The sequence below is a fragment of the Dyadobacter sp. CY343 genome (assembly GCF_021390335.1).
Classification (GTDB): Bacteria; Bacteroidota; Bacteroidia; order Cytophagales; family Spirosomataceae; genus Dyadobacter.
In genome coordinates, this window is the sequence record NZ_JAJUXK010000002.1 from 230,686 (window position 1) to 422,344 (window position 191,659).

Sequence of the window (191,659 nt, forward strand, 5' to 3'; positions counted from 1 at the left end):
GGATTTTACGGAGGTGGTTATGGAGGTGGTTATGGATATTCTCCCTGGGCTTACAGCCGTCCGGTTGTCGTGGTTAACAATGTCGAAAGAGGAGTTTCCAGAACATACGGACCAAGAGTTGTTTCAAACGGAAGAGTACGCAGCGCGGCCAATTCAACTCCATCGAGATCTGGTGCAGTTACAACCAACAGATCGAACGGAAGAAGATCTTCAAATGCGATTTCTGCAAATGAAACTTATTCTTCTCCAAGATCAGGAAGAACGTCTACCAGAGGTGAAGTGAACAATACCGGTGGCAGAATGGCAAACGAATCCTATTCTACCAGAGGAGCAAGCGAAGGCAATAATGTATATTACTCACGTCCACGCCAGGCAGGCGGCAGCACTTATTCGCAGCCTAACTCCGGAAGCGCTGGAAATTATACATCGCCACGTTCATCCAGAAGCGGAAACACTTACAGCCAACCGTCTTACAATGTTCCTTCAAGAAGTCAGTCTGATTACAGTGCGCCAACCCGTACTTACCAACAACCTTCGAGGAGTGAATCTTACAGCGCGCCTTCGAGAACTTACAGTGCACCTAGTGCGCCAACGAGATCTTACAGCGCACCATCCGGTGGCGGTGGTGGTGGAGGAGCAACACGTTCGTCTTCAAGAGGTCCGAGATAAGTTGTTAAGAATTTAGATCTTTGATATGATTAAAGCCCTGCAAAACCCGATAAGTTTGCAGGGTTTTTGTTTAAATAATTGTTCAAACCAGCATTGATTTTTGTAGTATTTGATATGAACAGATCGCAAGCAAAAGCTATCTTATTTTTTAGCTTTTTAATACCATCATCAACTTCCTTTGCCCAATATGCCAGCGACGCATTTCGCTATTCTGAGATTAACCAAACTGGTACAGCCCGTTTTCAGGCTGTTGGAGGCAACCACGCAGCCTTAGGCGGCGACGCCAGCACAATCAGTGGCAATCCCGCAGGACTTGGCTTTTTTACCCGCTCAGAAGTATCGATAAGTCCCGGACTTAGTAATTTCAATACCGATACCAAATACATTGATCGCGTTACAGCGGCCGGAAAGAGCTCGGGCAATGTTGCCAATGCATCATTGGTCATTACCAGCCAGCCTGGGTTTCAGCGTAAATGGAAGAGAACTTCACTGGGTATTTCTTTTTCAAGACAGCAATCTTTCCAGAACAAATTCAATTACACTGGTTTGAACAACAGCAGTAATTTTCTGGACAGGGCAATTGAAGATGCGAATGCAGCGGGCTACACGGATGAAGATTACGCTCAGGAATTGGATGACAACCAGGGCACATACCGCTATCTGGATCATGCCTACTACCAGTTGCAGACTATCTATCCTACCAATTTTGTTTCTACTACCGAAGGGTATGGTCCTCCTTATGCGCGTGACGATGCGAGGAATGCTACCTTGCAGGAGGGATTTTTCAGTTCAAAAGGTGCGCAGACGCAGTGGACTATCGCTTATGCAGGGAATTACAATGATAAATTGTTCGTAGGCGGTTCGCTTGGTTTTAGCAGGATCAGGTATAATTACACCCACATGCTGCATGATTCGATCATTAATGCATCCTACTTCCATTCCACTACGAATTACCAGGACTTTTCTGCATCAGGTAATGGGGTTAATGCAACGTTTGGTTTAATCTATAAATTCTCTCCAACCATTCAGATCGGCGCCTCGCTTACTTCGCCGACTTTCACTGCAATGCGGGAAACGTTCAATCAATCTGTCGCCGCAAATTATATCCGCGGGTCTATCACCGATGATAATGGTGTAGATGTCGGACCGAGGGACAGGCGGATTTCTCTGGTACCCAATGACTTCGAATACTCGATGGTAAGTCCTTTTAGAGGTTCTGCCGGCGCTACTTACTTCTTTAATAGCAGCGGTTTTATCACCGGAACGCTGGAATTTGTAGGTTATTCAGGAATGCGCCTTCGCACAAACTTCCTGACCGATCAGGAAAATGATGATTTTAGAACAAATAACAATGCGGAGGTAAAAGATGTATATCGCAATGTTGTGAATGCAAGGCTGGGTGGGGAATACCGGTTTGGGATATTAAGAGGTCGCCTTGGAATCGCCTATTTTGCAGACCCGTATTACGAGCGCATTGACGGGATCAAACGCGATAGGATGTTATATTCTGCGGGATTGGGCGCGCGGTTCAATCGGATTTTTGTAGATCTGGCTGGTACCTATTCAATGTACAAAGCGACTTACACGCCTTATACACTCGAAAATCCTGACAAGCAATTTTACACCGCCAACATTTCAACCAAACCACTTAATCTAGTTTTAACGCTGGGCTACAACTTCTGATCACAGCAGCGGTCTCAGTTCCTGCAATAAGTGACTTGTGTCAATATCGCCTTTCAAAGTAATGAGCGCCTGCGAATAAAACGGCAGGCGCTCATTTATTTTTTGCTCCAATGTATCGGTCAGCGAAGTAGTTCCTGACAGGATCGGGCGATCGTCTTTTCCGTGATTTTCAATGCGGCGAGCCAGATCTTTCGCAGGCACGTCCAGAAATATGCTGATACCCATTTGATTGATCACCCTCATATTATCGAAAAAACAGGGCGTACCCCCGCCAGATGCTAGTACCATATTCCGGCGTCCGGACACTTCTTTTAGTATCCTGCTTTCCACTTCCCTGAAATACGGTTCGCCCTTCGTTGCAAAAATGGTCGGGATATCCATATTCTGGTCCTGCTCAATCAGCTTATCAAGATCTACAAACCGATAATTCAGGATCCGGGCGAGCTTTTTTCCAAGTGTCGTTTTACCCGACGACATCATCCCGACAAGGATTATATTTTTCATTTCAAAAAAAAGCGGCTATTTAACAAGGTTAAGAACTTCCTCCGCTTCCGGCGTATCATTATAGTGCCATTTTCCTTTAACAGTACCATCTTTTAGCAGCCACAAGCCCGGATTTGAGCGCAGGATCGTTTTCAAGACAGTTGCATCTACATAATAAAAAGGCGCATTGAGCTGGTGCGAAGCCACGAATTGAACTATTTCGTCGCTGTTGCCTGAGGTCAATATAATCGGCTCGACTCCCTTTCCGCGCACTGCATTGAGCAACTTATTGATATCTGGCAAAGCAGCTGTATTGATATCAGTAAGGTTTTTAATGATCAGGAAAAGCTTTGTGCCCTTAAAAGTTTCTTCTGTAAAATCGCCTACATCATTCCAAACTTTATAGTCAGTGATTTTCGGCTTCGCATCTTCATTGATCACATTCATTTCCTTGAATTCCAGCGTCGTATCGCTTGGATATTGCTCATATTCAAAGGTCTTCCCGTCTTTTTCAAAAGTGTATAGGTATCGCAGCGGCTCAGAAGGTTTCAGTTGGGCCGGAATATTGGCTCCCACGCGATAAGGCAGCAGATCCAGAATAGGCAAATGGCGCAGCGAATATACGGCCACACCCAGCGACGCCAGGGTGGACACTGCCACGATAATACCTGTCGGCAGCGGCCGGAATTTCTTTCGGTAATAAACGATGATCAGAATAAGCGCAAGCAGAAATATGTCTTTTCCAAACGACGTCCAGGGAGTAAGTTTAATAGCCGCCCCGAAACAACCGCAATCCGTTACTTTGTTGAAATAGGCAGAATAAAAGGTCAGGAATGTAAAGAATATGATAATCAGCAGCAGCAGCCAGGACACAGTTCTGGGTTTGTAGCCCACCAGCAGCGCAATACCCAGCACCACTTCCGCCGTGCAGAGAAATACCGAAAAGTAGAGCGCCAGCGGGATAAGTCCCATGAAAAAATCATGGAACATAGGCAGGTCAGTCGCGAAAACTTCGAAATATTCTTCCAGCTTATATTGCGTCCCGATCGGATCATTCAGCTTGATAAGTCCCGAAAAAATGAATAGCAGCCCGACAATGACGCGGGAAATCTGAGCGATGATTTTCATTTAAAATAGCTGAATTTAATGCATGCAGTCTTAGTTAGTTTGCAGCGCATTGGATTTAATCAGACAAAAAACGGAGTAGTTGATAATATCCTGGTAGCCGGCTTTCACACCTTCCGACACGATCGTTAATCCGTTGTTATCTTCTATTTGTTTGATTCTCAATAGTTTCATTAAAATAATATCCGTCATTGAGCTGATACGCATATCGCGCCAGGCTTCGCCGTAATCGTGGTTTTTGTTGAATAGCAGCTCAGCCACTTCCTTCACTTGTTTGTTGTAAAGTTCTGTAAGCGCGCCTTCCGGTAATTGTTCGCTACCCTGGCTGTCGATCTGGATCAGCGCCATCACGCAATAATTGATGATACCGATGAATTCGGAAGAGATATTTTCATCAACTTTTTGCACGCCTTTTTCCTGAATAGTACGGATTCGCTGAGCCTTTATAAAGATCTGGTCCGTGATGGAAGGAATTCGCAGGATGCGCCAGGAGGTTCCGTAATCCTTGTTTTTTTTTGTGAAAAGATCTTGGCAATACTGAATGATTTCCTGATATTCCGATTCTGTGGATTTCACTGTTTTGAGTTAGTATTTAAACAAATCTATGTTGCAAGTTAGCAAAAAATCGCTCAACATCCGGGGCAAAATCGTCGATCTGACAACGCCACTGGTGATGGGTATCCTGAATGTAACTCAAGATTCGTTTTTCAGAGAAAGCCGCGTAACATCCGAAAACGATATCATCGGGCGGGCAGAAACGATGCTGGAAGAAGGCGCGGCGATCATTGATATTGGAGGATATTCCACTCGGCCGGGCGCAAAAGTGATTGATATTGAGGAAGAATCGGCGAGTGTACTGGCGGCCCTTCAAATACTGACAAAACGATTTCCAGGCATTATCATTTCAGTAGACACCTTTCGCTCGGAGGTCGCAAAGCGTGCGGTTGAAAACGGAGCATCGATAATAAATGATGTTTCCGGCGGTACACTTGACGAGAATATGTTTGCCACGGTAGTCGAAGCCCGGGTACCGTACATATTAATGCACATGCGGGGTGAACCGCAAACAATGAGCAAGCTCACAAGCTACGACAACTTGGTTATCGATATTTTGCAAAATTTACAGAGCAAAATCGCTGCATTGCGGATTTATGGTTTGGCTGATATTATTGTAGATCCAGGTTTTGGATTTGCTAAAAACAGCGCTCAAAATTTCGAACTGATCCGGAGGCTCTCGGAGTTTCAGATTTTGGGCTGCCCGGTGCTGGCTGGTCTTTCGAGGAAATCGACGATTTCTAAAACACTTGGAATCACTGCCGATGAAGCCCTGAATGGTACTACCGTATTGAATACGCTCGCATTGCAGCAGGGAGCGTCTATGTTGCGGGTACATGACGTAAAAGCAGCGGTGGAAGCTGTAAAACTGTGGTCTGCGGTCGGTGACTCTTAGAATTTAATAGTAATTTAGGCGCGAATATTATCATTTTCCTATGCGTGTGGGTTTTTTAAACATTAACTGGACCGATGTCCTGGATGTTTTTCTGGTTGCCATTTTATTGTACCAAGTTTATACGCTCGTCAGGGGTAGCATCGCCAGCCGAGTATTTCTCGGTTATTTGTTCGTATACGTTTTTTACCTGGTTGTTAAAGGGCTGGGGCTGGGACTGTTAACTGCTATCCTTGAATACTTCATGGGCGTTGGTGCGGTTGCATTGATCGTCATTTTCCAGCAAGAGATACGCAGGTTCCTTTTGATCATCGGTAAGTCAACTATTTATACCAATAACGGCTTTCTAAAAAAAATCATCGGTACATCCGTACTCGATCTGAAAGCTAAGAACCTTAAAGAAATCGTAGATGCAAGCAAAACGATCGCTGCGAATTTTACGGGTGCATTAATTGTGGTCAACAAGCGCGACGACCTTAGTAAATATGTAGAAACCGGCGAGCTGCTGGACTCACGCGTATCAAAACCGTTGCTGGTATCCCTATTCAATCAATATAGTGAACTGCATGACGGTGCAGTAATTATCGTCGACGGTGTATTGAAAGCAGCTAGATGCGTGCTGCCCGTAGCCGATGGGGTGGATGTTCCGTCGTCGCTTGGCTTCCGTCACCGGGCCGGAATGGGAATGAGCGAGGCGACCGACGCAATCGTGATTGTGATCTCGGAACAAACGGGCAAGATATCCCTGGCAGTCGAAGGAGAGCTGCACGGGAACATTCCTTATAACGAATTGGAAAGTCGGATCGAAGAGTATTTATCGTCTGACTTACAGCGCATGAGGAAATAGGGCAGGAGAAAGGTCAAAATATATTTGTTGTTAAATTTGGCAAATTGTGCTCAGTTGTCTATTTTTGCACACCGAAATTAGAAATTGAAAAATAATAATACGAAATGGCAAATCATAAATCTGCATTAAAGAGAATTCGCGCGAATGAAACGAAACGTTTGCGTAACCGTTACCAGCACAAAACTACACGCTCATATATCAAGAAATTACGCGAAACGACTGATAAGGCAGTTGCAGTAGATGTTTACAAAACAGTATCTTCTATGCTTGATCGTTTGGCTAAGAAAAATATTATTCATAAGAAAAAAGCTTCTAACCAAAAATCGAAATTGGCCAAATTGGTTAATTCACTTGCGGTTGCGGCATAATTTTTTCTACTGAGGAAACTACCCTGATAGGTCTACTATCAGGGTTTTCTTTTATATTGCGATTTAAAAAAAGAAACCTTGGATAGTCAAAAGCTAACCAAGGTTTCTTTTGATTTATAACTCAAACGTTTTTCAAACCACCTAAAACCTAAATTCACTTTATGAAAAAAGTCGCATTATTTGCTGGATTGGCAGCATTAGGTAGTATGCCGGTAGTTGCCCAATCTCCCATTACATTCAATGCCCGCGGCCTGGTTGTTGTTTCTGATGCTGATATGTCGGCCTCGGCATTTGTTGATGGAAAGCTATTAAGAGACAACGCTTCAAAAGATCAATTGAGTACGATCAAATTTCCAATTGAAAGAGGCAGCAAAGGATTGGGATCAGCACTGGTATCTAACTCCGCACAAGGATTTTCCAAAACGCTGGCCGTACCCGCAGCCGGTGGCCTGGCTTATGTACTTGAAAACCGCCTGAGGCCTGAGGATGGAGTCACAGAATATAAAGATCCGGCACAGGAATTTCCTGTTGGAGAAAAACTATTTGTGGTTGATATCACGAATCTGGCCGCTCCGAAAGCGAAGTTTGGATTTCCCGTTGGTAAAAAGCCGACTTCTATTGATGTAAATAAAAACGAATTGATCCTGTCAACCAGCGATGCCGGCAAGGAACTCGTTTTCATTGAGGCCGGCCCGGACGGAAAGCCTGCGCGCTTCCTTAACCTGCCCGCTGCAATTGACACGACAAACAAGATTATCGACCTTACCTGGCACCCTTCCGGCGATTTTATCGCCTTTACGCTCGACAACTCCAATGAAGTTGGCTTGTATAAAGTGATCAGGGAAGCTGGTAAGCTGAAAAATGTTGAAATGCTTGGAAAGCCGGTTAAGGTTGGGACGGAACCTACGTTCGGTAAGTTTACGCCAGACGGTAAGCACTATCTAGTACTGGATGCCAAAGGTGCACAAGGTAAGGCAGCAGGGGAAGGGGAAATTTTGGTAGTTGATTTTTCAATGGACGGTTCTGCGGAACACAAGGTTTCTGGACAGGCGCCCGTCGGTCTCAATTCGGGATCTTTTGCAGTTAGCCCGGACGGGACGCTGCTCGTGACTGCGAATGCAGGAAAAAGCGGCTCACCCTGGACGGAGGCCGGCGCAGGTACAGGTGCTTCTCTCTCATTGTTCAAAGTTGCCCCGACCGGCGCATTGACCAAAGTCGCAGATTATCCTTTCGAAGGAATTTACCCGCAGAGTGTCGCTTTTGACAAAGATGGATCAAATGTGGCTGTTTCAGTTTTTGAATATTTACAATACGGAAACGGAAATGGAGGCGTGGAATTCTGGACTGTTGCAAAAGGTGACAGCCCGTCTTTGAAGAAGCAGGGAGCATCGATCAGTGTCGGAAAAGGAGCGCATACTTTGCGCGTAATCCCCTGATCGCACAGCAAATATAGCGGCAAGGCAGATCGGTTTGTCCGGTCTGCCTTGTTTGTTTTAGTTTGACCAAAATACCCGAAATCGACTCGATTTTTGTAGTTTTGCGGTCTCATTCATAAAATAATCGGTTTTTAAGATGATTACGGTTCAGAACGTATCGTTACGATACGGAAAAAGGATATTATTCGACGAAGTAAATATAAAGTTTGTCCCAGGCAATTGTTACGGTGTGATCGGAGCGAACGGGGCTGGTAAGTCTACATTTTTAAAAATTCTTTCGGGAGAAATAGAACCGCAAACGGGTAATGTGCACATGAACCCGGGCGAAAGGATGACATTCCTGAAACAGGATCAATTTGAGTTTGATACCTATTCGGTAATGGATACTGTGATCATCGGGCACGAGCGCCTTTACAAGATCATGAAGGAGCGGGAAGCTATTTATGAAAAAGAGGAGTTCACCGACGCTGACGGAGAAAAAGCGGCGGACCTCGAAGCAGAATTCGCCGATCTGAATGGTTGGGAAGCAGAAACTGAGGCGGCGCAGCTTTTGAGCGGACTTGGCCTAGGTGAAGATCAGCACCAAATGATGATGGCAGATCTGAACTCAAACGATAAGGTTCGGGTACTTTTGGCGCAGGCGCTTTTTGGAAATCCGGATGTACTGCTGCTCGATGAACCTACCAACAACCTTGACGTTGAGACGGTTTTATGGCTTGAAAATTTCCTTGCAGATTTTAAGAATACGGTTATCGTTGTTTCCCACGATCGTCACTTCCTCGATGAAGTTTGTACGCACGTGGTTGATATTGATTTCAGTAAAGTGCAGATGTTCTCCGGTAACTATTCTTTCTGGTACCAATCCAGCCAGCTGGCTTTGAAGCAGCGGCAGGATGCTAACAGGAAATCGGAAGATAAGCGTAAGGAACTTGAAGAGTTTATCCGCCGGTTCAGTGCGAATGCTTCCAAATCCAAGCAGGCAACTTCACGTTCGAAATTGCTTGAAAAGCTTACAATTGACGATATCAAACCTTCTTCACGGAAATATCCCTATATCGCATTCAAATCCGAGCGCGAAGTCGGTGACCAGCTGTTAAGAGTGGAAGGACTTTCCAAAACGGCCGACGATGGGACCAAGTTATTTGACAATCTCAATTTTACTGTAAATAAGGGTGATAAAATCGCTTTTGTAAGCCGTAATGTAATGGCGATCAGTACGTTTTTTGACATTATCAGTGACTTACAAAAGGCGGATAAGGGAAGTCATACCTGGGGAGTGACCATCACTAAATCCTACTTTCCAAAAGATCCGGGACAGTTTTTTGATGTGGATCTAAACCTCGTGGATTGGCTGCGTCAGTATTCGGAAGAGAAAGACGAGAGCTTTATCCGTGGATTTTTGGGTAGAATGCTTTTCTCGGGAGAGGAATCTTTGAAAAAGGCGAAGGTACTTTCAGGAGGTGAAAAAGTGCGTTGTATGTTGTCCCGTACTATGCTTTCCGGCGCGAATGCATTGGTTTTGGATGATCCTACCAACCACCTTGACCTTGAATCGATCACTGCATTGAACAATGGGTTGATTGATTTCACCGGCTGCCTGTTGTTCTATTCCCACGATCACCAGTTTGTGCATACGATCGCAAACAGGATCATTGAGATCGGGCCGAAAGGAATTCTGGACAAACTGATGAGCTACGACGATTTCCTGCAAGACGAAACCGTAAAGCAGCAGCGCCAGAAGCTATATTAATTATATATCTTATTATAAATGCAAAAAGGCTGATCAGATCTGATCAGCCTTTTTGCATTTAACAGCTAACAAGTTAGGAGTCGTAGCTCAATCCATATTGCTTTAAAACATCCGCAGGAACACCTTCCCAGACGTTGGGCGTATTTCCCATATAACCGATATCCGCGATTCCAATTTTAGAAGTATAAAAACCGGAAGCTGTCAGGTTTCGCATCAGGTTGAAGAATGCAACGCCCTGACTGTAAATAGGTTTAGCTTTTTCAGGATAGGCAATATCATCAATGATCTGGATTTGCTGTGACTTAGTTGCCAGCGTGAAGATCTTTCCGAACCGCTTGCTCGATTCCCGGTCCAGCCATTTCAAACCGCCTCTTAAAGGTGTTTGATTCTGGGGCATATCTTTGACGATGAAGTCAATAAAATCGGGAACTCCGGCCTGAGATGCGCTGCCTGATTTTTCGTCGGCCGGAATAATAATATCGACCAACACTTTAATAGTAGCAAGCTCAGCGACCGTCAGAAACTTCTCTTTCATGAGCCGCGCGTCGCGGATTGCTTCTTCTTTCGTTCTTCCACCCGGGATTTTGAGCGGGGTTTCCGGCGGCATTTGCATTTCCAGATCTCGCTGTTCGGCTAATGCAACCTGCGGATTAAGTGCTGTAATACCCAGCGAGCTGAGTGTTAAGGCTTTGAGTGAATCTCTGCGTTTCATATATATCTGATTTGAAACAATGTTCAAACAATTAAATATTCTTCTGTTTTTTCTGATCGATAATGTAGTCTGATGCTCTCCATGACAACGCAAGAATCGTCCAGGTCGGATTTTTATCAGCCTGCGATACGAACGAACCGCCGTCTACCACAAATACATTTTTCGCATCGTGTGCCTGGGAGAATTTGTTCAATGCAGAAGTTTTCGGATCGTCGCCCATTCTGACGGTTCCTACTTCGTGAATAATCCTTCCCGGAGCGGCCAAACCGTAATTCGTGTCAGCTCCCGGCTTCACACCGTTTGGTATTCCACCCAATGCATGGATCATTTCCTCAAACGTATCATGCATGTGTTTCGCCTGTTTAATCTCGTAATCAGACCATTTGTAATGGAAACGCAATACCGGGATACCATATTTGTCCACCACACTCGGGTCGATTTCTGCATAATTGTTGAAATCGGGAACAGCTTCTCCGCGACCTGCCATACCGATATTGGCACCATAAAAACGACGATAATCTTCTTTCAATGAAGCTCCATAACCACCTGCGGGCTTCATTGCGCCGGATGCAGTTGGATATTTACCATTCAGATTTTCAATACCAGAACCGAAACCGTAGCTCGGCATACCCATTCCGCCACCGTATTCAATATGGTAACCTCTTGGAAAATCCAGTTTTTTGTTGTCCAGCCACCACGGTGTATACACGTGCATACCGCCCACACCGTCTTCATTATAGCGTTTCCGGTCCATCATGTGCGGCATGAAAGCGCCACGAGAAGCACCAGTGGAATCGTGCAGATAGTGACCAACTACGCCACTTGAATTTGCAAGACCATTTGGGTGACGTTCGGATTTTGAGTTAAGCAGCAATCTGGAAGACTCCGCCGCACTAGCCGCCAAAACGACAACTTTTGCTTTAATGGTGTGCTCAGTCAGCTTTTCTCTGTCCACGTAAGAAACACCAGTCGCAAGTCCCGTGTTGGGATCTGTGAGTACCTCGCGGCACATTGCGTTGTTGATCAGCGTTACGTTCCCGGTTTTGATCGCGGGGATACACAATACCGAAGAAGAAGAAAAATCAGCGTAAGCCTGGCACGCGCGGGAGCATTGGCTGCAATAGAAGCAAACGCCGCGCTGGTCATTAATTGGTTTTGTTAAAATCGAAAGCCGCGAAGGAATCACAGGAATATTCGCCTTTTTTCCAGCTTGTTTCAGAAAAAGTTCGTGCAAACGTGGCTTGGGAGGAGGCAGGAAAATTCCGTCCGGCTCGTTGTCCATGTTTTCAACTGTTCCGAAAACCCCGATCAGTTTATCTACCTGATCGTAATATGGTTTTACATCGTCGTAGCCGATCGGCCAGTCGTCACCCAGTCCGTCAATGCTCTTTCTTTTAAAATCTTTCGGTCCGAAACGCAGCGAAATACGTCCCCAGTGGTTGGTACGTCCACCGAGCATTCTCGACCGGAACCAGTCAAATTGTGTACCGTTTTTACGTGTATAGGGTTCTCCATCGATCTCCCAGCCACCCCAGGCAGCATCGAAATCACCGAAAGGCCGGTGGTTTGAAGCGCCGCGTCTTGGAGATTCGTAAGGCCATTTAAGCTGCGTAATGTATTTAGGATCAGCGGGATCGAAATAGCCTCCGGCCTCTAAAAGTGCAACCTTCGCACCCGCTTTTGCCAGTTGATAGGCTGCCATTCCTCCTCCTGCTCCGGAGCCCACAATGCATACATCAAAAACGGTAGGTTGTTCTTTGATTTGAAACATAGGTAAAGGGTTTTTTGGATAGTATTTTTTAATCAATAAATATAAACACGTAATAAATAGGAGCCGCTCTCAGCATTCTAATATCAGGTTATTTAAAAACAATCTAAATGACATAACTCGGGATTCTGCTGCGTACAAAGTATTTTTGTAGCAAAAACTGATTGCTACATTGGCTGAGATTGGACAGGATATCCGCATTGCAAGATCATTTCTCGTAAGAGGCGAACTGGTAGGAATACCTACGGAAACGGTTTATGGACTAGCAGGAAATGCATTAAATGAAAAGGCGGTATTATCCATATTCGAGACCAAAAACCGCCCGGCATTTGACCCGCTTATTATTCACACGGATTCAGTCGAAAAAGTGCTGAATTTTGTAGCCGAATTCCCTGAACCCGCTCAGAAACTGGCAGCTGCATTCTGGCCCGGCCCGCTGACATTACTTTTGCCTAAAAAACAAAACGTCCCCGATCTGGTTACTTCCGGCCTGGATAATGTTGCTGTCCGCATTCCCAGGCACCCGGTTTTGCTCGAACTGTTAAGTCAGCTCGATTTTCCACTCGCTGCTCCCAGTGCAAATCCTTTCGGATATATCAGCCCTACAACCGCCACACACGTGGATGCGCAGCTCGGAAACCGAATACCTTATATCTTGGACGGCGGAGAATGCGAAGTTGGCATTGAATCGACGATCGTTGGTTTCGACGGCGGAGAAGTGATCGTTTACCGGTTGGGAGGACTTGCTATTCAGGATATTGAGGAAATTGTGGGCGAGGTAAAAGTAACCGCAACCTCTTCTTCCAACCCAAAAGCGCCGGGCATGTTGAAAAGCCACTACGCCCCGCGCGTGCCGCTTCAAATGCTTGAAAAAAGTGATATTCAAGACGTAAATGCAGACGCATTAGGTTACCTACTTTTCGATTCGTACCTCAAAAATGTGGATCGTAAATATCAGCGGGTACTGAGTGAAAAAGGCGATTTGCGGGAAGCTGCGCACAATTTATTCGCCTATCTGCGAGAACTGGATGCATTGCCCGTCAACTCGATTATCGCAGAATGGGTACCGATGCAAGGACTCGGACTGGCTATAAATGACCGGCTGAAACGAGCTTCCGTGCAGGAGTAGGAGCGAAGTTATTTAAAGAAATGCGGATGAAAATTCATCAGAAAAACTTCGTCCGTTGCCCGGGTAATCGCAGTATAAAGCCACCGGATAAATTCGGCATTGATTTGTTCCTGAGGTAAATAGCCCTGGTCAACAAACACCGCGCTCCATTGCCCGCCCTGTGCTTTGTGGCACGTCAATGCATAAGCAAATTTGACCTGCAATGCATTCAAGAACGGATCTTTTCGCAATGCTTCCAGCCTTTCCTTATTTGATTTGATATAAACGTAATCCTGTGAAACACTATCATAGAGCTTCCGATTATCCTCGGATGACATGGAAGGGGACGATGAATGAAGCGTATCCAGGAATATCTTGGCTTCAAATTCTGGCTGCTTTTCGTAATCAGTAAGTCTTAATATCACGTCGGCGAAGCGAAATCCGTGTATTTCCTGCGTTTTCCTAATTTTTAATAGTTCGACAAAATCACCATTTGCAATGAAGCCAGCGGGCGAATCTTCGTCAAGAATATTGTAATTGTTCCGCACGACCATCAGCCTGTCGCCGGCGTCGAGTTCCTCTTCGGAAAAGTGGATCACGCGGCGGATATATTCATTATACTGCACCGCCGACTTATTCGATCGCGTGAGAATGATCGCATTTTCCTGCCCATATTTATTGTAAACATACCGCAGCCCTTCTTCCAGTTTTTCGCCGGTCATTTTAAAAACATCCTGGTACGATCTGGTTGTGATCTGAATAGCAGGCGCTTCTGCGGTGAGCTGCTCGCGAAGTAATGTTGCATTAAATAAGATCCCCGATTGTTCATCCTGCCGCATTACCTCCTTTAATTCCTCCTGAAAAACAGACATATAAAACGTCTTTTCAAGATATCCGCCATCCAAAGCCGGACTAAGTTCCTTTCCGACCGGCGGCAGCTGCGCCACGTCACCGACGAGCATTAGCTTATTACCAGGATTTTCAAATACAAAATCGATCAGATCTGCAAGCAAACTGCGACTGCCAAAATCGGCTTCGTCGGTGATCATCGAAGCTTCATCGACGATAAAGAGCGTGTTGTCGTGGTAATTTTTCTGGCGTTGAAATGTCAGCGTACCTGAATAGGCGTCGGCGGTTTGTTTGTATATCTTCTTATGGATCGTGAGCGCTATCTTATCCGAGTAACCGGACATTACCTTGGCTGCCCGGCCGGTAGGAGCAAGGAGAACCGATTTGTAACCGAAGTTTTTCAATACCTTGATCAAAGTACTGATGATCGTCGTTTTGCCCGTTCCTGCATAACCTTTCAGTAAAAAACAGTCGCGGTAACGCTCCAAACCCTTCTCCTCGACCAGAAAATCATTCGTTTTTTCAAAGAACCGCAGCTGCCCTTCCGTGGGTTTAAATGGAAATTTTTTGCGTAGTAACTGGGACGGTAAAATTTTATCGGTATCCATGGTAACGAATCTAACGGAACGATAAACAATATCAAAATGCGCATTCCGTAACAAAATAATACTCAGATTTAATTGGACTTTTGTCGGTGTAATCTCTATATTGAAATCCCTTTTTATCTTATCAACTCCAAATCTGAACATCTATGCTAGTACAACATGTAATGGGCAACAAGCCTGTCAATGCGATTTGGTCTGTCACGCAGGACAACACGGTGTTTGAGGCCCTTGAACTCATGGCCGCTAAAAACATCGGTGCAGTTTTGGTACTGGAAAATGATCTTCTGATCGGTATTTTTTCCGAGCGTGATTATGCGAGAAAAGTGATTTTGCAGGGAAGGGGATCGAGGGATACGCTGATCCGGGAAGTAATGACGAGCAAAGTGATCACGGTTGAGACAGACGATAAGATCGAGGAATGTATGCAGATCATGTCCGACAAGCATATTCGGCACTTACCTGTGAATCAGCACGGTAACCTGATCGGCATTATTTCAATCAACGATATTGTCTCTGCGATCATGCACGAGCAGAAAGAGCATATCAGCACATTGGAAAGCTACATTTCGGGAAGTCCGTATTCCTGATATTTTTCTTAAATAACATTTCAATCTTTTCAGAATAGGACCAATATCCTTAATGGAACAACTATGTCTTGGCAAATTTGACGGGATGGTTATCTTTGTTGCTTCAAAAATCCGGCATTGCAAACGATCAGTGAGGAAATAGGTAATCTTTTCGGCGGACAGGTTCGGGTGCGTGCTTGTGGTATTTGCGTTCAAAATGAGCAGGTTCTGCTGGTGCGACACGAAATGTACGGCGTTGACGAACCGTTTTGGAGTCCGCCAGGCGGTGGTATCCATTTTGGCGAAACTGCGGAGGCGGCCGTGAAAAGGGAGTTTGAAGAAGAAACTGGCTTGCAAGTGGAAATCGGGCAGTTGCTATTTGTTAATGAACATATTCAGGCGCCTTTGCATGCGATCGAGCTGTTTTTCGAGGTAAGTGTATCAGAAGGCAAACTAATAAAAGGAAGCGACCCTGAAATGTCGGAAGAGGGGCAGATAATCAGAGAAGTAAGGCTAATAAGCTGGGCCGAGATCAAATCTTTAAGAGCCAATCAGGTGCACAGCATTTTCTCATCTGTCGAATCGTTGCAGGACCTATTTAAAATAAAAGGATACATTTCGCCCAGGTAGGGCAGTAGTATCATTCCAAAGAAGTTATATCCGTTAATTGTGGCAAATTCTGAAAACCAGGTCATTGAAATCATTCCTACACTGCTTGTAGGCGATAATACATTCGACCCGGCGGCAATTCCTTCAAGTACATTATGCATTGAAATGGGCGAGCAAAACATTCGTTTCTGCATTGTCCGGGAGGAAAATATGGAAGTTATCTGGCTTGAAGATTATGCATTGGAGCAGACGCTGAGTCAGGAAGAAGTTTTTGAAAAGCTGAAAAGAATGTTCACCGGGCATTTGCTCTGGTCTTCCGAAGCCTGGAAAGCGGTTCGCGTTTCGGTCAACTCCAACCTATTTAGCCTGGTACCAAATGTGCTTTTTGATGCTGAGAAAATAGGGGAGTACCTGTCTTTTTCTTCCGGAAATCAGGTAACCGCCCAGGATATCGCACTCTACCACGACCTGCCGCTCGTGCATGCGAAGAACGTTTTCAGCATTCCGCGGCATTGGCACGAATGGATCATCAATCACTTCCGTTCTGCCAGCGTCAGTTTTTATCATTCCACCAGTCCGATCATCATCGGCGCGCTCGTAAGTCACGTGGAGCATCAGGAAGTAAGGGTTGCTTCTTTGTGTTTTGAAAAAGATATGTTCACGCTGGTTGTGAGTGAAAGCCAGCAGTTGATCCTTTGCAACCGGTTCAAATTCAAGGAAGTACAGGAAATGGCTTATATATTGCTGTTTACATTGGGGCAGCTGGGATATGAGCCGGAACAGATGAAGGTGGTTTGCTACGGCGACGTGAGTGTATCTGCGCCAGTATTCGAAGAGCTCTCTCATTATTTTCCCAGCTTAGAAATAGGCAGCCGGCCGACGACGCTCAAATACAGCAGTCAATGCGCGGAAGTGCCCGGTCACCGCTACTTCGGCCTTTTTAATACGTACCTCGTTTCATCATAACCCACTCTTCATATGGACCGCATTGCATTGTTTCCAGGCTCTTTCGACCCTTTTACAAGAGGACATCAGGATATCGTTCTCAGAGGTTTGCGGCTTTTTGATCAGGTAGTGATCGGGATCGGGAATAATGCAACCAAGAAACGGTATTTCCCACTGAATGTGATGAAGGAAATGATCGAGCGGACGTTTTCAAACGAGCAGAATGTGAAAGTAGTGACCTACGATGATCTCACCGCCCACGTAGCGCGGGAACTCGGTGCCACTTTCTTGCTGAGAGGTCTGCGAAATACCACCGATTTTGAATATGAAAATGGTATCTCGCAGGTTAACAGGTATTTGTATGAAGAAATTGAAACGGTTTTTCTGATCACTTCACCCGAATTGGCACCGATCAGTTCCAGCATCATCCGCGACCTGCATCGCTACGGACAAGGAGTAGACAATTTTCTTCCCTATTCGCTTTCAGAATTAGACCGCATTAATCCGCAAATCTGATCCAATTACGACTTTACATTGCGCTTTTTATTAAGGCTGTCAACCACAAATCGGATTGAACTGTAAGAATTGATCAGCAGCGCTTTTGCATCTGAGGGATTGTACCAGTCAAGCTTTTCGATTTGCTCTTCCACCTGCGGCTGCATTTTGGAATCGTCGATCGTTTCGCACAGATACCATTTTGTGCGTTTCAGAATGCGGTTGTTATTGAGTGTATAAGTATGCCAGGTTGTACAGATTTTGCTTTTTATTAATGACTTAACTCCTGTTTCCTCCTCTATTTCCCGAACTGCGGCAGTACGCGAATCTTCTCCTTTATCAAGCTTTCCTTTGGGCAGGTCCCACTTCTTGCGGCGGTACATAAAAAGCCACTTCCCGTCTTTAACCACTACACCGCCGGCAGCCTTGATCACTTTGTACTGGTCTTTAATCTTTTCCTCAATTTCCGCTTTTTCCTTTGCCGCCATCGTCACAGACAACATTTGCTTGGGGAAGTCTTTTTCGAGGAGTTGCAACATTTGCAAAACAGTTGTCGCATTGGAGTTGAGAAACAGGGTGTGCCCGGTCAACATACTTTTATGCAACTTTTCCAGCCTCAGATCAACAATGAGATCAAATTGGGAAGTCTCGGCCGAAAGCTGATTGGTCCGTACAATTTTGAATGGACGGTCGTCAAAAAAAATGGTCATTTTTCAAATGGTACGTGAATCAGCGTCAAAATTAAGTAAACTGTTTAGTTTAGACAGAGATTATTATTGATAAATTTGTACCCTATCAAATACACAGTTCTTGGAACTACTGATAATTTTATTGCTTGTGCTTCTCAACGGTATATTCTCCATGTCTGAGATAGCACTCGTTTCTTCCCGAAAATCACGGCTCGAAGCAGCGGCCAAAAATGGTGACGCCAGTGCAAAAGCAGCATTGAACCTCGCCAATTCACCCACCAGATTTTTATCGACAGTCCAGATTGGTATTACCTTGATCGGTTTGCTCACAGGTATGTACTCCGGGGATAATATCACCACCGATTTCGAGGCGCTGATTAACCAGGTGGACCTATTGCGACCTTACGGCCACTCGCTGGCAGTAGGTAGTGTATTGGTTTTCATCACTTACCTGTCGCTGGTGCTCGGAGAGCTGGTCCCGAAGCGAATTGGAATGTCAAATCCGGAAGGGATTTCCAAGGTAATGGCGACTCCGATGAACCTGCTTTCCAAAGTAACAGCACCATTTATTTCTCTTTTAGGCGTTTCCAGTGACCTCATTATCAAGGTACTAAATATCCGTCAGAGCGAGAATTCGGTGACAGAGGAAGAAATCAAAAGCCTGATCCAGGAGGGAACTTCGGGAGGCGTTTTTGAGGAAATAGAGCAGGAGATCGTGCACAATGTATTTCAGCTGGGCGACAGAAAAGTGACTTCTCTTATGACCAACCGACAGGAAATTATCTGGCTGGATCTGGAAGATACGGTGGAGGAAAATAAAGCCAAGATCTTCGAAAGCCGGCATTCCATCTATCCGGTTTGCCGCGGAACGGTCGATGACGTGGTGGGGCTGGTATATGTGAAAGATATGATCGCTACGGATATTGAGACGCAGCTGGCTACTTTAAATACCATCGTGCGTGACCCGGTTTACCTGCCCGAAAGTAACCGCGCGTATCAGGCGCTGGAAAAATTCAAAGAGCAGCGCGTCTATTTCGGTATTATCGTGGACGAATATGGCGGAATGTTGGGCATTTTGACGATGCACGATATTATGGATGCGCTGGTGGGGGATATTTCGGAAGATATTGAAGAAGCTTCTGAGATCGTGAAGCGCGAAGATGGTAGTTTTCTGGTCGATGCACAGCTTCCTTTTGACGATTTTCTGCAATACTTTAATATCAATATGCCGGAAAGCGAGCGGCGGGAGCTGGCAGGTTTTAATACGCTTGGAGGCTTTGTACTGCATATTTTGGAGAATATCCCCAAAACCGGTGAGCAGTTCAGCTGGAAGAATTTTGATTTCGAGGTGATTGATATGGACCGCAGCCGGATAGACAAGTTGTTAGTTGTAAATCATAATATAAAAGAGGAATCCGAAGATTAATATGTTAAACGGTACCGATATCAGTAAGCGGGTAGCAGAGCTCCTGCTCGAAGCGCAGGCAATCAAACTAAGTCCGGAAAAGCCTTTTCAATGGAGCTCCGGCTGGCTTTCACCTATTTATTGCGATAACCGCGTTGCGCTATGCTATCCCGATACCCGCACATTTATCAAAAAGGCACTTGCTGAAATAATTCGTGCTGAATATCCTGGTGCTCAGGCAGTTGTAGGGGTTGCAACCGGTGGAATCGCCCAGGGTGCATTAGTGGCCGATCTGCTTGAACTTCCCTTCGCCTACGTTCGTCCCGAGCCCAAAAAACATGGAATGGGCAACCAGATCGAGGGAAGGTTGGAAAAAGGTCAGTCACTGATTATTATTGAAGATCTGATCTCCACGGGAGGAAGCTCGCTGAAAGTAGTAGATGTGCTGCGGGAAGCTGGATATGAAGTGGCAGGAATGATCGCAATCTTCACTTATGGATTTGCGGCCGCAGAGAACAATTTCAAGGAAAAGAATGTGAAGCTGACCACGATCAGCAATTACAATGCGTTGATCGAAACGGCATTGGAGTTGAATTATGTATCAGCCTCACAAGTCGAAAGTTTAAGCGCCTGGCGCCAAGCGCCGGATCAGTGGGGGAAGTAGAAGTTGGCTATTAGCTGTTAGCCGTTAGCTGTTAGCCTTTTTTTAAGCTAAATCCCAAAGCCAACAGCTAAAAGCTAAAAGCTAATAGCCAATAGCCAATAGCCAAATAGCCCTTATCCCCGATGATTATCGAGCTTCTCGAACAATCCGCCGAAAGCTTCTTCTTTTACACCATCCGATTTCAAAAATTCATGCGGGAAGCCCAGTTCAATCCGGCTTACCGCATTTAATTTTTGTATAGCTTCCTCTGGTAATTTTAATTCAAGACAACCCAGCGAATCTTTAAGCTGCTGCTCTTTTGATGCGCCGATGATCGGTATCATTACCTGGTCACGATGCCGGGTCCAGTTGATCGCGACCTGCGCCGGCGTTACGCCCAGTTCAGCGGCAACATCTACCACAGTTTGTGCAATAATGCTACTGTGCACATTCCTTCTGGTGCTATGGTCAGGCACCCGACCCTTTTCTCCCCGCAAATATTTTCCTGTCAATGCGCCGCCGCCGATCGCTCCCCACGGGGTTACCGCGAGGTCAAGCGCTTTTGCCATTGGAAGCAGGTCGCGCTCGGGCGTGCGCTGTAATAGTGAATACTCAAATTGAATAGCGGCAAATGCATTCCAGCCGCGAAAATCGGCGATGGTATTGGCTTGCGAGACCACCCAGGCGGGCGTGTCCGAGATACCAATATAATGAACAATACCACGGCTGACCAGATCATCGAGACCGCGCATTACTTCTTCCACCGGGGTCGTATTGTCCCAAAGATGCACCCAAAGCAAGTCAATGTATTCGGTATTCAGTCTTTTCAGGCTGGCTGTGACCGACCGCATCATATTTTTCCGATGGTTACCAGCAAAATTCAGGTCATCGTTTCGGTCTTTCAAAGTGTATTTGGTAGATAAAACCCACCTGTCGCGGTCATTCTCGATAAATTCACCTACATATTTTTCAGATGAGCCTTCCGTATATCTGTTTGCTGTATCGACAAAATTGCCACCCGCATCGGCAAACGCTTCGAAAATCTTAAAGCTTTCATGTTTATCCGCTCCCCAGCCCCATTCTTTGCCAAAGGTCATGGTTCCCAGACAAACTTCGGATACTCTCAGGCCCGACCGGCCTAATAATTGATAACGCATATCAAACAAAATTAGATTTTAAGTAAAATATAACACTGAACGCTGATTGTACAGGGTTAATTTTTGTCTCCCAAAGTTATATCCTTACCAGTCAAATGTATTTATATTGTGCCAAAATTCGAATCTTTCCAACCCTGTTAAATGATAGATGTTTCTTATCCCTACTTCGATACAAATCTGAGTTGGCTGTCCAATAATTACCGTTTGCTGCTGGAAGCCAATGATGATTCGGTACCGGTGAGAGAACGCCTCCGTTTTCTTGGGATATATTCCTATCAGACCAAAGAATTTTTCCGGGTAAGGATTCCGGGCCTGTTGGCAATGGGGGAGGTGAGTAACGATATCAGGGCCAAGCTGAACATATTCCCCGAATCGCTGCTCGAACACGTCAGCGAAACGATTGAGAACCAGCTTCGTGAATTCAATGATATCCTCACCGGCAGTATCCTGCCCGCATTCAACGACCAGGGCGTGCATTTGCATTACCGGGAATCGTTTGCCGCTGAGCACTTACCGTTCCTGCGAAAGTTTTTTATAGATAAACTCTTTCGACATCTGCAACCCATTTTTCTGGATAGCAAGCGCGCATCGAAATCGACGATCTTTGAATCAAAACTGCTGTATCTCATTGTAAGACTGCAACATAAGGAAGACGCGGAAGAAGATTGGTATGCGACGGTCAATATACCTTCGGAAACTTTCGGGCGGTTTATTGAGCTTCCCGAACTAGATGGAAAACGGCAGGTTGCGTTTTTAGAAGACATAATCCGCGAAAACCTGTCGCTGCTCTTTCACGGTTTTAATGTGCTGGAAAGCTATACTTTACGTGTAGAGCGAGAGACCGAGCTTTCTATTGAGGATGAATACCCGATGCAAATAGCTCAGAGGATATTGAAACAGCTCGATAAACGGAATTTCGTTCAGCCTTTTCAGTATTTCTACGAGTCGGGAATGCCGCTTTATATGCGCGAATATCTCGTCAACAAAGTGGCAATTCCGATGAATGAATTCCACGAGCGCGGCGATTATCTTTTTTTGGAAGACTTCATCCGCTTCCCGGCACTTGGCAAGCGGCTCGAATACACGGTTCAGCGGCCGTTGCAAATCCCTGATTTTGAAGATAATACTTCCATATTTGAAGCAATTCAGAAAGGCGACCAGCTACTGCATCTGCCGTATCAATCGTACGAACCGATCGTGCGGTTTTTCAATGAAGCCGCAATCGATCCGCACGTAAGAGAAATCCACGTGTCGCTTTACAAGATCAGTCCGCATTCATTTATATTAAATTCCCTGATCAGTGCCGCCAGGAATGGGAAAAGGGTTACTACTTACGTGGAGCTCAATACCAAAATGGATATTCAGGAAAACCTGCAATGGTCGAGGAAAATGCGGGATGCCGGGGTCAAGATTATCCTGAGCGTGCCGGGTTTGAAGGTTCACGCGAAAATGGCGCTGGTCAAAAGGAAAGTGCAAAAAGGCTGGGAGCGTTATGCTTTTCTTGGTACCGGAGGGTTTTACAGATTGACTAGCCGCGAGATCGTCGACCACGCACTTTTAACCAATCACCGGGAACTGACGAACGAACTTGAACTTCTGTTCGGATATTTATCCACTCAGGATGAGCCTAAGAAATACAAATACCTTCCGTTCAACTATCTATTTGTCACGCAGTTTACATTACAAAAGCGCTTGATGGATTTGATCGATCGGGAAATCGCGAACTGCAATGCGGGACTGAAATCCTTTATTACAATCAAGATCAATCAATTACAGGATCATATTTTAATTGACAAACTTTATCAGGCCGGACAGGCAGGCGTTCCCGTACATGTGATGGTGAGCGAAAGCTGCGGTCTGATCTCCGGGTTGCCCTCGATCAGCGATAATATCGTGGTTAGCCGGCACGTAGACAGGTACACTGAGAACACGCGGATTTTCCATTTTGGTAACAGGGGGAACGATGAAATTTTTCTGAGCTCCTGCGATTGGACGCACCGGAACCTGCACAGACGTATCGATATATGCTTTCCGATCCTGGACGAACAGCTGAAAAACCAAATGCGGATCGTGCTAAGGAATTATGCGAATGACAATCAGAAATCAGTCCGGCTGGACCTTTATCAGAACAATCTTCGGATCAGTGACGATGGCCGTGGCAAGTTACGTGCGCAGGAAGTGAATTACCGTTTGGCAGAGAAAATAGAGAAGAGCGGCTTGATCCGCAGGGGAGAATAAACGCATTTTAAACCGGTTAAAAAAATTTTTTACAAGCAAAATTTTTCAATCGGTGTTCAGATTTCATGAGCGCACTTTGACAAATAAAATCGGGAAACTTGTCGTTTTTTTTGTGCGCAGGCAGCAAATGTCCCTTGAGCTGTAAGCTCTATATGGTTATATTTGAAAAGATATGTTTCTGACTCAATCATAAAAGAACTACTCACGCATGGGAATAGTAGAGCGAAGAGAACGACTTAAAATTCAGGTACGTTCCGACATCGTTAAAACAGCTAAAGACATTGCCCGAGAAGACGGATGGACTGCTGTCTCGATCCGTAAAATCGCCGACGTGATTGAATATAGTCCCCCAATTTTATACGAATATTTTGATAGCAAAGACAAGCTCCTGGAAGCAGTCCGTATGGAAGGTTTCGATCATCTGCAGAGCGAGTTTATCAAGATCAAGGGACATTTCAGTAATCCTCAAAAACAACTCGTAGAGGTCGCGCAAAGTATCTGGAACTTTTCAGTTGAAAATCCGGAGATATTTCAGGTAATGTTCAACCTGGAAGGAGCTTACTGCGATTCCAAAAAGGCTTTTTCGCAAGCGATGAGCATCAAAGGGAACCCGGTATGGGAAATGATCGCGGGCCTTCGTCCAAAATCCGCAGAAGGTGTTACCAAAACTTATTACGAATGGTGGTGCCTTACCTTTGGGTTTATTAGCATCACAATGATCACGCAACCGAGGTCTGCATTTGAGCATGCAGAACCAATTTATATGGAAGGTGTGCGGCGGTTTATCCGCAGCATTATGTAGCAGGAACAGTTTGAGGGCGTATCTCTATTTTGCTTTGGTGATAGACCTGAGAAAATGGAGGTACGCTTTTCACTAACCAGGCATTTCCGCCAATGATCGAATCGTGCCCGATCACGGTTTCTCCGCCTAGAATAGTCGCATTGGCATAAACCACCACATTGTCTTCAATCGTAGGATGCCGCTTGCGCGACGCAAGTGACTTGGACACGTGCGTAGCTCCCAAAGTAACTCCCTGATAAAGCTTCACATTATTACCAATATGTGTCGTTTCTCCTATCACGACGCCGGTTCCGTGATCAATAAAGAAGGAGCGGCCGATCACTGCATTCGGGTGAATATCTATTCCGGTCTGGCTGTGTGCAAACTCCGTGAGCATCCGAGGAAGCAACGGAATCCCGCATTGAGCAAACAAATGGGCGAACCTGTAAGTCGCTATCGCCATAAAACCAGGATACACAGAAATTACTTCTTCCAGACTGACAGACGCAGGATCATTATCGGTGATTGACTTTGCATCCGCAAGCAGCATTTCGTAGATATCAGGAATCCCACTGAATATCTCGTCCAGTATCTCGCCCTTTTCCTTCTCAAGTTGGGGCAATAGTGGCTGCAACATGTGGTCCAGCTCGTCCCGCAAATCCGCATATTTCATTGCCAGATCCTTAGAAGGGCAGTTAGGACAATCCTGGCTGATCGGAAAGAGAAAATTAATAAGGTTCTGAATGAAGTTCCCCGCATCGTGCCGTGAAGGAAGCTTGTAGCGGTATTTTTCATTCTGCTCGGTCAGGCGCAGGAAAAATGGGTCTTGGTGGCTGGTCGTCATTCAGAAATATATTAGGGTAATAGGCTGCGATCGCAGATAATACGGTTTTTTCACTAACAAAGAAACACTATGAAAAATTTAGTTCCGGCAATTTCTTTCAAAAAATCCATCCGGAGGTTTACTTTTTGTATACCTAAATAGTATATTAGAATATCCTGTGAATGAAATACCGCAACATTCTTACGCATGTCAAGTCTTAAATTCCTTCGGACACCCGTTCTGTTCATCGCCATTTCGCTGTCATTAAGCTCCTGTTTCTCAAGATATATCATCTCTGCAAAGCAGGTCAGAAAGCACTATGCGCAAAAAGATGTGAAACCTGTCGAGCGGATTATTAAGAATGATACACTTTCACTTTGCATTGCCAGTATAGGTTCTGATACGCTGCCTATGTTGCTTTTAATTCACGGTGCGCCCGGTTCTTTGTGGGGATATATGAACTTAATGGACGATGAGGACCTTCAAAAGCATTTTCATATTGTTTCGGTAGATAGGGTAGGTTATGGTAAATCCAGGCTGAAAAAGCGCCGGCACGTTACGTCGATTGCCACACAGGCGAATGCATTGCTTCCGGTTTTTGAGCTAAATAAGAGCAAGGAAAAAGTGACAGTCCTGGGTCGCTCTTACGGCGCGCCGATCGCAGCAAAGCTAGTTTCGCTGGTTCCGGAACAGGTGAAAGAGCTGGTTATGGTATCTCCGGTTATTGATCCGGAAAAGGAAAAATTCTATTGGTTTTCCAAATGGGGCAGGAATTCATTTATTCAACTTTTCCTTCCGAAACAGTTTAACACGGCTACTGCTGAAAAATACAGCCACTCCGACGAACTTAAAAAGCTGCTGCCGGTCTGGCAAAGTCTGCAAATCCCCACAACGGTTATTCAGGGTGGAAATGATTGGATTGCTGATCCTGCGAATATTGATTTTGCTAAAAAACACATTAAAAGTAAACGCGCCCAATACATTTTTCTCTATAATGCGGGCCACATGATCACCTACACGCATTTATCGATGATCAAGGAAATGCTTTTAAAAGGTCTTCTTTTCAAGGAAAAGATCAGCTCGCTGGACAGGGTTTCCGACGACGCTGCGATAACCGGAAACTGATTATCTCACCACCTTTTGCGTCACCGAGTCGGAAGCATTGTCAGCTTTGATAATGTAAACGCCGTGCGAAAGGTTACGCATATCAAAACGTTCCTGCACAGATATTTCGGGAGCTTGCGTCTTGGTTTCACGAACAATCCGACCATTCAGGTCAATCAACTGCAGCCTGATCACCGCCCTATTTTTGCTGTAAGCATTCACAGTTACAAAATCATCGGTCGGTACCGGATAAGCTTCCACAGCCATCGAAATTTCAGCGGAAGAAGTCTTAGGAATTGAGGTAATAGGGTTTCCGTATTCAGAAGATTCGTAGGGCGGGATTTCAACCGTTTCACCTGGCTTGTCAGTTACGTTGATTGTTCCTTCCCGGTAGCTTTCGGAAATCACGACGCCGCCGCGCCATTCTCTCACAACCATTGTAAACAGGTAATTACCAACAACTTCCGGCGCTTTCCATACCAGCTGGTTCAATGCAGGTTCAACTTTAAAGGTACCGTTTGCACTTATTTCGTTAGGAAATAAGTAAGTACGATCGGGCATTCTTACACCGCAGGAACCGGGCGATGGTTTGCTGATCCGCTCCACTTTCACCGAAATACTATCGCTGTCAGCCACAGTTGGTTTCAGATCGACTGAAAAAACCTGCCTCACGCCCGCATCGAAAGCCAGGTAGGGCAACACAGGAGTTGAATTTGCAACCTGCGTATCGATCACAGTCCAGATAAACATCGAAGTCACCTGCGAATTATCCAGGTTAAGCATACCACCCGTGCGGTTATCAACCGCTGCCGAAATTTGAAAAATACCTGTTGTCGGAAAAGTATATTGCTGTTCAAAATCCACGGCGATAATGCTCCGCGAGCCGGGGACCGGATTTGTGGTAGTTCTGGGGAGATTGCGCGTAGTTCCATTTCCCAGACATACCGTCACTTCCTGCATGGCATCTGCCGCGCCGCCACCCACTTGTGCATCCACATAAATCCGGACCTTAATATTATAAGTTTGCCCCGAAACGTGAGCCGCCATGATCTCGCCACCCTGCAAATGAGTGGCATAACTTGCGTTACAAAACAACGCGATCAGAAAGAAAATCCCGTAGATTGATTTCATAAAAGGAATAGGCGGCGTTAAGTTACTTAATGTAAACACAACGCAGGAAATGCACTTTTTTGTATGGTTGTAACCAGAAACAAATGCATAAAACTGCATTCTTTTTGTCTTAAAATTTTATACCGGAAAATGGGTCAGTCCTTATAAATGAGTACCTCGCGTGTTCCGTCGCTTTTGATGTAACCGCGGTACATTCCTTCGCTGTTAAATGGCATTGCAATATTCCCGTTCCTGTCGACCGCGATAATACCACCCTCGCCGCCCCGCTCGACGAGCTTCTTCATAACTACTTCATTGGAAGCGTCTTTCAGCGACATGCCTTTGTATTCCATCAATGCAGAAATATCATACGCAACCACTGATCGGATGAAATATTCCCCGTGGCCGGTCGCCGAAACTGCGCAAGTTGCATTGTTGGCATAAGTACCCGCTCCGATGATCGGAGCGTCGCCAACGCGTCCGTATTTCTTATTGGTCATTCCGCCGGTAGAAGTGCCGGCAGCGAGGTTACCGAACTTGTCCAGCGCCACACAGCCCACCGTCCCGAATTTTTTTCCTTCTGTAAATATCAACTCAGTGTCTTTCGCAAATCCCGTTTTGGGCGCTTTCTTCAATTGCTGTTTGTCTTTTGAATCATGGTCAAGCTCGGTTTTGTCAGCTTCCCTGGCCCGCAGCAATGCTTTATATCTTGATTCTGTGTAAAAATATTTTGGGTCAACGAGCTCGATTCCCTGTTGCTTGGCGAATTTCTCCGCGCCGGCGCCAGCCATCATGACGTGTTCAGATTTTTCCATCACTGCAATTGCAGCGCTGATCGGGTTTTTGATCGTAGTAACTCCGGCTATTGCGCCGGCTTTCATCGTCTTGCCTTCCATCACCGAAGCGTCGAGCTCATTTTTACCTTCATTTGTGAAAACAGCACCTTTGCCCGCATTGAAAAGCGGCGAATCTTCCATTACATGAATCGTAGCTTCTACCGCCTGAACGCTGGTACCGCCACTTTTCAGCACCGCATAACCTTTTTCCAAAGCGGTATTCAAAACATCCTTGTACGCTTTTTCCTGCTCCGGGCTCATATTCGACCGGGTTATGGTTCCTGCGCCGCCGTGGATTACCAACGTGATCTTATCTGAAAAATCCTGTGCGAACAGCGGCAGGTTTAATAGGGTCAAGAAGAGAATGCAGACCTTTTTCATGGATTCTTGCTTTGAGTGAGTTGTAAAATCTAATATAGTCAATATCTGTTGCACTCGAATTCCGCAGTAAAGCATATTATTGCAGGACTTTTAAAAAAGTGAAACTCAAATTAAGTCTCAGTAATTAAAACCAAGAATGAAAAAATTAAGCTATTTCCTAACCATCCTGGCCATTTCCACGCAGATCCTGTATGCGCAGGACAATGCCGGCTGGAAGTATAAGCAAGGCAAGATCGTTACGCCGTGGGCAGAAAAAGTATCGGCCGCCAATCCACATCCGGAGTATCCAAGACCGCAATTGATCCGTAGAAACTGGCAGAATATCAATGGATTGTGGAATTACTCAATCGTACCGCAATATGCCGGCGAAACCAAACCCGCCAGTTTTGAGGGAAAAATCCTGGTGCCTTTTGCGGTTGAATCTGCATTGTCAGGGGTGGGCAGAACTGTGGGAAAAGACAGTGTGCTTTGGTACAATCGGACAGTTGATTTTGCTCCGAAACTGAAAGACCAGCGCGTACTGCTACATTTCGGCGCAGTGGACTGGAAGTGTGAGGTATTCGTAAATGGAAAACCAGCCGGCTCGCATCAGGGCGGTTATGATCCTTTTTCATTTGATATTACTGACTTGCTGGTTAAAAAGAAGCAACAGGAAATCAGCGTGAGAGTATGGGACCCAAGCAGCGACGGACCGCAGCCAAGAGGCAAGCAGATCAAGAACCCGCATGCGATCTGGTACACGCCGGTGACGGGTATCTGGCAGACAGTTTGGCTGGAAACCGTGTCTGCAAGTCACATTACAAGTATTTTACCGGTTCCTGATATTGACAAGCAAATAGTGAATATCGGCCTGAAAGTGGAAGGCGCGAAAGAGGGGGATAAGGTGAAGGTTGTGGCTTTCGACGGTACTACCAAAGTTGCAGAGCAGGAAGCTGCGCCTAATGCAAACATCGCATTGTCAGTTCCAAATGCAAAGTTATGGTCGCCCGACAGCCCGTTTTTGTATGATCTGACTGTGACGATCACAAGAAACGGCAAAGTTGTGGACGAGGCGAAGAGCTACTTCGCAATGCGCAAAATCGCGATGCAGCCAGATCAGAACGGGATCCAGCGCATGACTTTGAACAATAAATTCCTTTTTCAATACGGTCCGCTTGACCAGGGCTGGTGGCCAGACGGTTTGTACACTGCGCCAAATGACGAAGCTTTAAAATTCGATATTGTTAAGACCAAAGAAATGGGTTTTAATATGATCAGAAAGCACGTAAAAGTGGAGCCGGCGAGATGGTACCGGTATTGCGACGAGCTTGGAATGCTGGTTTGGCAGGATATGCCGAGTGGCGATATGGGCAATAACTGGGAGCAGCGCCCGGGCATTACCGGCAATGAAACCGATCGCGACCGCACGCCGGAATCAGAAAAGATATTTAAAGACGAATGGAAAGCGATCATGGATGCCAACCGCTTTTTCCCATCTATCGTAATCTGGGTACCTTTCAATGAAGCGTGGGGCCAGTTCAAGACCGAGGAGATCACAAAATGGACGATGCAATACGATTCAAGCAGACTCGTAAACAGCGCGAGCGGCGGTAACTTCCATCCGGTGGGGCACATTATCGATATGCACAATTACCCCGAGCCTGTTATGCCGAGACCTGATCTTTTCGGTGCGAAGCAAATTATCGTTTTGGGTGAATTCGGCGGATTAGGACTTCCGGTGACTGGACATACCTGGCAGCAAAAAGACAACTGGGGATACCAAAGCTTTAAAACGCAGGAAGAACTTTACAACCGTTATGAAGGCATGATCAAAAAATTTGAGCCTTTGATCCGGAAAGGTTTGTCCGCGGCGGTTTACACACAAACCACTGACGTAGAGATCGAAACAAACGGTTTAATGACCTACGACCGTAAAGTAATCAAATTCCCGGAAGCCAAGCTGAAAGCGATTCATCAGCCTATTTATAATCCGGAGTTTGTGAAGATGAGGTAGGATTGGGAGAAGGGGAGGAAAGGGAGGAAGGAGAAACGGAGGAAGGAGAAACGGAGGAGGGAGAAGATTGAATATTAAATATTAAAAGACAAAAAGGGAAGAACGCAGGAATACCTGCTACTCTTCCCTTTCTATTTCCTTCCTCCCTTTCCTCCATCCTCCCTTTCCTCCGTTCCTCCTTCCTCCGCTCTAACCCTTCATCTGCGCTTCTACAACCGCGATAGCGACCATATTTACGATTTCGCGGACGGAGCTTCCTAGCTGTAACACGTGCACCGGCTTTTTAAGACCCAATAGGATCGGTCCGATGGTTTCCAGTTCGGCTGCTTCTTTCAGCAGGTTATAGGCGATGTTACTTGCCGAAAGATTTGGGAAAATCAAGGTATTCGCGCCGCCGTCGACGAGGTCGCTGAATGGGTGATTTTCTTTTAAAAGTGTTGTATTGAAAGCAAGGTGGGCCTGCATTTCTCCTTCTACCACCATTGTCGGATTTCTCTTTTTCAGGATAGCAGTGGCTTCCCGCATTTTTTCAGCATCGTGGCCAGCAGCACTACCGTAGTTGGCATACGTTACCAGTGCGATGCGGGGCGAAATATTAAAATGTCCCACTGCTTTTGCAGTCAGCTCTGTGATTTCCACGATCTCATCAACCGTAGGATCGAGATTGACCGTGGTATCGGAGAAGAAGAGCGGGCCTTTTGGTGTGAGCAGAATGTACATACCTGCTACCTTATTCACACCATCCTGCTTTCCGATCACGTGCAAAGCCGGGCGAATTGTGTCCGGGTAAGTGCGGGTTAAACCGGAAATAAATGCATCTGCTTCACCATTTTCGACCATCATCGAGCCGAAATAGCTTTTGAAATAGATCGTCCTTCTCGCTTCGATCGGCGTAAGTCCTTTCCGCTGACGTTTTTCGTACAGTTTAGCAGCGTACGTATCGATCATGTGCTCATTTTCTTCAGCACGCGGATCCACGATTGCTACGTCTCCCAGGTCAAGCTTGCTTTCTCTGATCAAATGCTGAATCGTCTCTTTACTACCGAGTAGGATCGGTATCGCAATTCCTTCATCCCGAACCTGTTGCGCTGCACGTAATACCTGAATATTCTCTGCATCAGCAAAAACAACCCTTTTTGGTGCAAGCTTCGCCTTGTTCAGGATTACTCTTGAGATCTGCTCATTGCGACCCAGGCGACTTGAAAGTTCCTGCTCGTAAGCGTCCCAATCCGTGATATGCGTGCGCGCCACGCCGGTTTCCATCGCTGCTTTTGCAACCGCCGGGGCTACCGTAGTGAGCAGGCGCGGATCGACGGGTTTTGGTATGATGTAATTTTTACCAAAAACGATATTCGTCTCATTATAAGCCAGGTTGACAATATCCGGAACGGGCTTGGTCGCCAGATCCGCCAGTGCATGAACCGCAGCCAGCTTCATTTCTTCATTGATTTCCGTGGCCCTAACATCCAGCGCGCCGCGGAAAATGTATGGAAACCCGAGTACGTTATTCACCTGGTTAGGATAGTCAGAACGGCCGGTGGCCATAATTACATCTTCCCGCGCTTCTACTGCATCAGGATAAGGTATTTCGGGATTTGGATTGGCCATAGCAAGCACGATCGGATCTTTCGCCATCGATTTCACCATGTCTTTAGAAACTATATCAGCTGTTGAGAGTCCAAGGAAAATATCAGCACCAACCATCGCAGCATCGAGCGAATCAAATTCCAGATCAGTCGCAAACTGCTTTTTCATCTCACTCAAATCCGTGCGGCCGTTGTGAATATGTCCTTTTGTATCAAACATCGCCACATTCTGAGGATTGACACCCAGCGATATATAAAGTTTTGTACAGGAGACAGCAGAAGCGCCAGCGCCGGAGACCACCACTCTGATTTCGCCAATATTCTTGTTGACAAGTTTCAAAGCATTCAGCATCGCGGCTGCACTGATAATCGCAGTTCCGTGCTGGTCATCGTGCATGACCGGAATATTGAGTTCCTTTTTAAGACGGGCTTCAATTTCAAAACATTCAGGCGCCTTGATATCTTCCAGGTTAATACCGCCAAATGTTGGTTCCAGAATTTTGACAGTCCGGACAAATTCGTCGACATCCTTGGTATTCAATTCGATATCAAAAACGTCAATATCTGCGTAAATCTTGAATAGCAAACCCTTTCCTTCCATGACAGGCTTGGAAGCTTCCGGACCGATATCGCCCAGCCCAAGAACAGCCGTTCCGTTACTGATTACAGCAACCAAATTGCCTTTGGCAGTATACAAATATGCATTTTCAACATTTTCGGCGATTTCAAGGCAAGGCTCTGCTACTCCGGGAGAGTAGGCCAGCGAAAGGTCCCGCTGAGTGCTTGTTTCCTTGGTTGGAATTACCTGGATTTTCCCAGGTCTGCCCTTCGAGTGGTAATATAGCGCGTCTTCTTTTCTGATCTTTTTGTTCATACCTGTATAGCAATTATTTCGTGCTAAGGTACAAACATTAGGTTCATGCCAATGAATTTTGCGGAGCTATTCACTGCAAATTCCCCGGCGCAGGGGTCAGAAATCGCGCATTGTGTTGCCTGATGAAGGCACATCTTCTTTCTTGAAAGAGGGACTATTTACCAATTTTTTCCTTGCTTTGACGGTCACGATCCTTCTTTTGAGAATATGTGCAAAAAGCATGTAGGCCCCGAACATCGCGATATAAATGTAAAGCGAGGCAGTATTTGTAATGTCCCCGTGAAATGCGAAGAACAGTGCGGTATTCGTAATGGTCACCATCCAAAGTGAGAACGATGCCCAGAAGTGGTTTAGCCCGTTGTCCAGGAGAATATGGTGCATGTGATTGCGGTCGGCCACAAACGGGGAACCGCCTTTAAATATGCGGACAATGAATACCCGGAGCGTGTCAAATATCGGAACGATCAGCAATACCATCACGATGATCGGTGCATTGAAATATGCATTCGGATCGTGCAGGTAGCCCACATTCAGCGACAGAAATTCAACTGAGAATATTGAAAGCAGGTAACCGACGATCAGCGACCCGGTATCGCCCATGAAGATCTTGCTTGTTTTTGAAAAGTTAAACCTTAAAAAACCCAGCAACGAACCCGACATAGCGAATGCGAGGCAGCCGAAAGAAAAGTGGTCGTTGAGTATGAACCAGATACCAAACCCGAGTCCGGCAATTAAACTAATGCCGCCCGCCAGTCCGTCAATCCCGTCGATCAGGTTGATCGCATTGATGATCGCGATAAATATGAAAACGGTAAGTGGAATGCTGACATAGTCAGCTACTGCGTGAATGCCGAAGATCCCGTAAAAATTATCAACCTTAAAATTCCCCATCGCCACTAATATCAGCGAAGCGAAAATTTGAATGATCAGCTTTTTGGTAGGGTCAACTGCAAGGATATCATCTTTGATGCCGAGAAAAAACAAAATGATCACGCCCGTCATCGCGAGACTGATCAGATTGGAATCGAGAATGTTTTCAGAGTGTGGCCAGAGAAAGTAGGCGATCAGTGTGGCTGCGAAAATGGCAATACCACCAAGTGTGGGCGTTTCAGTTTCGTGTGAGCTGCGGAAACCTGGTTTTGCCGTAAGATGCAGCAGGTTAGACAGGTTAATGATAATAGGTATGGAGATTATCGACAGAAAACAAGCGATCAGAAACGAAAGGAGGCATTGGTACACATCGTGGTGGATGATGTTGCTGAAGTTTCCTTCACTTAATATCTGAAGAGGTAACTTTAAATCCATAGTGTCTGCCTTATTTATGAAGTGTAAAGAGGAAAATTCTAGTCAAATGACGTAAATTTTGTAAATATAGGAAATATCCAAGTCACCGAAATGCAAAATATTTACTGAACGTCAGGATCAGGTCTTTTTTAAAGCCTGATAAATTGAAAGATTTTCCTGATTGGTTTTAGCCACAATGTGTAAAATTTTGGAGTTAATTCATTTGTTCTCCATGCTTTAAGATCATTTCGGTTTGCCTGAATCCTGTTTTTAAACGAACTGTTACTGACCCCGCCGCTCCGCATTTTAACCAGTACCTTGGGCAGGTAGCCAATCTTGATTTCTGCTTTGTGTACAAATCTCAGCATCAGCTCATAATCTGCCGCACTTCCCAGATCCAGTCGGAACTTGCCGAGCCTGTCGTACAACTCCCGGCGCACAAAAAACGTAGGGTGTGGCGGCATCCAGCCATTCAAAAACGAACCTTTCTGATATAGTCCCGAAGTCCATTTCCTTTTTACTATTGATCCGTTTGTAAAGTCTACGTATTCCAAATCCCCGTAACAAGCTTCATAGTTACCCGATTTCATCAGTTCGACTACCTCGGAAATAACGGTTGAGAATGCGTAAAAATCGTCTGCATTTAGTATTCCGATTATTTCACCGGATGCTAATTGTATGCCTTTGTTCATGGCATCGTAAATTCCAGCGTCTTTTTCGCTGACGAATTTGCTGACTTTCCCTTCGAAAGATTTCACAATATCCTGCGTTCCGTCTTTCGAATTTCCGTCCACGACAATGTATTCGATATCAGGATAATCCTGATTTACAATCGATTCAATGCATTGGCGGATCGTGGCTGCTCCGTTATAGACAACCGTCAGTATACTTACTTTCAATGGTTTATTATTCTTGTTTTAATGTATCTGGCAGGATTTCCCTGATAAATTCCGTCTGCATCGAGATTGGTAGTAGCGACAGAATTGACTGTTAATACTGCGTGCGACCCAACTTTTACACCCGGACAAACTGTCGCTTTCGCGCCGATCCACGCGCCTTTTTCAATGATAATCGGCTTCACGATCAGGTCAAATGCGCTCTTCGAATAATTATGGTTTCCGGTTAAAAGCATGCAACCCTGTGATAAGCAGACGTTTGATTCGATTGTCACCATAGTGAGGTTGTCGATCCACACATTTTCACCGATCCAGGTATGGTCGCCGATTTGCAGGAACCAGGGATATTTGATGTTCACTTTTGGCTTGATCACAACCCCGTTTCCAATCTTTGCACCGAACATTCTCAGGATACTATTCTTGAAGCCGGAGGGGTAAGGCAAATGCGTGTGTACAAACAGGCGGCCTGTGAAATACCAGAGTAATTGTTTCACAAAACTGCCGGGCTTGTACCAGCTATTGTCATACTTTGACAGATCGGTTTGGGTTTTTAAGGTCTTTTCCATATTCCGTTCTGAAATGTTCCATGATCTGCTCCTTGTCCTTCCCGGCCCGGTAATACACTTCGTATATCTTCGCGTCGACGAGGAAGCGGTACCAGAATCCTTGTAAAAAATGCCAGATAATACCCTTCAAACCGTCCAGAAAACCAAGTTTTAGAAAATACCGGTAACTGAAATAAATGAATGGCCGGGTAAATAGCGGCATTTTTGAGTATTTCACTTTAAGATAACGCGTCCGCTGTTCCTGCGTTCCCCAGAACTTCGGATCGACGGTCGGCTTGCTATCAAAATTATATTTAATGTTCAATAAATCAATGACTTCCCTTATTGCATAATTGTTATGCTTTTGGGTCCACCAGGTCAGGTTATTGAGGTTATGATCGACGATATCGTTTTTCAGATTTTCGACCGTTCCGCTGCTGAGCTTGATATGTTCGTCCATCCACAATTCCTCGCAGGTACCGATCCCGCGGCGCCAGATCCGCAGCAGCCAGATCGGGTAGTAGCCTCCGCGACGGATCCATTTGTCCATAAATATCACGCGGCGCTTTACATACAAACCGGAAACACCCGCGGAAACCTGGCCGAGGGAGGCTTTCAGTTCGTTTGCGAGTTCGGTCGTAATGTATTCGTCGGCGTCCATCCGCATCAGCCAGGCTGTTTGGAACGGATTATTCGCAATGCCAAAATTGAATTGGAAGGAATAGGAGACCCAGGGATTCTGGATCACAGTTGCGCCGAGATTTTCGGCTATTGAAACCGTATCGTCCGTTGAAAAAGAATCGACGATAAAAATCTTGTCGGTTACCTGCTGAAGACTTTGAATGCAACGTCCGATGTGCTTCGATTCATTGTGTGTCAGTATAATGACGGATAAATCAATCATATCCAGTGTGTAACGTTTCGGACTTGCTTTTCAGCGGTTACTTAAATGCTCAAAGATAGTTGCTTTTTTGAATCTTCTTGTATTCTTCCAATAATTGATTAGCGACTACTTTGATGTCAAAATTTTCGGTTACCATGTCGTACGCACGATTTGCGACGGACAAGGCGTAAGGTTTATCTTGTAATATTTTAAGAATTCCTTCCGCTACTCCCTCACTGGTCAAGGGAGTTAGGTACGAAGCTTCATATTTTCTGATATAGTCTCCAAAACCGACGCGATCGGAGACAACCGTCGGGATTTTGCACGTCATCGCTTCCAGAACTGCGATTGAAAATCCTTCTGAATAGGACGGAAGAACGAAAAGGTCAGCGTCAGAAAATGCTTCTTTTTTATCGGTATCAGTCAGCATTCCTACCAGCTTAATGCGGTCGCCGAGCTGGTTTTTTTTGATAAATTCTTCTGTTTCCGACTGGTATCCATCGTCCGGCCCAGCCAGTACCAGTACTGCATCCGGTAATTGTTTGTGGATTTTATCAAAAGCGGGCAACAGAAGATCAAGGCCCTTTTTAATATTGAGCCTCCCCATAAAAAGTATGAGCTGTTGCTTTTCAGTAATCTGATGTTTCGCCCGGAAAATCCCTTTTTCAGGTAAGTTCTGGTAATCTGAAAGCTTCATTCCATTCGGAACGATCACCATATTCTTTGGCCGGTAACCCAGGTACCGGACCACGTCTTCCTCTTCGTCCGTATTATTGATCTGGATCAGGTCGGCTTTTCCAAGCAGCCTTTTCTGATAAAGTGCAGTGACGATCTGCTTTTTCCATTTACTGTGCGCAACCGCCCATTTGTCGAGCAGGCCGTGGATCGTGATGACTTTTGCTGCCTTGCTGGGGATCAAAAACGGCGCCAGACTTCCAAAATGCCAGATTCCGTGCATGTGCACCACATCGTATTCATCAATGTGCTTTTTGAGATACTGGTACATTTCGATGGAAAATTCCCTGTAAATATCACTTACCGGCGTAGTTCTCGCACATGGAATGAGCCGCGCGCCTTGGGGGGCGGGATACATTTTTTCGCCGGGCGTCATCGGGCTCAGGATATCAACCTGATGTCCCTGTGCGAGTACCTCGGTAGTGTGGTCGTAAATGATCCGGGCTGGTCCGCCGATCGCCCAGGTGTATGCACAAATATTAAGAATCCGCATTTGCTAGATAAGTGTATTTCAAGGCTCAGCTTACGCCTTTGCCAGTTTTTTGTAAGTCTCTACCATTTGGGCCGCGACAGTTTCCGAGGAAAAAGGCTTGATTTTTGCCAGCGAAGCTGCGCCCATTGTTTTTATTTTTTCAGGATTGTTTATAAAAAAAAGCAAAGCCTTTTCGAGTTCCTCCTGTTTTTCCGGATTGAATACGAACCCGTTTGTATTGTTCTCAACCAGATCCGCCACGCAGCCGCATTTATCAGAAACGATTACGGGCATTCCGCAAACCATCGCTTCATTGACCACCAATCCCCAGGGTTCCGATTTGCTCGGCAAAACCAGCACGTCACTCTGCGCCAGCCAGTTGGGAACCTCATACCACGGAAAACCGCCGGCGAAAATAACTTGATTACTTATTTTCAGCTCTTCCAAAAGCAATGCAAGCCGCTGCCGCTCCGGTCCGTCGCCGACGAATAGCAGTTGCCAGTTCGCCGTTTCAGGGTTCGCGTTTTTATGAACATTACTGAATGCACGGATGAGCATTTCCAGGTTCTTTTCCGGCGCCAGCCGACCCACGTAAACAAATTTCCGCGCCGTATTACCGGTTTGTTCAGCCGCCCGCCGCTTTTCAGCATTTTCAAAATTTCGCCGGATAACTTCCTCGTCGACGACCGCCGCTTTTCGCACGGTGATATCCTTTGAGTTTACGCCCAATGATTCCAGGTAATCCGCGGAAGTTTTACCAAAACAAAAAAATGCATTGGCCCGGGTTACTATAAAGCTTTTCAAAGTTTCCTTCCAGGAAGAGCGGCTGTGATCCAGCGAGGAAGATTCGGAAGAGATCACCACTTTTACACCTTTGAACCTGGCATAAAACATGAGCTGAACCTGCGCCATATCTCCCCAGCCGGTGATATTCAGTACGTCAGGTTTGAATTCGTTGAATACCTTAAAAAGTGCTTTTCGTCTTTCGCTCGTAGTTGTGCTATCCAGGCTGCGCTCAAAAAGTACCTGATAGGGATATTCGTAAACTACTGCATTGTCATTTTGCATCACGCTCCGGCTCGCTTCGTATAATGCGATCTGCGCCACGAGAAATTGACTTTCGGGATAAGATCTTCTAAAAACCTGGGAGATATCGCTGAAAAGCCTCGACTTATAATGCGCCCATAACTGATTGTGAACAACGAGTACGCGCATTACTTTTTAAGATTTAAATATTCCTGAAACAATGGGTACAAATTATCGGCCATAAAAACCTGTCCCTGGCTATTATAATGTACGAGATCCATTTTCCGATATAGTTTGGTGGAAATCGGATATTGAAATTCGTTGATCAGCCTGATATTGTTCTGTTTGGCAAATGCGATAATTTCTTCCCCCTGATCATTGAAATGCCCCATATCCACCTCGGTGATTTCCGGGTGCAGGTAAATGAAAAACGGAATATTATTGTCGCGCGCCATTTCGAAAAGCTGCTGGTATCCCGGATTGAAATCAGTACCCGGCTTGCGAATGCCAGCTTGATTGAGCTTATCTTTTTTTGCCGAATCGATTTTCACCTGGCTTGTAGAATCTGCAGGAACCGGCTCGGGTTTCGTTTCCTGGGCAACGACCGGCACGTCGGGTTCCTGAGAGAAAAAAACGGTATCAATATAATAGAAGAAAATCCAGCGGTACCTGTCCCAAAGTTCGTACAATGCAACCTTATATTGCTTGTTCGGCCAGCCAGGATCAATTCCGACCGGACTTTGGTGCGACATAATATCGTGCGCATCGTGGCTGCTCGTCACCAGGCACATCAGTTTCGCATTGAAAAGCCCGAACTTTTTAAGGTAAGCCGCCACATTATCCGGTCCCCACGAGCCCGCAGAAATATTCAATACCCGCACTCTTTGGTTGAAATCAGCCTGAAAACGCTTTTCCAGGAGGGTCGTCGCAATGCTATCCTGATCAGTAAGGCTGCCGCCGTTCACGACCGAATCCCCGATGAGCAGGATAACCAGCGTGTCCGAAGGCAGAATCTCTTCATTTCGCATTGAAAACTTATTCGTTTTCAGTACATAACCAAAGCGTTTTACATCCTGGTTGGGCGCGTATATATATTCGAAATCAGGATCGGAAACGTAGAGCGGCGAATTACAGAAACCGTATTTTACCCTTAATACAACCTCGGTTATTCCGGCGAGAATGACGATGCCAATCAAAAATCCGTATAGGTACTTTAACATTAATGGAAGCTCTTTTCTACGTCGAATGTGTGCGCAAATTTAGAATTACTTTTTCCAAATACGATTTTTTGACTTTTTGTTGAGAAATAAGTTGCCTACAACTTTACAACTTACAGGATTTTTGGAATGATAATTTAAACAGTTTAGGGAAGTACGTTAGTTCGAAATCGGATCTACGGACAAAATTATACGCTATTTAAACCTAAGACTATGAAATGGATTGAATCAAAAGCGGGTACAACAGGTGAACCCATAAAATTGTTTGTGAACGAAGTCGGCGAGGGAAAACCCGTCATTTTTATTTCCGGCTGGCCTCTGAGCCACGAAATGTGGGAATATCAGTTCAATGAGCTTCCAAAACACGGAATCCGCTGCATTGGCTACGATCGCCGCGGGTTCGGGAAATCGGATAAAACCTGGTCAGGCTACGATTACGACACACTGGCCGGTGACCTGAATGCAGTGATCGAGAATCTTGATCTCCACGATGTTACCCTCGTCGGATTTTCGATGGGTGGGGGAGAAGTGGTGCGTTACCTAAGTAAATACGGAAGTGCCCGCGTTTCAAAAGCTGTGCTAATTAGCTCGGTAGTACCTTATATGCTGAAAGGCGAAGATAATCCCGACGGCGTTCCGCAAGACCTGTTCGACGGGTTTGTAAAAGATGTAGAAGCCGACCGCCCGCATTTCCTGGCTGGTTTTGCCAAAGATTTTTATGGTATCAGCCTGCTCAACAATGCAGTAAGTGACGAGATCCTGCAGTGGCACAGCATTCTGGCATTGCAGGCATCGGGCCGGGCTACGACCCAATGTATCCGCAGTTTCAGCGCAACCGATTTCAGAAACGACTTGCCACTGATAGACGTGCCGGTACTGATCATTCACGGTGAATCAGACAAAACAGTGCCTATTAAAGTGAGCAGCGACCGCACTTCCGAAATGCTTCCCGCCGCTGAATATATCATTTACGAAGGCGCACCTCACGGACTTTTCATTACCCACAAGGAGCGCCTGAACGAAAATCTGATCCAGTTTATCAACGAAAACGTGGTTACGATCAGCAATCCTTATACAGATATCGCGAACTAGGTCATCTCGATCAGTTCAATGCGATTACCAAACGGATCCCGGAAAGAAAGTCGATTTCTATCCGGGATTTTGCTTTCATTTTTGATCTCAATATTGTGTTTTTCGAGCAATGTGCGCGCTTCCGCCAGATTATGCACCTCAAATGCCGGATGCCGGTCTGAAACACTATGATTTTTCTCAGCCCGAACATGAAGTTGAATATCGCCCATCTGAAACCAGATTGCTCCATTTGGCAAAGGATAACCCAGGTCTTTCAACTCGGGCAGGCCCAATGTATTGGTATAAAATTCCCTGGCTTCCTCTTCCTTGCCTTCGGGAATGCAAAGCATAATATGGTCTAATTTCTTAAAACTGATTTTCATCGTTGCAGGAGTGATTTTTCTATTGTTTTAATGGGCCTTTGCTGGCAGCGTTTCCTTCCTTCCAGACTGAATCTATCTTTCTCGTATTTTTAATATCCTTGGTTGGATCTGCTTCCAGTATGAGCATATCGGCAATCTTGCCTTTTTCAAGCGTACCGCTTTCTTTATCGATAAGCAAGGCGCGGGCTGCGTTTCTGGTTGCTGCCGTGATCGCCTGCAATGGGCTCAGACCGGATTCTACCATCATTTCCAGCTCCAAATGCTCCGTGAATCCCTGCGCGCGGACAGGAAATGCGCCGGAATCTGTCCCGAGCGCGACGGTAATGCCGGCGTCGGAGATCTTTTTGAGGTTCCGCATTCCGATTTTATTTGCTGCTACATTCCGCAGGTAGTCAGGCGATTTCTTGATTTTTTCACCATAACTTTTCTCTGTAATCATTTCAAATACACCCGGTTCAAGTGACGATTTGAAAAACGGATCATTCAGCCACTCCGGACTTTCTGCGTATGCAAACTGATATTCGTCCAGGGTAAGGGTAGGAATGTAAATGACTTTTTTCTGCTTCATTTTCGCTAGTAGTGCAGCATCAACTTCCTTGTCCCGGATACTGTGAGCGATAATATCCAGTCCTGCGTCGATCAGCGCGCTGGCGTCGTCGGCGTAATATAAGTGGGCGGCTACGCGAATATTTCGCCGATGCGCTTCCTTGATGATTGCCTTATATATCTCAGGCTTCATTTTCTGGCTGCCGCCACCGTGATCATCGACCCAGATTTTCACGACTGTCGGTTTAACTGCCGCAAGCTTTTCCATCATCGCCGGTACATCTTCTGGGCGCTCTGGTCGCAGCAGCAGGTTCATCCAGGAGCCGGGATTTTTGTCGGGAGTATTAAAACCGTATCCCGCAGAAAAAAGGCGCGCGCCCGGCAGTAACCCGGCGACTGTTGAGTCACGGAATCCGTTGAAGATCAGCGGTCTGTCAGTTCCCATTGCCAGCACTGCGCTTACTCCGTAGTCCTGGTATTTTTTCAATTGCCGCAACACATTCTCACGTGTGTAATTCTCTGCCGACGAAGTGGTGCCTTTCAACGTTCCAACGTGCGCGTGTGCACAGATAAGTGAAGGCATCACAGTTTTTCCGCTGAGTGAGACAATCGTTTCTGCGTTGGCTTTCAGGTTTTTACCAATTTCTTTAATGCGTTTTCCTTCGATAAGAATATCGACATGCTCCAAAGGAGCGGCGCCGGTACCGTCGATCAGCGTCACGTCTTTCAGCAGCTTTGTCCCGGGCTGAGCCCAGGCATAACCGCCTGTTGAACCTAATATTAATGCCAACAGGGAGAACCTGGCCGGTATTCGTAATGTGGCTGTCAGGATAATATGCAGTGTTTGCATGCGTGGCTGTTTTGAGTAAGAGATTTTGGTACAGGTTTTGATAAAAGCGTCATTTTTTACAAAGAACAAAAAATTAAGCTTACAGTATTAACACTGGTGAATTATGGCAAAATACTCAAAAAAGGCAAGTGAAAAGGTCGGGGAGACCTTGCACGAGCAAAAAGAAGGGAAGTTGAAATCCGGTTCCGGCAAAAAAGTCACTTCCAAAAAACAGGCGATTGCGATTGGGTTGTCGGAAGCAAGAAAAGAGGGAGCGAAAGTGCCGAAGAAAGACTAACGATCCATGTTGGCGATTGACGATCGATTATGCCGGTCGTCAATCGTCAGTCTCGTGTCCCAACTCTTTTGTCGAAGAAATTCAATGTCTGATTTAAGTTACCAAAAAACTATATCTTGTACGGTCAAAGTGTTCTTACGACCGCGTTGATATATTGAGGGCTATAATCATGAATAATTTGCGGAAGGTGTTGGTGAGTTTGTTTCGCCAGGATGAGGATCTATTTAATTTTCTTCAGGAATATGCAATGGACGGATATCTGGTTTGGGAGTATGGTAATCCTCAAAATCAATGGGCGGACGCGACGCTTTCCAGAAAACTTTCAGGCACTGCAAATGCATCTGGTCGCACAGATCTGTTAATTGATAGTCAATTCATTGCGGAATACAGGTCCCGGCCCGTCTCCGACTTTGTGGAAGGCGGACAGTTTTTGAGTCATGAGATCGAGCTGCAAGTGCATAGCCAGGATCCGGTTGCTTTTACAGTACATTCCAAACCCATTTTTCATCCCGAAAACAATTCCCTTCTGATCGTTTCCGGCTTTTCGGTAGTTGATAAGCAAGCGAATATGCCGCGTGCCATTCGCGATACGCCGCTGTACGACGTCTTCATGAAGAGCCAGTCGGTGTACGTAGTAGGTATTTCGCAAGAAGGAAATTACATCTACGCAAACGATTACTTCTGTGACTTCTACGGATATAAAAGAGAAGACCTGATCGGTACTTCTTCGCTGGCTGGCGTGGTGCCGGAGGATATTGAAAAGTGTTTTCTTGTCGGGCGCGCATGCTTTGATGTGCCGAATACGCCCCACCCGGTTCAGCTGCGCAAAGCCTCTGCCAGCAATGGCGTTAAAACCACCCAATGGGAATTCATGGGCGTTACCAATGCCCGTGGAGAAGTCACGGAGCTCTTTTGCATTGGTTACGATTTGACGAAGCAGCTGAAAGTGGAAGAGGATTTTTCAGTGCTGATCTCCAATATGCAGGACGTACTCTTCATGATAGATCGTGAAGGGATTTTTAGTTATGCATCGCCAAGCTGGCTAAATACCTATGGATACACGGTCGAGGAAACGATCGGTCATTCGTTTATGGAATTTGTACATCCCGAGGATTTTCAGACCTGCTTCGAGGCGCTGCGCATTACGATTGAAACCGGTGTGCCCGTTGCAGGCGGCGTAGAACACAGGATCCGGCACAAGAGCGGGAAATGGTCGTGGAGCAATACAACAGCGAACATAGAACCTTCCAGCAAAAAGGTGATCCTCACCAGTCACGATATAACCGAGCTACGCAATTCCAGGGAAAGATTGAAAGAGCTTGCAATAGTAGCCTCCAATACAACTGATTACATTGTTATTACAGATGGAAAGGGGCTGATTACCTGGGTGAACAATGCCTACGAACAGCAAACCGGGTATAGTCGCGAAGAAGCACAGGGTAAAAGCCCGATTGAGTTGCTGCGTGGGCCTGGCTCTGATCAGGATACCATTGAACGCATTTACGAGGAGTGCAAGCAGCTGAAAGTCGTGCAGGAAGAAGTTCTGTGCTATTCAAGGGCCGGGGATAAATATTGGGTCGATTTGAAAGTGACACCCGTATTTGACGATAACGGGGTTTGTACAAATTACGTAGCGCTCGAAAGGGACATTACCGCCAGAAAAGAATCCGATGACGAGTTGAAGCGGATCAAGGATATGCTTGAAGAGACCAACCAGATCGCGATGATCGGTGGCTGGGAGCTTCATCCAAAAACCGGGGAACTGTACTGGTCTTCCACAACAAAAGAAATACACGAGGTAGAAGAGGATTACGAACCTACTCTGGAAAAAGCCATCAGTTTTTATAAAGAAGGATTAAGCAGGGAAGCGATCGCAGAAGTAGTCGAGGATGGAATGCTCAATGCTACTTCCTGGGATATTGAATTACAGATCGTTACGGCGAAAGGCAAAGAAATTTGGGTAAGAACGATCGGGAAGTCTGAAATGGAGGGCGGTGTTTGCCGCAGGCTTTACGGTGCTTTTCAGGATATTACGACGAGGAAAATGGCTGAGGTTGAGATTCTTAACTCAGAAGCCAAGTTCAGGAGCCTGTACGATTCCACAAGTGATTCGGTGATCCTTTTTGACCGGAATGGTTACCTGGATTGTAATGCAGCTGCGATCAAAATGTTTGGGGTTGATACTGTTGAAAAGCTGAGGCAAATGTCGCTGGGGGGGTTGTCTCTGCGTGGCGAAGACGACGAGCAAACGCTACTGGGCATTTCGAACCGCCATATTGAAGCGGTTTACAAAAAAGGCAGTCACAGTTTTGAGTGGATTTACAAACGGTTTGGGGATAAAAAAGAAACGTTTATTGCAGAAGTCCTGCTAAATCTGATACACGTTAATAACCACGATATTATTCAGGCTGTTGTGCGCGACATTACCTCCCGCAAAATGGCTGAGATCGAGCTGCTGGAAGCAAGGGAGCAGGCCGAAGAAGCGAGCAAGCTGAAATCGGAGTTCCTCGCTAATATGAGCCACGAGATCAGGACCCCGCTTAATGGGGTAGTGGGATTTACGGACCTGCTCATGAAAACGAGCCTTGACGAAACCCAGCAGCAATATATGTCAATGGTTTTTCAGTCAGCGAATTCGCTGCTTGATATCATCAATGATATTCTGGATTTTTCCAAAATAGAAGCAGGCAAGCTTGAACTGAGCTGGGAGAAAACGGACCTTTTAGAAATGTGCGGCCAGGTTTCTGACATGGTCAATTACCAGGCGCAGCAAAAACATCTTGAAATGCTGCTGAATATCCCTGCAGATATTCCGCATTTCGTATGGACTGATCCGTTACGGTTGAGGCAGATCCTCGTAAACCTTCTTAGTAACGCAGTGAAATTCACATTGACGGGTGAAATAGAGCTGAAAATTGAGGTATTGGATAAAACGGAAGAGGAAGATTACACTTTCAGATTCTCTGTCCGGGATACTGGTATTGGTATTGAACCGCAGGACCAGAAAAAGATCTTTGAGGCATTTTCGCAGGGCGATTCTTCTACTACCAAAAGGTTTGGCGGCACGGGATTGGGACTCACGATTTCAAACAGTCTGCTCGGATTAATGCGGAGCAACTTGCAACTGGAAAGCGACGTGAACAAGGGAAGTATCTTCTTTTTCGACGTTACATTCACAGTAGTGGCCGGTAAGGACCTGTTCGAATGGGAAAATGTGGATGATATCAGGAATGTTCTCATCGTGGACGATAATGAGACCAACGGGCAAATCCTGCATGAAATGCTTAAAAACAAGGATATTGACTCTACTTTCGTCAAAAGCGGGGAAGAGGCGGTAGAATTGCTATCGTCTGATCCGGACTATGATATTATCTTGATGGATTGCAAAATGCCTGGTCTGGGAGGTATCGCGACGATCAGGGAGATCAGACAAATGGACAATAAAGCGGCTTCCGGTAAACCGATCTTTTTGCTGAACGATGCTTTTGAAGAGGATTCTGTTACTGCTCTGCGTGAAGAGCTGGATGTGCAGCATTTCCTCCTTAAACCCGTCAAAATCCAGCAGCTATTCTCAGCAATTTCCGGACTTAACAGAAAAGCAGGGGAGGAGTTGGATGAACAGCCTGGAAACTTTACTGAACGTGTTATCAATGAATCGGAGATCACCATTCTGATCGCTGAGGATCACAAAATCAATATGTTGCTGGTCAGGTCGATGTTGAATAAAATAGTCCCGAATGCGGTGATCGTAGAAGCTGAAAACGGGCGGGAGGCGGTTCATGCTTACCATAAAAGCAATCCCGATCTGGTATTTATGGATATCCAAATGCCGGAAATGAACGGGTATGAAGCCGCCAGGGGGATCAGGAACCTGGAAAATGGAACGCGCGTTCCTATCATTGCGCTCACAGCCGGAACGGTTGTCGGGGAGAGGGAAAAATGTATAGAAGCCGGAATGGACGATTACCTCACAAAGCCTGTGATCAGGGATACTTTGGAAGAAATGCTCCTTCGCTGGCTTGTCAAAATCTAGTTGCGGATGCGGAAAATCTATACTACCACTTTTCTTCTGGTCTTGCTGCTACTCGAAAATCTGCTCATACATTCTTTCCAAACTGCAAATGCAACGCCCAAAACAGTGCCGCCGCAATCGACGCTCACTGAACTTTATGCAAAAGCAGATGATTATGCCACGGCCTGGCCTGATTCGCTCCGGAAAATAGCTGGTCTGGTAATGCAAGAGGGAAAAAGGCTCGATGATAAAAATGCGCTCGTGCGTGGCCAGCGTTACGAGGCACAAGCGCTATGGCGGTTGGGCAGCCACGATAAAGCTATGCAAATGGCAATCAAGGCATTAAGTGATGCCGAAAAATGGAAAACTACCTCAGAGCTACCAGACATTTACGGCGTGATCGGCAACCTGCACAAAGAGAAAGCGAACTATAGCATGGCACTGGCGGCCGTTGCAAAAGGGATGAGTATTGCCAGAAGCAGGCGGGACACGGTCGGAATTATCTACATGGCGCGCCTGCAAGCGATGTTCACGCAGGGGCTCGGAGCCGACAGAAGGGACAGTATCCTGATCGATAAATCGCTGGATATGCACCTGGAAGGCTTAAAGCTGGCAGAATCGTCGCCGCGTTTTGAAAAACACACTATTGGATATTACAACAACCTAGCCCAGGTTTATGTGAAAAAGAAAGATCCCGAAAAGGCGCTTTTTTACGTAACCAAAGGGATGAATCTGGCAAAAAAACACAATCAGCTGCTTTCGCTCACTTACAGCTACACCTGGCTTTCGCAGATTTGGCTGATGCGGGAGGACAAGAAAAGGGCTATTGGTTACCTTGAATCTGCATTAAAAATCACCCAGGAACTGCATAATCCGTTTCGCGAAATGGAGGTGAACCGGTACCTGTACCGCGCACTTAGTCAGACCAGTAACTACAAAGAGGCGCTGGCCGCCTACACGCGGTATAGTGAGATCCGGGATTCGTTGCGGGTACTCGAAAATGTGAGACAGATCGGGGAGGTGCAGATGAAATATGAGGCTGATAAAAAAGACCAGCAGATTGGTGCCTTGGGTGCAGCGAACAGGAGTAAAACCCGTGAAATCATCTGGGCACTGGGCGGGCTTCTTGCATTTCTGCTTCTCTCGGTCTTTATGTTTTTCCAATACCGGACCATTTCTAGAACTAACAAGGTGCTGGCCAAAAACAACCAGAAGATCAATGATCAGGCCGAAAAGCTGACGGTGCTGATGAAAGAACTGCATCATCGGGTGAAGAATAATTTGCAGACGGTTTCAAGTTTACTCAGCTTGCAATCCAGCCGGATAACCGACGAGGATGCCAGGCAAAGTATCCGCGCCGGACAACAGCGTATTGAAGCAATGTCGCTGATCCACAAGAGCTTGTATAATGATGATACGGTTAATCTGGTGAATATGCGCGAGTATATGTGTAACCTGATCGAAAGTGTAATGCAAAGTTTCGGGATCAGTCACGAGCAGTTGAAGCTGAGCATTTCAGTTTCTGTCAGGGAAATGGATATTGATACCGCAATGCCGATCGGGCTGATCGTCAATGAGTGGATCACGAATTCGTTTAAACACGCATTCAAACATACCTCCGATCCGGAAATATCAGTTATCTTGGAAAACCGGGGAAATCTTTACCTCGAAATTTCCGACAATGGTGTGGGAATGGATCTTAAAAAGTGGGAATCTCCCGCAGGTTCGTTTGGAGTAAAAGTGGTAAAAGTGCTTTCCAGGCAACTGGATGGTAAATGCAAGGTACAAATCGCCGGTGGTACGAAGTTTATTATGGAAGCTCCGCTGCGGCAGAGAAGTACTGACGGCTAGAAAGCACATTATTTATGGAAAAGGAGATCAAAATCTTAATTGTAGAAGATGAAGGTATTCAGGCTATGGGCCTGGAAGAAACGTTGGAGCAGGCGGGTTATCAGGTGGTTGGAATCGCAGATAGCAGCGAGGAAGTGCTTGAATTTGTAGCAGCAAGCCCAATCGACCTGATTGTGATGGACATTCATATTAAAGGAGAAATGGATGGGATAGATACTGCCAAGCTCGTACGGGAGGAGCGGCCGGAAATGCCTATTATCTATTTGACTGCTTATATGGACCAGGAAACCATTCGCCGCGCAGCGGAAACCTCACCGGCTGGCTATATTACGAAACCTTACAGGCAATTGCAGCTGCTTAGCAATATTGAACAGGCTCTTGCAGAAAATAAAAAATAAAACAGGAAAGCTAAGCGATAAATGCTGTTGCCTTCCTGTTAATCAATTTGTTAACCATTAACAACCTGTCCGCCGTTAGGGTGCAATACCTGTCCGCTCATGTAGGAAGCATCCTCACTTGCCAGAAATACAAAGCAGGTAGCTACCTCACTAGGCTGGCCCGGGCGTTTGAACGGGGTATCCTTCCCAAACTCCTTAACCTTCTCAGAATCAAATGTTGACGGAATTAATGGAGTCCATATCGGCCCAGGTGCAACTGCATTCACCCGTATTCCCTGTTCCGCCAGATTCATTGCCAGCGACCTGGTGTAGGCCACGATCGCTCCTTTGGTGGAGGAGTAATCCAGTAGCGACGGGCTGCCGTGATAGGCGGTAATGGAAGTGGTATTTATGATCGAATCCCGTTCCGAAAGATGTGGAAGGGCCGCCTGGGTAAAGTAAAAGAATGAGAAAATATTTGTCTCAAAAGTAGTGGCGAGCTGCTCGGCAGAAATCTCCCTGATATCCTCTTTGGGGTGCTGCTCGGCGGCATTGTTTACCAGAATATTCAGCTTGCCAAATTCACTTACCGTCCTGCTCACTGCGTCTTTGCAGAACTGTTCGTCGCGAATATCGCCCTGGATCAACAGACAACCTTTTCCTTCGGCTTCTACCATAGCTTTGGTCTCCGCAGCATCCTGGCTTTCTTCCAGATATACGATAGCTACATCGGCACCTTCGCGGGCGAAATGAACAGCTACCGCCCGGCCGATTCCACTATCACCTCCTGTGATCAGCGCGGTTTTACCCTGCAACTTGGCGCTTCCCCGGTAGTTTTCGCGGATAATAACCGGAGCCGGATCCATTAATTCTTCTATTCCAGGCCGTACGTTCTGTGTCTGACCTTTGGTATCAATGTCGTAATCCATGTTATAATTTGTTTGGTGAAGTTGACCGCCTGGGTCAAAAACCATGTGCCAGCGCGTAGTGAGCAAATAATTTCTCACCAGAAAATAGGGGTGAAAAGCTGAACCGGCATAATTATAATAGCCGCATTCGGCAGGATATAGCACTAAAAACATAAGAATATGGCTACGAAGAAAGTAGTGATAATCGGCGGAGGCTTCGCCGGTATTAACCTGGCGCAGAAACTCTCGAAGGACAAAAATTTCCATATTACCCTGGTTGATAAGAACAACTATAATTTTTTCCCGCCGCTGCTGTACCAGGTCGCGACGGGTTTTCTGGAAGCTTCTAATATCAGTTACCCTTTCCGGAAATTTTTCCAGGGAAAAGAAAATCTCAGGTTTAGTTTGGGAGAATTTCGTCAGGTATTTCCCGCACAAAATAAGGTGTTGACCGACGCCGGCGAGATCGACTATGATTACCTCGTATTTGCCACCGGTACCGAAACCAATTATTTCGGGATGGAAAATGTAAAAAAGAATGCGGTGCCGATGAAAACGGTGAAGGATGCGTTGGCGCTGCGGAATACGATCCTGGCAAACAAAGAAAAGGCGGCCCGCATTAACGACTTGGCAGAGCGGAGAAAACTCTTATCGATCGTCGTGGCGGGCGCTGGCCCTACTGGCGTGGAAGTATCGGGGATGCTGGCGGAAATGCACAAGGGAATTTTCAAAAAGGACTATCCTGAGCTCGGAAGCGACGAGGTTGAAATCTATCTGGTCGACGCACTGCCGGTTGTTTTGAACCCGATGAGCAAAAAATCACAGGAAGAAACGCTGGCTGAATTGAAAGGTCTGGGTATTAAAGTACTGCTGGATCACGCGGTAAAGGATTATGAAAATGATGTGGTGACTTTTGCGAATGGGAAAACCATTGAGACCAAAACGCTGATCTGGACATCCGGCGTTACCCCGGTAGAGCTGCCAGGCCTCCCAAAAGAAGTTCTTGGCAGAGGAAAGCGTGTGCTGGTGGATCGCTACAATAGGGTAAAGGGATTCGAGAACGTTTTTGCGCTCGGCGACATTTGCATGATGGAAGGCGACGATGACTTTCCAAACGGTCACCCGCAGCTGGCGCAGGTCGCTATTCAGCAGGGTAAAAATCTGGCTAAAAATTTGAGTCTGATGTTGTCTGGTAAGCCGCTCACAAAATTCAGTTATGTTGATAAGGGCACAATGGCGATCATCGGTGTAAACAAGGCGGTGGCCGACCTGCCTCGCGGTTTGCATTTCAAGGGTTTTATCGCGTACTTTCTGTGGATGGTCGTGCACTTGTTCTCACTCATCCGTTACCGTAATCAGGTTAAAACGTTTTACAACTGGATGGTCGCTTTCGTTACCCGGGACCAGTCCCTGCGTTTCATCCTTGATTCGAAGCCGGACAAATGAAAGAAGCTGCCGACATATTAAAATCTTACACTGTTAGTATTGATTTAATCTATTATGATTCAGAGTATTACTGATCGCAGCGAGCATCCGTTCGAATGGATCGATATCGTTGACCCCGATCAGCAAGAGCTTGATAAACTTACCAGGAAATACAATTTGCACAGCTCGTCTATCAATGACTGGCTTCAAGTTGACCATCTTCCGAAGTATGAAAATGTACATAATTACGTCTTCATTATTTTCAGGTTGCACGCTGATAACGTGTCCGATGAAGCAGATACGGTAACGGAACTGACGGACAAAGTGGCGATATTCATGTTTGACGAACTTGTGATCACTTTGCATAAAAAAGAGTGGCTGGCTCCGCAACAAATTAAGGAAAACCAGATTAAGGAACATACCTGTGAAAATACACACCAGCTTGTAAATGAGATCATTAAAAGTTGCATAGCGACTTACGAGGCGCCTTCTTCGAAGCTCACTTCGGATATTGAGTTCTATGAAGAAAATATGTTTCTCAAAAACAGAAAACCCTCTTTACTTAAAGGACTTTACTACCTGCGCCGACAGGTGGAGGTGACCCGCCGGGTGCTCATGCTATCCCACGATATTGTTGATAAAATCGATAGTAGCGAACTTTCGAATACCTACACGCGCGACACACGCGACTTGTACGTGAAGCTTCACAACATTTATGATACGTTGTTCGAGAACATGAACCAGCTGGTAATGATCTATTTTTCAATATCGTCCCAGCGCACCAATGACATAGTGCGGGTATTGACCGTATTTTCGGTATTTTTTATGCCACTTACATTCATTGTGGGAATATATGGGATGAATTTTGAGCACATGCCGGAATTAAGATGGCGACTTGGCTATCCCGGTGTAATGATATTAATGGGCGCAATTACCGTAGGTATTTACATCTGGTTCAAAAGGCGCGGCTGGTTGTAATCGCGTCCACCTTCCCCTATAACTTTATGAAAAAGGGCTACTTAAACCAATACCTCTTATTCTCACTTCTTGCTTGTTTTCTCAGTTTGTTTAGCCATCAAAAAGCGAATGCATTCCTGATCCCGAAGGCTCCTTCCAACCTTACCATTGTTTCCGTAACTACCAGTTCTATTTCACTTTCCTGGACTGATAATGCGCTGGATGAAACGGGTTTTGAATTGGAAACTTCAACAGATGGGCTTAAATACGCTAAAATAGCCGATCTAAAATTGAACAGCGTTAGCTATGTGCACGATAGTTTAGCAGCCGGGAAGAAATTCTGGTACCGGGTTCGCTCCAAAAACGCTTCTGGTTTTTCTGCGTATTCTAATATTGTTACTGCTACTACTTTAAGTCCGATCACGATTCCTAAACCGCCGACCACCTTGGTAGCTACCGCCATCTCGGCGTCTCAGATTGCGTTGACTTGGGTAGACAATGCAACTGACGAAACCGCATTTGAAATCGAGCAATCTACCGACGGAATCACTTTTGCGGAGATTGATGAAGTTTTAAAGGATATTGTAATTTATCAAAATGTGGGACTGGAACCGGCTACAAAGTACTGGTACCGGGTCGCGGCGAAAAATAGTGCGGGGAAATCGGCATACTCCAACATAGCTACGGCGACTACCCTGCAGGTTCCCCCGGCGGCTCCAACTGCGCTTTCGGGCGTTTCAGTGTCGCAAACGCAGATTAATCTTTCCTGGACTGATGCATCGGATAACGAAACAGGTTTTGAGGTGGAACGCTCGCTGAATGGTATTACGTACCTCAAAATAGCGGCCGTGAGCACGAGTGTGACTACTTTTCAGAATACAGGGCTTGTCACGAATACATTGTACTATTATCGCGTGCGGGCTGTGAATGCGGCTGGCGCGTCGGCATATAGTAATGTGGGTTCATTCCGGACGCAGAATATTCCTGCGCCAAATCAGCCCGTGAACTTTACCGCTGTGCCAACTTCACCCGGCCTGATCCAGCTTCGGTGGGCCGCTGTAACCGGCAATGCGACTGAAACGATTATAGAAAGGACGAAGGCCAGCGATGAAAATTTCGTCGAAATTGGCCGCGTACCGGTTGCTACATTGCAATTCGAGGATCGGGAGGAGCTGGAAACTGTCGACTATTTTTACAGGATTAAGGCTGTCAATGCGGGTGGTAGTTCTCCATACAGCCTGCTTTCACTTGTGCGCGCGGCTTCCATTATCACATCGGTTGATGATCCGGGGAATGGATACGAATTGTACCTCGCGGGGAAAACATTGATCGCAAATACTCCGCACACGGGCGCCGGTGAGTTGCTGATTTACAATATGAATGGAAGGAAAATCACGGCAATCACAATCCTGAAAGCTTTGCGGCTAGACCTGAGTGGCTGGCATGCGGGCATTTACATTGCAGTAATCCGAACGGACCGGGAAGTAATATCACGCAAAATTGCCCTTTATTGAGGAAAGACCACTTACTATGAGACTATTATCCTACCCCGCGCTAGCAATTTACCTCGCATATTTCGCTGCTCCGGCAAAGGTTTTCGGACAAAAGAAAAAGGATATCTGCTCGGTGAAATTAATAAAAAGCTAGACTGATTACCGTTGCGAAACCAGTCCGAGCAGATCAGATTTTGACAACGTTTTCAATACCGAATTGTCCGTCTTTACCAGATCATTCGCTAAATCCTTTTTGGTCGATTGCAATTCCAGGATCTTCTCTTCAATGGTGCCTGGACAAATCAGCCGCACCGCAATCACATTTTTTTGCTGCCCGATCCGGTAGCTTCTGTCAATTGCCTGATTCTCCACTGCCGGGTTCCACCACGGGTCGATCAGGAATACATAATCTGCTTCGGTGAGATTCAATCCGGTTCCGCCTGCTTTGAGGCTGATCAGGAACACGCGCACATCAGGATTGTTCTGAAAATTGTTTACCCTCGCTTCGCGGTCTCTGGTCTGTCCGGTAAGGTATTCAAATGAAATATTTCGTTCGGTCAATTCAGCTTTGATCAGGTCGAGCATGGTCACGAACTGAGAGAATACCAATATTTTATGCTGCGGGGATTTGCTTTCGATCTGCTCCATTAAAGCGTCGATCTTGGCCGACGAGTTTCCATAATAGGCGTCGTCATTGAGCAGCGCGGGTGAATTGCAGATCTGCCGGAGTTTCGTCAACCCTTGCAGAATATGCAGCGATTCGCGGGGAATATCCACTTCATTTTTTGTATTCAGGAATGTGTAAAATTCCAGTTCATACGCATTGTAGATCTTCCGCTGCTCGTCACCCATTTCGCAATACAGGATCATTTCGGTTTTGTCGGGAAGCTCGGTCGCAACCTGTTTTTTGGTTCGCCGGAGTACAAAAGGATTGATGCGTCGCTGCAATTCACGCGCACGGTCATTGTCCTTAAACCGGTCTATGGGTATGGAAAAGTGGTTTTTGAACTGCGTTTTGTTACCCAGCAAGCCCGGGCAGGCGAAGGATAATTGTCCGTACAGATCGAAGGTATTGTTTTCCACAGGAGTACCTGTGAGCACGAGCTTATTGCGCGATTGAAGCAGCCGCGCCGCTTTATAACGTTGCGATTCAGGATTTTTAATAGCCTGCGATTCGTCAAGTATAATATAGTTGAATACGTATTTTTTTAGAAAATTCACGTCGGAAAGCAGTGTACCATAAGAAGTAAGCACGATATCAAAATAGTCGAAGTCGGTAATTTCCCGCTGCCGCTCGGCGCCGTAAATAGTGAGCACTTTCAGCTCGGGCGCAAACTTTTCAATCTCTGCCTGCCAGTTAAATATCAGCGAAGTAGGCATAATGATCAGACTGGTGCTTTTCCCGCGCTTCTCCTTTTGTGAAAGCAGAAATGCAATCACCTGAACCGTTTTTCCCAAACCCATATCGTCGGCCAGACAGCCGCCAAAGTCGAATTCGTCCAGAAAATTGAGCCAGTTTAAACCTTCTTTCTGGTAATCACGGAGGGACGCGCGGAGGCTGGCGGGTATTGCAACCGGCTGTATCGTTTCGAAATCGGCCAGATTTGACTTAAAAAAGGCGATCTGCGCCTGCACTTCTTTGCTTAAAACTTCTGCCTCGTACAATTCGCTGATCGCCACAAAGCTGCTTTTCGGCATTCTGATCAGCTCGCCGCTGAGCTCGCCGGCCTCAAAGAATTTGGCAAATTTATCAATCCATTCTACGGGCAATATCCCCATCGTGCCATCCCCAAGCTCCACATATTTTGTCCGGTTTTTGACAGCTTTATGTAAATGTTTCAACGTAACCTGCTGTTTTCCAAACTTGACCTGAGCGACGGTATTGAACCAATTAATCCCACTTTCGACACTCACAGATATCGAAGCTTTATTTAGGTTCAGTTTATTTTTTGTCAAAGTATTAAAACCTAAGATGCTGATTCCCTGGTGCTGCCATTCTTCAAATGCATTCAAAAACCAGTTTTCATCCAAAAACTGACCTTTGTGTAAATAGACGAAATCTTTGCCCAGCTGATCTTCAAAATCTGGATGCTGGCGGATCAATGCGGCGCTGAAACGGAGCTCCTCGCTGGTGTTGCGTAAAACCGTAAAAGGATGCCCGTGGTTATCGACCGAATAGATTTCCTTTCTCGAAAACAGCGGTACTTCCACCTTTCCATATTGCATAACCGGCGTGATCAGCACGTAGTTACCAAACTCTTCCAGGTACACCAGTTTTTTCGGCCCAGTATTGAATCCTGCTTCCTCCTTCTGGTTTTCCGTGGCGGGTTTGAGAAAGGAATAGGTGATTTTAATGCGGTTTTCGAGCTTCGAGAGCAGGTTTTGTCGAAACGATTCGAATTTGGATTCGTGGATGAAAATCTTTTGATTATGCTGCCGGAAAAACTGGATCGTATTCAGAATATCCTCCCGGTCGATCAGATAAAGTGAGTTGAGGTAGAGGACGAAATAATCGAATCGCTGCTGTACTTTTTCCAGATCGAGGTAAATGCCGTCTAAGATCAATTTCCCTGAAATATGATAGAAAGGCGGTTTATGATCAATATTCAGTTGCAGGTCGACAGGTGTTTGCTGCATTTTTACGGGAACCAGCGAGGCTGCATTCACATTCTCGGAAACTTCCGGGTCGTGGTAAAAGAAGTCAACTTTCAGAGGATTTTTGAGAATTGCCTTGAAACCACCAATATCATTATCCCGCTGTTTTTTTCTGAAATTATTTTGAAAACCAGCGATCGCTGTGAAAAACTTCACGGAGTCCGGATCTTCCGTTTTCCAAACCTGTTCCATCGGGTTCAGCGCAGTGACCGGATTTTTGATCTTACCGTCCCGGGTCGTGGCTGCTTCGTACAGTTCGGTAAAAAAGTGCTCGTAGTACTTGTTCAGGCCGATTACGACGAGCTTTTTCGTTTGAATTGAAGCATCTATGTCAACAGGCAAACCTTTACTCCGCGCCGGTACCAGGCTTTCTTGAAGCAGTGTAACTGATTTATCGTCGATCGGAAGCAGTTCTTTCAGTCGCGGCTTGATGTGCAGCTCTCGGTTCACGTAGCTCAGCTCGAAATAATCGTCGAGGTAAATCTCATTTTGCAAACCGTAATCAGCCGCAACAGTCCTGATCTGCTCATATCTGAGCCGGTGGTCGAAAAACGAGCGTAGTTGTTTGTGTTTAAGCAGATTATAAAGAACCTGGGCCTGGTGCTCACATAATTTTCGTTTCGGCTGGCTGCATTCGCAATAGATCTGGACCGAGTTCTGATTTTGCCTGATCACCACTTTAAGCACATCACCCGTAATGCCGGAAATCCGGAACGCGCCATATTGCAGGTCGATTTCATGCGGCTGAATATCAAAATAGCCGCGTTTCTCCGTTTCCGGCATGGTAACACTGTTTTGCAGGATATGCGTGGCGGTGAGGTCGGCTATATTAAAATCGGGGAAAATGAAATTATGCAGGCTGGGAGTGGCAGTATCGTTCGGCTCAATCTTTCTCATGAGGCAAAATAAACAACTAATGTCAAATGCCGAAAACAAATGCATTGGTACGGATATTAAGGCGAAATTATCGAAATTGAGAATTGAATAGGAGTGTTGATTTTTGGTTTAATACAAAACTATAAGGAAATGGAAATAGGAATAGCAGCCGATCACGGCGGGTACGAGCTGAAAGAATTTTTGAAAAAGTATCTGGAAGAAAAGGGACACACGATCAAAGACTTTGGTGCATTTGCATTGGATAACCAGGACGATTATCCGGACTATGTGATTCCGCTGGCGCAGGCAATTGTCTCGCAAAACGTGGAAAGAGGCATCGCCGTATGTGGCAGTGGGGTAGGCGCTTCCGTGGTTGCCAATAAGGTTTCAGGCGTTCGCGCGGCGCTGATCAACGATCACTTTTCGGCACACCAGGGCGTGGAAGACGATGATTTGAATTTGCTTTGTCTGGGCGGCAGGGTGACGGGTAATATGGCTGCGCAAGAGCTGGTTGAAGCTTTTCTCAATGCAGAATTCACCGGTGCAGAGCGTCACATGCGGCGGCTGGATAAGGTGAAGGCACTGGAAAAAAACGGTTAAAAATGTGTCCAGGACGCGGATTTGGCATTATTATTTTGCAAAATCGCGTAATGAAAAAACCGACACGCCCCCGTTTTGCAAAGCTTGCCGCTTTCTTTTTAGTTCTTTATTCGAGTGCTGCATTTGCTCAGCAAACAGCCGATTCAATCAAAATCCTGCCCGCTGATTCGGTAGCGACTACTCGGCCGGACACTATGATCCGGCCGCGAAAGGCACTGATCGACACAGTCCGGTACCGTTTTATCGGCGATGGTAATTTTACGCGCGGGAATGTCAATCGGAGTTTAATGGTGCTGCGCGCGGAACTCATTTTCAGCGGCCCGCTTATCAATATCGCCTCGAATCCAAGATTTACTTATGGTAAACAAAGCGGAATCCTCGCCGAGCGTGACAGTTACGTCGATCTCTTTGTAGATATTTTCAAGAAAAGCCGGACTTACGTTTTTGGTCTGGGGGTTTTGGAAAACAGCAATTTACGCCGTATTGATTTGCGGGAAATGGCGGGTGCCGGGGTTGGGTACCGACTGTTGAAAACCAAAACCAACGACCTGAGCCTGACTAATGCCATTTTATATGAATCGACCAATTTTATCGAGCGCAATACAGTAACTACAATCCGTAACTCTTTCAGGGTGAAAGGAAAACATTCGCTGATCCAGGACAAGATCCGATTTAACCACATCACATTCATACAGCCTGCGCTGAACGATATTTCCAATCTGCGGTGGAATACCATTATGTCGGTAGAGCTGCCGCTGAACAAATGGGTTACACTGCGGACAAGCTTTGAAAACTCATTTGAAAGTGTGGTTGAGGCTACCCGCAAGCGCAATGATTCCCGCATTACCTTCGGTGTTTCTGTGGGGAATAAATAATGCCGGGTTATTCTAATAAGTAAGGGGAAAGGGTGAGAAAAGCTGTCTTTGTTACGGGCACATTATATCCGTGGAAAATGTGCCTTTACAGGTTAGTCACATCACCCAATCCAAGTAATGAAAGATACACAGGATAACCGTCGCCAGTTTCTCAAAAATTCTGTCAATACCGCCGCAGGTATGATCATGCTGCCGACCCTGTCGGAAAACCTGATCGCCAAGCCAGCAATAGCAGTCGCGGAAGAAGTAAAACCTACTTATATGGCGTCCAGGATCAAGTTTTCAGTGATCGGAATGAACCACGGCCACATTTACGGCCAGGCAGAAGCGGTGATCCGCGGCGGGGGCGAACTGGTATCTTTTTATGCGAAAGAAGCAGATCTTGCTGCTGCATTTGCGAAAAAATACCCGAATGCAAAACAGGCCGGCAGTGAAGCGGAAATTTTGGAAGATAAAAGCATTCAGCTGATCCTGAGCGCAGCTATTCCCGACGAACGCGCGCCGCTGGGTATCCGCGTGATGAAAAGCGGAAAGGATTATATGGTTGATAAACCGGGTATTACTTCGCTGGAACAATTGGCGCAGGTCCGGAAAGTGCAGAAGGATACGAAGCGGATCTATTCTATTATGTATAGCGAGCGTTTGGAAAACCGTGCGACGATCAAAGCTGGCGAACTGATCAAGGAAGGTGCGATCGGAAAGGTGATCCAGACAATCGGGCTTGGGCCACACCGGATGAATGCGAATACGCGCCCGGAATGGTTTTTCGATAAAAAGCGGTTTGGCGGGATTATCTGCGATATCGCTTCTCACCAATTTGACCAGTTTCTGTTTTTTACAGGCTCTACCAAAGCAGAAATCGTAGCTTCTCAGGTTGGGAATGTTGGCCACCCGCAATATCCGAAGTTTGAAGATTTCGGTGACGCGATGTTGAGAGGAAATGGTGGTGCCGGCTATATCCGCGTCGATTGGTTTACGCCCGACGGATTGAAATCGTGGGGCGACGGTCGACTTACGGTTTTAGGTACAGAAGGTTTTATCGAGATCCGTAAAAATGTAGATATTGGCGGTCGCGATGGTGGAAATCACCTTTTTCTGGTCAATAATAAGGAAACACAATATATAGATTCCAGCAAAACGGAGCTGCCTTACGGTCGCCAGCTGGTGGATGATGTTTTGAACCGCACAGAAACGGCGATGTCGCAGGAGCATTGCTTTCTTGCAACCGAACTGGCATTAAAAGCGCAGAAGATGGCGCAGAATGTTCCTGCATTAAGCTAGGAGCAGATTTTCTAGTCCAAAAAAAACCGGTGCAAGCGCATCGGTTTTTTTATGGAAGAGATTTAGTTTATTCTGAAAGTGCTTTGAATTCGTCATCCGAAAGCTCAATATCTCCTGCTTTCAGGTTTTCGTGTAAATGTTCGATAGAGCTGGTACCCGGTATCAGGAGGATATTCGGCGCACGTTTCAGCAGCCAGGCCAGCGCGATCTGCGCAGTAGTTGCATTGTGTGCAGCGGCGATCTTCTCAATCTTCGACTTTAATTTATCCGGCCCCGAAGCGAGCGGATACCACGGGATAAATGCCATTCCCTGCTCAATGGTATAGTCAAGCACTTTTTCCCAGTGCCTGTCTCCCAGGTTGTACAGATTTTGAACCGAAACAATAGGGAGCATTTTGCTTGCACGCTCGATCTGCTCGATATCTACCTCCGAAAGGCCCACATGCCGGATCTTACCTGCGGCAACAGCATCGGCTACCGGCCCGAGCGTTTCTTCAATCGGGAAGCGGGAGTCAAAACGGTGCAGCTGCCAAAGATCAATTACGTCCAGTTTCAGTCGCTGCAAACTTCCGTCGATCGTTTCCCTAATATGTTTCGGGTCGCCATTTACCGGCCATTGATTCGGCCCTGTCCGGTCGAGACCGCCTTTGGTTGCGATCAGCAGGTTTTGCGGATAGGGGTGAAGTGCGTCGGCGATCAGGACTTCGTTTGTGTGCGGGCCGTAAGAGTCGGCAGTATCGATGAAATTGACGCCGGCCTCGACTGCTTCCTGTAATACTTTTTTTGCATTCTCCCGGTCCGGCGCGTCGCCCCAGACACCTTTTCCTGTCAGCTGCATTCCTCCGTAACCCAGCCTGTTGATCTCAATTTCCCCGCCGATCTTAAATGTGCGGAGGCTTTCGGTTGTGCTCATTTTTGTTGATGTTAAAGTTTGTTGGGCATAACAATGTTTTACTGGCATTGGTTACGCCGATAGCAATATGATCAGGCAAATTGCGCGCCAGCGACCTAGGAGGGCCAATTGGCATAATTTTAGTCCCTCCGAATTGAATCAAAACCTATATAATATGGAAACCACCGTGTATGAATCCCGCGCAAGAGAACTGATCAGCGAGATCAAAAAGATTATTGAAGTAAAAGGCTTGAATCTGGATAGTGCATTGGAAGACGCCGGCATATCTCCGGATACTGCGGACAATATACTGAACCAGAATGCTATCCCTTCTCTTTCAGAATTTCTGGCACTTTGTGAAATTTCCGGCATTACCATTCATTTACCTTCCATCGAAACGCCAAATACACCTATGTAAGGGGCAGGTATCCTTCGTTACCTGGCTCAGTTCCAGCGCATTTTTGCTTAAAAACTGACCGAATAATCAATTCACGAAAAATATTTTATATTATTTTCAAATTTTTTTTCGGGTGAGGACCGTGTTAACGGAGATTTTTTGGCAAAAAAGGCTAATGGTAAAATCCACTCGGAAGATTATTTTGGTTTTTCAGCATAATGCAGAAGTTTCTACCTGTGTTAACGTTGCGGTAATATTGCATTAGTGACTCTTACATTCCAGCCAAATGTTCCTTGGCAGCAATTCGAGGATAATGAGAAATTTCAAGAGAGGAGTCTTTGAATAGTACCATTTTTTAGAATCCCAAATAGCTATTTTCTGCGGTCATTATTGGTATTTCAACCGAAGATTATTTTGTCGCGAGTGTTGCGCATTACTTGCATTCGGAATATTGTGGTATATTTGTACCTGTAAATGATACACAAAAACACAAGAACAAGTAAACCACTATTACCAATGAAAAATGCAAAAACAATGATAGCTACTGCCATGATGGTCATGTCTATCGCAACTTATGCCAACGCAAACAATACGACATATACTTTCGAAGAGAAAACAAGAGTTGCAGTATTGGACAAAGCGTTACCAGCTTCACTTCCTGTTCTGGACAGCCCTGCTCCACAGAAAGATAAATTGACAGTTGACACCAATAAACACAATGCTGACCAAAAAGCAGCAATCGTAGGGCTTCAATTAAAAGGCAGTTCTGCTAAGTAAATTGAATTGATCCTGGAAACAGGATCCGTTGAGTTTGATTTAAAAAAGGGGAGAATATTTCTTCCCTTTTTTTTGTGCCTATCCTATAAAGTTTGCTTCAAATGAGAAATCCGTACTAGCTCAAAGCATTTGCACTCGCTTTTTTTTATACCTTGACAGTATCAATATGATTGAGGAGCATAAAAAATGCCAATGAAAATTTTGCTTATTGAAGACGATCCGGGCGTCATTTCCGTCATCCAGCGCGGACTTTCAGCTTCCGGCTATGAGATTACGATTGCGATGGACGGGCAGTCGGGGCTGGAAATGGCGTTTCAGCATAGTTTCGATATTGTGGTACTTGATCTGATGATCCCGATGATCAACGGAATGGAAGTTTGCCGCAGGTTGAGGAACGCGCAATTCGCGAAACCGATCCTGATGCTTACCGCGCTTGGCACTACCGAGAACATTGTGTCAGGACTCGACGCCGGTGCGGACGATTATATGACCAAACCTTTCAAACTCGCCGAACTGGAAGCGCGGCTGCGGACTTTGACGCGCCGGGGCAAGGAGGTAGAGAAAAAGGAAGGTATTCTCAGCCTTGGAGATCTCACGCTCGATAAGATCACAAAAAGCGTCAAAAGAGGATCAACCACGATCGATCTTACTGCCACAGAATTCCGGCTGCTCGAATATCTGCTTTCAAATACCAACCGGGTACTCAACAGGATCGAGATTCTTGAAAATGTGTGGGACATTAATTTCAATCTCGGCACAAATGTGGTCGACGTATACATCAACTATCTGAGGAAAAAAATCGATAAAAACCACGAAGTGAAGCTGATACATACCGTTTTCGGAATGGGCTACGTCGTGCGTCAGGCTTATGAAGATTCAAAATAAGATTGCGCTGCTATTTACATTACTGTCGGCCAGCATTATTGTCGCGCTGAGCATATTCGTTTACATTTTCGCCACCGAGAGCATTCGGTCCAGCTTTTACCACCGGCTGGAAGTGCGTGGTGACATTATCGGACACGCGGTTTTGGAGGAAAATGAATCCAGAAAGCCAATCTATTACGATATAAAAAAGCGCCACCTGGGCGATCTGCCTATTGAGAGGCACAAGGTATTGCTGTCTTCGGTGGATATAAAAGAGAAAGCGAAGCTGCCTTTGCCAGACGATTTTTACGAGGATCTGCTCAAAAATAATGAAGCGAGATTTATCAGCAGCGACACTTCCTACGTGGGCCGGACGATCGTAAATGATGACAAAAAGATCATTGTGATCTCTTCTGCGGTGGATCTTTACGGGCTGGCAGAAATGGAGAACCTTAAAAATCTGCTCGTAATCGGATTTCTGATCGCCTTCGTTTTCATATTCACTTTTGGTAAGATCTTTTCCGACGCGATCTTCAAGCCGATCCGCCGCATTATCCGCAATGTAAAAGGGATCAATGCACATAACCTGCACCAGCGGCTGGTTATTGACAATAGTGACGACGATATTGAAGACCTGTCGCGCACATTCAACGATATGCTCGACCGGCTCGAAGTTACCTTTGAAATACAGAACAACTTTGTAAGTAATGCCTCCCACGAATTTAAAACGCCGCTTACAGTAATCAGCGGCGAAGCTGAACTCGGGCTGAGCGTTCCTGAGCTTCCGGAGAATGTGCGCCAATCTTTTGCTAATATTTACAAAGAATCCGAAAAGCTTGAACACTTGACAAACAGCATGTTAAGTCTCGCTCAAACGGGTTTTGACGGTAAAAAAGAAGAATGGGGCTGGCTTCGTATCGATGAACTGATCCTTTCAGTCAAAGAGGCAGCTGACAAAATCAGCGCTGAAAATAAGGTTAGCATCAACTTTGACCATTTACCAGAAAATGAAGAAAGGCTGGTTGTCAATGGAAATAAGGTATTGCTCAAAGCTGCATTTACGAATATCGTTCTCAATAGCTGCAAATACTCGGATAACAAACCGGTAGAAATCATCATCAGTTCGGACCAGCAATATGCGATCGTCGAGATTGTCGATGAAGGTATCGGGATCCCTGACCGTGAGATAGGGCAGATATTCGTCCCGTTTTTCCGCGCCTCTAATACGGAACGCTACAAAGGTTACGGGATTGGTCTCCCGCTGGCGCACAATATCATCAGAATGCACCAGGGAAAAGTGGATGTTCAAAGTAAAGTTGACACCGGTACCCGCTTCAAAACCTTCCTTCCGTTCAAATAAGGCACTTCTTTAATCCAGTTTTAATATTCTCATCCCATTCTAATAAGTCTCACACTGTATTATAATTTGCCTCTTAAGACAGCCTAATAACTCTGCCGTAACATTGTATCACTGATTCAATCAGGGAAAATCATTGTTAATCAAACCGATAGAGTTGTATGAAAACTGTAATGATTCCGACAGATTTTACAAATGAGAGCATTCAGGTTGCCGAAGCGATTGTGAGAGATAGTAATGAAGAGGTGAAAATTGTATTCACGCACCTTTTCCATGTTGCAGATGATATTCAGGATTTATTGTTCTCGGGCTACCGCGAAAAAGAGTTTGAATTTGTGTCTGAGGATTTCTGGGCAGATTGTAAATCGCTCAAAGAGGAATATTCCGATACGCTGAAAAGTGTAAAAATTGATTTCTTCTACGGGAATAAGCTCGCTGCACTCCGGAATTTCATGGAATATCACGAGGTCGAGAGCATCGCCTATTCGGAGAGCTATGGTTTTCCCAAATTAAATAAGAGCAGTCTGGATGCATTTCCGGTATTAAAAAAGAGTGGCGTTAAGATGATCAATGCAGATTTGATCAGCGTTTCGGCACTTGCCTAGTCGACGGAAATGCATTGATAGTGTGAGTGAATTCGTGAAAATGATAACGTGATTAATATGCTGCTCAAAAAGAACATTCCGATCCGATATATTTTCGGCAAAATAAAATATGAGATATTTTTTGTGACTATTTATGGTGTGGCGATAGAAATCATTTACCAAAACTTTCACATCACCAATATCTCAATTCCAATGACGGTTCCCACGGTGCTGGGGACGATCATATCCCTGCTCCTCGCATTCCGATCTAACCAGGCTTACGATCGCTGGTGGGAAGCGCGGATCATTTGGGGCGCGATCGTGAACGATTCACGAACGCTGGCCCGGCAGATTATCGCGTTGATGGACGAACCTTACGATTCTGAAAGTATCGACGGTTTCAAACACCGGATGATCAAAAGGCAGATCGCCTGGTGTTATGCACTTGGAAAAGGGTTGCGCAAAGACGATCCCCTGCCGCTGATCAGTAAATTCGTGACCGAGGAGGAGTATGAGTATGTTAAAGATTATGATAACAAGCACGTCGGCTTACTTCAGCTGCACGCCCGCGACCTGAAAAATGCGTTGAAGCAGGGTTGGGTCAATCCATATCAGCAGATCGAAATCGACGGTACTTTGACCCGTCTTTGCGATTCAATGGGAAAATGCGAACGGATCAAGAACACCGTATTTCCTTCGACTTATAGTTTGTATATCCATCTCGCATTGCACTTCTTCATCTTACTATTGCCTTTCGGGCTGGTGCAATTGTTTGGCTTTCTGATGGTTCCGGTACTGATCGTGATCACAGCCTGCTTTTTCTTGATCGAAAAAATGGCGATTCACTTGCAGGATCCATTCGAAAACAAGCCTACCGACACACCCGTCATGACAATTTCAAGAAATATCGAGCGCGACCTGAAACAAATGATGCGCGACGAGCAGGTACCAATGGTTTACACGCCCGATAAATTTTACATTCTGTAAACCGTCCTCAAATAGAGTAAGCGCGGGGTCCAGGCTCCGCGTTTTTTTACCCCTAAATCCCCTGTTGGGGACTTTCGTTGTCGCGTGTAAATATCGCGATCTCCCCTTCAGGGGTCGGGGGTAAGGGTTAATGTTACCCCTAAATCCCCTGTGGGGGACTTTCGTTGTAGCATGTAAATATCGCGATCTCCCCTTCAGGGGCCGGGGGTTTTCATGCCATTTCTAATATCAATCAAAATCTTATAATTCTGCTCTACCCAGTTCCCCTTGCCGCTGCCTTTGAATTTCGATTTTTTCATGAAGTCCTCGAACATGTTGAAAGCTTCGCGCGCATTTTGTTCGGAGTAAAACGCATTGATCCAGGGAGCCGGGACCTGGCTAGGCTTTACTACGCCGATTCCCGGATTGTATATTCGTAGGATACCCTCCGAAAACTCCCATGAAACGCGGTTTTGCTCCCGCGTTTTGGCAGCTTTCAATAAGTAAATATTGTGCAGCAAATAGTTGCTCAGCCTTTTCCGCAGCTGGACCGCATTCTCCGGTTTCTCAGGTTTGATCCGCCATTCATTATTTCCTTCAAAAAATGGGTCCTCCCGATAGTTACTGAGCGGTTTTCCATACTCCATCAACAGCATACTTTCTTTGGGATTAAATTCAAAATGCATGACACGAAGGCCATTCTCGGCTATTTCGAATGATATACCTACTTCCTGGGTTACCCTTTCAGATGTTAAGAAAACAGATTGCGACGTGCTATCGAAGGCCCATTTCCCGGTACTATATGCATTGTTGTCCCGGACCTGGGTAAAACTGCCGTCGGGGAAAAAGGAAATGAATAGCTCCTTCTTGCTCATTGGGGTGTTTTCCAGCGTGTTACCTTCCGGCCCGGTGGCAATCGGATCGACTTCATTGACTCCGTACATCCGCCAGGAGCCGAGGACATTACTACTTTTGGGCAAAGTGGATTCACCTAATTCCCGCAGTTCTCTTCGCACAGCCGCTTCCTTGCTGGCTCGGTAAATGATACCGCGGTGTTGCAGCATAATGATCAGAATGAGCAGGAAGACGAGTTTGTAAAAAGCCATAAAAACTTAGCGATAGTGGCAGATGACGATCCTGCGAGTAATTTTTGCGCAAAATCTTCTTATCCTGCTAACAATCGGGAGCAAAAATCAATCCGGTTAGTATCCTAAAATCCTGAATTTTTTATGAATATTATGCGGTCAGTGCCACTTTTTTTAATTTTTATTTTACTCAATTTCGGCTACGATTTCAGGCGGCCAGCAGACAAGTCCCACGAAATCAATGCAGAAGATACCCAGCTGAGAGCTGTCGCAAGCGGCGATGGTGAAACAATCAGCATTTCGAAAGGCACTGGCGGCCAGCCTATATTGGTTCAAAATGCAAAAAAAAATTTCCGTCCCTACCTGCACCCAATAGTAGCACCAGATGGAAAAGGTATCCTCACTGAATACAGCCCCAGACACCACAAACATCAAACCGGCATTTACTGGGGCTATACCCGCGTAAACGGCCGTGACTATTTTCATCATCCCGAAGCTTCGTACTGGCGAAAAGTATCCTCGCAAATCATTGAAAAGGAAGGTGTTGAGGTAAAGTGGCAAACGGTTTACGATCTGCTGGATTCCACAGGCACCGCCGTGCTGACGGAGACGCAAAACTGGTCAATGCGTGTGAAAAATGGCAAATATTTTCTGGACCTGGAATGGAATGGGGAGGCTAAGACAGATGTGACATTTGGTAAATATGATTACGGCGGGCTGTTTGTGAGAATGCCCTGGAAACAAGGAATTAAAGGCGAAGTAGTGAATGCCGCGCGGCAGAAAAATGAAAAAGCAGAAGGCCAGGCTGCCATGTGGGTGGATATTGGCATGCAGGTAGCCGGTCGAGATGACCTGGCGCACATTGCAATTTTTGACCACCCCGAAAACAAAGGTTACCCGCAAACCTGGCGTGTGGACCCGCAACTGGGCGCCGGCCCGGCGCGTGCAAGAAAAGGTGACTGGCATCTTAAAAAAGGCGAAACCGAAGTAATCAAGCACGAGCTTGTGGTATATACCGGCGAATTGAATGACGTGGAATTGAACAAAACTTTCGGTGAGTTCATCGGAAATAATGGTACTTATAATACGTCTGCACTGTGGGCAATTGCGCAAAAAGAGGGTAGGGAAGCAAAGTTTCTGAGTGCGCAGGAAGCGGTGGCGGCGATGACTATAAAAGATGGATTTCAGGTCAATGCCTGGGCTTCCGAACCGATGATGACGCAGCCCATGGCGTTTTGCTGGGATGACCGTGGGAGAATGTGGATCGCGGAAAATAAGGACTACGAGTCACGAGGAAAAGGGTTTTCGAATGCAGGAAACAGCCGCATTTTGATTTTGGAAGATACAGATCACGATGGCGTGGCAGATACCAAGAAAGTGTTCATGGAGGGTATTGCATTCCCTTCCGCGTTGGCGGTAGGTTTCGACGGTGTGTTTGTCGGTGCGCCGCCAAATTTGCTTTTTGTGCCCGATAAAAATGGCGATGATAAGGCTGATATGGAGAATATTGAAGTCCGCCTGACCGGCTGGGGAATCCGCGACCGGCACGAAACATTGAATAGTTTTCACTGGGGACCAGACGGTTGGCTGTACGGTTTGCAAGGTTTTGCAACACCTTCGAAAGTCGGCAAGCCAGTTGGGAAAGGCCAACTTTTCAAGCACAAAGATCCGTTTCCGGAGGATATGCAGGTCGAAAATGGCGTAGATATCAATGGCGGCGTATGGCGCTATCATCCTACCAAAAAAATCTTTGAAGTGGTCGCACACGGTTTCAGCAATCCCTGGGGAGTTGATTTTGATGCGAAAGGACAAATGCTCATAACTGCCTGTGTAATACCGCATTTATGGCACGTAATTCCGGGCGGGATTTATCATCGCCAAGGCGGACAGCACTTCAATCCTTATGTTTATAATGATATCAAAACCATCGCTGACCATACCCACCGCTCGGCGCATGGCGGTGCGCGTGTGTATCAGTCGGATGCATTTCCTGACAATGAAAAGGGTAAGATCTTCATGGCCAATATTCATGAACACGGTATTTTGTCGGATATACTGGAACCCAAGGGCTCTGGCTTTTCAGGCAAGCATGGGGACGATTTTATGATGGCCAACAATGCGCAGTGGGTAGGTTTTAGTATGGAAATCGGGCCGGAAGGCGCGATGTACGTGCTGGACTGGCATGATGCGGATATTTGCGGCTCAGATGTACTCAATTCTGAAACGGGTCGTATTTTTAGAATTACACCTAAAAAATCGCTCGCAGAAGATTGGAAAGGAAGGTATTCGAATTTAAACAAAATGAAGGACACTGAACTCGCCGATTTGCAGACTAGCAAAAGCGACTGGCACGGGCGTCGGGCGAGAATCATTTTACAAAACAGAGCTGGAAAAGGGAAAATGGATCCCGCTGCATTAAAAAAGTTGAGTGAAACCTACCAATCCGCAACTGACGCCGACCATCGCCTCAGAGCAATGTGGACATTGAATATAACCGGTAACCTTGATGAAAATGCATTGACAAAGGCGCTTGGAGATCAGGATCCTTACATTCGAAGCTGGGCTGTGCAGTTTTTGACAGAAGAAAGCAAGCCTTCGGCAAATGCGATCGCGAAATTCACAAAAATGGCAGTTGAGGAAAAGTCGGCCGTGGTGAGGCTTTACCTCGCGGCGTCATTGCAGCGAATGGACGATGCTGCAAAGTGGAGTGTAGCAGCTGGGTTGCTCACACATGCAGAAGATTCGGAAGACCATAATCTGCCTAAAATGATCTGGTTTGGTATTGAGCCGCTGGTGAAAGCAAATCCGGCGAAGGCACTTGCGATGGCTGAAAAGTCGAAAATTCCGATGGTAACTCAGTTTATTGCACGCCGGACCGTTGATGCGGATCAGATTGAAATGCTCGTAAACACAATTGGCAAAGTTCCGGTAAACAGGACCAATTTGCTCGAAGGAATGCGCGACGGGCTGGATGGCAGAACTGATATTAAAACGCCGGGAAACTGGAATGCGGTTTTTGCCAAACTTAAACAAGCCGACAATACAACTGCAAAACTGGCGACCGAATTGTCGAGACAGTTTGGAGATACGGAAGCTTCAAAAACCGATCTGGCAATCTTAAAAAACAAAACTGCGCCGATAGAACAGCGAAGCAAGGCTTTGCAATCGCTCACCAACCGCCAGAGACCCGAGTTGCTGAAAGAGCTGCCCGCGTTGCTGGACGACAATAAATTGCGGCTGGATGTGATCAGGAGTATTGCCGCATTTGACAACGAGCCTCTGGCCAAGTCTTTGATCGAGCGTTACCCGAAATTGAGCAATGCAGAAAAATCAGAGGCGGTACAAACGCTGGCTTCGCGACCTAAGTCTGGCTGGTTGCTGACCCAGGCTATTTCGAAAAATACAATACCCAAAAAAGACGTTCCGACTTTCGTCGCGCGGCAGTTGCGACGGGTAGTCGGGAGTGGATTTGTAGAAGTATGGGGGCCGATCGACCACGTTGCTTTCGATGAAAAGGCTTATAAAAAATACAAGAATATGCTTACCGATCAGTCAGTTGCCGCGGCAAGCAAAGCAAATGGGCGGATGGTTTTTCAAAACACCTGTGCACCTTGTCACAAATTGTATGGCGAAGGCGGTATTATTGGCCCGGAATTAACCGGCTCTAACCGCGCCAATCTGGATTATTTGCTAGGCAATATCCTCGACCCAAGCGGTGAAATCCAGGACGATTATAAGATGGTAGTAGTAACCACCCGCGATGGCCGGACTTATGTAGGGAATATCGCGAAGGAAACCGAACGGCAGGTAACACTCCGGATCGTAGGCCAGGACGCGGTGAATATCAATAAATCAGATATCCAAACAAGGGAAGTAACCCCCGCGTCGATGATGCCAACCGGCTTATTAGAAAACCTGAGCGATAAAGAAGTAAAAGAGTTGATAGCGTATTTAAAAACGAACGCACAGGTAGCATTGCCGGGGAGATGATTTTCGAGTGGGATTTTCTAACGGTAGTTTCGAGCTCTTGAAGTATAGCAGCTAGTCAATCCAGTTTTCCAACTCAATTCGTTCAAGCCTTGCAAAGTCCTGAACGTTGCGGGTTGCCAGAGTCAGTCCGTGAGAAATTGCAGTTGATCCGATAAATAAATCGAATTCGCCGATCATCCGTCCAGCTCGCCTTAAAGAAGTTTTCTGACGAGAGTATTCAGGAAAGCTTTGGCCAATTAGTAGTATTCGATCAGCAAATGTGGTGTAGAGAGATTCTAGGTTTTTCCAATTCTCAACGCGACGTATTTCAGAACCGTTTTCAACACCATACATAAGTTCTGCAATCGTAAGCTCCGAGAGATAGCATGAGGCTAAGCCAATCGATTCTATTTTGTCGATGAGATTTGCTTGGCCTTTAAATAAGTGAATGCAAATATTGGTGTCCAGCAGATATCTCATAAGTGGATATTGCGCGGCTGGTCGTTACGGGCAGAATAAATAATTGCTTCAAGCTCCTCAGCAGTTTCTTCACCTTTCCAGCTTCCAGCAAACCGCTTGAAAGCAGCGTATTGTTCTGCTTCAGTAGGCTTGTCCTGAGATTGAATTTCTTTAGCCGGGAGACCAAGACGCTGAGCCATTGCCTTCAACAATGTAAGCTGAATGGCATTTGTTGTTTCGATGGTAATTGATTGGGACATAGTGGTGTTTAGTTAAAATAAATTATCCTAAAATGCAGTTCATAACTCTAATTTAAGCAACTAGTCGTTACTGCGCAATCCCGCCAGCGGCAGAATTCTTGTATAAACGTAAGCATTGGTTGATAACCAATATTTGGTTCTAATGCGTTTTGTAGATGATTTAAGTAAATATGTGCTGGACGTGATTCACTAATCCTGGTTGCAATTTGAGAAATAGTATTGAAAAATTAAATCGCATGCGTAAAGTAGTAGGGTAGTTTTCAAACAACCTTCAAATTCTCCGCCGCCTTTTCAACAGTTTCCCTTATCCGCTTCTCGCGTGTTTCCGGCCGTTTTGCGGCGTATATCCACTGCAGGATGAATTTTCGGGCGGAGGGGGCGAAGGCCGTGAAGTTTTCGAATGCTTTTTTGTTTTTGGCAAATGCGTGTTTGAGGTCGTCTGCAAGTACTTCGTTTTCCACGTCACTGAGCTTTTCCCAGGAGCCGTTTTGTTTGGCGAGGTCGATCATGGCCTGGCCTTGCGGGCGCATTAACCCTAATTCTGTCATGCGGGCTACGCGTTCTTTGTTGCTTTTGGCCCAGTTGCTGACGGGTTTGCGTTTCGTAAAGGTCTGATAAACACTTTGTTCGTCACGTTTCATCGTTTTGCTATCGATCCAACCGTAACATAATGCGTGCTCCACCGATTCGGCATATCCTACGCTGGGAACACCGCTGTTTTTGTTGTAAATCACCAGGTATACAACGCTCGCCGTATCCGCATTTTTGTCAAGCCACTCCCGCCATTCATTGGCGGAAGCGGCTTGAATCACTTCTTTTCCGTCCTTAGTTTCCATTGTTTTCCAGAATTTCCAGATAATGCGGATTGGTCATAATACCCAGGATATTGCCGAACGGATCCACTACTGCGGCTGTCACGAATCCTTCACCACGCTCTATAATGGGTTGGTATTCAGTTGCTCCGAGTGAAAGCAGCCTTTCCAATGTGCCGGAAAGATCGTCAACATGCCAGGAAGTGATCGCGCCTGCGGGCTTACCGGCAGCACCGGGCGGGGCGTACTGAGCGTCGATGATGCCAATTTCATTTTGATAATCACCTATCCGAAACTCGGAATAGCCTGGTTTGTTGTAATAAGGCTCAATGCCAAAAACCTTTGTGTACCAATCGATTGCAGCCTTGTGGTCGGCGGCATAAATAGTCATTGTTCCAAATCCCCGAAATCCGTTTGATCCAGCCATCTTGTTTTTGTTTAGTTGATCAGTTACTGATATTCAAAGTAAAGCACGCGGTATGACAACAGTCTGTCAGGAGTATGTTGATCTTTTAAAAAATTGCATCAATCTTTTTTCAGCCATCAGAAATTTTAATCAAAAAACGGAAAAACTTAATCGTTACCCGTAAATTTTGGTACAAAAACAGTATTTTGTTGAAGCATTGCAATTTTCGCTTTATCAATTCCTGAATCAAACTGCCGGACTTATGCGCTTACGTTTCCGAATTTCAGTCTTGTTGTTCATCATATTCGCTGCGGCGTTCGGTAATGCAGGCGGCGCAATGCGTGCAGATCAACCCGAGACCTTAAAAATCGGCGCGGCTGCTCCCGATTTCAATTTGTTGGGTACAGATGGAAAGCGTTATTCTCTCAAAAGTTTTGCGACTGCAGATGTTCTGGCAATCGTCTTTACCTGCAATCACTGTCCCACCGCACAGGCCTACGAGGAGCGCATTAAAAAATTGACCTCGGATTTTAGAGCAAAAAAAGTGGCGGTAATTGCGATTTCATCCAACGATCCCAAAGCAATCCGGCTCGATGAGCTGGGGTATACGGATCTGAGTGACACTTACGACGATATGAAGATCCGGGCGAAAGATATGTCCTACAATTTTCCTTATCTATATGATGGGGACGATCAGAAAACGGCGCTCGCATACGGCCCGGTCGCAACGCCGCACATTTTTATATTTGACAAAAACCGCAAGCTACAATATCATGGAAGGATCGATGATGTGGAGAAGCCGACGGGTACACCTAATAATTTGGACGCCAGAAATGCAATAGAAGCGTTGGTTGCAGGCAAGCCGGTTCCGGTTGCTTCTACAAAAACATTCGGCTGCTCGATGAAATGGGCGGAGAAAGAATCGGGAGCGCAAAGCGAGCAGGCAGCCTGGGCCAAAGAACCCGTGAAGCTGGAAACGATCGATGAAGCGGGTTTAAAGGAATTGATTAAAAATAAAACTGATAAGCTCCGGCTGATCAACGTTTGGGCGACGTGGTGCGGCCCTTGCGTTACTGAATTTCCGGATTTTATGACAATGCATCACATGTACCGCGGCAGGGATTTCGAGTTTGTATCCATCAGCGCAGATAGTCCGGATAAGAAGGCAAAAGCGTTGAAATTTTTGCAGGGAAAATACGCTTCCAACCCTAATTACATTTTTAATGTGGAAGATAAATATAAGCTGATCGAGGCAGTAGACCCGAAATGGCAGGGCGCTTTACCTTATACATTGCTTGTGGAGCCGGGTGGCAAGATCGTGTATTCGCAGCAAGGGCCGATTGATCCGGCGAAAATGAAGAAAATGATTGTCGAGAATAAATATGTAGGCAGATTTTACTAACTAAACTATTTCAAATTTCTATAAATTCATGGAAGATCAAGACTTATCCAGACGTCGGTTTTTAGGCACTTCGGCGCTGGCAGCCGCAGGTTTCGCGCTGCTTCGCACACCTGTTATCGGCGCGCCGGCTTATATCAAAAACCTGGGCAAACCCAATTCAATGTTCAATGGCGTGCAGATTGGCGCGATCACCTATTCGTGGCGCAGTATGCCGCAGGATGCGGAAAGTATATTGAAATACTGCGTTGACTGCAATATCAGCGCGATTGAAATGATGGGTAACACGCCCGAACAATTCGCCGGCGCGCCCGAAGCACCGCCTCGTCCGAATATGACGCCTGGCCCTGACGGCAAGCGCCCGGAAATGACTGAGGAGCAAAAATCGGCTATGAAAGAATATGGTACAAAAATGGCCGAGTGGCGTGCAAAGGTTTCAATGGATAAATTCACGCAGCTGCGTAAGATGTACAATGATGCCGGCGTGAGTATTTATGCTTACAAACCCAATGCACTAGGCACTAATAATACGGATGCAGAAGTGGATTACGCATTGCGTGCTGCACGGGCGCTGGGTGCGAACCAGGCGACGGTTGAACTTCCGAATGATCCGGCTCAAACCAAACGTTTAGGCGATATAGCTGCTAAAAATAAAACTTTTATCGCCTACCACGGCCACACGCAGCAAACGCCAACTTGGTGGGATACTGCATTGGGGCAGTCGAAATTCAATGCGATGAATCTGGATATGGGGCACTACGTAGCCGCAGGCTTCGACCCGATCGATCTGATCAATGCGAAACATGAGCATATCAAAAGCATGCACATCAAAGACCGAAAATCGAAAGCAAACGGCGGCGCAAATCTGGTTTGGGGCACCGGCGATACACCAATTATCCCTGTGCTTGAACTGATGCGGACCAAGAAATACAAATTCCCGGCAACTATTGAGCTGGAATATGAAATACCGGCGGGCTCGGACGCAGTAAAGGAAACTGCGAAATGCGTAGAGTTCGCACGAAAGGCTTTGATGGCCTGATTAGGGAATTTTTAGTGGAATGCCGCTGCCGTGAGGTGGCGGCTTTTTTTGTTTTGGTCCGTTAGTTGAGCAAGAAGGGGTTAATGATCGTCATGGTGTCTTCCACCACCATTTTGTGCTGCATATCCTCCGAATACAATATATCACAGTTTGCTTCCAAAGCACCTGCTACGATAATCGCATCAAACAACTGGAAATCATATTTGCTGATCAGCGAAACGGCCAACGTCATAGTTACTCCGCCTATATCAGTGCAAATACAATCCTGCATCAGGTTCTTCCACAAATCGGTTACCTGCTCCTTACTAAATCCAAGTTTACGCTTACAGATATTTCCAACCTCGACCAGTACCTGGGGGTTTATCAAAGGGCTTTGAGATAATAAGTTTTGGGAAATGGAACGCTTGGTTTCGAGAGAATCGAATAAATAGAGGATGACATTCGAATCGAGGAATATCTTATTCGAAGTCATTCGCTTCGTCGCGGTTGAATTTGAATTGAGAGAGATCAGTCTTCGGATATACCGAATAGGTTTTTGCTATCTGATCTTTGCGCTTTTTGCCAAATATCGGTGCTTCCTTTTCAACCACAGCAATTACCCGCACATGCTCGCCGACAAAGCTGACAGGAAGATCGAGTGTGATGGATCTGGTTTCGGGGATGATGGTTTTTGTATACATATCTTATCTCGTTCCGAACAAATCTAAAAAAAATTAACCTAAAAATTTATTCGTACGAAAAATTTCCTACCTTTGGTGCGTTGGAAATTTTTGAACAAAATAATGGAACCTACTAAGTCGGAACTGGAAATATTGCAGGTGCTTTGGGAGCATGGACCTTCGACGGTCCGGTTTGTAAATGATAGGCTGAATGAGGAGAAACGGGCTGTGCAGTACTCGTCGACATTGAAGCTCATGCAGATCATGGCGGAGAAGGGGATTGTGGTGCGGGATGAGAGTAGCATGAAGCACGTATATAGTCCTGCGGAGGCGGAAGATCGTACAAAAAATGCGCTGCTGGAAAAGTTTGTCGATTCGATGTACAAAGGTTCGGCGACGAGCCTGGTGATGCAACTATTTGGTAATAAGAAGACTTCGTCTGAGGAATTGGAGGAGATCAAGCGATTTCTGAATAATCTCGAAAAATAACTAAATCTGCTGGCCATGGATTTAAGCATTTGGAATCAAGCTTTTGTAGAAAAATTCGTCCAGTCAGTTTGTCTGACCCTCATGCATTCGGTCTGGCAGGGGCTGATCGTGGCGGTATTGGCGGGCCTTATGCTGGTATTTACCCGAAAAGCCCGGCCGGCACTGCGGTATAATTTACTGGCTGGATTGCTGCTAGGTTTCATATTAATCTCAGGTGCCACATTCTGGATTGAAATCATGAGGAATAGCACGGTTGGAATTCCTGATGCGAATGGATTTGTGGGGGAGGGAAGTCAGCCAGTTTTCTTTTACAATACTTCGAGTGGATCATTTGAGAGCAGTGTAAGGGAGTTTTGGGTGAAGCCGGTGATCGGTTTTTGTACTAAAAATGCGGCGCTGATCGTCACGTTCTGGCTTCTCATCTTTATACTCAAATCGGCTACTGCGGCCAGCGGACTTATTTATCTCAGGAAAATAAAAACGCAGCGCGTTTCTGAGCCTGATGTTCAATGGAAAAAGCGCCTGCATGAGCTTTGCGGAATGCTCGGCGTGTATCAGTCCGTGCAGCTGCTCGAATCCGCATTGGTAAAAGTACCGATGGTGACGGGGTACATAAAGCCGATGATTTTGCTGCCGGTCGGGATGTTGTGTAAACTGACTACCTCTCAGGTGGAAGCTATTTTGCTGCACGAACTGGCGCACATCAAGCGCCGCGACTACCTGGTTAACCTTGTCCAGACCTTTTGCGAAAATGTGTTTTTTTTCAATCCTGCATTACTCTGGCTTTCGAGTCTGATCAGGGAAGAAAGGGAGCATTGCTGCGACGACCTTGCGATTTCAGTGATGCGCGACAGCAAATCTTTTGTGCAGGCACTGGTGTCTTTTCAGGAATATAATCTCAAAGGTTCGGGCATGGAGCTGACTTTTTCAAGAAAGCGTAACCACTTGATGGACAGGATCAAACGCATTATTTATCAAAACAATAAACAATTAAACGCCATGGAAAAATTATTTGTAACACTAAGCCTGGTCGCCGTAACGGCATTTTCGGCAGCGATGACGAAAACAGAGACACATTGGAAGCCGGCTATTCCACGCCAGACTGTTGCGCCAGCAGCTGCGCCCGCACCTTTGTCTAATGTGGCGAAAGCGCCGGTTTATAAGTTGGATACTTTGCCTAAAAAGAAAAGGAAGGCCCAATCCGGAAGTACAATTCACTCGGCCAATATCTACTCAGAACAGCATAATGTCGGTACCTACCACGTTACCTCTGACGGAAAAGAATATATGATTATTAAGAAAGACGGAAAGCTCGTCTCGCTGGTGATTGATGGCAAAGAAATTCCGAAAGAACAATATGCCGCTCACGAGACTACGCTGGATCAGATTGAAAAAGAAATCAAAATCGCGCACGAAAAGGCGGAAATAGAGCGTAAAAAAGCAGATGAAATGCGGGCGAAAGCAGATATTGAACGAGCGAAGGCAGACAAGCAGAGGGAAGAGGCAGATGTGCAGCGCCAGGAAGCGGATGTAAGAAGGCAGGCCGCCGAAGAACAGAGGAAACAAGCGGACAGGCAGCGCGCACAAGGTGACGAAATGCGCAAGGAAGCTGAAAAAATGCGCGAGCTGGCGAATCTGAAAAGAATAGAAGCCGACAAAGAAAGGGAACGCGCGGACGAACAAAGGAAATTAGCAGAGAAGAACCGCGAAGAGTACGAAAAGGAGCGGAGCAGCCGGATCAAATGATTCTTTGAAAATCGTAGCTGACAAATATCAGCTAAGTAAAAGATCCGAGCGCCTGTATTTTAATGAAAGTAACAACGATACCCATTTTACGATGCATCGCAGGACTTTCATTAAAAATACAGGCGCATTTGTTGCTGCCGGGGCCGCAATAACGCCCGGGTTCGCGTTCCAAACGCCAAATGCCAAGAACAAGCTGCCCAAATGGAAAGGTTTTAATTTACTGGATTTTTTCTCGCCCGATCCGGCATCCGCCCGGAAGCCTACCACCGAAGATCATTTCAAATGGATGAGCGACTGGGGTTTTGATTTTGTGAGAGTTCCGATGGCTTATCCTGCATATGTGAAATTTGACAGAACTAAAAATATTACGCCGGAAGAAGTATATCAGATTGACCAGCAGGCTGTTGATAAAATAGACAAGTTGGTAATGATGGCGCACAAATACAAAATGCACGTGAGCCTCAACCTGCACCGCGCGCCGGGCTATTGTATTAATGCAGGGTTTAATGAACCTTATAACCTCTGGACGGACCAAAAAGCGCAGGACGCGTTTTGCTTTCACTGGAATATGTGGGCCAAACGGTATAAAAATGTTTCTTCCCAGCTGATCAGTTTTGACCTGCTCAATGAGCCGAGTATGCGGGAAGATATGAACGATCAGCATTCAAAGAGATCCTCGGTTCCCGGCGCGACTTATAGAAAAGTCGCACTGGCAGCCCAGGATGCGATCAGAAAGGAAAATCCGAATCATTTGATCATCGCCGATGGAAACGATGTGGGCAATTCGGTCATTCCGGAGATTGCAGATCTGGACATCGGGCAAAGTTGCAGAGGCTATCACCCGGGCATTATCTCGCATTACAAAGCGCCCTGGGCGATGAAAGAAACAAATAACCTGCCCGAAGTAAAGTGGCCGGGACAGGTAGGAGAGCAATACCTCAGCCGCGAAATGCTTGAAAAATACTACAAACCCTGGATCGAACTGGCCGTGAAAGGGGTGGGAGTGCATTGCGGGGAATGCGGCTGCTGGAACAAAACGCCGCATGCAGTGTTCCTGGCGTGGTTTTCGGACGTATTGGATATTCTATCTTCTAACGGAATCGGCTTTTCGCTCTGGGAATTTTCGGGAGATTTTGGCGTACTCAACTCGCGCCGCGACGATGTGGCTTACGAAGACTGGCACGGACAAAAGCTGGACAGAAAGCTCCTTAATTTGCTAATGAAATACTAATGAGCATGTTACTGGTTCAGCTCCCCGAGCAAGCTGCGCAGATTGAGGGATTTGGTGAACATTTCGATAGAACCATCGGGAAGGTACGTCCAGAGTTCTTTCGGTCTGTCCCAATATAATTCCACGCCATTATTATCAGGATCATTGAGATAAAGCGCCTCTGAAACACCGTGATCGCTGGCGCCGGAAAGCGGGTATTCTGCTTTTAAAAGTCTGTCCAGGATTGCTGCCAGGTCTTTTCTGGTAGGGTATAAAATGGCAGTGTGAAAAAGCCCGACACCATGCTGGGGAGCAGGCGGCGCGTCTTTGCTGTACCAGGTATTCAAACCAATATGATGGTGGTAACCGCCGGCGGAAATGAAAACCGCCTGATCGCCGTAGCGTGTAGTAATCTCAAAACCCAACAAGCCACAATAAAAGTCAATAGCACGATCCAGGTCGGCCACTTTTAGGTGCACGTGACCAATACGGGTAAGGGCAGGGAGCTTATAATCCTGAGGTTCCATGATAGAGTTTTGAGGTTAGCTTTGTAAACCAAATTACATTTAGTTGCGGTAAAAAATTCCCCCGCAGCCCTTTAACCCATAGACCAATTACCTCACATTCCTATTTTATGAACCGTCGAGAAGCAATGTCCTCTATGCTGGCCGTCAGTGGTACAGGACTTTTACCAGCCGAAACTTTGAAAGCCAAACAAGATCCATTTATATACTCGCTCAATATGAGCACGTTGCGTGGCCACAAGCTGGGTTTTCGCAAAGAGCTGGAAGTAGCGTCAAAAGCAGGATATCGCTCAGTGGAGATATGGGTTAATACCTTACAGGATTATCTCAAAAATGGCGGTAACCTGAAAGAGGCGAAATCGATCATCGATGATCTCGGCCTGAAAGTAGAGGATGCGATCGGTTTTGCTCCCTGGATTGTAGACGATAGTGCCACCAGGACAAAAGCTTTGGAACAATTAAAACTGGAAATGGATCAGCTTGCCGCAATAGGTTGTCCACGCATAGCCGCGCCACCGATGGGCGCAACAACCGGAGATTCGCTCGATCTGAAAAGAGTAGCGGAACGCTATCGGACGATATTGGAACTGGGCGATACCACAAAAGTGACTCCGCACCTCGAATTGTGGGGATTTTCAAAAAACCTGAGCCGGGTGGGTGAGATACTGTATGTGGCAGTAGAAGCGGATCATCCCTCGGCAAAAGTGTTGATGGATGTTTACCATTTGCATAAAGGCGGGTCAGGAATGGATAGTGTGAAGGATGTCGGGAAGCCGCTGGTGGAGATTTTTCATATTAACGATTACCCCAAAACACCTCCGCGGGAAACTATTACCGACGCGGATCGGGTTTATGCAGGAGACGGCGTAGCGCCTCTGAAAGAACTTTTGAAAAATCTGAAAAATCCCGAAAAACCGGTGATCCTTTCTTTCGAAGTATTCAATCAGGGATATTATGCACAGGATGCATTGCTGGTAGCGAAAACCGGTCTGGAAAAAATGAAAAAAGTGGCACAAGGAGTTTAAAATTGCGTTTATGAGCGAAGTACAGATGAAGCTTGACAATAGAAAGCGCGGCGCTTTCTATATAGAGGAAGAAGGAAAGCAGATCGGAGAAATGGTGATCGGGGTGAGTGACACCACACTCACGGTGTATCACACGGAAGTTGACCCGGACAAAGAGGGTAAGGGTTTCGCGAAACAAATGTTTGACAAAATGGTGACTTACGCGCGCCAGGAACATTTGCAGGTTTTGCCGCTTTGCCAGTATGTACACCTGCAATTCAAGCGGCATCCTGAAAATTTTGAGGATATCTGGAAAAAATAGAGCTGCACAACGCAGCTCTATTTTTTATTGGCAAGTGGAAGAAAAACAATAAAATCGGATCCTTCACCCACTGTACTCCTGGCTGTAATATGTCCATGGTGATTCTGTACCACTTTTTTGCAAAGCGCCAGCCCGATTCCCGAACCCGAGAATTCGCTGCGTCCATGCAGGCGCTGGAACATCTGGAATATCCTGTCGAGATATATTTCATCAAAGCCGATTCCATTATCGGAAACTACAATGCGTGCGTAGGAAAATCCTTCCAGCGGTTTGGCAATGGACAGTACCTCGTCGGCAGTGGCTTCTCTCGATAAAAGTCTGATCTCAGAAGGCGCGTCGGGTTTACGGTATTTGATCGCATTGCTGAGCAAATTTTGCATTAACTGGGTCAACTGCGGCCGGTTTCCGTGAATTTCCGGCAGATCTTCAACGATGACAGAAGTTTTCTGTTCCTGAATCGCGATTTCCAAATCCGCCAGAATGTGACTCACCATTTCTTTCAAACCAACCGGTTGAAAATCAGTATCCCGCGTCGCCAATCTTGAATATGCCAGCAGGTCATCGATCATCAGCGACATTCTTTTGGATGCATCCTGGATCCGGTTGAGCATAAATACCCCGTTCTCGTCGAGTTGTTTCGAATAAAGCGACTGCAACCGTGAACCAAACGACTGGATCTTCCGGAGCGGCTCCTGCATATCGTGACTTGCCGCATAAGCAAATTGTTGCAGGTTATTATTCGAATTGATCAGCTCCGCATTGGTCTGGTTCAGTTCCGCAGTCCGCTGCTGTACCCTTCTTTCCAGGTCATTAACAAGCTGCCGGTATTTTTCTTCACTCTTTTCAAGCGCATGCCGCGACTTAACCTGCTCAGTTACATCCACGGCCATATCCAGGATCGCATAGATCTGCCCCTCGCTATTGCGAAGCGGTTTGTAGGTATAATCGTAATAAAATGTCTGTAATTCACCATCGATCACAATATCTCCCCGGGCACCTTGTTCCGAATGTGCGTCACCGGTTTCATAAATGCGTTTCAGGATTTCTACAAATGGCTGTTCTCTGAGCTCAGGCAAAGCTTCCAGAAGCGTTTTCCCGATCACAGAGTCCCCTTTTCCCCAAAGCTTCAACATAGCTGCATTTGGAATATCAATCACAAAATCCCTGCCTACAAACAATGCAGTAGCGACAGGCGCCTGCTGGATCAATGTGCGGAGGTGTTCTTCGCTGGTCTTAATGCGCTGCTCCGAGTGGACACGGTCTGTAATATCCATGACGATCCCCGACAAAGAAGTGGCTTCTCCGTGGCTGTCGAACATATATTGCCCTATCACCCTGACCCAGTGGATGGACTCATCGTCCCACACGAAGCGGGCTTCGTAACGCAGTTCTCCTGTTTCAGCGGCAACTTCGTAAGCCTTTTCGCGGATCGGCAGATCTTCCGGGTGAACGTGTTCGATGAATATGTGCCTTGTCACGTGCCTGTCTTCATGGCCGGTCAGGATCTTCGCCATGGTAGGCGAATAGATGATCTCGTCGGTTTTGGAATTAACCAGAAACGAACCTGCGCCCGACCCTTCTATGGTCATAGCAGCCTGTTTGTCAGCCCATTCTACTTTTTCATGATTGATTACTTCATCTGTTATATCCCTGGAAATACCTGCGAAACGGTAGGGCATTCCTCCATCGGTAAAATAAGCCTGGCCGGAGCAATGCAGCCAGCGGAGTACCCTGTCTTTTGCACCTATCGTACGGTACCTGATATCATACGGTGCCCTGATCTTAGGATCAAGCGAAGCGATAGTGGCGTCCCTGGCCCGTTCCTTATCATCAGGGTGGATATATCTGGAAACAATTTCGTAGTCCAGCACCTCTTCGTCCGGGTTTCCGTACAGTTCCCGGCAACGCTGGTTGGTAATTATTTTTTTGGTAAAAGGGTCAAAATTCCAGGTGCCTAGCTGGGCGGCTTCCATAGCAAATTTCAGGCTCGCTTCACTTTCGGCCCGCTCTTTTTCAAGTCGGAGCTGCTCGGTAATATCCAGCATGGAACCGACCATCCGGACCGGTTTTCCGTCTACGATAATGGTGTAGCCGCGGTCATGAACGTGGGCATAATCGCCGTTTGCACGACGGAAGCGGTAAAAATCCGACCAATGCGGCTCTCCCTGCTCAATTACCTGGTGGATTTTATGAACAACCCGTTCCTGATCGTCCGGATGAATATGGTCGTACCAGGACTGGGGGCCCTTTTGCAGATCTTGGGGAGAATGCCCGAAATTCTGCTGAATTCCTTCGTTCCACCAAACTGTGCTGTTCACAAGGTCCCAATCCCAGATCACGTCACGCGTCGCTTTTGCAACAAGCTGGAACCTTTCAATGGCAACTAAAAGATCGTCTTTCCGATCGTCAAGAGAGTTAATCATACGAATTGAGGATGCTGTAAAATGCGGGATTTTTGCATTTGAAGCATAAACACTTTATAAAAAAATCACATTAGAAGAATTCAACGAATGTTGGTTTCCCAACCGGGATCGGGCACTTATTGTTCCGGAATTATTTTGAAAAAACTGCATCGTACTTCTATTAGCGGCAATTTATAGTAAAAGAACAACACAGGTCAGCTTTTAATACAATTAGAGAAACTACATCGTCGGACTGCTAAAATACAAAATCTTATGCTGAGAATTACACATTATCCACTCGCATTGGCGCTTCTGATCCTGACAGGTTGCATCATATCGCCAGAGAAGAAACCGGTCCCGCTTTTCGACGGCAAGACCTTTGATGGCTGGGAAGGTGATACCGTAAAAACCTGGAAGATCGAGGACGGTGCGATCGCGGGAGGATCTCTGACCGAAACTGTACCGCACAATGAATTTTTACGCACAAAGAAAAGCTATTCCAATTTCATATTGAAAGTGAAGTTTAAGCTTACGGGAAATGACGGTTTTATCAATACCGGCGTGCAGTTCCACAGCGTCAGGGCCAAAGAGCCGGCTTATGAAATGATTGGTTATCAGGCAGATTTGGGAGATAAGTTCTGGGCCAGCCTATATGATGAATCAAGAAGAAACAAAACACTGATCGCACCGGATTCGGCATTGGTTGAGAAGATAGTGAAGAGAAATGATTGGAATGATTACGAAGTGCGGAGCCAGAACGGGCGAATACGAATATTACTAAACGGGACGCAGACCGTCGACTATACCGAGCCGGACAAATCGATTCCGCAAAATGGGATTATCGGTTTGCAGATTCACGGCGGCGGTAAGGCGAAGGTCTACTTTAAAGATTTGTGGATAGAAGAAATTTAGCCCGGCGTCACTTCCAGGCATTTAATAGTCTTCGTATTACTACAATTTCTGCGGTGTGATAAGAATTGTGATCGGCGATCAGCAGTGCTTCACGCAGCAGGGTCTGACCATCGCCCCAGGGAAATGCGGCAAAAAGGTCATTTGTTTCTGTGTTCAGCAATGCGAAAAATTGTTTTTGATCGTCGCGGATCTCGTTTAATGCATTTTCCCATTCCTCGTCACTTACCTGTTCACGCGCCGGTGTCCAATAATCTTTCGGCCACTCTTTTTCCTTGTACTCACTTGAAACGGAGAATTCCAGAATGTCCTTTTGCGCAATCCTTAAATGCTCAACCAGCTGCCAGATGCTGTAAGGCAGACTTTCGGGAACAACTCCTCTCAAATCCGCAGGCAGCTTTGCCGTGGCATCCCATAATGAGACGTGTGCATTTCCCTTTTCTATCAGCGTTATCAGCTCGTTGACCAGCTTTTTTCTTTCGGTTTTTTCCATCATGATTATCAATAGTCAGTCTTTTAAGAAAGCATTATTTGTTTATTTTTAGCAAAAACAACCTGTCACTATTTTCTTCTTCAAAATGAATCCTACACGTCGTAAGTTCCTCAAAAATGTGACTGCTGCCTCGGCACTCGTAGCGAGTCAGTCTGTGGCCAAGCCATTTAATATTATCAAAGACCTCAAAAAAATCAGTCCGAATGACAAAATACGTTTTGCGACGATTGGAATGGGTATTCAGGGTCACAGCGACACGAAGGCTGCTCTGCGCAGCGGGACAGGAGCCGAGTTTGTAGCGGCAGCCGACCTGTACGACGGCAGGCTCACCCGGGTCAAGGAACTCTATGGAAAAGATATTTTCACAACCCGCGATCATCGGGAGATACTGGAAAGAAAGGATATCGACGCAGTTTTGGTAGTAACCTCCGACCATTGGCACGACCATATTACCAAAGCTTCACTTGCTGCCGGAAAGCACGTTTACTGTGAAAAGCCGATGGTACACCATATCAATGAAGGTCTTTCGGTGATCGATGCGTGGAAGAAATCGGGTAAAACGATGCAGGTAGGCAGTCAGCGGATCAGCTCCTCCGCATTCAAAGAGGCGAAGCGGCTGTTTCAGGCGGGTGAGATTGGCGAGATCAATTATGTGGAATCAAACAACGACCGGTTTAACTCAATAGGAGCCTGGAATTACTCCATTCCGACAGATGCTTCCGTAAATTCAGTCGACTGGGATACTTTTCTCGGAGACGCACCCAAAGTACCTTTTGATGCCAAACGCTTCTTCCGGTGGCGAAACTACCGCGATTATGGTACTGGCGTGGCGGGGGATTTGTTTGTCCATTTGATTACGGGAGTACATTTTGTAACTGCTTCAAATGGACCTGAGCGGATTTTTTCTTCGGGAGAGTTGAGTTATTGGAAAGATGGTCGGGACGTGCCTGATGTACTGGTTTCCATTCTTGACTACCCTAAAACCGATATTCATGCCAACTTCCAAATGGTACTGCGTGTGAACTTCGCAAATGCCGGCGCGATCGCCAACAATACCCGCATTATCGGAACAGAAGGTCAGATCGAATTTACTGAGGATAACCTTATTTTGACCAAAAAGAAACTGCCGAAAGCACCCGGATTTGGCGGGTACGATAGCTATAATACATTTTCTGAGAGTGAGCAAAAAGAATTCAAGAAGCAGTATGATGCACAATATCCAGCCGAGACGCGCAAAGCGGATCCTGTAAAGGAAGTACGTTTTGACGCTCCAAAGGACGAAGATGAGCATGCTGACCATTTCAGGGATTTCTTTGATAATATTAAAAAAGGCAGTGTTGCGACCATTGAGGACCCGATTTTTGCATTCCGCGCGGCTGCGCCGGTTCTGGCTTGTAATGAGAGTTATTTCAGCAAAAAGGTGATCAAATGGGATCCGGTTGCGATGAAAATTAAGAAAAAATAACTACAACTATTATTTCCTAAATCCATGAGAGTTTCCGGTTTGTTTTTTCTTTTAGTTCTGATTACCAATTCATTAACTGCTCAGACCAGCAAAGTTTATGATCAGCTTACACTGCCGTCTAAACTTTTGAAGTCTGATAGAAAATTTGCGATTTACCTTCCGCCGGACTATGCGACTTCGGAGCGCAGCTACCCAGTGCTATACCTGCTTCACGGGGCGGGCGACGATCAGACTGGCTGGGTGCAGTTTGGTATGGTGCAACATATTGCAGATAAAGCGATTGCTGACGGAACAGCGGCCCCGATGATCATTGTAATGCCAGACGCAAATACAGGCAGAAGGGGTTATTTTAATGATGTAAAAGGAGACTGGCCATATGAAGACTTCTTTTTCAAAGAGCTTATTCCATTTATTGAGAAGAAGTACAGGGTGAAAGCGGAGAAAGAATTCCGTGCGGTAGCGGGTCTGTCGATGGGCGGCGGAGGTACGTTTATGTATGCATTGCACCATCCAGAGCTGTTTGCGGCGGCCTGTCCGCTGAGTGCGTCGACCGGCCCGATCACGTTGGAAGATGCAAAAAAGAACCTTGTGCGTAACAATCCGAATATCGCGGACTCAACTGTCGCCCGCTATTACGAAAGGCACAGTGCACTGGCGCTGATCAACAACATTCCCGACGACCAGAAAAAGGCGGTGAAATGGTATATTGACTGTGGAGACGATGACTTTTTGTATGAAGGTAACGCGCTGGTACACATTGCATTGCGTAAAAAGGAGATTCCTCACGAGTTTCGTGTGAGAGAAGGCGCGCATAACTGGAAATACTGGCGGGAATCGTTGCCTGCTGTTCTTGACTTTGTTTCGCAATCCTTTCACAGGTAACTATGCTGCAAGACGTTTTACCCGGAATCAAACAGTTTGATCTGACCGGAAAAGTGGCTATTGTGACCGGCGGCTCAAAGGGGCTTGGCTTTGCGATGGCAGCGGGCCTTGCTTCCGCCGGCGCAGATATCGTGCTGGTAAGCAGAAATGCGCTGGAAGGGGAGCGGGCTGCTGCTGAACTGTGCATTGCATTCAAAACGAGGGTGTTATCCTACTCGGCGGACATTACCCGGGAGCTGGACGCGGCCGCAATGGCGGAATTTACATTCAGTAGCCTGGGCACAATCGACATACTAATCAATAGCGCCGGTATCAACATCCGCGGCGCGATCGACGAGCTTAGCCTGGCGGATTTCAACAAAGTAATGGAGGTCAATGTAAATGGAACGTGGATTTCGTCACGTGCAGTCACGCCCTACATGAAAGAGCAAAAAGGCGGAAGGATTATCAATGTGGCCAGTACGCTCGGTTTGGTTGGATTGGCAAACCGTACGCCTTACACAGCCAGCAAAGGGGCAGTAGTGCAAATGACGCGCGCGCTTGCCCTTGAACTTGCGCCCTTTGGTATTCGGGTCAATGCAATTTGCCCGGGTCCTTTCCTGACAGAAATGAACATTCCTATTGCCGAAAGTGAGGATGCGAAAAATATCATTCTTGGTGCAACAGCACTTCAACGCTGGGGTAATTTAAAGGAAATTCAGGGAGCCGCAATCTTCCTGGCGAGTGAGGCTGCCAGTTATATGGTTGGTTCAATTTTACCGGTCGATGGCGGCTGGACTGCCAGGTAAAATGTAAGTTTTAATGTCGATTTAGTTTACAGTTATTGCTAATAGTAACTATTGACGTATATAGGTAACGATTTCAAAGAAGTGTTGCATTGCTGGTTGTTATTCGAGCTATTTAAAACATTAGTTTGAGCAATTCACTTCAACTATTTTTCACTGCAATCCGATCAATAATTGCAGCAATGCCTTTGGTTAGTTTTGCCAAATGGTATGCTTGATTCGAGATATTATCGTGCTGTTTTTCACGATTAATATCTCAATCTATGTTCAAAAATGTACATGTATGCAGGCATGCAAAAGACCTGTTTTTTCTCCTTCTAGCCGTGTTCTTCACAAATGTCGCCGGGGCACAGGATCAAACGCAGGAGCCACCTTCGTATCCCAAAGCAAATTACGATCCACTCCAACCACCGCCGGATAACAAGTTTGGCGTGCTGTACAATTGGCATCATCGACGGATTCTCGTCCCTACTCTGCACCACGAAATGCAGAGTGTTTGGTTAACAGCCTACCTGCCGTATATTGAAAATGAGTATGATCCGGGAGAATTGGCTGTTCCATTTGGGAATTACTATACAACTGCGTTTGCTCTATGTTCTCCCCGAAACCCGGATATAGGACTTTTTGCTCCCATTGAAATCACGGCAGTAGGTGAGCCGGGGGACTTAGCTATTGGCCAAGAGTTTCCTTTCGCCTCGGTAATCCCACCCGGCGCTCCTCAACTTACCTACAACGGATTGTTCGATAAGCTTCACAATTTAAATGAGCAGGAAGATCCAAGTTCGGCGTACCCCATTTTATCAAAGCATGGACCAAGTGCACTACACGCCGCTCAAAGCTTTACCAGCTTCATGCAACATTTCTTCGGGCATGGGGGAATCGATAAGGATGGTTTGATACCTATTAAGATAGTGCTAAGGAAGTCTGAACCTTCCTTCCCATTTAATTCTAAAGAAATTTATTTCACAGTTGAAAGTACGGGGGGATTACCTCTTACAAGCCAATCTGGCATAGCTTACCAAATTGGTTTTAGGCTGGCTGATTCTGTTACTCCAAGTTTGATTGGAGATGGAAATGAGGCATTTACACTTAAGACAGGATTTGGTAGTATTATGAGCCTTTCCTTCACTAATTGGGAAGATCCTACTGCTAAATTCTCGAACCCTAAATGGATTCCCAAACCTGAACTAGGGGTTCTTCCTACAAACCAATATGGCATACCATTCAACGACCCCAAGCCACATGGCCTTCCTAGCACTTACAAAGGCAAATTCTGGTATAATGGACCAGATCGGATAGTTCAAAACATTACAGTTTTGAATTACTGGTTCTATCTGCTTAATACTCAAAAGTCAGGTCATATTGATGATAACGATGAGAAAGGTTTCTTTCTGACTGAGCCTTTGGTAACGAATGATAAGCATGCTACCTATGAATTAGCGCTAAAAATCCTCTATGATGCTGTCGTAAGTGGAAAGATTTATCCAAACACAACTCTCCCTGATTTTCGTGAACTGACCTTGCAAGCTGCAGTTAAGAACAATCACCCAGTAGGTTCAGATGTTTATAAACGCATCATGACAGCCTGGTATGCAGTTAATGTAGGACCAGCGCCGTATACAAGCAATCCAAACTGTGCTGTCACTGCACAGGCGGAGTCGTGGTTCAATGGAGAGCTCAGCTTTGCGGCTATGGAAACATCACTTACACCCGATACTCAGAGTGCGAAAGCATTGCAGTTGAAAGATTGCATGGCACCCGGCACGATCGAAACACTTGAATATGATGAACAGGATGTGACGACACCCATTGTGTTCATGAATAAAAATCCTTTGGAAAGTAAGATTTATGGTAAAACTTTGGACCCGCTGAAATCAAAGGCAGCAGTAAGTATCCACAAGTTCACGATCGAGGCAAGGAATTGGTTCAGAGATAAATTTGGGCACAATGGGGTGGATGGGAATGGGAAGGTATACATATTTAACATTCTAGCAGATCCGGAATTTCCAGACACGGATCTGGCGTCATTAAGCAACTTTGCAAACTTTTATTACAATTACAACAAGAAATCCGCCTGCCGGGATGAGGTGAGTCGTACTTACTCGCTTGCCGTTAGTCTTTTCAAAAACTTTCCATCTCCAACATTAAATAACTTCAACGAGGATAACAGGATTTGGAAGGCTGGAATTGCCAACATATTCGCTTTGGCGATCAAAAGGGATTACGAACGAGCACTTCAAAATGCCAATGCAAATAATATTTGGACACTTTATGAGGAAACAGCTGACCCCGAGCTGATCATGAACTTTACCAATCCAAAGTTATCGGGACAGCCGGCTAAGTTATTTGGGGAAAACTGGAAGCCAGGGAAGATCAAAAATAACAGCGGATTTCTCAATCTGTTTTACTATCTGCTGGTGCACGGAACTGAGGACGAAAATGGGCAGGACGTAGGGCATACTAATAATGAACCGGGCAGCAAGACTTACTTTGTAAATCCCGTGAAAGAAGACCTAGTTTTGAAGGTAATCTTTGAAGCTTCGAGATCAATCGACATAAATGCTTCTCTGGAGCAATTCCGTCAGGCAACAATGACTACACTCCACGACCTGGATCCGATTCATTACCACGCTAAATCCAAGGAGCACATTGCCTTTTACGATGCATGGGCAGCGGTGCTGGGTTTGCCGGAGTACGCTTCGACATTGGCGCATTCTCCAGAAGACGGAACGAGTGTCTACCCCTGGCCAGTCAAGGTTGGGGTTGAAGTCGAATATCCTCTGTATGAAAGCTACCGGTTGTTTGAGGTTAGCAAAAGCAGCACTTTTAATGAAAACGAGTTTCCAGTCCATCGCTTTGTCAGCAATGCGTCGCCAGACCACCAGACCAGTATGAGTTATGGCGAAGTAAATCTTGAAGCAGAACAAACTTATTATGTTCGTTCCCACCTTGCGAATGGCCCGGAATCTCGTCAGCACTGCTCCACCACGGATGATCCTGCCTTTTGTGAGTCGCTGCTCAACAAAAAGAAGTGGACACTTACTTACGAACTTCATACAGAATCTGTATTAGCGCCTGTGAGTATGAGCCCGCTGAATAACAAATTGGTAGCAGCGTGGGCTACTCCATTTAACTGGGGCAGCGTTCCTGGCGCGCGCGGCTATGATATACATGTAATAGACCATACCGGAACCGTTTCGGAGCAAGATGTTGCCATAGATATTGCCTTCGACGAAGACAATTCCAGTAATCCTGCTCATACGGAGCTGGCTTTATCTAAGGATACACCGTATAGTTATGCGATTGCTGCGCGTCAGCGGCTGGGTTCCGAGAACGCCGTGCATGTGTTGCCGCAAGGTTCGATCATATTGCTAAGCGAAGAGGAAAAGGAGGCGTTTCCAAATGTCTATGGCCAGTGGACAGAGACACGCAATTTCAAGACAGACATTCCAAAGATCAAGTTACATTCACCTGCTGATGGTACGCACGTGCCTCTATTTGGTGAGGAAATTATGGTACGTGCCAAAAAGGAGTTTCTTCCGCGCGCCGACTACTATCAATACAGTTTCCGTGAGCCCTTGTATGAGGACAAGGCGTTAGAAATTGATTCGAGCTTTGCACATTACCCCATTGGAATCCAGGGGCTGATAGGTCTGGAAGACAAAAAGTCATATGAGTGGACATTTATCCAGCGCAAAAAAGCCACACCTCCTTTTATTTTGCAGGAAGAAGAAGGGGCCTCACCTGGCTGGTTTAGCTTTATCGTGGACAAGGATCTGGCTCCCAAGCCTGAGGTTGAACATATTGATTGTATAAAGGCAGGTAGTCAGCTAGCATTGCATTGGAAGGAAGTGCCAGGTGCCCAGAGTTATAGGGTGAAGGGGACCAATGCAGCTACCCAAGGAGTAGTTGCGAATTTTCAAACAGGGTTTACTGGGGCCAACATAAATGGCGCATCGGAGTTTCCTAATAAATATGTATTTACAGTGGAGGCCGGTGTCATGGGTGGTAATGGAGAGTGGATTTTTGGTCCCCAATTCGTCGGCGATTATGCTGTTTTGCCACCATCTCCATTCAACTTAAGTCCGAACAACGTAGATGGCGTGAAGCTCGGACCGAATAACTCGGTCGTATTGAGCTGGGAGCTGCCAGCCGGAATTACTACGGTGCAATTAATGGCCAAAGTTGATGGTGCGCCTTCGAAGCTAGTAGACCAGCCGATTACAGGCACAAGCTTTACATTGAACAACCTCGATTTTAACAGTCCGATTTTCTGGACTGTCACCCCGTTAGCAGAGAATTCATGTATGGCTGAAAAAATAACTGGATTCTTTAATACTGAAAAAGAGCCGATGGAATTTGATCTTGGCTTTGAGCTGAGGGTTGACAATAATGATCCACATATCACCGGTGGATTTTATCATTATCTGATTACCGTGCAGAGGCCTGATGGACAAACTGGATTTTCCGGCATTGGGACAGTCGATGCAGATACCTGGCTACAAGTTGGTTTCGTCCCAGGCGAGGGCCAACTGATCAATGGTAACGAGCTGAATGGACAATTACTGGACCAGGCTGGGGACTATGTCATCCAGCTGGAAATCCTTGATATGGCTCAATGCGATGGCTGCGCAGATCCGAAAGCCCACCCTGCCATCACTGTTTCAGGCGTAGAGTATAAACGTAAAATAGGAGAGGACGATTGGTCATTCAGTCGGGAGTTCCATCCCGAACCATCCAACCCCGTCTTCCCAAGCCGGACTATCGGTGCCAAAAAGATTATTAAGTTCCACTACGAATTCCCAAACTAAAAAGTTATGAACAAGACCTCTTTATTGAAATTTTATCTTCTGACAGCTGTATTTACTTGCGGAAAAGTATTAGCACAACAACCGGCGGAAGAGGTTGGAGCCAAACATGATAGCAAGATTTTCTTCTATCCTGACCAGCAGGAAGCTACTCTACTTTTTAGGTCAGAACTTGTATTCTTTCCAAATCCGGCCAGTAACGACGTCGCAATTACTGTGAAAGGCGTAGCTGAAAGAGTATTGGGAGAAGGATTTGAAATGAAGATTTATAACCAGGCGGGCTTGTTGATGAATAAACGCAACTGGTCAGCCGGGCAAAAGTTGAATGTTTCGAAATTCACCAGCGGAACTTATGTCATTGTTATCACAAGAGAAAATCAAATATATTCCCAAAAGTTGGTTGTCAAAAAATAGTAGTAAGTATGTAAAAAACGACAAAAGAGCTGCCGGATTTCCGGCAGCTCTTTTGTCGTGTCTAAATAAACCCACCATAACCCAACGTCACTTTACCTGCGCCTCAGGCGAGCGTTTTTCACCGGCAATTTTCAGCAACTCACCCATGCTCGCTTCCAGCTGTGCAACCCTGCCGAGCACTTTTTTGAGTTCTTCATTCTCCGCTTTAAGATCTTTCACAGATTCGATCAGATGCGGGATCAGGCCGATGTAATTTACTGCTTTATACCCTTCGGCATTCGTATTGACCAGTTCCGGGAAGATTGCTTCGATTTCCTGAGCAATGACACCAGTCTGAATACTCTCACTCAGTTTCTTGTTCGTCCAGCGGTAATGGTATCCGGTTACTTTGGAAATCTTGTCCAGGCTATTTGTAAGCTGGCTGAAATCCTTTTTGAGCCGGCGGTCCGAAACCTGGTCGAGGGCGCCGACCAGCGTTGCGCCTCCGCCTGCATTGACATAGAACCGCCAATCTTGACCCAGGTAAAAACCCATTTCGCTGTTATTTCTCATACCGACAAACGCATTGGGGTTATGCTCCGAATCATCAAAGAAAATCCCTGCTGTTTCAGCACCGTGCCTGACGCGGGGGCGCCCGCCTATATCGAGGATAAATTGTGGTATCAATACGCTATTTCCCACACCAATATTGCCGCTCCTTAGTACAGTCAATGCATTTGATAAATCCGCTGGCCCTCCTCCGTTGCCGATCTGAAAAATTCTGTCAGCATCGCGTGCGTCGGCACTAGTAGCTCCGACCGGATTATCCTGCACATTGTTATACGCCCCGAAAGTCGCTGAGCCAAAAGCTTTTGCAAAAGTATTTTGACCAGAACTGAAAGAACCGTCGCCGGACGCCTGGGTGCTATTCCCAGTTGCAATGGAGCCCACTGCGTGAGCTATATTCTGAATCCCGATCGTGGCGGATCCGTTGCCTTTTGAATTATTGTGACTGCCGACAGAAAATGCCGACTCTCCGTTGGCCTGGTTCTGTAATCCACCCACCATCGAGTTGGTTGCATTTGCTGCGCTGCCATTTCCGGCTGCAAAAGAAGCTTCCCCACCCGCCAAACTCCACGCACCGACCGCAAATGCATATTGGCCCGAAGCCTGCGTATTGTATCCGAAAGCCGTCGTGTATTCCCCTATGTTCACATTATTCCAGGCATTGCCAGTGATTAATCCCGCGCGGAAAGCGGCTTTTTTAGGATACCAGATTAGCCTGGTGCCCGGTAGCTGATCAGGAAGCGGCGGCCCGAATTGGAAATCGCCGCTTTGGACGATGGCATCGTAATCCTTCCATCCGTCTGCCTGTTTTGCATGAATAGCATAAGGTACACTCAGCAATTGCGTCGACCCAAGGCTGACATAGTTCTCGCCTCCTGTTATATCAATCTCAATGTTTATCTGGTAGGAGCCCGATTGCCAGTTGATGGTGAAGAAATTTCCACTTATCAGTTCCCCTGATCCAACCTGCAAAGTGAAAATTCCGTGCGCATTTGTCTGTACACTATGCTTTTCACGGAAAACGTAAGGGTTCAAAAGCGGATGAATGCCCAGCCTTACAGAGACATTTTGATTAGCGACGACCTTTCCGGCCGCATCTCTGGCTACTCCCTGAAAATTAAAATAGTTGCGTGGAAGTTGGGCATGACATGTAAATGCGAGGCAAATGCACAGCAGCGCCATTGTAAAATAGGTTTTTCTCATAGTACCTTAAAAATTAGTGTGAACTGAAAGCGTTCCGGAACGTCCGGTCGCGAAAGGTCAATAGCGCTCAATGTAGGGGCGTTCCGCAATAAGAAGAGAATGCGATTACTCAGAGTCCACGCTGAGTGAAGCAACGGTGACGGCGCCGGGAGAAGGCGCGGAAACGAAATAGGATTACGGCATTATAAACCTGCAATTATCTAAACTGTACCCGGTATACGTCAAGTAACCTATGGTTAATTTCCAAGAAATCATAGTCAGATAGCTGGAATCCTTGTTTATGTGAATAATTTCATATCTTTTTGTACCCGCAGTTACGTTCTTGGATAATACGAAGAACCGATAGTTTGAAATGAGTATCCCTTTCTTTTTGCATTTACCCACCTCAAAAATTTCTTGACCAATAATCCTGACAACGATTTCGTTCTTGGGAAATAAACAGTATGTAACTTTTTGTTGAATTAATTGTGTATAAAAGACACAGACAAAGGAGGTGAATGACGGAGCAGTGTGACAGCAGAATTTAATGTTTTACCTATTTTTTTACTATCTACCAAATTTTACTTAATCTATGAGAATTTCTAAAAGAAGGGACCGGAACCTGACACGGTACTTTTATTCTCTTGTCCTGACCTTTCTGGTCAGCGTAGGCGCATTCGCACAGGATGTGGCACTCAAGGGAAAAGTTAATGATGAACAGGGGCAGGGCCTGCCCGGTGTGAGTGTGGTTGTGAAGGGGACTACGGTCGGTACAGTGACTGACCTGGAAGGAAATTATACGGTAAATGTACCGGGATCTGCGACACTGGTTTTTTCTTTTATCGGTTATATCACCCAGGAAATTCCGCTGGGAAACAGGGCGAGCCTGGATGTTAAAATGCTTGCAGATACCAAAGCACTCGACGAAGTAGTTGTTGTAGGTTATGGTACTGCGAAAAAAGCAACCCTAACAGGTTCAGTTACAGCAGTAAAAGGAGCTGAGCTTCAAAAAGCACCGGCAGCCAACCTCTCCAATACATTGGGCGGTCGCTTACCGGGTGTTTCTACTGTGCAGGCGAGCGGCGAGCCGGGTTATGACGGGTCCGCAATTCGTATCCGCGGTACCAACTCCCTGGGTAACAGCAATGCATTGATCGTTGTGGACGGAGTACCTAACCGTAGTGGTGGTCTCGACCGTTTGAATCCTGCTGATATCGAAAGTATCTCTGTTTTAAAAGATGCGGCAGCCGCGATTTACGGTTCCCGCGCTGGTAACGGGGTTATTTTGATCACAACTAAAAGAGGAAAAACGGGCAAACCACAGCTGGCTTACGATTTGAATATGGGTATAGCACAACCAACGCGCCTGCCTGAAATGTCAAATGCAGCTGAATATGCGACGATCCGTAACGAGTTGCAGATCTATGATAACCTGCCTGTGGGACAGTGGGGCGGTGCTTTGCAGGGATTCAATACAAATGGGGCTTACACACGTACCGACAACGGAAATGTGCTGAGCGCGGTATATACTCCTGCTGATCTTCAAGCTTTTAGAAACGGAAGCGATCCTTTGATCCACCCAAATACAGACTGGTATAGCGAGGTGATCCGGAAATGGTCACCGCAGCAGCGCCACAACCTGCAATTGACTGGTGGTAGCGAGAATATAAAGTACCTGGCTTCCCTTGGTTATATCAATCAGGAGGGTAACTATGTGAACTCTGCGACCGGTTACAAACAATATGATATGCGTATCAATCTTGATACCAAAATCAATAAATATGTAAGTGCGAATCTGGGTGTTGCATTGCGTGAAGAATTCCGTCACTTCCCGAATGGTGGAGGTGCAGGTGATATCTTCCGGATGTTGATGCGCGGAAAGCCTACTGAAATCGCAATCTGGCCAGACGGTCGGCCGGGACGTGATATTGAAAATGGTCAGAACCCTGCGATCATTACGACCAATGCAACTGGTTATAATAACGACAAGAGAGACTATATTCAAACAAATGGTACGATCGAGGCGCTTATTCCGGGTGTGGAAGGTTTGAAAGTAACAGCGATGGCCGCTTTGGATAAGCAGTTGCGCCGCCAGAAATCTTTCCAGAAGCCTTGGACGCTTTACAACTGGGATAAAACGACTTACGAGGCTGACGGTGTTACGCCGGTTCTGGTAGGATCAGTTCGTTCTACATTCAGTGATCCAAGGCTGACCGAGAACGCTTCTCAGGAGCTTTCGATCCAGCTGACAGGTCAGGTTTCTTATGAAAAGACCATTAACAATCACAATTTCAATGTAATGGCTGGTATCCAGCGTGAGACTGTTGATGCGGATGGATTTTTTGCTTTCCGTCGCTACTTCATTTCACCTGTGGTTGACCAGTTGTTCGCCGGTGGTGCTGCTGAGCAGAATATCGACAATTTTGATCTGTTCAAACGCGCACGTTTGAGCTACTTCGGTCGCGCGGGTTACAACTATAAGGAAAAGTATCTTGCTGAATTCCTTTGGCGCGTCGATGGTTCTTATGTATTCCCGAAAGAAGGTCGTTTCGGATTTTTCCCGGGCGTATCTGCGGGTTGGAGGATTTCGGAAGAGGATTTCTGGAAGAACAATATCCGTTTCATGAACAACGTGAAAATCCGCGGATCGTGGGGACAAATGGGTGCTGAGCCTTATTTGATCGGTACAGAAACACTTGCTGAATACCAGTACCTGTCTACAATGGGCTTCGGATCGTACATTATCAACGATCAGGTTGCTAAAACGCTGCTTGAAACCCGTGTTGCGAACCAGAACTTTACCTGGGAAGTTGCCAACAACTCCAACTTCGGTATCGAGGGTACGTTGTTCCGTGACCGCGTTGCTTTTGAATTCGATTACTTTGTGAACAACCGTTCCAATATCCTGATCCCGAAAGCTGGTTCAACGCCATCTTCGGCAGGTATCGACGGAAAACTTCCTCCTCAAAACCTGGGTAAGCTGCAAAACAAAGGATGGGAATTTAAAGTGAGCTACGACGGAAATGCAGGTGACTTTACCTATTCTGTTGGTGTAAATGGAGGTTATGCTAAAAATAAGATCAAGTACTGGGATGAAACGCCCGGCGCGCCGACTTATCAGCAAACTACCGGAAGACCATACACTGCGTTTCTTGCATACCAATATGATGGCGTGTTCCGCGACCAGGCTGAAATCGATGCCAACCCGTTGGATTACTCAGGTATCACAGGTTCTATTCGTCCCGGTGATATGAAGTTCCAGGATGTGAACGGAGATAAGAGGATCACGGCTGACGATAAGGTTCGCTCTGATAAAACAAACCGCCCGCAGTTTACAGGTGGTATGAATATGAATTTTGGGTACAAAGCATTCGATTTGTCACTGTTGTTCCAGGGAACATTGGGCGGGCTTCAATACATTGGCCAGACAGAATCGGGTGATATTGGTAACTACCTGAAATATGCTTATGACAACCGTTGGACGATCGATAATCCAAGCTCAACTGAGCCGCGTCTTGCCAACAGGAACAATACCTATTATACCAACTTCGACAATGCCGGAGCTAACACGTATTTCCTGAGAAGCAACAATTATTTGCGTCTGAAAAACATCGAGCTTGGCTACAACCTTCCTTCCGAAGTGGGCAGCAAGCTTGGTTTGGGTAACCTGAGAGTTTATGTTAACGGATTGAATTTGTTCACCATTGACAAAATCAAGATCTGGGATCCTGAGGCGACTTCTTCAAACGGTCAGTATTACCCTCAATCCCGCATTCTGAATGCTGGTGTACGTGTAACTTTTTAAGAAACAATCATGAAATTGAGTTATAAAAATTGGATATTTCTAGCAGCACTTGCCACAACCGGGCTCGTGTCCTGCGATACTGAATTCCTGGATGTGACCCCACCGACCGAAATTCCGAGTGAGGAAGTTTGGAAAGAAGGGCCGCTTGCAGAAGGATTTGTTACTGGTATTTACCAGGGGCTGCAACAGGGAGGTTTTAGTGAGCAAATGCTTGCATCCCTGACCGACGAAGCCGTTTTTACCCACACCGGTAGAAACATTAATACAGTGAATGAAGGAAGTTTGAGTCCGTCCAATTTGGGTTGGGTCGACGATACTTATGGCTGGGGACCTATGTACACGCGGATCCGCGCTACCAACCTGGCTATTCAAAACCTGCAAACTGCGACTTTTACAGATGAAACGCTGAAAGCGCGCCTGATGGGGGAATCGTACTTTCTGAGAGCCTATTACTACCAGCAATTGCTGCGTTACTACGGGGCTGTTCCTATTATCACCAGGGTTTACAACCTGAATGAGGACTACTCAGTGGCGCGAAATACCTACGATGAATGCATTAAGTTCGTGGTGACCAACCTGGATAGCGCCGCAATGTTGCTGAAAGGTAAAGTGGAGGTAAAAGGCCGCGCTACGGAAACTGCTGCTTTGGCATTGAAATCACGCGTATTGCTTTATGCAGCGAGTGATCTGCACGATATTCCTACTGCAAAGACAAAATCTGCGGTGATATCTTCCTATCCGAATCCTGAATTTTTGGGATACGTAAGCGGCGATCGCAAAGCACGCTGGCAAGCAGCACAAACGGCTGCAAAAGTGGCATTGGATGCAAGCACAGGCGGATACAAGTTGAATCTGACCGCCCCTGTAACTCCCGAGCAAGGCAAACAGAACTACGTGTCCATTTCAATGGGTGGTGGTAGTTTGGATAAAAGTGTGGACGGATCTGCTGCGAGCGAGATCATTTTCGGGCGCTATTTTGTAGCCAGTTTGAATGAAGCTGCGCGTCAGATGGGATTGAACAACGGACCAAACGGATACCACAACTGGGCTGGCAATACGCCGATCGGTTTGCTGGTAGACGATTACCAAATGATGGACGGAACCCCGTTTTCATGGACCAACCCGACGCACAAGGCAAGTCCTTATACAAACCGTGACCCACGTCTTTACGCAACTGTGCTTTACGACGGAGCGACCTGGAAACCACGTCCATCCGATGCAAATGATCCTGCCAACCAGATCCAGACAGGTTCCTACGACCTGCTTGACGACAAAGGCACATTGTTCAACCGCAAAGGTCTGGACACGCGCAGCAGTTCTATTGAAGATTGGAATGGTAGCCGCACAGGTTACTATATGCGCAAATTCGTTGATCCTAACCCTGCGTTGTACGATAATACCGACAGACAGAATATTCCGTGGCCGTTTCTTCGCGTAACCGAGGTTGTGTTCAACTACATCGAGGCGAGCATTGAACTGGGACAGGAAGCGGAGGCTTTGACCTGGTTGAACCGGATTCGTTTCCGCGCTGGTATGCCTGCAATTAAAGTCACAGGAACTGCATTGAGAGACGCTTACCGTCACGAAAGACGCATTGAAATGGCTTACGAAGAGCAACGCTACCACGATGCAAGACGCTGGATGATCGCGCAGGCTACATTGGGCCGCCCGCTTCAATACATTACTGTATTGGGTAAATTCAAAGCGGGACAGTCGATGAAAGAGCCTTACCGCTACAACCCGACCGTGTACAATTATACTTATACGCCGGTGGAAGAGAAGTCTCACGAAAACAGGACTTGGCTTGACAAAATGTATTTCCGCCCATTCAGTAGGGATGAAATCAATAGAAACGCCAAGTTGATACAGAATCCAGGTTACGACAAGTAACAGTGTTTCAGATTAAATAGGCAAACCCCGCGTCTGAGAAGGCGTGGGGTTTGTCGTTTAAAACCGGATTTTGAAGAAAATTCCTACAAAACGTAGAGATATGTAACCACTCAGCACTTAAATGCTTTTTTGTAAATTAATATAAATCAAATAGTTAGTCATTTTGGCACAAAGCTATTATTGAAAAAAACAAGTGCGGATGCACAGGAGTCAAATATCAATTGTCTAAAAAACATAGATTATGAAAAAGCTAATAGTATCGGCATTTACCTTAACGCTTATTTCTTTTGCCTCAGTGCAGGCACAAACTGCTGAAAAAGACGCAGCTCAACAAACTGAGACAACGACGTCGACCACTAAGAAAAATGCGAAGGAAGATAAGGTAGCGGTAAAGCCGGAAGATTTGCCGGAAGGAATTAAGAAAACCATTAAAAGCGACGATTTCGCGGGTTGGACTGTAAAGAAAGCGTTTCTGGTAACTGACCAAAAAAATACGCAATACTATGAATTGCAAGTAGCCAAAGGCAGTGAAAGTGCCAGGGTGAAATTAGATAAAGATGGAAACAATGTAGGGTAATGTGTTTATAAATAGCCTTACATTCAGATGGGAAAGCCGGAAGTTCATTCCGGCTTTTTTTGTGCCTTATCGTGCATCTTCGGACGATCTGCCTTCCGATCATTCAAACCAACCTTCAAATAAATGGATATGCCTGATCCATTTATCCCTATCTACTTTGGGCCAGTTCAATCAAAAAAATCCTGAATATGGCAAATCAAAAGACAGTTATCGATCAATGGTCTGTCAAAGATCTTGAAGATAATACTGCAATTAATGTCACAGTAGAGCATAATACAGAACTTGGAAATGCCGGTCTGCCGGGTATTCAGTTTTTAAGTATGGGGCAATTTGTCACTTTCGAGCCTAATATCGTAGAGCAATGGGCTTACCAAGCTGGAAAACTTGGCACCGAAGCATATTATCTCGAAGACAAATCTTGGGCGCGAAGTGAAGAGGAATATATCAAATATTACCTGCTAACCGGCAGTCCGCTCAAAGCGAGAATCACAGTCAAAACACGCAGTTCCAAACCTGTCACCAAAGAATATGAGCTTCCATTTTAATCTATATATCCATGAAAAAAGTAATTCTATTAGCATTGATCTGCATGAGTGTGATCGCCTGCGACAAAAAAGACGCAGCAGTACCGCAAAATGAAGTTCAATCAGCAAGCATACCTTACCGGAAGGCCGCGACAATGAGCATAGCCGGAGCAGATTTGAAAGTTGATGTTCGCGAGATTGTTGATACCCGCTGCCCCAAAGATGTGCTATGCATTACCCTGGGGGATGTTAAGATCAACTTTGATATCTCCGACGGAGCGAACCAGACACACTTAGACTTTACAGTGAAGGGAGACAAAAAAGCAGATTTTCAGGTATTCAAGTTTGGTGATAAAGAATTCATTTTGCGGGTAAGCGAAGTATCTCCTTATCCTATTTCTAATCTCGCACCGAAGCTGGAAGATTACAAAGTTGACCTCAGTATTGAAAGAAAGTGATTGTTGGAGTTTTGGTGTATAGTGTAGTAAAAGGGGCCAGACTATCTGGCTCCTTTTCTGTTTGTGAAGGTTTTGGGTTTACTAAATCGTTTTGTTGTGTAAATTGATAACTGAAAATATTTGCCGAATGAAAACGATACTATCAAGAAGAAAGGCGCTGCAAGGATTAGGAGCGACGGGTGCTGCCCTGCTACTGGATCCATTTGCTGCCGCCGCAACCCATTTACCTGCTATGCTGATCAATCGTAAGATACCATCTACGGGTGAAAAACTCCCGGTTGTAGGACTGGGTTCCTGGCAACAATTCGATGTGGGGACTTCAAAGGAAGAGCGGAGTGAACTTCGCGACGTGCTTTCAAAAATGAATGAGTTGGGAGGAAAAGTGATCGACGCTTCTCCGATGTATGGTCGCGCCGAGCAGGTGATCGGCGATCTGACGAGCGAGCTCAAACTCAACGACCAGTTTTTCTTCGCCACCAAAGTCTGGACCAGCGGCCGGCAGGCAGGTATTGATCAAATGAATGATTCGCTAAAAAAAATGAAACGCTCCAAACTGGATCTCATGCAAATACATAATTTGCTTGATTGGGAAACGCATTTGAAAACGCTCAAAGACTGGAAGGCGCAGGGGAAAATCAGGTACATAGGGATCACGCATTACACGGATTCCGCGCATTCAAAACTGGAACAGATCGTGAAATCGAAGGCGGTGGATTTCGTGCAGTTTAACTATTCCATAAGGTCCAGAAATGCGGAAACGAGCCTGCTGAATGCAGCGAAAGACAATAACGTGGCCGTTTTGATCAACGAACCGTTTGAGCAAGGCGCTTTATTCAGGGCGGTGAAAGGCAAGCAATTGCCCGATTGGGCTTCGGAATACGATATTAGGACGTGGGCGCAATTCTTCCTGAAATATATAGTCAGTCACGAAGCGGTAACCTGCGTGATACCGGGTACATCCGATGTGAAGCATCTGGCAGATAACCTGGGCGCCGCCGCGGGCAAATTACCAGACAGTAATGCACGGAAAATGATGGTGAAATTCGTGGAAGCTCTATAATAATCCAACTGCTCATTTAGTGATTTTCGTGGTAATATAGCCAAGAAATGCAGTAGCTGCCTGCAAAGCCGGAGCCGCCAGCGCGTCGCTGAACAGCGTATCGGCTTCTGCTTCACCAAAGTATAATCCGTTGGAAGCCATTAAAGTGATTCGCGCGAATCCTGGTTTTGGAGGATTTAGTCTTCCGTATTCCCACGGTCCAAGTTGTGCGATCATTTTTTCACTTTCGTCAAATATCCTGTCTGTTAGCTCCTTAGAGTGGAGATTAACCGAATCCCAGAAAACGATTTTGCCGGTGTGGTTAATATATCTCGCTGTACCATCACGGTAGCAGGCCAGCGTGTCCTGACCTTTCTGCAAACCGACTTCAACTATTACAGCCAATATCTCCCGCCGTAATACAGGATGATGACCTTGAAGCAACTTGTTGTAAGCGAGCAGCTTGACGCGGGAATTGTCGTCCGAATTGTCGATAACTTCGTATAAATCCGGTGCCGTGGCAGCGGGGTCAAACAGCACCGACCAGGGATATGGGGTCAGATCTTCGAGTGTTTGGGCGTAAAAAGATAGCTCGTCGCAGAAAAGCATTTCGTAGATGAAAGTCAATTCCCGCTTACTTGCAGCGACAGATTTATTGAAAACCTCAGACATATCAGACCAGATTTGAAGTGTGTAAACTCAAACATCGCCTATTGTCCCGAGATATGTTAAAAAAATGATTTAATGGTAAGAATGAATTCGCCAACGTATTGGCCAAGAGGCGTCAGGGTAAAGCAAAAGCCACATACTGATTCCCTTTTTTAGTCCCGAGCTTCGTACCTCCGCAAGCGATCACAACGAATTGTTTTCCGTTGACCTCATAAGTAGAAGGCGTCGCAAAACCTGCCGCGGGCAGCGTTGTTTGCCAGAGCAGCCTGCCATTTTTCTTATCATAAACCCTAAACTTTCCGTCTTTGGTCGCGGCGATAAAAAGCAGTCCGCTCGCTGTGACCACCGGCCCTCCGTAATTTTCACTACCAGTCATAGGTGCGCCTTTTGCTTTGAGCGACTCGGTCTCTCCGAACGGAATTTTCCAGAGATATTTGCCCGTATTCAGATCAATGGCATTAAGGGTTCCCCACGGCGGTGCGATCGCAGGGAGGCCGTTTTTGTCTAGAAATTTGTTGTAACCGGTGCTTTGATAGGGCAGATAAATTTTGTCCGAAGCCGCTACCTCCGACGCTGCTTCCACTTTTTCATCACCGAATAGAAACGAAACCAAAGCCTGTTTTTCGTCTGCGGTCAGCATTGGAAACCCTGGCATCATTCCCTTACCCGAGCTTACTATCTGGCTCACAAATGCGCGGTCGCGTCTTGAACCAATATCAACGAGGGATGGATATCCGCTTTTCGCATTTCCTTGCCGCTGCGGCCCGTGGCAGGTGGTGCAGTAAGTAGTATAAACCTTTTCGCCAGGACTAAGACTGGACATTTCACTTGCTTTGGGCGTGTCTTTCATCGTCAGTATCCACGCCATTTCGTTGCTGTTCACATATAATATCCCTTCATTCGGATCAGCTGCGGCGCCGCCCCATTCAGCTCCGCCGTCGAAGCCAGGCATAATGATCGTACCTTCTTTGGAAGGCGGGGCGAAAAGGGCTTTTTTATACGTTTTAAACTTCATCTTCAAGGAATCGCGGTCGGGCGCGTACGGACTGATGTCATTTTCAGTCAGCGTGTAGGCTTGTCTCGCGAAGGAAGCAGGCTTCGTCGGTACCGGCTGGGTGGGCCATGGAAATTCTCCGGGAAGTGCTGTGACAGGGGCAGTTACTTCGCGAATCGGGTAGATAGGCTTTCCGGTAACACGATCGAAAATGAATACATAACCCTGCTTGCTGACCTGTGCGACCGCGTCAATTTTTTGTCCGTCCTTCGTAATGGTGATCAGGTTCGGCGGCGCTGGCAGATCGCGGTCCCACATATCATGGTGCATTGTCTGAAAGTGCCACAGCCGCTTGCCAGTTTTCGCATCAAGCGCGATCAGACAGTTTGCGAACAGATTTGCACCTTTTCTTTTTCCCCCATAAAAATCATAACCTGCCGAGCCGGTCGGGACATACAGGATACCACGTTCCCGATCAATGGCTGTACCTGCCCAGTTATTGGCCGCGCCAGTATAGGTATTTTTGTATGCATCGGGCGGGAAAGTTTCGTAGCCAAATTCGCCGGGATAAGGGATGGTATGAAATGTCCAGACCAGCTTTCCGGTGCGCACATTAAATGCCCGGAGGTCGCCCGGCGCTGCGTCTGAATCTTCCGACAAACGCAGGGGCATGATGATCAGATCCTGGTAAATCGTCCCTGGCGTGTTGGAAACCATGTATTTTTTCGCTGCGATCTCAGGCAAGCCGGTATGCAAGTCTATCTTTCCATTGTCGCCAAAACTGTCTATCGGCTTTCCGGTTTTAGCGTCGAGCGCATAAAGGAAAGAGCCCATTGCGTGCATGATCCGCTTGTCGTCGCCGTCGCTCCAATAGGTGAGACCGCGGCTTGTATTGGATCCGTTTTTAGATTTATCTCCAAAAATCCACTTCTGTTTTCCTGTAAATGCGTCGAGTGCAAAAGCCTGGACTGTGGAGGTGACGCCATACAAAGTACCGTCGACAATAATCGGATTCACCTGCGTCTGTCCCGAATCCGGCATTGAATATGTCCACGCAACTTTCAGGTTTTTGACATTTTCGGGATTGATCTGTGTCAGCGGGGAGTAGTGGTTCCTACCCGGGCCGCCGAGATATTCAGGCCATTCTTTGCTGTCAGTGTCTCCATTTCGAGACATATTAGTAGCTCCGAAAAGGATCGCTGAGGCGAGTACAGCACCCAAAAAACGCTTTAACATACAAGTGATTTTACAGGAGAATTTTTGATTAAAACAGAATAACGGGTAGCAGCTATTTGAATTTGACCTGATCCGTAAGTCCGGGCCAGTTATCACTTCGGAACGCGCTTGCCGGGAAGCCGGCAGTATTATACAAGTTCGCATCTTCGGGCGCGTCCGACCAGCCGTACCTTACCGTCACAGGAGCTGGCACTTTCGGGTGAGAAACCACCACTTTATTATCAACGATCTGCGCGATCGCGTAGTAGAAAACCTTATCAGCACCCGCCAGTTCAAAACCTTTCAGGTAGCCATATTTATCTTTAACTGTCAGACCAGTTTCCACGTTTTTGAATGTCACAATGGCTTTTCCATCAGTAAATTCAGCTTTTTCAAACAGTGGCGATGCGTAGGGGATATTTTGACCGTAGTCCAGTTTCAGCGCCGTGGCGGCGAGTCTGTTGGCTACGTCCTGTTTGTTGGTCGGGTGAATATCTTTCGGGTTACCGATATCGGTAGTCACTGCCATTCCTGTTTTTGGAAGTTGCAAAGTCATATTCTGGGCTTCGCGCAATTCGCTCCATCCGCTGCCCTGGTTGCTGTTATTTTCACTGCCAAAGCTGGAAAGCTGCACCCAATAGAATGAAAATTCATCATTCCATAGTCTGCGCCAGTCATTAATCAGCAGCGGGAAGGATTTACGGTATTGAAATGCCCGCGGCGCATTGGTTTCGCCCTGGTACCAGAGCGTACCGCGGATTGCGAACGGAATGAGCGGAACGATCATCGCATTGTAAATAGTAGTTCCCACATTATTCATCAAATGCGCGTATTCGTGCTTTTCTGCGAATGAGGGCATGAGGTACCAGTCTTTCGAAATGCTGATCTTATTACCGCCCTCTTCTACAAAAAGATCATTTGCAGAACCGAGGAAGCCAGGACCAAACCATGAATGGGCTACCATATTACCGAGCTTGATCACCAGCTGATTTTTTCCAGCTTTCCAGGTATTTTCCGGGATCGTGATTTTTCTGACACCCTTTAAAGCGCCTTCGTGAACCAGCTTTCCGTTAATGTAGATCTGATTCGGACTGTCATTCTCAGGGAGCGACAATACCGTTGATTTTGAAACAATATCAGCGGCCAGCTCCACTTCCTTCGCCATATAGCCAGCCCCACGAAAGCCCATCAAACCTTTCCAATCCCACTGTCCGATCGGATCGGCTACTTTTTGCCAGGTTCCAAAGTCTGCATTTCCGGAGACATATTTCTTTTCGTCCTCACCAGTTGGCGTCGCAGAAGCACTTTTGAATAGCTGCTGGCGCAATTTCTCATCCATTACCACATCCGCTTCTTCCCAGGTTTTCGGCATGGTTTGCGCATATTCTTTCAGCTCGTCGCTGGCCAGCATACCTTCTTTGCTTATCCATCCCTCGATCTGCGAGCCGCCCCAGGACGAATGCAGGATGCCGACTGGTATATTCAGTTTTTGGTTTAATTCTCTTGCAAAAAAGAACCCGATCGCCGTAAAATCGCCGACCGTCTCGCTCGAAGCGATCTCCCATTCTCCCGTTTTCAGATCTGATTCAGGCGTGAGTGAAACCTGCCGGTCGACGTGGAAGTGACGTATCTGAGGAAAATTGGCGTTGTTTCGTTCCTTTTCATAGTCTTTTGCGGCAGCTACTTCCCATTGCATATTAGACTGTCCGGAGCAAAGCCAGACTTCACCGACCAGGACATCATTAATCGTCACATTCCCCGATTTCGCAGTAGCCGCCAGTGTATGTGGCCCGCCAGCTTCCAGTGGCTTGAAACTGACCAGCCACTTCCCCGATTTATCTGCCTTTGCTTCCACCGACTGTCCTGCCAGGGTAACTTTCACCTTTTCGCCAGCCTTCGCCCAGCCCCAGACCGGAATCGGTTTTTGTCGCTGCAATACCACGTGATCAGAGAATAGCCGCGCGAGCTTAACCTGCGCAAAAGCCGAAGTTTGAATCAATACTAAAAGAACAAAAAACAGACGCTTCATAATTAAGGGACAAAGATGGAATGCTAATAAATGCGTTCAGGGCGCGGTTTCTACTTAATATGTTAATTTTACCCACTGCGAAATCACTTCCGCAGGATAAATCGGGCAACCGGAAAATATGATCTCAGTTATAATATGTTCAATAGATCCCGCGGAACTGGAAATGGTCAGCAAGAACATCGCCGCCACGATCGGCGTGCCGCATGAGATCATTGGAATTGACAACCGGGATTCAGGAAAGGGGATATGTGCGGTTTATAACGAAGGCACCCGCCTCGCGAAGTTTCCTGTGCTTTGCTTTATGCACGAGGATATGGAAATGAAAACGGCGAACTGGGGCTCCAAAGTGCTGGAATTGTTTGGTCAAAATGAGAAGCTGGGGTTGATAGGTATTGCAGGCGGCGGATACAAGTCGCTAGCGCCTTCGAGCTGGTATAACTACTATTTACAGGAAAATGGAGGCTTTTATTGCAACCTAATCCAGGGCTACAAGCACAGCGGGAAACCAGATATGCATGATTACCGCAATCCCAGAAGTGAGAGTTTCTCAAAAGTGGCCTGCGTGGACGGCTGCTGGTTTTGTACCAAAAAAGAGATTGCCTTAAAATACCCGTTTGACAGCAAGCTACTTACCAAATTTCACGGTTACGACCTCGATTTCTCAATTGCGATAAGCCGGGAATATGAAGCGATTGTGACTTTTAATATCCTGCTGAAACATTTTTCAGAAGGCAATTTCAATAAATCCTGGATGGACGAAATCCTGAAAGTACACCGGAAATGGAGCAAAGTACTGCCGGTTAATGTGGACGCCATTCCGGAGCAGCATTTGAAGAGAATAGAGCGCGATGCCCTCGAAGTGTTTTTGCAGCAGCGGGTAAATGCAGAAGATTATCCAAGATCTGAAATGCTGAAACTGATCTGGAGTACCCGGAGATCGCGGGTTGCAACCCTTTCTTTTCCTTTTAAATTAATGCGGAAATTCCTGAAAATGCAAAAGCAATAAGGAGCTTATCGGATTTTTTTCAGCTCTTTATAAAATTTCCTCAGCCGGTTGAGATAAGAAAAGTAGCTTCTTCCTTCCCATTTATATTCATAATAAAAACGCTCGCGACTTGTCAGTTCGAGGCGCTCTTTCACATTCTTAGTATTGAGCGTTCGGCTTTCCAGGTGTTCTACGATCGATGAAGTGACCAGCGCGTGTTTGAGTTTGTGCTTTTGCAGCGTATTACTGTAATCATTATCCGCATACCAGAATTTGAATGCAGGATCCAGCTTGCCAGTGATTTTAAGCATATCCCTTTTGAACAAAATACACCAGCCAACCAGCTCTTTCCGAACCTCATAACCATAATGATTGCCGCTATTTAATGCGATTCCCTGCTCGGGATGATGCACATTGCACGCCGGCGAAACGCTGTAAAGTTCCGGATCCTGCTTAAAAGCGGCCAGTATCTCGCTTGCCCAGCCGGGATAATAAATCAGGTCATTATTGCTGATACAAATGAATGGACTTTTGGTCATTCTGATACCAATATTCATATAGCGATGGTACCCAAACCGCTGCCACGGATATACGGTTTTTGTATTTGGATACTGAAAAGGTTTCAGCGTTTTGTTCGATTCCAGCACGACTATATTGAATTTGATCCGGCTGGGATCCTCGGATGCAACCAGACTTTCGACACTGTCGAGTGTTACTTTTTGAAGCGCCTCAGTATTTGCGTAGCTGAGGATAATCACATCTATTTCCGTAGGTAAGGCGGCAGGTACCTGGGTCATCTTTTTTTCTTTTTAAACAACTCCTTGCGCTTGAAATTAAGCGACTTAAAGTAATAGGATATAAAAGTTTTCCGATCAACGAGATTATACAGGATTTTCAGCTGGGGAAGGCTGCCCAGATCGGCGTGGTACATCATGTATTTGTATAGCTTTTGGGTGCTGGCTGCATTGCGCTGCAACAAAATTTCCTTCTCCTCGGCATTCAGCACCTGCGAATCCCGTAGCTGCGCTACGATCCTTTTCCGGAACTGAAGTTCTCCCGCCTGCATGATCTGGATATTCCTGCTGGTATTACGCTGGTGGATCCTGATGAGCGTTTTGGCCCGGTCGTCGTCAAGGAAAGTGTATCTGGCACCCATAATGGCGCATTGAAACCAGAATTCCCAATCCTCCGTATAGTTACTGAACTCAGGGAAACCCTTCACTTTTTTGACGACCGCCCGGCGCAGCATCGGACTGCTTACCACCGCGATATTGGAGTATATCAGTGTATTGATCGCATCATAACCTTTGGCGTCGATCTTGGGAAGCCAGTTATGATTGTTCATTTCATAATCTGGATACATAATTTCCGGCCGGTCGTGCTCAAAATACAGGTGGTCGGTGTACGAAATATCAGTTCCAGGGTGTGTTTCCAGATATTCAACCTGAACCGCAAGTTTATCTTTGCTGAGCAGATCGTCCGCATCGAGGAATTGGATATAGCTTCCTTTCGAATGCGCAAAGCCAAGGTTACGGGCGACTGATACTCCTTTATTTTTTTGGGTAAAAAAGTATATCCTGCTATCCTGAGCTACAAATTTCCGGACTACCTCCGCTGTATTGTCAGAGGAACCGTCGTCGACGATCAGTGCTTCCCAGTTCGTATAGGATTGCTCCTGGAGATTCCGGAGGGTTTCTTCAATGATAAATCCGTAATTATAGGAGGGAATAATGATGCTTACTAATGGATTCATAAGAACTTTTTGGCCCAGATTCCCCACATCTTGCGCAGGGTAAAGAAAAACTTGCTCAGCTCCGGCTTTTTTAACAGATATAACAAAAGGTCCCGGTCTTTCCAGATGATCATCGCATAGGAAATGCTCAGTAAAGATGCATTTCTTTTCCTGCAGGCCGCATAAAGTTCGGCGATAAGCTGGTTTGGTTTATCCCTGGTTTTGTTCAGGCAAAGGCGAAGCCACTCTTTTTCGCGTTCCAGCTCCTCCACCTTTTGTTCCCGCGACTTGGGTACTGCGTGCATTGCAAGAATGTCGGTATTGTTTTTCCGGTGCTGCCGGTATTGTACAAGTGGCTGTTCGAGGAAATCGATAGAACCGCTGTCTGCTGCTACAAATGCAAGCCACTGATCGTAATGGAAATTTTCCGGAAACGGAATTGCATTGGCTACCACCTCACTGCGCAGCATGATACTATGCCCCGATGCACAATTCAGGAAAATGAAAGGTTCGGGACGGTTGCCTCGGTAAAAATTGAATTTATCAGAGATCCTGATATTCATTTTCTCCCCGGTATGCGCGATAAATTCCGAGTCGTGATAAATGAGTTTGTGATCCTGAATAGCCGCAAGCTGTATTTTCAACTTGTCCGGATGCCAGAGATCGTCCTGATCACAAATAGCAATAAACTCAGCCCGGCAATGCGTCAGCGCTTTCTCGAAATTCTTGTTATAACCCAGGTTATGATCATTCCGGTAAAGCCTGAACCGCTTGTCAGCAGCCGCATATCGTTCCAGTACCGACCAGGTTTGGTCGGAAGAGCAATCGTCGACAACGACGATTTCCCAGTCTGAAATACTTTGATTAAGAATTGAATCGAGCTGTTCGGGCAAGAATTCCTGACCGTTGTAAGTGCACAACGCGATTGATATTTCTGGCATTTTGTTCATTAAGCCTCCGAAAATTGCTGCATGTCGACCAGCCGGCGATAAAGTCTTTCATTTGCAATGAGCTCAGGATGGTTACCCTGTTCCACAATGCGGCCGTCTTCCAGCACCACAATAATGTCTGCATTCTGGATTGTGCTGAGCCTGTGCGCGATGACGAGCGAAGTCCTGTTTTTCATCAGGTTGTTCAATGCATCCTGCACCAGTTTTTCCGACTCAGTATCCAGTGCAGACGTAGCCTCGTCGAGGAGCATAATAGGCGGATTTTTCAGCACGGCGCGGGCAATGCAGATCCGCTGTTTCTGTCCACCCGAAAGCTTCACGCCCCGGTCACCGATATTGCTATCGTAACCTTCCTCGGTTTGCATGATAAAATCGTGTGCATTGGCAATGCGGGCAGCGGCTTCCACTTCTTCAATGGTCGCATTCGGTACACCAAAAGCTATATTGTTGAAAATCGTATCATTGAATAATACAGATTCCTGATTCACCACGCCGATCTTCGACCAAAGCGATTCGAGTTTCAGGTTGCGGATATCCACCCCATCGATGGTCACATTTCCTTCGTGGGCTTCTATAAACCTTGGAATCAGGTCCATTAAGGTAGATTTCCCACCGCCCGACGGCCCTACCAATGCGACCGTTTTTCCCTTCGGTATGGTCAGGTTAATAGATTGCAAAACCGGTCGGCCGGGGTAGGAGAACGACAAGTTATTGAGCCTGATCGCGTCGTTGAAAGTGTTAATTTCAACTGCATCCGGGCTGTCTTTAATTGCGGGCCGCTCGTCTATCAATTCCAAAACGCGCTCACCTGCGGCAATACCGGCGTGGATCGTACTGAAAGAATCCGTAATAGCCTTGGCCGGACGCATTACCTGAGAGAAAATACCAATGTAGGCGACAAACTTCGAAACGGTCAGATCCGACTGATTATCAAGGATCAGCGAGCCTCCATACAGTACAATAATAGCGACCATCGTCACGCCCAGAAACTCAGAAACCGGGGCGCCCAGCTGCTGGCGTTTGGCCATTTTTTTGCCAAGATCCGAGTACCGCACATTCTCCTGGTGAAATTTATCCTTAATGTCATTCGTCGCATTAAAAGCCTTGATAATCTTGATCCCCGACAAAGCTTCGTCCAGGTAACTGATCATTAACCCGAACATCTGCTGCGCCTGTGTAGCCTGCTCTTTCAGTCTTTTTACAATTTTAGAGATCAGAAACGCGGAGATCGGGATTACCAGGATCGCAAAAAGCGTCAGCTTCACCGACGTGGCGAAGAGCATGAAAATATAGGCGATCAGCTGTAAAGGTTCTTTGAATACAACCTGCAAGGTACCGGTCACTGAAAACTGCACAACCTGCACGTCAGAAGCGATTTTTGAAATAATATCCCCTTTACGCTGGTTACTGAAATAGCCCACGTGCAGGTTCATTACATTATTAAAAACCGTTTTTCTGAGGTTAAGCAAAGTGTGGATCCGGAGATTTTCCATGACCCGCTGAGAGAAATATTTGAATACATTCGAGAGCAACACCGATACGACAATAATACCGCACACGATTTGAAGCGCTCCGTGCGGCCCGTAAATGATGTTGGCCTGCTGTGCGTAATAATTCAGAAGTTCCGGTACGTCAAATGCACTTTCCGGCTTGGGTATCAGCGTAGTACCTTCTTTGCTATTGTTGAAAAGAGTACTTAAAAGCGGAGCGAGCAGTGCCAGGTTAAGGGTATTGAAAACAACGCCAAGCACTGTGAAAAGGACATATGGAAATGCAAATCGTGAGATTGGCTGGGCAAAAGATAATAATCGAAAGTAAGTCTTCATTTGTTAAAATGGCATTCACGCTAGCTATGCCTGAAAGTAAAATGGCCGGAAATCATGACAATTTCCGGTCCAGGATGCAAATTAATGTTATTAGATGAAAATAGCGCTACGATTACAATTTAACAACCTGCTTGTATTTAAGCATGATCTGGATATTCTCGATAATATCGTTGATACCGAGGTTGGACTTGTAAGTTCTCATCTGGCGTTTGAATGCAGTTTTTCGCTGTTTCAACTCATTCATATTGCGAAGGAAATCCAGGTAAGCTTCTGCCTTGTAAAATTGAAGCGTAAGAATGCTCGGCAGCACATCGCTTAAAATAACCTGCAAGTGGTAGAGGTTAAGATCCGACCCGTGAAGGTGCAGGTGGTGTATATAATATCTGTTTCGGAAATAAATTCTTTTAACAGAATAGTTATCCTTATGTCCCTTTGTCGTGGCCGATACCTCGTGCCGGCACACTGCGTTGTGCTCGTAATAGCACTTCCAGCCCAGGCGCCACGCGCGGATCGACATTTCCTGGTCTTCACCGTAATATGGATTGAACATTTCGTTGAACCCGTTGATCGCTTTCAGCTTGCGCGTATCCATCAATGCGATCGCGCCCGACAGATAGAAAGTGGGGGTCAGCGTATCGGCGTCTTGCAGGTAAAAGAAATTACTTGGCTTGATCTTCCTGCCCAGGATCTTCGGCGAGCGGGCCGCATCGAGAATATTGTCATCCTCCATTCCTATTATCCGCCCCATCACACCAAACGTATCTTCCAGCTCGAAATATTTGTATAACTTCTCGAAATACCCTTCTTCCAGCGTCACGTCGGTGTTGAGCAAAAAGATCAGGTCGTTGTTGGCCTTTCTGATCCCGAGGTTACAGGTATTGGCAAATCCGGAGTTTTTTTCCTTGCGGATGATAGTGATTTCGCTACCATAGTGACTTTCGAGGTATGATACCGAATCATCTGTGGAAGCATCGTCAACAACGATGATCTGTACATCTGGCCCCAATCCCTTCAATATTTTGTAATTGCTCTCAAAATACTTTTCGAACAGATGTTTCCCGTTATAATTCGGAATAACTACGGAAATGCTTCTCATTAATCTTTCAGTTTTTGTGTAGGGTAAATTGTGTTTCCGATAGCTATATCATTAATGGTTATAGATTTAATCAGGAAAGCGGGGTGTTTCTCAAACGCACCCTGTCTTATTTCATTGCCTTTGGTAATAATCACTGCCTTTGTTAAATAATTGAACCATTAGAAAAAACGATACGGCCGCTTACGAAAAGCATATACGCCGCATTGTTCGGCTCGCTTTCCAGGACTGAAAAATTCAGATAGAGTTTTTTAAATAGCCCGGAAAACTAAACTTGTTAAGAGAGAAGGAAGGAGGTAGGTAAAGGATGCAGACGCTGCTGAGCTTTCAGAAAATTGATTTGCGGTATTATTCAAACACATAACTTCATTTTTTTTGTTTTGATCTCTATTAAGAGAAAAGTCGGGTGTTTGGAGCAGGCAAGATCTGAAATATCGATCGTTATTCATACTGTTAAAATTGAAACAAAATTTTCATGGCTAATATTCTGACTTGTATATGCTAGGATACAAGCCGGCGAAAAATGGTTGGAAAACAGGAGCTGAATTTGTCACAATTATGACGCTGATAATCTTCGGCTAGTGTGAAACGCTTCATTATCAGGCGGTAAAAACTTACATTTTGGGCAAATCTTTTTCTAGAATGTGTGAAAAAAAATACTCAACAATCTGCCGGTGCCGGAAGGAGAATTTTTAATCAGATAATCCTCCAACTTTTTCACGATTGCGTTTGTTTACCGAAATAACCAGCATATTTCTGGAAAGCTGCACCTTCATCTGAATGCCAAACCACCTGAAAAATGGTCAATCCTGAATTGAGTTACCAAGCGAGTGAGATTCCTTCTTTTACCACATATAATGCGGCGCGTTCTGTCGCAGATCTGGTGGCCCAGCATTTTGAAAGCCACCACCAGGCTGTAAGCCGCTACTACGAACACGACCTGGCGCCGAAGCCCGACGCCCGTACGATTGAGTCTATCATTGATACTACATTCTGGGCAAGCCTGCGGAAAGAGGAGGGAAGGTCGCCCAAAGTTTCTATTGCATTCCTGCCTCCCGAAGACGCGGAGCACCCACTCATATTTGCTGAAAAATTACCGCTGACTGCCAATACACTCACCAAGCTGGCCCCGGCTGTGGAACGTTCCGGGATACATTTGGGCGTTTGGCCCACGTCGGAAGGTTTGTGTATCTGGGGAACAACCAGGGTAATTCCGGGTTTGTGTTTTGTGCTCGAAGTGATCGAGCCGGGCATGCTGGTGATCAAACACAGGCGTGTCGACGGTTTCGGGAAATTCGTCAATGTGGCTGTATTGAAAGGCGACCAGATAAAGGTTGTGAACGAGGAAAGCGTGAAAGAAAGGGACTGTCCGTCGGTGATCAACTCGATGATCGGTTTTAAATCGCCGAAACTTTGGAACAACTCGCCCAATCTCCTCGTGCAGCTAGCTGTTTCCATGCGCAGCCACGAACGCGGCGGTATTCTTCTCGTGGTACCGACTGGCCTGGAAAAGTGGCGAAAATCGATCATTCACCCGATTACTTATCAGGTTGAGCCTGCGTTTTCAGAGCTCGCGCACCTTTATAGAGGATATCTCGACGAACCCAATCCGCTCACCTGGCAGACGCAATTTGCCGCGGCGGTGAACAATCTCGCCGGATTAACAGCGGTCGACGGTGCTACTATCATTAATGATCAGTATGAACTCCTGGCATTCGGAGCCAAGATCGGCCGGTCTGCGGACGGAGTTCCGGTAGAAGAAATTATTATGACAGAGCCGGTTATTGGTAATATGGGCATGGTGGTACATCCTGTCCAAACCGGTGGCACAAGACATTTATCCGCAGCGCAATTCGTTTATGATCAGCGAGATGCGATCGCGCTGGTTGCGTCGCAGGACGGACGTTTTACGATCTTTTCGTGGTCCCCGTGCGAGAAAAAAGTACAGGCGCATCGCGTCGATGCATTGCTGCTTTAAGTACTAAGTGAACAATTCCAGCTGTCCCGGGTATTTGGGCTTGCGGCTGGGAATTTCGGGTTCATGAAAATTAGAAAGCGAGATCCCAAGCAGCCTGACCGGTTTTTCATTCATTTCAACTTTGTCCAGCAGACTCTTCGCTGTATCAATAATCGCGTCAATATCAGTGACGGCGGAGTTGAATGACTGATTTCTGGTGATTTGGGTAAAATCGCTGAACTTCACTTTCAGGGTCACTGTCCGGCCTTGTAACTGCTTTTTTTGTAGTCTGTTAAAAACAATCTGACCGATCCTGTCGAGCTCTTTGTGCATTTCCTCGGGCGTGATCAGGTCGTAAGTAAAAGTATCCTCGGCGCCCAGTGACTTCGTTTCCCGGTGCGTTTGTACGAGCCGATCGTCGAGGCCCCGGACGATTTGGTAGTAGAAATAACCCGTTTTACCAAAACGCTTTACCAGCTCCTCTTCACTCAGCTTTTTAAGGTCTGCGCCGGTGAATATGCCCATTCCTTTCATTTTATCAGCAGTTACTTTTCCTACGCCGTGAAATTTTTCTACCGGCAAACTGCTCATGAAGCTCTCAATTTTTGAAGGTCCGATGAAAGTAAGCCCGTCGGGTTTATTGATATCCGAGGCAATTTTTGCAACAAACTTATTGATAGAAACACCTGCGGAAGCGGTCAGGTTAAGCTCGGAACGGATCGCGTTTTTGATCTGGCCTGCAATTTCCATGGCCGATCCTATATTGAGTTTGTCCTCGGTAACGTCCAGGTAAGCTTCATCCAGGGAAAGCGGCTCGATCAAGTCGGTGTAGCGCGAAAAAATTTCACGGATCTTGTTGGAAACTGCTTTGTAAACCTCAAATCTTGGATACACAAAAATAATATCCGGACAAAGCTGGATAGCCTTGCGCGACGACATGGCCGAGCGTACGCCAAACTTCCTGGCCTCGTAGCTCGCGGTAGCCACTACGCCGCGGCCGGTTGGGGAGCCGCCCACGGCCAGCGGTTTTCCCCTGTATTCAGGGAAATCACGTTGCTCCACAGAAGCATAAAAAGCATCCATATCAATATGAATGATCTTTCTCAGCGGCGCTGACATAGTGAGAGATTTGATTATTTAATAGAGTACTGTTGGTTAAAAACAAATTAAATAACTTTCAATTCGCATCATTTGGTAATTTTTTTTCGTAATCTCTATTGAATTTAGATTTATCAAGATACTCGCCTGACTATTAGTAACTGTTCTGACCTAACTAATGCAACAAACTATACAATTTGCTAAATACATACTCCTGTTTTTTTGCTTTTGCTTTTCTATTTCTCCCCTGGCCGCTCAGGACAAATGCGGTACGATGGGGCTACTTGATAAAAGATTCGAAGCGCAGCCGGCGCTGAAAAACATCTTTGAGCAGCGAAATGCACGCCTGAAAGAGATCATCAATGAAAGATTAAGAACCGGAAAATCGCTCAGAACCGCCGAGGACAATGTAATTCCCGTCGTTTTCCATGTGGTGCTCAGCGGCAGGATGGAGGTAACCGACGAACAGATCGGGGCTCAGCTGGATACGATCAACAAAGACTATTTTGGTGCCGCTGATCATCTGGCACAAGTACCTTCCTATTTTAAGTCACTCTTCGGACAGTCAGGTATTCAGTTCTGTCTTGCGCAGAGAACGCCAGACGACAGGCCGACGACCGGTATTGAAAGAGTGACGACCACAAGAAATTCATTTGATTACACTACAAATCTTGTAAAACACGCCGAATCGGGCGGTTTGGATGCCTGGGATCCGGACAAGTATCTCAATATCTGGATCTGTGATCTTTCCGGCGGTGTGCTTGGTTACGCTACTTTCCCCGACGACGGCGTTCCCGACGAGCAAGGCGTGGTGGTGGATTATTCGTGTCTGCCAGGCGGAAGTTTTACTGCATATAATGGTGGAAAAACACTTACGCATGAATTAGGGCACTATTTCAACCTGTTTCACATCTGGGGCGACGACAACGATAGCTGTACCCGCGACGATGGGATCAGTGACACACCGCGCCAGCAAGGCAGCACCGGGACCTGCCCAACCGGCATTGTGCGTGACCAATGCACACCGACAGGAAATGGGATCATGTATCAAAATTATATGGATTACACCCCGGACGATTGTCTGCTGATGTTTACCCGGGAGCAGGTCGCCGTGATGGAGGCGACTTTACTGGGGAATCGATTGTCGCTGCTATCCTCCAATGCCTGCACGCCGGTCAATCTTAAAAACAAGGATGCTTCCATTCAATCGATCACGCAGCCGGAGCAGCGTATTTGTTCCAACACATTTATCCCGCAGATCATACTCGAAAACCGGGGTGCGGAAACCCTGACTTCCGTGCGCATTCGCGCGGTGATCGACGATGGGACCGAGCAGAATTATACCTGGACAGGTTCGCTGGCTACTTACCAAAGAGCAACCGTAACCCTTACAGAACTGCAAACCACGGAGGGAAACCACATTCTGAATATCTCCACTTCCAATCCGAATGGCGCGGCGGATGAAGATCAATCCAACGATGCGCTTTCGATGGATTTCATTTATTATGAACCAATAGACCCGCCTGTGGTCGAGAGTTTTGAAAGTCTGTTTCCACCGCGGGGCTGGGATATTGTGAATGAAGATGGCGGCACAACTTGGGAAAAAACGAGTATTGCCTCCAAGACCGGCAGTTCGTCTGTCCGCATTTCGAATTTCAACAACCAGGTGATCGGCCAGCGGGATTACCTCCGTTTGCCGACGGTGAATATCGCCGGAACGGATTCTGCATTTGTTTCTTTCGAGGTTGCAGCAGCTACAAATACGAGTTCTTCGGCACAGGGCAATGTTTGGGATAGTTTGCAGGTACTGATCAGTACAGACTGCGGGTTGTCTTATACAAGTGTCTACAAAAAATGGGGATCAACGCTGGTTACGCGTCGGGGAGCTACCCGCGTGGCATTTACTCCTAATGCGAGTGAATGGAGGCGGGAAGAGATAGATATCAGTGAATTTATCGGTCAGGGCGAAATCCTGGTTGCATTTCTCAATTCAAGTGGAACTGAAAATGATATTTTCCTCGACGATATCAATCTGCGGACCGTCACGATCAATCCTAATTTGAAAGAAGCTGGCTTTCTGGTCACGCCAAATCCGACGAGCGGGCGGGTATCTGTGCAGTTTTACCCGCATCCGGAACGGCTGCGTTCAGTCTCTATTCTGACGGTAGGAGGTAAGAAGATCGCTGAAAAATTAGTGACGGGCGAGGTGAGTACCAATGTATATGAGTTCGATCTGACGAACTATGCTTCCGGGCTCTACATTGTGAAGGCAGAATTTGAGGACCGGGTTCTGACCAACAAGATCATCAAGAATTAGACATAAAAATAGCCGGAAAGAGATTCCGGCTATTTTATTTTTGGATTAATATATCCTTTTAACGATCACTTTACTATTTGTCTGCGAAACTGCGAATTCTTTTGCATTCTCGTTCTCAGGCGCTATAAAGATCTGTTTTTTCTTTTTTCCATCGGTACTGACCCAGTTGGCGGAGTAAATATCAGGGAGGCTGCCGGCGTAGATCGGGTGGTTGTCAGAAATCATAAATACCTCTTCTTCTTCGTAGGCAAGTTCGAGGTCGCTGCCTTCGATAATGTCGCAAATGATCTTTAAACCGCCGGAATCGCCGTCAACAAGCCCTTTAATCCTCGCCTTTCCGTAGAAAGGATCTTCTTCAAATTCCCATCGAATGTAATACTCAATTACATTTCCTATCTGAGAATCAATATAGTCGGCGGTAAGCAGTTGTTCCTGGCGCATGTGGAATTTGTTTTCTTATACTCCTTTATAAAAGAGCAATGTTGTCCCAAAAGAAATAGGGGAGTTTAGCAAATGTAATCGGAACCTTATTGTTTCCAAAAATTATGACGTGCGTTTCGTCAATATTTATCAAACTACAAAACATATACCGGCACGCAGATAAACCCCGGAGCTTCCTGCATATAGTTGCCACAGTTAGTGCCGGCACAGGTTTGCCCCGCATTGTTGAAAAATCGGTGCTTGCAGCCTGAAACGTGCTTTTTATCACCGATAGAAACATAGCGGTACGATTTTTGTCTTCCGGGGAGTAACTCATAATTATTTCGGGACAATAGTCCTTTCACCTAGCCAAAAATCTATATGCAAGAAACTCGACGATTAAGCGGGCGTAGAGCCTATTCAGGCACGCTCACTTTTCTGAGGATTGGTTTGGTTCTCCTGCTGCTATTCTTTTTTGTCAAGACAAACGTTTACGCGCAACAGGTGATTCCAGATTCAAGCCGCAAAGCAAAACCGGACACTACTATTGCACCGGTCGTCAAACCCGCTACTGATACCCTCCCCAAAACGAAAATACCGGTTGATTCAACCAAAACTCCCGCAGATTCAGCCAATAAACCAGCAACCGGCACAGTTCCTGTAAAAAGTACTCAGAATTTCGATCCGCTGGTAAAACCTACAACTCCTCCCGATACGACCAAGAAACCAGCTGTCGCAGCCGATACTACCGCCACGCCGGCGGCGCGTCCCGACAGCCTTAATGCAAAACCTCAAACCGGCAATGCAGCTCCCGCCCAACCGGCGGGTCAGCCAACTCAACCTGCTGCACAACCAGCACAGCCCGCAGACAGTGCAATAGGGCAGCAATCGCCCGAGCTGGGACCGGATGCGAAATCTATCAAAGGAAAAGTGGTTGACGAAAAGAATTCCGGATTGCCAGGAGTAAGTGTTTTGGTGAAAAATACGACAATTCAGGCGATTACAGAGCCCGACGGTACTTTCCAGATGAAGGTACCTGCTCAGGGAGCAATACTCGTTTACAGTTTTGTAGGTTTTACAACCAAAGAAATACCCGTAGGCAACCAGACGCAGTTTAATGTACAACTTCTTCCCGAGTCGAAAGCGCTGAAAGAAGTGGTGGTAGTAGGTTACGGAGCGCAAAGCAAGCGGGATCTGGCAAGCTCTACTTCGCGTGTTTCTGCAACCGAATATAAGTCGGCGGTAATAAATACGGTCGACCAGGCAATCCAGGGCCGGACCACCGGTGTGCAGGTGACCGAAACTTCGGGCGAGCCGGGTGCAGCTGCTGTTGTCAGGATCAGGGGTAATAACTCGCTGAGCGGAAACAACGAGCCACTTTACGTGATCGATGGGTTTCCAATGCCGCCGTATAGGGAAGCGGGTGCCAACTTCACCGGCGCGTATCAGCAGAACGGATTGTACGGGATCAACCCCAACGATATTGAAAGCATGGAGATCCTTAAAGACGCCTCGGCGACCGCAATTTACGGTTCTCGCGGTGCAAACGGGGTCGTATTGATCACCACCAAATCCGGAAAACGCGGCGAGGGCAGGGTAGAGCTGGTAAACAAAACGTCATTTGGTACCGTCTCCAACCCGATCAAAATGATGAATTCCAAGCAATATGCGGAGATTATCAATGAAAGTTATGCTTTAAGCGACCGTACTCCGCCATTTGGAAACCTCGATAGCGCATTCACAAATACCGACTGGGTCGCGGCGATCACGCAACCAAGTTTCCGGCAGGATGTAACGCTCAGCATATCGGGCGGCAGTGAAAAATCTTCCTATTATATCTCGGGGAACTATTTGCAGGAAAAGGGTACGATCGTGAATTCGGATAATAACCGGGCTAGTTTGCGCGTCAACCTCAACAATGAAGTAAATAACTGGTACAATGTAAAAGGGCAGTTTTCTTTCAGCCGCCAGAAGTCAAACCGGGCTGTAACTGCTTCTCGTGCGTGGCCAAGTTCGGGCGGGTTAATGGACGGACTTCGCGCCGCGCCGACGCTGGAACTGGACTATCTTGGAAACAACAGTATGGGTATTCCCAATTATTCAGGGTTCTATTTTTCAAATCCCCTGAATGAGCTGATGGCGAAAACCGACGTGACGCAGAGTGATTATTCTATCCTGAATGTCGAGAATTACTTTAAGCTGGCGGAAGGTTTGCAAATGGTTGTTAGTCTTGCCGGAAACCAAAACCTGAGCAGACGGAAAGTATTTTTACCACCATCCACGGCAGAGGGAAATCAGGTGAGAGGAAAAGGAAGTAATAATACTTCCAATACGTACAGCTACAACGTCAATGCGTACCTGCAATATGAAAAAACCTTCAACAAAGACCATTATCTGAATTCGACGCTGGGTGTGGAATATAACGACCAGACTGTTGAAATCGTCAACACCAACGCTTCTGGTTATGATGTGCCGTTTTTTGGAATAGACAATATCGGAAGTGCGCAATCTCAGGCGATCGGCTCCTTCAAGGAAAAGCGGATTTTGCAATCCGGGTTTTTGCGGGCAAACTATTCTTACAAGGGTAAATATGTTCTGAATAGCTCGGTGCGTATCGACGGCGCGTCTGCATTTGCTGCAAACAATAAATATGGAATTTTCCCTTCTGTCGCCCTGGCGTGGAACCTGGATCAGGAAGAATTTATGAAGGGGGTTACCTTTATTTCCAATACCAAATTCAGAGGATCGTGGGGAGAAACGGGTAGCCAGGCGATCGGACCTTACTCTTCTCTTTCGCAATATGGTTCCGGGTTTTATGAAATGGGGCCGCAGGGTGATGGCGCGGTGATCGGTACGGGTATCTTCCCGAATACGATCGCGAATCCGAACCTTTCCTGGGAAAGAACGCGGCAGCTGAATCTGGGTATGGATTTCAATACTGCCAAAGACCGTCTGGTTTTCAGTTTTGATTACTACAATAAGGTAACATCTGATCTGCTTCAACCAAGGAGAGTTCCTACACAGGCCGGCGTAAGTACCATTATCGACAACTATGGTACGATGCGTAACCGGGGATTTGAGTTGAGTATTCAGGGAAATATCATTCAGAAGAAGAATGTAACTTTTTCTTCGAGAGTCAACCTGAGCCGGAATATCAATACACTGGTCGATCTCGGCGAAAGAACGCAATCTGACTTTGTATCTCTCAATGGAAACCTGCTCGGCGGAGTAATGGGGATATTGACACCGGGAGAAGAAGTTGGCCGGTTCTTTGGCTTTAAAGTGCCCGGACTGACACAAACAACCGATTTCGATGCGGACGGAAATCCCACATTCGCCACATTTGAAGGCCCGAGACCTGCGGGCAGCAAGGGTACCCCGATCTACGGCGCGTGGATTTATGAAGATGTGAATGGCGATAATATCATCACTGCCGACGACCGGACCGTTTTAGGAAAATCAACACCTGACTTTACATTCGGATGGAGTAACGACCTGACCTGGAAAAACTTCTCGCTGAATGCGCTTTTCACGGGATCTGTCGGAAACGATGTATTGAACCTGACCAATTTCTACATTATGAATGGCGTGGTGGAATACAGCGGCGTTGGTTTTAATCAGTCGGAAGAGTGGTACAACAAGCGTTATACCGAATCCAACGTGCACAACGATCCGAAATATCCGGGGATCCAGCGCGGTATTCCATCGGGTGATATTAATTCGACAATGCTGGAAGACGGTAGCTTTATGCGCCTTAAAATGCTGAGCTTGTCTTACACATTCCCGCGCCTCGGCCCGGTTCAGAACCCACGCCTTTTCGTGACGGGAACAAACCTGTGGACCCTGACCAAATATACCGGTTTTGATCCCGAAGTGAGCTCTTATGCGCAGTCGCTGTTGCAGCAGGGTATTGATTATGGCGCGTATCCGACGCAGCGTTCGTACACTATTGGTTTCTCGTGTAATTTCTAATTCCGACCTACGAAAATGAAAAGTCATATAAAAATAGCTGCACTGCTCCTGCTGACGGGAATGTTTTCCTGCAAGGACAATCTGGAAGAATCGCCTTATTCTTCTTTGAGCAAAGAGGTCGTTTTCAAAGACGAAGACGGGCTGAACCAGGCTACGATCGGCGTTTATCATGCTTATACCGCGCCCGATTTCGGGGATATCAGCAACCGGTTCTCACTGACTGAAACGGGCCACCGTTATGCCACGGCGGGTATCCTGGGTTCGGGGGCTGATCCTTACTATCGTTTTGGCCACAATGCCACTTCGCCTGCATTCGAATCGGTTTGGAGCCGGTTTTACAAGATCATTTTCAGGGCTAATGTGGTGATCGATAATGCAACGAAGGCCGTTCCGGGTGAGGAAGAGGAAGCTGATCCGTACATTGCGGAAGCCCGCGTGCTCAGGGCTTATGCTTACTTTAACCTTGTCAGATTTTTCGGTGGCGTCCCACTAATATTGAAAGAGATCAACTCGCTCGCGGATGAAGATCTGATATTTGCGCCGCGTGCGACCGATGTGGAAGTGTACGACGCGATTATAGCGGACCTGATATTTGCGGAAACAAGATTACCCGATTCACGCGGTGGCGCAGAATTGGGCCGGGTCTCCGCCGGAACAGTGAAAGCATTACTAGGTAAAGTGTACCTGCAAATGGCCGGCAAACCATTGAACCGCACTGAGAATTACCAGAAAGCGATAGATATGTTCAGCCAGCTGGTGGGTCCTGTAAATGAAGAGAAATATGATTTTGAGCTGCTTCCTGATTTTACAGATGTATTTTCTCTTGATAATGAAAGAAACCGCGAGATTGTACTTTCCTTCGGTTATTTCATCAACTCTTCGCAACCGAATGGAAATATCCTGCCATTTAATCTTTTCCCTTCTGGTTTGGTAAATGGAGATGAGCAAACCAACTACGGGCTGCTTTATAGTTTTTACCAATTGTATGAAAAGACGGATCAGCGAAGGGATTTTACGCTCGTTCCGAGATACGTTTTTCAGGGCACCGCTCGCGGGAATGCACAGACTGGCGACAGTATTATCTATAATCCCACGATCGGAAATTATGTGATCAAACGCACGAATGCATCCTTCGCCCACGATGATTTTAAATATGGTATTGCGTATGGAAAACTGGCGCGGGTACCTCGTCCGGCCGGAGCCGCGGTGCAGGGATATAGCGCAGATATGATAGAAATGCGTTTTCCGGATGTACTGCTAAGTCTGGCCGAAGCATTGAACGAGACGGGCAAAAGTGCCGAAGCATTGCCACTCGTGAACCGCGTGCGGGCACGTGCGAAGGCCACTCCCTACCGTGCGGCCACCGTCGCCGACATGCGCGCCGCGATCCGCAAGGAAAGGAGACTGGAACTGACGGGTGAATTCAATACCGTATTCGATATCCGCCGCTGGGGTACATTGAAGGAAGAAATCGCCGCCATGAGCGAGGATCAGATCGTAGACAATATCCTGATCCCCTACACCGAAAGGCTGGAAATTTACCCGATCCCACAATCGCAGATCGACGCAAACCCGAATCTGAGACAGAATGACGGTTGGTAGAATTGAATGAATGCATTCTTTACAGACGCCGGGCTAGGATAGCCCGGCGTTTTTGTAGTATTTTTTGCAGGCTCAACAAGGTTATCGAAATTTCTGTGGTAAATTTAGTTACCTAAAAGGCTTCTATGATTTCTTCAAAACCAGGCTCGCAACGACTTTTAACGTTGCTTTTATTTCTTGGAATCTTCACCTCCTGCCAAAAGCATCTCAGCGTTTCTAAAAGCGAATACACGCAATATAGCATCGATCAGCAGGTTGGGGAGGACTCGGCGGCTGTGCAGTATTATTCGCCTTATAAGGAAAAAATGCAGGCTGAAATGAGCCGCGTGATCGGGCAGACCGAGGAGGAATTGACCAAACCAAGCGAGCCGGAAACGTTACTTGGTAATTTCTTTGCCGATGCAATCCTGAAAGAAGGTTTGAAAAAAGATCCCTCGATTCAATTTACACTATCTACAAAAGGCGGCCTGCGCACCACATTTCCCAAGGGAGATATTACCGTTTCCAAAGTTTTTGAGCTAATGCCATTTGAAAATGAACTGGTGGTATTGAAAATGAAGGGTGAAAATGTGCAGCAGCTCATCGATTTTATTGCTCGAAAAGAAGGTGAGCCCGTTTCGGGAATGCAGATGAAGATCCGGGACAAAAAAGCATTTGACGTCACGATAGCCGGCCAGCCTTTTGACATTAACAAGACCTATACATTACTAACCTACGATTACCTCGCCGACGGTGGCGATCAGCTGAGTTTCCTGAAAAATACATTGGAAAGAAAGGACCTCGGCCAGCGAGTAAGAGAAGCAATATTAGAAAATATCAACGATCTGACCCGCGAGGGTAAAAAAATCAAGGCGCAACTCGATGGTAGAATTACGATTGTCCAGTAACAGCAGAAGGGAATTTTTACGCAAAGGTCTGGGCGCGACGGCAATGCTGGGACTGGCTGCCTCGCCACTCGCTGCTTTTGCGAAAGACCGGACAGTGCAGTTGACGATTCTGCATACCAACGACGTGCACAGCCGGGTGGAGCCTTTCCCGATGGACGGTTCGCGAAACCAGGGGTTGGGCGGCGTGGCCAGACGTGCCGCTTTGGTTAAAAAGATCAGGGCAGAACAGCCAAATGTGCTTTTGCTGGACGCAGGCGATATTTTTCAGGGAACACCTTACTTTAATTTATACGGTGGCGAAGTGGAAATGACGCTCATGAGCCAAATGGGTTACGACGCGGCGACGATGGGAAACCATGATTTTGACAATGGTTTGGCAGGTTTTAATAAACAACTCATACACGCTCAATTTCCTTTTCTGGTAAGTAACTATAACTTCGATAATACGGAGCTAAAAGGCAAAACGCAGGCATTTAAAGTATTTAAAAAGCAGGGTATTAAAGTCGGCATATTTGGGCTGGGTATTGAGCTGCAAGGTTTGGTGAATAAGAAAAACTATGGCGAAACGGTTTACCAGGACCCGATCGCGAAGGCGAATGAAGTGGCTTCCATTTTGAAAAATGACTTGAAATGTGACCTGGTTGTGTGCCTGTCGCATTTGGGATACAAATACCAGAGCGATAAAGTGTCTGATCAGGTACTTGCCAAATCAACCCGGAATATCGACCTGATCATCGGCGGGCATACCCACACTTTTATGAAAGCCCCGGAAACGATTATGAACCTCGACGGAAAGCCTGCTACGATCAACCAGGTCGGTTTTGCAGGTATTAATCTGGGTCGGCTGGATTATTTTTTCGACCGCGACTCGGGCAAACATACCATGGTCTCGGCCGTTTATCCGGTTCACGAATATGGTTTAGTTTAGAAAAATCCGGCGGCTATTCCATGTGCAGGAATCGTTGCCGCACTTTTTCTTCTTCCAGGTCGAGCTGTGCGAGGTGCTGGCGGATTACCTCTTCTTCGAACATTTCTTCTTTGTTGTATTGAAGTAAAAGCGCGCGCTTGTAAGCGAGTAGCTCTCGGGTAATATCTTGGAATTCAGCTATATAATTGCGTCCGCTGGTTTCGTGTTCGTCTTCGTTGACGTGATCCAGGAAGCCGATATCACTTTCCAGCTTGTATTTCAGATTTTGCAGCAGCTCATTTCTAGGTATTTCGGCAGCAAACTTTTCATTGATTACGGCCAGGGAAGCTTCCGCCAGTTTTCTCCTGATCAATATATCCTGCTCCTGTGAAGGTACCTCATAATCCAGTTCCTCTACTTTCAGCCATTTGATCACCAGCGGCAGGGTGAGCCCCTGAAAAACCAGTGTAACTAATATCACCACAAAAGTGATAAATAGTATCAGGTTGCGCTGCGGAAATGGCTGGCCACCGTGGATCACCAGCGGAATGGAAAGCGCTGCGGCTAGCGACACCACCCCGCGCATTCCTGTCCAGCCAAACACCAGCGGCGCACGCCAGCCCGGCCGGCTATCTGCCGTTTTGATGAACTTGCTCACAAAAACAGTGAATACCGACGCGCCGAGGGTACTCGCAATGCGGGTCACGATCACGACCAGCGAAATGATCAGTCCGTAACCGATCGCAGTAAGCAAAGAAATGTCGCCCAGCTGGTTTACGATCACAGGAAGTTCAAGGCCGATGAGCATGAATACCAGTCCGTTTAACACAAAACCGACCGTAGCCCAGACATTAAACCCTTGAATGCGGCTGAGGTGGCTGAGGATACTGTGACTTCTTTCCGAAAGAAAAAGGCCGCCCGTAACCACCGCGATCACGCCGGAATAGTGGAATTCTTCTGCCGCAATGTACATCGTGTAAGGCGCCACAAAAGTGAGAATCGTGTCAATGCTGGGCGTGGTAGGCAACCAGCGGTGTATCGCGTAGAATATCAGCGCGACGCCCATTCCGATCGCAAATCCCATTAAAATCACCATAAAAAAACTGGTAACTGCCTGGGAAAGAATGAATGTGCCTGATATTACGGCCGTTACCGCAAACCGGAAAACGATCAAGCTGGAAGCATCGTTTAGCAGACTTTCGCCTTCGACAATCGTGATCAGCCTCTTGGAAACTTTTACATCCTTTAATATGGAAGTAGCTGCAACCGCATCTGGCGGCGAAATGATACCGCCGAGCAAAAAGCCCAGTGCAAGCGTAAATCCGGGAATTAATGCGTTGGAAACGAATGCGATCACGCAGGAAGTGAAGATCACGATCCCAAACGCGAAAGAGCCGATCACGCGCCGCCATTTCCAGAATTCTTTCCAGGAAGTTTGCCAGGCAGCCTCGAAAAGCAGCGGCGGCAGAAAGATCAGAAAGATCAGTTCGGGGTCGATCTCGACGGTGGGCGTACCCGGTATAAAACTCAATGCAAGTCCGCCGAGTACCAGCACAATAGGGTAGGATACCTTAATCCGCTGCGCGAGCATTACCAGGAATAAGATAATGAGGATCAGCGATATATATAAAATAATGTTGTTGTGCATCGCGGCCTATTTTACATATAATTTGATACCGTTCGTCGATTTCAGCACGATCTGCGGATGCATTCCTACCTCGTGCGCGGGGTCGTTTTCGAAAGTAAATCTTTTGAGTAAAGCAGAAAGTATAAGCTGCATTTCCATCATCGCAAATTGCAGCCCGATGCAGATCCTGGGGCCCGCCCCAAAAGGCAGATAGTTGAACTTAGCCCGGTTCTTCACATGCTCAGCACTGAAATTCCCGGGATTGAAAACGAGCGGATTTTCCCAAAGATGCGGATTTCTGTGCAGTTCGAAAACCGATAAAAACACGGAAGTGCCTTTTGGAACGTGGTAACCTTCAATTTCTTGATTGACTGTCGCCTCGCGCGTCATCGTCCAGGCGGGCGGGTACAAACGCAGTCCTTCTTCCACAACCTGGCGGGTGTAGGGCATTCGCATCAGCTGCTCAAATGACGGTACCGTTTCAAACAGCTCACATTCCTGCCTGATCCGCGCCACAATTTCGGGCTGTTTGGAAAGCTCCCAAAGCAGCCAGCTCAATGCAGTCGCCGAAGTTTCGTGGCCGGCTGCAAACATCGTGATCGCTTCGTCCCGGATTTGCAGGTCGTTCATTTGCTCGCCGGTATCTTCGTCAATACTGTCAAGCAGTAATTGAAGCAGATCATTCGGCGCTTCTCCGGAGAGGCGGCGCTGTTCTATAAAATCGAAAATGAGCTTATTAAAATAGGTGATGTCGGTTCTGAAATGCCTGTTTTCCCCGTTGATCGCCATCAGAGGCCGCCGGTACGGTCGGCGAACCCGCGTGACGAGGTATTTTTGCGTGCGTGATACCTGCTTGTATATCTGCGCCTTATCCTCGCTGGTCATATTGCCAAACAAGGTTTTGAGTGCAATATCCGAAGTGACGCCCATCATTTTCGCGTCAATATCGATCGCTTCCTTGCCGCGGTGTTGCTCCATTTCATCCAGGAAACTTTTGGTCAGTTCGCCCATTGTGAGGAACAGTTCCTGCAACCGCTCGCGATGGAACGCGGGTTGTACCAGTCGCCTCTGACGGAGCCAGAAGTCTCCCTCGCTCGTCACCAGGCCATTTCCCAACACCGGCTGCAACATTTTGGACGAACTGCCTTTCTTAAAATTTTTATTGTGCTGTTGTAAGATATGCCGGAAAAATCCTGGCTCGCGGCTGATCACAAATTCGCGGAAAAGCTTGATTTTGAAAGTATCTCCACAAGTTTCAAAACCCTGGTGAAGAAAATGAAGCGGGTCGCGCGCAAATTTGATCGCACCGACCAAACTGAAACTGCTGATCCGGAATTCTGGTATTGGGCGCATGCTTCCCGTTAAATTTTAGAGCTACACAAATAAGTCATTTACAAACAAAAAACCACCCGCAGTACGGATGGTTTTGACAAATTAATGTGGGTAATGCTATTTCTTATCTGCGAAAGAACGCAGCATCCAGGTATTTTTTTCCTTGAATTGCATAAAACGGTTCACCATATCATTGGAACCATCGTCACCTGCTTGCGAAGTAGCTTCCAGCAGTTCCCTTTCCAGCCCGATTAGCGTCGCCATATCTTCCAGGATCGCGTCCACCATATCCAGGTCTTTCATACCGATTGTGTTGATTTCTTTCAGCTGGGATTCATTGATATAGTCTGCAAAGCGGCTGTGAGGCGGCTTTCCGAGCGTTAATACCCTTTCTGCGATCTCATCGATCGTAAGCTGCGCATTGGTATAAAGTTCTTCGAATTTGACATGAAGGGTGAAAAAGCTCTGACCTTTTACATTCCAGTGACATCCCCTCAGTTTCTGATAGTGAATGTGATAGTTGGCAAGATAGTCGTTCAACAAATCTACAACAGGCTTAACTTCCTGTTCATTGAGGCTGATTTCGTTAGCATCCATAATAATAGCTGGGAAAATTGAAAATCGTGTTTCAGGTTATTGAAACAACAAAATCATACCAAAATATCATACTTCCAAACTCTATACGTTAATCTCCTCGAAAACTGTCAAAGTATCGTAATTCCACTTGCCTGCACCATTTAAAAAAGCTGAAATGCGGCGTTTCGGGCACGATACTTTACAGTCAGGTACTCAAATCCACTAATTATTTAAACCATGTTGATCGCGAAGTTGAAAGGGAGTTTTTTCGGAGTAATGTTATTGATGTGTCTGTGCTCAACTGCCAATGTTTCAGCGCAGGTAAAAGAGGAAGAAAAGGTGAAAGCGGCGACGGCTGTACTGAATGATTTTAACGAAATGCAGGAGAATATCCCTGCCCAGCTTCTGAATATGTCGAAAGGGATCATCATCGTCCCTAAAATGATCAATGCAGGATTGATGCTCGGCGGCAAATACGGCCGGGGCCTGGCGATGGTAAAAAAGGAGAACGGCGAATGGAGCGATCCGGTATTTATCACGATCACAGGAGGAAGCATCGGCGCGCAGATCGGCGTACAGTCAGTTGATCTGGTATTGGTTTTCAAGAACAGCAAAACGCTTATGGAAATAGGAAAAGGCAGCTTCACACTGGGCGGTGACCTCTCAGTTGCAGCCGGACCAATGGGCAGAAGTTCCTCTGCACAAACAGATTACAAACTTGAAGCAGAAGTGTATTCCTATTCAAGAAGCAAAGGTTTGTTTGCCGGCATCACCCTGAACGGAGCCGCATTGGCAGTTGACAACAAAGCCAACAATGACTTTTACGACGACTGGACCGACGCGAATACGACATTCAAAAAGTCAAAAATAGCTTCAAAGCCAGTCGACGACCTGAGAACCAGATTAGACGAATTTAACTGATCACCCCAATGCCATCCTCAGTAATTTCCTATTTCAATTATGATGGAGACACTGAAACGTTACGCGTAGTATACGTGTCAGGGATGGTTTACGACTACAAAAAAGTGCCTCTGGAAGTATACCAGGCCATGAAAGCCTCGTTTTCCAAAGGCACTTTTTTGAATAAGTATGTGAAGGGGAATTTTGAGTTTGAGAAGGTGGGGTGAAGGGAGGAAGGAGGAAAGGGAGGAAGGGAGGAAGGTAGGAAGGTACTTTTTTCTCTCCTTTTTCCCTTCCTCCATCCTCCTTTCCTCCCTTTAAATCCCTCCCCGCCGCATTTCCTTCACGGCGTAATCTACTGCTCTTGCCGTGAGTGCCATGTAGGTTAGTGAGGGGTTTTGGGTGGCGGTTGAGACCATGCTGCCTCCGTCGGTGACGAATACATTGGGGCAGTGGTGCATTTGGTTCCACTCATTTAGTATCGATGTTTTTGGGTCTTTACCCATTTTAATGCCGCCCATTTCGTGATTTTCGCTGCCGGGGTTTCTTTTCGTGTCCGAGGTTTTGATGTTGATAAAACCAGCTTTCGACAACATTTCGCTCAGCTCTGTATAAAAATCTTCCACCATTTTCATATCGTTGTCGTCAAATGCGACGGACATTTTCAGCTGAGGAATGTCCCACTGATCTTTCAGGGTAGGGTGCAGGCTGATCATATTGGATTCTTTCATCAGAGTTTCTCCCATCATCTGCGCGGCAATCGACCAGCCGCTGTTATCCGGCGCGAAAAGGCTGTTTTTCAGGTCTTCACCAATGCCCGCATTCTGGTTACCGAGTTTTGAAGTATTCATAGAAACTGCGTAGCCGCGGAGGAAATCGGTTTCCTGCTTGGCTACGTTCCTGAATCTTGGAATATAAGAACCATTTGGCCGGCGACCGTCGGTGGTGCGGTCGTGGAAACCGTCAAACTCGGCGCTTACGCGGCCGCGGTAATTGTGGAAACCAATGAATTTACCCAGGACCTCACTATCGTTACCCAGTCCGTTTGGAAAGCGGTTGGATTTGGAATTAAGCAAAATCAGATTGGAATTGATCGCCGACGCATTTACGAAAATGATCCTGGCGTAATATTCCGTCATCTCCCTGGTTAGTATATCTACCATCCTCACGCCGGTTGCGCGCTTCTTTTTCTCGTCATAAATCACTGAATGCACAACAGAATGCGGTCTTAATGTCAGATTTCCCGTTTTTTCAGCCCATGGTAAGGTAGAAGAATTGGTGCTGAAATACCCGCCGAACGGACAACCGCGCTGGCACATATTCCGGTGCTGGCACTTGGCGCGTCCCTGTTCCAGGTGAACCGGCTGCGGGTCGGTAATATGCGCCGCCCGACCAATGATAATCGGTCGCGTATTGTTATAGTTTTTAGCAGTCTGTTCGCTGAAATGCTTTTCCACACACGTTAATTCGTGTGGCGGAAGGAACTCACCATCAGGAAGTTGTGGTAGCCCGTCTTTGTTTCCTGATATACCTGCAAACTTTTCCACGTAACTGTACCAGGGCGCAATATCCTTGTACCTGATCGGCCAGTCAGTAGCGAATCCGTCGCGCGCCGGACCTTCGAAATCAAAGTCTGACCACCGTTGTGTTTGCCGCGCCCAGAGTAGCGAGCGTCCGCCTACCTGGTATCCGCGCATCCAGTCAAAAGGCTTGTCCTGCACATACGGATGTTCCGCGTCTTTTACCACAAAATGCATGGCATCTTCTTTGAAAATATAATGCTTGCTCGCCATCGGATTCGCCTCGCGGATTGCCAGGGAAGGCTGGCCACGGTGCTCAAATTCCCAGGGGAACATATTGGTGGTCGGGTAATCTACAATGTGTTTTACATCTTTCCCTCGTTCCAAAACCAGCGTTTTCAGGCCTTTTTCTGTCAGTTCTTTTGCTGCCCAGCCGCCGCTTATCCCGGTTCCTACCACAATTGCATCAAAGGTTTGTGCCTTTTCCGCATCGATATTAAAATTTGCCATTTGGTTATTTACACGGTCAGGGTTTCTTTTTCCATAAATTAGGCAGGAGCTTATCGTGCAATAAAAGCCGCCAGGTACCCCAGTCATGTGCACCTTCTCCGCCTATGAAATAGTCGTGTTTGACACCAATTTTGTCCAGTGCCTCGTGCGTTGCGGCGGATCTTTTACCTACAAAGTCCAGCTCGCCGCTGCCTAGCCCGATGAGCAGATAATCCACCTTGTCTTTTATTTTAGGATCATTAAAAAAAGCAGGATTAAGCTTTTCCGGTTCAAGATCGCCGGCGCTCAGTATCCCAAAAGAACTGAACAAGTCTATTGCATTGAAACCCACCGCCTCTGTGTGCCGGCCGCCCATTGAAAGTCCGGAAATGGCACGCGACCTGCGGTCTTTGATCGTACTGTAATGCGAGTCGATATAGGGTACAATATGCTTTCTGAGCTCGTTTTCGAATAATTTGTAAGTCTGTTCAAGATGTTTGGGATCGTTCCGGTGCAGTACCTGATTGTTAGGCATTGCGATGATCATCGGTACTATCTTTCCTTCCGCAAGCAGATTATCTGCGATGAAATTAGCCTTTCCATCCAGCTCCCAGCCATTTGCCAGCTCACCGCTGCCGCCGAGGAGATAGAGGACCGGATATTTCTTTTTCGGATCATAACCCGGCGGCGTATAGACAAACATTTCCCGCTCACCATTTAAAACAGCAGAGTGGTAAATATGCCGCGTCACACTTCCGTGCGGGACGGGTTTTGCATCATAATAAGCTGGCTGACTATCATGCACAACCAGATTGCTGTACCCCGGCTGATTCGATGCGCCGGTTAGTGTATTCGCCGGATCCACCACCGCCACGCCGTCGATCAGCAGGCGGTACACATAAATATTCGGCTTCACCGGCCCCACGGTCAATGTCCATATTCCGTCTGCATTTTTGGTAAATGGGATCGCGTTTTTGGATTTTAACGCAAGCAAAATTGGCCCGCCAGTAAGTTCCACTTTCTGCACGTCCGGTGCTTTCACGCGGAACGTAACAGTATGATCATCATGTACTTCGGGTGAAACTACATTGCCTCCGTAAGGCACCAGGTTCTGGGTGTTTTTCTGGGGATTATAGTCCAGATTTACATTCGCCTGCTGCGCCGCAACCATTCCCGAAGCATTTAAAACGATAGTGGAAATCAGTAGCAGCGTTTTGATTTTTTTCATTTTGTATAAATAAATAAGAAACGTTTGTCAGGCCAGAATATCTTTCACCAGGTTCCCATGCACGTCAGTAAGCCGAAACCTTCTGCCCTGGAATTTATAGGTAAGCCGCTCGTGATCAACACCCATTAAATGCATCAAAGTCGCGTGAAAATCGTGCACGTGAACCGGATCTTTGACGATATTATAACTGAAATCGTCCGTTTCCCCATAACTGATCCCAGCCTTCACCCCCGCGCCCGCCATCCACATCGTAAAGCACCGGGGATGGTGATCGCGGCCATAATCGTCGGCTGTGAGCTTGCCTTGTGAATACACGGTGCGCCCAAATTCACCGCCCCAAACTACGAGCGTATCATCCAGCAAACCACGTCTTTTCAAGTCCATGATCAATGCCGCCGTCGCCTGGTCGGTATCCTTGCATTGCCTTGCGATACCTTTTGGCAAGCCGCCGTGCTGGTCCCAGCCCTGGTGATAAAGCTGCACGAATTTCACATCCTTTTCTAGTAACTTCCTTGCCAGTAAGCAATTAGCTGCATAAGTCCCTGCGTCGCGACTATCTGGCCCGTACAAATCAAATACTTCGTCGGGTTCGCCTGCGGTATCCATTACTTCCGGCACCGAAGTTTGCATCCGAAATGCCATTTCATACTGCGCAATGCGGTTATTGATCTCAGGATCGCCATACGAATCGTTTTGCAGCTGATTCAGTTTGGACAGATATTGCAGCATTTCCTTCCTGTCGGCACCATCGTAACCTTCGGGATTATTCAGAAACAAAACAGGATCTTTACCCGAACGAAACTGCACGCCCTGATGACGGGATTCCAGGAATCCGTTTCCCCATAACCGCGCGTAAAGCGGCTGATCTTTGGGAGCGTTTTTTGAAACCAATACAATGAATGTAGGCAGATTATTATTATCCGAGCCTAGCCCATAACTCACCCAGCTGCCGATCGAAGGCCGACCAGGAAGCTGATTTCCCGTTTGAAAAAACGTAATAGCCGGGTCATGATTAATCGCCTCCGAGTAAATGGATTTGACAATGCAAAGGTCATCGACCACCCTGGCGGTGTGGGGCAGCAGCTCGCTTACCCACGTATCGTTTTTTCCGTGCTGGCTGAAATTGTAGATCGAAGGGACCATCGGCAATGCACTCTGGCTGGCGCTCATGCCCGTCAGTCGCTGGCCTTTTCGTACCGAATCCGGCAGGTTTTGTCCCGCCAGATTTGCCAGTTTGGGTTTGTAATCAAATGTCTCAAACTGCGAAGGTCCGCCCGCCATAAACAGGTATACAACCCGCTTTGCTTTCGGGGCAATATGGGGTAATGCTTTCAAGATATCTGCCTCCACATCGCCGGCAGAAGGTTGCTGCCTTGAAGCCGAACCATATATCTTGTCAAGCCCGAATAGCGATCCAACCGCCAGAGCGCCCATTCCGAGCGAGGTTCTGGTTAGAAACCGGCGCCTGTCCAGCTTTTTATGCAGCTCATTGAAGTCCGGCGAATGCATTCTGAACTCCTCGTCGTGATGGTGTGACATAGCCTATCTTTTGGTTAAACTGGCGTCAGAATTAAGAATCGTGCTCGCTACTACACTATTTGCCGCAAGCAAAGCAGCATCCAGCGACGGATCCACTTTGTATTGTCCGGTACCCAGCCAGCCTGCGGTTTTCTTAGGGTTTTTGGTGAATTTCTCTCTTTCGGTTTTTTGTAAAGAAAGCAGCAGATCCACTTCCCTGACCGGCGGCTTCCTACCCGTCAGTTGCCGGTAAGCCAGCGTAATTGCCTGACGGTCATCAGGAATTTTCGACATTTTTTCTCCCATTACTTTCACTGCTTCCACAAATGTCGGGTCGTTTAATGTGACAAGTGCTTGCAGCGGCGTATTCGTTTTTTGTCTCCTGACCACACAAAAACTGCGGGTCGTGGCATCGAATGTCGACAAAGTCGGGTGCGGTACCGAACGTTTGACGATCACATACAAGCTTCTCCTGTACACCGCGTCGCCCGAATCGGGAACATAATTGCTGCTGTTGATCGACCAGAGGCCGTCGGGCTGGTAAGGTTTAATGCTTTTCCCGCCTATCTTTTTGTTTAATAAACCGCTTGCAACCAATGCATTATCGCGGATCATTTCAGCTGACATTCTGTTTGCCGGGCCCCTTGCCAGCATTCGGTTTTCCGGGTCGCGTTCCCGCGTTTCCCTAGTGGCTCGGGAATTTTGCCGGTAAGTTGCCGACATCACGATCAGCTTGTTCATTTTCTTCATATCCCAGCCCGATTCACGGAAGGTAACCGCCAGCCAGTCAAGCAGTTCCGGGTGCGTGGGCATTTCTCCCTGATTGCCGAAATCTTCCGTCGTTTTCACCAGTCCGGTACCGAAGAAGTTCTGCCAAAGGCGATTCACTTCCACGCGGGCAGTGAGCGGGTGGTCGGGCTGAGTGAGCCACCGGGCAAGACCCAGGCGGTTTTTAGGTAAATTTTTTGGAAAAGCTAATATGGAAGAAGGGGTAGCAGGATACACTTTCTCGCCCGGCGAATCATAATTTCCGCGGAGCAGAACGTGTGCCTGTTTCGGTTTCGGCATTTCCTGCATCACCATCAGCTCCTGGATCTTTTCGGTAGAGTCTGTCAGCTCGCTGCGTTTTTGCTGCAATGAAAGCCGGGCGGCGGCGGTTTCTTTACTCGCGGCTGACAGGTAATAGGTCTTTAATATCTGCGTTTCCCGGCCGGTAAGTTCGGAAGGTTGTTTGCCGGCAATAGCCGCCCAGTTTGTTTTTTTAGCCAAAATCTGAACTTCAAATGGCGAGAGTTCCCGGTTATAGACCAATATATCATCCACCTGGCCGCCCGTAAGTCCAAATCCCCGCCACCACGCGCCGATCTGCAAGCCGGGCTGTACCTGTGATTTGAACAGAATTTCTTTCCGAAGCTGGTCCATCGTCGTTTCCATCGCCAGCTCCGCGCCATCCTGAAACAATCTGAAACCTTTCGCTTGTGAAGATCCGTCATAAGTGATCGTCAGCTGAATCCATTTGTCTCTCGGTACAGGTGATGTCGCAATGCGCGTAATTGCATCGGCGGGAGCTGTGTGGGCCATATTCAATTCCAGCCGGTCGTTTCTTAAATACAAATGGTAACCCCGGAAGTTGTAAAGCCGCTCCGCCTGACTCTTGTGCAGAAGCACACCTTCCTTTAAGTTTTTGGGAATATTTACATGGATACCAATACTGAAAGGTTCTGATTTTTTAAAAACACCCGCCTGGTTTAGATCCAGAAAAACGTCACCATTCAGCTTCAATGCCTTTCCATTTTTAGTATCCGTAAATTCCGGATCGCCGCCTGCGCCGCCCGATTCACGTTTCATTACGCCAATATCCTTCGGGTTAATTGCATTTTTAAGCGAACCATTTTCGAATGTAAACCGCGCCTGCAAGCCGTTTTGGGAGATTTCCTGTTTGGCCAAAACCTTGTATCCACCGGTTGTAAGCCACTTCTGGAATCCCGGCTCTGCATTTTGCTTTACTATATCGAGATTACTTTCTTCTGTTTTAATCTGTTTCTTTATAAAAGCGAGCGTTTTTTCCTGGTCGCCGGTCGGCAGCAGCATAGTAGGCGTAGGCATTGCGTCGTCCCAGGAGATTTGCCCTGCTTCTTTTACATTGTTGAAAAAACTGAAAAGCTCGTAGTAATTTTTCTGCGAAATCGGGTCGTACTTGTGATCGTGGCATTTGGCGCAGCCTACTGAAAGTCCGAGAAACGCGTCGCCGAATGTATTGGTACGGTCGACCACGTATTCCGCCTGAAATTCCTCCTCGATGATCCCGCCCTCCATATTTTGCTGGTGGTTTCGGTTAAATGCGGTCGCTACCATCATATCTCGCGTAGGCTTCGGCATTAAGTCGCCCGCCAGCTGCCACGCGATAAACTGATCATAATGCATATTTTTGTTAAATGCGCCGATTACCCAATCGCGGTAAGGCGACATATCCCGCAGCCGGTCGACCGTATAGCCATGAGAGTCGGCGAAGCGCGCGAGGTCGAGCCAGTCGACGGCCATTTTTTCACCATAATGCGGCGAGGCAAGCAGCCGGTCAACCTGTTTTTCGTACGCATTTGCGCTATTATCCTTTAAAAATGCGTCTGTTTCTTCGAGAGTAGGGGGCAGGCCGGTCAGATCGAGGGAAACGCGCCTGAGCAATAGTTCCTTTTCAGCCTGCGCCGCTGGTTGTAGCTTCTGGTCTTCCAGTTTTTTAAATACAAAATGGTCAATCGGATTAACGGCCAGGTTAGTGTGATGAATTTCAGGTACTTCTGCTTTTTCTGGTTTTACAAATGCCCAGTGCGGCTTGTACTCAGCACCTTCGTCGATCCACCGGATCAAAATGGCTTTTTCAGCCGCGGAAAGCGACAAATGAGATTCGGGGGTTGGCATTACATATTCCGGATCGGAAGAAATAATGCGGTGAAAAAACTCACTGTCAGCCAGATCGCCGGGAGAAATTGCCACACGGCCGGAATTTTTGGAAAGCTTGGCAAACGCAGATTCGCCCAGATCCAGCCGGAGACCGCCTTTTTGTTTGGCTTTGTCGGGCCCGTGGCAGGCGAAACATTTATCGGAAAGAACCGGCTTTACATGCTGGTTATAGTCGAGCTTTTCAGGAAGTGCCTCCATCGCGACTTCCACATCATCAGGCAGTTGCGGCGAGCAGGCATAAAAAATACCTGAAATGGAGATGGCCAGAAAAATTTTTGCAGCTTTTTTCATCAGTGGGTAAAGGACTTCTACATATAAATATAATTTAAGATTCGCTTTAAATTGCCATATTCCTATTTTTACAGTGGCACATAATTAGCATACATTGCAATAAACGTCTTCAATTTAACCGATCTGTAAAATGCGTTGGCAGGATTTACGAAGAAGCAGTAATGTAGAAGACCGCCGCGGCATGTCCGGTGGCGGCAAAGTTGCGATCGGCGGGATCGGGATGATCATCGTGCTCGCGATCGGACTTTTAACCGGGCAGGATCCCAGCGAAATCCTGGGTAACCTGCAAGGTACCGGGCAAAGTGAGCAGGTACAAAGCCGCCCGCCCGGCCCCCGTCCCGACGACCGGACAGCCGATTTCGTAACTGCGGTACTGGGCAGCACCGAGGATGTCTGGACGAATATCTATGCGGCGAACGACGCGCAATACGTGAAGCCTAAGTTGCAGATTTTTGAAGATGCGACCCAAAGCGGCTGCGGAGGCGCATCGTCGGCAATGGGACCATTTTACTGTCCGGCCGATCAGAAGGTTTACATTGATCTTTCTTTTTGTGACCTGCTGCGCGACCGTTTTAAAGCGCCGGGCGATTTTGCAGTGGCTTACGTAGTGGCGCACGAAGTTGGTCACCACGTACAGAATTTAATGGGAATTTCGGATCAGTTGCAGCAACAACGCGGCAGGATCAGTGAAACGGAGTACAACAAACTTTCGGTCAAGCTGGAATTGCAGGCAGATTTTCTGGCCGGTGTGTGGGCAAACCACGCGCAGGAAATGGCGAATATCCTCGAACCGGGCGATCTGGAATCGGCTTTAAAAGCAGCTAATGCGATCGGTGATGATAAGTTGCAGCAGGAATCGCAAGGGCGCGTAGTACCCGACGCATTTACCCACGGTACTTCCGAGCAGCGGATGTATTGGTTCAAAAAAGGCTTCGAAACGGGCGATTTGAATCAGGGTAAGTTTGACGATATACAATAATATTTGAGGGGAGGAATGGTTTTTCCTCCCCAAAATGCTAGTCGCTGTTCTCGTTTTTCAAACCTTTCAGCAGCGCATAAATCGCCATCGCATGACCCTGTCCCAGCTCGAAATCCTCTTTCAGCCATTTCGTTATTTCTCCTGCTTTAACTTCGGGTTTAAGCTCCCCACCGGCCGTAAAGCCCTTTTCTTCTGCTATTCTGCGAAAATCTGCGGGCTCTTTACCTGTTTTTGATTTGATCGTTTTCAAATATCCCTGGAAAGACATATTCAGTTAGTTTTAGGTGATAGTTTCGCGATATTAGTAATTTTGTTAAAGATTTGTAATCTGTACCGATGCCTTATCAAAACATACTTCTCATTGACGACGATGAGGATGATCAGGAAATATTTTTGAGCGCGTTGGAAAACGTATCTAATTCAGTCAATTGCATAACGATAAGTAATGCAGTCACCGCACTGGAAAAGCTTTCCCGGCGTGAGCTGGAAACCGACCTTATTTTCCTGGATTTGAACATGCCTTTGATGAACGGGCAGGAGTTTCTTATTGAGCTCAAAAACAGGCAGGAAGTGCGCGATATACCTGTAATCATACTTTCTACTTCATCCAATGTAAGTACCGTCCAGCAAAGCAAGCAGCTCGGCGCCGCCGATTTTATCAAAAAACCGGACAGTTTCGACGAGCTCGTCCATATTCTTAAATCGGTGCTGATCTAGCCTTTAATATTACCTCTGATATTCAATTCGGCACCTGAACGGACACTACCTCCCCAATTCCTTTTTCTTTCAAAGACATCGCAGTACTTTCTTCCAGCCTGTTATCTGTAATCAGAAATGAAATATCAGTGAGTGCTGCAAATTTGATGTAGCTGTCACGGCCGATCTTCGACGAATCGCATAGGAGGTACACGTGTTCGCAATTTTGTATAAATGCGGATGTAATGGAAGATTCGGTCTCACTGTGTGCGCTCAGGCCGTTTTCCTGGGAGATACCATCCACGCCAATGAATGCTTTTGCAGCGTGATAGCTGTTTACATGCTCCACTGCCTTTGCACCGTGCACCGCTTTTCGCGAACTGTCCAGCTCACCGCCGATCAGATTGATAGTGACAGTAGGGGTGTCGATCAGCTCTGCTACGATTGGCAGTGAGTTGGTGATCACGCGGATATTGTTCTTTTTCTTCAAATGCGGGCACATTTGAAAAACGGTGCTGCCGCAATCCATAAAGATGGTATCCCCATCCTGCACATAGGATGCTGCCGCCTCGCCGATTTTCTCCTTTTGAATACTGCCGGCTGCTTTCTTTCCGGTGAAGCTGGTCACGACAGCGCTTTCCGGTCTCATTGCGCCGCCGTGCGTCCTGATCAGTAACCCTTCCTGTGTGATCTCGTGTAAATCGCGCCGGATCGTGGCAGGGGAGGCGGCAAGCTGGTCTGCAAGCTGGAATACAGATAAGCTGCCGGCTTCAAAAACAGCGGCGACGATCTTCTTCTTTCTTTCCTGAAAAGTCATTTTCAATCAATATTTGATCAAAAATAATCAAATGTGCGAAAGTGAGGTTATGCGCGAAGTTGAATATCGCTGGTCAGGCCGGGCGCAATTGTATCGGCAGCATTGGAGGTGGGAATGCTGATATAAAAGCAGGTACCATTGCCCGGCTCGCTTTCGAACCATATACGGCCGTTTTGTGCCTTTACAAATTCAATGCAAAGCAGCAGCCCCAGCCCAACTCCTTTCTCGTTTTTGGTACCATAAGTAGATTCGACGTTGAGCGAAAATATGCTTTCACTTTTTTCCGCCGACATTCCGATTCCATCATCCTGAACACTGATCACGCATTGGTTATGCTCTGATTTAGCCCTCACCATGATCCTGCCGCCACTTTTTGTAAACTTAATCGCATTGCCGATGATATTCCGGACCACGATCTGCATCATATCCCCATCCGCGAAAACAGACATGGAGGGGCTGAGCTGGTAGTCGAGCGTGATCCCTTTGCGGAAAGCAATATCCGCTTCCAGTTCAAGCGTGGATTGTAGTAACTTGCTCAGATTCAGCATTTCTGGTCTCGCAGAAACACCATATAGCTGTGATTTGGACCAGTCCAGTAACTTGCTGAGCATTGCCAGCGTATTCTTGGTCGCATTCAGCAGGTCGTTCTCAATGTCGAGTTTCTGCTGCTCTTCCAGATCGTGTTGCGTGAGCAGTTCCAGGAAATTCTGAATGCTGCCCAGTGGCGAACGGAGGTCGTGGGCTACGATGGACATCAGTTTATTTTTCTCGGCATTAATGCCTTCCAGCTCCCGGTTCTTTTCGATGATCTGCTCATTCTGCTTCTCAATCGCCTCCGACTTTTCCGCCGTGATCAGTTTTTCGTTTTCATAGCTCCGCCGGATGTAGTAGGTACAAAAAAAAGTGATCGCGGCCACAACCAGGTAAGAAGACAAATGGTCGATGAACTTGCTGAACCGATCGTCATAAGTATTCGGGAAAGTTTCCGGAGACAGGTATTCAGCTATGCCCAGAATCAGGAACATACCGACATTGACCGGGATCCAGAATTTGTATTCATTAGTTGGACTAATAACAATACTCAGCAGCAGGAAGAGCAGGAAATACAGGTCGGTAGGCCCGCTGATCCCGGAGTTCATGAAGTAATTGAATGTAAAAAGAAGCAGCCCGGAAATGTTTACAATGGGAATGCTGATTTCGGGCCGGTTCTTGAATCTGGAAATATAGTAAACCGCGCAGGCTACCACCAAGCCGAAAAAGCTTGCTAGCGCAATGTTGGGAAGTCCGATTATATAGTTAAAAGGGACATTATAGCTGAGCGCGAATATGGAGATCAGACATACCGAATGAAATATACGCGCATGGAGAGGGAACTTGGAAGGATCCCCGGAAAGCCTGGCCCAAAGTTGATAAAAATATTGCTGAGGAAGCAAAACGGGAATCTTTTCGTTCTCACAAATATAGGTGCGCGTACGATCAAAACGAAGTAGAATTAGTATTAATAACGCACCGACTTTTATCCACCCTTAATGCGATTCAATTCGTCTTCGGAGCCGGATCTTCTGCTGCGTGCTGCCTTGATTTCTTTGCTGCCGAATCGATAGTTGAAATTCAGTTTCGCCATTCTCCCTTCAAACCGGAAACGCAGCCTGGTTTCAATGCCGGCATAATTGGACGTGTAGCCGCCGCGGGAGGTTCCTAAAACGTCGCTGAATGAAAGCTTGGCGGTAGCATTATCTTTCCAGAATTTCTTCTGGACACCCGCGTCCAGCATGCCCATTGCCCAGTTGTAATCAATTCTCCGGTAAGGTGAATTGTACCAGCCGCTCAGTTCTAGCGTCCAGTTGTTTTTGAGCTTAAATGTGTTTTGTCCGTTGAAATTAACGGCAGTAGTATTGTTGTTGATGATCAGCCCATTGTCCAGCGCGGCTTTCCAGATATTATGGTAGCCGCTCACATTGAAATAGATCTCCCACCATTTGGTGATCGGCGTGGTAATGCTCACGTCGAGACTGTATCCCTGCGAGTAATCCAGATTTTGTGTAATAAAATATGTCCGGCTGCTATCGTAAGGAATGCGCAGGCCAACCACGGGAAAGCGGGTGCGCCGGTACCCGAGCGCCGTAGTCAGCTTTGATTTATACACGTGGGTGAGTTTAAAGCTGTTGGCATATTCGGGTTTGAGAAAAGGGTTACCTTTTGAATACACCAGTTCATCTACCCGATATTCAAACGGGTTCAGGTTCTGGTAGCTCGGGCGGTTGATCCGCCTGCTGTAATTGATATTCCAGTTGTGATTTTTGGAAGCTTTATAAGAAATAGCCCCGCTGGGAAAGAAGTTCAGATAAGTCGTGTCCACCCGGTCGAGATCGTTGTGCTTGAAGCTGGTCAGGTCGCCGAGCGATTTGGTATGTTCCGCCCGGACACCGACCTGCAAATCCCACTTTTTACCCAACGTAACATTGTAGTTGGCATAAGCTGCATACACGCGCTCAGTATATTTAAAACGGTTACTCCGGTTGGTATCGATCACTTCTGTATTTCCCAATACATTAAAAAAGTCAAAAGTGTTATCAGATTTAACATCGGAGAGCTTAAACCCGTAACCCAGTTTTCCCTTGGACACATTCTGTTCATAATCGGCTTTCAAAGACCTGATCGTAATATCCACGGGCGTTTTAGTTACATAGTTCCTTTCGAGCGGCGCTTCCGCGCTCAGCTGAAAAAAGTACATATTAGGCTGGTAACTGATCCCGCGTGATGAAAACCGGCCATAGTCTGCATCAATGTTCAGCTCGTGGCCGGTCGTGTCTGCATAATGGTAGTTGAGGTTGAGATTGAGGTTTTTGTTGTTTTCCGGGTTGGAAGTACGTGAAAAAAGCATCAGCGAATCGGCGGTAGTCTGTCCTTTTCTACTGATGAAAGTCTCGCTGGAACCGCCTCCGTTATGGTCACTGATCCGCCCGTTAGCACTAAAACCAAGTGTGTTTTTTGAATTAATAAAATAATCCGCGCCTATTTTCGCGCTGTGTGTCGTGTCGCGCCATATACCCTGCCACACTTTGTTGTAAGCTACCCTGTTCAGGATCTGGTCATCATAAGTCGTATTGCGCCACTCGCCCTGACTGAATCCGTATGCGCCGAAAATATTGACTTTCTTATCGCGGTGATTGAGGTTGAGCGTCGCATTGTACTTGGGCGTTTTTCCGTACATCGCGCCCAGGCTCACATTTCCGTTCGTCCCGAGCTTGACGTTCTTTTTCAGCCGGATATTGATAATCCCCAGATCGCCCGCCGCATCGTACTTGGCCGAAGGGTTGGTAATGATTTCAATAGCCTCAATATCAGCCGAGTTCATACTCTTCAAAGTCGAAGCCAGGTCTTTTCCGCTCATAGGCGAAGGCCGCCCGTCGATGTAGATTCGCACGCCTGTTTTTCCTTTTACCAAAATATTCTCGTCTTTGTCCACCTGCACGCCGGGCGACTTTTGAAGTAGTTCCAATGCATTGGAGCCGGTGGAATTAATGCTCGCTTCCACATTGAATACAAGCCGGTCATTTTTTACCTCGATCAAAGGTTTGGCCGCAGTAACCTTCACTTCGTTGAGCTGTTTAGTGTCAGAAGTAAGCTTGTAGGTGGATAATGTGACGTCAGAATCAACCACGCCGAACTCGGGCGATTGAAAAGTTTTGACCCCGACTGCGGAGATTTTCAGGAAGTATGTACCCTGAGGGATACCCGCAATTTTGAATACCCCATTCTCGTCGGCTACGTCGGCTTTCACCAGGCTGGAATCTTTGGATTGATTGATAGAAACCGCAGCAAATGGGATCGGTTCGTCCTGCTGGTTTTTTACAGAACCACCTACATGGAAACTTTGTGAGAAAGCGCAGGTAGCGTTTAGAAGAAGTAATGTGATCGATAAAATTTTTTTCATGGCTGATTTTTATTGCAAACTGGCGTAAAGGGACTGAAAACCGCCTTGACGTTGCATCTAGGCTATAAAAAAAAGCAGCTTTTTTGAGATTTAATCAAGTGTTTTAAAATCTTCGTTCACGAGCACGCAAAGGATTATTATATTTGGTAAAAGCTGATACCGGTGCCTTTATTGTGTCGTAGTTTTAGTAATATTCAAAATAAAGAGTCGACTATATCCTGATCTTTTACCAAAAAATAAATGAAACGAAGAGCTGCATTGAAAGACCTCTCCATGCTTCCGCTGGCGGGTAGAATTGTACTTCCCTCTAAAACTGTAAAAAAATTCCCTGCGGAAATGGACGCAGAGGCGGGCAAACAGGCTTACCAGGCTATTGGCGTGGAGCCGATCATCAACTGCCGGGGCACGTTCACGATCATCGGCGGCTCGGTGGAAAGGCCGGAGGTACGCGCTGCTATGGACGCCGCTGCACAGGTTTTTGTTCAATATGATGAGCTGGCGTTTGGTGCAGGAAAACGCCTCGCTGAACTCACAGGCGCAGAATGGGGACTCGTTTCAGCTGGCTGTGCAGCCGGTATGAAGCACGTAACCGCAGCCTGCGTCACCGGCGGAAATCCCGAAAAACTGATCCGGATTCCGGACCTTTCCGGCTTTGAGAAAACAGAAGTCATTATCCCCCGGTATTCCCGGAATGTATACGATCACGCGCTGCGCAATGTAGGTGTAAGGCTGATCACAGTCGATTCGATCGAGGAGTTAACGAATGCAATCAGCTCGCGGACAGCGATGATTTACTTAATGGCGGGACGCGAATCCATGAGCGGACCTATGTCGCTGGAAGCAATCTCTAAAATCGCGAAACCTAAGGATATTCCGGTGATGATCGATGCCGCCGCAGAGGATCTGACTATCCCGAACGTGCATCTGAAAATGGGCGCGGATGTGGTGATATATAGTGGAGGAAAAGCATTGTGCGGCCCGCAATGCGCTGGTCTGGTGCTGGGAAGGAAAGATCTGCTCATGTCGGCCTGGCAGGCGAGCGCGCCGCACCACGGGCCGGGCCGCGACAACAAGGTAGGTCGGGAAGAAACGATGGGCATGATCGCCGCCGTGGAAGCGTGGACAAAACGCGATCACAAAGGCGAATGGAAGCGGTGGCTTTCGTGGCTTGACAGCATTTCAAAACGCGTTTCTGTGATCGATACAGTGAAAACTACGGTTATTGAGCCCAAAGACCTGTCAAACAGAACGCCGGTATTGCGAGTTACCTGGGACTCGTCCAAACTTCATATTACAGGGGAGGAGGTCGCCGAACTGTTTGGTCGCACGAAGCCGCGCATTGCGCTGGGAGGTGGTGCGCGCGAAGGCGAAACGTATGTGACGATCACAACCGGACAAATGCAGCCGGGCGATGAAAAGACCGTTTCCGATCGGTTGGTAGAGGTTTTATCCCAAAAACGAACTGCTCCAAAAACTGAAATGGCAGCGGCGGCAGTTTCTCTAAAAGGACATTGGGAAGCTGATATCGAATTCTTCTCTAGCACCAGCAAGCATTCGCTGATCATCGAACAAGACGGTAACTGGCTGAATGGTTCTCATAAAGGTGAGTTCAGCGTTCGGGAATTGCAGGGTACCGTGGAGGGCAACGAATTCAAGATCCGCAGCACCGACCGCCAGCCCGCCGACGCAATCACTTTTCTGTTTTCAGGAACAGTGAAGGACGATGTAATGACGGGGTCGATCTACATGGGCGAATATATGACAGCCAAATTCACTGCAAAAAAATACAAGTTCAAATACAAGCGCGAGAAGATTTTTATCCCTTCCGGACCACCGCTTGCCACCTGATCGTGCGTAAAAAAAGAGCAGCACTAAGCTGCTCTTTTGCGTTTGTTATGAATGAAGTGTTAGTAAGTCTGTTTTTGTCGCTCTGCAACTGCCGGCACCTCGCCGCCCGATGCATTCAGCTCTTTGATGAATGTTCTTGCATCATAATCCAGTAATTCTTTGAAATGCTTTGCGCGCAGCTCATCGTAATACCATAGCCAAACCATTTCTTCCGAGACGATCGTGTAGTGCAGCGTTTTCATATCCGTTGATGTAAGTGGGTATGCAAATTTATGGAATATTTCCATTAGTAAGGAATTATTCCATATTAATAAACCAAAAAATTGAGCAAGTGATCAAATCTCACTTGCTCTGAACAGGTTAGCTCACGTACTTCAAAATGTCCTGCAGGGAAACGTTTTCGTGAGAAGCGTCGTACAGGCATTGGCCGTCCTTCACGATCAGTATTTGCGGTGACTGGTGTTGTACCTGGAACGTCTCCGCAACTGCCATTGATTCTCTTCGGTTGCTGATCACATCTACGATATAAATCGGTAGTGAAATATGTGCGGCGTTGCTTACATCCGTTTTAAGTTGCCGGTAAGCCATCAGGCTGGTCATGCAGCGCGGACTATGCTTGTAGATGATAGCGTATTCTCCGGATTCAGATATTTTAGCAACTTCCTCCTCCGTATTGATTGCAATCCAATTCATAATTTTTTCGAAACGTTGTGTTTTCTGGATGTTCAACAACTGTTGCTACTATTTTCATTCCATCCATATCGAAAAAAGCGGTTACAAATAGAAAAAAGCATATCGTTTTCAATCGTTTTATGGGATCATTTGAATGAATTAATGCACATTTTCAACAGTTTAAATAGTTGGCAGGAATGTGAATGGGCAAATTATTATATTTAGGTATCGCAGATATTCAGAATAATATTTGTACGAATTATTGAAATGCAATTTTGGTAGCCGCACTGCCTCGATGAGTAGCCCAGATCAATCTGGTCAGCATTGAATCACATTCTTTCTTTAACCACTAACAAACTTTTATGGTACAGAAAATCAATCGTCGCAGTTTACTCAAATCGGGTTTTGCGACTATCGGTGCAATGGCGGCGGCGCCATTTTTAGCAGAAGGTGCATTTGCGGGAACTCCGCTCAGGCTCGATAAAGCGAGCCGGGTATTTTACAGTCCGATGGTAAGAGGCCATTTCCTTGAAACTGAGCCAGATCTTTCCAAAATGGTAGCACGGATCGGCTCCAACGAAAATCCATACGGCCCGCCTCCGAAAGCGCGACAGGCTATATCGGATTCTATCGAAAAAGGCAACCGCTACGCGAGGACGGAGTTGAAAGAGCTGACAGAGAAAATCGCAGTAAAAGAAGGAGTGGCGCCGGACCACATCATGATGGGTAACGGTTCCGGTGATCTTTTGGAAAAAACGGCTTTGGCTTTGTTTAAAAATGGCGGAAACGTCGTTTCTGCTGATCCTACTTATATGTCGCTGATTCGCGTTGCAGAAGGCGCAGGTGCTACCTGGAAGGCAATTCCCTGCAAGTCCGATTGGTCGCATGATCTGGATGCGATGGAAAAAGCGATTGACAAGGACACGAAACTGGTCTATATATGTAACCCGAATAATCCGGTAGGGGCCGTGACTTCCACAAAAGCGCTGACAGACTTCTGCTCGCGCGTGTCAGAAAAAGTGCCCATTTTTATCGATGAGGCCTATATTGAGCTGGTTGAAGGAGCAGATAATATAAGTATGGTTGGTCTTTTGAAGGACAAGAAGAATGTGATCATCGCCCGCACTTTTTCGAAAATCATGGGTATGGCGGGATTGCGCGTCGGCTATATTGCTGCATTGCCGGCAACTTTGGGCGCTATTAAAAAGGAAGTAAGAGGCGGCGGTTCGGGAATTGCGTGTACGTCGGTGTATGCGGCATCGGCGGCAATGGACGATATTGATTTTCAGAACAGTACGCGCAAAATGAATACGGAAGCAAAGACTTATTTGTACGACAATCTGAAAACAATGGGATATAAATATGTACCCTCATTTACCAACTTCGTGATCTTTCCAATCAATATGCCTGGCAAGGAATTCCTGAAAAAGATGGTTGACAAAGGGATTATTATCAAAGCGATGGATATAAAGGAAAAACCCTATTGCCGCGTGAGTATCGGTACTATGGATGAAATGAAGCTGTTTGTGAGTGCATTGCAGCAGATGAGCTAGGCTGGTAAATTTTACTTCAAGTGAGAGGACAGGTGCACAGCCTGTCCTCTTTTTTTTAAATACGGTGTTACCAAATTGCGAAATCGACGTCTAAAAGGAAATAAATAAAAATAAACTTATAGGTTGATTTATGAAAATTTGTAATATCTTTGCGTTGGTTCCGTATAGTCTTTTTGTCGTTCAGTACAAGTCGGAGGAGACTCATGAATTTGGGAGATTACTCGCCTGCTGGAACGATGCAGTTTTTCTGGAAGATTTTTTTGAAAAGCACCAGGATGACTTAGCCGCTTTTTGGCCGGAGATCACTTTGGAAGAAGCTGTGATCAGGACGAGGAATGAGGCGAGGGTCTTGGAAAGTCGGTTGCTGGCAGTGGCTAGAAAGGGTAGGCATAGCCAGTTTGAAAACCTTTCAACCATGTTCAAGCCTTTGCATAATTACACATATTCGGTTTCTGAATTTGAGAAAAGTAAGGCAACGGGAGGTCAGGCGAAGAGCTGGTTGAGAATTTATGCGGTCCGCATTGACGTGAACCTTTTTATCATTTCTGGCGGAGCTATTAAGCTTTCAAGAACAATGAATGAGCGGGCTCATTTGCTGGCTGAGCTCAGGAAAATGGAGGTAGTGTGTGATTATCTGAGAACGGATCGGGAAGATGAATTTGGCATATTTGAATTATTTTAACATAAACAATATGAGCATCCAGAAAATGAAGGAAAAAATTGTCGGAGCGGCAATTATTGATACGGAATGGCAGGAGGCCGCGGCTTTTCGCGAGGCAAATGCAGCGTGGCTGGACGTTTCGTTCAGGATCGGTCTGGCGATTCTTCGCACGTTGCGTGAGCGCAAAATGAGCCAGAAGGATTTGGCGGGGAAAATGAAATGTTCGCCTCAGTATGTAAACAAAATTGTAAAGGGATCAGAGAATATGACCCTGGAAACGCTCTGCAAGCTCGAAAAAATTCTTGATATCAAGCTGATCGATGTATTGCCTGCAAAGGCGGCTCACGTTGCCTGATCCGATTTGAAGTGTAATATGTAATGTGCCCTTCGGCGTACTGCAAATCCAGCACGCCGAAGGGCACAAACGCTACTTCACAATCTTGATACTCTTTCCATTCATTAAAATGGTGTAAAGACCGTTAGGGAAGCTCTTCATACTGATTTCCAGCTTCGTTGCTGAGGTTTTAGTAGCATGCAACCGGACTCCGGCGGCGTTGATGATTTCTACATCACCGAGCGGGAATGCGGATTGAACTGTTATAAAATCAGTAACCGGATTCGGGTATGCCCTGATCGTTTCGGTACCATCGATCTTCACCGGCAGGATGCGGGTATAGTCAAATGCGCCGTCGGCATCTACCTGCTTTAATCTGTAATAGTACGTTCCCGGCATTAAAAACTCGTCTTCATATTGGTATGCAACATTTGTCTTCGAATATCCTGCCGCATTCACAGATTTAATTTTGGTAAATACCATTGCATCGTCGCTCCGTTCCACTTCGAAGTGGGAAGTATTCATTTCTGTCGCAGTGGCCCATTGCAACTGCACGCGACCCGCTTCATTCGTTTTTGCCGTAAATGTTTTCCAGGTCACAGGCAGCGCTGATCCTGATACATATAATTGTGGTGAAAAAATGGTGTTACGGTTGGCATCAATCACTTTCAACTTAAAGGTACCCGGTCCGACTGTCCATTGCTGGGAAGTGTTCTGAACCTGATTGCAGTCAATTCCCAACCAGTTGTATTGCCCTCCGGATCCGATAGACGGGCCTGTGAAAGTAATTTGTGAGCCGCCGGATGAATAAGCCGCCGAAACCGCCGGTGGTGCCATGGCTGAATAGGGTTCCGACTGGGTAAGGAATTCCGGCGTAACCTTATCTGCCCAAAAACCTGCCAGCGAGATCAATCCGGAATATACATTTCCATCAGGAGACTGCGTGACGCCGTCTCCGCGGAAATGTATCTGATCGCCACGATAGTTTATATCAAAATAAGGATCCGTTTCCGGGCCCTGATATACGTGGGGATAAGATGCGTTGTTGTTGATCAATTCGTTTTGTGCATTCACAACATTGGCAGAAACGCGCGTTGCGCCTGCGACTGTAAACCGGGAAGCCCTGGCAACCAGCCAAGCAAGGTCACTTTTACCGGTAAGCGACCGGCTCGCGCCGATCACATCCCACAAATTGGAGATATAGCGATTGAATGTATTGTCGCCGGGCTGCTCAATATAGTTATCGGTTTCGCCCTGATGCCACAAAACCGCACGTACGCCCAGCTGGGCAATGTAATAGTTGAGGGCGATCCTGAGGTGACCAAAGGGCATACCGGCGGGAAATGTGTAACCGAATGCGCTCGTCGGCGTCGCATTAGGGTCGATCGACTGCTGCCAGTTTTCCACTCCCGTGCTCGACCAGCCAGCATTGAATATCATGACCGGCACGCGGAACTTCTCATAGATCTTGTCACCAAACGATCCCCAGCACCAGGCATAATTCCCAAAAGGCGCTGTTTTTACACCGGCATCCAGATGCACAAACTCGGGACAGGGGAGTTCCAGCGTAGGGTAGGGGGAAATAGTACCGCCATTGATATTCTGATAGTTGACGCTATTAACCTGGTCATTTTTAGCGCCCGGACCATTTGGGTTGTCATCGCCACCTGTGGCATTAGACTGGCCGGCCACGACAAATACCTCACCGACGCCCACGTGCTGAACAGCCACCGCAACAGGGTCGGTGCCTGTACGGATCCCGCGGACTTCCAGCCGGTACCAGCCGCCTTTTACCGGCATTGATCCGTAGAACTGCGCCGCTTCAATCGTATTATCGATGATTTGCCAGGCATCGCCGCCGGGTGCAGCTTCGCCCTCGCTGGCGACCCAGGGTACGAAGCGCGCTTCAATCCGCTCAAATCCTTGCGTCACATATCCGCCGATGTATACGGTGGCGGCATTGTCCTTATTGCGCTGGAATACAGCCCTTTCTGTCGGGAAAGTTACCACAACCTGCGCGATGGCGGAGCAGGGGATTTGTAGTAAGAGGATAGTGATAATTGCGAGTAAATTTTTCTTCATGTACAAATTGTTTAGTTAATTAATGATTTGTTTTAGCACCTAATTGTTCCTGACGGCACATAGTAATACACTGGTCTGGCTGCATTGAAAACCTCCTGACTTCAAATGAATTGTATGAAAATGGGAAGAGAACTTCTGCGAAGATATTAAAGTTGCCAACATATATGTGGTTGCCGCGACCATATTTATTATGCGGAACGCTGGGCGAAAGTTTGTACAATAAAGAATCTCCGAGCGTCATTTCAGGCAATTTCGATTGACAAAATATCCTGAAACATCGCGTTTTCTTGTCCTAGTTCAATGCTTTGCCCCTGCCCGGTAGGGTACATTTGTATCATTAAAACGAAGCAGATCTAAACAAAAAAGAAAATGGAAAATACAATCAACGGCATCCACCACATTACTGCAATTGCTAGCGACGCCAAAAAGAACTATGATTTTTACACCCGCATATTAGGATTGAGGATGGTAAAAAAGACCGTCAATTTCGATGATCCTAACACTTACCATTTTTATTACGGTGACGAAAACGGCACGCCTGGTACCATTCTGACATTTTTTCCTTGGGGCAGTCAAATCCCTGCGGGCAGAAGGGGAACGCGGCAGGTGACCGAAATCGGTTACTCGGTACCTGATGGAAGTCTGGATTTTTGGCTTAAAAGATTTGAAGCAAACGGCGTTACATATAATAAGACCGCTGAGAAATTCGGAGAAGAATATGTGACTTTCCTGGATCGTGACGGTTTGAAATTTGAGTTGACGGTTCCTAAAACACCTGATGTTCGGGCACCATGGGAAACCAGCGAAGTGAAAGCCGAGCATGCAACCCGCGGATTTCACCATATTACGATCACCAGCAACAAAATAGAGGATACCGCCAAAATCCTGACGGATATTTTTGGTTACCGTTTGCTCGAACAACACGTTAACAGATACCGGTTCATCACCGACGCAGTTGAGAATGCGGCGATTGTTGACCTGGTGGAAGCGCCGGGCGAAAGAGCCGGACATGTGGCTGCGGGTTCCGTTCACCACGTGGCATTCCGAGTTGCCAATGATGATATTCTGATGGAATTCCGTAAAAAAGTGTTGGAAGCCGGTCACCAGATCACCGATAAGATTGACAGAAACTATTTCTATTCACTCTACTTCCGTGAACCAGGCGGCGTACTTTTTGAGATTGCCAGCGATAACCCAGGGTTTGCAACGGATGAAACTGTGGAAGAACTGGGATCAGGATTGATGCTGCCCCCGCAATACGAACCAAGAAGGGCGAAAATTGAGGCTATACTTCCAAAACTGACCTAATATGTACACCCATAGTTTGAATATAATCCAGGAAGGAATTCCGCTTGGCGAGGCCAAAAAAGCGATCATATTATTACACGGAAGGGGCGGCTCGGCGCAGGATATTATTTCCCTGCGCAGGAGCCTGAACCTCGACGAAATGGCGATCCTGGCCCCTCAGGCTTCGAGTAACAGCTGGTACCCTTTCAGTTTTATGGCTCCGGTCTTGCAAAACCAGCCGGCCCTGGATTCGGCGCTGAAAACGGTTTCCGACGTTGTGGAGCAGATTGAAAAAAGTGGAATATCGCCCGAGAATATCTTTTTCGCAGGATTTTCGCAGGGAGCATGTCTGACTCTGGAATATGTAGCGCGCAATGCAAAAAGGTACGGTGGGGTAATTGCTTTCACCGGCGGACTGATCGGTGAAACGCTGGACGAGCGTAATTACAGCGGGGATTTCGCGAATACACCTGTATTCATTTCTACCGGTGATCCTGATCCGCACGTACCCGTTTCGAGGGTGAAGGAAAGTATCGCTATCCTGGAACGGATGAATGCATTTGTTACATTCAACATTTATCCCGGGCGGCCGCACACAATCCTTCCCGGAGAGATCAAGCTGGCCAACCAACATATTCTGGCTTAAACAGCATTTCTTCATTTACCCCGTTTTCGCAACCCGGTTTTCGTAACCCGGTTTTCGCAACTCGGCCTTTTGATTAAGGGCCGGGTTTTTTACTTTTGGGACAATACCTCAACTGAAAATGCACCCGCCTGCCTGGCAATAAATGAACAGCATGTTTGAACGGATCAACAACTATGCATTGCGGTGCATGCACTTTTCCAGCCACGATTTAGATTTTTTTGATTCTTTACTTCAACACAAAAAATTTAACAAAAAAACCTTCCTGCTGCTGGAAGGAGAGGTTTGCCAGTTTGAAGCTTATATTTTGAAAGGCTGTATCCGGACTTACTATATCGACAGTGCCGGCTCGGAAGTGACGCTCCAATTCGCGATTGAGGACTGGTGGGTGAGTGATATTACCAGCTTCCAGAACCAGACGCCGAGCCACATGTATATTGAAACGCTCGAAGACTGCGAAGTACTGCTGCTTACCCCAGAGGATAAAGAAAAGCTGCTGACCAATATCCCTGGCTTTGAAAGGATGTTCAGATTAATGGTACAGCGGAATCTCGCGCAAACGCAAGAGAGATTGTTCCGTACCATTTCAACCAGCGCGGTGGAGAAATACCTCGACTTTCTTAACCGTTACCCTACCATTCCCCAACGTGTAGCCCAGCATTATATCGCCTCATATCTCGGATTTTCGCCCGAATTCCTGAGTAAGGTCAGGAAGAAGCTAAGTGCAAATTAAATTTTTATCAGACAGGAATCCGGGCGCTGTATATACGGCGCAAAAAGCTCCACAAATTTGCTGGAACAACCCTGATAACGCCCTTCCAGGCAATTGGAATAGTTATTTCAGAATGCATTTCAGAACCAATCATGAAATTGTCATGGCACAAAATTCAGAAATTGTAGAGGTACTGAACGATTTGATTCTTATCAATAACGACCGTATTGAAGGTTATAAAAAAGCATCGGAAGAAACTAATTCTTCTGACTCTGACCTCAAATCGCTGTTTAGTAACCTTTCCGAACATAGTGCAGAACATGTACGTGAGTTGTCTTCGGAGGTAACTTCTCTGGGCGGCGAACCGGCGACCGGCACAATGGTATCTGGTAAAATATACCGCGCATGGATGGATGTAAAATCCGTATTCACCAGCGAAAACAGATTGACTGCGCTTGAAAATTCAGAGTTTGGAGAAGATGCAGCTCAGAAAGCATACGAAACTGCATTAAAATCTGACGCGCTCACTCCTGATCTGCGTTCATTGATAACCAAGCAAAAAGCCACACTAAAATCGGGTCACGATACTGTAAAGAGATTGCGTGACATGGAAAAAGTGCATTAACATTATATCTTCATCATCAGACAAGAAAACAGCCGGCTTACGTCGGCTGTTTTCTTTTTATGTGGTTCTACCGGTTCAGGATTATCTCTTTTGCTCAGCCGGCACTTTATCATCGTGTTTGCTTCTGGTAGAGTCACTATTCAGATTAGATTGGTTTGATGGAAAGCCCAGCGAGTCATCCTGATTATCTTCGCCTATTCCCATTGCTTTTCTGCTTTCAGCTCCGCTGCTGTCGTTAGGAGTAGTCTCCGTTGCGCTTCCCGAGCCTTCACTTCCTTCGGTATCGTCATTTTCTTTGCTGCAAGATGCGAAGCAAAGGCACAATGCCAATCCCAATAATGCGCCGGTTGTTCTTAATTTCTTCATGATTTTGGTTGTTAGTTATGCAAATAAGGTTTGTTAAAAAAGGTATTGTAATTTGATTGTTAAAGAGAGGCTGCACCGTCCGCTTTCCCGGAATGAACCGGAAGCTCAGCAAGGATCGCCTGTGCCGCCCTGTCGATTGCCTGCAAAACGATTTCTTCCGCCTCACCTTCGAAAACTTCGCGGATCGCTATGGATTTCTCTTTAAAATAGATGTGCAGAAATATTGTACCCACCGGTTTTTCCTCAGTTTCACTCCCGCCCGGACAGGTAAGCCCGGTAACAGCTAAATGAATATCAGCCGGCATGAAAGTCTGCAACCGCTGCGCAAGCTCCTGGGTAACCTCTGCACTTTCGGGCGTAAATCTTTTGATCATATCCGCCGGTACGTGCAGGATTGTCTGTTTCAATAATGCATCGTAACAAACCAGGCCGCCTTTTAAAACTTTACCTGACTCTTCGCAGAGCGAAAATTCGGAGGCCAGGCGCCCGGCGGTTGCACTTTCGGCAAAAGCAATGCTCAGGCCCCGCTCCGCCAAAGCTTTACTGCATTCGTTTACAATTTGTGAAGGCATATATTTTGACTTGTAAGAGATGAATTAATTAAGTTTAATAAGCAATCCTTCATCGCCACCCATTGCAATAATTCCCGATACGCTCATTCCAACCCGCTCTATCTCAGTACATAATATGACAATTCCCGAGTAGCTGCCAGTGCGTGGCCTGAAATATCCCGGGCGGTGAGTCAGATTCAAAATAATCAGGAAGCGCTCGTCCCCAAACTGCCGGATGTAGGATATCAGTTGCTGGTCCGAATAGACGGGAATGTATGCTCCGATATTCAAAGCTGCATATTGCTTGCGTGCCGCTATCAGTTTGTGGTAAAACGCCAGCATGGAATGCGGATCTTTTTTTTGCATTTCAACATTGACCCTTCCGGAATTATAAGGCAACCGCAGCCAGGGTTTGTGTTGTGAAAATCCACTGTGGATTTCGTTGCTCCACTGCATTGGCGTGCGCGCGGGATCCCGGCTTACATTCAGCTCGGGCATATTCAATCCCTGCGGATCCACAATCTCATCCATTGGAATAGGCACGTCCCGCATTGCAATCTCATCGCCATAATAAATCGTAGGGGTACCCCGCAGTGTAAGCAGCATCATCGCCGCTACCTTCGCTTGCGACCGTCCCACGCGACTCGCGATACGCGGCTTATCATGGTTACCTAATACCCAGTTTGGCCAGCCGTTCAGCGGCAATGCGCCTTCATATTCATCGATGGAAGACGCAATCCTGGCAGCATCCCAAGGTAATGTAAGCAGTTGAAAGTTAAATGGTAAATGTGCCTCTGAGCCTCCCTGGCCGTAATAAGTCACCAATTTATGAATAGGAAGATAGATCTCGCCGATCAGCACGCGCTCCTCATATTCGTCTGTTAGTGCGCGCATCATTCGCACAATTTCGTGTACCTCGGGCTGGTCGGTGGAGTAGGTGGGAATATAATGGTCGTAAATGAGGTCGTCGGCATGGAATGGTGAATCCGGGGCTACGGGATTGTCCCGCAACTGGCTGTCTTTGATCATGTGCCACATTACATCCACGCGAAAACCATCGATTCCTTTATCCAGCCAGAATCGCATCACGTCCAGCATTGCCTGCTGAACCTCCGGGTTCCGCCAGTTCAGGTCAGGTTGTTCTTTCAAAAATGCGTGATAGTAATATTGGTCGGTAGCCTCATCCCATTCCCACGCGTGACCACCGAAAACGCTCAGCCAGTTATTGGGGAGTTCACCGTTTTCGCCGCCGTCGTGCCAGATATACCAGTCACGTTTTGGGTTATTCCGGGAAGATCTGCTTTCCAGAAACCAGGGATGCTGGTCGGAAGTGTGGTTTGGAACCAGATCGAGCAGCACTTTCATGCCGCGGCTGTGGGCCTCTTCCAACAACTCGTCGAAATCCGCCATCGTCCCAAAAAGTGGGTGGACACCGCAGTAATCGGAAATATCATAACCAAAATCCGCCATAGGCGACGTGAAAATCGGTGACAGCCAGATGCAATCGATTCCAAGCCATTTAAGATAGTCCAGCCTGCTGACGATACCTTTCAGATCCCCAACTCCGTCACCGTTCGAATCCTGAAAAGAGCGCGGGTAAATCTGATAAATAACCCCATGCTGCCACCACAGGTATTTTGTCGGAGCAGTCGGTTCTCTCATTGTTTGTTCCAAATTCATGGTTAATCAGTTTGATCAATGATCGGTTGCGTACTCAAAAATCGCGCCTGAGTCGTTTTTTGCGGTTTTTTAGTGATCAAATGAAAGCAAGATGTGCATTTTTACGACTGATTCAAGTTGAGCTGCACACGGATTGTTGCATGGCATGGTTTTTAACTTAGCGAGAACAATCTGGTACATAACTACTATTGAAATGGAAAAAAACGCGATTGGACAGGAAACATCATACTTTGAAGTAGCGGATGCAATATGGGGTCTTACTGACATTTTTGCCAATGTATTTGTTGTAAAAAACGAGTCGGACGGATCGTGGGTATTGATCGACGGCGGTTTAAAGACTGGCTATTCCAAAATCAAGAAAATGGTCGCCAGCCTGTTTGGTGAAGGATCCAGGCCCGCAGCGATACTACTTACCCACGGGCATTTCGATCATATTGGTGCTGTAAAACGCCTGGCTACGGAATGGGAAGTGCCGGTATTTGCGCATTACCTTGAATTACCATATCTGACAGGAAAATCGGCTTATCCGCCAGCTGATCCGTCTGGTGGTGGTGGATTAATGACTTATCTATCAGAGTTTTACCCCAAACAATCCGAAGATCTGACGGGCCTAGTGGAAGCGTTTCCGGGAATAGATGCATCCGTCCCTTTTTTGCCTGATTGGAGTTATATTCATACTCCAGGTCACTCTCCGGGGCATGTAAGTTTTTGGAGGGAAAAAGATAAGGTTCTGATTGCGGGAGATGCTTTTGTGACCACCGCTGCTGAATCGGCCTTTTCAACGTTAACGCAAAGCAAGATCGTTTCGGGACCACCTAAGTATTTCACCTGCGACTGGCTCAGGGCCGAAAGTTCTGTGGAGACACTTGCCTCGTTGATGCCAAATATCGTCGCGGCAGGGCACGGCAAGCCCATGAGTGGACAGGAAATGCAGCAGGACCTGCTCGAACTGGCCTATTATTTCCAGGATCTCGCCGTTCCCAAAAGGGGCAGATATGTGATGTCTCCTGCAATTACAGATAGTTCAGGCGTGGTTTCGCTTCCAAAAGAAGGCTCAAATCCGGTAGAAATGTTTTTGACAATAAGTGCAGTAGCGGCCCTTTCTGCACTCGGTTTGGCGCTCTACGCAAGGTATCGAACGCAAAAAAGCTTGTTTTAACCCTTATCCAGCTGAATGCGGTGACAGATTTCACCGCATTCAGCTTCATCGCCATTATTTAAAAAAATCCGAAGCCGGAAGTTTTTTTGTGACTACGCCATATTTTGTGTATGTGGTCTAATTTTTGCATGTCACTCATGAGCAACGATTAAAGCAATCAACTAAACTGTTCATGGAAAAAAAAGAAATTTACCTGGTCGACGATTCAGCGGATCACAGACTACTGATCCGTACAATATTCAATGAATTTTTACCCAATTACCGTGTGCGCTTTTTTCAGGGAGCAGCTGAGCTTTACCAGTTTATGGTTCTGCAGTCCGCTCCTGAATTTTCCGGCAGCCGTCCCGGCCTGATCATTCTCGATCTAAAAATGCCAAATATCGACGGTTCCGATCTGCTGCGGCTGATCAGAAAGACGCCTGATAACTTCGTTACGAAGTGGTCAACGCTGCCGATTATTATCCTCACAAGCAGTTCATCCGACGAGGACATTCAAAAATGCTACGCCGCAGGAGCAAACTCGTTCATTGTCAAGCCAGTGGAATTTGAAGAACTTCGGTTTCTGATCGAGACCATTTGCCATTACTGGATGGATTACAATACACTTCCCGTGCCTACGCGCAAGGAAAATTCGATCTGAACGACTGGCACCGTCAGATTGGTAGTATTTCCTGGTAGCTTTGTGCGCTGACGCTACCTAATAGTAAGATCGTAGACCGTTCGATAACTGAAAAAGTCGAATTAAAAGATTACGTCCTTTAATTTGACTTAAATCATAATTTTCAAAGTCGTGGAAAACTCCGACCGGGCAATTGGTGCCACCATCATACTGATCTTCATGATCGCTTACTCCGTCTACACGTCTGTCCGCAAACGCCAGCGGGAGGAAAGAAAAAGGAAAGTGCTCAGAGAGGGCATCGAAGCCAGTGCGACCGTACTGAATATTGAACCCACAGGCGAATATCTCAACAATCAACCCGAATTTCAGGTAAAGGTAAAAGTGGAACCCGAGCAGGGAAACGAATTCGTGGCTGAGATGACCGAAGTGTTATCTTATTCTAAATATGAAGTAATACGTGAGGGAAGCAAGGTTCTTGTAAAATACGATCCTGCTTACGATAGAAGAGCGATATTCTTACACCACTCGGAAACCCTTCTTCAATAGGTTGGATAGCAGCTGCTCCAAAGTGTCCGCATCAATCTAATAGCATCGCGGACCGGAAAAGAGGATAGAAGAAGTAAGTGTGTGTATAGATTAAAGTTATAGTGTGTGGTACCCACTTTCATTAAGCCGTTACAAACAAAATAGTTATAGCCTGTTTTCGCAAAGGTTGTTGACTGACTGGTCAAGTTCACTTAACTATCGGTACAAATACTTTAAAATCCGACCTTTTGGTAGCCATAATAGCTATTTTTCCATATCGATTTTTCCAATCACAGCTTCCAGATCAATCCCTTTGCCAAGTACGGGTTTGAACAGATCACCTTCCTGCTGCACGCGCTCCATTGCGTTGTGAATCGTAAAATCCCGCAACTGCAATCCTTCCTTCACTTCGTCCCAATGCAAAGGCATGGACACGGTCGCACCTGGCTTTGGCCTCACGGAATATGGGGCAGCCAGCGTCGCTTTCGGCCGGTTTTGCAGATAATCAATGTACAATTTCCCCTTCCTGTTCTTAGTCATTCTCTCTATACTCGTGAACTTGGGCAGTTCGTGCTGCACTTGCGACGCAACCCAGTTAGCGAACATCTGGCATTGGTCATAGGTATATTTCGCACCAAGGGGAATATAAATATGCAGGCCCGTGGAGCCGGACGTTTTGCAATAGCTTTCCACCTGGATCGAGTCGAGAAGCTGCTTGATAGTTTGAGCAGTCAATATCACTTGCTCAAATGTATTGGTCGTGTCCGGGTCCAGGTCCAGCAGGCACCAGTCAGGATTGTCAGGCGCTTCAATGCGGCTGTTCCACGGATTCACGTCGATACAGCCCAGGTTGATCATGTATAGTAAACTAGCCTCGTTGTTGCTGAGCATAAAGTTTTTCTTCTCATTATCAGCTTCGTACGGGAAAGTCTCAATCCAGGACGGAACCTTGCCGGTCACATCTTTTTGGTAAAAACTTTTTCCTTTAATACCATTCGGAAAACGGTTGAGTGACATCGGCCGGTTTTCCAGATACGGCATCATAACAGGCGCAACCTGATAGTAATAGTTGATCAGCTCGCGTTTTGTGATTTTGTCGTCGGGCCAGAATAGTTTGCTCAGGTTGGAAAATTTCAGGTCCTGCCCATTGAGTTTACGTGTCTGCGTTTCATCTTTTGGGTTAAGAAGTGTTTTGCGTTCCGCCTTGGCGGGTTTCTTAATCACTTCATGATGAGCCTCTTGCTTTTCTGTTTCCCCGATAACTTCCTCAGTCGGTTCTTCTATTTCCCGAATCACATCTTTGGCCGACTTATCTTCCCGCATTCCTTCAAAAGAGGGATGCCGGAAAACACCGTCGGACGTGATTTCAGCAAAACTTACTTCACAAACCAGCTCGGGTTTGAGCCAGGTAGCGTCGGCTTTTGGTGGATTTGGTCTGAACCGTGAAGGCTTATTGTAATCAGGTGTTTCTGCAAAAGGGCTATTTTCGGTAATGAGTGGTTTGAATTGTTCTAACATTTCTTTCTGCTGCTTGTCTTTGAAACCAGTCCCGACCTTACCGACATATTGCAGGTGACCATTTTCGTACGCGCCAAGCAGCAATGAACTGAATAGTTTTGAAGACCCGGCGTTCTGCGTGTAACCGGCAATGATCACTTCCTGCCGCTTGTTAACCTTTATTTTCAACCATTCTTTTGTCCTGATTCCCGGAGAATAGGTACTGTCCGATTTTTTGGCAATAATACCTTCCAACCCCATATTCTGCGCGGCCTCGAAAAACGCAGTGCCTTCGGCAGCAATGCTGTAACCCAGTTTGGCAGGAACATCGTCTGTCACTAAGCTTTGTAAAATGGCTTTTCTTGCTGAAAGTGGAAGCCCCGTCAAATCCTTGCCATCGAGCCAGAGAATATCGAAAACGTAGTAAACAAGCTGCCCGTCGGCCTCACTGCGCCAGTTCTGCAGTGCATTAAAATCCGATTGTCCGTTGTCCTTGATCACTACGATCTCACCGTCCAGAACCGCATTTATTTTCCAATCTTTCAGATCATCATAAACGGGATAGAACTTTTCGTCAAACGATTTTTTGTTCCGCGATTTCAGGTCTATTTCGCCTTTATTCATGTACGCAATTGCGCGGTAACCGTCCCATTTTACTTCATATTCCCAGCCCGGATCGTCGAAAGGCCCGTCGACCAGCGTGGCCAGCATTGGCATTAATGTTTCTGGAAACTTACTTTTCGGAGCGCTTTTCAGGATGTCCGCTGTTTTTTTTTTAGTCTTGCCAGAATCTTTTTCCTCGCTTGTTTCCTCTAAAACCTCATTTGCTTTTGCGGTACTTTTCTTAGCCGGCTTAGCTTTCTTTTCGTCCTTGTTGTCAGCATCTTCCTCTCCATACACGTGCTGGGGCGATTTTTCAATGCCTTCCAGTGTTTTTTTGGATAAAACTGACCTGTCTTTTTCGGTTATATCCGCTTCATCTGCATACTTGTCGCGGTGCTTGATCAGCAGCCAGGAATTTTCCTCCATAGAGGTTTTCACCAACGCGAATTCGCCTTGCAGCTTTTTACCTTTCAGTTTGATCTTGATCGAGCCCGACTTCAATTCTTTCAGGAGCAGCTTCTCCATTTCCTTTTTCGATCCGGCTTTTTCCAGCGGCTCGTAAGTTCCAAAATCCCAGACCATTACAGTGCCGGCTCCATAATTTCCTTTTGGGATGATGCCTTCAAAATCCTTGTAATCGTAGGGATGATCCTCCACCATCATCGCCAGCCGTTTCACCGACGGATCGGTTGACGGGCCTTTCGGTACCGCCCAGCTTTTGAGTACTCCATCCATTTCAAGCCTGAAATCGTAATGAAGCCGGGAAGCGTCGTGCTTCTGGATCACGAAAATCAGCTTTTCAGATTCAGCTTCGCCACCTTTCGGTTCTGGTGTTTTGTCAAACTTTCTCTTTTCATTGTATTTGGAAAGGCTCATGATCTTCAACATTGAGGTTAAAAAGATTCAGGTCATAGCGTCAACAAAGCGTTGCAGCATAGCCGCATTTCTAAAAGCATGCCCGTTGACGTCATTATTATAGAATGCCCAAATATTATGCCCCTGACTTCGCCAATGCACAAACTTTTCGGCATAACCCTGTATCGCGGCTTCGGAATAAGAGGAACTGTATAATGCCTTGGGGCCGTGAAAGCGCACAAAAATATCCTTGGCAGTCACTTCTTCGTGGTACGGAAACTCTTCCGACTCGGCAATTGCAAGCGTCACCCCAAAATCCTTCATCAGTTGAATGCTCTCACCCGAGAACCACGATTCATGCCTGACCTCTATTGCAAACCGGTAGTCTGAATATTTCTGTTTGAGCAATTCAAAAAAGGGAGTAACCAGCTCCTCTTTAAATCTGACGACGGCGGGAAGTTGGATCAGAATCGGTCCGAGATGATCTTTGAAAGGATCAAAAACATCGAAAAACCGGCGTAGAGGCTCTTCCGGATCGTTCAGTTTTTTCAAGTGCGATAGGTAGCGGCTCATTTTCGGGCAAAACAAAAAATGCTCCGGCACCGATTCTACCCACTTCTGAACCGTTTCTCTTTTAGGGATTTTATAGAAACTGTTATTGATCTCCGAAACCTGGAATTGTGTCGAGTAGTAGGACAAATAGTCCTTGGATTTTACCTCGGGCGGATAGAATATTTTAGCCCAGTGCTTGTAGCTCCACCCTGACGTACCAATATGAATGTGAGGTTGTTGTTCCATATTGGCTTCAAATAAATAATCATTCCGTTTTCACGAACATACTAAAATCGTCGGTCAGGAATGGTTTTTGCGTCTCGCCTCTCTGAGCATTAAAAAACCGCTGAATATGGGAGTAATAGATATTTTGGGCGAGCAGGAAGAAACGCTGGGTACTGCCGAGGATCTGCGTGAAGAGATTGTAGTAGAAGTGATGCAGCCGGAACTATCAGGTAGTCTGGTTAAAATCGAGTTCGAAACTTCGGTAGGGCTTTGTAAAGGCTTTTACTATGTAAGTGAAGTCGGACACGAAGAAATCAACCTGGAACCAGATTCTGTTGACATCTTAAAGATGTTATTTCCGACTTGTAATGGCGTTTTTGTTCATCAAAATAACCGCGACTGGGTGGAAATAAGTGTGTCCGAACCGATTCAGGGCATTCCTGAATATAAGATATACAACCGGATCGTATCTCCGGGGGCGATTTAATAACGCTCCAACGCTTTACCACCGCATTCGTCAGGTTCAGCGAAAATTTTCCCTGACCTGGCGATTTTATCGCGTAATTAGTGACTGGCATCACGACAATACTTACGTTCAATGAGAAATATTACCGTCGAAGACCTTCGAGCTATTGAGGTTTTCAAAGAAGTCCCTGAGGATCAGCTGCAATGGATGATCGATAACAGCCGGCATTATGAGTTGCAGGAAGGCGAATATATGACGCGACCCGGCGAGGAGCTGGAAGGTACCCACATTTTGTTTTCGGGTAAAATTGAGCTCTACCGCATTCAAAACAATACCAAACACACCATTTCAGAATTACTGCCCGGTACTATTACCGGTAGCCTGCCTTTTTCAAGGGGGAAAATTGGCGTTGCATTCGGTCAATGCGTGGAGCTGACGCAGATTATGACTTTGCCGAAAGAATTGCTGCGACATTTGATCGTTTCATTTTACGAGCTCACTCAGGCGCTCGTGATCGTGATGACTTCCCGCGTCCGGGAATTTACAGAACTGGAACAGCAGAATGAGAAAATGATGGCGCTGGGCAAATTGTCGGCGGGATTGGCGCACGAGCTGAACAATCCGGCCGCCGCGATTGTGCGTGGATCGGTTTCTCTCAAAAACCATTTGTTAATGCAGCCGGGCGATTTCAAAAAGCTGATTTCCATTCACTTGTCTCCCGAGGAAGTGGATGTGATCAACAATAAAATGGAGGCGATATTACAGTCGACCGACCGGCCGGTACTGAGTATGATGAAGCGTTCGGAAAAAGAGGATGAAATCCTTGATTGGCTCGATGATAACAGTATTACCGGCTGCTCGGATATTGCTGAAAACCTGGTAGAATTCGGCATAACTGAGGAGGATCTGGAAGACCTGAAAAGTAAGATCAATAAGAACGATCTGTCGCCTATCTTGCTGTGGATCAACAACAATCTGACTACGGAACGAATGGTGGCGGATATTCAGGAAGCTTCGAAACGGATCGCTGACCTGGTAGGTTCTGTCAAAACTTTTACGCACATGGACCGTGGCGGCGAGCGCGAGGTGGTGGATATTCACGTTGGTATCCGCAACACGATCATTATGCTGAACTACAAGATCAAAAAGGCAAATGTGAAGGTGATCGAGGAATTTGACACCACTTTACCCAAGATAAAAGCAATGGTGGGCGAGCTTAATCAGGTATGGACAAACCTGATTGACAATGCGATAGATGCACTGGAAGGGCAGGAGGGAGCAGAACTTAAGATTGTGACTTTCCGCGAAAAGGATTTCGTGAAGGTGGCGATCTGCGATAACGGGCCGGGTATCCCAAAGGAAATCCGCTCCAAGATCTTCGATCCCTTTTTTACTACCAAATCCGTAGGAAAAGGTACGGGGCTCGGGCTGGATGTGGTGATGCGGATCGTGCGACAACATCATGGCTCAGTAACCCTGCAAACTGAGCCCGGGAAAACTGAATTTCTGGTTTGTTTCCCGATTAATGGATAAATTAGTTTCTGCATCTTAAAAACGTTTCCTACTATGGGTTTGCCCATTATATTTTCAATTGACGACGATCCTCAGGTTTTAAGGGCTATCAGCCGCGATCTAAAATCACATTACAGAGATAAGTACAAGGTACTCAGCACCACATCCGTCGCTGAGGCAATGGAAAGCCTGCTCGAATTGCAGAATAAAGGGGAGGAGGTAGCTATTTTTATTTCCGACCAGCGTATGCCGGAGATGGAAGGAGTGGAATTTTTAGAAAAAGCCAAAGTACTGTTTCCTTTTGCCAAAAAAGTTTTACTAACCGCCTATTCCGACACCGAAGCCGCGATCAAAGCGATCAATGATGTCCAGCTGGATTATTATCTGATGAAACCGTGGGACCCGCCGGAAGAAAAGCTGTACCCGGCCATCGATGAACTGTTGAACGACTGGCAGGGAGACTACCGGCCGGATTTTAAGGGTATTAAAGTGTTAGGTTATCAGTTCTCACCTAAGTCTCACGAAATTAAGGACTTTCTTGCTGGTAATTTAATGCCTTATACGTGGCTGGACGCGGAGTCAAACGAACTTGGAAAGCAGATCAGCGCGACGAATAGTCTCTGTCCGGTAGATTTTCCGGTTGTGATATTTGAGGATGGTACTTTGTTAAAAACGCCTTCGCTGATTGATATTGCGGGTCGGATCGGCTTGAATGCCAAGACCAAACAGCAGATTTATGACGTAATCATAATCGGTGCCGGTCCGGCAGGTCTTGCTGCGTCGGTATATGGTGCGTCGGAAGGTTTAAGTACTTTATTGATCGAGCGCAAAGCGCCTGGGGGACAGGCTGGTACAAGTTCAAGAATTGAGAATTACCTAGGCTTTCCGACTGGTTTGAGCGGCGCGGAACTTACCCGCCGGGCAGTTACGCAGGCTACGCGTTTCGGTACCGAAATGCTCTCTCCGCAATATGTGAAGGAGATTAAATTAAAAGATAAATACAAAACGATCGTTCTTGGCGATGACACTGAGATCAACGCAAAAGCTGTGGTGATCACGACCGGCGTAGATTATAGGAAGCTGGAAACGAAAGGGATCGAAGACTTTACCGGAAAAGGCATTTACTATGGAGCGGCCAGTACCGAGGCTGCTTCCTGCGGTAATAAGGACGTTTATGTGCTCGGTGGAGGTAATTCGGCTGGTCAGGCTGCGATGTACCTGTCCAAATTCGCGCGCAACGTTTTTATTTTGATCCGTAAAAATGACCTTACCTCATCGATGTCCTCCTACCTGATCGACCAGATCAAGGGAACTGAGAATATCACTATTTTAGGGTGTACAGAAATCGTGGAAGCCACGGGAAGCGATCGGCTGGAATCATTAAAGCTGGTTGACCTGAATACCAGCGAAGAGCGTACCGTGCCTTCGGATGCACTTTTTATATTCATCGGCGCCCGGCCTTACACCGATTGGGTTGGTCTTGAAATTATTAAAAACAAGAAAGGATTCATCGAAACGGGCCGCGAAATGAAGGGTTACGGTAATTTCAAACAGATCTGGCGCTCTGCCCGCGACCCTTATTTGCTTGAAACGAGCTCACCGGGGATATTTGCAGCCGGCGATGTAAGGGCCGGTGCTATGAACCGGGTTACCTCGGCAGTAGGCGAAGGCTCGATGGCCATCAGTTTTGTTCACCAATATTTAAGCGAAGTATAATGGATCAGACTTGTCAGCATATTACTGAAATAACCGACTTAAAGCTGCCGAAAGAGCTCGTTTGTGAAGAATGTGTGAAAACCGGCGGACGCTGGATGCACCTGCGAACCTGCCAGACCTGCGGCATAACACTCTGCTGCGACAGCTCACCTGCTACGCACATGACGAAGCACTTCCATGCCACAGCGCACCCGGTGGTAATATCCGCAGAGCCGGCCGAAAAATGGCTTTGGTGTTATCAGGATGAAGCATTTGTAGAGTACGATTAGGCAAGATTGAATTTCGTAACTTTCACTCATGCAAAAAGCAACGTCAGTCCCGGAGTTTTATAAGGAAATCGAACAGTTGATCCCTGATCCTTTTCAGAAGGAGATCGGTCATTTTAATGTATTCAAGACCGAAGAGTTGTACCGCGCAGGGAAGGCTCAGGTAATGCCTTATAACCGGCGGGCTTACTATAAGATCAGTCTGATAATTGGCAAGAACCGGGCGGAATATGCGGATAAAGTAATTGATATTGAGCATAATGCGTTGCTTTTCGCCACCCCGCAGATTCCTTACAATTACATCCCGCAAAACGAAAACCAGTCCGGGATGTTCTGTATTTTTTCAGAGGACTTTCTGACGCAGGATAATAGCGGCGTGAAGCTTCGGGAGTTGCCCGTTTTCAAGCCCGGCGGCGACCCGATATTTTTCCTTTCCGAAAATCAAATTGCAGAGATCAGTCAGATTTTCACTAAGATGTTCCGGGAGGTCGGGTCAGACTATATATATAAGTATGATCTGCTCCGCAATTATGTGATCGAGCTGATTCATTTTGGTCAGAAATTGCAACCTGTTTCAGCTGCGGGCGTTGAGCCAAACGCGTATCGCCGGGTTTCTTCATTGTTTATCGAGCTGCTGGAAAGGCAGTTTCCAATAGAACCTCCGCATCAGAAGCTTGCTTTTCGTTCGGCACGGGACTTTGCAGATCAGCTTTCAATCCACGTCAATTATCTGAACAAAGTATTGAAGGAAATAACCGGCAAAACGACTACTGAACTGATCACCGAGCGCATTGTCAAAGAATCCAAAATCCTGTTAAAGCATACCGACTGGAATGTATCTGAAATCGCTTACAGCCTTGGCTTTGAGGAAACTTCTCATTTTAACAACCTTTTCAAGAAACACACCTCCCTGAATCCCCGCGCTTTCCGCCTTTGATTTGAATTTCGCAAGTTTTGGTTTGAAACCGACAAATTGATTTTCTTGGCAGGGGATACCTTTGTTCCATCAACTTAACAAATAAAATGATGGAATCGAATAGCAAAATTGCATTGGTAACGGGAGCAAGTCGCGGCCTGGGAAAAAACATGGCGCTCGCACTGGCTGGTAAAGGAAATGATTTAATTGTGATTTACAACAGCAGCGAGCAGGAAGCTACGGAGGTCGTTTCAGAGATCGAATCACTCGGTCGGAAAGCGGTAGCTGTTCAGCTTAATACAGCGGATACGAAATCGTTTGACGCTTTTTTTGGCACATTATCGGGCATTCTGAAAACGCATTGGAACCGGGATACCTTCGATTTCCTGATCAATAATGCAGGTATAGATCGCTTTTCAGCGTTTGCCGACACTACGGAAGAGGCATTCGACGAGTTGCTGAATGTCCATTTCAAAGGTGTTTACTTTCTGACCCAAAAAGCACTGCCTTATATTGCCGATCAGGGCCGCATTGTCAACTTGTCTACCGGACTCACCCGTTTTGCCACACCTGGCTACGCAGCTTATGCTTCCATGAAAGGTGCGATGGAGGTAACAACCAAGTATCTGGCCAAGGAGCTGGGCAGTCGGGGAATTACAGTCAATATTGTCGCTCCTGGTATCATACACACCGATTTTACAAAACGCGCATTTGAAGCTCACCCCGGCCTGGAAGCACACATGAACAGCATTACCGCACTCGGCCGGGTCGGTCAGCCTGATGATATCGGTGGCGTGGTTGCATTCCTATGCTCACCGGAAGCTGGCTGGGTGAATGCGCAGCGGATAGAGGTATCGGGCGGGATGAATTTATAGTGGGTGTTTGGTGCCGACTCAAAACGGGCGAATAAATGCACAGGAAGGATTCCTGCGCAGGCCGGATTGGTATTGGAGTGAATTAATCCGATATTTGCGCCTGAATAATTCGCCTTAATACACAGATAATGTCAATAAAAGGTCCGATCATTTCCATTGAAGACGACACAGACGATCAATTCTTAATCCAGAGTGTCATTGAAGAATTGATGATTCCCAACAAGCTGATCTTCTTTGCAAATGGCCTCGAAGCGCTGCTGTATCTCGAAACGACTCAGGAACAGCCTTTTTTAATCATTTGCGATATCAATATGCCGGTTATGAACGGACTCGAACTGAGGGAGAGAATAGACCGGAACGAATACCTGAGGAAAAAGGCAATTCCATTTATCTTTCTGAGCACCGCCGACAATCCGCTCGTTATTGAAACCGCCTACGATTCTACTATTCAGGGTTTTTTCAAAAAGGAAAACAGCTTTCATGAGCTGAAAAGCCGGCTGAAAATTATTTACGATTACTGGCAGTGCTGCCTTCATCCCAACCTTCACGTGTGATCGCACGCGGCTCATGAAGAGAATTCTGATCATTGACGACGAGGCGAAATTGAGAGGCCTGATTGCCCGTATTGTCAGGCTAGAAGGCTTTGAAGTGGCGGAAGCAGCAGATTTGAAATCGGGCCTCCGCGAATTGGGGCAGTCGGATACAGATGTACTTTTATGTGATGTCAAACTGCCGGACGGAAACGGCGTGGATTTCATTCAAACAGTAAGAGAAAAGTTTCCACTGTTAGAAACCGTCCTCATGACCGCCTACGGCAATATTCCCGACGGTGTGCAGGCTATCAAAAATGGTGCATTCGATTATATTACCAAAGGGGACGACAATAATCGGATCATTCCGCTGATTTATCGGGCGCTCGAAAAAGCTGAACTCAACAGGCGCGTGCATCAGCTCGAAAAGCAGGTTGGAGAGAAATATTCGTTCGATGCTATTATTGGTAAATCTAAAAAACTGCTGGCAAGCGTCGATCTGGCCAGGAAAGTAGCGCCGACTGACACTACGGTGTTGCTGCTCGGAGAAACAGGGACCGGCAAAGAGGTTTTTGCCCAGTCTATCCACCAGGCCAGCGGCAGATCCAAAAAGCCTTTCGTAGCGATCAACTGTTCGGCATTCGGAAAGGAACTGCTTGAAAGTGAAATGTTTGGCTACCGGGCGGGCTCATTTACCAATGCAGTCCGCGATAAGAAAGGATTGTTTGAGGAAGCAAATAACGGTACCATTTTCCTCGACGAGATTGGCGAGTTGGCGCTGGAGTTACAGGCAAAATTGCTGCGTGTACTTGAATCGGGAGAGTTTCTGAAAATCGGCGATACGCAGCCTACAAAAGTAAATGTGCGCGTCGTAGCGGCTACGAACCGTGATCTGACAAAGGAAATAGAAGCGGGCCATTTCAGGAGCGATCTGTATTACAGGCTATCGGTGTTCGAAATTGTTATTCCGGCACTGCGGGAGCGGGCAGGGGATATTGAAGCGCTTGCCACCACTTTTGCCAAAACATTTGCCTTTAAAGCGAATAAAAAAGTAAATGCATTATCGCCAGCCTATATTGAACTGCTGGAACAAAATCGCTGGAACGGAAATATCCGCGAGCTTAAAAACGTAATCGAAAGAAGCGTAATCCTGACTGACGGACCAATTCTGGACGTGGAAAGCCTGCCATTTGAATTGGTGCAGGCGCGAAACGATAGTAATTCCAGCTTATCCGCATTTTCCTTAGCCAGTGCCGAAAAGCTGCATTTGAGAAAGGTTTTAAATCATACCAACGGAAACAAGGCGGAAGCTGCGCGGCTTCTGGAAATCGGAATTGCCACTTTATACCGCAAAGTCGAAGAGTATAAACTGTAAGCATTACTTTTTCATTTTGAGAACGGGCCTATCATTTTGATAGGCTTTTTTTGTTGGTTAAAGTAGATCTTTTCTTTAACTAGCTGATTGTTAAGCTTATACATAGTTTTCATTGATAGCGGAACAATGTTGGCAGAGGTATCCTCGAACATTTAACAATACGCATATCATGACAACAATCCTTCTTCTGCTTACCGGCGCACTTTGCTTCGCGCTGTTTTACAAATCCATCGGTTTTTTTGAAAAAATCTGAATTATGCTGGCGCTATTCATCATCTCCATCCTGGTCTTCTGCTACATGGGCTACGTGCTCATCAGACCTGAAAAATTTTAACCTAGAAAATATGAATACTGAGATTCTGGGTATCGTGTTCGTTTTCGCAACTACTATTGTGCTCGCGATACCATTCGGAAAATACATTGCAAAAATTTACGCCGGCGAGCGGACGCTGCTCGACCCGGTTTTAGGACCCGTTGAGAAGCTTTTCTACAAACTGAGCGGTATCCGCGTCCATTCGGAAATGAACTGGAAACAGCATCTGTCAGCTCTTCTCACGATCAATATGGTCTGGTTTTTCCTGGGTATGTTCGTGATGATGAACCAGGGCTGGCTGCCGCTTAACCCGGACGGAAATCCGTCGCAATCGGCGGAACTCGCATTTAACACCACTATTTCTTTTGTGGTTAATTGTAACCTGCAACACTATTCCGGCGAAACGGGCGTGAGTTACCTGGGACAGTTGTTCCTGATGTTCCTTCAATTTGTGAGTGCCGGTACAGGTATGGCTGCTGCCGCGGTCGTGATCATCGCTTTCAGGGAGCGCACCGCAGATAAGCTGGGGAATTTTTATGATTTAATGATCAAATCGTGCACTCGGATCTTGCTGCCAGTGTCGCTGGTCGTAGCGGTGATCCTGTTGCTGAATGGCGTTCCAATGACCTTCGAGGGCAAGGATAGTTTCGTATCGATGCAAGGTGACACGGTACAGGTTTCAACCGGGCCGGTGGCTGCATTTGTACCGATTAAGCACGTGGGAACAAATGGAGGCGGTTTTTTCGGAGCGAACTCTGCGCACCCATTTGAAAATCCGAACTATGTGACCAATATGGTCGAGATGTTCGCACAAATGTTTATCCCGATCGCAATGGTTTTTGCATTGGGTTTTTATCTCAAAAAACGAAAACTCTCTTGGATGATCTTCGGCGTGATGACGATCGGCTTTTTGCTCCTCGCTGTTCCAACGGTATTCACAGAACTAAAAGGTAACCCCGCAATCGCCGAAATGGGCATCGACGTTTCCAGTGGCGCTACGGAGGGGAAGGAAATCAGGTTCGGAACTGCATTCTCCGCATTCTGGAGTATAGCCACTACCGTCATTTCAACTGGCTCGGTCAATGCGATGCACGACAGCTTCATGCCGGTATCCGGTCTCACACAAATGCTCGCGATGATGACGAATGCATTTTACGGCGGAGTGGGAGCGGGTATCCTCAATTTCTACATCTTTATCATTCTGGCCGTATTTATAAGTGGGTTGATGGTGGGCCGCACGCCGGAGTTGATGGGGAAAAAGATTGAAGCGAGGGAAATGAAGATTGCCATGATTGTGGCTTTGCTGCATCCTTTGCTGATCTTGGCCGCGACTGCATTGGGGACCACATTGCCCCAATATACAGCCGGAACGCTCAATAATCCCGATTTTCACGGTTTTAGCGAAATGTTGTACGAGTATACTTCTTCTTCGGCCAATAACGGAAGCGGCTTTGAGGGGCTGGGAGATAACACACCGTGGTGGAATATCAGCTGCGGCATCGTACTGATCCTGTCGCGCTTCCTTCCCATCATTGGTCCGGTGGCGATAGCGGGGATTCTGGCTTCCAAAAAACACATTCCCGAAAGTGCCGGCACGCTCAAAACGGACACAGGAACATTCGGTATCGTGATTTTCGCCGTCATCGCGATCATCACCGCCCTGTCGTTTTTCCCTGCACTTACCCTCGGCCCGATCGCGGAATATTTTTCAATGAAATAATTGATAATCAATATGAAAGCTCAAAATACGTCCCTGTTTCAAGGGGATTTAATACGGGAAGCGCTGGTGCAATCTTTTGTTAAGCTCAACCCAAAGATCATGTTCCACAACCCTGTGATGTTCACGGTCTGGATCGGTACATTCGTCATGCTCATCGTGAATATCTGGATACTCACGGGCGAGCGTTCGCAGGGAAGTTTGTTGTACAATCTGATCGTTTTCGCAATCCTGCTACTCACTTTGCTGTTTGCCAATTTCGCCGAAGCGATTGCCGAGGCGAGGGGAAAGGCGCAGGCGAACAGTCTGCGGAAGACCAGGGAGGAAACGCCGGCCAAATGGATACGGACAGTGGGTGAAATGTACCTGGATGAGATTCAGATTGTTCCATCATCACAACTTCAAAAAGGGCAGTTCTTTCTGTGCGAAACAGGCGATATTATTCCAACCGACGGCGAGATCGTGGAAGGCTTGGCTACGATAGATGAAAGCGCGATCACGGGCGAATCTGCGCCGGTGATCAGGGAGGCGGGCGGCGATAAAAGCAGCGTGACGGGCGGTACCAAAGTGCTTTCCGACCGGATAAAAGTAAAAGTTACCACTGAACCTGGTGAAAGCTTTCTGGACAAAATGATCGCGCTTGTAGAAGGTGCCAGTCGCCAGAAAACACCTAATGAAATCGCGTTAACGATATTGCTGGCCGGTTTTACGCTCGTTTTTATCATCGTTTGCATTACCCTGAAACCTTTTGCAGACTTCGCCAATACCCCGATCACCATCGCCGCCTTCATTTCCCTGTTCGTTTGCTTGATCCCTACGACGATCGGCGGGCTGCTCTCGGCAATTGGTATTGCGGGAATGGACAGGGCGTTGCGGGCTAATGTGATCACCAAAAGCGGAAAAGCGGTCGAAACGGCGGGGGATATTGATACTTTGCTTCTGGACAAAACAGGAACAATTACGATCGGTAACCGGAAAGCCACGCATTTCTGGCCGGCAGACGGGATTGCACCGGATGAATTCATTAAAAGTGCTGCGTTAAGTTCAATAGCTGACGAAACTCCCGAAGGAAAATCAATCCTGGAACTGGCCGCCCTCGCTCCTGACCAACTGCGCGTTGAAAACCCTGTATTCATCGAATTCACAGCCGAAACGCGCAGCTCCGGTGTCAATTTCAGAGAAACGCGCATTCGCAAGGGGGCTTCTGACGCAATTCGCCGGCTGACGGAAAATGCAGGAAATGCATTCCCGGAAGAAACTGCTGCAAAAGTTCGTGACATATCCAGTAACGGCGGTACTCCGCTGGTTGTTTCCGAAAATGAGCGTGTTATTGGTGTGATCGAATTGCAGGATGTGATCAAGCCGGGTATCCAGGAACGGTTTGAGAGGTTGCGCAAAATGGGCGTGAAAACGGTTATGGTAACGGGAGATAATCCACTGACTGCTAAATACATTGCTGAAAAAGCCGGTGTGGACGATTACATTGCCGAAGCCAGACCGGAAGATAAAATGAACTACATCAGGGCGGAGCAGCAAAAAGGAAAGCTGGTGGCGATGATGGGTGACGGGACGAACGATGCGCCGGCTCTGGCGCAGGCCGACGTGGGTGTGGCGATGAACAGCGGTACGCAGGCAGCCAAAGAAGCGGGCAATATGGTCGATTTGGACAACGATCCAACCAAGCTGATCGAGATCGTGGAAATTGGAAAACAGCTTTTAATGACCCGAGGAACGCTCACTACTTTCAGTATCGCAAACGACGTAGCGAAGTATTTCGCCATCGTACCCGCACTCTTTATCGCTTCGATACCGGCTTTGCAGGGGTTGAATATCATGGGACTGCATTCGCCGGAAAGCGCAATCCTGTCGGCAGTCATTTTCAATGCGATCATTATCCCGTTGCTGATCCCGCTGGCATTAAAAGGAGTAGCCTACAAGCCAATCGGTGCGAGTGCATTGCTGCGAAGAAACCTGCTGATCTACGGGCTGGGAGGGATTCTGGTGCCTTTCGCAGGGATTAAGGTGATTGATATGGTGGTTGGTATGTGGTTTTGAAGACTAGATAAATGGATTGATGATAGTCAGCTTATTCTCCACCACAAGTCCGTGCTGCATGTCTTCTGAATACAAAATGGTACAATCAGCTTCCAAAGCAGCAGCAACTATCTTCGCATCAAAAGGTTGCAGCATATATCGGTCAAAGAGGAATAGTGCGAGATTGACCACCTGCTCGGTTTCACTTTGCATGAAGCTGCTCTCCGCCAGCTCAGTCACAAAACGAAACGCCTTTTCGCGGTTCATCTTAAATTTTTTTAGACAAACGTTCAGGCACTCGAAAATTACCTGTGGGCTGATATATGATACAGTTGCGACTATTGATCCTGCGATTTGTTTCTTTCTGCTATCATTCAAATCCAAAACGTACAATGCAACATTGCTGTCGATGAACACTCTATCTCTCATTTGCCTCGTCTCTGTTAAAGCTGAATCCGGACATGTCGATTTGAATTGTATGAAAGAAATTGAGCGCTTTTTTTGCCGATTTCTGTTTCGCCGCGACAATTTCATCTGTGTTATCTCCCAGTTCAAACGCAATTACCTCGATGCCCTTGTGTAGATAATTGTCAGGTAATCTGACTGTAAGATCTTCCAAATTTTCGGCTACAAATATTTTCCTATACATAAAAATGTCAATTATAACATATCATTAAATATAACAACAAAATCATGAAACAACATATTCTTCCAGCGGTCAGGTTGACGCTTGTTACGCTGGTATTTTTCTCCGGAATTTATACGATTATCATTTTAGGTATTGCGCAGATCACGCCATTTGAGGGGCGCGGCGAGGTTATTGAAGCCGGCGGCCAAAAGTATTATACCAATGTCGGGCAAAAATTTACAGAAGACAAATACTTCAGTTCCCGCCCTTCTGCGGTGGATTACAATGCTGCGGGCAGCGGCGGAAGCAATAAAGGTCCTTCAAATGCGGAATACCTGGCGGTTGTTCAGGCGCGTATTGATACGTTTCTGGTACGCAATCCGGGCGTAAAAAAAACACAAATCCCCGTGGAGCTGGTGACTGCGAGTGGCAGCGGACTGGATCCGGATATTTCGCCAAAAGCCGCGCTGGTTCAGGTTGAAAGAATCGCCAAAGTCCGCAATCTGCCAGCCGATAAAGTAGGGGATCTAGTTGAAAGCAATATCCAGGGGCCGCTGCTCGGACTTTTCGGTCCATCCAAAATCAATGTATTAAAACTTAATATCGCTCTCGATCAATTGAAATGAAAACCGCACTTTTTTTGCTAACAATATCATTATCAGTTTTATGTAGCACGGTTGACGCTCAGGATTCAACTGGAAACGAAAATCCATTCAGCATCAATGCATATCTCGAAACCTATTACACGCAGGATCTAACAAACAGTAAAAGTCACTCGCTTCCTGGGTTTATCTATAATTTTAACAGAACGGGAGAAGTTAATTTGAACCTGGCTTTTCTCAGGGCAGCTTATCAGACTGACAACGTGCGCGCTAATCTTGCACTAGCCGCAGGTACTTATATGAACGCGAATTACGTCGCCGAGCCGGGTGTTTTGAAGAATGTATTTCAAGCGAATGCGGGATTCAGGATCTCAAAAAACAAGAATTTCTGGATCGATGCGGGGATTATGCCGTCGCATATCGGTTTTGAAAGTGCGGTCGGCAAAGATAACTGGGCACTTTCGCGGAGCCTGGTAGCAGAGAATACGCCTTATTTCGAAACCGGGGCGAGGTTAAGTTTCACGAGCGAAAACGAAAAGTGGTACGTCGCGGCGCTTTATCTCAATGGGTGGCAGCGCATTCAGAAAGTGGAAGGAAACCATACGCCAGCTTTCGGAACGCAGGTGACTTTTAAACCAAATACTGCTGTTACGCTCAATTACAGCACATTCCTTGGCAGCGATAAGCCAGATAGTATTCGGCAAATGCGGTACCATCACAATTTTTACGGAATTTTCCAATTGTCGGAAAAAGTAGGCCTGGCTGCTGGTTTTGATATTGGAACCGAACAAAAAGCGAAAGGAGCGAGTACATTTAACACCTGGCTCGTGCCTGTGGTGATAGCCCGTTTTGCGCTGACGCCAAAGCTGAATCTTGCTGCGAGGGGAGAATATTTTAGTGATAAAAAGGGCGTGATCATCTCGTCAGAGACACTTCATGGATTTCAAACCTACGGTTTTTCCCTCAACCTTGACTACCAGATCAGTCCGCAGGTTATGTGGCGGATCGAGGCCCGGAATCTACATGGTAAGGGTGCGATTTTCGACTCGGGTACTGATTTTCAGCGGAATAAAAGCTATCTGACCACTTCACTTTCATTTAACCTCAGCACTTTGTAAATGGAAAGCAGCGCGGAGCATTTCCTGGATCTCATCAAAAGGTCGAGACGGGGGAAGTTCAAGATCTATATCGGGATGAGTGCGGGTGTGGGCAAGACCTACCGCATGTTGCAGGAAGCGCACGCGCTGCTCCGGACGGGTATCGACGTAAAGATCGGGTACATTGAAACGCATCAGCGGGAAGAAACACACGAATTGCTGGCCGGGTTGCCCGTCATTCCCCGAAGGAAATTATTTTACAAAGGGAAAGAGCTGGAAGAGCTTGATGTTCAGGCGGTAATCAGTTTGCGGCCCGAGGTGGTGGTGGTCGATGAGTTGGCGCATACCAATATCGACGGCAGTAAAAACGCAAAGCGTTGGCAGGATGTGCTGGATATTCTGGAAGCGGGAATCAATGTGATCTCCGCCGTCAATATTCAGCATATTGAAAGCCTGAACAACGAAGTGCGGCAGATTACGGGCATTGAAGTGGCGGAACGTATCCCGGATAAAGTGCTCGCGCTTGCCGACGAAGTGGTGAATATTGATCTTACCGCCGACGAGCTGATTAACCGGCTGAAAGAAGGCAAGATCTATAAGGAAGAGAAGATTCAGGCCGCTTTACAGCATTTTTTCAAGCCGCAGCATATTCTGCAACTGCGGGAGCTGGCTTTGAAAGAAGTAGCCTCGCAGGTAGAGCGGAAAGTGGAAAATGAAGTACAGCCGGGTCTGGTTTTGAAGCACGAACGTTTTCTCGCGTGCATCAGCAGCAATGAGAAAACGGCAAAGATCGTGATCCGAAAAACTGCGCGGCTTGCTAATTACTACCATAGCAGCTGGTATTTGCTGTATGTGCAAACGCCGGCAGAATCGGCAAATAGGATCGGGCTGGCCAAACAGCGGCATTTGATCAACAATTTCAAACTCGCGACGGAACTCGGCGGGAATGTGATCCGGATCGAAAGCAGCAGTATTGCCAAAACGATAGTGGAGGTTGCCGAGCAGAACAAGATCACGACGATTTGCGTGGGTAAGCCGCATTTGAACCTTCTGAAAGTGATCCTGGCGACGAATGTCTTCAATGGACTTTTAAAAAAGATGTCTTCTTCCGACATTGACCTCGTTATTCTCTCCTGAAATGAAAATCAAAACCAAACTGAGACTCGGTACCGGTGTACTATTTGCGATGGTTACCATTCTCTCGGTACTTGGCGTGCGGCAGGTTAATATATTGTCGTCCGGCTCGCGCGATTTGCTCAAAGCCAATTACAATTCGCTTGAATACAGTAAGTTGATGTTGAATGCGTTGGAGGAAATGCCCACCGACCGCAGTGCAATGCAGCTATTTGAGAAAAGTCTCGCCGATCAGCAAAAGAATATCACTGAGGCAGGCGAGAAAGAGCTGACCGAAGAGCTTTCGCGCCATTTCTCCCAGTTGAAAACCAATTTCTTCGATGCTGCTGCTGTTACTAATGTCCGGCAGGATATTGCTGAAATTATGAGTTTGAACCTGAATGCGATCAATGCAAAGAGCGTTGCCGCTGCCGAAACTGCGCGGGAATCGACGCTCTGGATCGCAATTGCAGGTACGATCTGTTTCCTGATCGCATTCACATTGTTTCTCAATCTTCCCGGAAATATCGCAAATCCGATCCGTGAACTTACTGAGAGTATTGGCCAGATTGCCAATGAAAATTACCGTGAGCGCGTTCATTTTGGAAGTAAAGACGAGTACGGGCAGCTCGCGCAGTCTTTCAACATCATGGCGGAGAAATTGGAAGAATACAATAATAGTAATCTGGCCAAAGTGATGATGGAGAAAAAACGTGTGGAAACACTGATCGACAATATGCACGATCCGGTGATCGGACTGGATGAACACAGGACAATTATATTTGCCAATGAAGAAGCCAGAAAAGTGACTGGGTTGAGTGCCGGCGAAATGATCGGGGCGAATGCAGCCGAAATTGCGTTGCGAAATGATCTGGTACGATCGCTGGTGAAAGATTCGTTCGGGCCGGCTAGCCAGCAAGAACAGCAACCGTTAAAAATTTACACTGACGGAAAGGAAAGTTATTTCGAAAAGGAGAATGTAAATATCGCCATTTTGCCAACTGGTGAAAAGGAAGTCAGGTCGATTGGTAATGTGATCATTCTCAGGAATGTAACACCGTATAAAGAGTTGGATTTTGCCAAAACAAATTTCATCGCAAATATCTCCCACGAACTAAAAACGCCTATTTCTTCGATCAAAATTACGCTGGATCTGCTTCGGAACGAATCTGTCGGGACTACTAATGAGGAACAGCGGCAGCTGATCGAAGGTATCCGGGACGATGCAGACCGGCTGCTGAAAATCACGGGCGAGTTGCTGAATATAACTCAGGTCGAAAGCGGGCAGATCCAGCTGAATATCGCCAGTTCACCTGTATCTGAAATGGTGGGCTATGCAATTGCGGCAAATGAAATGCAGGCGGAAAGTCGACACATTCAGCTGATTGCACCAGAAACTGACATAAGCGTTTTGGCTGATGCCGAAAAAACTGCCTGGGTGCTCACGAACCTGATTTCCAATGCGATCCGATATTCTTACGATCATTCCAATATCTCGATCAGCGTAATTGAATCGCAAGGGATTGTCCAAATCGCCATAAAGGACTCCGGTCAGGGCATTTCTCAGGAATACAAAAACCGCATTTTCGACCGGTATTTCCGGATTCCCGGTTCCACGCGCGAGGGTACGGGTCTCGGTCTCGCGATCAGCCGCGAGTTTATGGAAGCTCAGGAAGGAACGCTCAGGGTTGAAAGTGAGCTAGGGGCGGGGAGTACTTTTACGATCGGGTTGAAAAAGGCTTAGCGTTGTGTGCCTATGTTGTAGTTGTCACCAATAGCAAGTACCATATTAAGCTACTCCAAAACCCGCACCCCAACATAAGAAGAGCTACTTCCTGAAAGGTATATGCGGTGATTCGCTTTTTGGAAATCAGCCTCCGAAGCTTTGTAGATATTGACAAACTTCTGCGGGTTCCTGTCAACCAGCGGGAACCAGGAGCTTTGCACCTGCACCATGATTTTATGGCCTTTCTTAAAGCAATGCGCCGCGTCTTGCATATCAAATTTGACGTGCTCGACTTTGCCTGGTACCATTGGTTCAGGTTTTGAAAAGCTGTTCCTGAACTTTGCCCGCATTACCTCACCGCGGATCAAAAGCTGAAATCCGCCCATTTTCATATTCGGATTGATCGGGCTGTCGTTGGGTGCGTCGCCGGGATACACGTCTATCAGCTTCACCACAAAATCAGCGTCGGTGCCCGTCGTGGACACAAAAAGATCGGCGAATACATTTCCTGAGATCGTCACATCCTCTGTCAAAGGAGCGGATTCATATACCAGCACATCGGGCCTCGTTGCGGCAAATCGCTGATCCTCATACATGTAATCACTTCCCCGGATGATCCTGATCTCGGAAGTGTAGGGTACCGGTTTGTCAGGGTCGCTAGTGTATTCATCAAATGCAGGTTTAGCACCGACTTGCATGGTCGTCATGGTTGGGGAGAAAGAAAGTGTACCGTCGGGATGGAAATACAGCTTTTTCTCAACCGTATTTTTCGGCGGCCACTGATCGTACTTTTTCCACTGATTTGAGCCAGTTTCAAAGATATATGCTTTTGGCAATGCAGGATCAGGCTGGTCTTTCAGGAAGTGATTGAAGTAAGGCAGCTCAATTTCTTTCTGGTAAAACTCACTCGTTTTAGCCCCAAACCGTATATTCCCGAGTGACTCGCCCGTCCCGCGCGACCAGCCGCCGTGTATCCACGGACCCATGACCAGCAGGTTCGGCGATTTGGGTTTATTGTTTTCAATTCCCTGGTAAGTCTTCAACGGCCCGTACAGATCTTCCTGATCAAACCAGCCGCCAACCACCATCACGGCGGGTTTGATGTTCTTCAAATGCGGCACGGGCGTTCTCGCCTTCCAGAAATCATTGTAAGTCTCATTCTCCATCATTTGATTCCAAATGCGGTTTTCACCCTTGAAGATTTTCTCGTTCACGTTTTTAAGCGGACCCAGCTTTTTGTAAAATTCATAAGAGTCAGGGGTTCCGTAAGCTGAGAATGCGGGAGTACCTTTTGGAGTGGGAACAGGGCGCGGCGCACCGTAGGAAGAAAGGAATGCAAAAGTTCCCATCAGGAAAAATGCGCCATTATGATGCCGGTCGTCGCCCATAAACCAGTCTGTCACCGGCGCCTGGGGAGATGCAACTTTCAATGCAGGGTGTGCTTCCACAGCCGTCATGGTTGCATAGTAACCCGGCGCCGAGATTCCCCAGCTTCCTACTTTCCCTGTATTATGTTCAATATTTTTGATCAGCCAGTCGATTGTATCAAAAGTGTCCGAGCTTTCATCGATATCTGTTTTGCTCTTTTTGTTTGGAATAAATGGCCGGTACGCCTCAAAATCGCCTTCCGACATATACTTACCCCGCACATCCTGGTACACGATAATGTATCCGTCCCGCGCAAGATGCATACTCGGCCCGAGTGATAATTTGAACAGATCTTCACCATAAGGCGCCACACTGTATGGGGTTCGGTTCAGCAGAATCGGGTACTTTTTGGCAGCCGAAATGTCTCTGGGAATGTAAATTGAAGTGAACAATTTCACTCCATCCCGCATCGGTACCATCCGCTCAATCTTGGTATAATGTTCGCGAATGTAGAGGGAATCCTGGGTAAGGGGAGTTTGGGCGGAGGCTGGATTGAACACCAAAAACAAAGTAAGCAGGATGAAGCTGCCACAAACACTTTTAATGCAGGCAGATAGCCGGGTAATGTTTTCCAAGATCAGGAGTATAAAAGATTAGTAAGCCAATTTAGCACAATTTGTAAATACTTAATTAATTTTTGACTAGCTGACATTTTTACTCCGCAATGCTAAGTGCAACTACCCAATTTTTAAGCCGGCATATCCAGGTGGTTCTTTACGGTATCTCTCTTGCATTGCTGCTTTTTCTGTTGAAGTGGCTCGAACTGCGTTTTCTCATTATCAACCACGCCGTCGAAATTTACGCTGGTTCAATTGCCCTCCTTTTTACTGGACTGGGCTCCATGATCCGGGCTTTTTCCCTCATTTTCGTAGGTGTCAAGAATTACCGCGACAAATACAACGGCGGTTATGTCACATTCAGAAAAGCATTCAAGCTCGGGCTGTACATCACCCTGGTTGCCTCTACCGTATACTTGCTAGTCTGGCTCATCGACTACCACTTCTTTGTCCCCGAGTTTATGGACAGGTACGCCGATTTCACATTAAGAGAAACCCAAAAAGAAGGCGCCACCGCAGCCGAACTCCAGCAGAAAGTAGCAGAAATGAACGAGTACAAAGAAATGTACAAGAATCCGCTTATTATTGTTTTGATGACTTATGCGGAGATTTTGCCAGTAGGGTTGGTGATTTCTCTGATTTGTGCTTTTATATTGAAAAAGCGGGAACAGCAGGTTAAAAGCGCCTGATATTCCCTGCAAACAAAAAGGGTTCGGCGCACGATCGTGACCAAACCCTTTCTTTTAAGGACCTTACTTACGTTGTTAATCTTTTAAGGTTGTACAATCTGTATCGTCTTATTTCCTGCAACAGATTCTATGCTCAGCAGGAAATTGCCTTTCTGAGGTAGCTGTATCTGTTCCTGTGTTTTAGGCGACGTGATCTGTTTGAGCTGTCGCCCCATTGTGTCATAAAGAGTTAACTTGAAACTTCGATCTGGTACGCTGGCTGTTACCTTTCCATCTTTCACCGGATTAGGAAATGCAGTAAAGCGATCCAGGCTTTCGTTATGAGGTATCACACGGACGATCTTGCTGAATGTAAATTTCTCGTCTGTATCTACTTGTTTCAACCGGTAGTAACTGGTAGTTGAAAGTTCTTTGTCCAAGAACTGGTATTTATTTGCTGTTTTTGCATCTCCGGCACCATCTATCCAGCCAATGTTCTCGAAGTTCACCGCGTCGGTAGACTTCTGTATTTCAAACCCCCTGTTACTATACTCTTCTGCTGTTTCCCATTCAATTTTGGCAAAACCCTCGGGCGTGAGTGCTGCTTCGAACCGGATCAACTTCACGGGCAAGGTCGATAAGTTTGAAAATGCATTAATACTCCCCAGTACCCACTCCAAACTCACACCATTCCCTTGACTAACATTAGCAGCAGCATAGATGCCACCGGGAGAAATAGACTGCGCCTGACTGGCAACCGCAAATGCTGATCCCAGAACTATTAGATAAAGCTTTTTCATTTTGTTTGCGTGGTTTGGTTAGTAGAATTAGTTGAAGCCGCCTGCTTAGAAAGTTCAGCCTTCAATTCATCAATCTGATTTTGCAGGGTTTTGTAGCCTAGAAGTTCCTTCTGCAACGCAGCAAATTCCTCATCTTTTGCCTTCAAAGCTTTGACAGATTCGATCAGGTGTGGGATTAAGCCGATGTAGTTAACTGATTTGAAACCTTTTTCATTTGTAGTGACCAGCTCAGGGAAATATTCCTCCACATCCTGTGCAATGAGCCCGGTTTGCAGTAATTGCGTTTTGGTTGTATCCTTCCAGAAGTAGTGTTGACCTTGTAGATTGTCGATTTTGAACAGACTGTTAGACAACGGTGCGAAGTCACGTTTTAGCCTACGGTCAGAGTCATGCAGAATATTAGTGAGGAAACCCTCGCCTCCACTATTAACCCAAAATTTCCAACCTCCTCCTATAAAGAAGCCTACTTCTGTGTTATTCTTCATTCCGATGAATGCTGCTTTGTCAGTGACTTCACCGTCTAAAAATAAACCAGCCGTCCCGCTATTACTATTTTTTATTCTCATACGCCCACCCAAGTCGAGAAGATGCTCGGGTTCGAGTGTATTACTTCCAACTCCAACATTGCCATTTTTCAAAATTGTAAGTGCATTCTTGCGATTGTTGCTAGAAGATCCATTTCCGACTTGAAGCAAGCGTTGATTATCTAAATTGTCTCCAACCGGCAATGAGATATCATTATAGTTGCCGAGCACAGTTCCATTTGCAATGCGAGCCACGGCGCCGGTTCCTATTGCGACAGAGCCCGATCCCGGAGAAATGCTGCCTATTCCTAAACCGATTGACCCTTCACCAAATGAGTCTTCATTTATAATACCCGTTCCTACTTTGAAAGCATTCTTCCGAGGATACCAAACAAAATTCGGAGCATTCTCATCGGCTGTGAAGAATGAAGCGGGGAGTTCCTTTCCAGATCCTAGTTGTCCTACTTGTGCGATCGGGTCGAGATTGGGCAGTTTGTTTGCTACAAGGGCAAAGGGCACACTTAATAATTTAGTTGTCCCAAAATCTACATCATTACCATTAAACTTTAGGCCAATGTGAAATTCTCCTTTGGCTAAGACCTCGGCATTGAGGTCACCAAAGAGAGCTCCGGATAGCGTTAATACAAACACACCCGCCGAATTGGTAGTGACTAATACTTGATCCACAGCAAAGGCAGCAGCATCGTTTTCTTTATATAATGATGCTTCTACTAAAATGTCAGTATTTGCCATAACCTTCCCACTAGCATCCCGTGCTACCCCCTGAAACGTAAAAGCATTCGGCGCCTGCGCAAAAGTGCTAAAAGTCCCCAACAGAAAGGCCGCAACCGCAAAGGCAAGCTCTCTTCGCCAGAATCTTTTTTCAAAAAGAAATTTGATCATCCTGAGTGATAATAATGTGTTTTTCATAATTGTTACTGGTTGTTATTTATGGTTTGTTTATAATAGAGAAGCACTTTTGATGTTCGTTACGGGGAGCAGCATGCGCTAACGGTAACGTATATATTCTTCATTTTGAAAGGTTGTTTGAGTTGCTACTTGTTGCAGTTTTCATCGTATTCAGCTCGGCTCGGAGTTCGTGCATTTCTTTTTCCATTTGCTTCATGGTTTCCATTCCCTTCTGCAAAGTGCCAATCACCTCCGTCTGCGATTTCAATGTTTTGACAGACTCAATCAAATGCGGGATCAGGCCGATGTAGTTGACTGCTTTGAAACCCTTATCGTCCGTGGTGACGAGCTCAGGGAAGTATTGCTCCACTTCCTGGGCGATCAGCCCCGTTTGCAGCTCCTGACTTTTGGTAGTGTCTTTCCAGAAATAATGCTGGCCGGTAATGTTGGTTAATTTGGAAAGGCTGTTTGCAACAGGAGAGAAGTTGCGTTTCAAGCGCCGGTCAGAGGTTTGGATGATATTGCCGTTTAGGAATCCATTTCCTTGTTCATTTACCCAGAAGCGCCAGTCTCCTCCTATAAAGAAACCCACGTCTCCATTGTTTCTCATTCCCACAAACCCAGCCTCAATGCCATTAGAATCATCAAAATGAATTCCTGCAGTTCTCGCATTATACTTTACTCTTATTCGACCACCAACATCCAGAAGATATTTAGGATTAAGTACGTTTGTTCCTATAACTATTTTTCCATCACCCATCATCGTAAGTGCATTGCTTCGCTTATCATCTGCGGTGCCGTTGCCGATTTGCAGGAGTCTATCATCTTGATGCCCTTCAAAATTTACCTCAGGTACGTTGTTATATCTTCCCAATACCGTTCCTCCTTCGACATTTGCGAAAGCATTGACACCTATAGCGATAGCTTTTTTAGCCCTTGCAGTACTGGAATTCCCTAATGCCACAGAATGTTCTCCCAAAGAAATTTCACCTCCAACGCCAGTTCCAACTTTAAAGGCGTCTTTCTTGGGATACCAAATCAGGTTTGGCCCATCTGAAAAAGCAGTGATTGGTTGACCCAATCCGAATACACCTTTTTGATTGATAGGGTCCAGGTCGGGCAATTTGTTTGCTAGCAAGGCATAAGGAACACTCAGTATTTGTGTAGTTCCAAGATCAATATAATCTGCAGGGTTATTCCCTCCCGAGGGATCGATATTGATGCTCAGGAAGTAGGGACCCTGACTCCAGTCAATGGCGGCAAAATCTCCACTAAGGGGATTTCCTATCTTAATTGTGAATACACCGACGCTATTAGTGGTGGCTTCATGGACTTGTTCATACACCACATCTGGATTTGGAGTTGAATTTATCTTAGTAATCAGACTAACACTCCCATTCGCAATCACCTTCCCCGCCGCATCCCTAGCCACCCCCTGAAAGCTAAACTGATTCGGCGCTTGTGCTTGTACATTAAAAGAGAGTAAATACGCCAGGCAGAGCATGCAGCATATTTTACAGTGGAATTTGGATGGCGTTTTTCGCATAAACTTGTATTGATCTTTCATTTGGTTTGTTGGTTTGAGTTGTTGGCGGCTTTGATGTTGCTTAGTTCCGAGCGGAGTTCGCGGAGCAGACTTGCTTTTATTTCATCGCGCATTTGCGTTTCCCGGGCTGTGACACTTTCCAGCTTCTTTTCCAGCGCGCCAATCACCTCCGTCTGCGCTTTCAAAGTTTTCACAGATTCGATCAAATGCGGGATCAGGCCGATGTAGTTGACTGCTTTGAAACCCTTATCGTCCGTGGTGACCAGCTCAGGGAAGTATTGCTCCACTTCCTGGGCGATCAGCCCCGTTTGCAGCTCCTGGCTTTTAGCATTGTCTTTCCAGAAATAATGCTGGCCAGTAAGGTGGGTTAATTTGGAAAGGCTGTTTGCAACAGGGGAGAAGTTATGTTTCAAGCGGCGGTCGGAAGTTTGGATAATGTTGCCTTTCAGAAATCCGTCACCATCTGCATTTACCCAGAACTGCCACTTACCTCCAATGAAAAGGCCAACCTGTTCGTCGGTTTTCATCCCAACAAAGCCGCTCTCAACATTGGCTGAGTTATTGAAGTAAATTCCTGCGGTTTCTCCATTATGCTTGATCCGTGCTCTGCCGCCAATATCGAGGAGATATTTTGGGTTAAGAACATTGTTTCCAATGCCGATTTTTCCATCACCCATCATTGTGAGTGCATTGTTGCGGTTATCATCAGATGTTCCATTCCCAATTTGCAGTAGTCGGTCATCTTGGTTTCCCTCGAAATCAATCAATGGTATGTTGTTGTAACTTCCTAGCACTGTTCCGCCCTCAACGTTTGCAATAGTTCCGAGACCTAATGCGGTAGATTTATTAGCAGATGCAATACTGAAATTTCCTAGTGCAACTGAGTGTTCACCGAAAGAATTTTCATTAGTTACTCCGGTTCCTACTTTGAACGCGTCTTTCCTTGGATACCACGTCAATCTTGGACTGGTGGAAAAATTATCAAGAGTCTTCCCTTCTCCAAAAACTCCAACCTGGGAAATAGGGTCCATCTCTGGAAGTTTGTTCGCCATTAGGGCGTACGGGACACTTACTAATTGTGTAAACCCAAGGTCGACATAATCACCAAGGTTATTTCCTCCCGAAGGATCTATGAAGATCTGCAAATAATATGGGCCTTTATCCCAATCTATGCTCGCTAAATTTGCGCCAGTGCTGCCAATGTGGATAGAGAATACTCCTATTTCGTTTGTTGTCGCTTCAAGAATTTCTTCAAATAATGCTCCGGCATTAGGAACCGGATTGGGGTCTGGGCTTGGACTTGTAGTTGATTTTACCATAACCCAAAGTGTCACATTCCCATTTGCAATCACCTTCCCCGCCGCATCCCGCGCTACACCTTGAAAACTAAACTGATTAGGCGCCTGCGCCTGAACGTTGGGCGCGATCAGGCTCACAAGACATAGCAGGCAGCATATTTTCCATTGAAGCTTGAATAGCATCTTTCGCATAAACGTGTATTGATTTTTCATTTCGATTGTTGGTTTGAGTTGTTGGCGGCTTTGATGTTGCTGAGTTCTGATCTTAGATCGCGGATTATGTTGGCTACTTCTTTTTGCATCTGGTCTTCTCTTGCTGTGATAGTTTCCAGCTTCTTTTCCAGCACGCCAATCAATTTCACAGACTCGATCAAATGCGGGATCAGGCCGATGTAGTTGACTGCTTTGAAACCCTTATCGTCCGTGGTGACCAGCTCAGGGAAGTATTGCTCCACTTCCTGGGCGATCAGCCCCGTTTGCAGCTCCTGGCTTTT

164 protein-coding genes and 1 pseudogene (1 of these 165 cut by a window edge) are annotated in these 191,659 nt (G+C 46.6%); 93 read left to right on the top strand and 72 right to left on the bottom strand.

The features are described 5' to 3' along the window. Positions 1 to 669, top strand: the 3' portion of a protein-coding gene (locus tag LZG94_RS07515) for a hypothetical protein (protein ID WP_233791316.1). It extends 615 nt beyond the left edge of the window; the window shows 669 of its 1,284 coding nt (coding positions 616–1,284); its start codon lies off the left edge, out of view; the stop codon is at positions 667 to 669. A 114-nt stretch (positions 670 to 783) separates the two neighbouring features. Beyond that, a complete protein-coding gene (locus tag LZG94_RS07520; protein WP_233791317.1) occupies positions 784 to 2,352 on the top strand; it encodes an OmpP1/FadL family transporter in 1,569 nt (522 codons plus the stop codon). Here the strand turns inward: LZG94_RS07520 and LZG94_RS07525 are convergent, their stop codons facing one another. The 3 genes from LZG94_RS07525 to LZG94_RS07535 are packed head-to-tail and all read right to left on the bottom strand — an operon-like array spanning position 2,353 to position 4,536. Then, a complete protein-coding gene (locus tag LZG94_RS07525) occupies positions 2,353 to 2,856 on the bottom strand; it encodes a shikimate kinase (RefSeq protein ID WP_233791318.1) in 504 nt (167 codons plus the stop codon). It abuts the gene before it with no gap. Between the two features lie 15 nt (positions 2,857 to 2,871). Next, positions 2,872 to 3,963 (bottom strand): BT_3928 family protein, encoded by a 1,092-nt coding sequence (locus tag LZG94_RS07530; RefSeq protein ID WP_233791319.1) that lies wholly within the window; start codon positions 3,961 to 3,963, stop codon positions 2,872 to 2,874. A 30-nt stretch (positions 3,964 to 3,993) separates the two neighbouring features. After that, positions 3,994 to 4,536: a DUF1599 domain-containing protein gene (locus LZG94_RS07535; protein ID WP_233791320.1), complete on the bottom strand. Its 543-nt coding sequence runs from the start codon at positions 4,534 to 4,536 to the stop codon at positions 3,994 to 3,996. A 28-nt stretch (positions 4,537 to 4,564) separates the two neighbouring features. On the opposite strand from LZG94_RS07535, the gene folP reads away from it, so the two are divergent. From folP to LZG94_RS07560, 5 genes are all read left to right on the top strand, one after another. After that, positions 4,565 to 5,410, top strand: a complete 846-nt coding sequence (folP, locus tag LZG94_RS07540) for a dihydropteroate synthase (protein ID WP_233791321.1) — start codon at positions 4,565 to 4,567, stop codon at positions 5,408 to 5,410. A 40-nt stretch (positions 5,411 to 5,450) separates the two neighbouring features. After that, positions 5,451 to 6,254, top strand: coding sequence for a diadenylate cyclase CdaA (cdaA, locus tag LZG94_RS07545; protein ID WP_215232828.1), 804 nt, complete (start codon positions 5,451 to 5,453; stop codon positions 6,252 to 6,254). A 104-nt stretch (positions 6,255 to 6,358) separates the two neighbouring features. Further along, positions 6,359 to 6,622 carry a 30S ribosomal protein S20 gene (gene rpsT / locus LZG94_RS07550; protein ID WP_215232829.1) on the top strand — a complete coding sequence of 88 codons (264 nt, stop codon included), beginning with the start codon at positions 6,359 to 6,361 and terminating at the stop codon, positions 6,620 to 6,622. 161 nt (positions 6,623 to 6,783) lie between these two features. Then, positions 6,784 to 8,058, top strand: coding sequence for a lactonase family protein (locus LZG94_RS07555; protein WP_233791322.1), 1,275 nt, complete (start codon positions 6,784 to 6,786; stop codon positions 8,056 to 8,058). Positions 8,059 to 8,194: 136 nt separating this feature from the next. Continuing rightward, on the top strand, positions 8,195 to 9,808 hold the full coding sequence (locus LZG94_RS07560) for an ABC-F family ATP-binding cassette domain-containing protein (RefSeq protein WP_233791323.1): 1,614 nt from the start codon (positions 8,195 to 8,197) through the stop codon (positions 9,806 to 9,808). A 73-nt stretch (positions 9,809 to 9,881) separates the two neighbouring features. Here LZG94_RS07560 and LZG94_RS07565 read toward each other — a convergent pair whose 3' ends face one another. Both LZG94_RS07565 and LZG94_RS07570 read right to left on the bottom strand, forming a co-directional pair. After that, positions 9,882 to 10,520 (bottom strand): gluconate 2-dehydrogenase subunit 3 family protein, encoded by a 639-nt coding sequence (locus tag LZG94_RS07565; RefSeq protein WP_215232832.1) that lies wholly within the window; start codon positions 10,518 to 10,520, stop codon positions 9,882 to 9,884. Between the two features lie 31 nt (positions 10,521 to 10,551). Further along, positions 10,552 to 12,291 (bottom strand): GMC oxidoreductase, encoded by a 1,740-nt coding sequence (locus LZG94_RS07570; protein ID WP_215232833.1) that lies wholly within the window; start codon positions 12,289 to 12,291, stop codon positions 10,552 to 10,554. A 169-nt stretch (positions 12,292 to 12,460) separates the two neighbouring features. On the opposite strand from LZG94_RS07570, the gene LZG94_RS07575 reads away from it, so the two are divergent. Further along, the gene (locus LZG94_RS07575; RefSeq protein WP_233791324.1) at positions 12,461 to 13,417 is read left to right on the top strand and encodes an L-threonylcarbamoyladenylate synthase; all 957 of its coding nucleotides are present in this window, start codon (positions 12,461 to 12,463) and stop codon (positions 13,415 to 13,417) included. A gap of 8 nt (positions 13,418 to 13,425) precedes the next feature. Here LZG94_RS07575 and LZG94_RS07580 read toward each other — a convergent pair whose 3' ends face one another. Beyond that, entirely contained in the window at positions 13,426 to 14,853 is a 1,428-nt protein-coding gene (locus LZG94_RS07580; RefSeq protein WP_215232835.1) for an ATP-dependent RecD-like DNA helicase, read from the bottom strand. A gap of 143 nt (positions 14,854 to 14,996) precedes the next feature. Here LZG94_RS07580 and LZG94_RS07585 point away from each other — a divergent pair, with 143 nt between their 5' ends. The 4 genes from LZG94_RS07585 to coaD all read left to right on the top strand — a co-directional run bounded on the left by LZG94_RS07585 (position 14,997) and on the right by coaD (position 17,486). Next, positions 14,997 to 15,437, top strand: a complete 441-nt coding sequence (locus LZG94_RS07585; RefSeq protein WP_233791325.1) for a CBS domain-containing protein — start codon at positions 14,997 to 14,999, stop codon at positions 15,435 to 15,437. A gap of 117 nt (positions 15,438 to 15,554) precedes the next feature. After that, positions 15,555 to 16,046, top strand: a complete 492-nt coding sequence (locus LZG94_RS07590) for an NUDIX domain-containing protein (protein ID WP_233791326.1) — start codon at positions 15,555 to 15,557, stop codon at positions 16,044 to 16,046. Between the two features lie 39 nt (positions 16,047 to 16,085). Next, the gene (locus LZG94_RS07595; RefSeq protein WP_233791327.1) at positions 16,086 to 16,991 is read left to right on the top strand and encodes a DUF3822 family protein; all 906 of its coding nucleotides are present in this window, start codon (positions 16,086 to 16,088) and stop codon (positions 16,989 to 16,991) included. Positions 16,992 to 17,003: 12 nt separating this feature from the next. Next, on the top strand, positions 17,004 to 17,486 hold the full coding sequence (gene coaD / locus LZG94_RS07600) for a pantetheine-phosphate adenylyltransferase (RefSeq protein ID WP_215232839.1): 483 nt from the start codon (positions 17,004 to 17,006) through the stop codon (positions 17,484 to 17,486). A 5-nt stretch (positions 17,487 to 17,491) separates the two neighbouring features. On the opposite strand, the gene LZG94_RS07605 is transcribed toward coaD, so the two are convergent. Further along, positions 17,492 to 18,175, bottom strand: a complete 684-nt coding sequence (locus LZG94_RS07605; protein ID WP_233791328.1) for an NUDIX hydrolase — start codon at positions 18,173 to 18,175, stop codon at positions 17,492 to 17,494. A 151-nt stretch (positions 18,176 to 18,326) separates the two neighbouring features. Here LZG94_RS07605 and LZG94_RS07610 point away from each other — a divergent pair, with 151 nt between their 5' ends. After that, positions 18,327 to 19,580, top strand: coding sequence for a hemolysin family protein (locus LZG94_RS07610; protein ID WP_229254574.1), 1,254 nt, complete (start codon positions 18,327 to 18,329; stop codon positions 19,578 to 19,580). Position 19,581: 1 nt separating this feature from the next. Beyond that, positions 19,582 to 20,223: an orotate phosphoribosyltransferase gene (gene pyrE, locus LZG94_RS07615; protein ID WP_233791329.1), complete on the top strand. Its 642-nt coding sequence runs from the start codon at positions 19,582 to 19,584 to the stop codon at positions 20,221 to 20,223. A 113-nt stretch (positions 20,224 to 20,336) separates the two neighbouring features. Here the strand turns inward: pyrE and LZG94_RS07620 are convergent, their stop codons facing one another. After that, positions 20,337 to 21,359 (bottom strand): aldo/keto reductase, encoded by a 1,023-nt coding sequence (locus tag LZG94_RS07620; RefSeq protein ID WP_233791330.1) that lies wholly within the window; start codon positions 21,357 to 21,359, stop codon positions 20,337 to 20,339. 141 nt (positions 21,360 to 21,500) lie between these two features. On the opposite strand from LZG94_RS07620, the gene ppk1 reads away from it, so the two are divergent. Both ppk1 and LZG94_RS07630 read left to right on the top strand, forming a co-directional pair. Beyond that, complete coding sequence (ppk1, locus tag LZG94_RS07625) at positions 21,501 to 23,597, top strand: polyphosphate kinase 1 (protein WP_233791331.1); 2,097 nt, start codon at positions 21,501 to 21,503, stop codon at positions 23,595 to 23,597. A 208-nt stretch (positions 23,598 to 23,805) separates the two neighbouring features. Then, a complete protein-coding gene (locus LZG94_RS07630) occupies positions 23,806 to 24,399 on the top strand; it encodes a TetR/AcrR family transcriptional regulator (protein WP_215232845.1) in 594 nt (197 codons plus the stop codon). Here the strand turns inward: LZG94_RS07630 and epsC are convergent. Next, positions 24,392 to 25,222, bottom strand: coding sequence for a serine O-acetyltransferase EpsC (epsC, locus tag LZG94_RS07635; protein WP_233791332.1), 831 nt, complete (start codon positions 25,220 to 25,222; stop codon positions 24,392 to 24,394). The two genes, LZG94_RS07630 and epsC, sit on opposite strands and share 8 nt — an antisense overlap. Before the next feature lie 186 nt (positions 25,223 to 25,408). Between epsC and LZG94_RS07640 the strand changes: the two genes are divergently transcribed. Beyond that, positions 25,409 to 26,326 carry an alpha/beta fold hydrolase gene (locus LZG94_RS07640; protein WP_233791333.1) on the top strand — a complete coding sequence of 306 codons (918 nt, stop codon included), beginning with the start codon at positions 25,409 to 25,411 and terminating at the stop codon, positions 26,324 to 26,326. On the opposite strand, the gene LZG94_RS07645 is transcribed toward LZG94_RS07640, so the two are convergent. Beyond that, entirely contained in the window at positions 26,327 to 27,436 is a 1,110-nt protein-coding gene (locus LZG94_RS07645; protein ID WP_233791334.1) for a T9SS type A sorting domain-containing protein, read from the bottom strand. 134 nt (positions 27,437 to 27,570) lie between these two features. After that, complete coding sequence (locus LZG94_RS07650; RefSeq protein ID WP_233791335.1) at positions 27,571 to 28,632, bottom strand: isoaspartyl peptidase/L-asparaginase family protein; 1,062 nt, start codon at positions 28,630 to 28,632, stop codon at positions 27,571 to 27,573. 136 nt (positions 28,633 to 28,768) lie between these two features. Here LZG94_RS07650 and LZG94_RS07655 point away from each other — a divergent pair, with 136 nt between their 5' ends. After that, positions 28,769 to 30,625 carry a glycoside hydrolase family 2 protein gene (locus LZG94_RS07655; RefSeq protein WP_233791336.1) on the top strand — a complete coding sequence of 619 codons (1,857 nt, stop codon included), beginning with the start codon at positions 28,769 to 28,771 and terminating at the stop codon, positions 30,623 to 30,625. 189 nt (positions 30,626 to 30,814) lie between these two features. Here the strand turns inward: LZG94_RS07655 and LZG94_RS07660 are convergent, their stop codons facing one another. The 8 genes from LZG94_RS07660 to LZG94_RS07695 form a co-directional block, all read right to left on the bottom strand. Beyond that, positions 30,815 to 33,085 (bottom strand): NADP-dependent malic enzyme, encoded by a 2,271-nt coding sequence (locus LZG94_RS07660; protein ID WP_233791337.1) that lies wholly within the window; start codon positions 33,083 to 33,085, stop codon positions 30,815 to 30,817. Positions 33,086 to 33,181: 96 nt separating this feature from the next. After that, positions 33,182 to 34,390, bottom strand: a complete 1,209-nt coding sequence (locus LZG94_RS07665; RefSeq protein WP_215232852.1) for an MraY family glycosyltransferase — start codon at positions 34,388 to 34,390, stop codon at positions 33,182 to 33,184. 128 nt (positions 34,391 to 34,518) lie between these two features. Then, on the bottom strand, positions 34,519 to 35,268 hold the full coding sequence (locus LZG94_RS07670) for a glycosyltransferase family 2 protein (RefSeq protein WP_233791338.1): 750 nt from the start codon (positions 35,266 to 35,268) through the stop codon (positions 34,519 to 34,521). Then, on the bottom strand, positions 35,265 to 35,831 hold the full coding sequence (locus LZG94_RS07675; RefSeq protein ID WP_233791339.1) for a putative colanic acid biosynthesis acetyltransferase: 567 nt from the start codon (positions 35,829 to 35,831) through the stop codon (positions 35,265 to 35,267). Before LZG94_RS07675 ends, LZG94_RS07670 begins: the two co-directional genes overlap by 4 nt. Continuing rightward, positions 35,788 to 36,714, bottom strand: a complete 927-nt coding sequence (locus LZG94_RS07680; protein ID WP_215232855.1) for a glycosyltransferase family 2 protein — start codon at positions 36,712 to 36,714, stop codon at positions 35,788 to 35,790. The genes LZG94_RS07675 and LZG94_RS07680 overlap by 44 nt, the downstream gene beginning before the upstream one ends. A 49-nt stretch (positions 36,715 to 36,763) precedes the next feature. Then, on the bottom strand, positions 36,764 to 37,921 hold the full coding sequence (locus LZG94_RS07685; protein ID WP_233791340.1) for a glycosyltransferase: 1,158 nt from the start codon (positions 37,919 to 37,921) through the stop codon (positions 36,764 to 36,766). Positions 37,922 to 37,951: 30 nt separating this feature from the next. Then, entirely contained in the window at positions 37,952 to 39,115 is a 1,164-nt protein-coding gene (locus tag LZG94_RS07690) for a glycosyltransferase family 4 protein (RefSeq protein WP_233791341.1), read from the bottom strand. Next, positions 39,115 to 40,146, bottom strand: a complete 1,032-nt coding sequence (locus tag LZG94_RS07695; RefSeq protein ID WP_233791342.1) for a hypothetical protein — start codon at positions 40,144 to 40,146, stop codon at positions 39,115 to 39,117. Before LZG94_RS07695 ends, LZG94_RS07690 begins: the two co-directional genes overlap by 1 nt. 210 nt (positions 40,147 to 40,356) lie before the next feature. Here LZG94_RS07695 and LZG94_RS07700 point away from each other — a divergent pair, with 210 nt between their 5' ends. Continuing rightward, positions 40,357 to 41,235 (top strand): alpha/beta fold hydrolase, encoded by an 879-nt coding sequence (locus LZG94_RS07700; protein WP_233791343.1) that lies wholly within the window; start codon positions 40,357 to 40,359, stop codon positions 41,233 to 41,235. Here LZG94_RS07700 and LZG94_RS07705 read toward each other — a convergent pair. Together LZG94_RS07705 and LZG94_RS07710 are read right to left on the bottom strand one after the other, a co-directional pair. After that, positions 41,232 to 41,597, bottom strand: coding sequence for a VOC family protein (locus tag LZG94_RS07705; protein WP_233791344.1), 366 nt, complete (start codon positions 41,595 to 41,597; stop codon positions 41,232 to 41,234). The two genes, LZG94_RS07700 and LZG94_RS07705, sit on opposite strands and share 4 nt — an antisense overlap. Positions 41,598 to 41,616: 19 nt before the next feature. Next, positions 41,617 to 42,993, bottom strand: a complete 1,377-nt coding sequence (locus LZG94_RS07710) for an amidohydrolase family protein (protein WP_233791345.1) — start codon at positions 42,991 to 42,993, stop codon at positions 41,617 to 41,619. 103 nt (positions 42,994 to 43,096) lie between these two features. On the opposite strand from LZG94_RS07710, the gene LZG94_RS07715 reads away from it, so the two are divergent. From LZG94_RS07715 to LZG94_RS07730, 4 genes are all read left to right on the top strand, one after another. Next, a complete protein-coding gene (locus LZG94_RS07715; RefSeq protein WP_215232862.1) occupies positions 43,097 to 43,270 on the top strand; it encodes a DUF6496 domain-containing protein in 174 nt (57 codons plus the stop codon). Positions 43,271 to 43,439: 169 nt separating this feature from the next. Further along, positions 43,440 to 47,303: a PAS domain S-box protein gene (locus LZG94_RS07720; RefSeq protein ID WP_233791346.1), complete on the top strand. Its 3,864-nt coding sequence runs from the start codon at positions 43,440 to 43,442 to the stop codon at positions 47,301 to 47,303. 6 nt (positions 47,304 to 47,309) lie between these two features. After that, a complete protein-coding gene (locus LZG94_RS07725) occupies positions 47,310 to 49,133 on the top strand; it encodes a histidine kinase dimerization/phosphoacceptor domain -containing protein (protein WP_233791347.1) in 1,824 nt (607 codons plus the stop codon). A 14-nt stretch (positions 49,134 to 49,147) separates the two neighbouring features. After that, positions 49,148 to 49,531, top strand: a complete 384-nt coding sequence (locus LZG94_RS07730; RefSeq protein ID WP_233791348.1) for a response regulator — start codon at positions 49,148 to 49,150, stop codon at positions 49,529 to 49,531. A 50-nt stretch (positions 49,532 to 49,581) separates the two neighbouring features. On the opposite strand, the gene LZG94_RS07735 is transcribed toward LZG94_RS07730, so the two are convergent. After that, positions 49,582 to 50,439, bottom strand: a complete 858-nt coding sequence (locus LZG94_RS07735; protein ID WP_233791463.1) for an SDR family oxidoreductase — start codon at positions 50,437 to 50,439, stop codon at positions 49,582 to 49,584. A gap of 159 nt (positions 50,440 to 50,598) precedes the next feature. Here LZG94_RS07735 and LZG94_RS07740 point away from each other — a divergent pair, with 159 nt between their 5' ends. From LZG94_RS07740 to LZG94_RS07750, 3 genes are read left to right on the top strand one after another with little or no spacing between them, the layout of a single operon-like run. Beyond that, on the top strand, positions 50,599 to 51,864 hold the full coding sequence (locus LZG94_RS07740) for an NAD(P)/FAD-dependent oxidoreductase (protein ID WP_233791349.1): 1,266 nt from the start codon (positions 50,599 to 50,601) through the stop codon (positions 51,862 to 51,864). Positions 51,865 to 51,918: 54 nt separating this feature from the next. Next, the gene (locus LZG94_RS07745; RefSeq protein WP_233791350.1) at positions 51,919 to 52,821 is read left to right on the top strand and encodes a CorA family divalent cation transporter; all 903 of its coding nucleotides are present in this window, start codon (positions 51,919 to 51,921) and stop codon (positions 52,819 to 52,821) included. A 26-nt stretch (positions 52,822 to 52,847) separates the two neighbouring features. Next, on the top strand, positions 52,848 to 54,314 hold the full coding sequence (locus LZG94_RS07750) for a fibronectin type III domain-containing protein (RefSeq protein ID WP_233791351.1): 1,467 nt from the start codon (positions 52,848 to 52,850) through the stop codon (positions 54,312 to 54,314). 138 nt (positions 54,315 to 54,452) lie between these two features. On the opposite strand, the gene LZG94_RS07755 is transcribed toward LZG94_RS07750, so the two are convergent. After that, entirely contained in the window at positions 54,453 to 57,845 is a 3,393-nt protein-coding gene (locus tag LZG94_RS07755; protein WP_233791352.1) for a DEAD/DEAH box helicase, read from the bottom strand. 129 nt (positions 57,846 to 57,974) lie between these two features. Here LZG94_RS07755 and LZG94_RS07760 point away from each other — a divergent pair, with 129 nt between their 5' ends. The 3 genes from LZG94_RS07760 to LZG94_RS07770 all read left to right on the top strand — a co-directional run bounded on the left by LZG94_RS07760 (position 57,975) and on the right by LZG94_RS07770 (position 60,580). Continuing rightward, positions 57,975 to 58,424 carry an RpiB/LacA/LacB family sugar-phosphate isomerase gene (locus LZG94_RS07760; protein WP_233791353.1) on the top strand — a complete coding sequence of 150 codons (450 nt, stop codon included), beginning with the start codon at positions 57,975 to 57,977 and terminating at the stop codon, positions 58,422 to 58,424. A 50-nt stretch (positions 58,425 to 58,474) separates the two neighbouring features. Then, the gene (locus LZG94_RS07765) at positions 58,475 to 59,299 is read left to right on the top strand and encodes a DUF481 domain-containing protein (protein WP_233791354.1); all 825 of its coding nucleotides are present in this window, start codon (positions 58,475 to 58,477) and stop codon (positions 59,297 to 59,299) included. A 117-nt stretch (positions 59,300 to 59,416) separates the two neighbouring features. Continuing rightward, positions 59,417 to 60,580: a Gfo/Idh/MocA family protein gene (locus LZG94_RS07770; protein WP_233791355.1), complete on the top strand. Its 1,164-nt coding sequence runs from the start codon at positions 59,417 to 59,419 to the stop codon at positions 60,578 to 60,580. A 67-nt stretch (positions 60,581 to 60,647) separates the two neighbouring features. Here the strand turns inward: LZG94_RS07770 and LZG94_RS07775 are convergent, their stop codons facing one another. After that, complete coding sequence (locus tag LZG94_RS07775; protein ID WP_233791356.1) at positions 60,648 to 61,493, bottom strand: aldo/keto reductase; 846 nt, start codon at positions 61,491 to 61,493, stop codon at positions 60,648 to 60,650. 154 nt (positions 61,494 to 61,647) lie between these two features. Between LZG94_RS07775 and LZG94_RS07780 the strand changes: the two genes are divergently transcribed. The 6 genes from LZG94_RS07780 to LZG94_RS07805 all read left to right on the top strand — a co-directional run bounded on the left by LZG94_RS07780 (position 61,648) and on the right by LZG94_RS07805 (position 66,438). Further along, entirely contained in the window at positions 61,648 to 61,890 is a 243-nt protein-coding gene (locus LZG94_RS07780; protein ID WP_233791357.1) for a helix-turn-helix domain-containing protein, read from the top strand. A 495-nt stretch (positions 61,891 to 62,385) separates the two neighbouring features. After that, entirely contained in the window at positions 62,386 to 62,646 is a 261-nt protein-coding gene (locus LZG94_RS07785; RefSeq protein WP_215232876.1) for a hypothetical protein, read from the top strand. Between the two features lie 192 nt (positions 62,647 to 62,838). Further along, positions 62,839 to 63,531 carry a response regulator transcription factor gene (locus tag LZG94_RS07790; RefSeq protein WP_215232877.1) on the top strand — a complete coding sequence of 231 codons (693 nt, stop codon included), beginning with the start codon at positions 62,839 to 62,841 and terminating at the stop codon, positions 63,529 to 63,531. Next, positions 63,515 to 64,870 (top strand): sensor histidine kinase, encoded by a 1,356-nt coding sequence (locus tag LZG94_RS07795; protein ID WP_233791358.1) that lies wholly within the window; start codon positions 63,515 to 63,517, stop codon positions 64,868 to 64,870. The genes LZG94_RS07790 and LZG94_RS07795 overlap by 17 nt, the downstream gene beginning before the upstream one ends. A gap of 158 nt (positions 64,871 to 65,028) precedes the next feature. Further along, positions 65,029 to 65,472: a hypothetical protein gene (locus tag LZG94_RS07800; RefSeq protein ID WP_233791359.1), complete on the top strand. Its 444-nt coding sequence runs from the start codon at positions 65,029 to 65,031 to the stop codon at positions 65,470 to 65,472. A 57-nt stretch (positions 65,473 to 65,529) separates the two neighbouring features. Further along, on the top strand, positions 65,530 to 66,438 hold the full coding sequence (locus LZG94_RS07805; RefSeq protein ID WP_215232880.1) for a bestrophin family protein: 909 nt from the start codon (positions 65,530 to 65,532) through the stop codon (positions 66,436 to 66,438). A 194-nt stretch (positions 66,439 to 66,632) separates the two neighbouring features. On the opposite strand, the gene LZG94_RS07810 is transcribed toward LZG94_RS07805, so the two are convergent. Then, a complete protein-coding gene (locus LZG94_RS07810) occupies positions 66,633 to 67,523 on the bottom strand; it encodes a hypothetical protein (protein ID WP_233791360.1) in 891 nt (296 codons plus the stop codon). Between the two features lie 123 nt (positions 67,524 to 67,646). Between LZG94_RS07810 and LZG94_RS07815 the strand changes: the two genes are divergently transcribed. Then, positions 67,647 to 71,492 carry a PVC-type heme-binding CxxCH protein gene (locus LZG94_RS07815; protein WP_233791361.1) on the top strand — a complete coding sequence of 1,282 codons (3,846 nt, stop codon included), beginning with the start codon at positions 67,647 to 67,649 and terminating at the stop codon, positions 71,490 to 71,492. A gap of 51 nt (positions 71,493 to 71,543) precedes the next feature. Here LZG94_RS07815 and LZG94_RS07820 read toward each other — a convergent pair whose 3' ends face one another. From LZG94_RS07820 to LZG94_RS07835, 4 genes are all read right to left on the bottom strand, one after another. Beyond that, the gene (locus LZG94_RS07820) at positions 71,544 to 71,951 is read right to left on the bottom strand and encodes a PIN domain-containing protein (protein WP_233791362.1); all 408 of its coding nucleotides are present in this window, start codon (positions 71,949 to 71,951) and stop codon (positions 71,544 to 71,546) included. Continuing rightward, complete coding sequence (locus LZG94_RS07825; protein ID WP_233791363.1) at positions 71,948 to 72,190, bottom strand: hypothetical protein; 243 nt, start codon at positions 72,188 to 72,190, stop codon at positions 71,948 to 71,950. The genes LZG94_RS07820 and LZG94_RS07825 overlap by 4 nt, the downstream gene beginning before the upstream one ends. 260 nt (positions 72,191 to 72,450) lie before the next feature. Next, complete coding sequence (locus tag LZG94_RS07830; RefSeq protein WP_233791364.1) at positions 72,451 to 73,026, bottom strand: YdeI family protein; 576 nt, start codon at positions 73,024 to 73,026, stop codon at positions 72,451 to 72,453. Then, entirely contained in the window at positions 73,016 to 73,429 is a 414-nt protein-coding gene (locus tag LZG94_RS07835) for a VOC family protein (protein WP_233791365.1), read from the bottom strand. The genes LZG94_RS07830 and LZG94_RS07835 overlap by 11 nt, the downstream gene beginning before the upstream one ends. A 241-nt stretch (positions 73,430 to 73,670) precedes the next feature. Between LZG94_RS07835 and LZG94_RS07840 the strand changes: the two genes are divergently transcribed. Both LZG94_RS07840 and LZG94_RS07845 read left to right on the top strand, forming a co-directional pair. Next, positions 73,671 to 74,810 (top strand): redoxin domain-containing protein, encoded by a 1,140-nt coding sequence (locus LZG94_RS07840; protein ID WP_233791366.1) that lies wholly within the window; start codon positions 73,671 to 73,673, stop codon positions 74,808 to 74,810. Positions 74,811 to 74,838: 28 nt separating this feature from the next. Further along, complete coding sequence (locus LZG94_RS07845; protein ID WP_233791367.1) at positions 74,839 to 75,846, top strand: sugar phosphate isomerase/epimerase; 1,008 nt, start codon at positions 74,839 to 74,841, stop codon at positions 75,844 to 75,846. Between the two features lie 61 nt (positions 75,847 to 75,907). Here LZG94_RS07845 and LZG94_RS07850 read toward each other — a convergent pair whose 3' ends face one another. Then, complete coding sequence (locus LZG94_RS07850) at positions 75,908 to 76,318, bottom strand: PIN domain-containing protein (RefSeq protein ID WP_233791368.1); 411 nt, start codon at positions 76,316 to 76,318, stop codon at positions 75,908 to 75,910. Beyond that, complete coding sequence (locus LZG94_RS07855; RefSeq protein WP_233791369.1) at positions 76,305 to 76,526, bottom strand: hypothetical protein; 222 nt, start codon at positions 76,524 to 76,526, stop codon at positions 76,305 to 76,307. The genes LZG94_RS07850 and LZG94_RS07855 overlap by 14 nt, the downstream gene beginning before the upstream one ends. A gap of 102 nt (positions 76,527 to 76,628) precedes the next feature. Between LZG94_RS07855 and LZG94_RS07860 the strand changes: the two genes are divergently transcribed. The 3 genes from LZG94_RS07860 (at position 76,629) to LZG94_RS07870 (ending at position 79,971) form a co-directional block, all read left to right on the top strand. Further along, positions 76,629 to 76,994 carry a BlaI/MecI/CopY family transcriptional regulator gene (locus LZG94_RS07860; RefSeq protein ID WP_233791370.1) on the top strand — a complete coding sequence of 122 codons (366 nt, stop codon included), beginning with the start codon at positions 76,629 to 76,631 and terminating at the stop codon, positions 76,992 to 76,994. Positions 76,995 to 77,009: 15 nt separating this feature from the next. Then, entirely contained in the window at positions 77,010 to 78,740 is a 1,731-nt protein-coding gene (locus LZG94_RS07865; RefSeq protein ID WP_233791371.1) for a M56 family metallopeptidase, read from the top strand. A 91-nt stretch (positions 78,741 to 78,831) separates the two neighbouring features. Beyond that, positions 78,832 to 79,971, top strand: coding sequence for a glycoside hydrolase family 5 protein (locus tag LZG94_RS07870; RefSeq protein WP_233791464.1), 1,140 nt, complete (start codon positions 78,832 to 78,834; stop codon positions 79,969 to 79,971). 8 nt (positions 79,972 to 79,979) lie between these two features. Here LZG94_RS07870 and LZG94_RS07875 read toward each other — a convergent pair whose 3' ends face one another. Then, a complete protein-coding gene (locus LZG94_RS07875) occupies positions 79,980 to 80,477 on the bottom strand; it encodes a VOC family protein (RefSeq protein ID WP_233791372.1) in 498 nt (165 codons plus the stop codon). Positions 80,478 to 80,584: 107 nt separating this feature from the next. Between LZG94_RS07875 and LZG94_RS07880 the strand changes: the two genes are divergently transcribed. Both LZG94_RS07880 and LZG94_RS07885 read left to right on the top strand, forming a co-directional pair. Beyond that, positions 80,585 to 81,499, top strand: coding sequence for a sugar phosphate isomerase/epimerase (locus tag LZG94_RS07880; protein ID WP_233791373.1), 915 nt, complete (start codon positions 80,585 to 80,587; stop codon positions 81,497 to 81,499). 10 nt (positions 81,500 to 81,509) lie between these two features. After that, positions 81,510 to 81,800, top strand: coding sequence for a GNAT family N-acetyltransferase (locus LZG94_RS07885; protein ID WP_233791374.1), 291 nt, complete (start codon positions 81,510 to 81,512; stop codon positions 81,798 to 81,800). Positions 81,801 to 81,817: 17 nt separating this feature from the next. Here LZG94_RS07885 and LZG94_RS07890 read toward each other — a convergent pair whose 3' ends face one another. Next, on the bottom strand, positions 81,818 to 84,223 hold the full coding sequence (locus LZG94_RS07890) for a PAS domain-containing protein (RefSeq protein WP_233791375.1): 2,406 nt from the start codon (positions 84,221 to 84,223) through the stop codon (positions 81,818 to 81,820). Positions 84,224 to 84,475: 252 nt separating this feature from the next. Between LZG94_RS07890 and LZG94_RS07895 the strand changes: the two genes are divergently transcribed. Further along, on the top strand, positions 84,476 to 85,114 hold the full coding sequence (locus LZG94_RS07895) for a DUF1080 domain-containing protein (RefSeq protein ID WP_233791376.1): 639 nt from the start codon (positions 84,476 to 84,478) through the stop codon (positions 85,112 to 85,114). A gap of 7 nt (positions 85,115 to 85,121) precedes the next feature. Here LZG94_RS07895 and LZG94_RS07900 read toward each other — a convergent pair whose 3' ends face one another. Next, positions 85,122 to 85,607 carry a DinB family protein gene (locus tag LZG94_RS07900; protein ID WP_233791377.1) on the bottom strand — a complete coding sequence of 162 codons (486 nt, stop codon included), beginning with the start codon at positions 85,605 to 85,607 and terminating at the stop codon, positions 85,122 to 85,124. 82 nt (positions 85,608 to 85,689) lie between these two features. On the opposite strand from LZG94_RS07900, the gene LZG94_RS07905 reads away from it, so the two are divergent. The 5 genes from LZG94_RS07905 to LZG94_RS07925 all read left to right on the top strand — a co-directional run bounded on the left by LZG94_RS07905 (position 85,690) and on the right by LZG94_RS07925 (position 93,958). Further along, the gene (locus LZG94_RS07905; RefSeq protein WP_233791378.1) at positions 85,690 to 87,069 is read left to right on the top strand and encodes a Gfo/Idh/MocA family protein; all 1,380 of its coding nucleotides are present in this window, start codon (positions 85,690 to 85,692) and stop codon (positions 87,067 to 87,069) included. Positions 87,070 to 87,093: 24 nt separating this feature from the next. Then, complete coding sequence (locus tag LZG94_RS07910) at positions 87,094 to 87,951, top strand: esterase family protein (RefSeq protein WP_233791379.1); 858 nt, start codon at positions 87,094 to 87,096, stop codon at positions 87,949 to 87,951. Between the two features lie 2 nt (positions 87,952 to 87,953). Next, entirely contained in the window at positions 87,954 to 88,739 is a 786-nt protein-coding gene (locus tag LZG94_RS07915) for an SDR family NAD(P)-dependent oxidoreductase (protein WP_233791380.1), read from the top strand. Between the two features lie 260 nt (positions 88,740 to 88,999). Continuing rightward, complete coding sequence (locus tag LZG94_RS07920; protein ID WP_233791381.1) at positions 89,000 to 93,547, top strand: hypothetical protein; 4,548 nt, start codon at positions 89,000 to 89,002, stop codon at positions 93,545 to 93,547. Positions 93,548 to 93,553: 6 nt separating this feature from the next. Then, complete coding sequence (locus tag LZG94_RS07925) at positions 93,554 to 93,958, top strand: T9SS type A sorting domain-containing protein (RefSeq protein WP_233791382.1); 405 nt, start codon at positions 93,554 to 93,556, stop codon at positions 93,956 to 93,958. An 87-nt stretch (positions 93,959 to 94,045) separates the two neighbouring features. Here the strand turns inward: LZG94_RS07925 and LZG94_RS07930 are convergent, their stop codons facing one another. Further along, positions 94,046 to 95,707: a tail fiber domain-containing protein gene (locus LZG94_RS07930; protein ID WP_233791383.1), complete on the bottom strand. Its 1,662-nt coding sequence runs from the start codon at positions 95,705 to 95,707 to the stop codon at positions 94,046 to 94,048. A gap of 571 nt (positions 95,708 to 96,278) precedes the next feature. On the opposite strand from LZG94_RS07930, the gene LZG94_RS07935 reads away from it, so the two are divergent. The 6 genes from LZG94_RS07935 to LZG94_RS07960 all read left to right on the top strand — a co-directional run bounded on the left by LZG94_RS07935 (position 96,279) and on the right by LZG94_RS07960 (position 104,000). Then, positions 96,279 to 99,491, top strand: a complete 3,213-nt coding sequence (locus LZG94_RS07935; protein ID WP_233791384.1) for a TonB-dependent receptor — start codon at positions 96,279 to 96,281, stop codon at positions 99,489 to 99,491. A 9-nt stretch (positions 99,492 to 99,500) separates the two neighbouring features. Then, complete coding sequence (locus tag LZG94_RS07940; RefSeq protein WP_233791385.1) at positions 99,501 to 101,381, top strand: RagB/SusD family nutrient uptake outer membrane protein; 1,881 nt, start codon at positions 99,501 to 99,503, stop codon at positions 101,379 to 101,381. Between the two features lie 241 nt (positions 101,382 to 101,622). Continuing rightward, positions 101,623 to 101,958 carry a hypothetical protein gene (locus LZG94_RS07945; protein WP_233791386.1) on the top strand — a complete coding sequence of 112 codons (336 nt, stop codon included), beginning with the start codon at positions 101,623 to 101,625 and terminating at the stop codon, positions 101,956 to 101,958. A gap of 188 nt (positions 101,959 to 102,146) precedes the next feature. Further along, on the top strand, positions 102,147 to 102,503 hold the full coding sequence (locus LZG94_RS07950; RefSeq protein ID WP_215232903.1) for a hypothetical protein: 357 nt from the start codon (positions 102,147 to 102,149) through the stop codon (positions 102,501 to 102,503). Between the two features lie 11 nt (positions 102,504 to 102,514). After that, positions 102,515 to 102,940 (top strand): hypothetical protein, encoded by a 426-nt coding sequence (locus tag LZG94_RS07955; protein ID WP_233791387.1) that lies wholly within the window; start codon positions 102,515 to 102,517, stop codon positions 102,938 to 102,940. A gap of 127 nt (positions 102,941 to 103,067) precedes the next feature. Further along, on the top strand, positions 103,068 to 104,000 hold the full coding sequence (locus tag LZG94_RS07960) for an aldo/keto reductase (RefSeq protein ID WP_233791388.1): 933 nt from the start codon (positions 103,068 to 103,070) through the stop codon (positions 103,998 to 104,000). 12 nt (positions 104,001 to 104,012) lie between these two features. Here the strand turns inward: LZG94_RS07960 and LZG94_RS07965 are convergent, their stop codons facing one another. From LZG94_RS07965 to LZG94_RS07975, 3 genes are all read right to left on the bottom strand, one after another. Continuing rightward, positions 104,013 to 104,651: a hypothetical protein gene (locus tag LZG94_RS07965; RefSeq protein WP_233791389.1), complete on the bottom strand. Its 639-nt coding sequence runs from the start codon at positions 104,649 to 104,651 to the stop codon at positions 104,013 to 104,015. A 112-nt stretch (positions 104,652 to 104,763) separates the two neighbouring features. Then, on the bottom strand, positions 104,764 to 106,878 hold the full coding sequence (locus tag LZG94_RS07970; RefSeq protein ID WP_409013243.1) for a PQQ-binding-like beta-propeller repeat protein: 2,115 nt from the start codon (positions 106,876 to 106,878) through the stop codon (positions 104,764 to 104,766). Between the two features lie 52 nt (positions 106,879 to 106,930). Continuing rightward, the gene (locus tag LZG94_RS07975; RefSeq protein WP_233791390.1) at positions 106,931 to 108,886 is read right to left on the bottom strand and encodes a sialate O-acetylesterase; all 1,956 of its coding nucleotides are present in this window, start codon (positions 108,884 to 108,886) and stop codon (positions 106,931 to 106,933) included. A gap of 118 nt (positions 108,887 to 109,004) precedes the next feature. Between LZG94_RS07975 and LZG94_RS07980 the strand changes: the two genes are divergently transcribed. Next, positions 109,005 to 109,892, top strand: a complete 888-nt coding sequence (locus tag LZG94_RS07980) for a glycosyltransferase (RefSeq protein ID WP_233791391.1) — start codon at positions 109,005 to 109,007, stop codon at positions 109,890 to 109,892. Between the two features lie 5 nt (positions 109,893 to 109,897). Here the strand turns inward: LZG94_RS07980 and LZG94_RS07985 are convergent, their stop codons facing one another. The 5 genes from LZG94_RS07985 to LZG94_RS08005 all read right to left on the bottom strand — a co-directional run bounded on the left by LZG94_RS07985 (position 109,898) and on the right by LZG94_RS08005 (position 115,475). After that, positions 109,898 to 110,668, bottom strand: a complete 771-nt coding sequence (locus LZG94_RS07985) for a glycosyltransferase family 2 protein (RefSeq protein WP_233791392.1) — start codon at positions 110,666 to 110,668, stop codon at positions 109,898 to 109,900. Continuing rightward, positions 110,665 to 111,624, bottom strand: a complete 960-nt coding sequence (locus LZG94_RS07990; RefSeq protein ID WP_233791393.1) for a glycosyltransferase family 2 protein — start codon at positions 111,622 to 111,624, stop codon at positions 110,665 to 110,667. Before LZG94_RS07990 ends, LZG94_RS07985 begins: the two co-directional genes overlap by 4 nt. Beyond that, positions 111,621 to 112,544: a glycosyltransferase family 2 protein gene (locus LZG94_RS07995; protein ID WP_229254578.1), complete on the bottom strand. Its 924-nt coding sequence runs from the start codon at positions 112,542 to 112,544 to the stop codon at positions 111,621 to 111,623. Before LZG94_RS07995 ends, LZG94_RS07990 begins: the two co-directional genes overlap by 4 nt. An 8-nt stretch (positions 112,545 to 112,552) precedes the next feature. Further along, positions 112,553 to 114,379 carry an ABC transporter ATP-binding protein gene (locus tag LZG94_RS08000; RefSeq protein WP_233791394.1) on the bottom strand — a complete coding sequence of 609 codons (1,827 nt, stop codon included), beginning with the start codon at positions 114,377 to 114,379 and terminating at the stop codon, positions 112,553 to 112,555. A 112-nt stretch (positions 114,380 to 114,491) separates the two neighbouring features. After that, positions 114,492 to 115,475: a glycosyltransferase family 2 protein gene (locus LZG94_RS08005; protein ID WP_233791395.1), complete on the bottom strand. Its 984-nt coding sequence runs from the start codon at positions 115,473 to 115,475 to the stop codon at positions 114,492 to 114,494. A 796-nt stretch (positions 115,476 to 116,271) separates the two neighbouring features. Here LZG94_RS08005 and LZG94_RS08010 point away from each other — a divergent pair. Then, positions 116,272 to 117,450, top strand: coding sequence for a putative sensor domain DACNV-containing protein (locus tag LZG94_RS08010; RefSeq protein WP_233791396.1), 1,179 nt, complete (start codon positions 116,272 to 116,274; stop codon positions 117,448 to 117,450). A 3-nt stretch (positions 117,451 to 117,453) separates the two neighbouring features. Here LZG94_RS08010 and dinB read toward each other — a convergent pair whose 3' ends face one another. Further along, on the bottom strand, positions 117,454 to 118,548 hold the full coding sequence (dinB, locus tag LZG94_RS08015) for a DNA polymerase IV (protein WP_233791397.1): 1,095 nt from the start codon (positions 118,546 to 118,548) through the stop codon (positions 117,454 to 117,456). 253 nt (positions 118,549 to 118,801) lie between these two features. Between dinB and LZG94_RS08020 the strand changes: the two genes are divergently transcribed. Beyond that, a complete protein-coding gene (locus tag LZG94_RS08020) occupies positions 118,802 to 120,844 on the top strand; it encodes a M43 family zinc metalloprotease (RefSeq protein ID WP_233791398.1) in 2,043 nt (680 codons plus the stop codon). Between the two features lie 45 nt (positions 120,845 to 120,889). Here the strand turns inward: LZG94_RS08020 and LZG94_RS08025 are convergent, their stop codons facing one another. Beyond that, positions 120,890 to 121,285 (bottom strand): hypothetical protein, encoded by a 396-nt coding sequence (locus LZG94_RS08025; RefSeq protein ID WP_215232918.1) that lies wholly within the window; start codon positions 121,283 to 121,285, stop codon positions 120,890 to 120,892. Positions 121,286 to 121,645: 360 nt separating this feature from the next. On the opposite strand from LZG94_RS08025, the gene LZG94_RS08030 reads away from it, so the two are divergent. From LZG94_RS08030 to LZG94_RS08045, 4 genes are all read left to right on the top strand, one after another. Then, the gene (locus LZG94_RS08030; protein WP_233791400.1) at positions 121,646 to 125,236 is read left to right on the top strand and encodes a TonB-dependent receptor; all 3,591 of its coding nucleotides are present in this window, start codon (positions 121,646 to 121,648) and stop codon (positions 125,234 to 125,236) included. Positions 125,237 to 125,251: 15 nt separating this feature from the next. Then, positions 125,252 to 126,838, top strand: coding sequence for a RagB/SusD family nutrient uptake outer membrane protein (locus tag LZG94_RS08035; RefSeq protein WP_233791401.1), 1,587 nt, complete (start codon positions 125,252 to 125,254; stop codon positions 126,836 to 126,838). A 125-nt stretch (positions 126,839 to 126,963) separates the two neighbouring features. Next, positions 126,964 to 127,725 (top strand): 5'-nucleotidase C-terminal domain-containing protein, encoded by a 762-nt coding sequence (locus LZG94_RS08040; RefSeq protein WP_233791402.1) that lies wholly within the window; start codon positions 126,964 to 126,966, stop codon positions 127,723 to 127,725. Beyond that, positions 127,700 to 128,653 (top strand): bifunctional UDP-sugar hydrolase/5'-nucleotidase, encoded by a 954-nt coding sequence (locus LZG94_RS08045; protein ID WP_233791403.1) that lies wholly within the window; start codon positions 127,700 to 127,702, stop codon positions 128,651 to 128,653. The genes LZG94_RS08040 and LZG94_RS08045 overlap by 26 nt, the downstream gene beginning before the upstream one ends. Before the next feature lie 13 nt (positions 128,654 to 128,666). Here LZG94_RS08045 and LZG94_RS08050 read toward each other — a convergent pair whose 3' ends face one another. The 3 genes from LZG94_RS08050 to LZG94_RS08060 form a co-directional block, all read right to left on the bottom strand. Then, complete coding sequence (locus LZG94_RS08050; RefSeq protein WP_233791404.1) at positions 128,667 to 130,280, bottom strand: Na+/H+ antiporter; 1,614 nt, start codon at positions 130,278 to 130,280, stop codon at positions 128,667 to 128,669. A gap of 6 nt (positions 130,281 to 130,286) precedes the next feature. After that, positions 130,287 to 131,612, bottom strand: a complete 1,326-nt coding sequence (locus tag LZG94_RS08055) for a cytochrome P450 (protein ID WP_233791408.1) — start codon at positions 131,610 to 131,612, stop codon at positions 130,287 to 130,289. Between the two features lie 96 nt (positions 131,613 to 131,708). Then, positions 131,709 to 132,188: a Dps family protein gene (locus LZG94_RS08060; RefSeq protein WP_215232925.1), complete on the bottom strand. Its 480-nt coding sequence runs from the start codon at positions 132,186 to 132,188 to the stop codon at positions 131,709 to 131,711. 216 nt (positions 132,189 to 132,404) lie between these two features. Here LZG94_RS08060 and LZG94_RS08065 point away from each other — a divergent pair, with 216 nt between their 5' ends. Next, the gene (locus tag LZG94_RS08065) at positions 132,405 to 133,088 is read left to right on the top strand and encodes a lipid-binding SYLF domain-containing protein (RefSeq protein WP_233791410.1); all 684 of its coding nucleotides are present in this window, start codon (positions 132,405 to 132,407) and stop codon (positions 133,086 to 133,088) included. Between the two features lie 8 nt (positions 133,089 to 133,096). Then, positions 133,097 to 133,294 carry a KTSC domain-containing protein gene (locus LZG94_RS08070; protein WP_233791411.1) on the top strand — a complete coding sequence of 66 codons (198 nt, stop codon included), beginning with the start codon at positions 133,097 to 133,099 and terminating at the stop codon, positions 133,292 to 133,294. 90 nt (positions 133,295 to 133,384) lie between these two features. Here LZG94_RS08070 and LZG94_RS08075 read toward each other — a convergent pair whose 3' ends face one another. Genes LZG94_RS08075 through LZG94_RS08090 form a run of 4 tightly spaced genes read right to left on the bottom strand, consistent with a single transcriptional unit; the run spans position 133,385 to position 141,071 of the window. Beyond that, the gene (locus LZG94_RS08075; protein WP_233791413.1) at positions 133,385 to 135,097 is read right to left on the bottom strand and encodes a GMC oxidoreductase; all 1,713 of its coding nucleotides are present in this window, start codon (positions 135,095 to 135,097) and stop codon (positions 133,385 to 133,387) included. Positions 135,098 to 135,113: 16 nt separating this feature from the next. Beyond that, a complete protein-coding gene (locus LZG94_RS08080; RefSeq protein ID WP_233791415.1) occupies positions 135,114 to 136,304 on the bottom strand; it encodes an esterase in 1,191 nt (396 codons plus the stop codon). 27 nt (positions 136,305 to 136,331) lie between these two features. Further along, a complete protein-coding gene (locus LZG94_RS08085) occupies positions 136,332 to 137,843 on the bottom strand; it encodes a DUF1501 domain-containing protein (protein ID WP_233791417.1) in 1,512 nt (503 codons plus the stop codon). A gap of 3 nt (positions 137,844 to 137,846) precedes the next feature. Continuing rightward, positions 137,847 to 141,071 (bottom strand): DUF1553 domain-containing protein, encoded by a 3,225-nt coding sequence (locus LZG94_RS08090; RefSeq protein ID WP_233791418.1) that lies wholly within the window; start codon positions 141,069 to 141,071, stop codon positions 137,847 to 137,849. Positions 141,072 to 141,201: 130 nt separating this feature from the next. On the opposite strand from LZG94_RS08090, the gene LZG94_RS08095 reads away from it, so the two are divergent. Then, positions 141,202 to 142,050 (top strand): neutral zinc metallopeptidase, encoded by an 849-nt coding sequence (locus LZG94_RS08095; RefSeq protein ID WP_215232932.1) that lies wholly within the window; start codon positions 141,202 to 141,204, stop codon positions 142,048 to 142,050. A gap of 37 nt (positions 142,051 to 142,087) precedes the next feature. Here LZG94_RS08095 and LZG94_RS08100 read toward each other — a convergent pair whose 3' ends face one another. Further along, positions 142,088 to 142,318 (bottom strand): DUF4287 domain-containing protein, encoded by a 231-nt coding sequence (locus LZG94_RS08100; RefSeq protein WP_215232933.1) that lies wholly within the window; start codon positions 142,316 to 142,318, stop codon positions 142,088 to 142,090. A 68-nt stretch (positions 142,319 to 142,386) separates the two neighbouring features. Here LZG94_RS08100 and LZG94_RS08105 point away from each other — a divergent pair, with 68 nt between their 5' ends. Beyond that, complete coding sequence (locus LZG94_RS08105) at positions 142,387 to 142,767, top strand: response regulator (protein WP_233791420.1); 381 nt, start codon at positions 142,387 to 142,389, stop codon at positions 142,765 to 142,767. Between the two features lie 22 nt (positions 142,768 to 142,789). On the opposite strand, the gene LZG94_RS08110 is transcribed toward LZG94_RS08105, so the two are convergent. The 3 genes from LZG94_RS08110 to LZG94_RS08120 form a co-directional block, all read right to left on the bottom strand. Next, entirely contained in the window at positions 142,790 to 143,563 is a 774-nt protein-coding gene (locus tag LZG94_RS08110) for a DeoR/GlpR family DNA-binding transcription regulator (protein ID WP_233791421.1), read from the bottom strand. A 47-nt stretch (positions 143,564 to 143,610) separates the two neighbouring features. Further along, positions 143,611 to 144,996: a sensor histidine kinase KdpD gene (locus LZG94_RS08115; protein ID WP_233791423.1), complete on the bottom strand. Its 1,386-nt coding sequence runs from the start codon at positions 144,994 to 144,996 to the stop codon at positions 143,611 to 143,613. Between the two features lie 83 nt (positions 144,997 to 145,079). After that, entirely contained in the window at positions 145,080 to 147,500 is a 2,421-nt protein-coding gene (locus LZG94_RS08120) for a TonB-dependent receptor (RefSeq protein ID WP_233791424.1), read from the bottom strand. Positions 147,501 to 147,740: 240 nt separating this feature from the next. Here LZG94_RS08120 and LZG94_RS08125 point away from each other — a divergent pair, with 240 nt between their 5' ends. Next, positions 147,741 to 149,348 (top strand): aminotransferase class V-fold PLP-dependent enzyme, encoded by a 1,608-nt coding sequence (locus tag LZG94_RS08125; protein WP_233791425.1) that lies wholly within the window; start codon positions 147,741 to 147,743, stop codon positions 149,346 to 149,348. A 59-nt stretch (positions 149,349 to 149,407) separates the two neighbouring features. On the opposite strand, the gene LZG94_RS08130 is transcribed toward LZG94_RS08125, so the two are convergent. Then, a complete protein-coding gene (locus LZG94_RS08130) occupies positions 149,408 to 149,590 on the bottom strand; it encodes a hypothetical protein (protein ID WP_233791427.1) in 183 nt (60 codons plus the stop codon). A gap of 118 nt (positions 149,591 to 149,708) precedes the next feature. After that, complete coding sequence (gene ytxJ, locus LZG94_RS08135; RefSeq protein WP_233791428.1) at positions 149,709 to 150,041, bottom strand: bacillithiol system redox-active protein YtxJ; 333 nt, start codon at positions 150,039 to 150,041, stop codon at positions 149,709 to 149,711. A 341-nt stretch (positions 150,042 to 150,382) separates the two neighbouring features. Here ytxJ and LZG94_RS08140 point away from each other — a divergent pair, with 341 nt between their 5' ends. From LZG94_RS08140 to LZG94_RS08150, 3 genes are all read left to right on the top strand, one after another. Beyond that, positions 150,383 to 151,573: a histidinol-phosphate transaminase gene (locus LZG94_RS08140; protein WP_233791430.1), complete on the top strand. Its 1,191-nt coding sequence runs from the start codon at positions 150,383 to 150,385 to the stop codon at positions 151,571 to 151,573. Positions 151,574 to 151,703: 130 nt separating this feature from the next. Further along, the gene (locus LZG94_RS08145; protein ID WP_233791431.1) at positions 151,704 to 152,255 is read left to right on the top strand and encodes a hypothetical protein; all 552 of its coding nucleotides are present in this window, start codon (positions 151,704 to 151,706) and stop codon (positions 152,253 to 152,255) included. A 10-nt stretch (positions 152,256 to 152,265) separates the two neighbouring features. Next, a complete protein-coding gene (locus LZG94_RS08150) occupies positions 152,266 to 152,589 on the top strand; it encodes a helix-turn-helix transcriptional regulator (protein WP_233791432.1) in 324 nt (107 codons plus the stop codon). Positions 152,590 to 152,661: 72 nt separating this feature from the next. Here the strand turns inward: LZG94_RS08150 and LZG94_RS08155 are convergent, their stop codons facing one another. Then, on the bottom strand, positions 152,662 to 154,650 hold the full coding sequence (locus LZG94_RS08155; RefSeq protein ID WP_233791433.1) for a T9SS type A sorting domain-containing protein: 1,989 nt from the start codon (positions 154,648 to 154,650) through the stop codon (positions 152,662 to 152,664). A 369-nt stretch (positions 154,651 to 155,019) separates the two neighbouring features. On the opposite strand from LZG94_RS08155, the gene LZG94_RS08160 reads away from it, so the two are divergent. The 4 genes from LZG94_RS08160 to LZG94_RS08175 all read left to right on the top strand — a co-directional run bounded on the left by LZG94_RS08160 (position 155,020) and on the right by LZG94_RS08175 (position 157,917). Beyond that, complete coding sequence (locus LZG94_RS08160) at positions 155,020 to 155,958, top strand: ring-cleaving dioxygenase (protein WP_233791434.1); 939 nt, start codon at positions 155,020 to 155,022, stop codon at positions 155,956 to 155,958. Position 155,959: 1 nt separating this feature from the next. After that, on the top strand, positions 155,960 to 156,583 hold the full coding sequence (locus tag LZG94_RS08165) for an alpha/beta hydrolase (RefSeq protein ID WP_233791435.1): 624 nt from the start codon (positions 155,960 to 155,962) through the stop codon (positions 156,581 to 156,583). A gap of 142 nt (positions 156,584 to 156,725) precedes the next feature. Continuing rightward, the gene (locus LZG94_RS08170) at positions 156,726 to 157,313 is read left to right on the top strand and encodes a Crp/Fnr family transcriptional regulator (protein WP_229254580.1); all 588 of its coding nucleotides are present in this window, start codon (positions 156,726 to 156,728) and stop codon (positions 157,311 to 157,313) included. Positions 157,314 to 157,455: 142 nt separating this feature from the next. After that, positions 157,456 to 157,917 carry a PA2169 family four-helix-bundle protein gene (locus tag LZG94_RS08175; RefSeq protein ID WP_215232946.1) on the top strand — a complete coding sequence of 154 codons (462 nt, stop codon included), beginning with the start codon at positions 157,456 to 157,458 and terminating at the stop codon, positions 157,915 to 157,917. An 81-nt stretch (positions 157,918 to 157,998) separates the two neighbouring features. Here LZG94_RS08175 and LZG94_RS08180 read toward each other — a convergent pair whose 3' ends face one another. The 3 genes from LZG94_RS08180 to LZG94_RS08190 are packed head-to-tail and all read right to left on the bottom strand — an operon-like array spanning position 157,999 to position 160,514. After that, positions 157,999 to 158,283 carry a hypothetical protein gene (locus LZG94_RS08180; protein ID WP_233791436.1) on the bottom strand — a complete coding sequence of 95 codons (285 nt, stop codon included), beginning with the start codon at positions 158,281 to 158,283 and terminating at the stop codon, positions 157,999 to 158,001. Positions 158,284 to 158,342: 59 nt separating this feature from the next. Next, the gene (locus LZG94_RS08185) at positions 158,343 to 158,855 is read right to left on the bottom strand and encodes a CinA family protein (RefSeq protein WP_233791437.1); all 513 of its coding nucleotides are present in this window, start codon (positions 158,853 to 158,855) and stop codon (positions 158,343 to 158,345) included. Positions 158,856 to 158,879: 24 nt separating this feature from the next. After that, positions 158,880 to 160,514, bottom strand: a complete 1,635-nt coding sequence (locus tag LZG94_RS08190; protein WP_233791438.1) for an alpha-amylase family glycosyl hydrolase — start codon at positions 160,512 to 160,514, stop codon at positions 158,880 to 158,882. A 193-nt stretch (positions 160,515 to 160,707) separates the two neighbouring features. On the opposite strand from LZG94_RS08190, the gene LZG94_RS08195 reads away from it, so the two are divergent. From LZG94_RS08195 to LZG94_RS08205, 3 genes are all read left to right on the top strand, one after another. After that, positions 160,708 to 161,673 (top strand): MBL fold metallo-hydrolase, encoded by a 966-nt coding sequence (locus LZG94_RS08195; protein ID WP_233791439.1) that lies wholly within the window; start codon positions 160,708 to 160,710, stop codon positions 161,671 to 161,673. A gap of 172 nt (positions 161,674 to 161,845) precedes the next feature. Next, complete coding sequence (locus LZG94_RS08200; RefSeq protein ID WP_215232951.1) at positions 161,846 to 162,313, top strand: response regulator; 468 nt, start codon at positions 161,846 to 161,848, stop codon at positions 162,311 to 162,313. Positions 162,314 to 162,463: 150 nt separating this feature from the next. Continuing rightward, positions 162,464 to 162,838, top strand: a complete 375-nt coding sequence (locus tag LZG94_RS08205) for a DUF3592 domain-containing protein (RefSeq protein ID WP_229254581.1) — start codon at positions 162,464 to 162,466, stop codon at positions 162,836 to 162,838. A gap of 243 nt (positions 162,839 to 163,081) precedes the next feature. Here LZG94_RS08205 and ligD read toward each other — a convergent pair whose 3' ends face one another. Next, a complete protein-coding gene (ligD, locus tag LZG94_RS08210) occupies positions 163,082 to 165,805 on the bottom strand; it encodes a DNA ligase D (RefSeq protein WP_233791440.1) in 2,724 nt (907 codons plus the stop codon). A 15-nt stretch (positions 165,806 to 165,820) separates the two neighbouring features. After that, positions 165,821 to 166,570, bottom strand: coding sequence for a DUF72 domain-containing protein (locus tag LZG94_RS08215; protein ID WP_233791441.1), 750 nt, complete (start codon positions 166,568 to 166,570; stop codon positions 165,821 to 165,823). A gap of 106 nt (positions 166,571 to 166,676) precedes the next feature. Here LZG94_RS08215 and LZG94_RS08220 point away from each other — a divergent pair, with 106 nt between their 5' ends. From LZG94_RS08220 to kdpB, 11 genes are all read left to right on the top strand, one after another. After that, a complete protein-coding gene (locus LZG94_RS08220) occupies positions 166,677 to 167,036 on the top strand; it encodes a hypothetical protein (RefSeq protein WP_233791442.1) in 360 nt (119 codons plus the stop codon). A 111-nt stretch (positions 167,037 to 167,147) separates the two neighbouring features. Continuing rightward, positions 167,148 to 168,548 carry an ATP-binding protein gene (locus LZG94_RS08225; protein ID WP_233791443.1) on the top strand — a complete coding sequence of 467 codons (1,401 nt, stop codon included), beginning with the start codon at positions 167,148 to 167,150 and terminating at the stop codon, positions 168,546 to 168,548. A gap of 33 nt (positions 168,549 to 168,581) precedes the next feature. Next, positions 168,582 to 170,243 (top strand): response regulator, encoded by a 1,662-nt coding sequence (locus LZG94_RS08230; protein ID WP_233791444.1) that lies wholly within the window; start codon positions 168,582 to 168,584, stop codon positions 170,241 to 170,243. After that, positions 170,243 to 170,512: a UBP-type zinc finger domain-containing protein gene (locus LZG94_RS08235; protein WP_233791445.1), complete on the top strand. Its 270-nt coding sequence runs from the start codon at positions 170,243 to 170,245 to the stop codon at positions 170,510 to 170,512. The genes LZG94_RS08230 and LZG94_RS08235 overlap by 1 nt, the downstream gene beginning before the upstream one ends. A gap of 28 nt (positions 170,513 to 170,540) precedes the next feature. Next, a complete protein-coding gene (locus LZG94_RS08240) occupies positions 170,541 to 171,446 on the top strand; it encodes an AraC family transcriptional regulator (RefSeq protein WP_233791446.1) in 906 nt (301 codons plus the stop codon). 86 nt (positions 171,447 to 171,532) lie between these two features. Continuing rightward, entirely contained in the window at positions 171,533 to 172,300 is a 768-nt protein-coding gene (locus LZG94_RS08245; protein ID WP_310589857.1) for an SDR family oxidoreductase, read from the top strand. A gap of 128 nt (positions 172,301 to 172,428) precedes the next feature. Further along, positions 172,429 to 172,854: a response regulator gene (locus LZG94_RS08250; protein WP_215232958.1), complete on the top strand. Its 426-nt coding sequence runs from the start codon at positions 172,429 to 172,431 to the stop codon at positions 172,852 to 172,854. A gap of 13 nt (positions 172,855 to 172,867) precedes the next feature. Continuing rightward, positions 172,868 to 174,205: a sigma-54 dependent transcriptional regulator gene (locus LZG94_RS08255; protein WP_233791447.1), complete on the top strand. Its 1,338-nt coding sequence runs from the start codon at positions 172,868 to 172,870 to the stop codon at positions 174,203 to 174,205. Positions 174,206 to 174,461: 256 nt separating this feature from the next. Then, a complete protein-coding gene (locus LZG94_RS26525; protein ID WP_409013245.1) occupies positions 174,462 to 174,539 on the top strand; it encodes a potassium-transporting ATPase subunit F in 78 nt (25 codons plus the stop codon). A gap of 10 nt (positions 174,540 to 174,549) precedes the next feature. Beyond that, complete coding sequence (gene kdpA / locus LZG94_RS08260) at positions 174,550 to 176,238, top strand: potassium-transporting ATPase subunit KdpA (RefSeq protein ID WP_233791448.1); 1,689 nt, start codon at positions 174,550 to 174,552, stop codon at positions 176,236 to 176,238. Positions 176,239 to 176,250: 12 nt separating this feature from the next. Continuing rightward, on the top strand, positions 176,251 to 178,290 hold the full coding sequence (gene kdpB / locus LZG94_RS08265) for a potassium-transporting ATPase subunit KdpB (protein WP_233791449.1): 2,040 nt from the start codon (positions 176,251 to 176,253) through the stop codon (positions 178,288 to 178,290). A gap of 3 nt (positions 178,291 to 178,293) precedes the next feature. On the opposite strand, the gene LZG94_RS08270 is transcribed toward kdpB, so the two are convergent. Both LZG94_RS08270 and LZG94_RS08275 read right to left on the bottom strand, forming a co-directional pair. Further along, the gene (locus tag LZG94_RS08270; RefSeq protein WP_233791450.1) at positions 178,294 to 178,698 is read right to left on the bottom strand and encodes a PIN domain-containing protein; all 405 of its coding nucleotides are present in this window, start codon (positions 178,696 to 178,698) and stop codon (positions 178,294 to 178,296) included. Next, positions 178,688 to 178,918, bottom strand: coding sequence for a hypothetical protein (locus LZG94_RS08275; RefSeq protein WP_233791451.1), 231 nt, complete (start codon positions 178,916 to 178,918; stop codon positions 178,688 to 178,690). The genes LZG94_RS08270 and LZG94_RS08275 overlap by 11 nt, the downstream gene beginning before the upstream one ends. A 44-nt stretch (positions 178,919 to 178,962) precedes the next feature. Here LZG94_RS08275 and LZG94_RS08280 point away from each other — a divergent pair, with 44 nt between their 5' ends. Genes LZG94_RS08280 through LZG94_RS08295 form a run of 4 tightly spaced genes read left to right on the top strand, consistent with a single transcriptional unit; the run spans position 178,963 to position 183,453 of the window. Next, positions 178,963 to 179,523 carry a K(+)-transporting ATPase subunit C gene (locus tag LZG94_RS08280; RefSeq protein WP_233791452.1) on the top strand — a complete coding sequence of 187 codons (561 nt, stop codon included), beginning with the start codon at positions 178,963 to 178,965 and terminating at the stop codon, positions 179,521 to 179,523. Next, positions 179,520 to 180,617 (top strand): porin, encoded by a 1,098-nt coding sequence (locus tag LZG94_RS08285; protein ID WP_233791453.1) that lies wholly within the window; start codon positions 179,520 to 179,522, stop codon positions 180,615 to 180,617. The genes LZG94_RS08280 and LZG94_RS08285 overlap by 4 nt, the downstream gene beginning before the upstream one ends. Continuing rightward, positions 180,618 to 181,733, top strand: a complete 1,116-nt coding sequence (locus LZG94_RS08290; RefSeq protein WP_233791454.1) for a sensor protein KdpD — start codon at positions 180,618 to 180,620, stop codon at positions 181,731 to 181,733. It abuts the gene before it with no gap. A 1-nt stretch (position 181,734) separates the two neighbouring features. Next, positions 181,735 to 183,453, top strand: coding sequence for an ATP-binding protein (locus LZG94_RS08295; RefSeq protein ID WP_233791455.1), 1,719 nt, complete (start codon positions 181,735 to 181,737; stop codon positions 183,451 to 183,453). A 50-nt stretch (positions 183,454 to 183,503) separates the two neighbouring features. On the opposite strand, the gene LZG94_RS08300 is transcribed toward LZG94_RS08295, so the two are convergent. After that, positions 183,504 to 185,438 (bottom strand): CocE/NonD family hydrolase, encoded by a 1,935-nt coding sequence (locus LZG94_RS08300; RefSeq protein ID WP_233791456.1) that lies wholly within the window; start codon positions 185,436 to 185,438, stop codon positions 183,504 to 183,506. An 89-nt stretch (positions 185,439 to 185,527) separates the two neighbouring features. On the opposite strand from LZG94_RS08300, the gene LZG94_RS08305 reads away from it, so the two are divergent. Further along, positions 185,528 to 186,109 (top strand): DUF4199 domain-containing protein, encoded by a 582-nt coding sequence (locus tag LZG94_RS08305; protein WP_233791457.1) that lies wholly within the window; start codon positions 185,528 to 185,530, stop codon positions 186,107 to 186,109. An 83-nt stretch (positions 186,110 to 186,192) separates the two neighbouring features. Here LZG94_RS08305 and LZG94_RS08310 read toward each other — a convergent pair whose 3' ends face one another. The 5 genes and pseudogenes from LZG94_RS08310 to LZG94_RS08330 all read right to left on the bottom strand — a co-directional run. After that, positions 186,193 to 186,888, bottom strand: a complete 696-nt coding sequence (locus LZG94_RS08310) for a T9SS type A sorting domain-containing protein (protein ID WP_233791458.1) — start codon at positions 186,886 to 186,888, stop codon at positions 186,193 to 186,195. Beyond that, a complete protein-coding gene (locus LZG94_RS08315) occupies positions 186,885 to 188,342 on the bottom strand; it encodes a tail fiber domain-containing protein (protein ID WP_233791459.1) in 1,458 nt (485 codons plus the stop codon). The genes LZG94_RS08310 and LZG94_RS08315 overlap by 4 nt, the downstream gene beginning before the upstream one ends. Positions 188,343 to 188,442: 100 nt before the next feature. After that, positions 188,443 to 189,888 (bottom strand): tail fiber domain-containing protein, encoded by a 1,446-nt coding sequence (locus tag LZG94_RS08320; RefSeq protein ID WP_233791460.1) that lies wholly within the window; start codon positions 189,886 to 189,888, stop codon positions 188,443 to 188,445. Beyond that, entirely contained in the window at positions 189,885 to 191,378 is a 1,494-nt protein-coding gene (locus tag LZG94_RS08325; protein WP_233791461.1) for a tail fiber domain-containing protein, read from the bottom strand. Before LZG94_RS08325 ends, LZG94_RS08320 begins: the two co-directional genes overlap by 4 nt. After that, positions 191,375 to 191,659: pseudogene (locus tag LZG94_RS08330) on the bottom strand (hypothetical protein); the annotation flags it as partial. The pseudogene LZG94_RS08330 and the gene LZG94_RS08325, both read right to left, overlap by 4 nt.

Excerpts from the sequence above, each read along its gene's own strand:
- LZG94_RS07960 (WP_233791388.1), top strand. The coding sequence starts at position 103,068 with ATGAAAACGATACTATCAAGAAGAAAGGCGCTGCAAGGATTAGGAGCG.
- LZG94_RS07845 (WP_233791367.1), top strand. The coding sequence starts at position 74,839 with ATGGAAGATCAAGACTTATCCAGACGTCGGTTTTTAGGCACTTCGGCG.
- LZG94_RS07770 (WP_233791355.1), top strand. The coding sequence starts at position 59,417 with ATGAAAGATACACAGGATAACCGTCGCCAGTTTCTCAAAAATTCTGTC.
- LZG94_RS08200 (WP_215232951.1), top strand. The coding sequence starts at position 161,846 with ATGGAAAAAAAAGAAATTTACCTGGTCGACGATTCAGCGGATCACAGA.
- rpsT (WP_215232829.1), top strand. The coding sequence starts at position 6,359 with ATGGCAAATCATAAATCTGCATTAAAGAGAATTCGCGCGAATGAAACG.
- LZG94_RS07645 (WP_233791334.1), bottom strand. The coding sequence starts at position 27,436 with ATGAAATCAATCTACGGGATTTTCTTTCTGATCGCGTTGTTTTGTAAC.
- pyrE (WP_233791329.1), top strand. The coding sequence starts at position 19,582 with ATGTTAAACGGTACCGATATCAGTAAGCGGGTAGCAGAGCTCCTGCTC.
- LZG94_RS07980 (WP_233791391.1), top strand. The coding sequence starts at position 109,005 with ATGATCTCAGTTATAATATGTTCAATAGATCCCGCGGAACTGGAAATG.
- LZG94_RS08190 (WP_233791438.1), bottom strand. The coding sequence starts at position 160,514 with ATGAATTTGGAACAAACAATGAGAGAACCGACTGCTCCGACAAAATAC.
- LZG94_RS08145 (WP_233791431.1), top strand. The coding sequence starts at position 151,704 with ATGAAAATTTGTAATATCTTTGCGTTGGTTCCGTATAGTCTTTTTGTC.
- LZG94_RS07690 (WP_233791341.1), bottom strand. The coding sequence starts at position 39,115 with ATGCGCGTACTCGTTGTTCACAATCAGTTATGGGCGCATTATAAGTCG.
- LZG94_RS08125 (WP_233791425.1), top strand. The coding sequence starts at position 147,741 with ATGAAACGAAGAGCTGCATTGAAAGACCTCTCCATGCTTCCGCTGGCG.
- LZG94_RS08095 (WP_215232932.1), top strand. The coding sequence starts at position 141,202 with ATGCGTTGGCAGGATTTACGAAGAAGCAGTAATGTAGAAGACCGCCGC.
- LZG94_RS08020 (WP_233791398.1), top strand. The coding sequence starts at position 118,802 with ATGGGGCTACTTGATAAAAGATTCGAAGCGCAGCCGGCGCTGAAAAAC.
- LZG94_RS08215 (WP_233791441.1), bottom strand. The coding sequence starts at position 166,570 with ATGGAACAACAACCTCACATTCATATTGGTACGTCAGGGTGGAGCTAC.
- LZG94_RS07880 (WP_233791373.1), top strand. The coding sequence starts at position 80,585 with ATGAACCGTCGAGAAGCAATGTCCTCTATGCTGGCCGTCAGTGGTACA.
- LZG94_RS07680 (WP_215232855.1), bottom strand. The coding sequence starts at position 36,714 with ATGATTGATTTATCCGTCATTATACTGACACACAATGAATCGAAGCAC.
- LZG94_RS08195 (WP_233791439.1), top strand. The coding sequence starts at position 160,708 with ATGGAAAAAAACGCGATTGGACAGGAAACATCATACTTTGAAGTAGCG.
- LZG94_RS07715 (WP_215232862.1), top strand. The coding sequence starts at position 43,097 with ATGGCAAAATACTCAAAAAAGGCAAGTGAAAAGGTCGGGGAGACCTTG.
- LZG94_RS07705 (WP_233791344.1), bottom strand. The coding sequence starts at position 41,597 with ATGAAAATCAGTTTTAAGAAATTAGACCATATTATGCTTTGCATTCCC.
- LZG94_RS08315 (WP_233791459.1), bottom strand. The coding sequence starts at position 188,342 with ATGAAAAACACATTATTATCACTCAGGATGATCAAATTTCTTTTTGAA.
- LZG94_RS07720 (WP_233791346.1), top strand. The coding sequence starts at position 43,440 with ATGAATAATTTGCGGAAGGTGTTGGTGAGTTTGTTTCGCCAGGATGAG.
- LZG94_RS07740 (WP_233791349.1), top strand. The coding sequence starts at position 50,599 with ATGGCTACGAAGAAAGTAGTGATAATCGGCGGAGGCTTCGCCGGTATT.
- LZG94_RS08050 (WP_233791404.1), bottom strand. The coding sequence starts at position 130,280 with ATGCACAACAACATTATTTTATATATATCGCTGATCCTCATTATCTTA.
- LZG94_RS08310 (WP_233791458.1), bottom strand. The coding sequence starts at position 186,888 with ATGAAAAAGCTTTATCTAATAGTTCTGGGATCAGCATTTGCGGTTGCC.
- LZG94_RS07710 (WP_233791345.1), bottom strand. The coding sequence starts at position 42,993 with ATGCAAACACTGCATATTATCCTGACAGCCACATTACGAATACCGGCC.
- LZG94_RS07760 (WP_233791353.1), top strand. The coding sequence starts at position 57,975 with ATGGAAATAGGAATAGCAGCCGATCACGGCGGGTACGAGCTGAAAGAA.
- LZG94_RS07655 (WP_233791336.1), top strand. The coding sequence starts at position 28,769 with ATGAAAAAATTAAGCTATTTCCTAACCATCCTGGCCATTTCCACGCAG.
- LZG94_RS07965 (WP_233791389.1), bottom strand. The coding sequence starts at position 104,651 with ATGTCTGAGGTTTTCAATAAATCTGTCGCTGCAAGTAAGCGGGAATTG.
- LZG94_RS07870 (WP_233791464.1), top strand. The coding sequence starts at position 78,832 with ATGCATCGCAGGACTTTCATTAAAAATACAGGCGCATTTGTTGCTGCC.
- LZG94_RS07775 (WP_233791356.1), bottom strand. The coding sequence starts at position 61,493 with ATGAGCACAACCGAAAGCCTCCGCACATTTAAGATCGGCGGGGAAATT.
- cdaA (WP_215232828.1), top strand. The coding sequence starts at position 5,451 with ATGCGTGTGGGTTTTTTAAACATTAACTGGACCGATGTCCTGGATGTT.
- LZG94_RS07890 (WP_233791375.1), bottom strand. The coding sequence starts at position 84,223 with ATGATTAACTCTCTTGACGATCGGAAAGACGATCTTTTAGTTGCCATT.
- LZG94_RS08255 (WP_233791447.1), top strand. The coding sequence starts at position 172,868 with ATGAAGAGAATTCTGATCATTGACGACGAGGCGAAATTGAGAGGCCTG.
- coaD (WP_215232839.1), top strand. The coding sequence starts at position 17,004 with ATGGACCGCATTGCATTGTTTCCAGGCTCTTTCGACCCTTTTACAAGA.
- LZG94_RS08035 (WP_233791401.1), top strand. The coding sequence starts at position 125,252 with ATGAAAAGTCATATAAAAATAGCTGCACTGCTCCTGCTGACGGGAATG.
- LZG94_RS07905 (WP_233791378.1), top strand. The coding sequence starts at position 85,690 with ATGAATCCTACACGTCGTAAGTTCCTCAAAAATGTGACTGCTGCCTCG.
- LZG94_RS08250 (WP_215232958.1), top strand. The coding sequence starts at position 172,429 with ATGTCAATAAAAGGTCCGATCATTTCCATTGAAGACGACACAGACGAT.
- LZG94_RS08005 (WP_233791395.1), bottom strand. The coding sequence starts at position 115,475 with ATGAGAAGCATTTCCGTAGTTATTCCGAATTATAACGGGAAACATCTG.
- LZG94_RS08185 (WP_233791437.1), bottom strand. The coding sequence starts at position 158,855 with ATGCCTTCACAAATTGTAAACGAATGCAGTAAAGCTTTGGCGGAGCGG.
- ytxJ (WP_233791428.1), bottom strand. The coding sequence starts at position 150,041 with ATGAATTGGATTGCAATCAATACGGAGGAGGAAGTTGCTAAAATATCT.
- LZG94_RS07810 (WP_233791360.1), bottom strand. The coding sequence starts at position 67,523 with ATGGCTTTTTACAAACTCGTCTTCCTGCTCATTCTGATCATTATGCTG.
- LZG94_RS08060 (WP_215232925.1), bottom strand. The coding sequence starts at position 132,188 with ATGGATGCTAACGAAATCAGCCTCAATGAACAGGAAGTTAAGCCTGTT.
- LZG94_RS07800 (WP_233791359.1), top strand. The coding sequence starts at position 65,029 with ATGAAAACTGTAATGATTCCGACAGATTTTACAAATGAGAGCATTCAG.
- LZG94_RS07990 (WP_233791393.1), bottom strand. The coding sequence starts at position 111,624 with ATGAATCCATTAGTAAGCATCATTATTCCCTCCTATAATTACGGATTT.
- LZG94_RS08175 (WP_215232946.1), top strand. The coding sequence starts at position 157,456 with ATGGCACAAAATTCAGAAATTGTAGAGGTACTGAACGATTTGATTCTT.
- LZG94_RS08030 (WP_233791400.1), top strand. The coding sequence starts at position 121,646 with ATGCAAGAAACTCGACGATTAAGCGGGCGTAGAGCCTATTCAGGCACG.
- LZG94_RS07750 (WP_233791351.1), top strand. The coding sequence starts at position 52,848 with ATGAAAAAGGGCTACTTAAACCAATACCTCTTATTCTCACTTCTTGCT.
- LZG94_RS07745 (WP_233791350.1), top strand. The coding sequence starts at position 51,919 with ATGATTCAGAGTATTACTGATCGCAGCGAGCATCCGTTCGAATGGATC.
- LZG94_RS07950 (WP_215232903.1), top strand. The coding sequence starts at position 102,147 with ATGGCAAATCAAAAGACAGTTATCGATCAATGGTCTGTCAAAGATCTT.
- LZG94_RS07935 (WP_233791384.1), top strand. The coding sequence starts at position 96,279 with ATGAGAATTTCTAAAAGAAGGGACCGGAACCTGACACGGTACTTTTAT.
- LZG94_RS07790 (WP_215232877.1), top strand. The coding sequence starts at position 62,839 with ATGAAAATTTTGCTTATTGAAGACGATCCGGGCGTCATTTCCGTCATC.
- LZG94_RS07610 (WP_229254574.1), top strand. The coding sequence starts at position 18,327 with ATGTCTGAGATAGCACTCGTTTCTTCCCGAAAATCACGGCTCGAAGCA.
- LZG94_RS08285 (WP_233791453.1), top strand. The coding sequence starts at position 179,520 with ATGAAAACCGCACTTTTTTTGCTAACAATATCATTATCAGTTTTATGT.
- LZG94_RS08150 (WP_233791432.1), top strand. The coding sequence starts at position 152,266 with ATGAGCATCCAGAAAATGAAGGAAAAAATTGTCGGAGCGGCAATTATT.
- kdpA (WP_233791448.1), top strand. The coding sequence starts at position 174,550 with ATGAATACTGAGATTCTGGGTATCGTGTTCGTTTTCGCAACTACTATT.
- LZG94_RS08220 (WP_233791442.1), top strand. The coding sequence starts at position 166,677 with ATGGGAGTAATAGATATTTTGGGCGAGCAGGAAGAAACGCTGGGTACT.
- LZG94_RS07930 (WP_233791383.1), bottom strand. The coding sequence starts at position 95,707 with ATGAGAAAAACCTATTTTACAATGGCGCTGCTGTGCATTTGCCTCGCA.
- LZG94_RS08305 (WP_233791457.1), top strand. The coding sequence starts at position 185,528 with ATGCTAAGTGCAACTACCCAATTTTTAAGCCGGCATATCCAGGTGGTT.
- LZG94_RS08295 (WP_233791455.1), top strand. The coding sequence starts at position 181,735 with ATGAAAATCAAAACCAAACTGAGACTCGGTACCGGTGTACTATTTGCG.
- LZG94_RS07920 (WP_233791381.1), top strand. The coding sequence starts at position 89,000 with ATGTTCAAAAATGTACATGTATGCAGGCATGCAAAAGACCTGTTTTTT.
- LZG94_RS07910 (WP_233791379.1), top strand. The coding sequence starts at position 87,094 with ATGAGAGTTTCCGGTTTGTTTTTTCTTTTAGTTCTGATTACCAATTCA.
- LZG94_RS08010 (WP_233791396.1), top strand. The coding sequence starts at position 116,272 with ATGGTCAATCCTGAATTGAGTTACCAAGCGAGTGAGATTCCTTCTTTT.
- LZG94_RS08270 (WP_233791450.1), bottom strand. The coding sequence starts at position 178,698 with ATGAGAGATAGAGTGTTCATCGACAGCAATGTTGCATTGTACGTTTTG.
- LZG94_RS08045 (WP_233791403.1), top strand. The coding sequence starts at position 127,700 with ATGGTAGAATTACGATTGTCCAGTAACAGCAGAAGGGAATTTTTACGC.
- LZG94_RS08090 (WP_233791418.1), bottom strand. The coding sequence starts at position 141,071 with ATGAAAAAAGCTGCAAAAATTTTTCTGGCCATCTCCATTTCAGGTATT.
- LZG94_RS07620 (WP_233791330.1), bottom strand. The coding sequence starts at position 21,359 with ATGCGTTATCAATTATTAGGCCGGTCGGGCCTGAGAGTATCCGAAGTT.
- LZG94_RS07630 (WP_215232845.1), top strand. The coding sequence starts at position 23,806 with ATGGGAATAGTAGAGCGAAGAGAACGACTTAAAATTCAGGTACGTTCC.
- LZG94_RS08075 (WP_233791413.1), bottom strand. The coding sequence starts at position 135,097 with ATGGCAAATTTTAATATCGATGCGGAAAAGGCACAAACCTTTGATGCA.
- ligD (WP_233791440.1), bottom strand. The coding sequence starts at position 165,805 with ATGTTGAAGATCATGAGCCTTTCCAAATACAATGAAAAGAGAAAGTTT.
- LZG94_RS07975 (WP_233791390.1), bottom strand. The coding sequence starts at position 108,886 with ATGAAGCGTCTGTTTTTTGTTCTTTTAGTATTGATTCAAACTTCGGCT.
- LZG94_RS08290 (WP_233791454.1), top strand. The coding sequence starts at position 180,618 with ATGGAAAGCAGCGCGGAGCATTTCCTGGATCTCATCAAAAGGTCGAGA.
- LZG94_RS08225 (WP_233791443.1), top strand. The coding sequence starts at position 167,148 with ATGAGAAATATTACCGTCGAAGACCTTCGAGCTATTGAGGTTTTCAAA.
- LZG94_RS07725 (WP_233791347.1), top strand. The coding sequence starts at position 47,310 with ATGCGGAAAATCTATACTACCACTTTTCTTCTGGTCTTGCTGCTACTC.
- LZG94_RS07915 (WP_233791380.1), top strand. The coding sequence starts at position 87,954 with ATGCTGCAAGACGTTTTACCCGGAATCAAACAGTTTGATCTGACCGGA.
- LZG94_RS08155 (WP_233791433.1), bottom strand. The coding sequence starts at position 154,650 with ATGAAGAAAAATTTACTCGCAATTATCACTATCCTCTTACTACAAATC.
- LZG94_RS07940 (WP_233791385.1), top strand. The coding sequence starts at position 99,501 with ATGAAATTGAGTTATAAAAATTGGATATTTCTAGCAGCACTTGCCACA.
- LZG94_RS08100 (WP_215232933.1), bottom strand. The coding sequence starts at position 142,318 with ATGTCTTTCCAGGGATATTTGAAAACGATCAAATCAAAAACAGGTAAA.
- LZG94_RS08280 (WP_233791452.1), top strand. The coding sequence starts at position 178,963 with ATGAAACAACATATTCTTCCAGCGGTCAGGTTGACGCTTGTTACGCTG.
- LZG94_RS07580 (WP_215232835.1), bottom strand. The coding sequence starts at position 14,853 with ATGGATACCGATAAAATTTTACCGTCCCAGTTACTACGCAAAAAATTT.
- LZG94_RS07835 (WP_233791365.1), bottom strand. The coding sequence starts at position 73,429 with ATGGCTGGATCAAACGGATTTCGGGGATTTGGAACAATGACTATTTAT.
- LZG94_RS07900 (WP_233791377.1), bottom strand. The coding sequence starts at position 85,607 with ATGATGGAAAAAACCGAAAGAAAAAAGCTGGTCAACGAGCTGATAACG.
- LZG94_RS08165 (WP_233791435.1), top strand. The coding sequence starts at position 155,960 with ATGTACACCCATAGTTTGAATATAATCCAGGAAGGAATTCCGCTTGGC.
- LZG94_RS08110 (WP_233791421.1), bottom strand. The coding sequence starts at position 143,563 with ATGACTTTTCAGGAAAGAAAGAAGAAGATCGTCGCCGCTGTTTTTGAA.
- LZG94_RS08140 (WP_233791430.1), top strand. The coding sequence starts at position 150,383 with ATGGTACAGAAAATCAATCGTCGCAGTTTACTCAAATCGGGTTTTGCG.
- LZG94_RS07755 (WP_233791352.1), bottom strand. The coding sequence starts at position 57,845 with ATGAGAAAGATTGAGCCGAACGATACTGCCACTCCCAGCCTGCATAAT.
- LZG94_RS08180 (WP_233791436.1), bottom strand. The coding sequence starts at position 158,283 with ATGAAGAAATTAAGAACAACCGGCGCATTATTGGGATTGGCATTGTGC.
- LZG94_RS07685 (WP_233791340.1), bottom strand. The coding sequence starts at position 37,921 with ATGCGGATTCTTAATATTTGTGCATACACCTGGGCGATCGGCGGACCA.
- LZG94_RS07945 (WP_233791386.1), top strand. The coding sequence starts at position 101,623 with ATGAAAAAGCTAATAGTATCGGCATTTACCTTAACGCTTATTTCTTTT.
- LZG94_RS07700 (WP_233791343.1), top strand. The coding sequence starts at position 40,357 with ATGAAATGGATTGAATCAAAAGCGGGTACAACAGGTGAACCCATAAAA.
- LZG94_RS07525 (WP_233791318.1), bottom strand. The coding sequence starts at position 2,856 with ATGAAAAATATAATCCTTGTCGGGATGATGTCGTCGGGTAAAACGACA.
- LZG94_RS08105 (WP_233791420.1), top strand. The coding sequence starts at position 142,387 with ATGCCTTATCAAAACATACTTCTCATTGACGACGATGAGGATGATCAG.
- LZG94_RS07565 (WP_215232832.1), bottom strand. The coding sequence starts at position 10,520 with ATGAAACGCAGAGATTCACTCAAAGCCTTAACACTCAGCTCGCTGGGT.
- LZG94_RS08085 (WP_233791417.1), bottom strand. The coding sequence starts at position 137,843 with ATGTCACACCATCACGACGAGGAGTTCAGAATGCATTCGCCGGACTTC.
- LZG94_RS07735 (WP_233791463.1), bottom strand. The coding sequence starts at position 50,439 with ATGGATTACGACATTGATACCAAAGGTCAGACACAGAACGTACGGCCT.
- LZG94_RS07650 (WP_233791335.1), bottom strand. The coding sequence starts at position 28,632 with ATGAAAAAGGTCTGCATTCTCTTCTTGACCCTATTAAACCTGCCGCTG.
- LZG94_RS07695 (WP_233791342.1), bottom strand. The coding sequence starts at position 40,146 with ATGTTAAAGTACCTATACGGATTTTTGATTGGCATCGTCATTCTCGCC.
- LZG94_RS07795 (WP_233791358.1), top strand. The coding sequence starts at position 63,515 with ATGAAGATTCAAAATAAGATTGCGCTGCTATTTACATTACTGTCGGCC.
- LZG94_RS07665 (WP_215232852.1), bottom strand. The coding sequence starts at position 34,390 with ATGGATTTAAAGTTACCTCTTCAGATATTAAGTGAAGGAAACTTCAGC.
- LZG94_RS08120 (WP_233791424.1), bottom strand. The coding sequence starts at position 147,500 with ATGAAAAAAATTTTATCGATCACATTACTTCTTCTAAACGCTACCTGC.
- LZG94_RS07570 (WP_215232833.1), bottom strand. The coding sequence starts at position 12,291 with ATGTTTCAAATCAAAGAACAACCTACCGTTTTTGATGTATGCATTGTG.
- LZG94_RS08070 (WP_233791411.1), top strand. The coding sequence starts at position 133,097 with ATGCCATCCTCAGTAATTTCCTATTTCAATTATGATGGAGACACTGAA.
- LZG94_RS07560 (WP_233791323.1), top strand. The coding sequence starts at position 8,195 with ATGATTACGGTTCAGAACGTATCGTTACGATACGGAAAAAGGATATTA.
- LZG94_RS07605 (WP_233791328.1), bottom strand. The coding sequence starts at position 18,175 with ATGACCATTTTTTTTGACGACCGTCCATTCAAAATTGTACGGACCAAT.
- LZG94_RS07885 (WP_233791374.1), top strand. The coding sequence starts at position 81,510 with ATGAGCGAAGTACAGATGAAGCTTGACAATAGAAAGCGCGGCGCTTTC.
- LZG94_RS08000 (WP_233791394.1), bottom strand. The coding sequence starts at position 114,379 with ATGAAGACTTACTTTCGATTATTATCTTTTGCCCAGCCAATCTCACGA.
- LZG94_RS08320 (WP_233791460.1), bottom strand. The coding sequence starts at position 189,888 with ATGAAAGATCAATACAAGTTTATGCGAAAAACGCCATCCAAATTCCAC.
- LZG94_RS07860 (WP_233791370.1), top strand. The coding sequence starts at position 76,629 with ATGGAACCTACTAAGTCGGAACTGGAAATATTGCAGGTGCTTTGGGAG.
- LZG94_RS08170 (WP_229254580.1), top strand. The coding sequence starts at position 156,726 with ATGAACAGCATGTTTGAACGGATCAACAACTATGCATTGCGGTGCATG.
- LZG94_RS08325 (WP_233791461.1), bottom strand. The coding sequence starts at position 191,378 with ATGAAAAATCAATACACGTTTATGCGAAAGATGCTATTCAAGCTTCAA.
- kdpB (WP_233791449.1), top strand. The coding sequence starts at position 176,251 with ATGAAAGCTCAAAATACGTCCCTGTTTCAAGGGGATTTAATACGGGAA.
- LZG94_RS08245 (WP_310589857.1), top strand. The coding sequence starts at position 171,533 with ATGATGGAATCGAATAGCAAAATTGCATTGGTAACGGGAGCAAGTCGC.
- LZG94_RS08160 (WP_233791434.1), top strand. The coding sequence starts at position 155,020 with ATGGAAAATACAATCAACGGCATCCACCACATTACTGCAATTGCTAGC.
- LZG94_RS07520 (WP_233791317.1), top strand. The coding sequence starts at position 784 with ATGAACAGATCGCAAGCAAAAGCTATCTTATTTTTTAGCTTTTTAATA.
- LZG94_RS08025 (WP_215232918.1), bottom strand. The coding sequence starts at position 121,285 with ATGCGCCAGGAACAACTGCTTACCGCCGACTATATTGATTCTCAGATA.
- LZG94_RS07825 (WP_233791363.1), bottom strand. The coding sequence starts at position 72,190 with ATGTCCCAATCAATTACCATCGAAACAACAAATGCCATTCAGCTTACA.
- LZG94_RS07585 (WP_233791325.1), top strand. The coding sequence starts at position 14,997 with ATGCTAGTACAACATGTAATGGGCAACAAGCCTGTCAATGCGATTTGG.
- LZG94_RS08065 (WP_233791410.1), top strand. The coding sequence starts at position 132,405 with ATGTTGATCGCGAAGTTGAAAGGGAGTTTTTTCGGAGTAATGTTATTG.
- LZG94_RS07765 (WP_233791354.1), top strand. The coding sequence starts at position 58,475 with ATGAAAAAACCGACACGCCCCCGTTTTGCAAAGCTTGCCGCTTTCTTT.
- LZG94_RS08235 (WP_233791445.1), top strand. The coding sequence starts at position 170,243 with ATGGATCAGACTTGTCAGCATATTACTGAAATAACCGACTTAAAGCTG.
- LZG94_RS07850 (WP_233791368.1), bottom strand. The coding sequence starts at position 76,318 with ATGACTTCGAATAAGATATTCCTCGATTCGAATGTCATCCTCTATTTA.
- dinB (WP_233791397.1), bottom strand. The coding sequence starts at position 118,548 with ATGTCAGCGCCGCTGAGAAAGATCATTCATATTGATATGGATGCTTTT.
- LZG94_RS07985 (WP_233791392.1), bottom strand. The coding sequence starts at position 110,668 with ATGACCCAGGTACCTGCCGCCTTACCTACGGAAATAGATGTGATTATC.
- LZG94_RS07640 (WP_233791333.1), top strand. The coding sequence starts at position 25,409 with ATGTCAAGTCTTAAATTCCTTCGGACACCCGTTCTGTTCATCGCCATT.
- LZG94_RS07865 (WP_233791371.1), top strand. The coding sequence starts at position 77,010 with ATGGATTTAAGCATTTGGAATCAAGCTTTTGTAGAAAAATTCGTCCAG.
- LZG94_RS07970 (WP_409013243.1), bottom strand. The coding sequence starts at position 106,878 with ATGTTAAAGCGTTTTTTGGGTGCTGTACTCGCCTCAGCGATCCTTTTC.
- LZG94_RS07730 (WP_233791348.1), top strand. The coding sequence starts at position 49,148 with ATGGAAAAGGAGATCAAAATCTTAATTGTAGAAGATGAAGGTATTCAG.
- LZG94_RS07840 (WP_233791366.1), top strand. The coding sequence starts at position 73,671 with ATGCGCTTACGTTTCCGAATTTCAGTCTTGTTGTTCATCATATTCGCT.
- LZG94_RS08080 (WP_233791415.1), bottom strand. The coding sequence starts at position 136,304 with ATGAAAAAAATCAAAACGCTGCTACTGATTTCCACTATCGTTTTAAAT.
- LZG94_RS08230 (WP_233791444.1), top strand. The coding sequence starts at position 168,582 with ATGGGTTTGCCCATTATATTTTCAATTGACGACGATCCTCAGGTTTTA.
- LZG94_RS07925 (WP_233791382.1), top strand. The coding sequence starts at position 93,554 with ATGAACAAGACCTCTTTATTGAAATTTTATCTTCTGACAGCTGTATTT.
- LZG94_RS08275 (WP_233791451.1), bottom strand. The coding sequence starts at position 178,918 with ATGTATAGGAAAATATTTGTAGCCGAAAATTTGGAAGATCTTACAGTC.
- LZG94_RS07675 (WP_233791339.1), bottom strand. The coding sequence starts at position 35,831 with ATGGAAAAGACCTTAAAAACCCAAACCGATCTGTCAAAGTATGACAAT.
- LZG94_RS07830 (WP_233791364.1), bottom strand. The coding sequence starts at position 73,026 with ATGGAAACTAAGGACGGAAAAGAAGTGATTCAAGCCGCTTCCGCCAAT.
- folP (WP_233791321.1), top strand. The coding sequence starts at position 4,565 with ATGTTGCAAGTTAGCAAAAAATCGCTCAACATCCGGGGCAAAATCGTC.
- LZG94_RS08040 (WP_233791402.1), top strand. The coding sequence starts at position 126,964 with ATGATTTCTTCAAAACCAGGCTCGCAACGACTTTTAACGTTGCTTTTA.
- LZG94_RS07660 (WP_233791337.1), bottom strand. The coding sequence starts at position 33,085 with ATGAACAAAAAGATCAGAAAAGAAGACGCGCTATATTACCACTCGAAG.
- LZG94_RS08055 (WP_233791408.1), bottom strand. The coding sequence starts at position 131,612 with ATGCGCCCAATACCAGAATTCCGGATCAGCAGTTTCAGTTTGGTCGGT.
- LZG94_RS07815 (WP_233791361.1), top strand. The coding sequence starts at position 67,647 with ATGAATATTATGCGGTCAGTGCCACTTTTTTTAATTTTTATTTTACTC.
- LZG94_RS07955 (WP_233791387.1), top strand. The coding sequence starts at position 102,515 with ATGAAAAAAGTAATTCTATTAGCATTGATCTGCATGAGTGTGATCGCC.
- LZG94_RS07785 (WP_215232876.1), top strand. The coding sequence starts at position 62,386 with ATGAAAAATGCAAAAACAATGATAGCTACTGCCATGATGGTCATGTCT.
- LZG94_RS07855 (WP_233791369.1), bottom strand. The coding sequence starts at position 76,526 with ATGTATACAAAAACCATCATCCCCGAAACCAGATCCATCACACTCGAT.
- LZG94_RS07995 (WP_229254578.1), bottom strand. The coding sequence starts at position 112,544 with ATGCCAGAAATATCAATCGCGTTGTGCACTTACAACGGTCAGGAATTC.
- LZG94_RS07875 (WP_233791372.1), bottom strand. The coding sequence starts at position 80,477 with ATGGAACCTCAGGATTATAAGCTCCCTGCCCTTACCCGTATTGGTCAC.
- LZG94_RS07780 (WP_233791357.1), top strand. The coding sequence starts at position 61,648 with ATGGAAACCACCGTGTATGAATCCCGCGCAAGAGAACTGATCAGCGAG.
- LZG94_RS07820 (WP_233791362.1), bottom strand. The coding sequence starts at position 71,951 with ATGAGATATCTGCTGGACACCAATATTTGCATTCACTTATTTAAAGGC.
- LZG94_RS08240 (WP_233791446.1), top strand. The coding sequence starts at position 170,541 with ATGCAAAAAGCAACGTCAGTCCCGGAGTTTTATAAGGAAATCGAACAG.
- epsC (WP_233791332.1), bottom strand. The coding sequence starts at position 25,222 with ATGACGACCAGCCACCAAGACCCATTTTTCCTGCGCCTGACCGAGCAG.
- LZG94_RS07555 (WP_233791322.1), top strand. The coding sequence starts at position 6,784 with ATGAAAAAAGTCGCATTATTTGCTGGATTGGCAGCATTAGGTAGTATG.
- LZG94_RS08130 (WP_233791427.1), bottom strand. The coding sequence starts at position 149,590 with ATGAAAACGCTGCACTACACGATCGTCTCGGAAGAAATGGTTTGGCTA.
- LZG94_RS26525 (WP_409013245.1), top strand. The coding sequence starts at position 174,462 with ATGCTGGCGCTATTCATCATCTCCATCCTGGTCTTCTGCTACATGGGC.
- LZG94_RS07530 (WP_233791319.1), bottom strand. The coding sequence starts at position 3,963 with ATGAAAATCATCGCTCAGATTTCCCGCGTCATTGTCGGGCTGCTATTC.
- ppk1 (WP_233791331.1), top strand. The coding sequence starts at position 21,501 with ATGATAGATGTTTCTTATCCCTACTTCGATACAAATCTGAGTTGGCTG.
- LZG94_RS07805 (WP_215232880.1), top strand. The coding sequence starts at position 65,530 with ATGCTGCTCAAAAAGAACATTCCGATCCGATATATTTTCGGCAAAATA.
- LZG94_RS07895 (WP_233791376.1), top strand. The coding sequence starts at position 84,476 with ATGCTGAGAATTACACATTATCCACTCGCATTGGCGCTTCTGATCCTG.